Annotated in this window: 211 protein-coding genes and 1 pseudogene (2 of these 212 running past the window's edge); 89 read left to right on the plus strand and 123 right to left on the minus strand. The window is 35.3% G+C overall.

Annotated features, from left to right (window positions below; genetic code table 11):
- The 4 genes from ICJ85_RS02620 to ICJ85_RS02635 form a co-directional block, all read left to right on the plus strand.
- On the plus strand, window positions 1-182 hold the 3' end of the coding sequence (locus ICJ85_RS02620) for a carbon-nitrogen hydrolase (protein WP_188222207.1). The gene continues 706 nt to the left of window position 1, outside the view; 182 of the gene's 888 nt are visible here — the last part of the coding sequence; its start codon lies beyond the left edge, outside the window; the stop codon is at window positions 180-182.
- A complete protein-coding gene (locus ICJ85_RS02625; RefSeq protein WP_188222208.1) occupies window positions 182-1,222 on the plus strand; it encodes an agmatine deiminase family protein in 1,041 nt (346 codons plus the stop codon). Before ICJ85_RS02620 ends, ICJ85_RS02625 begins: the two co-directional genes overlap by 1 nt.
- A 181-nt stretch (window positions 1,223-1,403) precedes the next feature.
- Window positions 1,404-1,748 (plus strand): helix-turn-helix domain-containing protein, encoded by a 345-nt coding sequence (locus tag ICJ85_RS02630; protein WP_188222209.1) that lies wholly within the window; start codon window positions 1,404-1,406, stop codon window positions 1,746-1,748.
- Window positions 1,742-3,052, plus strand: coding sequence for a type II toxin-antitoxin system HipA family toxin (locus ICJ85_RS02635; RefSeq protein WP_188222210.1), 1,311 nt, complete (start codon window positions 1,742-1,744; stop codon window positions 3,050-3,052). The genes ICJ85_RS02630 and ICJ85_RS02635 overlap by 7 nt, the downstream gene beginning before the upstream one ends.
- A gap of 85 nt (window positions 3,053-3,137) precedes the next feature.
- Here the strand turns inward: ICJ85_RS02635 and ICJ85_RS02640 are convergent, their stop codons facing one another.
- On the minus strand, window positions 3,138-4,295 hold the full coding sequence (locus tag ICJ85_RS02640) for a THUMP domain-containing class I SAM-dependent RNA methyltransferase (protein ID WP_188222211.1): 1,158 nt from the start codon (window positions 4,293-4,295) through the stop codon (window positions 3,138-3,140).
- A gap of 199 nt (window positions 4,296-4,494) precedes the next feature.
- On the opposite strand from ICJ85_RS02640, the gene ICJ85_RS02645 reads away from it, so the two are divergent.
- The 3 genes from ICJ85_RS02645 to ICJ85_RS02655 are packed head-to-tail and all read left to right on the plus strand — an operon-like array spanning window position 4,495 to window position 6,375.
- Window positions 4,495-5,226 carry a class I SAM-dependent methyltransferase gene (locus tag ICJ85_RS02645; RefSeq protein ID WP_188222212.1) on the plus strand — a complete coding sequence of 244 codons (732 nt, stop codon included), beginning with the start codon at window positions 4,495-4,497 and terminating at the stop codon, window positions 5,224-5,226.
- 25 nt (window positions 5,227-5,251) lie between these two features.
- Window positions 5,252-5,926: a ZIP family metal transporter gene (locus ICJ85_RS02650; protein WP_188222213.1), complete on the plus strand. Its 675-nt coding sequence runs from the start codon at window positions 5,252-5,254 to the stop codon at window positions 5,924-5,926.
- A 20-nt stretch (window positions 5,927-5,946) separates the two neighbouring features.
- Window positions 5,947-6,375 (plus strand): DUF4268 domain-containing protein, encoded by a 429-nt coding sequence (locus tag ICJ85_RS02655; RefSeq protein ID WP_188222214.1) that lies wholly within the window; start codon window positions 5,947-5,949, stop codon window positions 6,373-6,375.
- On the opposite strand, the gene ICJ85_RS02660 is transcribed toward ICJ85_RS02655, so the two are convergent.
- The 3 genes from ICJ85_RS02660 to ICJ85_RS02670 are packed head-to-tail and all read right to left on the minus strand — an operon-like array spanning window position 6,372 to window position 8,176.
- On the minus strand, window positions 6,372-6,866 hold the full coding sequence (locus ICJ85_RS02660) for a GNAT family N-acetyltransferase (RefSeq protein ID WP_188222215.1): 495 nt from the start codon (window positions 6,864-6,866) through the stop codon (window positions 6,372-6,374). The genes ICJ85_RS02655 and ICJ85_RS02660 overlap by 4 nt on opposite strands.
- A 1-nt stretch (window position 6,867) precedes the next feature.
- A complete protein-coding gene (gene trhA, locus ICJ85_RS02665; protein ID WP_188222216.1) occupies window positions 6,868-7,494 on the minus strand; it encodes a PAQR family membrane homeostasis protein TrhA in 627 nt (208 codons plus the stop codon).
- Window position 7,495: 1 nt separating this feature from the next.
- Window positions 7,496-8,176: a DUF4294 domain-containing protein gene (locus ICJ85_RS02670; RefSeq protein WP_188222217.1), complete on the minus strand. Its 681-nt coding sequence runs from the start codon at window positions 8,174-8,176 to the stop codon at window positions 7,496-7,498.
- 192 nt (window positions 8,177-8,368) lie between these two features.
- Between ICJ85_RS02670 and ICJ85_RS02675 the strand changes: the two genes are divergently transcribed.
- From ICJ85_RS02675 to ICJ85_RS02690, 4 genes are all read left to right on the plus strand, one after another.
- Window positions 8,369-9,457: a M42 family metallopeptidase gene (locus ICJ85_RS02675; protein ID WP_188222218.1), complete on the plus strand. Its 1,089-nt coding sequence runs from the start codon at window positions 8,369-8,371 to the stop codon at window positions 9,455-9,457.
- A 146-nt stretch (window positions 9,458-9,603) separates the two neighbouring features.
- Entirely contained in the window at window positions 9,604-10,155 is a 552-nt protein-coding gene (locus tag ICJ85_RS02680; protein ID WP_188222219.1) for an NUDIX hydrolase, read from the plus strand.
- A 23-nt stretch (window positions 10,156-10,178) separates the two neighbouring features.
- A complete protein-coding gene (locus tag ICJ85_RS02685) occupies window positions 10,179-10,853 on the plus strand; it encodes a PrsW family intramembrane metalloprotease (protein WP_188222220.1) in 675 nt (224 codons plus the stop codon).
- 82 nt (window positions 10,854-10,935) lie between these two features.
- Window positions 10,936-12,171, plus strand: coding sequence for an ApeA N-terminal domain 1-containing protein (locus ICJ85_RS02690; protein WP_188222221.1), 1,236 nt, complete (start codon window positions 10,936-10,938; stop codon window positions 12,169-12,171).
- Between the two features lie 10 nt (window positions 12,172-12,181).
- Here ICJ85_RS02690 and ICJ85_RS02695 read toward each other — a convergent pair whose 3' ends face one another.
- The 4 genes from ICJ85_RS02695 to ICJ85_RS02710 form a co-directional block, all read right to left on the minus strand.
- Window positions 12,182-12,796, minus strand: a complete 615-nt coding sequence (locus ICJ85_RS02695; RefSeq protein WP_188222222.1) for a DEAD/DEAH box helicase — start codon at window positions 12,794-12,796, stop codon at window positions 12,182-12,184.
- A gap of 143 nt (window positions 12,797-12,939) precedes the next feature.
- The gene (locus ICJ85_RS02700; RefSeq protein WP_188222223.1) at window positions 12,940-13,518 is read right to left on the minus strand and encodes a YceI family protein; all 579 of its coding nucleotides are present in this window, start codon (window positions 13,516-13,518) and stop codon (window positions 12,940-12,942) included.
- Window positions 13,519-13,546: 28 nt separating this feature from the next.
- Window positions 13,547-13,906, minus strand: coding sequence for a nuclear transport factor 2 family protein (locus ICJ85_RS02705; RefSeq protein WP_188222224.1), 360 nt, complete (start codon window positions 13,904-13,906; stop codon window positions 13,547-13,549).
- 133 nt (window positions 13,907-14,039) lie between these two features.
- Window positions 14,040-14,624, minus strand: a complete 585-nt coding sequence (locus ICJ85_RS02710) for a Crp/Fnr family transcriptional regulator (RefSeq protein ID WP_188222225.1) — start codon at window positions 14,622-14,624, stop codon at window positions 14,040-14,042.
- A 100-nt stretch (window positions 14,625-14,724) separates the two neighbouring features.
- On the opposite strand from ICJ85_RS02710, the gene ICJ85_RS02715 reads away from it, so the two are divergent.
- Window positions 14,725-15,930, plus strand: a complete 1,206-nt coding sequence (locus tag ICJ85_RS02715) for a multidrug effflux MFS transporter (protein ID WP_188222226.1) — start codon at window positions 14,725-14,727, stop codon at window positions 15,928-15,930.
- On the opposite strand, the gene ICJ85_RS02720 is transcribed toward ICJ85_RS02715, so the two are convergent.
- Window positions 15,931-16,452, minus strand: a complete 522-nt coding sequence (locus tag ICJ85_RS02720; RefSeq protein WP_188222227.1) for a DinB family protein — start codon at window positions 16,450-16,452, stop codon at window positions 15,931-15,933.
- A gap of 191 nt (window positions 16,453-16,643) precedes the next feature.
- On the opposite strand from ICJ85_RS02720, the gene ICJ85_RS02725 reads away from it, so the two are divergent.
- From ICJ85_RS02725 to ICJ85_RS02735, 3 genes are read left to right on the plus strand one after another with little or no spacing between them, the layout of a single operon-like run.
- Complete coding sequence (locus tag ICJ85_RS02725; protein ID WP_188222228.1) at window positions 16,644-17,258, plus strand: fumarylacetoacetate hydrolase family protein; 615 nt, start codon at window positions 16,644-16,646, stop codon at window positions 17,256-17,258.
- A gap of 44 nt (window positions 17,259-17,302) precedes the next feature.
- Entirely contained in the window at window positions 17,303-19,222 is a 1,920-nt protein-coding gene (locus ICJ85_RS02730) for a DUF294 nucleotidyltransferase-like domain-containing protein (protein ID WP_188222229.1), read from the plus strand.
- Window positions 19,222-19,884 (plus strand): 3'-5' exonuclease, encoded by a 663-nt coding sequence (locus ICJ85_RS02735; RefSeq protein WP_188222230.1) that lies wholly within the window; start codon window positions 19,222-19,224, stop codon window positions 19,882-19,884. Before ICJ85_RS02730 ends, ICJ85_RS02735 begins: the two co-directional genes overlap by 1 nt.
- Before the next feature lie 77 nt (window positions 19,885-19,961).
- On the opposite strand, the gene acs is transcribed toward ICJ85_RS02735, so the two are convergent.
- The 3 genes from acs to ICJ85_RS02750 form a co-directional block, all read right to left on the minus strand.
- Window positions 19,962-21,869 carry an acetate--CoA ligase gene (gene acs / locus ICJ85_RS02740; protein ID WP_188222231.1) on the minus strand — a complete coding sequence of 636 codons (1,908 nt, stop codon included), beginning with the start codon at window positions 21,867-21,869 and terminating at the stop codon, window positions 19,962-19,964.
- Between the two features lie 135 nt (window positions 21,870-22,004).
- Window positions 22,005-23,699, minus strand: a complete 1,695-nt coding sequence (locus tag ICJ85_RS02745) for a sodium:solute symporter family protein (RefSeq protein ID WP_188222470.1) — start codon at window positions 23,697-23,699, stop codon at window positions 22,005-22,007.
- Between the two features lie 19 nt (window positions 23,700-23,718).
- Window positions 23,719-23,976, minus strand: coding sequence for a DUF4212 domain-containing protein (locus ICJ85_RS02750; RefSeq protein ID WP_188222232.1), 258 nt, complete (start codon window positions 23,974-23,976; stop codon window positions 23,719-23,721).
- Between the two features lie 342 nt (window positions 23,977-24,318).
- Between ICJ85_RS02750 and ICJ85_RS02755 the strand changes: the two genes are divergently transcribed.
- Together ICJ85_RS02755 and ICJ85_RS02760 are read left to right on the plus strand one after the other, a co-directional pair.
- A complete protein-coding gene (locus tag ICJ85_RS02755) occupies window positions 24,319-25,410 on the plus strand; it encodes a heparan-alpha-glucosaminide N-acetyltransferase domain-containing protein (RefSeq protein ID WP_188222233.1) in 1,092 nt (363 codons plus the stop codon).
- Window positions 25,411-25,533: 123 nt separating this feature from the next.
- Window positions 25,534-26,109, plus strand: a complete 576-nt coding sequence (locus tag ICJ85_RS02760) for a Crp/Fnr family transcriptional regulator (protein ID WP_188222234.1) — start codon at window positions 25,534-25,536, stop codon at window positions 26,107-26,109.
- 57 nt (window positions 26,110-26,166) lie between these two features.
- On the opposite strand, the gene ICJ85_RS02765 is transcribed toward ICJ85_RS02760, so the two are convergent.
- Window positions 26,167-27,123 (minus strand): phosphoribosylaminoimidazolesuccinocarboxamide synthase, encoded by a 957-nt coding sequence (locus ICJ85_RS02765; RefSeq protein ID WP_188222235.1) that lies wholly within the window; start codon window positions 27,121-27,123, stop codon window positions 26,167-26,169.
- Between the two features lie 185 nt (window positions 27,124-27,308).
- Window positions 27,309-28,262, minus strand: coding sequence for a PhoH family protein (locus ICJ85_RS02770; RefSeq protein ID WP_188222236.1), 954 nt, complete (start codon window positions 28,260-28,262; stop codon window positions 27,309-27,311).
- 154 nt (window positions 28,263-28,416) lie between these two features.
- Here ICJ85_RS02770 and ICJ85_RS02775 point away from each other — a divergent pair, with 154 nt between their 5' ends.
- From ICJ85_RS02775 to dnaN, 5 genes are all read left to right on the plus strand, one after another.
- Window positions 28,417-29,274: an SAM hydrolase/SAM-dependent halogenase family protein gene (locus ICJ85_RS02775; protein ID WP_188222237.1), complete on the plus strand. Its 858-nt coding sequence runs from the start codon at window positions 28,417-28,419 to the stop codon at window positions 29,272-29,274.
- A 107-nt stretch (window positions 29,275-29,381) separates the two neighbouring features.
- Entirely contained in the window at window positions 29,382-30,101 is a 720-nt protein-coding gene (gene gldF, locus ICJ85_RS02780; RefSeq protein WP_188222238.1) for a gliding motility-associated ABC transporter permease subunit GldF, read from the plus strand.
- Window positions 30,098-30,583, plus strand: a complete 486-nt coding sequence (locus ICJ85_RS02785; RefSeq protein ID WP_188222239.1) for a hypothetical protein — start codon at window positions 30,098-30,100, stop codon at window positions 30,581-30,583. The genes gldF and ICJ85_RS02785 overlap by 4 nt, the downstream gene beginning before the upstream one ends.
- The gene (gene gldG, locus ICJ85_RS02790) at window positions 30,576-32,243 is read left to right on the plus strand and encodes a gliding motility-associated ABC transporter substrate-binding protein GldG (protein WP_188222240.1); all 1,668 of its coding nucleotides are present in this window, start codon (window positions 30,576-30,578) and stop codon (window positions 32,241-32,243) included. Before ICJ85_RS02785 ends, gldG begins: the two co-directional genes overlap by 8 nt.
- Window positions 32,244-32,423: 180 nt before the next feature.
- Window positions 32,424-33,542: a DNA polymerase III subunit beta gene (gene dnaN, locus ICJ85_RS02795; protein WP_188222241.1), complete on the plus strand. Its 1,119-nt coding sequence runs from the start codon at window positions 32,424-32,426 to the stop codon at window positions 33,540-33,542.
- A 73-nt stretch (window positions 33,543-33,615) separates the two neighbouring features.
- Here the strand turns inward: dnaN and ICJ85_RS02800 are convergent, their stop codons facing one another.
- Entirely contained in the window at window positions 33,616-33,954 is a 339-nt protein-coding gene (locus ICJ85_RS02800; RefSeq protein ID WP_188222242.1) for a DUF4870 domain-containing protein, read from the minus strand.
- Window positions 33,955-34,108: 154 nt separating this feature from the next.
- Here ICJ85_RS02800 and ICJ85_RS02805 point away from each other — a divergent pair, with 154 nt between their 5' ends.
- Entirely contained in the window at window positions 34,109-34,858 is a 750-nt protein-coding gene (locus ICJ85_RS02805) for a hypothetical protein (RefSeq protein WP_188222243.1), read from the plus strand.
- A 59-nt stretch (window positions 34,859-34,917) separates the two neighbouring features.
- Here ICJ85_RS02805 and ICJ85_RS02810 read toward each other — a convergent pair whose 3' ends face one another.
- From ICJ85_RS02810 to ICJ85_RS02850, 9 genes are all read right to left on the minus strand, one after another.
- Window positions 34,918-38,271 (minus strand): glycoside hydrolase family 2 TIM barrel-domain containing protein, encoded by a 3,354-nt coding sequence (locus ICJ85_RS02810; protein WP_188222244.1) that lies wholly within the window; start codon window positions 38,269-38,271, stop codon window positions 34,918-34,920.
- Between the two features lie 162 nt (window positions 38,272-38,433).
- A complete protein-coding gene (locus tag ICJ85_RS02815; RefSeq protein ID WP_241739478.1) occupies window positions 38,434-40,626 on the minus strand; it encodes a tetratricopeptide repeat protein in 2,193 nt (730 codons plus the stop codon).
- Between the two features lie 169 nt (window positions 40,627-40,795).
- Window positions 40,796-42,025: a hypothetical protein gene (locus tag ICJ85_RS02820; protein WP_188222245.1), complete on the minus strand. Its 1,230-nt coding sequence runs from the start codon at window positions 42,023-42,025 to the stop codon at window positions 40,796-40,798.
- Between the two features lie 114 nt (window positions 42,026-42,139).
- Entirely contained in the window at window positions 42,140-42,982 is an 843-nt protein-coding gene (gene kduI, locus ICJ85_RS02825) for a 5-dehydro-4-deoxy-D-glucuronate isomerase (RefSeq protein WP_188222246.1), read from the minus strand.
- A gap of 90 nt (window positions 42,983-43,072) precedes the next feature.
- A complete protein-coding gene (locus ICJ85_RS02830; RefSeq protein WP_188222247.1) occupies window positions 43,073-43,654 on the minus strand; it encodes a LutC/YkgG family protein in 582 nt (193 codons plus the stop codon).
- A complete protein-coding gene (locus ICJ85_RS02835) occupies window positions 43,647-45,014 on the minus strand; it encodes a lactate utilization protein B (RefSeq protein WP_188222248.1) in 1,368 nt (455 codons plus the stop codon). Before ICJ85_RS02835 ends, ICJ85_RS02830 begins: the two co-directional genes overlap by 8 nt.
- Window positions 45,015-45,016: 2 nt before the next feature.
- Window positions 45,017-45,754, minus strand: coding sequence for a (Fe-S)-binding protein (locus tag ICJ85_RS02840; protein WP_188222249.1), 738 nt, complete (start codon window positions 45,752-45,754; stop codon window positions 45,017-45,019).
- Between the two features lie 22 nt (window positions 45,755-45,776).
- Window positions 45,777-46,937 (minus strand): mannonate dehydratase, encoded by a 1,161-nt coding sequence (uxuA, locus tag ICJ85_RS02845; protein WP_188222250.1) that lies wholly within the window; start codon window positions 46,935-46,937, stop codon window positions 45,777-45,779.
- Between the two features lie 23 nt (window positions 46,938-46,960).
- Window positions 46,961-47,773 (minus strand): SDR family oxidoreductase, encoded by an 813-nt coding sequence (locus ICJ85_RS02850; protein ID WP_188222251.1) that lies wholly within the window; start codon window positions 47,771-47,773, stop codon window positions 46,961-46,963.
- Window positions 47,774-48,094: 321 nt separating this feature from the next.
- On the opposite strand from ICJ85_RS02850, the gene ICJ85_RS02855 reads away from it, so the two are divergent.
- From ICJ85_RS02855 to ICJ85_RS02900, 10 genes are all read left to right on the plus strand, one after another.
- Complete coding sequence (locus ICJ85_RS02855; protein ID WP_188222252.1) at window positions 48,095-50,200, plus strand: bifunctional aldolase/short-chain dehydrogenase; 2,106 nt, start codon at window positions 48,095-48,097, stop codon at window positions 50,198-50,200.
- Between the two features lie 266 nt (window positions 50,201-50,466).
- Window positions 50,467-51,747, plus strand: a complete 1,281-nt coding sequence (locus ICJ85_RS02860) for a sugar isomerase (RefSeq protein ID WP_188222253.1) — start codon at window positions 50,467-50,469, stop codon at window positions 51,745-51,747.
- A 3-nt stretch (window positions 51,748-51,750) separates the two neighbouring features.
- Complete coding sequence (locus ICJ85_RS02865) at window positions 51,751-53,121, plus strand: FGGY-family carbohydrate kinase (RefSeq protein ID WP_188222254.1); 1,371 nt, start codon at window positions 51,751-51,753, stop codon at window positions 53,119-53,121.
- A gap of 56 nt (window positions 53,122-53,177) precedes the next feature.
- Window positions 53,178-54,467: a class II aldolase/adducin family protein gene (locus ICJ85_RS02870; RefSeq protein ID WP_188222255.1), complete on the plus strand. Its 1,290-nt coding sequence runs from the start codon at window positions 53,178-53,180 to the stop codon at window positions 54,465-54,467.
- Between the two features lie 24 nt (window positions 54,468-54,491).
- The gene (locus ICJ85_RS02875; RefSeq protein WP_188222256.1) at window positions 54,492-55,901 is read left to right on the plus strand and encodes a purine-cytosine permease family protein; all 1,410 of its coding nucleotides are present in this window, start codon (window positions 54,492-54,494) and stop codon (window positions 55,899-55,901) included.
- A gap of 190 nt (window positions 55,902-56,091) precedes the next feature.
- Window positions 56,092-56,988, plus strand: coding sequence for an aldose 1-epimerase (locus tag ICJ85_RS02880; RefSeq protein ID WP_188222257.1), 897 nt, complete (start codon window positions 56,092-56,094; stop codon window positions 56,986-56,988).
- Window positions 56,989-56,994: 6 nt separating this feature from the next.
- A complete protein-coding gene (gene galK / locus ICJ85_RS02885) occupies window positions 56,995-58,146 on the plus strand; it encodes a galactokinase (RefSeq protein WP_188222258.1) in 1,152 nt (383 codons plus the stop codon).
- 10 nt (window positions 58,147-58,156) lie between these two features.
- Window positions 58,157-59,176: a UDP-glucose--hexose-1-phosphate uridylyltransferase gene (locus ICJ85_RS02890; protein WP_188222259.1), complete on the plus strand. Its 1,020-nt coding sequence runs from the start codon at window positions 58,157-58,159 to the stop codon at window positions 59,174-59,176.
- 125 nt (window positions 59,177-59,301) lie between these two features.
- Window positions 59,302-60,864: a hypothetical protein gene (locus ICJ85_RS02895; protein WP_188222260.1), complete on the plus strand. Its 1,563-nt coding sequence runs from the start codon at window positions 59,302-59,304 to the stop codon at window positions 60,862-60,864.
- A gap of 55 nt (window positions 60,865-60,919) precedes the next feature.
- The gene (locus tag ICJ85_RS02900) at window positions 60,920-62,023 is read left to right on the plus strand and encodes a lipid II:glycine glycyltransferase FemX (RefSeq protein WP_188222261.1); all 1,104 of its coding nucleotides are present in this window, start codon (window positions 60,920-60,922) and stop codon (window positions 62,021-62,023) included.
- A gap of 6 nt (window positions 62,024-62,029) precedes the next feature.
- Here ICJ85_RS02900 and ICJ85_RS02905 read toward each other — a convergent pair whose 3' ends face one another.
- Both ICJ85_RS02905 and glyA read right to left on the minus strand, forming a co-directional pair.
- Window positions 62,030-63,199 carry a MalY/PatB family protein gene (locus ICJ85_RS02905; protein WP_194420793.1) on the minus strand — a complete coding sequence of 390 codons (1,170 nt, stop codon included), beginning with the start codon at window positions 63,197-63,199 and terminating at the stop codon, window positions 62,030-62,032.
- Window positions 63,200-63,522: 323 nt separating this feature from the next.
- Window positions 63,523-64,797 carry a serine hydroxymethyltransferase gene (gene glyA, locus ICJ85_RS02910; protein ID WP_188222262.1) on the minus strand — a complete coding sequence of 425 codons (1,275 nt, stop codon included), beginning with the start codon at window positions 64,795-64,797 and terminating at the stop codon, window positions 63,523-63,525.
- Between the two features lie 202 nt (window positions 64,798-64,999).
- Between glyA and fahA the strand changes: the two genes are divergently transcribed.
- From fahA to ICJ85_RS02930, 4 genes are all read left to right on the plus strand, one after another.
- Window positions 65,000-66,286, plus strand: a complete 1,287-nt coding sequence (gene fahA / locus ICJ85_RS02915; RefSeq protein WP_188222263.1) for a fumarylacetoacetase — start codon at window positions 65,000-65,002, stop codon at window positions 66,284-66,286.
- Between the two features lie 109 nt (window positions 66,287-66,395).
- The gene (locus tag ICJ85_RS02920; protein WP_188222264.1) at window positions 66,396-67,574 is read left to right on the plus strand and encodes a hypothetical protein; all 1,179 of its coding nucleotides are present in this window, start codon (window positions 66,396-66,398) and stop codon (window positions 67,572-67,574) included.
- 222 nt (window positions 67,575-67,796) lie between these two features.
- On the plus strand, window positions 67,797-69,086 hold the full coding sequence (locus tag ICJ85_RS02925) for a serine hydrolase domain-containing protein (RefSeq protein WP_188222265.1): 1,290 nt from the start codon (window positions 67,797-67,799) through the stop codon (window positions 69,084-69,086).
- Between the two features lie 120 nt (window positions 69,087-69,206).
- Window positions 69,207-70,157 carry an NmrA/HSCARG family protein gene (locus ICJ85_RS02930; protein ID WP_188222266.1) on the plus strand — a complete coding sequence of 317 codons (951 nt, stop codon included), beginning with the start codon at window positions 69,207-69,209 and terminating at the stop codon, window positions 70,155-70,157.
- A 2-nt stretch (window positions 70,158-70,159) separates the two neighbouring features.
- On the opposite strand, the gene ICJ85_RS02935 is transcribed toward ICJ85_RS02930, so the two are convergent.
- The 3 genes from ICJ85_RS02935 to ytxJ all read right to left on the minus strand — a co-directional run bounded on the left by ICJ85_RS02935 (window position 70,160) and on the right by ytxJ (window position 72,866).
- Entirely contained in the window at window positions 70,160-71,845 is a 1,686-nt protein-coding gene (locus ICJ85_RS02935) for an RluA family pseudouridine synthase (protein ID WP_188222267.1), read from the minus strand.
- An 84-nt stretch (window positions 71,846-71,929) separates the two neighbouring features.
- A complete protein-coding gene (locus tag ICJ85_RS02940; RefSeq protein ID WP_188222268.1) occupies window positions 71,930-72,337 on the minus strand; it encodes a gamma-glutamylcyclotransferase family protein in 408 nt (135 codons plus the stop codon).
- Window positions 72,338-72,476: 139 nt separating this feature from the next.
- Complete coding sequence (gene ytxJ, locus ICJ85_RS02945; protein WP_188222269.1) at window positions 72,477-72,866, minus strand: bacillithiol system redox-active protein YtxJ; 390 nt, start codon at window positions 72,864-72,866, stop codon at window positions 72,477-72,479.
- 193 nt (window positions 72,867-73,059) lie between these two features.
- Between ytxJ and clpB the strand changes: the two genes are divergently transcribed.
- From clpB to deoC (ICJ85_RS02960), 3 genes are all read left to right on the plus strand, one after another.
- Window positions 73,060-75,666 carry an ATP-dependent chaperone ClpB gene (clpB, locus tag ICJ85_RS02950; RefSeq protein WP_188222270.1) on the plus strand — a complete coding sequence of 869 codons (2,607 nt, stop codon included), beginning with the start codon at window positions 73,060-73,062 and terminating at the stop codon, window positions 75,664-75,666.
- Between the two features lie 339 nt (window positions 75,667-76,005).
- Window positions 76,006-76,665 carry a deoxyribose-phosphate aldolase gene (deoC, locus tag ICJ85_RS02955; RefSeq protein WP_188222271.1) on the plus strand — a complete coding sequence of 220 codons (660 nt, stop codon included), beginning with the start codon at window positions 76,006-76,008 and terminating at the stop codon, window positions 76,663-76,665.
- A gap of 139 nt (window positions 76,666-76,804) precedes the next feature.
- Window positions 76,805-77,452 (plus strand): deoxyribose-phosphate aldolase, encoded by a 648-nt coding sequence (gene deoC, locus ICJ85_RS02960; protein WP_188222272.1) that lies wholly within the window; start codon window positions 76,805-76,807, stop codon window positions 77,450-77,452.
- Window position 77,453: 1 nt separating this feature from the next.
- Here the strand turns inward: deoC (ICJ85_RS02960) and ICJ85_RS02965 are convergent, their stop codons facing one another.
- From ICJ85_RS02965 to pxpA, 3 genes are read right to left on the minus strand one after another with little or no spacing between them, the layout of a single operon-like run.
- Complete coding sequence (locus ICJ85_RS02965) at window positions 77,454-78,305, minus strand: 5-oxoprolinase subunit C family protein (protein ID WP_188222273.1); 852 nt, start codon at window positions 78,303-78,305, stop codon at window positions 77,454-77,456.
- Window positions 78,298-79,029 carry a 5-oxoprolinase subunit PxpB gene (pxpB, locus tag ICJ85_RS02970; RefSeq protein ID WP_188222274.1) on the minus strand — a complete coding sequence of 244 codons (732 nt, stop codon included), beginning with the start codon at window positions 79,027-79,029 and terminating at the stop codon, window positions 78,298-78,300. The genes ICJ85_RS02965 and pxpB overlap by 8 nt, the downstream gene beginning before the upstream one ends.
- 4 nt (window positions 79,030-79,033) lie before the next feature.
- On the minus strand, window positions 79,034-79,774 hold the full coding sequence (gene pxpA, locus ICJ85_RS02975) for a 5-oxoprolinase subunit PxpA (RefSeq protein ID WP_188222275.1): 741 nt from the start codon (window positions 79,772-79,774) through the stop codon (window positions 79,034-79,036).
- A gap of 258 nt (window positions 79,775-80,032) precedes the next feature.
- Here pxpA and ICJ85_RS02980 point away from each other — a divergent pair, with 258 nt between their 5' ends.
- On the plus strand, window positions 80,033-80,557 hold the full coding sequence (locus tag ICJ85_RS02980; protein WP_188222276.1) for a DUF5004 domain-containing protein: 525 nt from the start codon (window positions 80,033-80,035) through the stop codon (window positions 80,555-80,557).
- A 42-nt stretch (window positions 80,558-80,599) separates the two neighbouring features.
- Here ICJ85_RS02980 and ICJ85_RS02985 read toward each other — a convergent pair whose 3' ends face one another.
- The 7 genes from ICJ85_RS02985 to ICJ85_RS03015 all read right to left on the minus strand — a co-directional run bounded on the left by ICJ85_RS02985 (window position 80,600) and on the right by ICJ85_RS03015 (window position 88,839).
- The gene (locus tag ICJ85_RS02985) at window positions 80,600-82,135 is read right to left on the minus strand and encodes a YifB family Mg chelatase-like AAA ATPase (RefSeq protein ID WP_188222277.1); all 1,536 of its coding nucleotides are present in this window, start codon (window positions 82,133-82,135) and stop codon (window positions 80,600-80,602) included.
- Window positions 82,136-82,278: 143 nt separating this feature from the next.
- Window positions 82,279-83,547: an alginate export family protein gene (locus tag ICJ85_RS02990; protein ID WP_188222278.1), complete on the minus strand. Its 1,269-nt coding sequence runs from the start codon at window positions 83,545-83,547 to the stop codon at window positions 82,279-82,281.
- Between the two features lie 60 nt (window positions 83,548-83,607).
- On the minus strand, window positions 83,608-84,432 hold the full coding sequence (locus ICJ85_RS02995) for an ABC transporter ATP-binding protein (protein ID WP_188222279.1): 825 nt from the start codon (window positions 84,430-84,432) through the stop codon (window positions 83,608-83,610).
- Between the two features lie 11 nt (window positions 84,433-84,443).
- Complete coding sequence (locus tag ICJ85_RS03000; protein ID WP_188222280.1) at window positions 84,444-85,289, minus strand: ABC transporter ATP-binding protein; 846 nt, start codon at window positions 85,287-85,289, stop codon at window positions 84,444-84,446.
- Between the two features lie 34 nt (window positions 85,290-85,323).
- Window positions 85,324-86,430 (minus strand): ABC transporter permease, encoded by a 1,107-nt coding sequence (locus tag ICJ85_RS03005; RefSeq protein ID WP_188222281.1) that lies wholly within the window; start codon window positions 86,428-86,430, stop codon window positions 85,324-85,326.
- A 113-nt stretch (window positions 86,431-86,543) separates the two neighbouring features.
- Complete coding sequence (locus tag ICJ85_RS03010) at window positions 86,544-87,932, minus strand: CmpA/NrtA family ABC transporter substrate-binding protein (protein WP_188222282.1); 1,389 nt, start codon at window positions 87,930-87,932, stop codon at window positions 86,544-86,546.
- Window positions 87,933-88,188: 256 nt separating this feature from the next.
- Window positions 88,189-88,839, minus strand: coding sequence for a Crp/Fnr family transcriptional regulator (locus ICJ85_RS03015; protein ID WP_241739479.1), 651 nt, complete (start codon window positions 88,837-88,839; stop codon window positions 88,189-88,191).
- A 254-nt stretch (window positions 88,840-89,093) separates the two neighbouring features.
- Here ICJ85_RS03015 and ICJ85_RS03020 point away from each other — a divergent pair, with 254 nt between their 5' ends.
- From ICJ85_RS03020 to moaA, 8 genes are read left to right on the plus strand one after another with little or no spacing between them, the layout of a single operon-like run.
- Window positions 89,094-90,272: a molybdopterin molybdotransferase MoeA gene (locus tag ICJ85_RS03020; RefSeq protein ID WP_188222283.1), complete on the plus strand. Its 1,179-nt coding sequence runs from the start codon at window positions 89,094-89,096 to the stop codon at window positions 90,270-90,272.
- Window positions 90,273-90,284: 12 nt separating this feature from the next.
- On the plus strand, window positions 90,285-90,623 hold the full coding sequence (locus tag ICJ85_RS03025; RefSeq protein ID WP_188222284.1) for a winged helix-turn-helix domain-containing protein: 339 nt from the start codon (window positions 90,285-90,287) through the stop codon (window positions 90,621-90,623).
- A gap of 16 nt (window positions 90,624-90,639) precedes the next feature.
- The gene (locus ICJ85_RS03030; protein ID WP_188222285.1) at window positions 90,640-91,383 is read left to right on the plus strand and encodes a sulfite exporter TauE/SafE family protein; all 744 of its coding nucleotides are present in this window, start codon (window positions 90,640-90,642) and stop codon (window positions 91,381-91,383) included.
- Window position 91,384: 1 nt separating this feature from the next.
- Window positions 91,385-92,185, plus strand: coding sequence for an NTP transferase domain-containing protein (locus ICJ85_RS03035; RefSeq protein WP_188222286.1), 801 nt, complete (start codon window positions 91,385-91,387; stop codon window positions 92,183-92,185).
- 5 nt (window positions 92,186-92,190) lie between these two features.
- A complete protein-coding gene (moeB, locus tag ICJ85_RS03040) occupies window positions 92,191-93,273 on the plus strand; it encodes a HesA/MoeB/ThiF family protein (protein WP_188222287.1) in 1,083 nt (360 codons plus the stop codon).
- Entirely contained in the window at window positions 93,273-93,716 is a 444-nt protein-coding gene (locus ICJ85_RS03045; RefSeq protein WP_188222288.1) for a molybdenum cofactor biosynthesis protein MoaE, read from the plus strand. The genes moeB and ICJ85_RS03045 overlap by 1 nt, the downstream gene beginning before the upstream one ends.
- A 23-nt stretch (window positions 93,717-93,739) precedes the next feature.
- Window positions 93,740-94,651 carry a bifunctional molybdenum cofactor biosynthesis protein MoaC/MoaB gene (gene moaCB / locus ICJ85_RS03050; protein ID WP_188222289.1) on the plus strand — a complete coding sequence of 304 codons (912 nt, stop codon included), beginning with the start codon at window positions 93,740-93,742 and terminating at the stop codon, window positions 94,649-94,651.
- Window positions 94,652-95,659: a GTP 3',8-cyclase MoaA gene (moaA, locus tag ICJ85_RS03055; protein WP_188222290.1), complete on the plus strand. Its 1,008-nt coding sequence runs from the start codon at window positions 94,652-94,654 to the stop codon at window positions 95,657-95,659.
- 99 nt (window positions 95,660-95,758) lie between these two features.
- On the opposite strand, the gene ICJ85_RS03060 is transcribed toward moaA, so the two are convergent.
- The 20 genes from ICJ85_RS03060 to tilS form a co-directional block, all read right to left on the minus strand.
- Window positions 95,759-96,532, minus strand: a complete 774-nt coding sequence (locus ICJ85_RS03060) for a glycosyltransferase family protein (protein ID WP_188222291.1) — start codon at window positions 96,530-96,532, stop codon at window positions 95,759-95,761.
- 478 nt (window positions 96,533-97,010) lie between these two features.
- Window positions 97,011-97,724, minus strand: a complete 714-nt coding sequence (locus tag ICJ85_RS03065; protein ID WP_188222292.1) for a LytR/AlgR family response regulator transcription factor — start codon at window positions 97,722-97,724, stop codon at window positions 97,011-97,013.
- A 9-nt stretch (window positions 97,725-97,733) separates the two neighbouring features.
- Entirely contained in the window at window positions 97,734-98,051 is a 318-nt protein-coding gene (locus tag ICJ85_RS03070) for an Hpt domain-containing protein (RefSeq protein ID WP_188222293.1), read from the minus strand.
- Complete coding sequence (locus tag ICJ85_RS03075; RefSeq protein WP_188222294.1) at window positions 98,038-99,972, minus strand: PAS domain-containing sensor histidine kinase; 1,935 nt, start codon at window positions 99,970-99,972, stop codon at window positions 98,038-98,040. The genes ICJ85_RS03070 and ICJ85_RS03075 overlap by 14 nt, the downstream gene beginning before the upstream one ends.
- 146 nt (window positions 99,973-100,118) lie before the next feature.
- Complete coding sequence (locus ICJ85_RS03080; RefSeq protein WP_188222295.1) at window positions 100,119-100,532, minus strand: response regulator; 414 nt, start codon at window positions 100,530-100,532, stop codon at window positions 100,119-100,121.
- A 128-nt stretch (window positions 100,533-100,660) separates the two neighbouring features.
- Window positions 100,661-102,100, minus strand: coding sequence for a rubredoxin (locus ICJ85_RS03085; RefSeq protein WP_188222296.1), 1,440 nt, complete (start codon window positions 102,098-102,100; stop codon window positions 100,661-100,663).
- Window positions 102,101-102,105: 5 nt separating this feature from the next.
- Window positions 102,106-105,627, minus strand: coding sequence for a nitrate reductase (locus tag ICJ85_RS03090; RefSeq protein WP_188222297.1), 3,522 nt, complete (start codon window positions 105,625-105,627; stop codon window positions 102,106-102,108).
- A 359-nt stretch (window positions 105,628-105,986) separates the two neighbouring features.
- Window positions 105,987-106,652: a response regulator transcription factor gene (locus ICJ85_RS03095; RefSeq protein ID WP_188222298.1), complete on the minus strand. Its 666-nt coding sequence runs from the start codon at window positions 106,650-106,652 to the stop codon at window positions 105,987-105,989.
- Between the two features lie 116 nt (window positions 106,653-106,768).
- Entirely contained in the window at window positions 106,769-108,586 is a 1,818-nt protein-coding gene (locus tag ICJ85_RS03100; protein WP_188222299.1) for a sensor histidine kinase, read from the minus strand.
- A 13-nt stretch (window positions 108,587-108,599) separates the two neighbouring features.
- Window positions 108,600-109,184, minus strand: a complete 585-nt coding sequence (locus ICJ85_RS03105) for a DUF4202 domain-containing protein (RefSeq protein ID WP_188222300.1) — start codon at window positions 109,182-109,184, stop codon at window positions 108,600-108,602.
- Window positions 109,185-109,201: 17 nt separating this feature from the next.
- Window positions 109,202-109,579, minus strand: coding sequence for a nitrite reductase small subunit NirD (gene nirD, locus ICJ85_RS03110; protein ID WP_188222301.1), 378 nt, complete (start codon window positions 109,577-109,579; stop codon window positions 109,202-109,204).
- A 26-nt stretch (window positions 109,580-109,605) separates the two neighbouring features.
- Complete coding sequence (gene nirB, locus ICJ85_RS03115; protein ID WP_188222302.1) at window positions 109,606-112,116, minus strand: nitrite reductase large subunit NirB; 2,511 nt, start codon at window positions 112,114-112,116, stop codon at window positions 109,606-109,608.
- 169 nt (window positions 112,117-112,285) lie between these two features.
- Window positions 112,286-114,580 carry an FdhF/YdeP family oxidoreductase gene (locus tag ICJ85_RS03120; protein WP_188222303.1) on the minus strand — a complete coding sequence of 765 codons (2,295 nt, stop codon included), beginning with the start codon at window positions 114,578-114,580 and terminating at the stop codon, window positions 112,286-112,288.
- Window position 114,581: 1 nt separating this feature from the next.
- The gene (locus ICJ85_RS03125; RefSeq protein WP_188222304.1) at window positions 114,582-115,196 is read right to left on the minus strand and encodes a nucleotidyltransferase family protein; all 615 of its coding nucleotides are present in this window, start codon (window positions 115,194-115,196) and stop codon (window positions 114,582-114,584) included.
- A gap of 4 nt (window positions 115,197-115,200) precedes the next feature.
- Window positions 115,201-116,229, minus strand: a complete 1,029-nt coding sequence (locus tag ICJ85_RS03130) for an XdhC family protein (protein ID WP_188222305.1) — start codon at window positions 116,227-116,229, stop codon at window positions 115,201-115,203.
- A gap of 27 nt (window positions 116,230-116,256) precedes the next feature.
- Window positions 116,257-118,452, minus strand: coding sequence for a molybdopterin cofactor-binding domain-containing protein (locus ICJ85_RS03135; protein ID WP_188222306.1), 2,196 nt, complete (start codon window positions 118,450-118,452; stop codon window positions 116,257-116,259).
- Between the two features lie 11 nt (window positions 118,453-118,463).
- Window positions 118,464-118,919, minus strand: a complete 456-nt coding sequence (locus ICJ85_RS03140) for a (2Fe-2S)-binding protein (protein WP_188222307.1) — start codon at window positions 118,917-118,919, stop codon at window positions 118,464-118,466.
- Between the two features lie 104 nt (window positions 118,920-119,023).
- Entirely contained in the window at window positions 119,024-119,980 is a 957-nt protein-coding gene (locus ICJ85_RS03145) for a YheT family hydrolase (RefSeq protein ID WP_188222308.1), read from the minus strand.
- A 2-nt stretch (window positions 119,981-119,982) separates the two neighbouring features.
- On the minus strand, window positions 119,983-121,608 hold the full coding sequence (gene ade / locus ICJ85_RS03150) for an adenine deaminase (protein ID WP_188222309.1): 1,626 nt from the start codon (window positions 121,606-121,608) through the stop codon (window positions 119,983-119,985).
- Complete coding sequence (gene tilS / locus ICJ85_RS03155; protein WP_188222310.1) at window positions 121,608-122,933, minus strand: tRNA lysidine(34) synthetase TilS; 1,326 nt, start codon at window positions 122,931-122,933, stop codon at window positions 121,608-121,610. The genes ade and tilS overlap by 1 nt, the downstream gene beginning before the upstream one ends.
- A gap of 124 nt (window positions 122,934-123,057) precedes the next feature.
- Between tilS and ICJ85_RS03160 the strand changes: the two genes are divergently transcribed.
- Window positions 123,058-123,750: a hypothetical protein gene (locus tag ICJ85_RS03160; RefSeq protein WP_188222311.1), complete on the plus strand. Its 693-nt coding sequence runs from the start codon at window positions 123,058-123,060 to the stop codon at window positions 123,748-123,750.
- Here the strand turns inward: ICJ85_RS03160 and pabB are convergent.
- Entirely contained in the window at window positions 123,747-125,039 is a 1,293-nt protein-coding gene (gene pabB / locus ICJ85_RS03165; RefSeq protein ID WP_188222312.1) for an aminodeoxychorismate synthase component I, read from the minus strand. The two genes, ICJ85_RS03160 and pabB, sit on opposite strands and share 4 nt — an antisense overlap.
- Window positions 125,040-125,118: 79 nt before the next feature.
- Here pabB and ICJ85_RS03170 point away from each other — a divergent pair, with 79 nt between their 5' ends.
- Both ICJ85_RS03170 and ICJ85_RS03175 read left to right on the plus strand, forming a co-directional pair.
- Entirely contained in the window at window positions 125,119-126,009 is an 891-nt protein-coding gene (locus tag ICJ85_RS03170) for an aldose 1-epimerase family protein (RefSeq protein WP_188222313.1), read from the plus strand.
- A gap of 43 nt (window positions 126,010-126,052) precedes the next feature.
- Window positions 126,053-127,405 carry a DEAD/DEAH box helicase gene (locus ICJ85_RS03175; RefSeq protein ID WP_188222314.1) on the plus strand — a complete coding sequence of 451 codons (1,353 nt, stop codon included), beginning with the start codon at window positions 126,053-126,055 and terminating at the stop codon, window positions 127,403-127,405.
- A 69-nt stretch (window positions 127,406-127,474) separates the two neighbouring features.
- On the opposite strand, the gene ICJ85_RS03180 is transcribed toward ICJ85_RS03175, so the two are convergent.
- The 13 genes from ICJ85_RS03180 to ICJ85_RS03235 all read right to left on the minus strand — a co-directional run bounded on the left by ICJ85_RS03180 (window position 127,475) and on the right by ICJ85_RS03235 (window position 137,896).
- Window positions 127,475-128,230, minus strand: coding sequence for a nuclease-related domain-containing protein (locus tag ICJ85_RS03180; RefSeq protein WP_188222315.1), 756 nt, complete (start codon window positions 128,228-128,230; stop codon window positions 127,475-127,477).
- Window positions 128,231-128,260: 30 nt separating this feature from the next.
- A complete protein-coding gene (locus tag ICJ85_RS03185; RefSeq protein WP_188222316.1) occupies window positions 128,261-128,854 on the minus strand; it encodes a peptidylprolyl isomerase in 594 nt (197 codons plus the stop codon).
- 8 nt (window positions 128,855-128,862) lie between these two features.
- Window positions 128,863-129,153, minus strand: a complete 291-nt coding sequence (locus tag ICJ85_RS03190) for a hypothetical protein (protein WP_188222317.1) — start codon at window positions 129,151-129,153, stop codon at window positions 128,863-128,865.
- Window positions 129,154-129,193: 40 nt separating this feature from the next.
- Window positions 129,194-129,952, minus strand: coding sequence for a hypothetical protein (locus ICJ85_RS03195; RefSeq protein WP_188222318.1), 759 nt, complete (start codon window positions 129,950-129,952; stop codon window positions 129,194-129,196).
- Window positions 129,953-130,364: 412 nt separating this feature from the next.
- Window positions 130,365-130,883 (minus strand): GNAT family N-acetyltransferase, encoded by a 519-nt coding sequence (locus ICJ85_RS03200; protein WP_188222319.1) that lies wholly within the window; start codon window positions 130,881-130,883, stop codon window positions 130,365-130,367.
- Between the two features lie 111 nt (window positions 130,884-130,994).
- Window positions 130,995-131,768, minus strand: coding sequence for a Rossmann-fold NAD(P)-binding domain-containing protein (locus tag ICJ85_RS03205; RefSeq protein WP_188222320.1), 774 nt, complete (start codon window positions 131,766-131,768; stop codon window positions 130,995-130,997).
- Between the two features lie 58 nt (window positions 131,769-131,826).
- Window positions 131,827-132,039, minus strand: a complete 213-nt coding sequence (locus ICJ85_RS16475; RefSeq protein WP_206688026.1) for a hypothetical protein — start codon at window positions 132,037-132,039, stop codon at window positions 131,827-131,829.
- Window positions 132,040-132,161: 122 nt separating this feature from the next.
- On the minus strand, window positions 132,162-133,517 hold the full coding sequence (locus tag ICJ85_RS03210; protein WP_188222321.1) for a serine hydrolase domain-containing protein: 1,356 nt from the start codon (window positions 133,515-133,517) through the stop codon (window positions 132,162-132,164).
- Between the two features lie 152 nt (window positions 133,518-133,669).
- The gene (locus tag ICJ85_RS03215; protein ID WP_188222322.1) at window positions 133,670-134,644 is read right to left on the minus strand and encodes an alpha/beta hydrolase family protein; all 975 of its coding nucleotides are present in this window, start codon (window positions 134,642-134,644) and stop codon (window positions 133,670-133,672) included.
- Between the two features lie 55 nt (window positions 134,645-134,699).
- Window positions 134,700-135,299, minus strand: coding sequence for an MCP four helix bundle domain-containing protein (locus ICJ85_RS03220; RefSeq protein ID WP_188222323.1), 600 nt, complete (start codon window positions 135,297-135,299; stop codon window positions 134,700-134,702).
- A gap of 157 nt (window positions 135,300-135,456) precedes the next feature.
- Window positions 135,457-135,918, minus strand: a complete 462-nt coding sequence (locus ICJ85_RS03225; protein ID WP_188222324.1) for a hypothetical protein — start codon at window positions 135,916-135,918, stop codon at window positions 135,457-135,459.
- Between the two features lie 102 nt (window positions 135,919-136,020).
- Window positions 136,021-136,398 (minus strand): hypothetical protein, encoded by a 378-nt coding sequence (locus ICJ85_RS03230; protein ID WP_188222325.1) that lies wholly within the window; start codon window positions 136,396-136,398, stop codon window positions 136,021-136,023.
- 199 nt (window positions 136,399-136,597) lie between these two features.
- Entirely contained in the window at window positions 136,598-137,896 is a 1,299-nt protein-coding gene (locus tag ICJ85_RS03235; RefSeq protein WP_188222326.1) for a TlpA family protein disulfide reductase, read from the minus strand.
- Between the two features lie 787 nt (window positions 137,897-138,683).
- On the opposite strand from ICJ85_RS03235, the gene ICJ85_RS03240 reads away from it, so the two are divergent.
- Together ICJ85_RS03240 and ICJ85_RS03245 are read left to right on the plus strand one after the other, a co-directional pair.
- Complete coding sequence (locus tag ICJ85_RS03240; RefSeq protein ID WP_188222474.1) at window positions 138,684-139,997, plus strand: voltage-gated chloride channel family protein; 1,314 nt, start codon at window positions 138,684-138,686, stop codon at window positions 139,995-139,997.
- 21 nt (window positions 139,998-140,018) lie between these two features.
- Window positions 140,019-140,807 (plus strand): S1/P1 nuclease, encoded by a 789-nt coding sequence (locus tag ICJ85_RS03245; RefSeq protein ID WP_188222327.1) that lies wholly within the window; start codon window positions 140,019-140,021, stop codon window positions 140,805-140,807.
- Between the two features lie 121 nt (window positions 140,808-140,928).
- On the opposite strand, the gene ICJ85_RS03250 is transcribed toward ICJ85_RS03245, so the two are convergent.
- From ICJ85_RS03250 to ICJ85_RS03285, 8 genes are all read right to left on the minus strand, one after another.
- Complete coding sequence (locus ICJ85_RS03250; RefSeq protein WP_188222328.1) at window positions 140,929-141,066, minus strand: hypothetical protein; 138 nt, start codon at window positions 141,064-141,066, stop codon at window positions 140,929-140,931.
- 384 nt (window positions 141,067-141,450) lie between these two features.
- Window positions 141,451-142,941, minus strand: a complete 1,491-nt coding sequence (locus ICJ85_RS03255) for an MFS transporter (protein ID WP_188222329.1) — start codon at window positions 142,939-142,941, stop codon at window positions 141,451-141,453.
- A 228-nt stretch (window positions 142,942-143,169) separates the two neighbouring features.
- Window positions 143,170-144,084, minus strand: coding sequence for a DMT family transporter (locus tag ICJ85_RS03260; RefSeq protein WP_188222330.1), 915 nt, complete (start codon window positions 144,082-144,084; stop codon window positions 143,170-143,172).
- 136 nt (window positions 144,085-144,220) lie between these two features.
- Complete coding sequence (locus tag ICJ85_RS03265) at window positions 144,221-145,048, minus strand: mechanosensitive ion channel family protein (RefSeq protein WP_188222331.1); 828 nt, start codon at window positions 145,046-145,048, stop codon at window positions 144,221-144,223.
- Window positions 145,049-145,093: 45 nt separating this feature from the next.
- Window positions 145,094-145,267, minus strand: a complete 174-nt coding sequence (locus ICJ85_RS03270) for a hypothetical protein (protein WP_188222332.1) — start codon at window positions 145,265-145,267, stop codon at window positions 145,094-145,096.
- 2 nt (window positions 145,268-145,269) lie between these two features.
- Complete coding sequence (locus ICJ85_RS03275) at window positions 145,270-145,836, minus strand: RNA polymerase sigma factor (RefSeq protein ID WP_194420794.1); 567 nt, start codon at window positions 145,834-145,836, stop codon at window positions 145,270-145,272.
- A gap of 281 nt (window positions 145,837-146,117) precedes the next feature.
- Window positions 146,118-147,518 (minus strand): dihydrolipoyl dehydrogenase, encoded by a 1,401-nt coding sequence (gene lpdA / locus ICJ85_RS03280; protein WP_188222333.1) that lies wholly within the window; start codon window positions 147,516-147,518, stop codon window positions 146,118-146,120.
- Between the two features lie 4 nt (window positions 147,519-147,522).
- Window positions 147,523-148,119: a porin family protein gene (locus ICJ85_RS03285; RefSeq protein WP_188222334.1), complete on the minus strand. Its 597-nt coding sequence runs from the start codon at window positions 148,117-148,119 to the stop codon at window positions 147,523-147,525.
- Between the two features lie 257 nt (window positions 148,120-148,376).
- On the opposite strand from ICJ85_RS03285, the gene ICJ85_RS03290 reads away from it, so the two are divergent.
- The 4 genes from ICJ85_RS03290 to ICJ85_RS03305 all read left to right on the plus strand — a co-directional run bounded on the left by ICJ85_RS03290 (window position 148,377) and on the right by ICJ85_RS03305 (window position 151,655).
- Complete coding sequence (locus tag ICJ85_RS03290) at window positions 148,377-148,586, plus strand: dodecin (RefSeq protein ID WP_188222335.1); 210 nt, start codon at window positions 148,377-148,379, stop codon at window positions 148,584-148,586.
- Window positions 148,587-148,705: 119 nt separating this feature from the next.
- Window positions 148,706-149,164, plus strand: coding sequence for an SsrA-binding protein SmpB (gene smpB / locus ICJ85_RS03295; RefSeq protein WP_188222336.1), 459 nt, complete (start codon window positions 148,706-148,708; stop codon window positions 149,162-149,164).
- 97 nt (window positions 149,165-149,261) lie between these two features.
- Complete coding sequence (locus ICJ85_RS03300) at window positions 149,262-149,816, plus strand: hypothetical protein (RefSeq protein ID WP_188222337.1); 555 nt, start codon at window positions 149,262-149,264, stop codon at window positions 149,814-149,816.
- A 42-nt stretch (window positions 149,817-149,858) separates the two neighbouring features.
- Window positions 149,859-151,655, plus strand: a complete 1,797-nt coding sequence (locus ICJ85_RS03305; RefSeq protein ID WP_241739480.1) for a Xaa-Pro dipeptidyl-peptidase — start codon at window positions 149,859-149,861, stop codon at window positions 151,653-151,655.
- 170 nt (window positions 151,656-151,825) lie between these two features.
- Here the strand turns inward: ICJ85_RS03305 and ICJ85_RS03310 are convergent, their stop codons facing one another.
- Entirely contained in the window at window positions 151,826-152,467 is a 642-nt protein-coding gene (locus ICJ85_RS03310) for a protein-L-isoaspartate(D-aspartate) O-methyltransferase (RefSeq protein ID WP_188222339.1), read from the minus strand.
- A gap of 161 nt (window positions 152,468-152,628) precedes the next feature.
- Between ICJ85_RS03310 and ICJ85_RS03315 the strand changes: the two genes are divergently transcribed.
- From ICJ85_RS03315 to miaA, 6 genes are all read left to right on the plus strand, one after another.
- Window positions 152,629-153,588, plus strand: coding sequence for a Gfo/Idh/MocA family protein (locus ICJ85_RS03315; RefSeq protein WP_188222340.1), 960 nt, complete (start codon window positions 152,629-152,631; stop codon window positions 153,586-153,588).
- A gap of 86 nt (window positions 153,589-153,674) precedes the next feature.
- Window positions 153,675-154,565 carry a 3-hydroxybutyryl-CoA dehydrogenase gene (locus tag ICJ85_RS03320; protein WP_188222341.1) on the plus strand — a complete coding sequence of 297 codons (891 nt, stop codon included), beginning with the start codon at window positions 153,675-153,677 and terminating at the stop codon, window positions 154,563-154,565.
- Between the two features lie 27 nt (window positions 154,566-154,592).
- On the plus strand, window positions 154,593-155,261 hold the full coding sequence (locus tag ICJ85_RS03325; protein ID WP_188222342.1) for a YggS family pyridoxal phosphate-dependent enzyme: 669 nt from the start codon (window positions 154,593-154,595) through the stop codon (window positions 155,259-155,261).
- A gap of 32 nt (window positions 155,262-155,293) precedes the next feature.
- Window positions 155,294-156,658, plus strand: coding sequence for an exonuclease domain-containing protein (locus ICJ85_RS03330; protein ID WP_188222343.1), 1,365 nt, complete (start codon window positions 155,294-155,296; stop codon window positions 156,656-156,658).
- 28 nt (window positions 156,659-156,686) lie between these two features.
- The gene (locus tag ICJ85_RS03335) at window positions 156,687-157,547 is read left to right on the plus strand and encodes an ion transporter (protein ID WP_188222344.1); all 861 of its coding nucleotides are present in this window, start codon (window positions 156,687-156,689) and stop codon (window positions 157,545-157,547) included.
- Window positions 157,540-158,448, plus strand: a complete 909-nt coding sequence (gene miaA, locus ICJ85_RS03340) for a tRNA (adenosine(37)-N6)-dimethylallyltransferase MiaA (protein WP_188222345.1) — start codon at window positions 157,540-157,542, stop codon at window positions 158,446-158,448. Before ICJ85_RS03335 ends, miaA begins: the two co-directional genes overlap by 8 nt.
- Window positions 158,449-158,455: 7 nt before the next feature.
- On the opposite strand, the gene ICJ85_RS03345 is transcribed toward miaA, so the two are convergent.
- The 3 genes from ICJ85_RS03345 to ICJ85_RS03355 are packed head-to-tail and all read right to left on the minus strand — an operon-like array spanning window position 158,456 to window position 161,094.
- Window positions 158,456-159,967 (minus strand): hypothetical protein, encoded by a 1,512-nt coding sequence (locus ICJ85_RS03345; protein WP_188222346.1) that lies wholly within the window; start codon window positions 159,965-159,967, stop codon window positions 158,456-158,458.
- A 10-nt stretch (window positions 159,968-159,977) separates the two neighbouring features.
- Window positions 159,978-160,559, minus strand: coding sequence for a hypothetical protein (locus tag ICJ85_RS03350; RefSeq protein WP_188222347.1), 582 nt, complete (start codon window positions 160,557-160,559; stop codon window positions 159,978-159,980).
- A complete protein-coding gene (locus ICJ85_RS03355; protein WP_188222348.1) occupies window positions 160,543-161,094 on the minus strand; it encodes an RNA polymerase sigma factor in 552 nt (183 codons plus the stop codon). The genes ICJ85_RS03350 and ICJ85_RS03355 overlap by 17 nt, the downstream gene beginning before the upstream one ends.
- A gap of 179 nt (window positions 161,095-161,273) precedes the next feature.
- On the opposite strand from ICJ85_RS03355, the gene ICJ85_RS03360 reads away from it, so the two are divergent.
- Window positions 161,274-161,831 carry a DUF2911 domain-containing protein gene (locus tag ICJ85_RS03360; protein ID WP_188222349.1) on the plus strand — a complete coding sequence of 186 codons (558 nt, stop codon included), beginning with the start codon at window positions 161,274-161,276 and terminating at the stop codon, window positions 161,829-161,831.
- 51 nt (window positions 161,832-161,882) lie between these two features.
- A complete protein-coding gene (gene meaB / locus ICJ85_RS03365) occupies window positions 161,883-162,965 on the plus strand; it encodes a methylmalonyl Co-A mutase-associated GTPase MeaB (RefSeq protein WP_188222350.1) in 1,083 nt (360 codons plus the stop codon).
- Here the strand turns inward: meaB and ICJ85_RS03370 are convergent.
- The 8 genes and pseudogenes from ICJ85_RS03370 to mnmA form a co-directional block, all read right to left on the minus strand.
- On the minus strand, window positions 162,962-163,537 hold the full coding sequence (locus ICJ85_RS03370; RefSeq protein ID WP_188222351.1) for a phosphatase PAP2 family protein: 576 nt from the start codon (window positions 163,535-163,537) through the stop codon (window positions 162,962-162,964). The genes meaB and ICJ85_RS03370 overlap by 4 nt on opposite strands.
- A 173-nt stretch (window positions 163,538-163,710) precedes the next feature.
- Window positions 163,711-163,938: a hypothetical protein gene (locus tag ICJ85_RS03375; RefSeq protein WP_188222352.1), complete on the minus strand. Its 228-nt coding sequence runs from the start codon at window positions 163,936-163,938 to the stop codon at window positions 163,711-163,713.
- Window positions 163,939-163,947: 9 nt separating this feature from the next.
- Window positions 163,948-165,324, minus strand: coding sequence for an MATE family efflux transporter (locus tag ICJ85_RS03380; RefSeq protein ID WP_188222353.1), 1,377 nt, complete (start codon window positions 165,322-165,324; stop codon window positions 163,948-163,950).
- A gap of 293 nt (window positions 165,325-165,617) precedes the next feature.
- A pseudogene (locus tag ICJ85_RS03385) lies at window positions 165,618-166,094 on the minus strand (outer membrane beta-barrel protein); the annotation flags it as partial.
- A gap of 17 nt (window positions 166,095-166,111) precedes the next feature.
- Window positions 166,112-166,267, minus strand: coding sequence for a hypothetical protein (locus ICJ85_RS03390; protein ID WP_188222354.1), 156 nt, complete (start codon window positions 166,265-166,267; stop codon window positions 166,112-166,114).
- 132 nt (window positions 166,268-166,399) lie between these two features.
- On the minus strand, window positions 166,400-167,341 hold the full coding sequence (locus tag ICJ85_RS03395; RefSeq protein WP_188222355.1) for an NAD(P)H-dependent flavin oxidoreductase: 942 nt from the start codon (window positions 167,339-167,341) through the stop codon (window positions 166,400-166,402).
- A complete protein-coding gene (locus ICJ85_RS03400) occupies window positions 167,341-168,954 on the minus strand; it encodes a S8 family serine peptidase (protein WP_188222356.1) in 1,614 nt (537 codons plus the stop codon). Before ICJ85_RS03400 ends, ICJ85_RS03395 begins: the two co-directional genes overlap by 1 nt.
- Window positions 168,955-168,980: 26 nt before the next feature.
- Window positions 168,981-170,168, minus strand: coding sequence for a tRNA 2-thiouridine(34) synthase MnmA (mnmA, locus tag ICJ85_RS03405; RefSeq protein ID WP_188222357.1), 1,188 nt, complete (start codon window positions 170,166-170,168; stop codon window positions 168,981-168,983).
- Between the two features lie 234 nt (window positions 170,169-170,402).
- Here mnmA and ICJ85_RS03410 point away from each other — a divergent pair, with 234 nt between their 5' ends.
- The gene (locus ICJ85_RS03410) at window positions 170,403-171,377 is read left to right on the plus strand and encodes a fasciclin domain-containing protein (RefSeq protein WP_188222358.1); all 975 of its coding nucleotides are present in this window, start codon (window positions 170,403-170,405) and stop codon (window positions 171,375-171,377) included.
- A 78-nt stretch (window positions 171,378-171,455) separates the two neighbouring features.
- Here ICJ85_RS03410 and ICJ85_RS03415 read toward each other — a convergent pair whose 3' ends face one another.
- From ICJ85_RS03415 to ICJ85_RS03425, 3 genes are all read right to left on the minus strand, one after another.
- Window positions 171,456-172,127 carry a toxin-antitoxin system YwqK family antitoxin gene (locus ICJ85_RS03415; protein ID WP_188222359.1) on the minus strand — a complete coding sequence of 224 codons (672 nt, stop codon included), beginning with the start codon at window positions 172,125-172,127 and terminating at the stop codon, window positions 171,456-171,458.
- A 140-nt stretch (window positions 172,128-172,267) separates the two neighbouring features.
- A complete protein-coding gene (yidC, locus tag ICJ85_RS03420; RefSeq protein WP_188222360.1) occupies window positions 172,268-174,163 on the minus strand; it encodes a membrane protein insertase YidC in 1,896 nt (631 codons plus the stop codon).
- Window positions 174,164-174,244: 81 nt separating this feature from the next.
- Window positions 174,245-175,885 (minus strand): CTP synthase, encoded by a 1,641-nt coding sequence (locus ICJ85_RS03425; RefSeq protein WP_188222361.1) that lies wholly within the window; start codon window positions 175,883-175,885, stop codon window positions 174,245-174,247.
- 315 nt (window positions 175,886-176,200) lie between these two features.
- Here ICJ85_RS03425 and ICJ85_RS03430 point away from each other — a divergent pair, with 315 nt between their 5' ends.
- Entirely contained in the window at window positions 176,201-176,596 is a 396-nt protein-coding gene (locus ICJ85_RS03430) for a hypothetical protein (protein ID WP_188222362.1), read from the plus strand.
- Here ICJ85_RS03430 and ICJ85_RS03435 read toward each other — a convergent pair.
- From ICJ85_RS03435 to bshC, 5 genes are all read right to left on the minus strand, one after another.
- Window positions 176,586-176,816, minus strand: a complete 231-nt coding sequence (locus ICJ85_RS03435; RefSeq protein WP_188222363.1) for a DUF3820 family protein — start codon at window positions 176,814-176,816, stop codon at window positions 176,586-176,588. The genes ICJ85_RS03430 and ICJ85_RS03435 overlap by 11 nt on opposite strands.
- A gap of 12 nt (window positions 176,817-176,828) precedes the next feature.
- On the minus strand, window positions 176,829-178,760 hold the full coding sequence (locus tag ICJ85_RS03440) for a PBP1 and LysM peptidoglycan-binding domain-containing protein (protein ID WP_188222364.1): 1,932 nt from the start codon (window positions 178,758-178,760) through the stop codon (window positions 176,829-176,831).
- A gap of 277 nt (window positions 178,761-179,037) precedes the next feature.
- Window positions 179,038-180,573, minus strand: a complete 1,536-nt coding sequence (guaA, locus tag ICJ85_RS03445; protein ID WP_188222365.1) for a glutamine-hydrolyzing GMP synthase — start codon at window positions 180,571-180,573, stop codon at window positions 179,038-179,040.
- A 60-nt stretch (window positions 180,574-180,633) separates the two neighbouring features.
- The gene (locus ICJ85_RS03450) at window positions 180,634-182,007 is read right to left on the minus strand and encodes a pyridoxal phosphate-dependent decarboxylase family protein (RefSeq protein ID WP_188222366.1); all 1,374 of its coding nucleotides are present in this window, start codon (window positions 182,005-182,007) and stop codon (window positions 180,634-180,636) included.
- A 9-nt stretch (window positions 182,008-182,016) separates the two neighbouring features.
- A complete protein-coding gene (gene bshC / locus ICJ85_RS03455) occupies window positions 182,017-183,618 on the minus strand; it encodes a bacillithiol biosynthesis cysteine-adding enzyme BshC (RefSeq protein WP_188222367.1) in 1,602 nt (533 codons plus the stop codon).
- A gap of 112 nt (window positions 183,619-183,730) precedes the next feature.
- On the opposite strand from bshC, the gene ICJ85_RS03460 reads away from it, so the two are divergent.
- Entirely contained in the window at window positions 183,731-184,528 is a 798-nt protein-coding gene (locus ICJ85_RS03460) for a TerC family protein (protein WP_188222368.1), read from the plus strand.
- Here the strand turns inward: ICJ85_RS03460 and ICJ85_RS03465 are convergent.
- The 4 genes from ICJ85_RS03465 to ICJ85_RS03480 form a co-directional block, all read right to left on the minus strand.
- Window positions 184,520-187,120, minus strand: coding sequence for a DNA gyrase/topoisomerase IV subunit A (locus tag ICJ85_RS03465; RefSeq protein WP_188222369.1), 2,601 nt, complete (start codon window positions 187,118-187,120; stop codon window positions 184,520-184,522). The two genes, ICJ85_RS03460 and ICJ85_RS03465, sit on opposite strands and share 9 nt — an antisense overlap.
- A 9-nt stretch (window positions 187,121-187,129) precedes the next feature.
- On the minus strand, window positions 187,130-187,273 hold the full coding sequence (locus tag ICJ85_RS03470; RefSeq protein ID WP_188222370.1) for a hypothetical protein: 144 nt from the start codon (window positions 187,271-187,273) through the stop codon (window positions 187,130-187,132).
- Window positions 187,274-187,435: 162 nt separating this feature from the next.
- Window positions 187,436-189,286 (minus strand): DNA topoisomerase IV subunit B, encoded by a 1,851-nt coding sequence (locus tag ICJ85_RS03475; RefSeq protein WP_188222371.1) that lies wholly within the window; start codon window positions 189,284-189,286, stop codon window positions 187,436-187,438.
- Window positions 189,287-189,409: 123 nt separating this feature from the next.
- On the minus strand, window positions 189,410-190,315 hold the full coding sequence (locus tag ICJ85_RS03480; protein WP_188222372.1) for a DMT family transporter: 906 nt from the start codon (window positions 190,313-190,315) through the stop codon (window positions 189,410-189,412).
- Window positions 190,316-190,514: 199 nt separating this feature from the next.
- Between ICJ85_RS03480 and ICJ85_RS03485 the strand changes: the two genes are divergently transcribed.
- The gene (locus ICJ85_RS03485; RefSeq protein WP_188222373.1) at window positions 190,515-191,801 is read left to right on the plus strand and encodes a transglutaminase-like domain-containing protein; all 1,287 of its coding nucleotides are present in this window, start codon (window positions 190,515-190,517) and stop codon (window positions 191,799-191,801) included.
- 17 nt (window positions 191,802-191,818) lie between these two features.
- Window positions 191,819-193,726, plus strand: a complete 1,908-nt coding sequence (locus ICJ85_RS03490) for a peptide-N-glycosidase F-related protein (protein ID WP_188222374.1) — start codon at window positions 191,819-191,821, stop codon at window positions 193,724-193,726.
- Between the two features lie 77 nt (window positions 193,727-193,803).
- Here the strand turns inward: ICJ85_RS03490 and ychF are convergent, their stop codons facing one another.
- Both ychF and ICJ85_RS03500 read right to left on the minus strand, forming a co-directional pair.
- A complete protein-coding gene (ychF, locus tag ICJ85_RS03495; RefSeq protein WP_188222375.1) occupies window positions 193,804-194,898 on the minus strand; it encodes a redox-regulated ATPase YchF in 1,095 nt (364 codons plus the stop codon).
- 195 nt (window positions 194,899-195,093) lie between these two features.
- Window positions 195,094-195,447: a 4Fe-4S dicluster domain-containing protein gene (locus ICJ85_RS03500; RefSeq protein ID WP_188222376.1), complete on the minus strand. Its 354-nt coding sequence runs from the start codon at window positions 195,445-195,447 to the stop codon at window positions 195,094-195,096.
- Window positions 195,448-195,627: 180 nt separating this feature from the next.
- Here ICJ85_RS03500 and ICJ85_RS03505 point away from each other — a divergent pair, with 180 nt between their 5' ends.
- The 8 genes from ICJ85_RS03505 to ICJ85_RS03540 all read left to right on the plus strand — a co-directional run bounded on the left by ICJ85_RS03505 (window position 195,628) and on the right by ICJ85_RS03540 (window position 203,433).
- Window positions 195,628-196,686 carry an acyl-CoA reductase gene (locus ICJ85_RS03505; protein ID WP_188222377.1) on the plus strand — a complete coding sequence of 353 codons (1,059 nt, stop codon included), beginning with the start codon at window positions 195,628-195,630 and terminating at the stop codon, window positions 196,684-196,686.
- A gap of 84 nt (window positions 196,687-196,770) precedes the next feature.
- Window positions 196,771-197,835, plus strand: coding sequence for a 3-phosphoserine/phosphohydroxythreonine transaminase (gene serC, locus ICJ85_RS03510; RefSeq protein WP_188222378.1), 1,065 nt, complete (start codon window positions 196,771-196,773; stop codon window positions 197,833-197,835).
- A 76-nt stretch (window positions 197,836-197,911) separates the two neighbouring features.
- Window positions 197,912-198,862 carry a D-2-hydroxyacid dehydrogenase gene (locus ICJ85_RS03515; RefSeq protein ID WP_188222379.1) on the plus strand — a complete coding sequence of 317 codons (951 nt, stop codon included), beginning with the start codon at window positions 197,912-197,914 and terminating at the stop codon, window positions 198,860-198,862.
- Between the two features lie 109 nt (window positions 198,863-198,971).
- Window positions 198,972-199,610 (plus strand): DUF937 domain-containing protein, encoded by a 639-nt coding sequence (locus ICJ85_RS03520; RefSeq protein WP_188222380.1) that lies wholly within the window; start codon window positions 198,972-198,974, stop codon window positions 199,608-199,610.
- Window positions 199,611-199,769: 159 nt separating this feature from the next.
- Entirely contained in the window at window positions 199,770-200,210 is a 441-nt protein-coding gene (locus tag ICJ85_RS03525) for a DUF6146 family protein (RefSeq protein ID WP_188222381.1), read from the plus strand.
- 33 nt (window positions 200,211-200,243) lie between these two features.
- A complete protein-coding gene (locus ICJ85_RS03530; protein WP_188222382.1) occupies window positions 200,244-200,741 on the plus strand; it encodes a DUF6787 family protein in 498 nt (165 codons plus the stop codon).
- On the plus strand, window positions 200,741-201,076 hold the full coding sequence (locus ICJ85_RS03535; RefSeq protein ID WP_188222383.1) for a hypothetical protein: 336 nt from the start codon (window positions 200,741-200,743) through the stop codon (window positions 201,074-201,076). Before ICJ85_RS03530 ends, ICJ85_RS03535 begins: the two co-directional genes overlap by 1 nt.
- Before the next feature lie 86 nt (window positions 201,077-201,162).
- The gene (locus ICJ85_RS03540) at window positions 201,163-203,433 is read left to right on the plus strand and encodes a TonB-dependent receptor (protein WP_188222384.1); all 2,271 of its coding nucleotides are present in this window, start codon (window positions 201,163-201,165) and stop codon (window positions 203,431-203,433) included.
- 38 nt (window positions 203,434-203,471) lie between these two features.
- Here the strand turns inward: ICJ85_RS03540 and ICJ85_RS03545 are convergent, their stop codons facing one another.
- Genes ICJ85_RS03545 through folE form a run of 3 tightly spaced genes read right to left on the minus strand, consistent with a single transcriptional unit; the run spans window position 203,472 to window position 204,841 of the window.
- The gene (locus tag ICJ85_RS03545) at window positions 203,472-203,747 is read right to left on the minus strand and encodes a hypothetical protein (protein WP_188222385.1); all 276 of its coding nucleotides are present in this window, start codon (window positions 203,745-203,747) and stop codon (window positions 203,472-203,474) included.
- Window positions 203,748-203,782: 35 nt separating this feature from the next.
- Complete coding sequence (locus ICJ85_RS03550; RefSeq protein WP_188222386.1) at window positions 203,783-204,211, minus strand: hypothetical protein; 429 nt, start codon at window positions 204,209-204,211, stop codon at window positions 203,783-203,785.
- A 42-nt stretch (window positions 204,212-204,253) separates the two neighbouring features.
- Window positions 204,254-204,841 (minus strand): GTP cyclohydrolase I FolE, encoded by a 588-nt coding sequence (folE, locus tag ICJ85_RS03555; protein ID WP_188222387.1) that lies wholly within the window; start codon window positions 204,839-204,841, stop codon window positions 204,254-204,256.
- Window positions 204,842-204,957: 116 nt separating this feature from the next.
- On the opposite strand from folE, the gene ICJ85_RS03560 reads away from it, so the two are divergent.
- Complete coding sequence (locus ICJ85_RS03560) at window positions 204,958-205,623, plus strand: ABC transporter ATP-binding protein (RefSeq protein ID WP_188222388.1); 666 nt, start codon at window positions 204,958-204,960, stop codon at window positions 205,621-205,623.
- 74 nt (window positions 205,624-205,697) lie between these two features.
- On the opposite strand, the gene ICJ85_RS03565 is transcribed toward ICJ85_RS03560, so the two are convergent.
- Complete coding sequence (locus ICJ85_RS03565; RefSeq protein ID WP_188222389.1) at window positions 205,698-206,510, minus strand: hypothetical protein; 813 nt, start codon at window positions 206,508-206,510, stop codon at window positions 205,698-205,700.
- 219 nt (window positions 206,511-206,729) lie between these two features.
- On the opposite strand from ICJ85_RS03565, the gene ICJ85_RS03570 reads away from it, so the two are divergent.
- The 4 genes from ICJ85_RS03570 to ICJ85_RS03585 all read left to right on the plus strand — a co-directional run bounded on the left by ICJ85_RS03570 (window position 206,730) and on the right by ICJ85_RS03585 (window position 212,549).
- Window positions 206,730-207,494, plus strand: a complete 765-nt coding sequence (locus ICJ85_RS03570) for a TIGR02757 family protein (RefSeq protein ID WP_188222390.1) — start codon at window positions 206,730-206,732, stop codon at window positions 207,492-207,494.
- A gap of 31 nt (window positions 207,495-207,525) precedes the next feature.
- A complete protein-coding gene (locus tag ICJ85_RS03575) occupies window positions 207,526-209,022 on the plus strand; it encodes a S10 family peptidase (protein WP_188222391.1) in 1,497 nt (498 codons plus the stop codon).
- Between the two features lie 254 nt (window positions 209,023-209,276).
- Window positions 209,277-210,752: an alkaline phosphatase PhoX gene (locus ICJ85_RS03580; protein WP_188222392.1), complete on the plus strand. Its 1,476-nt coding sequence runs from the start codon at window positions 209,277-209,279 to the stop codon at window positions 210,750-210,752.
- A gap of 3 nt (window positions 210,753-210,755) precedes the next feature.
- Window positions 210,756-212,549, plus strand: a complete 1,794-nt coding sequence (locus ICJ85_RS03585) for a cytochrome-c peroxidase (protein ID WP_188222393.1) — start codon at window positions 210,756-210,758, stop codon at window positions 212,547-212,549.
- A gap of 70 nt (window positions 212,550-212,619) precedes the next feature.
- On the opposite strand, the gene ICJ85_RS03590 is transcribed toward ICJ85_RS03585, so the two are convergent.
- Entirely contained in the window at window positions 212,620-214,512 is a 1,893-nt protein-coding gene (locus ICJ85_RS03590) for a M61 family metallopeptidase (RefSeq protein WP_188222394.1), read from the minus strand.
- Between the two features lie 109 nt (window positions 214,513-214,621).
- Here ICJ85_RS03590 and ICJ85_RS03595 point away from each other — a divergent pair, with 109 nt between their 5' ends.
- From ICJ85_RS03595 to ICJ85_RS03615, 5 genes are all read left to right on the plus strand, one after another.
- On the plus strand, window positions 214,622-215,629 hold the full coding sequence (locus tag ICJ85_RS03595; RefSeq protein ID WP_188222395.1) for a glycosyltransferase family 2 protein: 1,008 nt from the start codon (window positions 214,622-214,624) through the stop codon (window positions 215,627-215,629).
- A 78-nt stretch (window positions 215,630-215,707) separates the two neighbouring features.
- On the plus strand, window positions 215,708-217,633 hold the full coding sequence (locus ICJ85_RS03600; protein ID WP_188222396.1) for a BatA domain-containing protein: 1,926 nt from the start codon (window positions 215,708-215,710) through the stop codon (window positions 217,631-217,633).
- Window positions 217,630-218,883 carry a dihydroorotase gene (locus ICJ85_RS03605; RefSeq protein ID WP_188222397.1) on the plus strand — a complete coding sequence of 418 codons (1,254 nt, stop codon included), beginning with the start codon at window positions 217,630-217,632 and terminating at the stop codon, window positions 218,881-218,883. Before ICJ85_RS03600 ends, ICJ85_RS03605 begins: the two co-directional genes overlap by 4 nt.
- A 7-nt stretch (window positions 218,884-218,890) precedes the next feature.
- Window positions 218,891-219,220 (plus strand): hypothetical protein, encoded by a 330-nt coding sequence (locus ICJ85_RS03610; RefSeq protein WP_188222398.1) that lies wholly within the window; start codon window positions 218,891-218,893, stop codon window positions 219,218-219,220.
- Window position 219,221: 1 nt separating this feature from the next.
- Window positions 219,222-219,878 carry an alpha/beta hydrolase gene (locus tag ICJ85_RS03615; protein ID WP_188222399.1) on the plus strand — a complete coding sequence of 219 codons (657 nt, stop codon included), beginning with the start codon at window positions 219,222-219,224 and terminating at the stop codon, window positions 219,876-219,878.
- Between the two features lie 59 nt (window positions 219,879-219,937).
- On the opposite strand, the gene ICJ85_RS03620 is transcribed toward ICJ85_RS03615, so the two are convergent.
- The 11 genes from ICJ85_RS03620 to ICJ85_RS03670 form a co-directional block, all read right to left on the minus strand.
- The gene (locus ICJ85_RS03620) at window positions 219,938-220,642 is read right to left on the minus strand and encodes a response regulator transcription factor (RefSeq protein ID WP_188222400.1); all 705 of its coding nucleotides are present in this window, start codon (window positions 220,640-220,642) and stop codon (window positions 219,938-219,940) included.
- A 2-nt stretch (window positions 220,643-220,644) separates the two neighbouring features.
- Window positions 220,645-222,216, minus strand: a complete 1,572-nt coding sequence (locus ICJ85_RS03625) for a sensor histidine kinase (protein ID WP_188222401.1) — start codon at window positions 222,214-222,216, stop codon at window positions 220,645-220,647.
- A gap of 68 nt (window positions 222,217-222,284) precedes the next feature.
- Window positions 222,285-222,869, minus strand: a complete 585-nt coding sequence (gene coaE, locus ICJ85_RS03630) for a dephospho-CoA kinase (protein WP_188222402.1) — start codon at window positions 222,867-222,869, stop codon at window positions 222,285-222,287.
- Complete coding sequence (locus ICJ85_RS03635) at window positions 222,866-223,834, minus strand: YbbR-like domain-containing protein (protein ID WP_188222403.1); 969 nt, start codon at window positions 223,832-223,834, stop codon at window positions 222,866-222,868. The genes coaE and ICJ85_RS03635 overlap by 4 nt, the downstream gene beginning before the upstream one ends.
- A gap of 2 nt (window positions 223,835-223,836) precedes the next feature.
- On the minus strand, window positions 223,837-224,838 hold the full coding sequence (locus ICJ85_RS03640) for a glycosyltransferase (protein ID WP_188222404.1): 1,002 nt from the start codon (window positions 224,836-224,838) through the stop codon (window positions 223,837-223,839).
- 180 nt (window positions 224,839-225,018) lie between these two features.
- Complete coding sequence (locus ICJ85_RS03645; RefSeq protein ID WP_188222405.1) at window positions 225,019-225,837, minus strand: enoyl-ACP reductase FabI; 819 nt, start codon at window positions 225,835-225,837, stop codon at window positions 225,019-225,021.
- A 55-nt stretch (window positions 225,838-225,892) separates the two neighbouring features.
- Window positions 225,893-227,545 (minus strand): DNA repair protein RecN, encoded by a 1,653-nt coding sequence (gene recN / locus ICJ85_RS03650; RefSeq protein WP_188222406.1) that lies wholly within the window; start codon window positions 227,543-227,545, stop codon window positions 225,893-225,895.
- Between the two features lie 64 nt (window positions 227,546-227,609).
- On the minus strand, window positions 227,610-228,497 hold the full coding sequence (gene porD / locus ICJ85_RS03655) for a type IX secretion system protein PorD (RefSeq protein WP_188222407.1): 888 nt from the start codon (window positions 228,495-228,497) through the stop codon (window positions 227,610-227,612).
- Window positions 228,490-229,701, minus strand: a complete 1,212-nt coding sequence (coaBC, locus tag ICJ85_RS03660; RefSeq protein ID WP_188222408.1) for a bifunctional phosphopantothenoylcysteine decarboxylase/phosphopantothenate--cysteine ligase CoaBC — start codon at window positions 229,699-229,701, stop codon at window positions 228,490-228,492. Before coaBC ends, porD begins: the two co-directional genes overlap by 8 nt.
- 11 nt (window positions 229,702-229,712) lie before the next feature.
- Entirely contained in the window at window positions 229,713-230,039 is a 327-nt protein-coding gene (locus ICJ85_RS03665; protein WP_188222409.1) for a DNA-directed RNA polymerase subunit omega, read from the minus strand.
- A 23-nt stretch (window positions 230,040-230,062) separates the two neighbouring features.
- Window positions 230,063-230,686 carry the 3' portion of an outer membrane protein assembly factor BamD gene (locus tag ICJ85_RS03670; protein ID WP_188222410.1) on the minus strand. 186 nt of this gene lie beyond the right edge of the window, so only the last 624 of its 810 coding nucleotides appear in the window; its start codon lies beyond the right edge, outside the window; the stop codon is at window positions 230,063-230,065.

Here is a 230,686-nt window from a genome sequence, read left to right on the forward strand (position 1 = left end):
GATCATCTTTTATTGCTGGCCCTCAAGGAGAAATTTTAGCACAGGCATCGGTAGATCAGGAAGAAATATTAATCGCTGAAGTAGATTTAAGCCTACAGGAAAACGTACGTCAGAACTGGCCGTTCTTGAGAGACCGTCGTATCGACAAATACGGAGATATCACTAAAAGAGCGATCGATTAATGAATACAGAGCAATGGATTTTCCCTGCTGAATGGGAACAACAACAAGCTGTTTTATTATGTTTTCCTCATAACGGAAACGACTGGCCAGGAAAATACGAAGCCATTCAATGGGCGTTTGTCGAATTTATTAAAAAAGTAGCTTCTGTTGAAGGGGTTATTGTTGTTGTGGCTACCGATAAGCTGAAAGATAAAGTTAGTAGTATGCTGAAGATGGCGCATGTAAATATGGAACATGTGTTGTTCATTATACATAAAACCAATCGTAGCTGGATGCGCGACTCTGGACCTATTATTGTTAAAAAAGGGGCTGAACGTCGAGCTTTAAATTTCAATTTTAACGGATGGGCAAAATATTCTAATTTTAAGTTAGACAAGCACGTTCCTAAAAAAGTAGCTGACTTTTTAAATGTACCTCTTAAACAAGTGACCTACAAAGGAAAACCTGTAATTGTTGAAGGTGGCGCAATAGACGTGAATGGAAAAGGAACCTTGCTTACTACCGAAGAATGTCTGCTCCACCCTACTATTCAGGTTAGAAACGAAGGATTTACAAAAGAAGATTACGAAGCTGTTTTTAAAGAATATCTTGGAGTTACAAACGTGATTTGGTTAGGCGATGGAGTTGAAGGTGATGACACACATGGCCATGTTGATGATTTAGCGCGTTTTGTAAATGAAGATACCATTATCACGGTAGTTGAAGATAATCCTGAAGACGCTAATTTTAAGCCACTTCAGGATAATTTAAAGCGTTTACAAGCATCTAAATTAGAAAATGGTAAAACTCCAAATATTGTAACCTTACCAATGCCGAAACGTTTAGATTTCGATGGTATTCGTTTACCGGCAAGTTATGCTAACTTTTTAATCATTAACAAAGCGGTTTTAGTACCAACTTTTAATGATTCGAAAGACCGTATAGCGTTAAATATTATAGCCGATTGTTTCCCTGACAGGGAAATTATAGGTATTTCGGCAACCGATTTTATCTGGGGATTTGGCACACTGCACTGTTTAAGTCAGCAAATTCCTGAATAGTTTCAATTTTACTTAAAATCAGAAATCCAGCATTGTTGGTTTTTACTAACATTAACTGGATTTTTTAGTTTTAAAGTTAGTTTTTACCAACACAGACATAATAATTATTTCATATTTCATTTAAAATTATTACTTTTGAGTTAGAAAATACCAACATTAATTAGCGTTTAAATTAATAATTATGGTAAATACTAACACTAATTGGACTTCCATGAGCGATCAAGCTATCGTTGAAGCTATAGGAGGTTATGTAAAACATCAGCGTTTAAACCAGGATAAAACACAAGCTCAAATTGCTGAAGCCGCTGGCGTAAACCGTTGGACGATCAGTCAGATTGAGAAAGGCGAAGCTATTTCTTTAACCTCTCTTATTCAAATATTACGGGCTTTAGATACGCTTCATGTGTTCAGCAACTTCAAAATTGAACAGCAAATCAGTCCGTTGGAATTAGCCAAACTCGAAAAACAAAAACGCCAACGCGCGAGAAATAAAAATACCAATCCCCAAACCGACAGTGAATGGTAAGCACAAAAACAGCCTTTGTAAAAATATGGAATCAGGTGGTTGGCGCCGTTTCTTGGAACGACGACACCGGTCTTGCCAGCTTTGAATACACACCCGAATTTAAAGCTTTAGGCATAGAACTATCTCCCGTTAAAATGCCGACACAATCCGGCACACAAATATTTTCGTTCCCAGAACTTCGCGTTTCCAGACATGGCGACTACGACACCTTTAAAGGTTTGCCAGGCTTACTTGCCGATGTGCTACCCGACAAATACGGAAATCAACTTATCAATAGTTGGCTTGCACAACAAGGACGACCAGAAAACAGCATGAATCCTGTGGAGCAATTGTGTTTTATTGGTACGCGAGGCATGGGGGCTCTTGAATTTGAACCTACACAACTTAAACCCAACAAAAACACCTTTGAAGTAGAAATTGATAGTCTGGTAGATATTGCACAACGCATGCTTCATAAACGTGAAGACTTTGAAACCAATATCAATAAGAATGAACGCCAGGCGATGCTCGACATTCTAAAAATAGGAACCTCTGCTGGGGGTGCCAGACCAAAAGCTATTATTGCCTACAATAAAAAAACGGGGCAGGTTCGCTCAGGACAAACCAATGCGCCTAAAGGCTTTGAACACTGGCTGATTAAACTAGACGGTGTTAGCGACGCCCAGTTTGGAGAAAGTCAGGGCTACGGACGAATTGAAATGGCATACTACAATATGGCAATAGATTGCGGTATTGATATGATGGAATCTATACTTTTAGAAGAAAATAATCGTGCCCATTTTATGACCAAGCGTTTTGATCGCGAAGGCAACGATACCAAACACCATATTCAAACCTGGTGCGCTATGCAACATTACGATTTTAACGAGATGCATAGCTTCAGTTATGAACAGCTATTCCAGACCATGCGTATTCTAAGACTCCCATACCCTCAAGCCGAACAAATGTTCAGACGTATGGTATTTAATGTTATTGGTAAAAACTGTGACGACCACACTAAAAACTTCGCATTCCGATTAAAACAAGATGGTGTTTGGGAACTAGCTCCAGCCTACGATATTTGTTTTGCTTACCGTCCGGGAAGCGTTTGGGTTAGTCAGCATGCTTTAAGCATAAATGGAAAACGCAAAGACATTAACAGACAAGATTTACTAACGGTAGCGAAAAGCATGAATATTAAAAAAGCGGATGCTATAATTAGTCAAATAAACAATGTCATAGCTAATTGGAATACCTATGCTGAAGCCGTAAATGCTAAACCTGAACTAAGAGACAACATCGCTAATAATTTAGAGTTGATGTAACTTAATTCCCTGTCATTCTGAACTCGTTTCAGATTCTGAAAAAAATTCAGAATGACAAAACAAGTTTTAAAATCCCTGCTTTCTATTACTTCATATACTTTCCTTTCTTACTTCCGGCGTATATCTCATATTTTACTAAACGAGACTCTAATTTAGCATTGAACAACTGAATTTTACGAGATGGACGTAAGCCGACAAATTTCAAGGCTTCCAAATTACTTGTTATAAACCAGGCATCTGTATTCGGGTAGTTTTGTTTTAAGGTATCTCCAATGTTTTTATAAAACTCTTGCAAATCGATATTTAAACGCTCACCATATGGCGGATTAAATACCATATGCAATTTTCTTTCGCCTCCTTTTTGAGTTTTAAAGAAATCTTCATGTTTCACGGTTATAAAATCATCAAGCTCGGCATTTTTAATATTTTCCTGAGCTTTCTTTACAGCACTCGGTGCTTTATCATAACCTGTAATGGTATAATGGAAATCACGTGTTTTGTTCAATAAAGACTCTTCAATTTTCTCAAACAAATCGACATCCCAGTCTTCCCAACGCTCGAAAGCAAATTCTTTACGCATTAAGTTTGGCGGAATATTACAGGCAATCATCGCGGCTTCGATAAGCATGGTACCACTACCACACATCGGATCCATAAAGTCTGATTGTCCATCCCAACCCGACAACATAATTAGTCCGGCAGCAAGCACCTCGTTAATTGGCGCAATATTGGTCGCTAACTTATAACCACGCTTATGTAATGAATCTCCTGAAGAATCTAGCGAAATGGTACACTGGTTTCTATCGATACGTACATTGACTTTTAAATCTGGAAATTTTAAATCTACGTTCGGACGCTGCCCTGTGGTATCTCTAAATTTATCGACAATAGCATCTTTTGCTTTTTGAGCTATAAACAAGGAATGTTTAAATAAATCAGAGTGTATTGTAGCATCAATAGCTAAAGTTCCGGTTGGTTTCAGGTATTCGCTCCAGTTCATAGCGTATATTTTATTATACAACTCCTGTTCGCTGTTTACCGTAAAACTTTTAATGGGTTTTAAAATTTTGATAGCCGTACGTAGTCCGAGATTTGCCTTATACATAAAGCCTTTATCGCCAACAAACGACACACTTCGCACGCCCTTTTTAATGTGTTGCGCACCAAGTTGTGTTAATTCTTTTTCTAACAAATCTTCAAAACCAAACAAGGTTTTGGCTACCATTTCGAAATTTTCTCCCATTTTTTTATCAGACTTACTGTGTATTCTTCTTTAATAGAATGCAAAAATAGCGTAATTTTGCGTGAATTTAATGATAATCTGAATTTAGGTTAAGGATTGAAGTGACATCCTTTTTTATAAGTAGCCGTAAGTGAACTTATTAAAAAGATATAACGAAAAGCCTGACCCGAAACTTTTTCGGGGAACCCACAAAACATATATGAGCAAAGACACAACGCAATGGTTTTCTTCATGGTTTGATACACCATTTTACCATATTTTATACAAAGACCGTGACGATAGTGAAGCGCAACATTTTATGGATACGCTTACTGAATATTTAAACCTTCCGGAAGACGGTACCATTCTAGACCTACCTTGCGGACGCGGACGTCATGCAGTGTATTTAAACTCCTTAGGTTACGATGTTACAGGTGCCGATTTAAGCGAAAACAGTATTGCTTTTGCCAAACAATTTGAAAACGACAGTTTACATTTTGCAGTTCACGATATGTGTAAACCATTTAGTAAAAAGTTTGATGCAGTTTTTAATCTATTTACCAGTTTTGGATATTTTGATAAAGATGAAGACAATCTGAACACCATAAAAGCCATTAAAGAAGATTTAAACGACTTTGGATTTGGGGTTATTGACTTTATGAATAGTGAATATATCATTGATAATCTGGTACCAGAAGAAACTAAAACGGTTGAAGGTATTACCTTTAACCTGAAACGTTACGTGGAAGATGGTTATATTGTAAAAGATATAAGTTTTACGGCTGATGGTGAAGATTATAATTTTCAAGAACGCGTAAAAGCGTTTAGCCTTAATGATTTTGAAGCCTTTTTTGAAGAAGCCGGAGTCTTTTTACTTGACGTGTTTGGTGATTATAAATTGCGTAAATTTAGCCCTAAAACGTCTGAACGTTTAGTCATGATCTTTAAATAAATCGCTTTACTGAGTTATACATTTAATGAATAAATTTTTATTTCCTTTTTTAGCTGTTGTTATCGGTTTTGTTCTTGCTCAAATAACCAGCAAACAAAAATCCGTTAATACCAAACTATTATTGTCTTTTAGCGGTGCATTTTTACTGGCGCTTACCCTATTTGAATTATTACCAGAAGTCTATCATCATTTAGACTCTAAACTGGCCGGTGTTTATATCGTTTCGGGTATTTTACTGCAATTGGTTTTAGAGTTATTCTCTAAAGGAGCCGAACACGGACACGTACACGTTCATAAAGAAGACACCACATTTCCGTGGTCGCTATTTATTAGTTTGTGCTTACACAGCTTTTTAGAAGGTTTTGCTATACACGACCACAACGATATGGTTTATGGTATTTTAATCCATAAAATCCCGGTAGCTGCAATTATAACCATGTTTTTATTGCAATCGGAGTACAAAAAAATTCAAATTGCAGGATTCTTAACCGTATTCGCATTAATGACCCCACTGGGAACTTTAATTTCAATAACTTCTGAAGCTGTTGCCCATTACTCTCAAGTGTTTAATGCTATTGTTATTGGGGTGTTTTTCCATATTTCAACAACCATTTTATTTGAAAGTTCTGATGGGCATAAATTCAACTTATCTAAATTTATCTCTATTATTTTAGGTGTTGGTATAGCGTATTTAATCTAATAAAAAAACAGTAATTAAACGTGTTTAGTAAAGAAGAATCGAGAAAATTAAAACAAGAGTTTTGGACGAGCTTCGGAAAATCGTTTCCAAGAAAATGGATTTTATACCATACAAAACTGAAAGGTTTTAGCTTTAAATTCTACTTCGATAATAAAAAAGCATTAGTCGCTCTTGATGTTGAAGACGATTTGGAATACCGTATTAAATACTGGGAAAAATTAGAGGCATTAAAATCGATTTTGCTTGATGATTATTTACCCGATGCCATTTACGATGAAACCTATTTTCTGGATAACGAAAAGGAAATCTCCAGAATCTATGTCCCCTTAGAGCAAAAAGTGTCTATTCATAACAAAAATACCTGGCGCGATGTGATGGAGTTTTTTAACGAAAAAATGACCTTATTCGAAGCGTTTTTTGAAGAATATAAAGACGTTATTGAAGGCTAATCCATCTGCTTTTTCATAAGGTAATCGTCCATAATAAATCCGTTACCTATATCAGCTACAATTGGCCCTGCATTTATAAAGCCTAATTTTTCATAGGCTTTAATCGCTATTTCGTTATTAATGTTTACCGTTAATCGAATGGTTTTTAGACTATAACTTTTTGCTTTCTCTTCAACAAACTGCATTGCCTTTTTGGCAATTCCTTTACCTCTATATGATTTCAGGACATAAATCTTACTTAAAAACAAAGTGTCTGGTTCGGTTTTAATGCCAATATACCCAGCTGGAGTTTCATTATAAAATACTGTAAAATATTGCATCCCATCCGCAACTTGCTGTTGCATTGCTTCAGCCGACTGAAACTTCTTCAACATATAATCGATTTGTGGCTTCCCCACTATAAGAATATAATGCTCTCGCCAAATAATATGGGCTAAAGATTCTATAACTTTAAACTCTTGATTGGTTGACGCTAATTGAATATTAATCATATTAAATCACATAAAAGAATATCATAAAAAAATGGCAAACGGCACCAGCCAAAACAAACAAATGCCAGATGACATGGTTATAAGGGATTTTTTCAATGGCATAAAACACAATGCCTACTGTATATGCTAATCCGCCAGCAAATAACAATAAAATACCATTGCTATCCATTACCGCATTCAGATTTGTAAAATCGAATACAATCAACCACCCCATAACTAGATACAGTAAGGTTGAAAACACACTAAATCGTCCTGTAAAAAAGATCTTGAGCACCACACCAAAAGCAGCAATTCCCCATACAATCCAGAACAAAGGCCAGCCTAAGCTTTTTGTCAATGAAATTAATAATACCGGGGTGTATGTTCCGGCTATTAAAAGATAAATTCCAATATGGTCTACAATTCTGAAATAATGTTTGTTTTTTTCATGTGTTACCGCGTGATACAAGGTTGATGCTGAAAACAGTACAATTATAGAAATTCCATAAACCACAACACTAAACAGACTGTAAGGTGTCTTATTAGTGTTAAACACAATAAGCAACACCAGAGCGATAACACCAAAAATAGCACCGATAGCATGTGAGGTTGCATTTTGTTTTTCTTCTATTGGTGTTTGAATACGCATCTTATTCCGTCGTTTTATTATTCATCCATTTTTCGGTTAAATCGTAAAAATTATATTTCACTGCCGAATCCTGTTGTTCTAACAATCCGCTTTGAAAACTTCTTAGCAAAATATCTTCAATTAAATAGTCCTCTCTTACATTCATGGGGTCGAATTCTCGTTTTAATGAAATATCGAACATACTCGCCGTGGTGTTATACCAGAAGGCGCGCCACCCACTTCGCAGTTCTTTAACCAAATCGAAAGCTGTTTCCCCGGTTTGTCTATGAATTAATTTAACCAAAATCTGACCTTCGGTTCGAGAGAATTTTTTCAACTTTTCAGAAAACTCGCCTTCAATATATTTTTGAACCTGCTTGGTATATTTTTTCTTTTGTCTATTTCGTTTAATAGAGGCTAACCGTTTGTTCATGGAGTCTAACCGTTCTGCGGCCATCTTCGCGTAAGGATACACTTTTAAAGTTTTACGTCTCAAAATTAAATACCTGATTCGATCCTCACGATTTTCAAATTTCAGCTTATTTAAAATATAAACCTCATCTAAATTAATCGACTTTTTAGGTATGGAATCACCATCAATTATTAAGTAGGTAACATTGGTAGAATCCTGTTCAAATTCATTGATCTGTCCCCATAAAAAAACAGGTAGCAAACAAATTAAGTATGTTAAAACATTCTTCATAAAAATACTGGAGCAATTATCTTTCCAAAATTACTAATTTACATTTTGAAAACATTTTTTTAAGTAGGTTTCTTTACCAAAACCATTCTTCAACTTTAAAGCCTAAAATAATCCTAAAACTGTTAATATATTCCCTTTGTATAACCTTTGAATTCTATTAATATTCTTATTTTAGTGCAAAACTTTTTAAACATGACAAAGAAGAGTATTCTAAATGAAAAGTCTATCGACTTTTTAGAAAAATATTTAAATAATGCAGCACCTACGGGTTACGAATGGACGGGTCAAAAATTATGGATGGATTACCTGAAACCCTATGTTGATGAGTTTATTACTGACACTTACGGAACTGCTGTTGGCGTTATAAATCCGGAAGCTAAATATAAAGTAGTGATTGAGGGTCACGCCGATGAAATTTCGTGGTATGTAAATTACATTTCAGATAACGGGATGATTTACGTGATTCGAAATGGTGGTAGTGATCATCAAATTGCACCAAGTAAAGTCGTAAATATCCACACCAAAAACGGTATTGTTAAAGGCGTGTTTGGATGGCCAGCCATTCATACCAGAAAATCAGGTAATGAAGAAGCTCCAAAACCAGATAATATCTTTATTGACTGTGGTTGTAAAACTAAGGAAGAAGTTGAAAAATTAGGAGTTCATGTAGGCTGTGTAATTACTTATCCTGATGAATTTCATATTTTAAACGACGATAAATTTGTTTGTCGTGCTTTAGATAACCGCATGGGAGGTTTTATGATTGCTGAAGTAGCGCGTTTACTTAAAGAAAATAACAAAACTCTGCCTTTCGGATTATATATTGTGAATGCTGTACAAGAAGAAATAGGCTTACGTGGTGCCGAAATGATTGCAGATAGTATTAAACCAAATGCTGCCATTGTTACTGATGTAACCCACGATACGACAACACCTATGATTGAAAAGAAAGTTCAGGGTGATTTAGAAATTGGAAAAGGGCCTGTAGTCGCATATGCTCCGGCGGTACAACAAAAACTACGTGATTTAATTACTGATACTGCCGAAGCTAAAGACATTCCGTTCCAGCGTAGTGCTTTATCTCGTGCTACCGGAACCGATACCGATGCTTTTGCTTACAGTAATGGCGGCGTGGCTTCTGCTTTAATTTCGTTACCATTACGTTATATGCACACCACTGTAGAAATGGTTCATAGAGACGATGTTGAAAACGTGATTAAATTAATTTACGAAAGTTTACTAAATATTAAAGACGGCGAAACCTTCAGCTACTTTAAATAAAAAATTAAGCTGTCTAAAAAGTCGTCATTCCGAATAAAATGAAGGAATCTTTAAAAATCAAATTTAAAATAATGAGATTACTTCGAAATACAAATTTCTCGTAATGACGGTTGCTATTACATTTTTTAGACAGCTTTTTCTCAATTATGGACGAATATATAGACATTGTTGATGCGAACGGCATTCCTACCGGCGTTTCTGAGCTAAAATCGGTCATTCACCAAAAAGGGCTTTTCCACAATACGGTTCATATCTGGTTTTATACAACAACCGGAGATATACTTTTATCGCAACGCTCGGCAAAAAAAAGTATCTGCCCACTCATGTGGGATGTGTCTGTTGCAGGCCATATTGATGCCGGAGAATCTATTGAGCAAGCTGCTTTACGGGAAACTAAAGAAGAAATTAGCTTAGACATAACTGAATCTGATTTACAAAAAGTTGGCATGTTTAAATGCTTTCAAAGTTATGATTCTGGCATTACTGATAACGAATTCCATCATACTTATATTTGTGAATTGAAAGTTCCATTAGCATCTTTAATTCCACAGGAAGAAGAAGTTGAAACTTTAAGACTGGTTTCGTTAGAGAAGTTCCAATATCTCATAGATCATATAGGCATCGATAACCACTTTGTACCATCTAATAAAGCCTATTATGAGGTGGTTTTGGGGAGCATAAAAAAAGTATTGATTTAATTCCTTTTAATTACATTTATTAAATGAATTTAATCCTGCTGGCTATTGCCCCGATTTGCATCATCATCCTCTATATTTATTCAAAAGATAAATACGAAAAGGAACCTCCAAAACTATTATTTCTCTCTTTTATTCTGGGTTCGGTAGTGAGTATATTTATTACTTCGGTGATGTATTATAGTTTCAATATTGTACTACCCTTGCCAAATAAAACCAGCATTCTTCAGCAATTTATAAAAGCCTTTTTTGTTGTTGGCTTTACCGAAGAATTCAGTAAATACATTATTGTAAAATACTATGCACAGACCAAAGCCGATTTTAACGAACCTTTTGACGGTATTGTATATGCCGTAATGGTATCGATGGGGTTTGCAGCCACCGAAAACATTGTTTACGTTTTAGATGGCGGCATACAAACCGCTCTTCTTCGTGCTTTTACTGCGGTTCCAGCACATGCTACTTTTGGTATCTTGATGGGCTATTATATGGGAAAAGCAAAATTCTCGAAAAACCGATTGGCATTAAATATCGCTGGTTTACTACTCGCTATCTTGTTTCACGGGGCCTACGACTTTTTCCTGTTTATAGATTTTGTGCCCGGTATTTGGGTGGGGGCTTTTATATCACTTTTTATAGGTATCATTCTATCTAGAAATGCCATAAAAACACACCAAAAGAATTCGCATTTTAAAATTTAGAGCATAGTAAACTTATTTAACTTAAAGTATATTTCATTCTGTAAGAATAATATGTATATTTAAACATAAGAAAAGTTTACTTGTGGAATATTATAATAAATATTTTGATGGAATCTTTTGGATTCCGAATAATGAAGATGATAAGATAATTTCAACTCTCCATATAGACCAAGAAGGAAAAGCTACAATTTCATCTTTAGAGTCATTCAACAATACAGAATTTATTAATGATTTACTTAATATAGATTTGGTTCTAGGTTATGTTAATTGTCAAGATGAATCAAAAACATACAGTATTAAACTATATAATTTATACAAATCTCATGAAACATTAGGCTACTTAAATAAAGTTAAATACACTTCAAATGATGTTTTAATAGCAAAAGCAATAGATAAAAATATTAATTCTGAACCATACACTTCAATTATGCTAAATTCTGTCTTGATTGATAATTGGGTTTCTATAACCGGTTTTAATTTTAAAAAATTTAATCATGAAAAGAATTTTGAAATAACTCATTTATATAATCAACCTGATACAATTCAACTATATAACGACGAAAAAATTAATATTTATATATATTTTAGAGCTCAATCAAGGTACCATAATCGCAGAAAATCAAGTATAACCGAAGAAGTCTTTATAAACATAGAGGTTTCTGAATTAAAAAACATAGAGGAATTAAATAAAATAAGAATAATCATTGATAGACTTCTCAATTTAATTTTATTCAAACCTTTTATTTCTTCTGTCATTGAACTAAGAACTATCGATAAAATCAATTACAGAATGATTAAAAAATTCAATGAATTTGATTCAAACTTAACTAAATCTATTGATTTTACACTATTTAAAAACAATTCTCAAAATATATTCTCGAAATGGTTTAAAAAACAAAATAAATTAGATTTAGCTATAGTCAATTTCTTTAGTGTTTTCGGCAGAAAAGGTGTTTTAATAGAAAATAAATTTCTAACCTATATATCGATTTTAGAAAACTTCCATAAGAATCATATCAAAAGTGAAGCTTACTTAAAAACAAGATTAAAATATCTACTTGAAAAATCAAGTATTTCTCAAAAAATTATGGATATCAATTCTTTTGCGGACAAACTTAAAATCACAAGAAATTATCACGCACATTTGGAAGAAAAACATAAAAGTAAAAGCTTAACAGGTTTAGAAATACACTATTCTAATTATCTGCTTGAGTTTTTAATTCGAGAAATATTTTTAAATGAAATTGGTATTAAAGAAAATCTGTCAGTTCCGCCCAATGTGGAAAAATGTTTATCGATAATTAATCAATTAAAATAATCCTAATCTCCTACCCCTTCAAAACCACTGTTTCGGCATTATACATGAAGGTTTCCTCCCACCGTTCAAAACGGTCATCGTAGTAATCTGTAAACACCAAATACTGGCATCTTCCTATACTTTCTGGTGTTCTATTTATTTCGGAAGTTAAGTTCCCCTTAAACACGAAATCAGCGTCTTCAACAATAAATAGTTGAAGCTTATTAAGGTTGATACTATTTAAGTAAAACAGTTTATTAATGCGTTTTGGTGTACCAATAATCACATCAACACCCACATAAATATCTTCACGCTGTGCTTCAATATCGTACTCGTCGTAAGCGCAATAAAATCGTAAATCGGTGCCTTTTGCATACGTTTGAAATGTGGCTTCTAAATCCAGTGCAGATTGTTTATCCTTAACAAAAATTAAAGCACGAGGCGCATCTTCAAAAGCGGTCTTTAGTTTATTAATTACACTAATTACCAAACTTGTAGTTTTTCCAGCTTCATTGGGTGCAACCACAATCATACTTGAGCCTCCTTTAATTCTTGAAATTATTTTAGACTGTAATTTGTTGGGTTCAACAATACCGTTCTGATTTAAATTTTCTTTGAGAGGTTCCAGTAATTTTTTAAAAGACATGTTGTGTTGTTTTGTGCAAATATAGCCTTTTCATAAAAAAGAAAAGGTGTTCATATCTGAACACCCCATTCTCTGCTATTAGTCACTCTGTATAACTGATAAAAAAAATCCTCAATGCAAAGGCACCAAGGAATTTCTTTTAATTAAAACTGTAAATCTGTTACTAAATCGAACTCGTCGTAGATAGCCTTATCTTTTAAATCGTCGAAAAAGCTAGTTGATCCGTAACGTACATCGTATTTAGTTCTGTCTACTTTTAAAGACGCTGTTGCTTTGCTTCCGTAGATAGAAATATCGAAGTTTACTGGATGTGTTTTCCCTTTAATGGTTAAATCTGCTGTTACAGCATAAGAGTTTTTACCGCTAGCTTTTACTTTAGTGAACACTAACTTTGCTGTTGGGTATTTTTCAGTACCAAAGAAATCGTCTGATTTTAAGTGACCATCTAAGTTTCCTTTCATTTCTCCTTCTAAATCTGTAGTGTTGATGGTTGACATGTCGATTACAAACTCTCCACCTACTAATTTATCGCCATCGAAAGATAATGTTCCTGATTGTAAAGCAATGGTTCCTTCGTGAGATCCCGTTACTTTATAACCTTTCCATACTACCGAGCTAGACTCTACTTTTACTTGCTTTTTCTCAACATCGTTATTTGCAAAAGCAAATGATGTAAATGCTACTAAAGCTACTACTGCTAAATTTTTAATTGTCTTTTTCATTTTTGTTTTTATTTAATGTTTGATTTGTTTATGATTCGTAATAAAATCGTTCTTTAATAATTTTTCCGTCTTTCCATTCTTGAACAGCAATTTGATTATAGTTTTTAATCCCCCAATCTTTATGAGTATAATCAAAATGCCATTCTACCATGGTAATGTTTTCTCCAACCGTTACTTTTAAAGGTTTAGCAGACCTAAATTCTGTAATGGCGTTAAAAAATTCTTCTTCTCTTTTTCTATTCAATTCTTTCCCAACACATTCGGGGTTGTTATTTTCCTGCATAACAACATCGTCGTGATAAAATTCATCAAAGGCTTCGAGAGCTTTGCCTTGTAGAATTAAATCGTTTACCGAACTTATCTTTTCAATTAATTTGCAACTAAGCATATTTCCTTTTTTTGAACATGACAAAGTTCAGGAACATCTCAAAAAATAAAAATGAAGTAGATTATTAAATGATATTAAACTAGATTAACATCATCGCTTATACCCTATAAACATTGAAGATTTACTTAAAACATTACTGCTCAAGGATAAGCTGACTTTTAATTTTACTTAAAAATTCTTTTGTAATACCAAGGTAAGACGCAATCATATACTGTGGAATACGTTGCTCGATTAAAGGGTATTGCTCTCTAAAATACAAATATTGTTCTTTTGCTGTTAGACTGAAGTTTCTAACAATGCGTTTTTGTGAAGCCACAAAGGCACGCTCGACTATCTTTCTAAAAAAGCGTTCCAGTTTTGGAATTTCACGGTATAAATCATCAACCACATCATGAGAAATCATAATGAGTTCTGAATTTTCTAAACACTGTACATTAAAATCGGCCGGCGTCTGACTAATAAAACTCCCCATATCGGAAGTCCACCAGTCTTCAATAGAAAACATAATTATATGCTCCTGCCCTTCCTGATCTACGTAAAACGTTTTTGTACATCCAGATAACACATAACACTCATACTTACACACATCGCCTTGCTGAACAACATATTGTCCTTTTAAATACTTTCTAATAAAGACTTTAGACTCTAAATATTCAATTTCCTTATCGGTTAAGCTTACGTATTTACTAATGCTATTTAGCAGAGGTGTTATATTCATTAATGTCTTAATGTAGGTTTAACTACAAATTTAACAATATAAATGAGGTTTGTTAACCTAAATTAATTTTTAACTTATTTTATAGAACTACCTTTGTTTCATGCAAAATAATGAGACTTTCAAATTTGAATTTGTTGCCCTAATGGCTTCGCTAATGTCTATCGTAGCCTTAACTATAGATGCCTTATTACCTGCCTTACCCGAAATAGGGCAATCTTTAAATGTTACAGACCCGCATAAAAACCAGTTACTAATAACCATGATTTTTTTAGGAATTGGTTTCGGGCAGCTCATTTTCGGCCCCTTATCAGACAGCTTTGGTCGCAAACCTATTATTTATGTGGGGTTTGCTTTATTCATTATTGCAAGTATAATTTGCGTAACAACCAAAAACTTTGAAATGATGATTCTTGGACGTGTATTACAAGGTGTAGGCTTGTCGGCTCCAAGAAGTATTTCATTATCCATGATTCGCGATTCTTTCAGTGGAAATTACATGGCTAAAATCATGTCTATAGTGGTGATGTTTTTTATACTGGTCCCTGTGGTTGCTCCTACTTTAGGATCGCTTCTAACCTACTTTTTTAATTGGGAATCAATCTTTTATTTTAATCTAATTTTTGGAGTTTGCATCATGGTATGGCTATATAAACGTCAACCAGAAACCTTACCTAAAGAAAAACGCATAAAGCTAAGATTAAATCTTTTCGTAAATGGAACTGTTGAGTTTTTTAAACATAAAGATGCAGTGGCTTTTACTTTAGTTTCCGGATTTATTACAGGCTCATTTATGGTGTATTTAAGCACCTCTCAACAAATTTTTGAAACCCAATATAATATGGTAGAAATGTTTCCGTACATTTTTGCTAGCCTCGCTATCTCCATTGGTTTAGCCACATTTTTTAACAGCCGGTTGGTGGTTAGGTTTGGTATGTTTCGGATAGGATTCACGTCTGCTATAGCCTATGCTGCTGTATCTCTATTGTATGTAGCACTGTTTTGGTCTGGTAAAAACCCTAGTATTTATGTTTTGGTAGCCTTTTTTGCCATGCAGTTTTTCGCCGTTGGTTTCTTATTTGGAAACTTAAGAGCCTTAGCCATGCAACCTCTAGGGCATATTGCGGGTATCGGAGCCGCCATTAATGGGTTTATATCAACAGTTTTAGCTGTACCTATTGCAAATTATATTGGTAATTATATAGACACCTCTGTATTACCTCTTTTTATAGGGTTTTCGGTATTTGGGGTTTTATCGGTTTTTGTTTTTCTATCAATTAGACGTAGAAATTCTTTATCTAGAAATTAATTATTGGAGATATCGGTTTTTAATCACATCCATATGCCAAAGGGCATGCCCTAAAACTATAAAAGCAGTCGCACGTGCCGTTATGGGAGAGTTATTCGCATTTCCTTCTTGTTGCAAATCGGCTGCACTGAGTGACTTCAATAAAACTATAAAGCTTTGTCGTACTGCAGAAAACTCTTCCAATAAAGCGTCTATGCTTTTCGCGCTTGCCTGTGCCGGTAAAGCATATGCATTTTCATCATAGCTTGGTAAAAGCGTTTTATCGTGTCGAGCTATACAAAAACAACGATACTGAAACACACGCTCAGTATCAATAATATGCTGAAATACATCTTTCACACTCCATTTATCTTCCGCGTAAGCGTAATTCAACTTATCTTCAGGAATGGCTTTAAAAAACGTCACAACCTCCTCTGCTCCTTTTTCAAAGCCTTCCAATAAGGTTCTGTCTTTAGGAATCATCCCTATATACGTTGCATAAAACGGATTGTATTCGGTGTCGTGAAGGTCGGTAATTTTCATTATTTCATAATTTATTAGGCGGTTATATAAATTTAACGAATCTTTTATGCATTTAAAAATACAATCTCAATTTCCTTTTAATTATTAAAAATTACCCTCAGATCTCCACGAATTATTAGCGGATTAATAAGGGCTTTTCAACACTTATTTTCTTAAATTTACACCATAACTTATAATACAATAAACTAAAAATGAAAATACTTGCCATTGGTAAAAACTACGTGAATTCAGCGGACGAAATTGCAGCTGTTAAAACAGGAAATCAGATTATTTTTTCTAAACCAGAATCGAGTCTTGTAAAAGATAATAAGGATGTTACTTATCCGAGTTTTACAAATCAGTTAAACTACGAAGTTGAATTAGTCATTAAAATTGGTAAAAAAGGAAAAGACATCTCATTAGAAGATGCTGCTTCATATATTTCTGAAATTGGTATCGGCATCGACTATACGGCCAAAGATATCTTTAACGCTTGTCGCGAAACCAAAGGTCCTTGGGATTTAGGCAAAGGTTTTGACGGTGCGGCACCTATTTCAGGCTTTAAACCAGTAGCAAATTTCCAAAAACTTGATGATATTAATTTTGATTTAAAAATTAATGGTGAAGAAAAACAAATTGGAAACACTGGTTTAATGATCTACAATTTTAGAGATATAATTGCTTTTACCTCTAAATTTATGACTTTAGAGCCGGGCGATTTAATCTTTACAGGAACACCTGCTTCAGGAACTGGTGAGATAAAAAAAGGAGATCATTTACAAGCCTCTATTGAAGGTGAATTGTTGTTAGATTTTAAAATGATTTAATCCTCTTAAAACATAAACCCTAACTTTACTAAATTTCTTTTCTTTTGAAAAATTCCATTGCAGAACGCGTTAACGATTTCATAAAAAACTATCCGCCATTTAATAGTATTAAACCAGATAATCTATTAAAAATATCAGGACAAGTTTCTATAATTTATTTAGATAAAGGAGACTCCCTTTTTAAAAAAGGAGACTCGTTTCACGATCATTTTTACATGACCAGAAACGGCGCTATTACCTTATTTCATACCTCCAACAATAATACCCAGGAAATTATAAATATTAGCGATGGTGGTGATGTATTTGGTTTAAGACCGCTTATTGCTAAAGAAAATTATAAACTAACAGCTACTGCAAATGAAGAATCTATTGTTTATGCGATACCGATTGATGTTTTTCAGTCGGTAACGCAGGACAATGCCCAGGTTCAAAAGTTTTTAATTACGGCCTTCGCCACCAATACTTACGACCCCTATACCGCCGAAGAAACCGGAAAAATATTTGTAGATTATTTACCCAACACGTCACAGGATATTGTAAATTTCCAAACGGCAAATTTTTCTAAAAACCCAATTACATGCAGCCTTAATTCCAGTCTTAAAGACGCTGCAATAAGCATGAGTAAACACCGTATTGGGTGCATTATTGTAGTAAATGAAGAAAACCATCCGGTAGGTATCATTACTAATAGTGATATTAAAAACAAGATTGCCACGGGGCGTTTCCCTATTGAAACACAGGTAACAAACATTATGAATTCCCCGGTAATAACAAGCAAAAAGGATATTACCGTTGCCGATGGACAGCTGCAAATGATTAAGCACAGCATCGGACATTTATGTATTACAAAAGACGGAACGGTAAACTCAAAACTAATTGGTGTTTTAACACACCACGACGTCTTGGTGACTTTAGGAAATAACCCTTCGGTAATTTTAAAGGAGATTAAACGAGCTAAACGCACCAAAACCTTACGTGCTGCACGGCTAAAGGCGGAAACTTTAATTAAGAGCTATCTGGAGCAAAACATTCCGTTATCACATATCATTAAATTAATGGCACAAATTAACGATGCAGTTAGCCACCGTGCTGTTCATATTGCTTTAAAAAAAATGCCTTCAAAACCACCGGTAAAATTTGCGTGGATGGCCTTAGGAAGTCAAGGACGTAAAGAACAGCTTTTATTCACCGATCAGGATAATGCTATAATATTTGAAGATGTTCCTGAAGACCAGTATGAAGAGACTAAAAACTACTTTTTAGATTTAGCCAAACTCGTTAATAAGTCATTGAATAAAATTGGTTTTGAATATTGTGAAGCCGATATGATGGCCCGAAATCCGGAATGGTGTAAATCGCTAACAGAATGGAAAAACCAGTTTGACAACTGGATTTTAAATCCTGATGAAAAAGCGATTTTATTATCCTCTATTTTCTTTGACTTTAGTACTGTATATGGCGACGAAACACTAACTAGTCGCTTATCCGATTCCATATATGCTACTTTAAATAAAACACAGTTATTCTTTAAATTCTTAGGACGAGATGCCTTAAAAAACCCATCGCCTTTAGGTTTCTTTAAGCAATTTTTAGTGGAGAAAAATGGAGACCAAAAAGACCTTTTCAATATAAAAAGTCGTGCACTTATGCCTTTAATTGATGCAGCAAGACTATTAACATTAAGCAACAAGATAAAAGGTGTAAATAGCACTTATGAACGATATGAAAAACTCGCTGAATTAGAACCTAACAATAAAGAGCTTTACGAATCTTGCTCCTATGCGTTTAAAGCCTTATCCAAGTTCAAAACCAAACAAGGGTTACTGCATAATAACTCCGGAAAATTTATTGAAATAGGTACTTTAACCAAAGAAGAACAATTAAAATTAAGACGTTGTTTTAAACCTATTAATGAAATTCAGGAAACCTTAACCTTAAGATTTGACTTAAAAAACTTTGTGTAATGGGCTTATTCGATATATTCAAAAAGAAAAAAAACTTTCCTGAATTTTGGGTCGATTACCTTAGCCACTTTAAGAATAAAAAAGACGCTGCAGTGCCCGAAACCAGATTTATCGCTTTCGATACGGAGACAACAGGTTTCGACATGCAAGAAGACCGGATTCTGTCCATAGGAGCGGTATCCTTTATTGGAAAAAAAATAGATGTCAATAACACCTTAGAACTCTATTTAAAACAAGACGTTTTTAAACCCGAAACCGTAGAAATACATGGCTTAATGCGCTCTGATAATGTCGATAAAATTTCAGAACAGGAAGCGATTAGAGCTTTTTTAGAGTATATAAAGGGTGATATTTTAATAGCTCACCACGCAGGTTTTGATAAAGGCATGATTAACGAAATGCTACACCGCCATGGATTGGGTAAACTTAAAAACCGATTTATTGACACAGGTGTTTTGTATAAACGCTCCTTACATGTCATTTATCAAAATAATACGAAACCTTACAGTTTAGACTATTTATGTAAAGAACTTAATGTTCCTATGGTAGACAGGCATACCGCAACAGGTGATGCTCTTATAACCGCATTGGTGTTTTTAAAGATTTTAGGGCGTCTTGACAAGAAAAAACACCTTAACTGGGGCTATTTATTAAACAGATAACTAAGCCTGATTTCATAGAATAAAAAAAGCGGATTCAAATTAATTTGAATCCGCTTTTTTTTATCATTTATTACAAACTACTTGGCATGATCTATAATATCCTGAACAACTTCCGGATTTAATAATGTACTGGTATCTCCTAAATTAGAAATATCTTTACTCGCTATTTTACGTAATATACGACGCATAATTTTTCCTGAACGCGTTTTTGGTAATCCAGCAGTAAACTGAATTTTATCCAGTTTAGCAATCGGTCCTATTTGCTCGGTTATTAATTGATTAATCTCCTTACGTAAATTATTATGATCTCTGGTTTCTCCGAATTCTTTCAAGGTTACATAACCATATAATGCATTCCCTTTAATATCATGTGGGAATCCAACAATAGCACTTTCCGATACCGCTGGGTGCTCATTAATCGCATCCTCTATTGGAGCTGTTCCTAAGTTATGCCCTGAAACTATAATTACATCATCTACACGACCCGTAATTCTGTAATATCCTACTTCATCTCGTAAAGCACCATCGCCTGTAAAGTATTTGTTATCATACGCTGAAAAATACGTGTCTTTATAACGTTGGTGATTCCCCCAAATGGTACGCGCCATACTTGGCCAAGGGAATTTTATACACAAGCGACCATCTACCTGATTTCCTTTTATTTCCTGTCCGTTTTCGTCCATTAATGCCGGCTGAATTCCAATAAAAGGCAATGTTGCATAGGTAGGTTTTGTAGGCGTTACAAACGGAATTGGCGTAATCATAATGCCTCCGGTTTCGGTTTGCCACCAGGTATCTACAATAGGTGCTTTTTTCTTTCCTACGTTATCATCATACCAGTGCCATGCTTCCTCGTTAATGGGTTCTCCAACGGTTCCTAAAACCTTAACAGACGATAAATCAAATTTATCTAAATACCCTACTCCCTCTTTAGCTAAAGCGCGAATGGCGGTTGGCGCTGTATAGAACTGAGTGACTTTATGCTTTTCTACAATCTCCCAGAAACGTCCAAAATCAGGATAACTTGGCACCCCTTCAAACATGACTGAAGTTGCCCCATTAGCTAACGGTCCGTAAACAATATAACTATGTCCTGTAATCCAACCTACATCGGCTGTACACCAATAAATATCTTCTTCACGGTATTGGAATACATTTTTAAATGTATAAGCCGTATACACCATATAACCTGCCGTAGTATGCACCATACCTTTAGGTTTTCCGGTAGACCCCGAAGTGTATAATATAAATAACGGATCTTCAGCTTTCATAATTTCCGCCTGACATTCTCCTGAAGCTTCATCTAAAAGCGGTTGCAACCAAAAATCACGACCTTCTTTCATCGCGATATCAGAATTTATGCGTTTTGCGACTAAAACCGAATTCACACCTGGGCAATCTTCTAAGGCATCATCAACAATACCTTTTAAATCTATAGACTTGGCGCCACGATACGACCCATCACTGGTAATCACCATTTTACAATCACTATCATTAATTCGTGTTGCTAGCGCTGATGATGAAAACCCAGCAAATACCACCGAATGAATCGCTCCGATTCTGGCACAGGCCAATACTGAAATGGCCAATTCAGGAATCATAGGTAAATAGATGCATACGCGATCTCCCTTCTTTATCCCTTGGGCTTTTAAAACGTTGGCAAACTTGTTAACACGCTTATATAAATCGTTATAAGTGATATGCTCAGCCGGTTCGTCAGGACTATTAGGTTCAAAAAGAATAGCAGTCTTATTACCTCTGGTAGTTAAATGTCTATCGATACAGTTTTCGGTAATATTAAGCTCAGCCCCTTCAAACCATTTTACTTCGGGTTTAGAAAAATCCCAGCTTAAAACTTTATCCCATTTTTTGCGCCACATAAAGTGTTCTTCGGCAACTTCTTCCCAGAAATTTTCTGGTTCTCTTATTGATTTTCTGTAAACTTGATAATACTCTTCTAAATGTTTTATGTGATAATTACTCATGCTTTATTTGTTGCAATATTTTGATTGATACCTAAACTATTTAGGTTGTTTTCTAAATTATAAATTTTTCTTTTTATGACTCAATTTTTTCTACAGAATACACTTATCTATAGATAGACAATAGCTGACTTTCTGTTAATGATGTGTAGCTTCTCCTGCTCCACTTGGAATTCTTATATTTTCTACAATTTCCTGAACATCTTCCGGAGGTGCTGGTGTAAATTTCATGATAGCAATAGAGACTATAAAATTTAAAACCATCGCAACAGTTCCAAAGCCTTCCGGTGAAATTCCAAACCACCAATCGTCTTTTCCTCCACCGCCAAACCAGCCAAACTTAAACTTCAGCATATAAAAAATCATTGATGATATTCCAACAACCATTCCGGCAATCGCCCCTTCTTTATTCATTCGCTTATAGAAAATTCCCAGAATAATTGCAGGGAAAAAGGATGCTGCCGCGAGACCAAAAGCCAAAGCTACCGTCGCTGCTACAAACCCTGGTGGATGAATACCAAAGTAAGCAGCCACCCCAACGGCTACTACCGCCGATAAACGAGCAGCTATTAATTCGCCTTTTTCAGATATATTTGGATTTACCATTTTCTTAATTAAATCATGCGATACAGATGCAGAAATCACTAACAATAAACCTGCTGCTGTAGACAATGCAGCTGCCAACGATCCTGCTGCTACCAAGGCAATTACCCAATTGGGTAATCTGGCAATTTCAGGATTCGCCAATACCATAATATCGTTATCAACTACCAACTCGTTTTTATCCTTATCTGCCAAATACTGAATATTTCCATCTTCATTTTTATCTGTAAACGTAATTAACCCTGTCAATTCCCATTTCTTAAACCACTCTGGCATACTATCGTATGGTTTGTTTGAAACGGTTTCAATTAAATTTGTTCTGGCAAATACCGATACTGCCGGCGCAGTGGTATATAATATGGCGATTAACAACAACGCTAATCCTGCAGATTTTCTTGCGTCTTTTACGCGTTTAACAGTAAAGAAACGAACAATAACGTGAGGCAATCCGGCTGTTCCCACCATTAATGCCAAGGTAATAGCAAAAACATCGGTCATTGATTTGGAACCTTCGGTATATTCAGAAAAACCTAATTCTGCACTTAATCCATCTAACTTATCTAATAAATAAGTTCCTGAACCATCGGACAAAGTGTCTCCAAACCCTAATTGCGGAATAGGGTTACCCGTCATTTGAATTGAAATAAAAATAGCCGGAACCATAAATGCAAAAATAAGTACGCAATACTGCGCTACCTGCGTATAGGTGATTCCTTTCATCCCTCCTAAAACAGCATAAAATAAGACGATAAACATTCCAATCATTACTCCGGTATTAATATCGACTTCTAAAAACCTAGAAAACACCAATCCTACACCTCGCATTTGCCCTGCCACATAAGTAAACGAAACTAAAAGAGCACAGATAACTCCAACAAAACGGGCTGTATTTGAATAGTAACGATCGCCAATAAAATCAGGCACGGTAAACTTTCCGAACTTACGCAAATAAGGAGCCAACAATAAAGCTAAAAGAACATAACCTCCGGTCCACCCCATTAAATACACAGCACCGTCGTAACCTGCAAAGGAAATGATTCCTGCCATAGAAATAAATGAAGCTGCGCTCATCCAATCGGCAGCTGTAGCCATGCCATTGGCTAAAGGCGACACACCACCTCCGGCTACATAAAAATCCTTTGTTGAAGCTGCCCGTGTCCAAATAGCAATTCCGATATAAATAGTAAACGTAAGTCCGACAATCACATAGGTCCAGGTTTGCACATCCATAGACGCTAACAATAAAATACTATTCGCCATCATAACCATACTTTTTATCAAGTTTGTTCATAAGACGAACGTAAACAAAAATTAAAATTACAAATATATAAATGGAACCTTGTTGTGCGAACCAAAATCCTAATTTAAAGCCTCCTAATCGTATTTCATTAAGCGCATCTTTAAAAAGAATTCCTGCGCCATAGGATACTAAAAACCAAATAGCTAAAAGGATAAAGAGATATTTTATATTCTCTCTCCAATAAGCTTTTGCGTTGCTTTTTGACATGTTATTATATTTAGTTTAATTGGAATTATGTGATTTTATTTAAATGAATCTTTAATAACTATTTGCATGATATTTTAAGACTACGGTTGGTTATTCCGCAGCTATTTGTAATTTAATTTAAATACTCCTCAAAAAAATCATACTTCCGCTAATATAATACTTACAATGAAAACTGCAATTATTATTTCATTCATAATTCTTCATTTAAAATTAAACTCAAACACGATATTCTAATTATAGCACCCTAAAACAAACAATTAATTATATTTTAGTATACATTTGCCAGCTATTTCTATTTAATTATTAAAAAGTATCTTTATCGAAACCAAATCTAAAATACCATTGCAAGCTAATCGTCTTTATTTTATAGATGCCGTAAGGGCATTTGCTATTTTAATGATGCTTCAAGGTCATTTTATCGATACGCTTTTAGATCCTATTTACAGAGACAACACCAATACAGCTTATAAAATATGGTCTTATTTTAGAGGGATAACGGCGCCTACCTTCTTTACGATTTCTGGTTTAGTTTTCACCTATTTATTATTAAGGGCTAACGAAAAAGGCAACGACAAACTCAGAATACGAAAAGGGCTTTTTCGAGGTCTATTACTTTTAGGCATTGGCTATAGCCTCAGAATTAACTTAATTAGTTGGTTAAGCGGATATTTTAATACTTATTTTTTAGTTATCGATGTACTACAATGTATTGGATTATCACTTATTATATTAGTCTGTCTGCATGTATTATTTAAACAATACAGTTATTTATTTTCTATAATTCTGGCAATTATAGGATGTCTTTGCTTTGTTTCAGAACCATTGTACAGGAATCTGGTTATTGAAAACCTACCCTTGGTTATTGCCAATTATATGACCAAAGTAAATGGCTCTGTATTTACCATTTTACCGTGGTTTGGTTACTCTGCCTTTGGCGCCTTTATGTCAACCGTATTTTTCAGACATGCGCATCGAAGTCGTTTTAAAATCTTCACCATACTTAGTTTTTTCCTCATTGGATATCTATTAATGTACCATTCATCATGGGCTTTATTAAAACTATATTCAATTACAGATATCGAACTATTTGAACGAAGTGCAGATTACAATTACCTGTTTACCAGATTAGGAAACGTATTAATTCTTTTCGGAATATTTTACAGTTTGGAACGCTTTTTAAAACAATCTATAATTGCGCGAATAGGAGAGAAAACGCTATCTATCTACGTAATTCATTTTATTATCCTTTACGGAAGTTTTACGGGTTACGGACTTAAACGTTGGTTTAGTAAATCGTTAGAGCCTACTGAAGCTATAATCGGTGCTTTATGTTTTATCGTTGTTGTTTGTGTGATTTCATTCCACTATGCTAAAACAAATCATTTTGTTTATAGTGTTGCCAGTAAAATCAGCGGACTATTTAAGCGTAGTTAAAATACTATTGTATTAGTCAAAAAACTTTTATTTTTTTTATAGACTTAATTAAAGTAACTTTACTTCAAACGCTTAACTCATTTCTTAAAACATATTAGAAATTTCGATCTCTCATTTTTTACCATGAATAACATTAAAGCTTTGATTGAGAACTACGTAGACCTTCCTTCGGAGGACTGGAATGTTATTGAATCCACCTTTGAACGCATGGTTTATCAGAAAAATGAAGCTTTAATTACAGAAGGCGAAATCTGTAAATATTTTTACTTTATTGAAGAAGGATTAGTTCGAAATTTTGTCACTCATAACAATCAAGAAATAACCAAGTTTTTCGTTCCAGCTCCGTATTGTATTACTTCGAGAATGAGCTTTATAAACCAAACCCTGACCAAAGACAATGTTCAAACTCTGGAACGGTCGGTAATCTGGCAAATAAATCTGGAACAATATAATGAACTAATGAAATTAGATTCATGGCGTCTATTTACCAGAAAAATGCTAAACGAAGTACAAAATTTTACCGAGCAACGCCTTATAGAAAACATGACTGAAACGGCTGAAGTAAGATATTATCGCATGCAAAAAGAAACACCTGATTTGGTTAATCGCATACCTCAAAAATACTTGGCTAGCTATCTAGGTATTGCCACACAGTCTTTAAGTAGAATTAGAAAAAATGCACTTAAAAACGACAATTAATACAGAAATAAAAAAGCCCTTTAGTTAAAGGGCTTTTTTATTGTTATTTGACATGTGTTATTTTAAATATTCTAAAACATTAGTTTCAATACGCTCTTGAATATTACTTACATCAGCTTTTACAAATGTTTCTCCTGTAATGTTTTCATACAATTCAATATAACGCTCACTTACTGAAGTAATGTATTCATCACTCATTTCTGGAACGGTCTGTCCTTCTAACCCTTGAAAATTATTACTAATCAACCACTGGCGCACGAACTCTTTACTTAATTGCTTTTGAGCTTCACCTTTATCCTGACGTTCCTGATAACCTTCAGCATAAAAATAACGTGAAGAATCAGGTGTATGAATTTCGTCAATTAAAACAATTTTACCGTCTTTAGTCTTTCCAAATTCATATTTAGTGTCTACTAAAATTAATCCGCGTTCGGCAGCAATTTCGGTTCCTCGCTTAAATAATTTACGGGTGTAATCTTCTAAAACCAAATAATCCTCCTCACTAACAATACCTCTTTTTAAAATATCCTCACGAGAAATATCTTCATCATGATTTCCCATTTCAGCTTTGGTTGCAGGTGTAATAATTGGTTTCGGAAATGCATCATTTTCCTTCATACCTTCCGGCATTGGCACACCACAAAGCAAACGTTTGCCGGCTTTATACTCACGAGCCGCATGACCAGACATATACCCACGAATTACCATTTCTACTTTAAACGGCTCACATAAATGACCAACAGCTACATTAGGGTCTGGCGTTGCTGTTAACCAGTTAGGCACTAAGTCTTCCGTTGCAGCCATCATTTTTGTGGCTATCTGATTTAATATTTGTCCTTTATAAGGAATTCCCTTAGGCATTACAACGTCGAATGCCGAAAGTCTGTCTGTCGCAATCATTACTAATTGCTCATCGTTTATGTTATATACCTCTCTAACTTTTCCTTTGTAAACATTTTTTTGACCCGGAAAATTAAAGTTTGTGTCGATTATGGTGTTATCTGTACTTGCCACGAATTCGTTTTTATTTTTTATCTGTTTGTTTGATCTTGCAAATTTACCAAATTGTTCGGCATTTTACTGATAATCGATATTTAAAATTCTTAATTAGTAATCAAATTAAACTCGCCTATAAATGAAGTCTTTTAATCACTAACACTTATTACACTACCGACAACAGCAGATGGTTAATACAAAGTCTATTCTCTGTTTTCTATACTCTTATAAGCTTCGATAACTTTCTTAACTAAACGGTGACGAATAACATCCTTATCGTCTAAGAAAATAATACCAACACCTTCCACATTTTTTAGGATTAACAAAGCCTCTTTTAACCCTGAAATAGTACGTCGTGGTAAATCAATCTGGCCAGGATCGCCAGTTAATAAAAACTTGGCATTCTTACCCATACGCGTCAAGAACATTTTCATTTGCGCATGCGTGGTATTTTGTCCTTCATCCAGTATTACAAAAGCATTATCTAAAGTACGCCCCCTCATAAAAGCTAAAGGTGCTATTTGTATGGTTCCGTTTTCAATATAGTGCGCCAGTTTTTCGGCAGGAATCATATCTCGTAACGCATCATATAACGGCTGCATATAAGGGTCTAATTTCTCCTTTAAATCTCCTGGTAAAAACCCAAGATTCTCACCGGCTTCAACTGCTGGACGCGTTAAAATAATTCGTTTTACCTCTTTGTTTTTTAAAGCTTGTACCGCCAGAGCGACGCCAGTATAGGTCTTTCCTGTTCCTGCAGGTCCGATTGCAAAAACCATATCGTTTTTACGAACATTCTCTACCAGTTTACGTTGGTTTGCCGTTTGTGCTCTAATAAGCTTCCCTCCCACGCCGTGCACAATAACTTCGCCACTTTGCTCTGATGTATTGTAATCATCACTACTTTGGCTGGTTAATACACGCTCGATGGTGTTTTCGTCTATTTTGTTGTATTTAGCAAAATGCTTGAGTAGCATATTGATTCTGTGGTCGAATTCTTCCAGTAATTCTTCATCGCCAAAGGCTTTTACTTTATTTCCTCGCGCTACTATTTTAAGCTTTGGAAAATACTTTTTTAGAAGTTCGATGTTGGTGTTCTGTGCTCCAAAAAATTCTTTCGGAGAAATCTCTTCAAGTTCGATAATAATTTCGTTCAAAAGCGTCGGTTTATTTTTAGGTTACTACAGAGATAAAATTAAAATAATATTTAATCAGACCAAATGATTTATTAGTTTTGTGGAACTCTGTTTCTACTCAAAAATACATAAATTTGGGTCACGTAACACTAAAAACATATCAACAATTTTGCCGATGGCGATTATTACATTAACAACCGATTTTGGGGAGAAGGATTACTTTGCTGGCGCGACAAAAGGAGCGATTTACACAGAATTACCCGATGCTAAAATTGTTGATATCTCACATGGCGTTTCGCCTTTCAACATTTTAGAAGCGGCCTATATTATACAAAACGCCTATGCTAGTTTTCCTAAAGGCTCGATTCATATTATTGGTATTGATTCTGAAATTAATAAAGAAAACAAACACATAGCATTAAAGCTTGACGATCATTATTTTATCTGTGCCAACAACGGTATTATGAGTATGATTTGTTCTGAAATTACGCCTGAAAAAATTGTCGAAATTAATATCCACGATAAAATACAATCGAGCTTTCCTGTGCTTGATGTTTTTGTTAAAGTAGCTTGCCATATTGCCCGGGGTGGAACACTGGAAGTTATTGGAAAAACCATTTCTAATATTAAACCTATTAGAAATGTAATCCCTTATGTTAACGACGATAAAACCCAGATAATTGGTAGCGTTATTTATATCGATAACTACGGAAATGTGGTTACAAATATTAAACGTAGCTTTTTTGAAACCATACAAAAAGGTCGTGCTTTCGAGATTTCAGCGCGTAACCATAAATTCAAAAAAATATACTTAAAATACAGTGACATCGTTAATTTTGAGGTGCCCGAAGAGAAACGTCATGATGAAGGTCGTGGAATGGTAGTTTTTAATTCCGGAAACTTTTTAGAAATTGCCGTTTATAAGAGTAATAGTGCTACGGTAGGTAGTGCCTCTACCCTTATGGGACTATCGCTAATGGATACTGTAAGTATTAACTTTATCTCAGAATCCATTCTTCCTAAACTCAATTAAAGTTGTTAATAAGAATTGTAAAAATGGAATTTTGGAAATCACAACCTGAATCTTTTCTTAGTAATTTTACTTCTGTAATCTCTTGTTTAATTTTTTAACCGTAATAAATGCTTGCCATTTTAAAGAAAGAAATAAACTCATTTTTTGCCTCGCCTATTGGCTATTTGGTTATTGCCATATTTTTATTATTAAACAGCTTATTTTTATGGCTCTTTAAAGGCGAATTCAATATTCTGGATTACGGCTTCGCTGATCTATCAGCCTTCTTTCTATTAGCTCCTTGGATTTTAATTTTCCTTATTCCTGCTGTAACCATGAGGAGTTTTTCAGATGAAAAAAAACAAGGTACACTGGAGCTTCTACTAACCAAACCAATTTCTCATATCAATATTGTTTTAGGTAAGTATTTTGGCGCATTTGTTCTCATTCTAATAGCTATTATACCAACTCTATTATATGTCTATACAGTTTATCAACTAGGTAACCCTGTTGGGAATTTAGACATTGGAAGCTCTCTAGGTTCCTATTTCGGTCTATTATTTTTAATCGCTGCCTATACAGCAATTGGCATATTCACATCTACACTCTCCAGTAATCAAATTGTAGCTTTTATTCTGGCTGTATTTTTATGCTTCGTATTTTACATTGGGTTTGAAGGCATAGCCGATTTTACCTCAAGTAATTTTATAGACCAACTAGGTATGAGTTCGCATTACAAAAGTATGAGTCGTGGTGTGCTAGATACTCGAGATATCATTTATTTTTTAAGCATTACAGCATTATTTTTAATGTTAACCATATTAACTATTAACAAAGAACAACAATGATTTTAACGCCCCTGTTCGTTATATTCTTAATTTTAGTATTCATATTGCTTTGGTTGTTTACCAATACCATCGATAAGCGCAAATGGCTGAGTTTACTATTAGCTATAGCTTTAACTCCGGTAATTTACTTCTATGTATTTTACCCGTTAATTAATATATTTTCAAGCTATCATCATGAAAAACATTTTAATTCAAGTGCCTGGATAAACAAACCGGCATTACGATATGAAATGAGTAATGAAATGGTTGAAAAAAATATATTTTTAGGAAAAACCAAACAGGAAGTAGAATCTCTTTTAGGGAAAAGTGAATGGTTTGGTTGGGACGATAGCATCAAAGCTAATTCTCCTGAAAAGTGGAACTATAACTTAGGCTATAAACCAGGTGCCTTTAATATGAACCAGGAGTGTTTAGAACTCATTTTTGAAAACAATAAAGTGGTAAGTACAACCCAATATCAATTAGAAACGAAGTTTGAATAAACAAGTAAAATATACCGTAGGTTTTATTATTGCCTTAGTACTTTTAAATGTAGTAAGCAGCAAAGTTTTTAAACGATTCGATTTAACCGAAGATCAGCGATACACCTTAAGCGACGCAGCAATTCATTTTATAGATAACGTTGAATCGCCTATTATTGTTGATGTCTTTTTAAAGGGAGACGATTTTCCTTCGGAATTTAGAAGGCTTCAAAATGAAACCAAGCAGTTATTAGAGGAATTTGCTGCCGAAAACAGCAATATTGTTTTCAACTTCATCAACCCGTTAGAAGACGAAGCGACTAGAGAAGGAAACATTCAGCAATTAACCGCCAGAGGCTTAACACCTATGCAATTAAGCGTTCAGGAAAGTGGTAAAACATCTCAGGCTGTTATATTCCCCTGGGCCTTAGCCAGCTATAATGAGCAAACCGTTGTTATTCCACTTATAAAAAATAAAATCGGGGCTTCACAACAAGAATTAGTCAACAATTCAGTTCAACATTTAGAATATGCTTTTGCCGATGGTTTTAAAAAACTGGTAACACCTAAGCATCAGAAAATCGCCGTTTTAAAAGGTAACAAAGAACTTGACGATAAGTATATTGCCGATTTTATTAAAAAGCTTGGTGAGTATTATTTTATTGCCCCTTTTACTTTAGATAGTGTTTCCGTAAACCCACAAAAATCGCTTAAAGAATTAAACGACTTCGATTTAATTATAGCTGCAAAACCAACCGAAGCCTTCTCTGAGCAAGAAAAACTGGTTTTAGACCAATACACCATGAATGGCGGAAAAAGCCTTTGGATGATTGATGCCGTGATTATGGAAAAAGACAGTCTGTATAACGCCAGCGGAACCAACTTTGCCGTTAACAGAGACTTAAACCTAACAGATTTTTTATTTAAATACGGCGTACGTATTAATCCTGTTATTACAAGCACATTATACTCTGCTCCTATCACATTAGCTATAGGGGAAGGTAGTAATTCGCAATTTCAAAATTTACGCTGGCCTTATTCACCGTTAGCTTCAAATAATAGTAATCATCCTATTGTCAATAATTTAAATCTGGTACGTTTCGATTTTGCTAATCAGATTGATACTTTAAAAAATAATGTTTCTAAAACCATCCTGTTAGAAAGTGCGCCATTAACCAAACTGGAAGGTACGCCAAGAGAAATCAGTTTAGATTTAGTCACCAAAGAACAAGACCCGTCACTGTTCAATAAAGGTAACCAAACGCTTGCCGTGCTGCTTGAAGGTAAATTTCCTTCGGTTTATAGCAATCGTATAAAACCGTTTAAGTTACAACAGGAAAAAGACTTAAGTGTACCGACAAAAATGATTGTTATTGCAGATGGTGACGTGATTAAAAACGATGTAGTTAGAGGTGTGCCTCAGGAATTAGGTTTCGATCGCTGGACAGGACAACAATACGGTAACAAAGAATTTTTATTAAATGCCGTTAACTATCTTTTAGACAATTCAGGACTCATAAACATTAGATCTAAACACATAGATGTTGCGTTTTTAAATCAACAAAAAATAGCTGCCGAAAAAACCAAATGGCAACTTATAAACATTGCGTTACCACTTGTATTGCTTGCAATCTTTGGTTTTACTTATAATTACGTAAGAAAGAAAAAATACGGCGCTTAAATGTTAATAAGTTTGTTTCCTATATTTCGGGGTATCGAATATATTTGTAAGTAGTATAATTCAAGACTTAAACTAAGTTCTTTTACATGTAACACATCATAAGGTTACTTCTGTGTTCTAAAACACAGTTATTAGTTTGTAATGGTAGCATGTAATCAACCAAAACCATAAAGTTAAAACATGAAATTTATAGTATCGAGTACTTATTTATTAAAACAATTGCAAGTTTTAGGAGGGGTTATCAATAGCTCTAATACCTTACCTATTTTAGATAACTTTTTATTTGAATTAAACCAGTCTCAATTAACCGTCTCTGCAAGTGATTTAGAGACCACGATGTCTTCTACACTTGAAGTTGAAAGCAATAGTGAAGGTAGCGTTGCTATTCCTGCACGTTTATTACTTGATACGCTTAAAACATTTCCAGAGCAACCGTTAACCTTTGTTATTGAAGATAATAACACGGTTGAGATTAGCTCTAATCACGGTAAATATGCTTTAGCTTATGCCAGCGGAAAAGAATTCCCTAAGGCGGTTGTTCTTGAAGACCCGAGCAAAACAGTAGTTTTAGGTGATGTTTTAGCTACCGCAATTAGTAAAACCATATTTGCTGCCGGAAACGACGATTTACGTCCGGTAATGAGCGGAGTATTTTTCCAATTCTCTACCGAAGGTCTAACTTTTGTGGCTACCGATGCTCATAAATTAGTTAAATACACGCGTGAAGATATTAAAGCCAGTCAGGTTGCTGAATTCATCATGCCTAAAAAGCCTTTAAATCTTTTAAAAGGAATTTTGGCAGGCAGCGAAGAAGACGTAACTATTGAATACAACGATTCTAATGCGAAATTCATTTTTGAAAACTCAACTTTAATTTGTCGTTTAATCGATGGGAAATACCCGAACTACGAAGCGGTAATTCCTAAAGAAAACCCGAACAAATTAGTGATTGACAGAACACAGTTTTCGAACTCTGTGCGTCGTGTTAGCATTTTCTCAAATAAAACAACTCACCAGATTCGTTTAAAAATTGCTGGTGCTGAATTAAATATATCTGCCGAAGATATCGACTACAGTAATAAAGCTGAAGAACGTTTAACTTGTGATTACCAAGGTGATGATATGCAAATTGGCTTCAACTCTCGCTTTTTAATGGAGATGTTAAACAACCTAGGTTCTGATGATGTTCAATTAGAAATGAGTATGCCAAATCGTGCTGGTATCTTAACCCCTATTGATGGTTTAGATGATGGCGAACAAATTACTATGCTTGTTATGCCTGTTATGCTAAATAGCTAAAATTTTAGATGCAAAATATATTGAAACAAAAAAACGCTCACCAAATGGTGAGCGTTTTTTTGTATTATCTCAACTAATTAATAAAATTAAGAGATAATGGATATTTTGCAACTTCGCCATTACTGGCTTTTATAGCATTAATTATTGGAAAGATGAGTGAAATGATTCCAATTATAATAAATCCAACAAGTCCTATACCGCACAGCAACATTAATGGAATACATAGTAAGCAATATACAATTAAACTCAATTGAAAGTTTACAATATTCTTACCGTGTTCATCCATCTGGCAAACTTTATCCTTTTGTGTTAACCAGATAATTAAGGGTAATAATAAGCTTCCAAAACCTAACACTAAGGTTACTAACTGACTTAAATGGGTTATAACTAATAATTGATTATCTTCTCTCATGATTGATTATGTGTTTTGATTGACACTTATTAGACTAACGAATTTAAGAAAAGTTACAACTTTATTTCCCTATTTATAAATATTTAAATTTATATACGCGGCTATTCAATTATTTTTTAATTAACTTTAAGTCATTGATTTTAAACTATTTAAAGTGTTTTTAGAAAATAACAAATTAAAAATTATTAAACCAAACGCCTTTGAACATACTTTTTTTGCTTCAACAGCTATCCTATTTCTTGCCCTTTGCCTCGTAGGGTTCTCTATGGGTATTCAACTAAAATCATCACGAGGAACAGATTTGGCTGTGGCACGATTTTTACTTCATGGGACTTTGGGTTTTATTTGGTTACTAACCTATGTTCTGCAGACCCAATTAATATTTCGTAATAAGATAAAATTACACATGAAAATTGGCAGAGCTTCAGTTATAACATTATTTCTATTTGGCCTAAGTACTATTTATTTAATTATATCTGCGAAAACAAGTTACCCTAAAATTCCCGATAAGGCCTTAGCTAATTTCATTGGGACTTTTAGTCTCAGTAGTATTTTTGAGTTTGCATTAATTATTCTGGCTCTATGGTTTAGAAAAACACCTTTTCTACACAAACGGCTTATGTTTTATGGCGTTTTGGCTTTTTCAGGAACTGGTACCGATCGAATATTCCTTTTTATGGGAATTGAAGAACCTATATTCTACATGTTTTCTGTTAATCTATTAATTAAATTACCATTACTAATCTATGATTTTAAAACTTATCCAGTAAAACAGAAGCTCATTAGTTCTTTCCTGTTTTTATACTCATATATTGTCATGGCTTTTGGCATACTGTTGATAAAGCCTTATTTTTCCTCTAAAGAATGGATAAATTTTGCTGTCTGGTTAGCTAGTTTGGTATAAAACAAAAAATCCGTAGTTAAAAACAACTACGGATTTTAAAATTCAATAATATTGTAAAATTATTTACTTGTGTAAACCGATTTGAATAATTCGGTAAACTTTTCCTTATTTCCATTTTTAAATGGAACCAAATAAAAACTATAGGTATTCACATGATCTCCACTTAAAGTATACTCCTTTTGTGGCCTAGCTCCCCAGCTATTATCACCACCAACACCACGTTGATCCATATCTATATTTAATTGAACTAAATCCCGTTCTACAATATCTATGGTGTGTTTGCTTTTATTTACTTCAGGCATACCGTCACTATAATTCGCATCCTGTGTTGCGTGTTTTTCAACTTTATTTTCTAATGCATAATTTAAACCATCAGTCGCATCGAAATCTTCATTAAGCATATGTAATGCACTTAATCCTAAATCCCTTTGGTTGCCTGCTGAAGACACTACCAGTAAACCGTTATTGTTTGTATTAGCAAAAGCAGCCCAACGTACATCGGTTTTATATCCATTTTCCTGAGGACGAATATACGGCACATACTGATCGGAAACCGATGAATTGTATACATCTACAAAAGCTGAGGCTTTTCTATCGGTATAATTTTCCCATGGACCACGTCCGTAATACGCCATATTACTAAATGCTTTTGGTAACTGCATGCGCATACCCACTCTAGGAATATCTGCTTGATAATTGGTGGTGTTTAAGGTATTATCTACTTTAATCATACCATTTGCTAAAATGGTATAAACCGAAACAAAGGTGGTCTCAACGCCCGGTAAAGTATATGTAATAGTTGCTGTTACTTTGCCTTCTTGAGAATCGTCTACCACAAAAGATGTCACTTTTTGATTAAGCGTTGCTTCCTTCCATTTAATATTTTTTTCCTGCATACGATTACCAAAATCATTATCTGTTGGTGCACGCCAGAAGTTCGGTTTAGGGCCATTTTGGTCTTTAATTAGCTCTTCACCTGAAAACACATAAGACACCATCTTACCCTCAGATTTATCGAACAGAACTTCAAAATCTTCTCCCGAAAGCTCTAAACTTTCTTTGCTATCTTTTACTTTAATAGAGGCGCTAGCAGCAATACTTTCTTCTTGCCATTTTATCTTTCTTCCTAATAAAATCTGCTCATGCGCTACTATATAACCAGCTTTCAACATCCCCCAATCTTCTTTAAGCACAGCTTCTATCTCTAAAAAATATTCGGTATTTTCTTTAAACTCTATATTTTTTAATGGTACTCTTACCAGTTTTCCTGTATGAGGCTCTACAGCTATACTTCCGGCGTCAAACGTATCTAAAATGGTTCCATCAGCTTTTATTTTTGCTTTTATATCGAACTTATCCAGATTGGTGAAATCATAAAGGTTCTCTACTAAAACTCTTACCTGATTATCTCTATTAATACCTTTGTGCTTAAAATTTATAAACTCGTGGGCTTTTTTCACTTCATATAAACCTGGATGTGGTGTGCGATCTGGGAAAATTATTCCATTGTTTAAAAAGGTGTTATCGGTAGGCATACCTTCACCATAGTCCCCTCCGTAAGCATAATACTTTTCACCTTTTTCGTTAGTTTTCCAAATAGATTGATCGACCCAATCCCAAATGAAACCACCTTGTAAGTTGTCATGCTGTTCAATAACATCCCAGTAATCCTGAAAGTTTCCTGTACTATTTCCCATAGCATGGGCATATTCAGAAGGAATAAATGGACGGTCTGTTTTCGATCTTCCTATATTTTCAAAACCAGCTGGTGATGGATACTGAGGCACGATGATATCTGTGTTCGCTTCCATATCGAATAAATTACCATCTACATCTTTATAAGCGCGCTCGTATTGTACCGGACGCTTTTGCTTATCATGCGCCTTGATAGCATCATATCCTGCAAAAAAGTTAATACCGTTTCCTGCCTCGTTACCCATAGACCAGATGATTACCGAAGGGTGGTTTTTATCGCGTTCTACCATACGAATCATACGATCAACATGGGCTTTTTCCCAATTTTCCTTTTTTGCAAGCGAATGACTTCCGTAGTACATACCATGAGATTCGATATTCGTTTCGTCTACCACGTAAATTCCATAGATATCACACAACTCATAAAATTTCTCTTGTTGTGGGTAATGACTTAACCTAACCGCATTAATGTTATTCTCTTTCCAAAGCTGAATATCTTTTAAAATCTGAGCTTCACTAACCACATGTCCCGTTTCTGGATTGTGTTCCTGTGTATTTACCCCTTTTAAAGTAATCACTTGTCCGTTTACACGTAACAAGCCATTTTTAATTTCAACCGTTCTAAACCCTACTTTTGTAGATGTCGACTCTAAAATCTTTCCTTTATCTTTAGTCGTCACCACTACCTGATAAAGGTTTGGTGTTTCAGCCGTCCAAGGCAACACATTAAAAATTTGAGTTTTCAAATTCACATTAATCGTTCCGTCTGATGGCACTTTAACCGAATCACTTCCTTTTGCAACAGCAGAACCTTTTTGGTCTAAAACCTCGTACAAAACATCAACCGTATTTGATTTTGAAGCTGAGTTATCAACAGCCACAGTAAGGTCTAAATTTCCTGTAGTATAAGCACCATCCAGAGTTGCCATAACTTCGAAATCCTTAATACGAGATTTTGGTTGAGCATATACATAAACACTACGCTCAATTCCACTAATTCTCCAGAAATCCTGACACTCTAAATACGAACCGTCAGTCCATCTGAAAATTTGAAGGGCAATGGTGTTTTCTCCTTCCTTTAAATATTTTGAAATATTGAATTCTGCCGGAAGTTTACTCCCTTGAGAATACCCAACATATTCTCCATTAATCCAAACGAAACCTCCAGATTTCATGGCTCCAATATGCAAAAACACTTCCTTTTCATCCCAGCCCTTGGTTACTGTAAAAGTACGTCTATAAGATCCTACAGGATTATAGTCAAATGGTACTTGTCCCGGATTAGACGGGTATATTTTATCTTCGAAAGTAATCTCTTTTGAAACCGGTGCTTTATAATCGGCAAACTCATACTGATGGTTTACATAAATTGGGACTCCATAGCCTTCTACTTCCCAATTAGCAGGGACTTTAATATTATCCCAATCAGTAACATCAATTTCAGGCTTCATAAAATCCTGAGGGCGATCTGCTGGCTTGCGAACCCATTTGAATTTCCACTGTCCATCTAAACTGATGTAATTTGCAGATGCTTTCCAGTTATTTTTTAAAGCTTCACTTTCTGAAGAAAATGAATAAAAAGTGGTATGTGTATCTTCCTTGTTTTCTGAAATTACCTGAGGATTTTGAATGTAATGTTTTAAATCCTGAGGTAGTTCTTGAGCAAAGATTAAATTTGTAAAACAGAGTAGTGTTAAGCTTGTTATGTTGTTTTTCATATTAATGTTAATGTGTTCGAACACAAACATATTAAATTTAACCAATAGTCGTATCCTGAATTAAGGGTTTCTTTGGTAAAACTATCGATTTTAACAAATTTTATGATAACTGTAAAACTTACATCTATTAGTAAAATATTAAAGATTGAAAAATCTATATAATTAGATATTTGACAGCTGCTGATAAAACGTATAATACTGTTGATTATTGGGGTATAAATCCACCAAACGTTTGGCTATATTTTTTGCCTTAATACTCTCTTTATTTTTAGCATAATGATATGCTAAAGCATACAATAAACTCTCATTGTTGCCATCTACTTTCAAACCACTAACCAAGGCCTCTTCGGCTTTATTTGGTTTATTCCTTTTATCATAGAGTAAACTTAAATTATAGTATGCTCGAATATTTTCGGGCATTTTGTCTATAGTCTGCTCTAAATAAGATATTGCTTCGTCTTCCCTGTTTAATTCGGCTAATAACAAGGCTAACGAATAATAGGTTGCACCATAATCCGGCTCCTGTTCAATGACAATTTTAAAGGTTTCCTCTGCATTTTTATAAGCTCCCGTATTATAGTATAAATTAGCTAAGGTTAATCTTAAATTATTCTCCAAATTATCAACTTCCAAGGCCTTTTCATAGTAAAACACAGCCTGCTGTAGATCACCTTGTTTTATGTAATAATTTCCTTTTCTTGCCAATCCACCAGCAAAATCGGTATTCAAATCTAAATAAGTTTCAAACTCCTTTTTCACTTTAGCATAGACCGCTTTATAATTTTCTGGAATTTGAAGTGCATTAACACCTGCCAACGCATAGAATGTTTTTACACGAACTGTTCTTTTAGGATCTTTTAGCAATGGTAGTAAATAATTAATATAATCGGTGTTATTAATATTACCTAGTACATCCACACTTGTTGCGCGCACCATGGGTGACTTATCATTTAATCGGGTAATATATTCATCTAAATACTGCTGGATATCATAATTTGATAAGGCTCGTAATGCCGAAGCCCTAACCAATTCGTTTTCTGAGGTATCGTGAATTAAATCGATCAATCCAACATCGGCATGAGCTTCTCCTATTACACCTGGCACTAACTTATCTGAAAAATGTAAAGAATCTACTTTACCATATAACTCTTGAAAAGATTCCCAAGCCCATTTATTATCTTTAGTATCATGGCAGTCTACGCAGGCATTTGGTGTACCATATTTCAAACTCTGATCCGGTCGTGGCACTCTAAAACTATGATCTCGCCTAAAATCGTTACCCATATAATATCTCCCTGTCATATGGCAATTAATACATGCAGCACTTTCGGTTCCCATCTCATGCTTATGATGATCTGGAGTATTATACTTTGTTGGAGTATGACATTGGGTACACAATGCATTGCCTTCCATTTTTAACTTTAAAGAATGTGGATTGTGGCAACTATTACAGGCCACATCGTTTTTATACATTTTACTCTGCATAAACGAGGTATACACATAGTCTTCATCTAAAATTTGTCCGTCGGGATAGTATTGTGGTTCTACAATTAAATGCGGAAAATAATGATCTAAAAACGTCCCTTCATAATTGTAATTTTCAGTGAATTGTTCTCGTCTAGCGTGGCATCTTGCACATTCGTCCACCAATTGTTTTGGAGCTATTCTGCTTGTCATTTTCATAGTTCCCGTCGGCATGTATTCTTCCCCTAATCGCTTAACATCTTCAACGTGTTGTTTTCCTGGTCCATGACAAGCTTCACAACTAACATTGATTAAAGCAAACTTAGTATCGTAACTATCTGTTTTAAAATCGTAGTTTTTCCTAACGTTTATAGAGTGACAATCGGAACACATGGTATTCCAGTTCAAACCTTTATTTGTCCAGTGAAGCCACTCTTCATGGACCACCCTAAAATCAGGAAACAAATTAAACCACTTGTTCTCAACCGAATCCCAAGCTGTACTTAAACACTGGTAAGCTCCATTTGGAAATTCCACAATATACTGTTGTAGTGGTGTAATTCCGTAAGTATAAACAATTTTATAATCTTGGTAGCTACCATCCGGTCCTTCGGTATTTACGTAATAATTACCATCCTTTTGGTAAAATCTAGAGGTCACCTCTTGATTAGTGAATGTTTCTCCTTTAAAATCAGCCAGAATTGATGTGCTATCAGCTATTTGCATGGCCTTATCGTGGTGAGAACCTTGCCACTCTTTAAACTCTGCTTCATGGCAACTCTTACAGGTTTCGTCTCCTAAAAAATGATTATCAGGAATTAAAGCGGTTGATGTAAAAATATCATCTTTAGTTATCGCTTCATATTTCTTTTCTTTCTTACAAGAATTCAATAAAAAAATTGAAATAAATAAACAGGTCAAGCTTGATAAAGCACGAGTAATAGTAGGGTTAGCCAAAATCTTTATCTTTAAAAAATTACAGAATAAATTGTACTATAAATGTAACTTAATTTTGACTTAGAACAGCTATAAATAAGAAGTAAAATCTGTAAATATCTGCTTAAAAATTATACATAAAACCGAAACTAATTCTCATAGCATCACGACTTTTATCTAAAGCCTGAGCTACACCATTTACTTGTCCTTTAACATCTATTGATTTTATACCGTAGTCGAGCTCGAGACCAACGGTCATACGTTCATAGGCATCATACATAAGGTTGAAAATACCGTAATAATGCTTATGCGTAAAATCGCCCTCTACAAACACCGTTGTATCATCTAATGATTCATAAACAATAAGCCTTTCGGAGTCATCTAACTTAAATTGTGTCGCTCCAAAAACTATATTGGTATGCAATTTAGTAGTTATAAAGTACCCATAAGATGCCCAACCTCCAAAAGCAGGAGTTGCACTGATATTATTATTTCTGGAAGGATATCCATCATAACCTCCTCCAGAAACCGTAGTTAAATATGCTGAAATACCTTTCCCACCAACCAATTGAAATTGAAAGTTGTTTAAATTAGGTTTATAGTTTCCACTAAAGCTTACTCCATAACCTAAAAAATTATCTATCTCATCATCCAATTTATAACGTACACTTCTCAATATGGAAGATAACCTTAAATGCCCCCAATCCTTTTTATATTTTACCGCAAAAGTGAAATCCGGCATAAACTGATCGGCCTCCTCTACTAATGGCTGAAATTCATCGTAAGTAAAATTAGTTGCTATAGGCGCTTCAATACTGGCTTCGTAGATCCAATTGGGATTTCCGAAAGTGTTCTTATATTTCACGTGGGGCGTACGAATCCATACACCAGACGGCGGACCTTCTAACTCCATAATATCCGGCCAGATGTCTTCGTCTCCAAAATTATTCCACATCTGCCCTATTTGCCAATGTTCGGTTTCTACATATGCTTTTCTAAGACGCATTCTTCCATTTCCTCCCCAAAAATCAGATTCAACTACAGCCTTAATCACTTTTCCATTTTCCTGAACCATATGTGTCGTTAATCGCAATTGAGTTTGATATAAATCTGCTTTAAGACTTTTGTCATCATTCGTTCCAAATACATTAATAAGCCCTACATTAAAGGTTTCATTATCATTCAAACCTCCAAAAACATCCATATAGCCGTTTAGTTTCATGTTTACCCCTAAACTAGACTTGATACGAGGTTGATGATTTATGGAATCGTTTGATGTAATGGTTAAAAACGGATCTTGAGCAAACGCACTTAAGCTATTGAGCACTAAAAATGCGATAGTAACATATTTCATACGAATAAATTTAAACATCTTAATTTACTCATTTTTAACCACATAAAATACTACAAATAAAAAAAGGCGCTAAAACTAAGTTTTAGCGCCTTTTTTAAAACCTGTAATAACATACTATCTCAATTCCGGAATAGCACAAACATCCATATCGCCGTAATCTAAATTCTCACCAGCCATGCCCCAGATAAACGAGTAATTACTTGTACCTGAACCTGAGTGAATAGACCATGGTGGAGAAATTACTGCCTGGTTATTTTGCATCCAGATGTGTCTTGTTTCATTAGTTTCTCCCATAAAGTGACATACCGATTGCCCTTCTGGTACTTCAAAGTAGAAATACACTTCCATTCTACGATCGTGAACGTGAGCCGGCATTGTATTCCAGCTACTTCCTACTTTAATAGATGTCATTCCCATTTGTAACTGACATACATCAACGACACTGTTTACAATATACTTTCTTAAAGTACGTGCATTGGCAGTTTCAGGAGATCCTAATTCAATAACTTCTACATCATCCGTTCCAATTTTCTTTGTTGGATACGCTTTATGAGCAGGTGTTGAATTTAAATAGAACATTGCCGGGCTATCTGCAGATGCACTTGCAAATACAACCTCTTTATTACCTTGCCCTACATATAAAGCTTCTTTGTGGTTTAACTCATATACCGTACCGTCTACAGTTACTGTTCCGGCTTGACCGATATTAATAATACCAAGCTCTCTTCTTTGTAAAAAGAATTCTGCTTTAAGCGGATCAATTGCATCTAATGACACTGACTTAGAAACCGGTAACACACCCCCCGTAATAAAACGATCGTAGTGTGAATACACTAAGTTCAATTTATCGGCTTCAAAAAGATTTTCAATTAAAAATTCGTTTCTTAGTTGCGTTGTATCGTACCCTTTTACGCCTTGAGGGCTTGATGCGTAACGCGATTCATAACTAACTGACATAATTTATAGTTTTAGTTTCTTAATTTTTTTAATGCTTAAACGTTTAAGCTATTTACACGGATAAAATAAAATTTATCCAAATACCATTTTCTAAAAAAGAACGACGGTTAAGCTAATGGCTCCGTGAGCACCAACTACCAAACATTGTTCTATATCTGCTGTTTTTGATGGTCCTGAAATGAAGGTTCCAAAGGTTCTTTCACGCTCTGAAATCGCATCAAAAATCTGGTGCATATGCAAATTAACAGCATTTTTAGGGACTACCAAAATTAAATCGTTGGTAATAAATGGTAAAGCACGTACAACCATATCGTCTTCCGAAACCCAAACAGCGCCATTTTCGGCTACTGCAAAATTTCCCTTTATAATGGTTAAATCGATGTCCTCAAGCGTATGTGGGTCGGTCTCTTTTGAAACAGGAACTGTACCTAAGGCGGATTCCTTCATGCAAGACACAATTTTTTTAGCTTCTGGATATAACGTCTTAATCTCTTCATCAAGGGTAGCCAATCCATCTAACTCAAGAAGACGTCCGCCAACAAATTCAATATTTTCTTTAAAGCGTTCTATTAAATTAATATCCTCATCAAAAACACTTAAATCGATATCTGGTAATGACAGGGTTTCAGGTTTATTAGCCTTCACCGCTTTTAATATAGATTCTCTACTCATTTTTTTGTCTTTTTTTGTACCACTCTTCGAAATTATCACCTTTTACTTCCGGCAAATCTCTCGCATGACCCCAGGTGTTAATTTTTGAATTTATTAAAGATTTTGGTGTATGTTTTAACATGAAACGGGTGGACTTACCTACAAAATCATACGTCTTTGGCTTTGCCAAAATACTTCCGGCAGCTTTCATAATGTTTTTCTTTACAGTTGGTTGTGGTACGTCTTTTACGATAATTTGACGCCATTTATACAACTGCTCATGAATATTAATCTTTACCGGACACACATCACTACAAGACCCACAAAGTGTAGATGCAAATGGTAACGAACTGTGTTTCGTTAAGTCTTTTCCTGGTGATAAAATAGAACCGATAGGTCCTGGAATAGTTGCATCGTAACTATGTCCGCCACTACGTCTGTAAATAGGACAAGTATTCATACAAGCTCCACAACGAATACAGTGTAGCGATCGTCTGAAATCCTCTCGACTTAACTGCTCCGTTCTTCCATTATCTACGATAATGATATGCATTTCTTTACCTTCTTCAGGTTTGTTGAAATATGATGAATAGGTCGTTATAGGCTGACCTGTTGCACTTCTTGCTAATAAACGTAAAAATATACCTAAATGTTTTTCTTGTGGAATTAACTTTTCCATTCCCATACAGGCAATATGTACTTTAGCTAAGTGTGCTCCCATATCGGCGTTACCTTCATTGGTACATACTACAAAACCACCAGTATCGGCAACGGCAAAATTAACACCAGTTATCGCCGCATCGGCTTGCAAAAACTTATTTCTTAAATGCTTTCTTGCCTCACGAGTTAGATATTCAGGATTTCCTCCACTTGGCTTGGTGCCTAAATGCTCCTGAAATAACTCGTCTACTTCTTCTTTAGTTTTATGAATAGCAGGTAATACAATATGACTCGGTGGCTCCTTTGCTAACTGCACAATACGCTCTCCTAAATCGGTGTCAATAACTTCAATATCATTAGCTTCCAAAAACGGATTTAAATGACACTCTTCAGTTAACATCGATTTACTTTTTACAATCTTCTTGGCATTGTGTTTTTGAAGAATGCTGTGAATAATTTTATTATGTTCTTCGGCGTTTGCTGCCCAGTGTACTGTAACACCATTCTTTTTTGCGTTTTCTTCAAATTGCACCAAATAGTTATCTAAATTCGATAACACATTGGCTTTTAGAGCTGATGCATAGTCACGAAGTTGTTCCCAACCTTGTATTTTATGCGCCTGTTTATCACGTTTCTGCCTTACAAACCATAAGGCTTTATCGTGCCAGTTTACCTTAGCCTCATTTTCATTAAATTTTGCTGCTGCTTCTGCGTGTGCCATAATTAGATACTACTGTTTAAAATTTCTGCTATGTGCATCACCTTAAGTGGCTGCTTATTTCTATTGATTAAACCTTCCAAATGCATTAAACACGAATGGTCGGCTCCGGTAATCACTTCTACATCGCTATCAATATGATCCTGAATTCGGTCTTTACCCATTTTAACTGAAATGGCTTCTTCAAATACCGAGAATGTTCCTCCAAATCCGCAACATTCATCCGCACGATTTAAGGTTTTAAGTTCTAAACCTTTGACTTCCTTTAATAAATTTTCTTCAGTTGAAAAATGAGGATCCATACGCTCTGAACATGAACCTAAACGTAATCCGCGTAAGCCGTGACAACTTTTATGAATACCTACTTTATGCGGGAAAGACGCTCCTAAATCGGTTTTACCAAGCACCTGATATATAAACTGACATAACTCATAGGTGTTATCGCGAACGCGTTTCACATCTTCGGTTTGTTCTAAGATATCAAAATGCTTCTTTACATGATACACACAACTTCCCGAAGGCCCTACGATATAATCGTAGTTTTTGAAATTTTCAACGAACAACTGACAGGTGCCTTTAGAATCCTCTTCGTATCCTGAATTTCCAAGTGGTTGTCCGCAACAGGTCTGCCCTAATGGATATTCTACATCGACTCCTAATTTTTCAAGAAGTTCTAATGATGCTATTCCGACCTGCGGATAGAGTTGATTTATATAACACGGTATAAATAAACCGACTTTCATATTAATGCTTTTAAATTACTATTTATATACTTTTTGAAATACCAAGTGCTAAACCACGTAATTCTGCTAAACCACGTAAACGACCAATAGCTGTATACCCAGCATACGCTTTATTGTTTTCTAAATCGCTTAGCATTTGGTGCCCGTGATCGGGACGCATTGGTAATTGTATGTTTCTTTGTTTTTCTACTTCTAAAACAGCTTTTACTACTTCGTACATATCTGAAGAACCATCTAAATGATTGTCTTCATAGAAACTCCCATCATCTTCTCGTTTTACATTTCTTAGGTGTAAAAAGTGAATGCGATCGGCAAACTTTCTAATCATACTTGGTAAATCGTTATCTGGATTAGCTCCTAACGACCCTGTACAAAAGGTGATACCGTTTGATGGACTATCTATAAAGTTTACCAAATCGGTTAAATCGGCTTCCGATTTAATAATACGTGGTAAGCCCATAATATCCATAGGCGGATCGTCCGGATGAATCGCCATGACAATCCCGTTTTCTTCACATACCGGAATCACTTCGTTTAAGAAGAATGATAGATTCGCTTTTAAATCGGCATGTGATAAGTTATCGTACTGCGCAATCATGTCCTTAAACACCGGAATCGTTAAATCGTCTACTGTTCCTGGTAAACCTTTTAACACATTATCTTCAAGCGCTTGCTTGTCTTCAGCAGACATCTCGGCATAACGCTTTTCAGCTAATGCTAAAATTTCTCTTGTGTAGGCTTCCTCTACCCCTTCACGCTCCATGATGAATTTTTCGAAAACGGCCATCTCCACCTTATCGAAACGTAACGCTGTGCTACCATCTTCTAATTTCCAGAACAGTTGTGTACGCGTCCAGTCTAACACTGGCATGAAATTATAACACACGTTTTTAATCCCACAAGCTGCTACATTGCGTAAACTTTGCTTGTAGTTTTCTATACGCTGTAAATAATCGCCTTGACGTAATTTTATGTTTTCGTGAATAGGAATACTTTCGATGAAGCTCCATACTAAACCAGCGTCTTCAATAAGCGTTTTTACTTTCTGGATTTCTTCAACTTCCCAAACTTCACCGTTTGATACATGGTGTAAAGCGGTTACAACTCCTGTTGCTCCTGCTTGTTTTATATCTGATAATTTTACAGAGTCTGAAACTCCAAACCATCTAAATGTTTCTTGCATTTTCTTTTAAATCTGAATAAAAATTAAACCCCACTAAACGCACTGAATCCGCCATCAACAGGAATGACAATCCCAGTTACAAACTTTGAGGCATCAGAACATAAATAATGTAAAGCGCCATGCAACTCATCGGCTTCGCCAAAGCGTTTCATTGGTGTGTTGTTTATAATGGTGTTACCTCTGTCGGTATAGCTTCCGTCTTCATTCAATAACAAAGCGCGGTTTTGATTTCCAATGAAAAATCCTGGAGCAATAGCATTAACACGTAAGCCATCTCCGTATTTCGTGGCTAATTCAACAGATAACCATTTGGTATAATTATCAATTGCCGCTTTTGAAGCTGAATACCCCGCAACGCGTGTAATAGCTCTGTCGGCAGCCATAGAAGAAATATTAATGATGACGCCTGATTTATTCTTCACCATTTCTTTACCAAAAACGACAGAAGGAATAATACTTCCAAATAAATTTAAATCGACCACCTTTTTAAAGTCATCCATATTGATATCGAAAAACGATTGTGTTGGTCCTACAGTCGCTCCAGGCATATTACCGCCTGCGGCGTTAATCAGCACATCGATTTTTCCATATTTTGCGATAATGGCATCCGACACTTCTTGTAGGCTTTCTTCCTCAACAACATTACACAAATACCCATCAACTTTATTACTGATGGTTTTCATGTGTTTTACGGTTGCATCAACCGTGTCTTGTTTATAATGTAATATGATTACCGTAGCGCCTTGTAAAAGTAAATATTCGGCCATGCTGCCTCCTAATACACCACCGCCTCCGGTAACGAGAACTACTTTATCTTCTAAATTAAATAGATTCATTTATTATTTTGAAAAGTTTAAAAATCTTGATGATTGTAGCAAATTTAATGATATACATAATAATTACTATACTGCACTGTACTGTTTATTTCTTTTTTTAAAAATAACTACCTCTTTTATTAATTCGTTAAATAATTGACAATCAAAAAACAAAGAACTGATAATTTGCTATAAAAAATTATTTAAAATAATATCAATATCGTTGTTTTAACAATAAATAAATATCAAATTATCAATATTTTATTCATTTTACAGTACAGTACAGGATAGAAACAAAAATCACTTCATTTAATTTTGAGAACAAATATTTTAAAAATTCTCATGAATACACTTGAAAAACAATTTAAATACGTAGATTATCTTTGGGATGATAAAAAAGCTGACAGCTTAGGTGACGACCAAGTAGCTTTATTTTTATACCGTTCAAATATATTAGGTGCAGACCTAAGAATCACTAACTATGGTGGTGGTAACACAAGTTGTAAAACCATAGAAAAAGACCCATTAACTAATGAAGAAGTTGAAGTAATGTGGGTTAAAGGTTCTGGAGGAGATATTGGTACCTTAACACGTTCTGGTATTGCTGGATTGTACACCGAAAGATTACGCGATTTAAAAAATGTATATGGAGGTTTAGAAGATGAAGACCGTATGGTTGGGTTATTTAACCACTGTATTTATGACTTAGACAGTAAAGCGCCATCAATCGATACCCCTCTTCACGGTTTATTACCTTTTAAACATATCGACCACCTACACCCAGATGCTCTTATCGCGGTTGCTGCTGCGAAAGACAGTGAAAAAGTAACCAAAGAAATTTGGGGAGACACTATGGGATGGGTACCTTGGCAACGTCCAGGTTTCGATTTAGGTTTACAGTTAGAAAAATGTTTAGCTGAAAACCCAGGCATTAGAGGTATCGTTTTAGGTAGCCACGGTTTATTTACCTGGGGAGACACCTCTTACGAATGTTATATGAACAGTTTAGAAGTTATTGAAATGGCTTCTGAATACATCACTAAAAAGATTGAAGAAAAAGGTTCTGTTTTTGGCGGACAAAAAGTAGAAAGTTTACCGCAAGAAGAGCGTCTTGAAAAAGCTGCGCAGTTAATGCCGTTATTAAGAGGTTTATGTTCTTCTGAAAACAGAATGATTGGCCACTTTGCGGATAGTGATGTGGTAATGGAATACATTAACAGTAACGATCTTGAGCGTTTAGCGCCAATGGGAACCTCTTGTCCAGACCACTTCTTACGCACAAAAATTCAACCTTTAGTATTAACGTTAGATCCTAAAGAAGATTTATCAGATGCTGAAGCTATACTTGCTAAATTAGAGCCTGCTTTCGAACAATACAGACAGGAATACGCAGATTATTACAATACTTGTAAAAGAGATAATAGTCCTGCAATGCGTGACCCGAACCCGGTAATTATTATTTACCCTGGAGTTGGTATGTTCAGTTTTGCTAAAAACAAGCAAACCACACGTGTAGCAAGTGAGTTCTACATCAATGCAATCAACGTAATGCGTGGTGCTGAAGCGATTACTGAATATACATCTTTACCAAGACAAGAAGCATTCGATATCGAGTACTGGTTATTAGAAGAAGCGAAATTACAACGTATGCCAAAAGAGCAACCATTATCTCGTAAAGTAGCCTTTGTTACTGGCGCAGGTGGTGGAATTGGTAAAGCAATTGCCGATAAATTAGCTGCTGAAGGTGCTAACGTAGTATTAACCGATATTAACGAAGAAAGCTTAAAAGAAGCTCATGCAACATACAAACGTGATGTGTCTACATATGCTGTTTGTGATGTAACCGATACCGATTCTATCGCTAAAGCTTACAAAAAAGCATGTTTAGAGTTTGGTGGGGTTGACATCGTCGTTCATAGCGCTGGTTTAGCAATCTCTAAATCTTTAGAAGATACAACAGACAAAGACTGGAACATTTTACAAAGTATCTTAGTAAAAGGTCAGTTTGACTTAGCAAAACAATTCGCAGCCATCGCACGCCAACAAAACTTAGGTGGTGATTATATCGCTATCGCAAGTAAAAATGGTTTAGTTGCAGGACCTAATAACGTAGCTTACGGTACTGCTAAAGCGGCGCAACAACATATGGTACGTTTATTAGCCGCTGAGTTAGCTAAAGATAAAGTACGTGTAAACACCGTAAACCCTGATGGTGTTATTGTTGGAAGTAAAATCTGGGAAGGTGCTTGGGCCGAAGGTCGTGCAAAAGCAAACGGCATTACCGTAGAAGAACTTCCTGCATTTTATGCGAAAAGAAATTTATTAAACGAAATCATTACTCCTGATGATATTGCTAACGGTGTCTTTACTTTCGTGGGCATCTTAGATAAATCAACAGGAAACATTATAAATGTAGATGGTGGTATGGCCAATGCATTTGTAAGATAAACGATAGTTAGTTTTAGTTTGTAAAAACTTCCATAGCATAGTTAAATATCTATGGGAGTTTTTTTTTAATTTCAGATACGCATTTTCTGTAACTACACAATTAAGAAAATGATTGTATCTTGTAGTAACCAATTACAATTAAAGACATGAAACAAGTATAAATTTTATTATATGTAAATTCTTCAACCAGAAATGATAAAATTTATATAAGTTCCTGAATGTATTCAAATTTTTTGAACATTCAGAAAACAAAAAATTTAAAACAGATGAAAATAGAACAAAACCACATTCAGGATACGAATAAATCTGGTTTACAATCACACAAAGAAAATTTCGATTTCTTAGCAAATAACCTTTCTAAAAAAGGGGCTAATGTAGAGGCTATTGTAAGTAAATTAAAAGACTTTCAAGTAGCAATACCAAGCTGGGCTTTAGGTGCTGGAGGAACACGTTTCGGACGTTTTTCTTTCTACGGAGAGCCTTCAAGTTTAGAACAAAAAATTCAGGATATCGGGTTAATCCACTCATTAACACAAACGGCAGGAGCGGTGTCATTACACATTCCTTGGGACATCCCACAAGATTACGCTGCAGTTAAAGATTTAGCAAACGGATTAAACATTAAGTTTGATGCGGTTAACTCGAATACCTTTCAAGATCAAAAAGATGCTAAAGAAACTTACAAATACGGTTCTTTAAGCAACACAAGCGAGGCGGTAAGACAACAGGCTATTCAACATAACTTAGATGTTATCAATATTGGTAACAAATTAGGTTCTAAAAGTTTAACCGTTTGGTTAGCCGATGGTTCTTGTTTCCCTGGGCAAACTAATTTTCAAACAGCATTACAACATACTGAAAACAGTTTAAAAGACATTTACAAAGGTCTTCCTGACGATTGGAGTATGTTAATTGAATACAAACCTTATGAGCCTAACTTCTACAGTACGGTTATTCAGGATTGGGGAACATCGTTCATGTTGGCCAATGCTTGTGGAGAAAAAGCGTACTCGTTAGTAGATTTAGGTCACCATTTACCAAACAGTAATATTGAGCAGATTGTTTCTGTGTTAATGTTAAAAGGTAAATTAGGAGGATTCCACTTTAACGATAGTAAATACGGTGACGACGATTTAACCGTTGGAAGTATCAAGCCTTATGCCTTATTCTTAATTTTTAACGAATTAGTTTACGGTATGCAAAACAATCCGCAAAACCCGGATTTAGCATGGATGATTGACGCGAGCCATAACGTAAAAGATCCTTTAGAAGATTTAATTCAATCTTTAGAAGCTATTCAAGAAGCTTACGCTAAGGCCTTATTAGTTGATCAAGCTGAATTAAAAGCAGCACAATTAAATAACGACGTTGTGAAGTGTCAGGAAATTTTACAAGACGCTTACAGAACCGACGTTCGTCCGCTTTTAGCAGAAGCTAGACGTTTAGCTGGTGGTGCTTTAAGTCCGATTAACGCATACCGCGCATTAGGCGTTAGAGACACCTTAATTGAAGAAAGAGGAAAACACACCGTAGCAACTGGATTATAAGAAATGATAGATGTAACTGCTGTATTTGATATAGGAAAAACCAATAAAAAATTCTTCCTATTCGATAAAGACTACAAAGAAGTTTATAAAGAGTATACAAGTTTCGAGGAAATTGAAGATGAAGATGGTCATCCTACCGAAAATTTAGAAGCGCTTCAAACATGGCTAAAAAGTGTGTTTCAAAACATTCTTGATGCTCAGGAGTTTAATGTTAAAGCGATTAACTTTTCGACTTATGGAGCAAGTTTTGTACATATCGATGAAAACGGCGAGGTACTAACGCCGCTTTACAACTACACAAAACCTTTAAACCAAGAGATTGTTAATTCATTTTTGGACAAATACGGCCCTAAAGAGGAGTTTTTAAAAACTACCGGGTGTTTCGATTTAAGCTTATTAAATTCAGGTTTACAATTGTACTGGTTAAAGTACAGTAAACCTGAAATTTTCAAAAAAATTAAATACTCGTTACATTTACCACAATACCTTAGCTATGTGTTTACCGGAATTCCATTAAGCGAATACACCAGTATTGGTTGTCATACCGCATTATGGGATTACACAAAAAAAGATTACCACGAGTGGGTATATAAAGAAGAATTACATCATATTCTTCCAACAATTGTTTCTACCGAAACAAGCATTAATATGAACTATAATGGCCGACGTATTAAAATTGGCGTTGGTATTCACGATAGTTCATCAGCTCTTTTACCTTACGTACGAAGCATTAAAAAGAAATTTGTTTTAGTGTCTACAGGTACTTGGAGCATTACCTTAAATCCGTTTGCAGACCATCCAATTATTGAAGATACACATGATAAAGATTCTATCAATTACATGCGTATTAACGGAAAACCTGTAAAAGCAACGCGTTTATTTTTAGGTAACGAATATAAAATTCAAGTGAGTAAACTCCATAAGCATTACAACGTTCCTGAAGACACCCATCGTCATATTAAATTCAATTACGAGATCTACACTGAAATCGCAAATGACTTTGAGCATATGTTTAAATGGGAAAGTCTGTCTTCAAAGCATATGCCTGCCGAAACAAAACTTCCATACAGCGAATTTGAAGAAGCATACCATCAACTGATGATGGAATTAGTAGAACTTCAAATAAAGAGCATAAAAGATGTTATTGGCGAAGAGCATATCAAACGTTTATATGTAGACGGTGGTTTTAGCGACAACGATTTATTCATAAAACTGTTATCGCATAACTTCAGAAATATGAAATTAAGAACCACCGATTCATCATTAGGATCGGCTTTAGGGGCTGCTATTTCAATTTCAGATAGCAAACTGAATTCTAAATTCCTGAAAAAGAACTACTCGTTAAAAAAACACGTACCGTTTATCATCAGTTAACCTAAACTTATAGCTTGTTATGTTTTAATATTTGCCTAACATTAAATTAAATCTATATGGCCTCAAAATTAAATTTGGAGCACCCCAGAGATCAGATTACTAAAATTATTAGTAGAATCTACAAAAGGGGCATGACGACCACCTCGGGTGGTAATATTTCTATCATCGATGACAACGGTGATATTTGGGTAACACCTTCAGCAATCGATAAAGGATCGTTGAAGTCATCCGATATTATTTGCGTCAGGAAGGATGGTACCGTGGTTGGTAAACACAAACCATCGTCGGAGTTTCCTTTTCATAAAGCCATATATGATATTAGGCCGGATATTAAATCAGTAATACACGCACATCCGCCAGCATTGGTGTCTTTCAGTATTGTTCGTCAGATACCAAATACCAATATTATTTCTCAGGCTAAGCATGTTTGCGGACCTATTGGTTATGCGCCTTACGAATTGCCTGGAAGTCATAAGTTAGGAGATGTTATTGCTGAAGAATTTAAAAAAGGCTTTAAAGCGGTTATCATGGAAAACCATGGAACCGTTTTAGGTGGTAGTGATTTAAATGATGCTTTCGAGCGATTTGAAGCTTTAGAGCTTTGTGCACGCACTATTCTTTATGGTTCTCAAATAGGAACACCTAATTATTTAACCGACAATCAAATAGAACAGTTTGAATCACAAACCCAATCGACACTTCCTGAAATGGCTACAACCGAGTATCCATCGGATGAAGTTGAAAAACGTTTGGAGATTTGTAACATCGTGAAGCGTTCCTGTGAACAAGGCTTAATGATAAGCTCTTACGGAACCGTTTCTATGCGCTGGAAAGGTGATGATTTCTTAATTACCCCTACTCACGTAAATCGTTGGGACATGGCTATTGAAGATATCGTTCAAATTAAAGACGGACAAAGAGAAGCTGGTAAAAACCCAAGTAGAGCCACCTGGATTCATCAGGAGATTTACAAACGTAATCCGAAGGTCAATTCAATCATCATGACGCAATCGCCATACTTAATGGCGTTCTCGGTAACAAAATCGTATTTAAACGTGCGTACCATTCCAGAAAGCTGGATCTTTTTACAAGATATTCCAATGGTAGAATATGGAACACATTTTAAAGCTAATAACAATTCGCAAATTATTGACGACTGTACAACGGCTTTAATTATTGAAAACGATTCTGTTATTGTTACTGGTGATAAATTATTACAAACCTTCGACTACCTTGAAGTAGCAGAATTTAGTGCAAAATCTATTGTTTTAGGAAATTCATTAGGTAATATGGTGCCTATTAACGACGATCAGGTAGAAGAATTAAGACAGAAATTTTTAACATAAAACTAATACTAAACTAGATTATATATGACACAATATCATCAAGAAGAAGATATGATAGAGGACATTGCTGGAGGTGAGTTTGAAAGAACGCCTGTCCCGCAATCTAAATTAAAAGGCTGGAAAAGCTTTTTAGGTATGTATGCCGGTGAGCATGCCGCAGGTACCGAATTCGTGATCGGGCCTTTATTTTTAACGGCCGGAGTTAGTGCTTTCGATCTAATTATAGGCTTACTTTTAGGAAACCTGTTAGCTGTTTTAAGCTGGCGTTTTCTTACCGCCGAAGTTGCGGTTAAAAACCGTTTGACTTTATACTTTCAATTAGAAAAAATCAGCGGTAAAAATCTGGTTACCATTTACAATTTAGCTAACGGTATTTTGTTCTGTTTTCTGGCAGGTTCCATGATAACCGTTTCTGCTACTGCTGTAGGTATCCCTTTTGATATGCCTATGCCTAAACTAACCGATACCATGCCTAATGGCGTAACATGGATTGTAATTGTATTAGCCATTGGAGCTGTGATTTCTATTATTGCAGCGCGTGGTTACGACACGGTTTCGAAAGCAGCAAACTATATGTCTCCTATTATTGTCTTGGCTTTTGTGGCTTGTGGTATTGTGGCTTTAAATCAGTTAGGTGTTGGTAGCTTTTCAGAATTCTGGGACATCTGGGGAGAAGGTTCAGACCCATTCCCAGGACAGATAAAATACACATTCTGGCATGTGGTTATCTGGTCTTGGTTTGCAAATGCAGCAATGCATATTGGTATGTCTGATTTATCAGTATTCCGTTTTGCTAAAAAGGCAAGTTCAGGATGGACAACTGCGGCTGGTATGTATGTAGGCCACTATATGGCGTGGATTGCAGCTTGTTTATTATATGCAGTGTATTTACAATCTCCAGAAGCACAAGCCTTATTAAGTACCGGACAAGCCCCATCGGTAGCTCCAGGTCCTTTAGCTTATAATGCTATTGGAGTTTTCGGTATTATTGCTGTGATTTTAGCGGGATGGACGACAGCTAACCCAACTATTTACAGAGCTGGTTTAGCGTTTCAGGCTATTATCCCTAAAGTTTCAACATTCTGGGTAACTATTATTGCAGGTACTGTAGCAACGTTGGCGGGGTTATTCCCTGCATTCGCTATGAAATTATTAGATTTCGTTGCGTTCTACGGATTCATTTTGGCACCTATTGGAGCAGTTATTGTATTCGAACATTTCTTTGCTAAAAAATACGGCATCATTAAAAACTATGCCGAGCATGCAGGAATTAAGTTTAATAAATCGGTACTGTTTGCATGGGCCATAAGTTTCGGACTATTCTACTTTATCTCCATTCAATTCGATGTCTTTTTATCGTTTGTAACCTTACCAACCTGGTTAATGTGTGGTGTATTATTCTTGGTATTTAGCAAGATGTTTCAAAAGCAATAAAACAGTAATTCTATTATAATCTAAAAGCCCGTAAAACTCATTTACGGGCTTTTTTTTGCTAGTTTTCAATAAGTACTGAATAGTTTAAAAAATCAAATTAAAATTAAACGTAATAAATACGTTTAATTCTATATAAAAATACATTTTTAGTTAGTATATTTGTAACTCTTAATCTGATAATTAATCAAAATTGTACAACATAAATCTTAAAACGGATAATTCTAAGGGTTTAGAATATATTGAAATTGAGAATGCTTCAATTCTAACCTCCGCAAAAATCTATACAAGTCTTGGTGGCAGCTTACAAGAATTAACCCTAAATGGAAAACCATTAATAACCTCATTAGACCCTCTGCCCTATTCCGATACTTACGCATCATCTATTTTATTTCCTTTTGCAAACAGAATAGATAACGGGAGCTATACTTTTGAAGACAAAAATTTCGAATTCCCAATAAACGAAATAGGCAACAATAATGCGCTGCACGGTTTAGTATTCAATAAAACTTTTAAAGTGGTTGACCAATTTACTGATGATAATCAAGCTTCAGTAACATTGGAATACGTAGAGAAAAACGAATCTAAAGGTTTCCCATACACCTTTGCCATTCAGTTAGAATATATTTTAACTGAAACTTCACTAGACTTAAATGTGACAATAAAAAATACCGATAACAAAACGTTTCCTTTTACCTTAGGATGGCATCCGTATTTTGAATCAGCGAACCTTTTCGATAGCACATTAAGTTTTAGTAGTGACAAACAATTAGTTTTAAATGACCGTTGCATTACCACAGGAACAACAGACGTTTCAGGTACCAATCATTTTGAAATTAAAGATAAATATCTTGACGATTGCTTCCTGTTAAACCATAACGATATTACATTCAATACCCCAGAATATAGCTTTGTAATGAGTAGTTCTTCGAAAGAAAGCTTTTTACAAATCTATACGCCACCAAAAAAGACACACGTGGCCATTGAACCAACCACAGGTGTTTCTAACAGTTTTAACAATAACATGGGCTTACAAACCTTAAAACCAAACGAAACCTACCAACTAAACTGGAATATTAAACTACAATAGTTAATTATGAATAAAGCATTAGTGAACAAGGTAAAAGAAACCTTTGTAGATAAATTTAACACACAACCGCTCGTGGTATTTTCTCCGGGGCGTATCAATATCATTGGAGAGCATACCGATTACAACGATGGTTTTGTATTTCCGGCTGCCGTAAACAAAGGAATCGTTGCGGCCTTTCAAAAAAATGATTCCGATACCTCGTTAGCTTACGCTATTGATGTTGATGATACTTTAGAATTTTCAGTCGATAACATTCAACCTTTAGCTAAAGAAAGCTGGGGAAATTATGTTTTAGGTGTTATTGCTGAAATTCAGAAAAAAGGACTTAGCGTTGGGAATTTCAATGTAGTGTTTAGTGGAAATATTCCGGCGGGTTCAGGCATGTCATCTTCTGCCGCACTTGAAAACTCTGTGGTTTTCGGATTGAATGAATTGTTCAATTTAGGATTAACAAGAGAAGACATGATTTTCATTTCGCAAAAGGCAGAACATAACTATGTAGGTGTTAACTGCGGCATTATGGACCAATATGCGAGTATGTTCGGCATTAAAAACCACGCCTTATTGTTAGATTGCAGATCGATTGAAGCCCAACCTTTTCATATCGATTTTGAAGGTTACGAATTAATGTTAATCAACACCAACGTAAAACACAGCCTGTCCGATAGCGCTTATAACGACCGTCGTTCGGTTTGTGAATCCATTTCTGAAATGCTAAATATAAAAGCCTTAAGAGATGCTACGGAAAATGATTTAGAAACTGTAAAAGATAAAGTTACCGAAGAAAACTATCAGAAAGCTTTATTCGTTATTCAGGAAAACAAACGTGCCGAATTAGCATCAAAAGCGATGAGCGATGGCGATTTGAAAACTTTAGGCGAACTCATTTACGGCTCACACCATGGCTTACAACACCAGTACAAAGTAAGTTGTGAAGAGCTAGATTATCTAGTCGACCAGACTAAAGAAAACGACCATATTCTGGGCGCCCGAATGATGGGCGGCGGTTTTGGTGGTTGTACCATTAACTTAATAGCGAAATCTGCTGTTAACGATTTTAAAACAAAAATATCAGAACTTTATAAAAACAAATTTGGTAAAGACTGTTCTATTTACTCTGTAGAACTGGCCGATGGCACCGGATTAGTAACTGTCTAAAGCAAAAACAATGAATACCGATTTACAAGATTACTCACATAAACGATTCAATATACTTACTGGCGAATGGGTTTTAGTTTCACCGCACCGAGCAAAACGCCCTTGGCAAGGACAAAACGAAGCGGTTTCAAACGAAGTTAGACCCTCCTACGATGAAAGCTGCTACCTTTGCGCAAGTAATACTCGAATTAACGGCGAAGTAAACCCGAAATACGAAAATGTATTTGTGTTTACTAACGATTTTGCTGCACTGCAAACCGATTCTAAAACTTTCTCAGTTGATGATGGTTTATTGAAAGCACAAAGTGAACAAGGTATATGTAAAGTGATTTGCTTTAGCCCCGACCACTCTAAAAGTTTAGCCGATATGGCGCCTAACGAAATTGAGCAAGTGGTTTTAGAATGGCAAAAACAATATCAGGAACTTGGCGATAACGATTTAATTAACTACGTTCAGATTTTTGAAAACAAAGGTGCTGTTATGGGGTGTAGTAATCCGCACCCACACGGACAAATCTGGAGCCAAACTACGTTGCCAAACGAAGTTGAAAAGAAAGACACACAACAACGCAACTATTATAACGAGCATAAAAAAAGTATTCTAGGAACGTATCTGGCTCAGGAATTAGAGAAACAAGAACGCATTATTTTTGAGAATGACGCTTTTGTGGTGTTAATTCCGTTTTGGGCAGTATGGCCGTTTGAAACTATGATTGTGCCAAAAAAACACCAGACGAATATTTCCGAAATGAAAGACGAAGAGACATTGCTTTTTGCTGAAGCTATTTCGGTAATTACCAAGGCTTACGATAAACTATTCAACACCTCATTCCCGTATTCAAGTGGTATACATCAGGCACCAACAAATGGTGAAGATAACAGTCACTGGCACTGGCATATGAGTTTCTATCCTCCGCTATTACGAAGCGCAACGGTTAAAAAATTCATGGTAGGCTATGAAATGTTTGGTTCTCCACAGCGTGATATTACCGCTGAAAGCGCTGTAAAAATGCTTCGCAATTTATTGTAATTGCTAAAAAACATAAAACACATAATAAAACCTGATGCAATGCATCAGGTTTTTAATTTTTAAAACAATACACTAAATCATAACTTCAAAAGTTATATTTTTAGCCTACGAAATAAATGCCTTTAATGAAACACTATATATACTTTTTACTTACTTTTTCATTTTTAATGCTTTGGAGTTCTTGCCGTAAAGATTTTGAATTTTCTCCAAATACCGGACATCTGGAATTCTCAAAAGATACCGTGTATTTAGATACCACATTTACCAATATTGGCTCCAGTACTTACACATTAAAAGTATACAATCGCAGTAATACCGATATCAATATTCCATCGGTGCAATTAGGCAAAGGTAACAGTTCAAACTACCGCTTGAATATAGACGGTATGGCAGGAAAAGTGTTTAGTAATGTACAAATTCAGGCCAAAGACAGTATTTATATTTTTGTAGAATCAACTATCAATATTAACGATTTTGCTAACGACGGTACCTTTTTGTACACCGATCAAATTCAATTCGATGCTGGTAGCAACCAACAAAATGTAGAGCTGGTTACTTTAGTTCAGGACGCCGTGTTTATTTATCCGAATCGCGATTATGACACTAAAGTTATTGAAACTTTAAACTTAAATATTGGTGGAGAGGAATACGAAACCGATATACAAGGGCGCACCCTTCAACCAAACGAACTCCATTTCACAAACGAAAAACCCTATGTTATTTATGGTTATGCAGCCGTACCTAATGGCTACACTCTAACCATAGATGCCGGAGCGCGTATTCATTTTCACGAAAGCTCAGGGCTGCTGATTTCTGAAGGTGCGTCACTTCATGTCAATGGCGCATTTAGTGCCAATCAAGATGTACTGGAAAACGAAGTCATTTTTGAAGGTGACCGCTTAGAACCGGACTTCGCAGACATTCCGGGGCAATGGGGAAGCATTTGGCTGTTTGAAGGTAGTACGAACAACATTATCAACTACGCGACCATTAAAAATGGCTCTATTGGAATTTTATGCGATGGTGGCGCTGAAGCTTCCGAAGATGTTTTAAAAATCACCAATTCACAAGTCTATAATAACACTGGTTTTGGTATTTTGGGACGAAACACCTCTATTTCTGGAGATAATGTTGTTATAAATAATGCTGGACAATCTGCTTTTGCAGGCACCTTTGGTGGGCGCTATAATTTCACCCATTGCACCATTGCCAATTACTGGAGTAACGCCAGACAGTTCCCTGCCCTGCTATTAAATAATTTTATTATTGACGCAGATGAAAATACCATTGTCACAGATTTAACCGAAGCTAACTTTAACAACTGCATCATTTATGGAAATGATAACCCCGAGCTATTGTTAGATGAAGTTGAAGAGGAAACCGTAAGTTTTAATTTTAAGTTTACCAATTGTTTGATTCGTTTCCAGGATAATACCAATTTCTTTTCTGGGCCTAATTATGATTTTGAAGACACCACACATTACCAAGGTAATATTTTTAACCAAACCCCGGATTTCTTTAAACCCGCAGAAAACATACTAATAATTGGCGAGGAATCGGCTGCAATCAATCAAGGCCTAGCTAGTTTTGCAACGCAAGTTCCAACCGATTTATTAAACGTAAACCGAACCGCTGCACCCGATTTAGGCGCATATCAGTATATTACCTTTCCAGAGGAAGAAATATAAAGTCTTAGATCATTTCATATTATCTATATGATTCTGTAGTTTTGCCGCCAAAAAAATGATTTGTGAGCTACGAGAAAAGGAAATTCAAGAATTTGATGCGACAAACATATTACCACAAACGCCTTTCTGGGGACGTGTAAAAGAAAATCAGGGGTTTACCCCCAAAGGCTTTGAACTTACCATTTCAAAAGATTTACTGGTTAGCGATGCCAGTTCTATTGAAAAAAAAGGTGAAGATTTATTAATTTTAATAAAGTACGTTAATCAAAATCAATGTTTTGCTTACGTACCTTACGGACCGAAATTAGAGCCTAATTTTGAAAACCAAGGCTTGTTTTTAGAACAACTTTCAGAATCTATAAAACCCCACCTCCCTCCTAACTGTATTTTTATTCGCTACGATCTGATTTGGGAAAACCAATGGTCCACCGAAAAAGAATATTTTGATGACAATGGCAACTGGATTGGTCCGCCGCCAAACCAAACACAGGAATTCAGAGTAAATTTCAGTACTGCAAACTGGAATCTACATAAAAGTGTTGGCGATAACCTGCCCAAAAATACCTTCTTTCTAGATCTAACTTTAGATGAAGAAGACTTATTGTACAATATGCGTTATAATACAAGATACAACGTTAGAAAAGCGCATAAAAAAGGAATTCAGGTTCGTGAATATGGTATAGAACATATGGCAGACTGGTATAAATTGTACCTAGAAACAGCTAATAGACACGGCATACCTGCTCAAAATGAAGAATTTTTCTCTACTATTTTTAAAAATCAGGATAACAATAAAAAAGGGGTTACTGTAAAAATGTTAATGGCTGAAAAAGAAGGTGATTTTTTATCATCCATGTTTCTGGTTTTATCAAAAAAACGAGGAACTTATCTTTATGGCGCTTCTTCAACAGACAAAAATAACTTAACCGCCAGCTATGCATTACAATGGGAATCCATGAAGATATCAAAAGCCTGGGGTTGCACGGAATACGATATGTTTGGTTCGGCACCAAATTTAAATAGAAGTCACCCACTCCACGGTGTCCATATTTACAAAAAAGGTTTTGGTGGCGATTTATACCACCGTATGGGCTGTTGGGATTACCCCTTTAACCAAAAACTTTACGATTTGTACAAATTACAAGAAATGCAGAATTAAGTTAACTTATCCATCCATCGCTGCTTTTAATTGACGAAAGGCGCGTTGAATTTTTACAAATGGAGATGCTATATTCATTCGCATAAATAACTGGTAATCGGATCCAAATGTTGAACCAAGAGCCAAACCTACTTTTGCTTTATTGAATACTAAATCTTTTAATTCTGTTTCGGAGATGTCCAATGCTGAAAAATCTAACCAGATTTGATACGTGCCTTCCGGTCGAATCATTTTTACCTGAGGCAATTCCGTATTTAAAAACTCTTCAATCCAATTTACCGTTTGCTCTAAGTAAACAACTAAATCATTTACCCAAGTATGACCTTTGGTATACGCCGCTAAAATGGCATACGCCGATAAAGCCCCTCCCTGATGCAAATACATTGATGTTGCTAAACTATTAATCTGCTTAAACTGGGTTGTATTATTGGTATAAATATAGCCATTGGCAATACTTTGCATACCAAAGGTTTTTGCTGGAGATCCTAAAACAGCAATATGTTTTTCGGTCTCCTCAAAAGATAAAATGCTGTGGAATTTAGAATTTGAAAAAACTATTTCGGAATGCACCTCGTCACTAACTATGATAACATTATATTGATTCGCTAAATGTATTAGTTTTTGTAACTCCTCACGATTCCAGACACGCCCAACAGGGTTATGGGGATTACAGAGTAAAATAACCTTTGTATTTCCAGATTTTAACTGACGCTCCATATCGTCAAAATCAAAGGCGTAATGACCATTTTCAATTTTTAACGGACTATCTATTATGGTTCGATTTGCAGTTTTAATTACCTGAAAAAATTGATGATAGACTGGCGTTTGAACCATAATACCATCGCCTTCTTCGGTCAACGCTCTTAATATAACCGCTATAGCTGTGAGCACCCCATTAACTTGTATAAAATTTGCAGGTTTCATTTGCAAATCATGGCGCTCTAAATTCCAATCGGCTATTGCTTGTTTAACCTGCGGACTAATATCTTCATAGGCATATACTCCTCGTGCTACAATATCCTGTAAAGCTTCGGTGATTGGTGGAGCTACTTTAAAATCCATATCAGCAATCCACAAGGGCATTACATCGTCAGCCCCTAAAACCATCTTTAAGTATTTTGGATTATTCTTTACAAAATAATTTTCAACGTTATGTTCTAGATCGAATATGCTCATGCTATGATTTATTTTATAGTCGTTACTCAAAACTACCAATATTGATTTAGTTTATCTAAATTTTATGTTGAATTTAAGATTCCTGAATCTTTTGCGTTAGGGATTGAAGTATTGTTGGGTCTCCTTGAAAAGAGCGACTACTAAAATATTTATATTCATGAGTTCCCTAATTTTAAATAGACCAAGCACGAATAAAGCCCAACCTTGAGCAAAGTCGAAAGGTAACACCTAAACATAAAAAATCCCGCTAGTTAAGCGGGATTCTTTATAAATATTATGGATACGAATAGATATTGAAACACGTTCAATATAACAGCATGTAATTACGCTACGAATAACGGTCTGTCCGCCATTAACGCATTTACTTTTTCTCCTACTGCTTCTAAAACAGCTTCGTCTTGGTAATTCATGATTACTTCATCAATTAACTCAACGATTTGCTCCATTTCAGCTTCTTTTAAACCTCTGGTTGTAACGGCTGCAGCTCCAATACGGATACCTGAAGTTACAAAAGGAGAACGTGTATCGAACGGCACCATGTTTTTGTTAACCGTGATATCTGCCTTTACTAAAGCCTGCTCAGCATCTTTACCAGAAATATCTTTGTTACGTAAATCGATTAACATACAATGGTTGTCTGTACCTCCTGAAATAATGTTATATCCTTTTGCTACTAACGCTTTAGCTAAAGCTGCAGCATTAGTTTTTACTTGCAATTGGTAGTGTAAAAACTCATCAGTTAACGCTTCTCCAAAAGCAATTGCTTTAGCTGCGATGATGTGTTCTAATGGTCCTCCCTGGTTTCCTGGGAATACTGCAGAATCTAATAAAGAAGACATTTTACGTAAACTACCATCTTTTAATTTGATTCCGAATGGATTCTCGAAATCTTTACCCATCATAATAAGACCTCCTCTTGGACCTCTTAACGTTTTGTGAGTTGTTGTTGTTACAATGTGACAGTGCGGCATTGGATCATTTAAAATACCTTTAGCAATCATACCTGCAGGGTGAGAGATATCAGCCATTAAAATAGCGCCAACGCTATCAGCAATCACTCTGAAACGTTCGAAATCAATATCACGAGAGTAAGCAGATGCTCCAGCAATGATTAATTTTGGTTGCTCTTTAGTCGCTATCTCTTGAATTTTATCGTAATTTAATACACCTGTCTCTTCTTCTACACCGTAAAATACAGGGTTATATAATTTACCTGAAAAGTTTACTGGCGATCCGTGAGTTAAGTGACCTCCGTGCGATAAATCGAATCCTAAAATTTTATCACCAGGTGTTAAACACGCGTGGTAAACAGCTGTATTTGCCTGACTTCCTGAATGCGGCTGTACGTTTACATACTCGGCTCCAAACAAAGCTTTCGCTCTATCAATAGCTATTTGCTCTACTTCATCAACTACTTCACATCCACCGTAATAACGTTTTCCTGGATATCCTTCAGCGTATTTATTTGTTAGTACTGATCCGGCAGCCTCCATAACTTGATTGCTTACAAAGTTTTCAGACGCAATAAGCTCTAAACCATGTAATTGGCGCTCTTTTTCAGCTTGAATTAATTCAAAAATTTGTTCGTCGCGTTGCATATAAAATTAAATTCTAGTTAAATATTGTGCAAAAATAACAAATAGATTAGTTAAAAGCATCAAAAAACATATATTTACTAATAAGTTTTTTACCTTTTTATTAACCCTGTATTTAAACCCAATTTTTATTTATTTTTTTCCCGAAAAATGAAAATTTTATGTAGGTTTGAATATTATCAACTATTAAATAAAAGTAAAAGTTATGCGATTAGCAGCTAACAATCCAGATAGAACATCGTGGTTACACGTCGATAAAAATTCAGATTTCCCAATTCAGAACATTCCATTTGGTGTTTTTTTAACGCGTGATGACATTATTACTATCGGAACCCGTATTGGTGATACCGCTATAGATTTAGGGGCTTTACATCAATTAGGATATTTTGATGGTATTCCTTTAACCGACGATATTTTTCTTCAGGATTCGTTAAATGATTTTATTGCTGATGGAAGAAAAACATGGCGTGCAGTTAGAGACCGTATTGCTGAAGTTTTCGACAGCAAAAACACCACATTAAAAAACAATAAAAGCCATAAAGAAATTGTTCTATTTCGTTTAGATGAAATTGAAATGCAACTGCCTGTTGAAGTTGGCGATTATACCGATTTTTACTCTAGCATGGAACACGCTACAAATGTTGGCACCATGTTTAGAGATCCAGATAATGCCTTATTGCCAAACTGGCTACATATTCCGGTGGGTTACCACGGAAGAAGTTCTTCGGTTATTCCATCCGGTATCCCGGTGCATAGACCTCAAGGACAAACCTTACCAGAAGGGGCTACCGAACCGGTTTTCGGACCAAGTAAACTGGTTGATTTCGAATTAGAAATGGCGTTTATTACCACCGATGCTAACGATTTAGGAGAACCTATTCCGGTTGATGAAGCAGAAGAATATATTTTTGGATTAGTCTTATTAAATGACTGGAGCGCACGTGATATTCAAAAATGGGAATATGTACCTCTGGGACCGTTCTTAGCAAAAAACTTTGCAACATCTATTTCACCGTGGATTGTAACCTTAGATGCTTTAGAGCCTTATCGTGTTGAGAGTCCAAAACCTGTAAAACCACAGTTAGACTACCTTAAATATTCTGGTAAAAAGAAAAGTTTTGATATTCACCTAGAAGTGTCTATTCAGCCTGAAGGTGCTAAAGAAAACATTGTATCGAAGTCTAACTTTAAATACATGTACTGGAATGTTGCACAACAACTGGCACACCATACTATTAATGGATGTCCTGTAAATTCCGGTGATTTAATGGGTAGCGGCACTATTTCAGGACCTACCCCAGAATCTTACGGGTCGATGCTGGAATTAACCTGGAAAGGTGAAAAACCCATAAAATTAAAAGACGGCACCGAGCGTAAATTCATTAATGATAATGACACTGTTATTATGCGTGGCCATTGCGAAAAAGACGGCACCCGCATCGGGTTTGGCGAAGTTTCTACTAAATTACTACCTGTATTTAAAAAGAAATAAATTTATTTATACTCTATAACATTAGCCCTCAAATATTACATTTGAGGGTTATTTATTATAAAATGGCATTACTATTGTTTACCCCTAATCAAAACTCAAATTTTAAAGTATGAAAAAACAACTACTCTCAATTCTATCTTTATTTATACTTTGCGCTTGCAGTAGCAGCAAGCAAATAGAAAAATCTTTAAGTACCGGTAATTATGATCAGGCGATTTATGATGCGTTAAACAAATTACGTACCAATAAAGATAAAAAAGGAAAAGCCGAATATATTGTAATGCTGCATGAAGCCTACAATAAAGCCACTGAACGCGATTTAGGGTCTGTCGATTTTTTAAAACAGGATAACAACCCTGAAAACTATATTCGTATTTACGATACTTATGTGAATTTAGATAATCGTCAGGAACGTATAAAACCTGTTTTACCACTTTATGTGAATGGTAGAGAAGTAAAATTTGATTTTAACGACTACTCGAGCCATATCATTTCATTTAAAAATGATGCTTCACAACAAATCTATCAAACAGCATTAAGCCTGTTAGATTCAAAAAATAAATTAGATTTTCGTCAGGCTTATAATGACTTCAAAGAAATTGAAACAATCAATCCTAATTTTAAAGATGTCCGTCAGCTTATGGATGTAGCCCATAGCAAAGGAACCGATTTTGTTTTAGTGGATATGGTTAATGATACTGAAAAAGTAATTCCGCAACGTTTAGAAGACGATTTACTTAATTTCAGTACCTACGGATTAAACAATTTATGGACGGTGTACCACAATACTCCGGTTAATGAAGTAAATTACGACTACAACATGCGGGTAAATTTAAGAGGCATTAATATTTCGCCTGAACAAATTAAAGAGCGTCAAATTATAAAGGAAAAACAAATTATTGACGGTAAAAAAGATTTATTAGACGACAATGGCTATCAAGTAAAAGACAGTCTGGGTAACGTTATAAAAATTGACAATTTAAAGACAGTGCGTTGCGAGTACTACGAATCGACACAATTTAAATCTGTTCAGGTTACAGGAAATGTAGAATATGTAAATCTAAACACCAAACAATTAGAAGACGCATTCCCTATTACGAGTGAATTTGTGTTTCAGCATATTTTCGCAACATCAAGAGGCGATCGTCGTGCCTTAGAAACGGATTTATTGCAATATTTAAATAATCAGCGTGTGCCCTTCCCTAGTGAATCGCAAATGATTTACGATACCGGTGAAGACCTCAAAGCACAGCTCAAACAGATTATAAATTCCTATTCTATTAGATAAATAAAAAAACGCCCGACTAAGTTGGGCGTTTTTTTATTAGGGACAGTCTAATACAATTCACGTTTTCAAGTGTAAAACTTCAAAAAACAAAGATTCAACAAACTAAAAACCAACACCTTAAATAGTTAAAAATTCAATAATTTTGTGCTTTTAGTCGGATTATCAATACATTTTATCCTATATTTGCGAAAACCAACAGTTAGTAACCCATAACTTAACCCGATGCAAAGATCAAAAGTCTTAGTCAAGTCTGTGTTTATTATTCTGGCTATTTCAGCCTTAACTATTAGTGTTTTTAAATACTCTTCAACACCTGAAGAAAAGGTAGTTGCTACACCAGAATTACCTAAAAAACCAACCATAGACCCTCAGGTTTTAAAACGTTATAAAGACCAGCAAGCTGACTTAAAAGCGGCTGTGGAAACCTATTTCGAAAACGCCATTAATAAAGGATATATTATAGGTGCAGGAGTAAGTATTGTAAAAGGTGATTCTATTGTCGTTTCTGAAGGCTTTGGTAAACGTAATGCTAAACTAAAAGATCACGTAAACAATGAAACCATATTTCGTTTAGGATCTATTTCTAAAGGCTTCGCAGGAATATTAGCAGCAAGTTTTGAAAATGAAGGTTTACTTAACTGGGAAGACAAGGTAAGTGATTTTATTCCTGGGTTTCAATTGGGAGATCAAACCAATACCGATAAAATTACATTAGCGAACCTCCTATCGCATACTTCAGGAACACCATATCATAGTTTCACTAATCTAGTTGAAGCAGGATTACCTTTAGCAGATATTGCCGAACGCTTTAAAGAGGTTGCCCCGGTTAGCACACCGGGTTCTATGTACAGTTACCAAAATGCGATGTTTGCACTATGTGGAGAAGTTATTCGCAAAGAAACCGGACAAGATTTATCTTCAGCATTAATTAATCGTTTTTTCAAGCCGTTAGATATGCATTCTACCTGTATGGACCACGAAACCTTAACGCATGCCAAAAATGTAGCTTCCCCTCATATTAAGAGAACGCACGGTTGGAAACCTATAAAACTTACTAACAAGTATTATAACGCCATTGCTGCAGGTGGCATTAATGCCAGTGCGTTAGATATGGCTAAATGGATGCGTTTCCTTTTGGGACATAATCCTGAAATCATGGATAAATCGGCTTTGTTTGATGCCTTTAAACCATTTATAGAAATCGGTGGACATAGTAAATACTACCAAAGGTGGCCTGGTCATTTAAAATCGTATTATGGATTTGGATGGCGCATTCACAAATATGCTGAAGAGGACTCACAAGAAGAAAAAACCATTCTTCATCATGGTGGTAGCGTGAATGATTTTAGAAATGAAATTGCTCTGTTCCCAGAAGACGACTTAGGAATTTGTGTACTTCTAAACAGTCATTCCAGAATTGCTTCCAACGTTATTCCTGAACTTAAAGAAATTATAAAACAGGTTTACAACGAGAACCACACCGATCATTCTAAAGATTTAGCAAGTTTATAAGCTTCCTTTCTCAAAACTAATTTTGTTACGCTCATTTTTCTTATCTTTAGAGTACTTGCCCTAAAGAACCATTTTCCATTCATCTACTTTCTTAAATTTTAATTATTAAATAAGTAAATCATGGAAACCAAAAAGATTATAACTGTATTTGGAGCCACAGGAGCTCAGGGAGGCGGGCTCGTAAGAGCTATACTCGCAGATCCTAGTTCTGAATTCACAGTACGAGCTGTAACCAGAAATGCCAATTCAGAAAAAGCAAAAGCCTTAGCAAATTTAGGCGCCGAAATTATTGAAGCCGACATTGATGATCCAGAAAGCATAAAAAAAGCTATTGATGGTGCTTATGGTGCTTATTTCGTTACGTTTTTCTGGGAACATTTTTCTGCTGAAAAAGAATATCAAGAAGTTGAAAATTTTATTAATGCCGCAAAAGCCAGTAATTTAAAGCACATTATTTGGTCTACCTTAGAAGACACAAGAAACTGGGTGCCATTAGATGATGACCGCATGCCTACGCTACAAGGAAAATACAAAGTACCTCACTTTGATGGCAAAGGTGCGGCTGATAAACTTTTTACTGAAGCAGGCTTGCCGGTAACCTTTTTAAGAACATCATTCTATTGGGATAACTTCATCTATTTCGGCATGGGACCACAAAAAGGAGAAGATGGTAATTATTACATCGCATTTCCTATGAACGATAAATCCTTAGCAGGTATGGCAGCCGAAGATATTGGAAAATGTGCATATGGCATTTTCAAAAAAGGCCAATCTTTACTTAATAAAACCGTTGGTGTGGTAGGTGAAAAGTTAAGCGGAATAGACATGGCAGACAAACTTTCTAAAGCCTTAAATATTAATGTAATTTACAACAATGTAAGTGCTGACACCTATCGAAGCTTTGGTTTTCCTGGAGCCGATGATTTAGGAAACATGTTTCAGTTTAAAAGAGATTTTAACGAAGACTTCAACAAAGTTCGCAACGAAGCCTTCTCATTAGAACTCAATCCTGAAATGCAAAACTTTGACAAATGGTTGTCCCTTAACGGTTCTCGAATTCCTATCGATTAAAATTAAAAGGGTGCTTCGCAAACAATCGTCAACACTTCCTTTGTTATTGGATGAACAAAAGTCAGTTGCTCAGCATGTAAATGCAGTCGGTTTGCTTTTACACCATATAAATCATCGCCAATTATAGGGATTTGCAATCCTTTACTATGCGCTGCATGCACACGTAGCTGATGCGTACGTCCTGTAACCGGATAAAAATGGATTCTGGTTTTACCATTTTCTATAGCCTGAACCTCGAAATTGGTTACAGCAGGTTTACCATGTTCATAACACACCAATTGTTGGGGACGGTTATCTAAATCGACCCGCAATGGTAAATCTACCTGCCCTGTTTTTGCTTTAAGTTCACCATCTAACAATGCGACATAACGCTTTTTAACCGAACGTTCTATAAACTGTTTTTGCAAATGCTTATGAATACGTTCATTTTTTGCCACCAGTAACAATCCAGAGGTAGACATATCTAAGCGATGAACCAACAAAGGGCCTTTTGCTTTAGGCAAGTAAGCTCTCATTTTTGTTAATACAGATTGACTATAGGTTTTCCCAGGTACCGATAAAAACTCATGAGGTTTATTTACTAATAACAAATACTCATCTTCGTAAACGATTTCTAAATCAGCCTCATAACTTATAGCTTGCTCAATGGGATTTGCATCTACCTGAAGTCCTTGCATCATATGTCCTAAAATAGGCTCGCACTTACTTCGGCAAGACGGATAAAACTGCTTGTGCTTGCGCACTTCAGACTTTGGCGAAGCCCCCCACCAGAATTCGGCCATAGCGATTGGCTTAAATCCATTTTCATAAGCATATTGAAATAACTTTGGCGCAGCACACTCCCCGGAGCCAGCCGGAGGAATTGGTGATTTGGTGTCTTTAAAAATGTCTAAAAGGTCTTTAACTTCTCCTTCTGCATTTAAAAATTGATATTGCTGATGAATACGTTTTTGTAATCCTGACGATTGCTTAGCACGTTTATCTTTTAAATCCGCTATAGGCTGCAAATAGTTATTTAATTCAATTTCGGCTTGCTTAATTTTTTGCTCCCACTCGTATTTCAAATACTTTAATCGTAATTGATAACCTATACTCTGCTCCTTCAGCTCATTAAAAAGTTCCTGAAATGCTTCATCGCTTAAAACCGGTTTAGCCTCATCGCGCTTTTTATTGCGTTTCTTTTTTTCAGCTTTCATCAAAGCTTTAAATGCTTTGATTTCAGTTTCCGCAAGAGCTTTTGATTTTTTTAAAGCATCTTTTGCTTTTTGAAGTTCGGTCGCAGATTCTAAATTTTCAATTTGTCGATTTAATACATTTAATTCTGCTTCACCTTTTTTATAAAAACCATCAATATTCAACGTATTATAAATAGGCGGCACAAAACCTTCGAGATAATTATTATCTGATAATTTTCCTGAAAATGCAGCAAGATATCCTATCCTCCCCTCATCATTTTTTACCACCATCACACCAAACATCTTTCCTATAACCAAACCTTCCATGGTTTGATCAAGTCCGAAATTGTGAACAAAATCTGTTTGAGATTCCAAATACGCTTGCAAATCTTTTGCTGCTTCTACACATAGCTCATGAGGCTCATAGTAAAACGGAAAGGTAAACTTTTCAGGTAACGCTACCTTTTCACTATGTTGTAAAGGATGAAATCGAGAATCGCAAAAATGAGTCATATCGGGATTTAAAAGCGCTGCAAAGAAATGAAATTTTACTCGAAAACAACTAATAGTGTGTTTCTTCTATTGTTTTCCTACACTTTAAGATTCTAAATACCTTCCTGACGGAATTAACCTTAAGTTAAGTGTTGGTAAATTATATTCATAAACCCATGTTTTTACTGTATGTCCAGCCTCCATGTAAGCTTCAACAATAATACGTTTAAATAGATCTAAATCGGTTTGTTCTGCTGCTATGCCTTCGTATTCATCCAGAACTTTAAACACCAATTCCTGATTGGTAATTTTATAAATACTACCATATACTTTTTTCGACATATCGCTGCTAGAAACAGCACCAGGAAATTCATTAACATCATACAGCCTTCCACAAAAAAAGCCTTTTCCAACAAATTCTGCATGCTGTTCTAAAAACTGAGACATTTCGTTATTACAATCCTGCAATAACGTACCATAGACAAATAAATACTTAGATTTCAATTGTTTCATCAATAATTTTCTTTTTCAAAAATAGCCTTCAAATAGTCAAGAATTCACTAAAAACAGCAAGTTCCCTTCTTTTAAATATACTTAAAAATTGAAAAACGAAAAATAAAAAAATAGTAAATTCAGGTCAACAACCCGGTGTTTAAAGGTATTTCTCTAATTCTAAATCATTTATACCTCCGTGGCTATCATGCACTGAAACTACTCCATTTTTTATAACTAACAACTGTGGAGATTCATGATAAACACCAAATTTTTGAGCGATTTCATTTGATATCTCTCTGTAGTTTAGCAAATCCAGATAATACAAATCGGCTTGATCTTCTGAAATCTGATAATCAGTCTCAAACTGATTTTTTACCATACGACTAATTCCACAACGCGTAGAGTGTTTAAAAATGATCTGAGGTTTTTCTGAAGATTTTTCCGCAATACCTTGAAGTTGCTCTATACCCTCTAAGTCAATCCACTGTAAGGTTTTCTCCTCTTTCTTATCCGTTGAATGTTTTAAAAATTTATTAAATATTCCCATAAATATATTCTATTCTTAAGCATAAGTCGTAACTCTTGTAATTCCTTACAACTGACTAATCGTCATTTAAAAACCAAACAAACAAGACATTTTGTCTCGCTTATTGTGATGGTAAGGTTATTGACTTATTGATCGTGTAAAGAAACTAAAATTAAACGAATCGCTTCGGCGAAACACTAATAAAAGAACACTTATGAACTTAAATAATTATACCATTAAATCACAAGAAGCCATACAGCAAGCGCAACAAATAGCGCAAGGCTTCGGTCATCAACAAATTGAAAACGAACACCTTTTTAAAGGTATTCTTGAAGTTGATGAAAATGTACTCCCATTCATTTTAAAAAAATTAAATGTCAATATTGGTATTTTAGAACAAGCGTTAGACAAGCAGATTGAAAGCTTTTCTAAAGTTACCGGTAGTGAGCTCATGCTTTCCCGAGAAGCAGGAAAAACACTTAATGAAGCTTCTATTATTGCTAAAAAAATGAAAGATGAATATGTTTCAATCGAACATTTAATCATCGCCATTTTTAAGTCGAATAGCAAAATAGCGCAGATGCTAAAAGACCAGGGCGTAACAGAAAAATCATTAACTGCTAGCATCCAAGAATTACGTAAAGGCGAAAATGTAACGTCTCAAAGTCAAGAAGAAACTTATAATGCTTTAAACAAATATGCTAAAAACCTAAACCAATTAGTAAAGGACGGGAAATTAGATCCTGTTATTGGTCGTGATGAAGAAATTCGAAGAATATTGCAGATTCTATCACGTCGTACTAAAAACAACCCTATACTCGTTGGTGAACCCGGTACTGGTAAAACTGCTATTGCCGAAGGTTTAGCACACAGAATAGTTGATGGCGATATTCCTGAAAACTTAAAAGACAAGCAAATTTTTGCTTTGGATATGGGCGCATTAATTGCAGGTGCCAAATACAAAGGCGAATTTGAAGAACGTTTAAAAGCAGTTGTTAAAGAAGTAACAACAAGCGAAGGGGATATCGTATTATTTATCGATGAGATTCACACCCTCGTTGGTGCTGGCGGTGGACAAGGCGCCATGGATGCCGCAAACATCTTGAAACCAGCTTTAGCACGTGGCGAACTGCGCGCTATTGGAGCAACAACTTTAGATGAATATCAAAAATACTTTGAAAAGGACAAAGCCTTAGAGCGTCGTTTCCAAAAAGTCATGGTCGATGAACCAGATACCGAAAGTGCTATATCTATTTTACGAGGTATTAAAGAAAAATACGAAACACACCATAAAGTGCGCATTAAAGACGAAGCCATTATTGGTGCTGTAGAGTTATCGCAACGCTATATTACCAACCGTTTCTTACCAGATAAGGCAATTGACTTAATGGATGAGGCTGCTTCGAAATTACGTATGGAAATCAACTCGAAACCTGAAGAACTTGATGTTTTAGATAGAAAGATCATGCAGTTGGAAATTGAGATTGAAGCCATTAAGCGTGAAAAAGATGAAACTAAGCTAAAAGCGTTAAAAGCAGATTTAGCAAACATTAAAGAACATCGTAACGAGATTAATGCCAAATGGAAAAGTGAGAAAGAAGTAGTAGATAATATTCAAAACACAAAACAAGATATTGAAAACTATAAGCTTGAAGCTGAACGCGCCGAACGTGATGGCGACTATGGAAAAGTAGCCGAGTTACGCTATGGTAAAATAAAAGAAGCTCAGGAACAACTTGAAAGCTACCAAAAACAATTACAAGAGCAATCTGAAAACTCTCTAATAAAAGAAGAAGTTACTTATGATGATATTGCTGAAGTGGTTGCAAAATGGACCGGCATCCCTGTTACAAAAATGCTTCAAAGTGAGCGCGAAAAGCTATTGAAGCTTGAAGATGAATTACACAAGCGTGTCGTTGGACAGGAAGAAGCTATTGAAGCTGTTAGTGATGCTGTGCGAAGAAGTCGGGCAGGTTTACAAAACCCACAAAAGCCAATCGGTACATTCTTGTTCCTAGGAACGACAGGAGTTGGTAAAACTGAGCTAGCAAAAGCTTTGGCTGAATACCTGTTTGATGATGAAAACGCCATGACCCGTATCGACATGAGTGAATATCAAGAACGCCATGCCGTGAGTCGTTTAGTTGGTGCTCCTCCGGGATACGTAGGTTACGATGAAGGTGGTCAGTTAACCGAAGCTGTAAGACGTAAACCGTATTCGGTGGTGTTATTAGATGAAATTGAAAAAGCACACCCAGACACCTTCAATATTTTATTACAAGTATTAGACGAAGGTCATTTAACGGACAATAAAGGACGTGTGGCAGACTTTAAAAACACCATCATTATCATGACTTCCAATATAGGTAGTCAGATTATACAGGAACGCTTTGAAGCTACCAAAGATTTGAATTCCGCTATTGAATCCGCTAAGATTGATGTACTGGCTTTATTAAAGCAAAGTGTGCGACCAGAGTTTTTAAATCGTATCGACGATACTATTATGTTCACTCCTTTATCAAAAGAAAACATTAGAGATATTGTTGGTTTACAACTTAAAAACATCACTAAAATGATTAACAAACAAGGCATCACTTTTGATGCCACTGAAGAAGCTATAACCTATTTAGCCGAAAAAGGATACAATCCTGAATACGGTGCTAGACCAGTAAAACGCGTTATTCAAAAAGAAGTATTAAACGCATTAAGTAAAGAAATACTCGCCGGAACAGTCACTACAGATAGCATCATACTTCTTGATGCCTTTGATGACAAGCTTGTATTTAGAAACCAAAATGATCTGGTCTCAAAGGAAGTTTAATATCATAGTTTAACTAAAATAAAGGTTACCTGCAGGTAACCTTTATTTATTTTAAAACCAATCAACTCCAACAACCTCTATCAAACAACAGAATATCAATAATTTAACAAACAAAAACCGGTTAAAACCCGATTAATAAGTTGTTTTTTCTTTCAAATTAAGAATGATTATTGTATCTTAACGAACAAGTAGTTACAATAAATTGTTAATAAAATGAACCTATAAAAAAAAAAAAAAGTACGTTAAAATTAGTTAAATTTGCCCCTTAAGTAGTCCCCAAAACTACCAGGCTCGTATATAAAACGAGAATATTAATAGCATTAAAACCTACTCATCCCTATGAATATATCTAAGCATATAGAATATACTCTGTTAAAACCTACAACAACAGAACGTGAAATTATCGACCTTTGTTACGAAGCTATTCAAAACGATTACTACGGCGTCTGCATAAATAGCTCTTATGTAGCTTTAGCTCGTCAGCTTCTGGAAAACTCCCCTACGAAAGTCTGTTCTGTTGTTGGATTTCCATTTGGAGCAATGTCTACCGATGCTAAAGTATTTGAAGCCAAAAAGGCTATCGAAGATGGTGCTGAAGAAATTGAAATGGTAATAAACCTAGGGTTCCTTAAAAGTAAAAATTACGTGTCTGTTTTAAAAGATATTAGCGATGTTAAAATGGCAATCGGGAACACCACTTTAAAGGTTATTTTAGAAATTTCAGAATTAAATAAAAACGAAATAATAAAAGCTTGTGAAATTTGCTTAGATGCTAATGTCGATTTCATTAAAACCTCAAGTGGCTTCTCAAAGGGAGGAGCTACGCTAACCGCTACAAAAATCATTAAAAAAACCATAAAAGACGCTGCTAAAATAACAGCTTCAGGGGATATTGAAGACCTTGAAACCAGCATGAAATACCTGGAAGTTGGCGTGCATCGTATCGGCTTCAATGCTCTTTTAAATAAGAAAACAAAAAAAGCTAGACCTATCTCCTAATTAGGCAGCGCTTTATAAAACACCTTACTCTAGTTCAGTAAACACAATACCTTCTTGCGTTATTTTTTTTACACGTAATTTGTATTATATTTACTGAACTATTTATACACACTTCTTTTTAGTATAACCGCAACATATTATGACACACCTTAGCAGTTATATCGACCACACCCTTTTAAAACCTACAGCTACAGAAGCTGAGATTATAAAACTATGTGAAGAAGCTAAGAAATTCCGATTTTTCTCGGTGTGTACCAACAGTTATTTTACAGCACTGACCAAAGAGCATACAAAAAACAGCAACGTAAAAGTTTGCACGGTGGTCGGCTTTCCCTTAGGTGCCATGAGTACCGAAGCTAAAGTTTACGAAACCATACAAGCTATGAAGGATGGCACCGATGAAATAGATATGGTTATAAATTTAGGCTTACTGAAAGCTAAAGACTATACCGGCGTTGTTAGAGATATTGCATCAGTAAAAAACAGACTACCTAACAATGTATTAAAAGTTATCATAGAAACCTGCTATTTAACGGATGACGAAATTATAAAAGCCTGCGAGCTTAGCATTCAGGCTGGTGCAGACTTCATAAAGACCTCTACAGGTTTTGGGCCACACGGTGCAACCCTTGAACATGTGAAATTAATGAAGACTACCTCTAATGGTCGTGTAAAAATTAAAGCCTCAGGAGGTATAAAGGATTTTAAAACAGCCATTGAATACATTAAAATAGGCGTAGATCGCATAGGCACATCTGCCGGCATCACAATCGTTACAGGAAAGTAAACTAATACTCCAACATTTTAAACTGCATCTTATCTCCTGTAAATTTTTGAGACAAACAATTAATTGAAGATTCCTTAAGCTGTAATACTCTTGGGTACCCTCCCGTAGTTTGGCAATCTCTCATCAAAACGATTAATTGACCTGAAGGCGTCAATTGCACTGTACCAGGAAGCACAGGAGAGGTTATAATTGGCTCTAAATTATTCTCAAAACTCTCCTCAAACTGATAAGCCATACGGCTATTGTTTTTAGAAATAGTGTATTTAGAAGACATTAAAACAGACTGCTGCTCAGGGGTCAGCAAATCAAATTCGGGGCCTTTAAACACTTCCAATACATTACCTTTAAAATTATCAATCTTAACTTTAATTAATGAATTCTTTTTTATTGAAAATAAATTATTTACATCAATTTTAATATAATCGTTTTTCAACAAAACACTTTGTTCCGTAACGCCTTTATACATGCTTCTACTCCCCAAGACCTCTTCAGAAAGAATCCCTCCTAACACAGCCAGATAACCTCTAACTCCTTTTTTTAATCTTCCAAACGAAAGCACATCTCCTTTATTTATTTCAACAGGCTTATTTTGCTGAATGTTTTCGTTATTAATTTTCGGAGAAATATCAGCGCCTGTAATACAAATAAACGTATTACATTCAAATTGTAAAGTAAGACCTAAAACCGTCATTTCAATAACTGCTAAATCTGGAGCATTACCTAAAATTACATTAGCTAATCCTGCCGAATAGCGATCCATAACACCAGAATATGGCACACCATATTGCTGACAATTGAATCGCCCAAAATCCTGAATACTGGAGTAAAACCCCGGTTTTAAAACTTTAATCACTAATCACCTCGCTTTCCATCTGATATACCCCTGCATCAATTAAGACTTTTATATCATGATACTCATTGATTGATATTGGCTTAAACTTTATCCTGTCACCAGGCGCAACAAAACATGGTGATTTTTTATTCACATCAAATAAAGAAACAGGTGTATTTCCAATAACATTCCAACCACCGGGACTAGCCATTGGGTAAATTCCTGTTTGATTACCTCCAATAGCCACAGCTCCTTTTTCAATTTGTAAACGTGGTGTTGATTTTCTAGGTGTATGAAGTTTACCATCCAGACCTCCGAGATATAAAAAGCCTGGTAAAAAACCAACGAAGTAAGTAGTATAAACAACCGCAGAATGCAAATCGATAATTTCAGATTTTGACATGTTTTTTTCTAAAGACAACTCGCTTAAATCTATCCCAAAAGCATCATCATAACAAACAGGAATTATCCATTGTCGAAAGTTCTGTTCTATCGCTTCTATTTCTGTATTATAGATTTTATTTATAGTTGATACTTCTAAATCATAATTTTTTAAAACAAAACCATAAACAACTAATAATGAACAGTATGATTGTTTTATTTCAAGTATTTGTTTAAGGCATAATTTTTCTATTTTAGATTTAAAATCAAGAACATCTCTTAAGATATTTTCATTAATTTCCTGCGGCCATTCAATTAAAATAGCTCGTTCTCCATAGGGTTTATATGCTAAATTATATGTCATAAACCTAATAAATTTTTACCCCTTTTTCCTCAAGCCTTTTCCATAAATTTTCAACCAATTTAATAGCCTCTGAATTGTCGCCATGTACACAAACCGTATCAACTCGAATAGGCACATTTGTACCGTCAATACTTTTAACTTCTCGCATTGAAATCATTCTGTACACATGTTCAAACATATCATCAACATCATGAATCAAGGCATCCTTTTTTACTCTTGAAACTAAAGACAAGTCGTCATTATAATTTCTATCAGCAAACACTTCATAAACAATAGGGATGTTATGCTGAACCGCCAAATCGGCTATTACCGACCCATAAGGCACATACAACTGAACAGGCGTAGCATATGTTTTTAAAACCTCAATAACAACTCCGGCGAGTTTTTTATCGGCCGCAGCCATATTATATAAAGCGCCATGGGGTTTTACATGATGCAAACTTACCTGCTCTTCTCTTAAAATCTTCAATAAACCATCTACCTGATGTTTTAATGATTCAAACAAAGCTGCATAAGGCATTTCCATAGCCTGACGTCCAAAATTTTCTTTATCAGGAAACGATGGGTGTGCTCCAACTTTTACCTGATGCACTTTGGCTAATTTCACAACCTTCCGCATCGTACCTTCATCGCCAGCATGTCCGCCACATGCAATATTACATGAAGACAAAAACGGCATTAATTGCTCCTCATTATCTACACCCTCACCCACATCTGCATTAATATCTACGTGAAACAATTCCATATTCTTTAAATTTCAACAGCTAATCTATTAAACAAAATTTTTAAGGTAAACGAAGGTAGCTATATCTCAATTCAAAAACAAAACAAGTAGGATTTAGACAAACGCCAAACCAACAAAACTTTACAATCAACTTAAAACATAACACTATACAACTCATAAACAATCTATTACATTTTTATTAAAAAAAATCCTTTTCAGTCAACGCAACGTTTTTTAATTCTTCTCATCTACTAATTAAATTAAAACATTTAATAAACTATGAAAAAGACCATTTTACTTGTAAAAAGCTTGATGCTAACTGGAATTTTAGCTGTAAGTTGTAACGATGACAACGACTATAAATGTCCGGAAGCTTTTACAGGCGAATTAACAGAAACCGAAACTAACTTTACAGGGCTTTGGAAACTAAAAAGTATTGTTACCGAGGAAGAAATTGACTTAACAGATGATGACATTGATAACCCTACAACCGATTTATTTAGTCAGTTTACAGAATGCCAACAGGATGTTGCTTACAACTTTAATAACGATCGCAGCTATAGTTATTTAGCCGGAACAACTGTAACAGATTGCGAAAACAAACAAACCATTTCTGGAACCTGGGAATTAAATGAAGCTTCTGTTTTATCTCTTGTAGTAAGCTGCGCTAAACAATCAAGCATTATAGAAGTAAACGAAACCAATACCGAGTTTACTATCGAAACGACATACAATTTTGTTGATGTTAATGACATAAGTGTAACTTCCGTAACAACATCGACTTACGAGAAGGAAACAAATTAAAAACAATTGATTAAAGAGTAAAGTTTAGGCTTTACTCTTTTTTTATCCCAACCACCCTTCTCTATCTAAACTCCGATACTGAATTGCTTCACTAATATGCGATCCGTTTACATCTTCCGAACCTTCCAAATCTGCAATGGTTCTGGATACTTTCAAAATTCTATCGTAAGCTCTAGCTGATAAATTTAATCGCTCCATAGCCGTTTTTAACAATGTTTTTGATGCGTCATCCAACACACAATATTTCCTTATTTGCTTGGTATTCATTTGTGCGTTATAATGAACTGAATCAGATTCCAAAAATCGTTTTGTTTGAATAACTCTAGCCTTAGTTACTCGTTTTCTAATCTCTACCGAAGATTCACTCTTTCTATCTTCAGAAAGCTTTTCAAACGGCACCGGAGTGACTTCTATATGAATATCAATACGATCTAACAGTGGCCCGGAAATCTTACTTAAATACCGTTGCATCTCTGCTGGACTCGACGTTACGGGCGCATCCGGATCGTTAAAATAACCACCAGGGCTCGGATTCATACTCGCTACCAACATAAACGACGACGGGTACGTTACCGTGAACTTCGCTCTGGAAATCGTCACTTCCCGATCTTCCAACGGCTGCCTCATCACCTCTAACACCTCTCGTTTAAACTCGGGTAATTCATCCAGAAACAATACACCGTTATGAGACAAGGATATTTCACCAGGCTGAGGATAGCTCCCTCCACCGACTAAAGCAACATTGCTAATAGTATGGTGTGGACTTCGAAAGGGACGTTGTGCCATCAATCCACTGTCTTTAACCCGACCAACAACCGAATGTATTTTTGTCGTTTCTAAAGCTTCATGAAGCGTCATAGGCGGCAAAATACTAGGTAAGCGTTTTGCCAACATGGTTTTTCCCGCTCCAGGCGGACCAATTAAAATAATATTATGTCCTCCCGCAGCCGCTATCTCCATACAGCGTTTAATACCTTCCTGCCCTTTAACATCACTAAAATCAAACTCAGGGAATTCTAAGTTTTTATAAAACTCATCTCTTGTATTAATAACGGTTTGCTCAAGCGACTCACCTTTATCAAAATAATCAATCACTTGTTTAATATTCTCTACGCCGTAAATCTCAAGATTATCAACTATAGCCGCTTCTTTTGCATTTTGAACAGGAAGAATAAATCCTTTAAACCCTTCTTCTCGCGCTTTAACCGCGATAGGAAGCGCACCTTTTATAGGTTGTAAACTTCCATCCAATGAAAGTTCACCCATAATTAAATATCTATCTAAATTTTCTGCATTAATTTGTTTGGATGCTGCCAGAATACCAATCGCCAAAGTTAAATCGTAGGCACTGCCTTCTTTTCGCAAATCGGCAGGCGCCATATTGATTGTGATTTTCTTACCCGGGATTTTATAGCCGTTATTCTGCAGCGCAGCCGCAATGCGATAATTACTCTCTTTAATCGCATTATCTGGTAAACCTACCAAATGGTAGCCAATACCTGAATCAATATTAACCTCAACAGTGATTGTGGTGGCTTCAACACCAAAAACGGCACTTCCAAATACTTTTTTTAGCATACATCTTAATTTTCTCTTATAAATGTAAGAAAAGTATTTTAAACGATTCTAAAACAAGAATCAACAAAAAAATCCCGCATAAAGCAGGATTCCGTTAGGGTCAATAAAAATTATTCTCTCAATTTATATAGACACTATTTTTATTAGTTTAAAAATTTAGGTTTAAGTACTAACATCGCCCATGCCCAGTTTTGACCATCGGCAGCAGCATCTTCAGAAACACCTTTTAGCGCATACATGCCATCGGCAGCAAACATTTGCGAATACCCCATAACCAAAGCATAACCTTTAAATTGCTTTTTAAACACTAAATCAATTTCTGTTCCCAATGCTTTATCTCCACTTGGTAAATCCTGTTCTCCACTAAAGTTTAAAGCTTTCACTAATAAACTTGAGGTTTCACTCAGCTTAAAGTTTGCACTTACATGCACATCAAATAATCCCACTGAGTTTGCATGATTGCCTACGTAGAAATAATCCATAAACCCGTTAAATTTATGATTGGTTCCATATAACGGAAAGAACGCTCCAGTTTCACCTGCATCGCCATCATTACCACTTATAATTTCAAGACCTGCACCTAAACCTACTTTAGAAGATGCTTTAAAACTTAAATCAAGACTTACTAAATACGCACCTTTTACATCAACTTCACCTTGTCTTTGTCCGGTTTGAAGAAATGCATTTGCAGCTATTCCAAAACCTCCTGCTTTGTAATCTAAATGTGTTCCAAAGGTTTGAAGGTTACTTGTTCCGTCTGGCGCATCAGTATCATCGAATTCCTGAAACCCATTATTCATAAATAATAAACTACCTGATAATTTTTCCCAAGATTGGCTTAAATGCGCCATTTGCATGGTTTTATAAGAGAAAAAACCTGTTGTATTATACCCTGTTCCTACATTTACGAATCCTGTTGGATGCGAATAATCCTGATTGAAAGCAAATGCTACATCCAATGCAAATTTTTCCTTTTTATATTTTAACAATGCAGCATCATGATTACGACCTTGTTGCGCCCAGTCTAATCCACCTAAAATTCTTTGATCATCATAAGATAATACCTGACGCCCTAGTTTAGTCGTCCAACCTGAACCTAAATTAAGTTCTGCCCAAGCTTGAAATACCGCGAAAGAGTTATTTTGATCGTAAGGTAAAATCTGTCTGTTTTCACCCCAAACCATTACATCTTGTAAGCTTAAATAAAATTTATAAGACTCAGTTGCAAAACCTGCATTTAGTCGCGCTCTAGCCGATATACCAAAACCTGCATCGGCATCATCAGCAATAAGACCCCCAAATCCATGACGGTATTCAGCTCTTGGCCGGAATTCTCCGTCTAAAGTAAATTGCGCATGCACAAATTGTAAGCACCCTAATAATAGCCCTAGAATTACATATTGTTTTTTCATGTGTTCGTTTTTAAGTTAAAAATTGGTTAGTTTGTTTTTATTTGGTTTGTTTTTCTGTTTTTAATGCTCTAAGAAATCAATAAGATGTTTTCTGTATTTATAATAATCGTCATGCTCTAGAACTGCTTTTCGGGTTCTTGGACGTTCAAAATCGATATTTAGTATATCTCCGATTTTAGCTTTAGGACCACTGGTCATCATTACCACACGATCTGCTAAAAAGATTGCTTCATCCACATCATGCGTAATCATCACCGCTGTAATTTTTTCTTTATTCCAGATTTCAATTAAAATATCCTGAAGTTCGCCACGTGTTAAAGAATCTAACATCCCGAAAGGCTCATCTAACAACAATACTTTTGGTTTTATCGCGAAAGCTCTAGCAATACCTACACGTTGCTGCATCCCCTGAGATAGATCGGATGCTTTTTTATGGAAGGCATCTTCTAAACCTACTTTTTGTAAATAGTATTTAGCGATATCTGTACGTTGTGCTTTGGTAGCATGCGGAAATACCTGATTAACTCCTAACATCACATTTTGAAGTGAAGTCATCCAAGGCATTAAACTTGGCGCCTGAAAAATGACGCCTCGATCTGGCCCTGGCCCTTTAATATGATGCCCTAATACCGAAATATTGCCTCCTGAGATTTCATTTAGACCAGCAATCATCGACAACATGGTAGTTTTACCACATCCTGAATGCCCAATAATGGTTACGAATTCTTCTTTCATAATCTGAAGATTTAAATCTTCAAGAACGACATAATCGCCTTTAGGTGTTGGGTACACTTTTTTCAGATGTTTCAAATCCAACATCACATCTTCATGAAAGGCTATACCGTTTTCGGTTACTATATCTGTATGTTCTGTATTTGTAATCATAGTTTTTCGTATTAAAAGTGTCCGACAAAGCTCTTTGGGGTTAAATCTGGTAATTCATAAACTTCCTGTTCTACCGATTTACGCTCATTTCCTATATCCATTAAGTATTCGATAATCGCATTTCTCGTTTCTTTAAAATTCGCATTATCGTTAAGCTCGGTTTTATCACGCGGACGTTCAATATCAATTTTAAACTCCGGGCCTAAAGTCGCTTTTGGCCCCGGACGTAGCGGAATAATGCGGTCGGCCATATAAATGCCTTCATCTACATCGTTAGTTATCAATAAAGCAGTTCGCTTCTCCTTTCCCCAGATATTTAAAATTTCATCCTGAAGATTCCCTCGCGTTAACGCATCTAAAGCCCCTAGTGGTTCGTCCATAATAATCATCTCTGGTTTCATCGCTAATGCTCTGGCTACAGCTACACGCTGACGCATCCCTCCTGACAACTCTTTAGGTCTTTTATTAATGGCCGGCGTTAAATTCACCATCGCTACGTATTCTGAAACGATCTCATGAAGTTCTTTTTTACTTTTTTTCGGAAAAGCTTCTTTTACAGCCATGTATATATTTTGACCAACAGTCAACCATGGTAATAGTGAGTAATTCTGAAAAATCACACCACGCTCATGACTGGTTCCTAAAACGGGTAAGCCTTTAAAAAGCACTTCACCTCGTGTGGGTTGCAATAAACCATTAATCAGGTTCACCAATGTTGTTTTACCACTTCCGGTAAACCCAACGATCGCCACAAACTCACCTTCTTCGATTGATAAATTGATATTTGAAAGCACCTCGGTTGCATGATCGCCTTGTCCGTAGGTTTTGTATACGTTATTTAATTCTAAGTATGCCATTTTCTTTAAGTTTTAAATATTAATATGCTACTTATTAAATTCCGCTGGTTTTATTGAATGATACTGTATTTTGAATGGTTAACATGATACGATCTAATAAGAAACCGATACCACCTATAACAAACATGGCAACAATAATTTTTGAATTCGAATCGATAGCACCATTCTGGAATTCTTCCCATACAAACGATCCTAATCCTGGACTTTGCGCTAATAATTCGATAGCAATAAGAACCATCCAAGCCACAGATAATGTGATTCTCAACCCTGTAAATATTAATGGTAATGAAGAAGGTAAAATCACTTTAAACACTTTCTGTACCGGCCCTAATTTTAAAACCTTAGCCACGTTGATATAATCTTTATCTACCGATGCCACCCCCATAGCAGTATTTACTAAAGTCGCCCACATAGAACACAAACCAACACTTATAAATGAGATGATGAATGCACTATCGGAATTAGAATCTTTAGTCATCGTTTTCACAATCATGAACACTAATAACAACCACACTACTGGAGATACTGGCTTAAAAATTTGAATCAACCAGTTCACTGAACTTCTTAGCGTTTTGCTCAACCCTATGATAACTCCAATTGGCACCGCAATGACTAACGCCAATAAGAATCCTGCAAATACCGTTTTTAAACTGGTTAAAATCTGATCTACGAATGATGGTCTTCCCGTATAGGTAATAGGATCTTTTCCTTCTGCAATACGCTTTGCATTTATAACAGCTGTTTTCTCTGCAAACGCAGCTTTATCTGCACTAATAATTTGATGGTCTCTTAAAAGAGATTTATAAGATTCCCAAACTTGCGCAGGAGACGGCAATGTGTTTGGTTGACAACTCACATCTCCTGAAGCAATGCAAGCTTTCATGGCATCTGCTGCCTCCTGCCCTTGTTCGGTTAAAGCTTTTTCAATCTTATATTCAGCCTCTATATTGTATAAAGATTTAGCGCCCATGTGCCATAAGCCGATAAATAAGAATATGGAAGCGATTGGCACGACTACTTTTCTCAAGAAGTTTCTAAAGCCTTCTTTATCTAAATCTCCGGTAAACAAGGATTTTAAAGTGATTAAAAATCCAAGCCCCATAAATTTGGTCACTCTATCTAATGTTATGCTCTGTTTCATCTGTTTATTTTTATTTATTTAAAGTGGTCTTATGGAATTCGCCAGAATCGTTTTGGTTAATAACTTCTCTATTCTGACCAACCTCATGATTACTAAATTCAATATTGAATATCTTATTTGTCTTTGTTTCCTATTTTGAAACTGTTTATATACCCAATCGGATCTTTTGCATCGTACGATGTTCCGTCTATAAAGTCTGTAGTTGCTGGTTTATATCCATCGGTTTGAGGAATATCTGAAGCAGGAATGTATCCTTCTTCAACTAAAAGTGAAGCTGCTTTTTTCCAGATATCAGGTCTGTAGATATCTTTAATTGTTTCAGCATACCAGTCAGCTGGTTTAGCTTCAGGAATTTGACCCCAACGACGCATTTGTGTTAAGAACCAGATACCATCTGAATAGAAAGGATATGTTGCATTATACTTATAGAATACATTAAAGTCTGGCATTTCACGTTTATCACCTTTTTCAAACTCAAACGTTCCAGTCATTGAATTTGCTAATACCACTTCATCAGCTCCTACGTATTGAGGCATAGATAAAATTTTTACTGCCTCCGCTCTGTTTCCTGGCTCATCTAACCATTTTCCTGCACGAATTAACGCTTTTGTTACCGCGATAGCTGTATTTGGATTTTCTTCAACAAACTTTTTAGTCATAACAAATACTTTCTCAGGATTGTTTTTCCAGATATCATAGTTTGTAACTACCGGTACACCAATACCTTTAAATACCGCTTGCTGATTCCATGGCTCACCTACACAATAGCCGTAAATTGTCCCTGCTTCTAAAGTCGCTGGCATCTGTGGCGGAGGCGTTACAGACAACAACACTTCTGCATCAATTTGTCCTTGTACGTTTTCTGCTGTATACATTCCCGGGTGAATTCCCGCTGCTGCTAACCAATATCTAATTTCATAGTTGTGTGTAGATACCGGAAATACCATTCCCATTTTAAAGGCTTTCCCATTATTTTTATAATCGGCAATTACAGGCTTTAAAGCATCTGCTTTAATTGGATGAACAGGTCTACCATCTTCTCCCATTGGTACATTAGCTTTCATTTTAGACCATACATCGTTAGATACTGTAATACCATTACCATTTAAGTCCATCGAAAAAGCCGTTACTAATTCTGCTTGTCTACCAAAACCAGCTCCTGCTGCAATTGGCTGCCCAGCCAACATATGCGATCCATCTAACTGACCATCTATTACTCTATCTAATACATTTTTCCAGTTTGACTGTGCTTCTACAGACACAAATAAACCTTCATCTTCAAAGAAGCCTTTTTCTTTAGCAATCGCTAAAGGTGCCATATCTGTTAATTTTATAAAACCAAAGGTTAACTGAGGTTTCTCTATATCTAAAGTTTTTGTTTTAGATACATTCGCTGCGATGTCTTCTGTAACCGCTTTCTTTTTAGAATCTTTTCCACCACAAGAAAATAGCAGTAACGAAACTGATAATACCCATGCTGATTTTTTTAATACTGATTTCATATTGAAGGAATTTTAGTTTAACTAAGTATTATTACTTATTTACTTAGCAAATATATACGTAGTTATTTAACCTTTCAATGCTTTTACTCATGTAAAACCCTCTTTTTAAACAATAAAAAAACTGTTAAAACGCAGGTTATATCTAAAACATCAATAAAATAGACACTTCACATACTACTTAAAAACAAAAAAGCCATACGTAAAATACGTATGGCAATAACTAATAAAGTTGGTAAAGCACTTAAAACAAACTCTTCTAACTATCTAAAAAGAAATTATGCTCACTTATTTCCCTTTTCAATAGACCTATATCGTTAATTCCAATTTTTTTTCCTCTGGCGCTAATCAATTTTTCCTTTTTCAAAGCAGAAAACACCCTAATCACCTGTTCCTCTGTAGTCCCAGCATAATCAGCATATTCTTTCCTACTTAAACTAACATCCAGAAACCCTTTATTTACTCCGAATTTTCTATTTATATATAACAAGGTATCTATAACACGTTCACGAACCGTCATTTGCGAAATAGACTTTACTTTAGATTCACTCTTATTCAACTCATTAGCATAAAACAGCATTAAATCGTAAGCAAACTTTGGATTACTCATTAAAACCTCCTGAAGCATATGCTTAGAAAAATAACATAATACTGTATCCTCTAAAGCTATTGCACCTATTGAATAATACTCTTCAGTACCGAATCCACGATGCCCAATAATTTCACCTTCTCTTGCAAAACGCACAATCTGTTCTCTACCATTTATCCCTGTTCTAAAAACCTTAACCTTTCCTTTTAAAACAAAAAACAACCCATTAACCGGAGCGCCTTCTATTATAAACTGTTGTCCTTTTTTACAACGTAGATTATTCTTTTTTACAGCTAAATCAACACCTTCCAATGCCGACATATTGCTCTTAATTAAGCAATTATAATTATCACAGATATGACACGACGTATTATACGACATACTCTTACGGGTTGTGGTTGAAACTTTATGTCTTAGAATGGTGGTTTCCAACTAAAAACTACTAATTAATCTTAATTTATTACTTCTCTACAAAACAAATATAAGTATTAATACTTAATTAAAGACAATAATTAAGTATTTTTTATTGCGTCTTCAAAATATTCGTTATATTTGTTTATATATAACGACTTCTTATGATAGCAATTAACGAAGCACTAGATCTGGTAAAAACCAAATGCTCACCACTACTTAAAGAAACAACCAAACCTTTGGAAAAAGCAGGAGGTTACAAATTAAGCACTAATATTTATGCTCCTATTAACATGCCCCCTTTTAGACAATCAGCGATGGATGGCTACGCCTTAAACTGGCACGATAAGCTCACTTACACGGTAATAGGAGAAATAAAGGCTGGTGACAATCATCAGCCCATCTTAAAAAAGGGAGAAGCTGTAAGAATTTTTACTGGCGCTCCGGTTCCCGATACTGCTAACACAGTTGTTATGCAGGAAAAGGTATCAAGTACAGACAATACAATTAAACTCGATGATTCTGTTGAAATCTACACAAATATTAGAACTATTGGTGAACAAGTTAAAAAAAGTCAACTAGCTTTAGCTAAAGACACAAAACTAACCCCAGCAGCTATAGGCTATTTAAGTTCTTTAGGCATCAAAGAGGTTAAAGTTTATCAAAAGCCTACAATTGCCATTCTTACCACAGGAAACGAATTAGTCGAACCCGGATTACATCTAGAATATGGACAGATTTATGAAAGCAACTCGAAAATGCTTTTGAGCACTCTGTATAGTTTAAAATTCTACGACGTAAATATTTACAAAGTAAAAGACGATTATAAAGAAACACTTAACACCCTGGACAAAGTCATTAAAGAACATGATTTGGTTATTATTTCCGGAGGAATTTCAGTTGGAGATTACGATTTTGTTGGCCAGGCCTTAAATGCTTTACAGGTAGAAGAGCACTTTTACAAAGTGAAACAAAAACCAGGGAAACCTCTTTTCTTTGGAACTAAAAACGACACCTATGTGTTTGCCTTACCGGGTAATCCGGCAGCTTCGCTAACCTGTTTCTACATCTATGTGTTTACAGCCCTTCAACGATTGATGGGTAATGAGTTCTATAAATTACCTAGAATTCAGGCGAAATCTGAATCATTATTCAAAAAACATGGCGATCGTCCTCAGTTTTTAAAAGCCACCTACAACGGGAATTCGGTTACCATATTAGAAGGTCAAAGCTCATCTATGCTACAAACCTATGCTATTTGCAATGCCTTAGTATTTATACCAGAAGAACTTTCTAAAATAAAAGTTGGAGATTTCGTTGAAGTCATCTTACTTCCTGTTTAAAAATCGATTAATATGAGTTATAAGATAAAAAGTCGCATTTGGATTGAACATGAAGATAATGTGCTGTTAGGCGAAGGTCGCGTACAGCTCCTTAAAGCTATTGATGATACCGGTTCGCTTTCAAAAGCAGCCAAATCTTTAAATATCTCATATAAAAAAGCATGGGACTTAATCGATTCGGTAAACAAATCTGCAAAAAAACCTGTCACTATAAACAGTATTGGCGGTAAAGGTGGTGGCGGTGCCGAACTAACCGAATATGGTAAATCGCTAATTCATGCATTTGACGATATTAATAAAAACTGTTGGGACTTTTTAGATCTTCAATTAGAAAAAATCAAATCCCTTTAATCTGCACTTCCTTCATATGCTATTGGACAACCAACACATATACGCTTTTTTATTTTTACTACCAGTCGTTTCATTTTTATACGCTAGTGTAGGACATGGTGGAGCTAGTGGTTATCTGGCCTTAATGGCGTTATTTTCCTTTGCGCCAGAAACCATGAAACCCACTGCCCTTCTATTAAATTTGTTTGTAGCAGGCATATCCTTCTACTACTATTATCGTGGTGGTTTTTTTAATAAAAAACTATTTATATCGTTTGCTATTACTTCCATTCCATTGGCTTTTTTAGGCGGAACCATTGAAATTGACGCGTCCATATACAAAAAGATATTAGCTGTTTTATTAGTATTCGCGATTTTAAAAATGCTAAATGTATTCGGCAAAGAAAACGAAACGATTAAAGAGGTAAAACTGTGGCAAGGTTTAGTTGTTGGTGGTATTATTGGATTCTTTTCTGGCCTAATAGGTATTGGTGGCGGTATTATTTTAACACCGATAATTTTGCTCTTACACTGGGGTAAAATGAAAGAAGCCGCAGCGGTTTCAGCGCTGTTTATCTGGGTGAATTCAGCATCCGGGCTTATCGGTCAACTTAGCAGCGGCGTTACTTTAGAAAAAGGATCTTTTGTTTTGGTTGCCATTGCGCTTATCGGAGGCATATTAGGTGGTTACTTTGGAAGTAAAAAAATTAATAACACTGCCCTTCGCTATATTTTAGCATTTGTATTGGTTATTGCGTGTTTTAAACTGTTCTTTACCTAATATGATAACAAAAGATAACATAACAGGTATTATTCTTTCCGGTGGAAAAAGTAGTCGCATGGGTACCGACAAAGGTTTTCTTTCCCTAAACGGCAAGTTTTTTACACAACATGTTATTGATGCCTTAAGACCTTTGGTTTCTGAAATCATTATCGTCTCAAATAATTCCGATTATGATATTTTTAATCAGCGTAGAATTCAAGATATCATCACTGATGCTGGCCCCGTAGCTGGCATTGCCTCTGGATTAAAATCATCAAAAACAGATTATAATTTAGTTTTAAGTTGTGATATCCCTTTAATAACACTTGAAGTTTTACAATTACTTATCGATAACGCAACAAATGAATTTGATATTATTCAAATTGAAAGCCAAGGAAAAACGATGCCTTTAGTGGCGCTTTACAAATCAACATGTAAAGAAAAATTCATTAAACTTTTAAATGAAGATGAACGCCGTTTACGATTTGCTGTAAACCAATGCAAGGTAAAAACCGTAACATTACCTTTAGAATGGGCCAAAAGCGTTATGAATGTAAACACTCCTGAAGAATTAAAACAATTAAAAATGACAATTCATATTAAATATTTCGGACAAATTGCAGAAGTGACTCAAATAGAAGAAGAAACGATTGAGCACGACAAAGCAACCGTTTCCGAATTTATAAAATCACTCACATTAAAGTACCCTTCTTTAAAACAAAAGGACTTTAAGGTCGCTCAAAACAAAGCATTGGTTTCTAACGAAACCATTTTAACCGGTGAAGAAATCGCCATACTACCCCCATTTGCTGGTGGATAAAAATTATGAATAGATACAGTAGACATATTATACTTTCTGAAATTGGCCAAAGTGGTCAAGACAAAATTTCGAATGCAAAAGTTCTCGTTATCGGTGCAGGCGGATTGGGTTGCCCTATTCTGCAATATCTTACGGCTGCAGGTATTGGCACAATTGGTATTGTAGATTTCGATGTGGTCGATATCACCAACCTGCAGCGTCAAATTCTTTTTGGTACCGCCACAGTTGGTCAAAACAAAGCGCTAGCAGCAAAACAACGTCTGGAAGATTTAAACGATAGCATTTCCATTATTGCTTACCAAGAGAAACTAACTCATAAAAACGCTTTAGAGCTCTTTAAACAATACGACATTATTGTGGACGGCACCGATAATTTTGAAACGCGTTATTTAATCAACGATGCCTGTGTGATTACCAATAAACCTTTGGTTTTCGGGGCCATTTATAAGTTTGAAGGCCAGGTTTCGGTTTTTAATTATCAAGACGGACCAACATACCGTTGCCTGTTTCCCGAAGCTCCTGAAAAAAACTCGGTTCCAAATTGCTCAGAGATTGGTGTTTTAGGAGTTCTTCCAGGAATTATTGGTACGATGCAAGCGAATGAGGTTTTAAAAATTGTTTTAGGAATTGGAAATACACTTACAGGGAAATTACTTTGCTACAATGCACTTCATAGCCAAACAACTGTTTTAAATATTTCTAAAAACAATCATGAGATTGAAAAAATTCTCAAAAACAAAGACCATTTTACATCAAAATCTACCGAAGTGTTTTGTGAAATACCATCAAAAACAGTTTCAATTGAAGATATTTTACATCTAAATAATATTCAGCTCATCGATGTTCGAGAAACACATGAAACCCCAAAAGTTGATGGCATAGCAATCACATCTATTCCTTTAAGCGAATTGAACCGGCACCTCAATCAAATTCAACCTGATAAAGACAAATATATATTTTGCCAGTCAGGTATGCGAAGCAAAAAAGCGGTTTCCATATTACAGGATTTAAACATAGAAAACTGCTTCAGCCTTAAAGAAGGGGCTCCAGATATTATTGAGTACTTAATACATCAAAATCAAGAATAATGACAGATAAAAAAATAAAAAACGTGTTCCAGGAAGGTGCAATTTCATCAGAATTTATTGGGAATTCTATTGCTAAACATCAAACGAAAACCAGTATCGGCGCTCATAATATATTTTTAGGACAAGTCCGTGCCGATGTTATTAATGACAAAACAGTTTCAGCAATTGAATACACAGCCTATGAAGATATGGCTAACAAAAAATTCCATGAAATTCGAGAAGCTGCATTTGAAAAATTCAATTTAACCTGCATGCATATTTATCACAGTTTAGGTACGGTAAAAGCCGGTGAAATATGTCTGTTTGTTTTTGTGTCTTCACCAAGACGAAAAGTCGTTTTTAAAGCTTTAGAATATATTGTTGAAGAAATAAAAGCACATGTTCCCGTTTTTGGAAAGGAAATTTTTGAAGACGACACACATCAGTGGAAGAAAAATAGTTAATTACAAAAAAGCACAAACCAATTATGGTTGATATTACACATAAAAATACCACACTACGCATTGCTACGGCTCAAGCCATTGTTAAAGTAAGTAAACCTGAAACTATTGAAGCAATAAAAAATGATACAGTCCCGAAAGGTAATGTTTTAGCCATGAGTAAAGCCGCCGGATTACTTGGCGTAAAGCGTACACCTGATATTTTACCTGACTGCCACCCCTTACCTATTGAGTATACTGGTGTAGAATACGAAATGAACGGATTAGAAATAACTATTTTATTTACCGTAAAAACAATTTACAAAACCGGTGTAGAAGTCGAAGCCATGCATGGCGCTAGTGTTGTAGCGTTGAATATGTACGACATGCTTAAACCTATCGATAAAGGCATTGAAATTCACGCCATCAAATTACTCAACAAAAAAGGCGGTAAATCTGATTTTAAAAACCGATTTAGAACTGATATTAAAGCTGCTGTTATTGTATGTTCCGACACCATTTCGGCAGGCGAAAAAGAAGATAAAGCAGGAAAAGCCATTATTGAAAAGCTAGAAACCAGTAATTTAAAAGTTGAAGATTACATTGTTATTCCTGATGAACTTGAAATCATTCAAAATAAAGCCAAAGCCTATCAGGAAAAAGGAATCGATTTAGTAATTTACACTGGCGGTACCGGACTTTCAAATCGTGATGTCACCCCCGAAGCCTTAATTCCTATTTTAGACCGTCGTATTCCTGGAATTGAAGAAGCGATTAGAAATTACGGCCAGGAAAGAACACCGTATGCCATGCTATCGAGAAGTGTAGCAGGAACAATTAAAAACACATTAATTTTAGCCTTACCGGGTTCTACAAACGGCGCTAAAGAATCTATGGATGCGGTATTCCCTTCCATTTTACACATCTTCGGAGTACTTCGAGGCGCAAGACATGATTAAATGAAAAAGACAAAAAACATATTACAAGACACCTTTGGAAGAGAACACGCCTATTTACGTATTTCGTTAATTGAGCGCTGTAATCTACGATGCTCATATTGCATGCCCGAAGAAGGTGTGCCATTGTCTCCTAAAAGACACTTAATGACCTACGAAGAAATCTATGATATTGCCAAAACCTTTGTAAAACATGGCGTATCAAAAATTAGATTAACCGGAGGGGAACCGCTCGTTAGAAAAGATTTCAATGTGGTTTTAGAAAAACTGGCGTCGTTGCCCGTAGAACTTTCGATCACCTCAAACGCAGTTATAATTGATAAATTTATTGATATCTTAAAGACTAATGGTGTAAAAAACCTAAACATCAGTTTAGATTCCTTGAATCGTGATAAATTCAAAGAAATTACCCGTAGAGATAATTTTGAAAAAGTCTACAACAACATTTTACTTTTAATAAAAGAAGGTTTTAACGTAAAAGTTAATGTGGTTTTAATGAAAGGTTTTAACGATAATGAAATCATCGACTTTATTCATTTTACAAAAGACTTACCAATTTCAGTTCGGTTTATTGAATTTATGCCATTTGATGGTAACAGGTGGGACATGAGTAAAATGGTATCTTATAAAGACATTATGAATCATGTTTTCGAATCGTTTCCTGAAACTTCTGTTGAACGTTTACAAGATGCTCCCAACGACACCTCTAAAAACTACAAAATAAAAGACTTTGCTGGTAGTTTTGCCATTATTAGTTCGGTTACTAACCCTTTTTGTGATTCTTGTAACCGACTGCGATTAACAGCCAACGGCCAATTAAAAAACTGCTTGTTCTCGGCTACAGAATCTGATATTTTAGGAACACTACGTGCCGGAAAACCAATAGAACCTATTATTGAAAAAGCCGTAAAAGCTAAATTTAAAGTACGTGGTGGTATGAATACTTTAGAGAAACTGCAAGAGCCAGAGCGCCATAATCAAAACCGTAGCATGATAACTATAGGCGGATAATTCACTAAAACAAATCAAGGAAGTCTAAATAGACTTCCTCGAAGATAGGGTTAAAATTTGGTTTTTAACCAAATATTGAGAGAGTAACCCTTAAATACACTAACTTGTTTCCAAGATGAATTTCTTCACCTTTTTTTCGTATAAATATGCCTTCTCTTTTGCTATATTTTGAAACATATCCATACAAACATCAACCACTTTATTAATCGAAATCAACTCCTTTGTTTCCCTACTTAATTCTTCTGTTGTTCTGTACTCAATAATATCCCCGAAGTTGGCAATTTGGTTTAGTTTAGTTAGTTGAGAGACTTTAAGATCTTCGGGGATATTAATATTTTGAGGTACAAAAGTTATATGTTTAGCGTTATATTTTTCTTTTAACAATTGCTCATGAGAAACTTTGCTTACAACAATACCATCAGCCAATTGCATTAATTTATTTAATCGTCTGACAAAAAATTTTGTAACAGACTTAAATTGATCTTCATCATAAACCTCATGCCAAACAACAATATTTGATATGTTCTTAAGTCTACACAAAAACGGTAATGCCATTCCTAAACCATTGCCTACTTTATTGTCTCCAAACATCGATTTTTTAAAATCGAACAGCACAGCTTCTGGTTTAGTTTCCTTTACTGCTTTATTTATTGTAAAAACATTCAATAAGCCATTCATCACCCAACAAGGCTTTACTTGTATTTTACAACCCGATTCTTTAAAAAACAAGCCCTTCTTTTCGAATGCATCATTTGTTAACAAAACAATTTCAGAAATCGACTCGTTTTGTCTAAAATGTTTAACTAAACGATAAGCATAATCACCTAGTCTGTCCTGGCTAATCGGGTAATTTGTAATTATGGCTAATCTCATTAAACATTGATTTTTATCTATAACAAATGTGTCATTTTACCAGGTAACACCGATATAATTTTAGGCAGAATTCAGATTACTGTAGACGAATGGTAATTTCCTTTAGTTGAAACATAAATTTGATAAGTGTGATACTAACAATACTTCTTCAGCTAAAAGCCTTTAAATACTGTATTAGATAAAATAGAAAAGGCAAAAACTTTCGTTTTTGCCTTTATAAATAGAAGTTTTGCTATTAATCATTCAAACATAAATGTCCCTCTATTTTTACCTGCGCATGGACTACTCACCCATACTATAACACATTATTAGGTAAATAACTCAACTTAAAAAAATATGAAAAGTTAAAACACTTAAAAATAACCCGCCACTGTTATTTACCTGTAGCAAAGATATTTATAAGAAATAGAGTTATCTTTTATTTTTCGCTGAATGAAAATTTTGTTTAGACGAATGACAGAATTCTTAAGTTAAACTCTTAAAGAAGGTTTAAACGATTCATTAATTCAGGACGGTTTGAACGACTAACAGGAACCACATATTTTTTAATAAGCACGCTATTATCTTCAATATCAACAATTTCATCAACATTAATAATATACGAACGGTGTACTTTTAAAAACAAATCGGCTGGTAATTTTTCTTCAATCTTCTTTAATGTAGAATGGACGGTGTAGTTTTTAGTTTGCGTTTTTATGTTAATATAATCGCCTTTCGCCTCAATGAGATAAATACTCGGAATATCTATTTTAATCAAGCGCCTGTCTATATTCACATACAAATCGTTATCGGAAGTAGTCTGTTCTTTGGGCTCAGAATCGATAACCACTTCTTGCTTTAATTCTGTCTTTCTAGCTTTTAAAACAGCTTTTTCAAAACGGGCAGGTAATACCGGTTTTACCAAATAATCTATAATACAATCATATTCAAACGCATCGATAGCAAATTTAGAATCGGATGTTGTTAAAATTATTTTCGGTGGATTTTTCAACGATTGAATAAAATCGAAGCCGGTAAAATCGGGCATATGAATATCAAGAAATATTAAATCGACCTCATTCTGATTTAAATATTTCATAGCCTGAATTGCATTCGGAAATTCTTCTAAAACAGTTAAGCCATCTGCTAAAGAACACATTTGTTTAATAATTGCTCTTGCAGTTTCCTCATCGTCAATAATTATACAATTCATAGAGCTCGATTATATTGTTTTCAAGTAATCTGTTAGGGTTATTAAAATAGCCTCAAAATCAGCGCTTAAATGTGTTTTTCCTTCTCTTAAATCATCCTCAAATGACACCGCTGTATGATAACTTTTTTCGAGGCCCAAAATAAGAATTTTATGTTTAAGTTTATGAACATTGTCTGCCGTCTTTAAGTAGTTTCCGGCTTTTAAATTCGCATAAAAGACTTCCTTTTCCTCTGGAAACTCACGTTTAATAACACCTATAAGCTTTTGCTCGAAGACTTTATCTCCCCCAGACATGCTTTGAATGTATGACATATTAGGCTGCTCCATTTGGTCCTTTTTTTAATGTAAAGAAAAAGGTTGTCCCCTTGTTTGGTTTACTTTCCAGCCATATCTTTCCGTTATGTAATTCCACAATTTTTTGAACAATAGAAAGTCCTATTCCAGTTGAATCATTACTCTTCTTTAAAGCATGAAACACCTTAAATATTTTATCGTGATATTTTTTATCAATTCCCATACCGTTATCTTGCACTGAGAACTGATAACAATCGGGCTGTTCCTCAAAGGAAATATAAATTAAGCCCTTCTCTTTATCTATAAACTTAATGGCATTACTTATTAGGTTTTGAAACAACTGTTGTATTTTAGTTTTATGTCCAAAAACAACGGGTAGAGGTTTTAATATATACACGGTTATATGTTCAGGAATAAACAAAATTTGTAATAAATCTTGAACCACCTCCTGCACATTAACAGGTTCCTTTTCACTCTCATAAAAACCAATACTTGAATATAACAGCACATCGGATATCAATTGTTCCATACGCTCCAGTGTGGTCTCAATAAGTCCTAAATTCTGTATAGTTTGGACATCCAATGCCCCTTTATTATCGTCTTTAATCCAATTAACCAAAGCATTTATACTACGTAAGGGCGATTTTAAATCGTGCGATACAATATGTGCATATTCCTGTAATTCATTATTACTACGCTCTAAAGCTTCTAGTAAATTTACCTTTTCACGTTCTAAACTTTTAACATCGGTAATATCTAAATGAATACCAATAGAGCCAATCATATTACCTGTACTATCATAATTAGGTGCCACACTCACTAACCAATCCCGTTCTTCTCCTGCTTTGGTAATCATTTTAATTTCATAAGAATCGGTTAAACCTTGATCTCGATTTTCACGTTTCTCTTCCATAAACTGCTTATCAAACTTAAATAAGTTTTTTGCATCGATGCCAATAAGCTCTTCAACAGAATAGCCAGACATCCTTAAAAAATTTTCATTGGCAACGGTAATACAATCTTGAAGATCTACTTCAACCAATCCCAGATTCATTTTTGTAATTACGTTTCGGTATTTTAAACGTTCCTGATCCAGGTTTTCTCGATATTGACGTCTTATGGTAAAATCTTTATAGGTCCACAAATGCCCTTTGTGTTTGCCATCTCTAAAAACAGGCACATAGTCTCGCTCAAATACCCGACCATCAATCATCTCCAATTCTTCTCCTAAAACCATTTCACAGCCGTCAATTACTTCTTCAATTCGATCAACAAAAGCGTCTGATTCTTTAAACAAATGTTTAGCCTGTTCTGCTGCTACCCTACAATCGTAACCAACCATCTCCTCTAGCTTTAAAGGAATATTAAAAAACTCACAGAACTTACTGTTGGTAACAATAATATTTCTGTTTTCATCTTCCAATAAAATACCTTTATCCAGATTTGAAATCACCGTTGTTAAACGGTTTTCAGACTCTCTAAGTTTTTCTTCAGCTTCTTTACTTTTTGTAATATCACGAATTATACCTTGTGCTGCGACAGGCTTATTGTTTTCGTAAAGTATATTTCCATTAATTTGAACAACCTTATAGTTCTGTAATGGTGTTTTAATCTTTAGTTCGAAGTTGGTTATGACACCCTCATTTAAGAGTTGCTTAAATGAAGTACTTACCATTTCTAAATCCTCCGGATTTACCATCGACATCAGGTTATACCCTATACCATCATCTTTAAAATCAAGAATATTTCGGGCACTTTCATTCATTTTGAGAATGTTTCCAGACAAGTTCATTATCAGAAAAGCATCAACAATCCCTTCGTAACCATCCTGCAAGTTGAGGTTAATATATTCTAACTTTTTATTAGCTTCAGAAAGTTCCTTTTCCAAAGAAATACGTGCAGCCTTTTCTTCAGCTAATTGCTGTTTTAATATGTCAATTACATCTTGACTCATTAATTTGGTATTAAAATTAGGGTACGAGATTTTTATTTCTCTTAGTAAAGTAACAACTATTAGACGAGAATTGAAAGTAAAAACGTAGGATTTACTTTATAAACGGTATTGTTATTGGGTTAGATACTGAAGCTGAGAATTATTAATTAAGCCTTTATAAGCTCATTCATGCTCCAATAGTTCAATAGGTTTTCAATTTTTAAAACGTATTCGTCGTATTTCAATGGTTTTAAAACATATCCTGCAATACCTATTTTATAACACTCTAACAAGTCTTTTTGATTGCTTGATGTCGTAAGAATAATGGTTGGAACATATTTTAAAACCTCATTATTTTTTAGAATACTTAAAAACTCCACACCATTTATTTTTGGCATGTTCAAGTCTAATAAAATAATATCCGGAAGGTTTTCGTTTTGTTCTAGAAGCATAAGGGCATCTTCACCATTATTTGCTTCAATTATATTATGATCTAGATTTAAAGACGAAATTGCTCTGTTCAATTTCATCACCTCAATGGCATCGTCTTCAATTAGTAATATGTTCAATACGTTGTTCATGAATAAATCCAATCAAAATGAACTTCAAAAATATTACTAATTCGTTCAAACCGCATTTGATTTCGTTTATTTTGAATTAAGTGTAGATGAATGGTAAAAAAGTATAGACGGATGGATTTAAAATTTTATTATTTAACGAGTACCTTTTTCTCAAAACTACTTTTAGGAGCTTCACAAATAGAACATTCATAAGTTTCCGGTAAACTATCAAAAGGTGTATTTGGCGAAATATCCTGCGTAAGATCGCCGTAAGATTCATTGTAAACTGTTAAACAATCTTTACACTGATACACTTCTTCCTCATTTACATCCTTAACAACATTTATTTCTGCTTCCTCTTCACGTTCCATTCCCAATTGTTCAAAATACAGTTTACTAAGTTCCATAAGCAAACCAGGAAGTTCTACCTTATCAACATCCTGAACATGCATGATATATTCGCGTGTGTTTGGATCGAAATTTTTAGCATATAACAAATTATAGGTGTCACGGATAATGAAGTCTCCAAGATTTTCCGGCTGCTTGTTTTTTTCAATAACAATAGAAGTGAAATGATAGGTTTTACTCTCGTAATTGGCCACACCAAAAGTAAGTCCGTAGGTACTAATATCATTCTGATCAAAATTAGTTACTAAATACTTCTTAAGATTTAATGCCGCAGTATCAAATACCGGCAAGTGCCAGTTTAACTCCAGCATAGAATGGCGCACATTAATACCATAGCTTCCTAAAAAGCGTTCCCATTGTAATTTAAACTTCATAGGAATCCCTTTAACTATAAAGGATTTCCATGGTGTGATGGAAATTTTTCCTATTTTATTCTCGGCACATAAATCGCACATCGCCTTTAAAAACCTGATATCGTAGCGATTATTCCTCCAGTACAATCCTAACCAATACTTATCACCAAAACGGTTCATACCTTCATAATAAGGAAACGGATAAAACGGTACTTCCAATGGTCGGTCTACAGTTCTGTTATTGGTATCTACAGCATCACTTACCAACTCGAAAAGGGTTTCTATATTTTCGGGTTCTTCAATTAAAACCTTTTCAATGGCCAGTTCTATTTTATCCATATCCCAGCTATAAATCAGAGCAGGATACATGACTGTTTTTTTCCATTCCGGAAGCCTCACATATAAATACCAGTAATCTTCATGTTCTGAAGCTACAAAGTTTACATTTCCGGTAAATAGAGGTACCAACCGCTGTTTCGGGTCTGTAATATTAACACGTAGTTTTAGTTTATGCTTAAACTGCTCTAAAACATAAAGGTATCGATCACTGGTTAACCAGGAAGTGCTTGGCAATATATCGGCTGACACATAAGAGGATACGATATTTTCCATCCCGTCTCGTTTAGGTTTGATAAACTGAATTTTATCAAATTGACTGAACATTGATTTATCAATTTCTTCAGGAAAAATAATATCCTGACGCGAACCAAATGAAATAGCATCTAAACCTAAACTCTCTGCAGCTTCACAAATATATTTCAACTCACCCGGCGAAAGTACACCGCCGTTAATTCTTAATCGGTATGATTCTTTTGTCTTATTTTTCATAATCACTATGCTAAAACCTTTGTACTGTTTAAAATTTCCCTAACCTCCGTTTTACAACTTCCGCAACCTAATCCAGCTCCGGTTTTATTACAAAGCTCAGTAAAATCTGTACAGCCGTTACTTATGGTTTCCTCTATATTCCCTGCTCCTACCTGACTACATGAACACACCAATTTACCTATAACAGGCACATCGTTTGAAGCACCTCGAAGCAAGGTATCCCGTTTATCGGCCATTTCAGTTTTACTCTCAATCATGGTTTTAAATTCGGCAAACTCATTTTTGTCCCCCATTAAAACCGCACCAATTAGTAAATCGTCTTTTACAATACATTTCTTGTAGTATCGTTTTGAAATATCCGTAAAGATAACTTCCTCATAAGAATCGTCGTTTTCCGGGACTTTTATTTCGCCGATACTACATAAATTAAGATCATTAAACTTTAAAATATTCATCAATACCGATCCATTGTAAGCCTCACTAATATCACCTGCAATGTAATTTGAAAGGATATTGGCTTGCTCTTCGGCTGCCGAGGTAATTCCAAATAACTGATTTTTATATTCTGCAATTTCTCCAATGGCAAAAATATCCGGATGCGACGATTGCAAGTGCTGATTTACTTTAACACCACGACCACAAACAATTCCGTTTTCACGAGCAATTTCAACATTTGGTATGGTACCAATGGCGTAGACAATAGCGTTAGCTGTAATAAACTTACCGCTCTTTAAAGTAATGTTTAGCTCTCCAGTATCTTCATCATCAAAGACGGTGCTCACCTCATTATCAAAATAAATCTGAATGCCGCGTTCCTGAACATCTAAAGCTAATAATTTACTTGAAATGGCATCTAACTGACGTTCCATTAATCGTGATGCACGCTGGATAATAGTAACCTTCACGTTTTTATGCTTCATAGCGGCTGCAAGCTCCAACCCTAAAAGACCTCCCCCAACAATAACGATGTGTTGCTCCTCTGGAGGTAATCCCGTAGCATCCAGATAAGCTTTAAAACTATCGGCATCACCTTTATTTCGCATAGTAAAACGACCAGGAAGATTAATTTGAACATCCTTCGGAATAAAAGCTCGACTACCTGTTGCCAATATTAACTTATCAAATATATGCTGTTCGCCATGACTATCGGTAACAACCTTATTTTCAGAATCTATATTATCGATTAACGTTTCCGGATGAATTTTAATATCCAGTTTATTTAATTCGGTTTGCTTAATTTTTAGAAGTTGTTCCCAGGTCAACTCTTCAGTAACATACTCCGGAAGCAATACCCGATTGTAAAACAAATTTGGTTCTTTAGAAAACACATGTATTTCATCGGCCTGATTATTTTCTCTATAATTCTGAACAAACCTGAACGCTGCAGCTCCAGCACCTACAATAATTATTTTTTCTACTGGCTTTTTATATTTTGAAACTGATACACGTGTAAACTTAAAGTCCGGCTCCTTAGACTGCGGATCGATATGGGTATTGGTTAAATTGTTAGCGCGGTTTAAGTCACTCTGTAATTGCTTACCCCAGTGCATAGGCAAAAACACTACACCTTTACCTATGTTTTCTGTGACTTTCGCACGAACCCGAACGGTACCATTTTCACTTTTTATTTCCGTGATGTCGCCATCCTTTATTTTAGATAAATACGCATCTACGGGGTTTATTTCTAAAACAGGTCTTGGATAGTGTGTTTTTAAACGAGACACCTTACCGGTTTTAGTCATGGTATGCCATTGATCACGAACACGACCAGTAGTTAAAATTAACGGATACGCTTCGTTGGGTTGAAGTGATGTGTTTACAATACCTGCGGGAATATTAAAAATGGCTTTCTGCGAAGGTGTATAAAACTTTTTATCCTGAAATAATCTTGGTGTTCCCGGATGCCTGTATTCAGAAACAGGCCATTGAAAGGTCCCCTCATTTTTTAATCTATCGTAGTTTAAAAAGGAAACATCAATATTAGTTCCTTTCGTCATTGCCGCGTATTCATCATAAATTTCCTCAGCACTATTATAATTAAATCCTCTAAAGCCCATACGCTGAGCAAAATCACAGAAAATTTCCACATCTGGCCTGGCTTCACCCGGAGCATTAATCTCTTTTGGTAAATAGGAAATGCGACGCTCAGAGTTTGTCATGGTTCCTTCTTTTTCTAGCCAGGCGGCAGCAGGCAATACTAAATCAGCATAAGCTACTGTATCCGATTTAAAAGAAATATCCTGAACCACAACGAACTTTGCATTCTTCATGGCTTTTTCTACACGATGTGTATTAGGCAAACTTACTAAAGGATTTGTACAAGCAATCCAGATAGCCTTTAGTTTTCCAGATTCTAAAGCATCAAACATTTGCGTAGCAGTTAATCCAGGGGTAGGGGAAATTTTATCAACTCCCCAAAATTGTGCTACTTCACGACGGTGTTCCTCATTCATTAAATCTTTATGTACCGCCAACAAATTAGCCATACCTCCTACTTCACGTCCCCCCATGGCATTTGGCTGTCCCGTTAATGAGAACGGTCCAGATCCCGGTTTTCCAACTTGTCCAGTAATTAAAGACAGGTTTAATAAGGCAAAGTTTTTATCGGTTCCAACAACACTTTGGTTAAGCCCCATGGCCCACATACTAATAAAGCCTTTAGCCAGACCAATGACGTCTGCTGCCTTTCTGATATCTTTTTCAGAAACACCACATAACTTTGAAGCCTCCTTAACCGTGGTTTCTCCTAACTGTTCTTTGTATTTATCAAAACCTTCAGTATAATTATTTATGAACTCTTCATTAATCAACCCACGCTCAAAAATACTTCTCGCAATGGCATTATATAGAATAATATCGGTACCAGGAATGAGTTGCAGATGAATATCAGCAAAGTTCGCCGTATCAGTTTTACGAGGGTCCACCACAATAATTTTCACATCCGGATTTTCCTCTTTATGTTTTTCCAGTCGACGAAATAAAATTGGGTGACACCATGCAGGATTAGCACCTGTAATTAAAAAACAGTCTGCCAGTTCAATATCAGCATACGAAATTGGTACACTATCCTCCCCAAACGTTTTCTTATATCCAACCACCGCAGAACTCATACAAAGTCGTGAGTTGGTGTCGATGTTATTGGTTCCTAAAAAGCCCTTAGTTAACTTATTGGCTATATAATATTCTTCTGTTAAACTTTGTCCGGACACATAAAATCCAACACTATCTGGGCCATGTTTTTTTATTATAGATTTAAAAACACTAGCAGCCCGGTCTAAAGCGTCGTCCCAACTAACACGCTCACGAGGATGCGAACGACTCCAGCGCATTTCAGGATATAGAATTCTATCACTTGTATCGTTTGCCACGTAATGCAAGTTCATACCTTTTGAACACAGCATCCCTTTGTTTACCGGATGATCTTTATCGCCTTCTACATAGATTTTATTGTTGCTATCTTTTTTTACAATAATACCACACCCTACGCCGCAATACGAACACGTTGTTTTTACTTCATTTTTTAACATAAACCACTGCGTTTTACACTAATTTAAAACAATTTTTAAACACAAAGCCGTTCTGCTGTCATTATTAAGAATACAATAAAAAGAACCTCTTTCCATTCACTATTCATTAATACAACGAACCATAACTTGTGTTTTTAAAGATGATTTGCCATCGAATTATTTAAATTCACACCAACAAAAGAACATCCTTATACGTACAAAATTAAGTATAAATACTTAATTTAAAAAATAAAAATACGTATTTAATAACAAATAAGGTATCGTCAAAGAATAAAATAAATTTTTAGGAATATGGTAAAAACTGAATATAATGAAGTGTCAATATACTATTATCAACAAACTTTAAAAACCAAACAAGGCTATACCAGCTGATATTCTTTGGCTTTATTACTTAGCTCCATTAGGTTTTTAACCTCTAATTTCTTCATTAGGTTAAAACGATGAACTTCTGCTGTACGCTTACTTATATCCAGCTCTTCTGCTATGTCTTTGTTGTTCTTTAATTGTAGAACAAGCTCAAGAATCTGGCGTTCACGTTTCGTTAAGTTAAATGGATCTTTAGCTTTTTTCTTTATTTTCGGAGCCGTTGCTGTAGCATTACCACTCACAAAATTATTCATAATAATAGCCGACACATCTCCAGTAAAATACTTACCGCCACCAGCTATACTATTCAAAGCCTTTAAAAATTCCTCTTTACTAGCCCCTTTAAGTAAATAACCATCAGCTCCAGCTTGAATAGCCTTTACCACATATTCTTCAGAATCATGCATAGAAAGTACGAGTGTTTTTACGTTAATATGTTCTTCTTTAATTTTTTGAACCACCTCAATACCGTTCATTTCCGGCATACGTATATCAACAATTAACAAATGAGGTTTTTGCTTTTTTATAACCTCTAAGGCTTCTAATCCATTTGAAGCTTCATCAATTACCTGAATACCGTCCTGATCTTCTAAAAGCGCCTTAATACCATCTCTAACTAAAACATGGTCATCAGCCAAAACTACATTTATAACACTCATAATATTATTTATTTCATCACTAAAGTGATATATTAAAATTTTGAAAGTTCTACTTAAACAGCTTTAATCACATAAAGAACCTACGTAGCAAAAATATAAATTTTAAGTGAAAATACTTACTCTTTAATAGGAATATTTAAAGTTACACGGGTGCCTTTATCTTTCTCTGAATGAATAAAGAAACGTCCTTCTATATACTTGATTCGCTCTCTCATAAAGGTCATTCCCATACCGCCATCACCTTCCTTCACCTTTTTCACTTTGGTCGGATCGAAACCTTTTCCATTATCATCGATAACAATACTTAAAATATTTTCACTATGAGATAAAGACACTAAAATATGCGTAGAGTCAGCATATTTAATCGCATTATTAATAGCCTCCTGGACAATACGGTAAATATTAATTTCAACCAAAGAATCTAAACGTTGATTAAAATCTGTTTTATTAAAGAGCACAATATGTTTGCTGGTTAGTTTAGACAATTCATGCGTTAACTTATTTAATGCCGGCACTATACCATGATCTGTTAATTCAGGTGGTGTTAAATTAAATGTTGCCGTCCTTACCCCTTTAATAATATTTGAAGTCAACTCTTTTAAATGCTCAATTTTGGTGGCTGTTTTCTCGATATCTGAAATATCAATACTTTCTAAATTATATTTTAAACCTGTAAGCATTTGACCAATACCATCATGAACATCTTTAGCAATGCGATTCTGTTCCTTTTCCTGGTTTTCAATAATTTTACTTGAAATGATTTTCTGTTGATCTATCTTCTCTTCAAAACTTGCTTTTGTTAAGCGCTCAATTTCTAATTGCGCAGCTTTTCGAGTAGTAATATCTGAAGCTATAATCAACAATTCTGAACGGTCATCGGTCGGACTAAAGGGAATGATAGCCATCTCTAACCATATATCTTTATGATCTTTAGTTGTTGCTTTAACCTCACCCTGCCAACCTGTTTTCTTACTTTTTGAAATGATACCCTCCAGAGCTAACTGCTCCTTTTCATGAATAGAAATCACTTCTGAGAAACTTGTCGTGATATTAAACCCAGAAAACTTAAACAATCTGGAAAATCGTTTTCCAATATGAACAACGCTACCATTTTGAGTTATTCTAGCGAACAATAAGGTTTCATCCATAGCGTGATTTAAGGCTCGTAATTCACGCATCGATTTTTCTTTGGCTGCACTCAGCTCATCGGCATCAATTGCCATTTTTTTGGCACGTTGCTCGGCGAATAATAACTCGGCTAAAGTAGCTCTCACCGACTTTGCTGTTGGCCAGAAAATGAATAAAAATTCAGCCAGTAAAATAATAAGTGTTAATATGGTAAGTAGCATCTCTAAGCTACGCAACCAGCTTACTTTTTCGTTCGCTTCTAAATCATACTGATTTACAATTTCGTCCATGACAGACAAAAATTCACCTTCATTTTGTCTTACCTTTTTTATATCTTCTGAAAAGGCAGAATTTGGTAACGGCGGCACATTTTCGATATCTTCTATAATCGCTTTTGCTGCACCACTTATAATATTAAATGTTGGATTTAATTTCTGAAATTTATTTGCAATAATGTCACTATTCTCTCCAGGAAGCCCCAAACTATCATTGCCTTCCTGTAAGGCATAATGCGAGGTTTCCCAAAGTTTTAGTGTTGCTTTAATTTTATCTTTAAGCAAAATACGCTCTTCTAATTCCTGCTCAGTAGAAAGTGTTACAATATCTTTTGTGAGTTTCTGACTAAGCATACGCTGTCTACCCGCAACATTGATAACCGTCGAGTCACTTTGTTGGGCATTTAAATGCTTACGAATAAGAATCTGGCTTATAATTACCGAAAGAGCAATGGTACTTAAAGCTATAATGTATAAACGGCTTAACTTATCAAACGTACGCTGATCTAATGAATTACCGTTATTTGTCATGTTTAAATATGGTTTAAGAAATCGCTTGTTTTACAAGAGCTAAACTTTTTTCTGAAAACTTAATTTTCAAGGCTTCTTCATGCCCTTCTTCAGACATTTTAACCCATGTTTTTTGAAGAATATCAATCACCTTTTCGTCTTCGTGCTTAGCAGCAAACTCTTCGAAATAATAATCTAAAAACACCAGACAAATAACATCTTCAATTGTCTGACTCTCTTCATTTTTCTTGATTAATTTTTTATTGATTAAAAAGGAAACGCGATCTATAAATTCATCATCATACCCTACTTCTTTTAAAATATCCGCTGTTAGTTCAGCATGCATTTTTTTCAGTGTTTCACGCCATTTTAAATACCCTACGCGATCCATTGGATACTCGTCCCTTGCAATTTTCCAACGACAAATATGTTGTGCTCTGGCCGCTAATTGCAAGGCCCTTGACGCATTCGGTTTAAACTGTAATAGTTTTTGAGACATACGTTGCGAGTACAACAACTCCTTTGGAAAATCTACCCCGTGGCTGTGATATACGTTAGGGTCTTCTGAATTTTTTTTATCAATTAAAGCTATGGCAGTTTCAAATCTTGTTGGTTCCATTTGGTTTGGTATATATATTAGTCTGAAAAGCCAATATACACATTTCCGTCTTTAATTTTAACAGGATAAGTCGCAATTTTTAAATCATCGCCATTTAAATTCGACCCGTCTTCCAGAGAGAAATTCTTTTTGTGCATCGGGCAGGCGACTTTGGCAATACCATCCTTATCTCCTATCATTCCTAACGACAGCACCATTTCCATTTTATGCGGACAAAGATTTTGCGCGGCATACCATTTGTTTTTTCTTACAAAATTATAAACCGCTATTTGCTTGGTTTTGTACTTAATACACGCGCCACTGTTTTCTGGAAAATCGGACACTGTTCCTACTTCAAACCATGTTGTAACATCGGATTCGGTTACTGAATTATATTGACTAAGTATGTCTTGCATTTTTCTATATTTTTAAAGTTGAATAATTACCAAGCTTGAGGCATTTTCTGCTCACGCATTGGAACAAACACCAAGTTATCGTCTGTATCATCAGAATTCACGAAATGTTTGAAACGCTTAGCAATATTTGGATCTTCAATAGCTTGTTTCCATTCGCATTCATATTTATTAATCAGTCCTTTCATTTCTCGTTCTAAATCATCTGCAATCCCCAACGAATCTTCGATTACTACCTTTTTCAGATATTCAATACCGCCTTCTAATTTTTCTAACCACGGCGCTGTGCGTACTAAAGGTCCTGCTGTTTTAATGTAGAACATTAAGAAACGATCTAGATATTTAATTGCTGTTTCATCATCCAATTGCTCAGCGAACAAAATAGCATGTTTTGGAGTTGCCCCACCATTTCCACAGACATAAAGATTCCAACCTCCATCAACAGCAATCAATCCGAAATCTTTACCTCGAGCTTCGGCACATTCTCTGATGCAACCAGAAACACCGCCTTTTAATTTATGTGGACTTCGCAGTCCTCTATATCGATTTTCAATCTCAATAGCAAAGGTGACACTTTCATGCATACCGTAGCGACACCAGGTCGATCCTACGCAACTTTTAACCGTACGTAGAGATTTGCCATAAGCATGACCACTTTCAAATCCTGCATCAATCAAATCCTTCCAAATGAGTGGTAACTCATGAATTTGCGCTCCGAACAAATCGATACGTTGACCTCCAGTAATTTTCGTATACAAATCATACTTCTTGGCAACTTCCCCCAGAACAATTAATTTATCTGGTGTAATTTCTCCTCCGGCAACCCTTGGTACCACCGAATAGGTTCCGTTACGCTGAATATTTGCTAAGAATCTATCATTAGTATCCTGAATAGCGAATTGCTTGTTCGGGGTTTCCATAGTAATCGTAGCAAAAATCGATGCTAAAGCCGGTTTACAAACCTCACATCCATCACCGTCACCAAACAGGTTTAAAGCTTCATCGTAATCTTTCACCTGATTTACTTTCACTAAATCGTATAATTCCTGACGGTTAAAACTAAAGTGCTCACAAATAACCTCCTTAACCTCTTTTCCTAAAGATTTCAAGGTTTCATTCACTAAATCGACCACCATTGGTTTACATCCACCGCAACCAGTAGTTGCTTTTGTTTCAGTAATCACATCGCCTAAATTATTACTGCCGTTTTCTGTAATCGAACAACAAATAGCCCCTTTACTTACACTTTCACAAGAACACACCTGCGCTGTATCTGGTAAATCCATCACACTTCCAAAAGAGGCTCCACCTTCACTGGCTGGTAAAATCAATTGGGATGGATCTTCAGGAATTTTCATCCCGTTTAGATAAATCTGATGTAGCATGTTATAATCGGCGGCATCTCCTACAAGAATACCTCCAAGAAGCGATTTACCGTCGAGACTCACATTAATTCGTTTATATAAATGCTGTGTTTTATTTTCAAAAATGATGGAATGTCCTTTACTAGCGGGCATAAAGGGCTCTCCAAAACTAGCTACATCTACTCCAATCAGTTTCAATTTTGTAGACATATCAATATCAGCAGGCATCAAACATTCTGTTTCTCCTAAAATCTGCTTTACTGCAATTCCCGCCATATCATAGCCAGGCGCCACTAATCCATAAATCATTTGATTATAAAGAGCCACTTCTCCAATAGCATAAATATTAGAATCGGAGGTTTGCATTTTATTATCGACAACAATACCGCCACGCACCCCCATTTCTAAATCACAGGTTTTTGCCAGTTCATCTCTTGGTCGAATACCTGCCGATATAATTAACATATCAACATCTAAAACATCATCTTCTCCGAATTCCATTCCTGTAATCGCATCGCCTCCCAAAATCTGATTCGTCGCTTTACTTAGGTGAATATTTAAACCTATCGATTCTAGTTTTAATTTTAAAACCTGACTACTTCTGGTATCTAATTGTCTTGGCATTAATTTAGGAGCGAACTCTACAATATGAGGCTCCAAGCCCATATCTAAAACCGCCTTACCTGCTTCTAACCCTAATAATCCACCACCTAAAACAGCAGCTTTAGCCTCCGGGTTTTTAGCTTTCAACTCTGCAGCATAAGCGAGCATACCCTCTAAATCCTCTATGGTTCTATAAACAAAAACCCCTTTTTTCTCAACACCTTTGATAGGAGGCACAAAAGGTGAAGACCCTGTCGCTAGCACTAAGTAATCATACTCAAACTCACGCTCTTTAGCCGTAGTTATGGTTTTCTTCGCTCTATGAATATCAGCAACACGTTCACCCGTTATCAATTCAATACCATGTTCTTCATACCATGCTCTTGGTGCCATCTCTAAAGCTTCGGCATCTTGGTTTTCAAAATACTCACTTAAGTGCACCCTATCGTACGCCGGTCTTGGTTCTTCACCAAAAACCGTTATTTTATAAGCTTGACTTTCGGCTTCAGCTACAAACTTTTCGCAAAACTTGTAACCCACCATTCCGTTACCTACAACAATTATTTTTTTCATAACTACGTATTTTACATTACAAACATAAGCAAAAACTACGTAATAATACTTAATTTAATTTATGAAAATCTATTATTGTGTGAATTATTGATAAATTCACAAATTGAAATGCCTTTTTCTACGTATTAATTAAAATAATTTGTATTGTGTTACTAAAGAATGAAGTTTTCTAATTTGCCTGGACAGTTACGATGACGCTCTTCGATGCCGGTGTTTTCGCTGTATGAGCAAAACTATCTAAAGCCACTAGCATATTAGCTTCCGGAAAATACGTAGCACAGCAGCCTTCAGGAATATCATAACCCACAACCTTAAACTGTTCTGCTTTACGTATGACTCCTTTAAATTCCGATAGGATATTAACCACTTGTTGTTCCTGAAGGTTTCTAACTCTCATATCTTCACGGTTCATTAAAATCACTCGTCTTTCGTTAAAAATACCGCGATATCGATCGTTTAAACCATAAATCGTGGTATTAAATTGATCGTGACTACGAATGGTCATCATTATTAACTGATCCTTTTTTAATTCCCAGGACGGTAATTTATTGATAGAGAAATTGGCTTTACCTGTTTTGGTATGAAATTGTCTTATACGCGCACCATTGGGCAAATAAAAACCTGATGGTTGTTTTAGCTTACTGTTATAATCATCAAAACCATCGACGACGTCCTCAATATCAGAACGTACCAAATTATAATCATCTTGATATTGTAGCCAGTTAATTTTTGACTTTTCCTTAAGGGTCGCATGCGCCACACCACACACAACAGCAACTTCACTAATCAAGGCATTGGAACATGGCTCTAAAATGCCTTTGGTAGACGACACCACCCCCATAGAATTTTCGACACTCTGAATTTGCACACCAGTTTTCTGATAATCCTTCTCGGCTCGCCCTAAACACGGTAATATCAAAGCTTCTTTACCCGTAACCAAATGCGAACGGTTTAGTTTGGTACTCACGTGAACTGTTAAGTTACAATTTGACAAGGCTTGTGCAGAATATAAAGTATCAGGCACAGCAGAAATAAAATTGCCGCCCAAACCAAAAAAGACTTTAGCCTTTTTCTCGTACATCGCCTTAATAGCCTCAATCACCGAATAGCCGTGCTTGATTGTTGGTGTAAAACCATACTTTGCTTCAATTTTATCTAAAAACTTTTGAGGTGCCGCCTCCCAAATCCCTACGGTTCTATCGCCCTGTACATTGGAATGTCCACGCACCGGACAAGTACCTGCACCTTCTTTACCAATACTTCCTTTTAGCAATAATAAATTAACAAGCTCCCGTATATTATCTACCGCATTTTCATGTTGCGTTAAACCCATAGCCCAACACACAATAATCTTATCGTGATTTAAAATTAAATCGAAAACAACATCAAAAATAGCTTGTGATACTCCTGATTTCTTCAAACAATCTGAAAAACTATATTGTTTTAAATCGGTAATAAAACTGTCGTAACCCTGAGTAAACTGATTAATAAATGCTTTATCGAAAACATTTCCGTTCTGCTCTTCGGCTTCTAGTAACTTTAATAAAATAGCTTTAAAAAGGGCTACATCTCCATTTATCGTTACGGGAACATGAACATCGGTTAGTTTTGTTCCACCCGTTAAAAGTTTTAAAGGGTTTTGCGGATTTGTAAACCGTGCCAAACCAGCTTCAGCTAATGGATTTATAGAAATGATTTTTCCGCCATTTTTCTTGCACTTTTCCAATGCCGACAACATCCTTGGGTGGTTTGTTCCCGGATTTTGCCCAACAACCATCACTAATTCTGCCTTATATAAATCATCTAAAGTCACCGAACCTTTACCGATACCTAAAGTTTCGGATAAGGCTTTACCACTAGCCTCGTGACACATATTAGAACAATCGGGTAAATTAGCTGTTCCAAACTCACGAACAAATAACTGATATAAAAAAGCCGCTTCGTTGGTTGTTCGTCCAGAAGTATAAAACACGGCTTCATCGGGAGAATCTAAACCGTTTAAATGAGCTCCTACTTTAGCAAACGCTTCTTCCCAGGAAATGGGCTGATAATGTGTCGCACCTTCCGGTAAATACATCGGTTCTGCCAGGCGACCGGATTTCCCGATTTCAAAATCGCTCCAACTTGCCAGTTCATCAACAGAATATTTTGAAAAGAAATCAGCACCAATGGTTTTATTCTGTACTTCTTCTGCCATCGCTTTCATACCGTTTTCACAGTATTCCCCCAACATAGAACGTTCATCATCAGGATCAGGCCAGGCGCACCCCGGACAATCAAATCCTCCCTTCTGATTCATTTTACGTGACACCTTTAAAGCATCAGAGAAATTCATGTACTTTGAAACCTGACCAATTACTGAAGTTAAACCTGGTATTCCAGCACTATTTTTTGGTGGCGTTTTTACTTTTAAGTTTGAAAACGTTTCCGGTGTTTTTGCTTTATCTTGAGGAGAAGAACTCATATTACTTTTTAAATTTCGCCTGGTAAGCGTGTACATATTCGGTTTGAGTATCCAAATCTATGTTTTTAGTACCACTAAATAAAATTTCAACCTTCTGTTTATGATTTTTTAGAATTTGCTTAGCGCCCTTATCTTCATTCAAAGCTTCTAATTCTGTAAAATAAACAGCATCAAATAAAACAGGAACACCATTTTCTCCATCTACATACGATGTCGCTATAATTTGTTCTTTTTTAGGTTTAAATGCCCCTATCATTTGCTCTAAATAATCTGAAGTGATAAAAGGTTGATCAGCTAACAAAAACAAAACGCCATCAAATTTCAAATTAGAATTCTTTAAATAAGTTACTGCTTTTGAAATGGATTTTCCTAATCCCTTTTCCCAATCGGGGTTATAAATAATCTCCACAGGACGACTTTCAATCTTACTCTTTAATGTTTTATAATTTGCTCCTAAAACCAAGTAAACATGATTAGCATTTACATCAAGAGCCGTTTCAATACTGTGCTCTAACAAAGTGGTATCTCCCCATAATAACAATTGTTTTGGCTCCCCCATTCGCTTAGAAGCCCCTGCAGCCAATATTACCATAGCTATTTGAGAAGATGGATTCATTAACTTATTTGGACTTTGAATGAATCTTTCCTGATTTTTTTCGAAGGGAATACGTTTCTCGATTTCTATTAACTGCTAAAATTTCTGAAACTATTGAGACAGCTATTTCTTCTGGAGTTTCCGAACCAATATCAATCCCAGCGGGTCCATAAATAACATCTAGAAATTCATCGGTAACCTCAGGGCAGTATTCAATAAATTGCGATAATAAGTCGTCGCGACGTCTTGTTGATCCTAATAAACCAATATAATTGGGTGTTGTTTCTTTTAAAGCAACCAGATACCTTAAGTCTATTGCAAAATTATGTGTCATTAACACAACAGCTGTTTGCTGATCTATTTGCATCGCATTAATATTTTCAGGAGCCATGATTTGCATAAAATGAGCACCAGAGAAATGCTCTGCCGATTTCAACTCATTAGACCTTGCAATAACAGTAACCTCCCAGCCCGTTAACAATGCATATTTAGATAATTTAACAGCATCGTGTTCGGCTCCAATAACAAGGAGTTTAAAACAAGGTGACAGATCTTGCTTAAAAACTGCTGACTGCCCTTTTTCCTCTCTAAGAATATCTACACCACCAATTGAAAATAACTCCATATTTAAATCTATTACTGATCCCATTCCTTTAAATTCCCCTTCTTGATTTTCATAATACGAGGAAATCGTAAAAGACTTCCTTTCGTCAATACTCTTGAAAAAAGCTTCAATAAATGCTTCTTCAGGATCAAAAGGCTCTAATAAAATGTACAACACCCCTTCACACCCCAAGCGATAACGCCCATCATAACTCATCATTTTCGGCTGTCCTGTTTCAAAAACACTTTGTGATTCGCGATATACTTCCTTTTCTACACAACCGCCACTTACAGCGCCCTTCCAGAACCCTTTGTTGTTTAACAACATTCTAACTCCAGGACGTCTATAAGATGAGCCATCTAAAGCCACAACCGTTGCTAATACAACTTGAAAACCTCCCTTTTTCCAGTCAATAGCAGTTTCAACAAGTGTTTTGAATTCGTGTGTCATAGTTTGTTTTGTTGTTAATTCTGATTATTATCCCATTACAGTTTTTAATGACATAAATGGTTGATGATAATAACGTTCGCCAGTAGCCTGATACAGTGCATTTGCTAACGCTCCAACAGCCGGTGGCAATCCCGGCTCCCCAAGACCTGTAGGGTCTATATCATTTTCAACAAAAAATACTTCTATGTCTTCTGGTGCCTGCGAATGACGTATTAATCGATAGGTATTGAAATTATTTTCTTGTGGCGTTCCTTCTTTAAACGTTAACTGACTATACATGGCATGACCAATACCATCAACAACACCACCTTGTACCATATTTTTAGCAGCATCACGATTTATTACAATACCACAATCTACAGCACACCAGACTTTTTTGATTTTTGGCTTACCGTCTTCCATGGCTATATCAATGACCTCCGCAACATAACTATTATGACAAAAATAAGCTGCCACACCACGGTGGATTCCTGGCATTGACTGTCCCCAATTGGATTTTTCTTTTACCAACTTTAAAACACCTGCATAACGCTTAGCATCATAATCGTTTCGCTTTCCTACGGGGTTTGAAATAGCCCGATCGAACAATTCTAAACGGAATTCGATAGGATCTTTTCCTGCCAGTTCAGCCACCTCATCTAAAAACGATTGTTCGGCTCCTGCCGTAAAATGGGATCTGGGCGCGCGCCATGCTCCTGTAGTTATATTGGTATGAGTACTGGCCTTTTCCGCTAAATAATTATCTACCGTACCCGCCGGAAAACGATGTTCAAACACCGGACTTTCCGGTAAACCTGTCCCCTTGACCGAAAAAGCAATTAAATTGTTGTTCTCATCTAACCCGGCTTTATAGGTTGTTAAATACGCTGGTCTGTAGGTGCCTTGCGTCATATCATCCTCACGGGTATAGATTAGTTTTATCGGTGCTCCTGTTTGTTTTGAAATAGCCGCGGCTTCAACTCCAAAATTCACATATAAGCGTCGGCCAAAACCACCACCCATACGCGTCATATTTACCGTAACATCTTCAATAGGCAACCCTAATAATTTAGATACAGAACCTTCCAAAGCCTGTGGGGTTTGTGTCGGACCAATAAGTTCAGCAGACGTTTCTGTAACGTTTGCAAAGAAATTCATGGGTTCCATAGTATTATGCGGAAGAAAAGGCGAACTATAGGTACGCTCTATAACTTTTGAAGCTTTTTTAAAAGCCGCTTCCGGATCGCCATCTTTTCGACTTTCATGCATTTCACCTGAAGCCAGAGTTCCCTCCATGCGTTTCATGTGATCTTCAGAATTTTCTAATTCGCTAACCGCTTCCCAATTCGTTTTAAGTGCTTTTTTAGCTTTCATAAGTTGCCAGGTCGAATCGCCGACAATCGCTACCAACTGCTGATATCCTTTTTCATCAAAATATCCGGGTTCAGGAACAGAGATATCGACAATAAAAGCATCTTGTATACCAGGCATAGCTTTAATTTCAGCTTCATTAAAATCTTTCACCTTCATACCGAATGCTGGTGGATGCTGAATCATAGCCAGTTTCATGCCTTCGCGTTTAAAATCCAAACCAAACAAAGGTTTACCGGTCACTATATTTTTACCATCAACGTTTTTTACACTTGTAGATATTAACTTAAAGTCCTTTATATCTTTTAGTTCAACTTCTTCAGGTACTTCCATAGCAACAGCCTGAACAGCAATGTCGCCATAGCCCATGGTACGATCACCATTAATTTCTTTAATAATTCCACCTGAAACCGTTAAGGCTATAACCTCAACTCCCCAGGCTTTTGCCGTAGCCTCTAAAAGCATTCGTCTGGCTGTAGCTCCTGCCATACGCAAAGCATGCCAACCTTTACGAATAGACTGACTTCCTCCCGCTACCTGATTATGATAAAAGCCTGTATTTAACGGAGCTTGCTCTACAATGACATTGTTCCAATCGACATCGAGCTCTTCAGCGACAATCATTGGCATAGACGTTTTCACATTCTGCCCTATTTCTGGATTTGGAGAATAAATGGTAACTAAACCCGTATCTCCAATTTTTATATAACCATTAATCTCGAACCATTCATTAGGAATCGCCAGAGCCTCTTCAGTTTTTCCTCCAGAAACACAACAGGTTAACCAACTAAAGCCAATAAGCATCCCTCCGCCTGCAGCAGCTGATATTTTCAAAAATGAACGACGATTATATTGTGTTTTTATCTTTGTCATAATGCTTGCTTTTATTGGTTAGATGCGGTTTTAATAGCTTGTTTAATTCTTACATAAGTACCACAACGGCAAATATTTCCACTCATAGCATTATCGATATCCTTATCTGTTGGTTTTGGATTTTCAGTTAACAAAGCAGTCGCATTCATAATTTGTCCGCTCTGACAATAGCCACACTGCGGAACATCATGTTCCAACCAAGCCTTTTGTACCGGATGATCGCCTTCCTCTGACAAACCTTCTATGGTTGTAATTTCTGATGTTCCTATGGTCGATACGGCAATCAGACAACTACGTACGGCAGCACCTTCAAAATGAACGGTACATGCTCCACACTGGCCAATACCACATCCGAATTTCGTTCCAAGAAGCTTTAATTCATCTCGCAATACCCAAAGTAAAGGGGTATCGTCGTCTACATTAACATTATGAGAAGTTCCGTTAATGCGTAATTTATACTCAGGCATATTAATTTGTATTAAGTTAAAAGAAGGTTTTAAAGTAATTTGGTTAAAACCAATTCCTTTAAAAATACAAAAAAGAATACTTGTTATATGATTTTAAGACTTTTTTAAGATTTCAAAACAAACTCTAAAGCCCGCTTTTCATTGTAATACACATTGCGTTTATCAATAAAACCAACATGTCCTCCATTTTTGGGCATTTCTAAAAACAGATTCGGATTTTCTTTAGCCTCTTTTACAGGGTAACACTCTGGTGATAAAAAAGAATCATTCAATGCATTAATAATAAGTGTTCGCGTTTTTATATTGGGTAGAAACTGTAAGCAACTGCTTTTCTCATAATAATCGGAAGCATCTTTAAAGCCGTGAGCCTTTGCGGTATACACTTCGTCGAAGTCTCGAAGCGTATTTATGGTACAGAATTCCTCATATGATAAATTATCAGGGTATTTAACCGCTTTATTTATGAGTTTTCTTGTTAAATGATTTAAAAACCGGTTCGCATAAGGTCTGTTTTTAGGTTTTAACAATTCCAAACAAGATCCGTTTAAATCTGCAGGTACCGATACCGCTACAGCAGCCTTAACCTGTGTTGGAACATCGTTTCGCTCTCCTAAATATTTCAAAATCAAATTGGCTCCAAGACTAACTCCGTACAAGTAAATTTCAGAATACCTGTTTAAATCTAACACATGCTGAAGAACATCTTCTAAATCTTCTGTAGCACCGGAATGATAACTTCTAAACTTTAAATTATCCTCGCCACTACAACCTCTGAAATTCACACAAATCGCATCGGTATCATTTTCATTAAATAATTTTGCCGTTGCCGTGAGATATGGACGTTGCCCATTGCCTTCCAGACCATGGAAACACAAAATAAGTTTATCGGTTTTAGCCCCTGCATAGCTCCAGTCTAAGTCAAGAAAATCACCATCTCTAAGATCAATACGCCTGCGTTCCTGTTCAAGTTTAACCGAACGGATTAACCCCGAATACACGGTTGAAACAAACCCATTCCTAAAAACAAATAAGGGACTATATGTACTGTGTAATACTGGCATAATTAATTAACGTCTAATGTAGTAAATTTAAATTGGGAACCATCAAATAAGCCTTTATCACTCAATTTTAACGAGGGAATAACCAGCAAAGCCATGAAGGACAACGTCATATAAGGCGCATACAAACTACTACCCAATTGTTTTGCCATGGCATCGAGCTTCGCATAAGCTTCACCAACCGTTTTCCCATCCTTATCACTTATAATTCCTGCTACAGGTAACGGCAGAACCTGTTCTTCAGTTTCCGAAACCGCACAAATACCACCTTTATTCTCGATGAGTAAATTAACGGCTCGACAAATAGCTTCGTCTGAAACACCAACAGCAATAATATTATGGGAATCATGACCAACCGAAGAGGCTATAGCACCTTCTTTTAATCCGAAATTTTTAATAAAAGCGATGGATGGTTTCTGATTTTGATAACGGTTAACTACCGACATTTTTAGTATGTCTTTTTCTGTATTTGAAACCAGGTTATTGTCTTCAATTTTAGAATCTTCAATTAATTCGTTGGTAACCAACTGCCCTTCTAAAGCTTCTATAACACGAATTTGCTTAGCAGAAGATTTAACTTTAAAATCTTCAATTGTTTTTTTATCACAATTGAAATTATTCAGATTATCAAAAGCAACAGATTGAATTAAAGATGTTCCATTATCGAAAACCAAGACTCCATCAACATAGGTTTGAAGGGTTTTAAAATCTTTTAAATCCTCTACGACAATACAATCGGCAGTATCACCAACCTGTAGCAATCCAACATCTAAATTATAATGTTTTACAGGATTAACACACGCCATTTGCAACACTTTAAATACATCGATACCTTTTTCTACCGCACGAGCACAAAGCCTATTTATATGGTCAATTAACAAATCGTCTGGATGTTTATCATCACTACAAAACATCATATTTTGGTAATGTTCCGAAGCCAAATCGATTAAGGCTTCAAAATTTTTAGCGGCACTCCCCTCACGAATTAAAATTTTCATTCCCTTTTGAAGCTTTTCCAAAGCCTCTTCATAAGTGAAACACTCATGATCTGTTGTTATTCCGGAATTTATATACTTAGTAATATCATCGCCTCGCAATCCGGGAGCGTGGCCATCAATAGGTTTTTTATAATGCTTTGCCCAGGCGAGTTTTTTCATGACCTCTTCATCATCAAGCAAGACACCGGGATAATTCATCATTTCTGCCAGATACTTGATATCCGGGTTTTCAAGTAAGATCTTAATAGCATCGGAATCAATTACAGCTCCTGCCGATTCAAACGTAGTTGCCGGTACACAGGAAGGCGCTCCAAAATTAAATTTAAACGGCACTTTTTTTCCGTTTTCAATCATAAATTCCACGCCTTTCACACCAAGTACATTGGCTATCTCATGCGGATCGGAAACCGTAGCTACCGTACCATGAGTAACTGCCAACCGAGCAAATTCACTGGGCACCAACAGAGAACTTTCAATATGTATGTGGGCATCGACAAAACCAGGAAGAATATAATGATTTACATCATGTTCTTTTTCTTCAATTGAAGCGATTTTTCCATCTGTAATGGTTATTTCACCTTTAAAAATACGTTGGTTTACTATGTCGACAATCTGCCCTTGTAATACTGTCATTATTGAATTAATTCTATTTTTAAAATATGCTTGGTTTTGTCAGTCACCTTAAATCGGTCATCAGCACGCTTACCAATAACCCATACAATATTATCATCACTACAAAACAACCAGGTATTCTCTTTATCGACCAACGAAAACTTTTCGTCCTTAAAAAACTTACTCAGCTTTTTCTTTTTGCCTTTCATCCCTAATGGGGAAAAGGCATCGCCTTGTTTTTTCTGTCGTATGGTAAGCGGACTATGCAAAAGTCCTTTATCGATGTAAATACAATTCTCATGATGTTCTGTATTTAAAACATCAACTTCAGAAAACTCTAAATACCCACAAGGAATTTTTAAAGTTGCATTAGTATCTAAAACTGTTATACTTTCATCAGGTAATACTTCGCTAATATTCCCCGTTAGTATTAACACATCGCGGTCTTTTATTAAGCGATGCGTTGCTGAAGCTACGTATTTTCCAGGCTGCGCCGAAAGTAAATTTAAAATATCGTCCCATTGTGTAAACCCATAACTTTTGAAAGTTTCATATAAAAACGCTTTGGGTGCACTTTGCTTCTTAAATACCTCAACCTTATACTTGGTTTCCTGACTGGTCACTTTTATGATTGCTTCTTTTAAAAACGTTTCCATAGCATCCTCAACAATACCGAATGTATCGTTTAAATGACTCAATGTACTTTGGAAACTCTGTAATAAGCTTGGGTTAATCTCTTTTAAAATCGGGATAACGTCATGGCGTAATTTGTTACGCAGGTATTTGGTCGATTTGTTACTGCTATCGTCGCGCCACTTGATATCATTATCTTTTGCAAAATTTGCAATCTGTTCATTAGAAAAAGGCAATAACGGACGAACAAACACCTCATTCACTTCCGGAATTCCGGTTAGACCTTCCAACCCCGTTCCACGCGTAAAATTGATTAAAAAGGTTTCTAAGTTATCATCGGCGTGATGTGCAGTTAAGACGTAATCAAATTGTAACTGCTCTGATAATTCCGAAAACCAATTATACCGCAATTCGCGCGCTGCCATCTGTATAGAACGTTTGTTTTCTTCGGCATACCCTTCAGTATCAAAACTTTCTACAAACACTTCTAGATCTAAATCCTCTGCCAGCTGCAGCACAAAGTCTTCATCTGCATCACTTTCTTTTCCGCGTAAATTAAAATTACAATGTGCTAAAGCTACATTCAATTGACTTTTATAACATAAATGTGTAAGTACAACACTATCAATTCCGCCAGAAATAGCAATAAGCAATTTACTGTCCTTTAAGAACGATAAACGAGATTCTAAATGATCTTGAAATTCTTTTAGCATGCTTCAAATATACAACAATGCCTTTTGAAAATGATATCCTACATTTATTTAAAATGAGATAAAATACTAGTTTAAAATCTGAGAATTTAGTATCTTATAACTGTAATTTTAATAGATGAGGACCATGAGCACCATTGATAAATTAAACGATAAAGCAACACAGGCAGCCTTCAATAAAAAGATGCTTACCGCATCGCAACAACTACATCCTTATGTTAAACACAGGCTTTATATTGCCGAATCTAAAGGCATTATTCCAAGAAAAATGTATTCTTCAAATGGTGTAGTAGACGACACAATTGTTGCTTTCTATGAAAAGGGTTATGATGTAGATATAGACAACAACACCTTAAAACTCAAACTTTTTAAAATGGTTAATTCACAATTGGATAATATTTATGAAAAAGAAGCTTTTCATAATAACACCATTAGTACACGCAAGTTTCTAGAAGAAGAACTAGCAGCTCTGGAAGAGAAATATACCATTGATGACGGTTTCGATTATATTATGAATGAGGACCTGAATGATATCTCCTACCAACAGAACGGACATGATAAACACCTGTTTCTTTACGATGACAATAACCATTCTATTTTAAATGCTTTTAACACAAAAGCTTCTAAACGCAATAACTCCAAAAAGGTTATCGGAAATATTTACACCAGACTACCAATTAACGTTTCAAACATCATTGATTTATACGTCTTTGGTAAATTACCCATTGCCGATATTGCTGCAATAAAACAAATTGAAGAACAACGTATCGAGAATATTATTAACTGGGTGAAAAAGAGTTTTGAAACCAATTTAGACTAGTCTTCGAGCACTTGTCGCATAGCTTTTGCTTTTACTAAACATTCCTCATATTCTTTATGGGGATCGCTTTTAGCAGTTATAGCGCCACCTACGGAATAGGACACGTATTTTTTGGTTTCATTATAAAGGATACTTCTAATCACCACATTAAAATCGAAATTTCCTGTTGGGGAAAAATAACCAACAGCTCCAGAATAAAGTCCGCGTTTAGTTTCTTCTAAAGTCTCTATAATTTTCATAGCCGAAAACTTTGGAGCACCCGTCATACTCCCCATAGGGAATGTGGTTTCAATAATGTCTACCGGATGTGTTTCGGGTGTTACTAGCGACTTCACTGTCGATATCATTTGATGCACCTGATCGAAGGTGTAAATCTTACATAACTCCTCCACCTCAACGCTACCTCTAATGGCAGTTTTAGATAAATCGTTACGTACCAAATCCACAATCATGATATTTTCACTACGTTCCTTTTCATTCTCCAACAACTCTTTTTTCAGCTGTTCATCTTCCTCTACATCTAAAGCGCGTTTTGCTGTCCCTTTAATGGGTTGAGAAATCACCTTATTGCCTTCTTTTTTTATGTAACGCTCCGGTGATGCGGATAATAAATATTTATCGGTACATTTCAAAAACGTAGCAAATGGCGGATTCGATATATTGTTGAGTTTATTATAAATTTCTAAAGGCGGAATCTGAGTGTCTTCAGCATAAAATTCCTGACAAAAATTAGCCTCGTAAATATCACCTCGATGAATATGCTCTAACATCGCACCAACTTTCTCCTGATAGGCGTCTTTATGAATACGAAGGTGAATTTTTATCGGGTCTCTCTGTTGTTGCTTTTCGGAAATATCTACCGACTGAATATCTTCAAAATCGGATTCCATTTCATCATCAACCATATTTAAATACTGAACATCAACCTCATTCTCTTTTATAAAGAATAAACGTTTTGGCTGAAAAAAATACAAGTCAGGAAACCCTAAGCCATCATAGTTCTTCGACTCTAAAGGTTCTACTGCATTTTTTAAATCGTAGGTTAAATACCCAAAAATCCAGTCCTTCGCTTGTGTTTGATAATCTTTTAATTGCTCGAAAGCCTGCGTATAATCGGTTTTGATACTGGTAAATGCATCAACCGCCAACACCGCATCATATTCTCCGTATTGTTGCTTGTAATTATTAGAATCCAGCCAAACAACATCTTCAAATTGCTGACTCCACAATAATAATTTCTGCTTAAACAACTGAATGTCTTCGATATGGCGATTTTGTACTGCTCTCAAGTGAAAAATTTATAGCGCAAATTTAGGTAGAATCCTTAAAAATTCACAAGTTTTGTATATTAGATTAAATATTCTATTCATGTTTACACTAGAAAACGACCTACTAAAAATTAGCGTTAAAAATACCGGCGCCGAATTATGTGAAATTAGTTCTGTAAAACACCAAACCCAATTTATGTGGGATGCCAACCCCGATGTTTGGGCTGGCTTTGCACCTAACCTGTTTCCTGTTATAGGTGCCTTAAAAAACGACACTTATATTCTGGACAATAAAGCCTATACATTACCGAAACACGGTTTTATTAGGGGCAATGAGAACATAGAATTAGTGGAGCAATCTGAGGATAGTATAACATTCAAACTGTCTTATGATAATGAAACCCTAAAAGTCTATCCTTTTAAATTTGAATTCCTCATCACTTATAAACTTACCGAAAACACCTTAGACGTTATTCATACGATTAACAATCTGGATGATAACCCCTTGTATTTTTCATTAGGTGGCCATCCGGCATTTAAATGCCCTGTTTACAACAACGAAACCTATGAAGATTACAGCTTAGTTTTTGAACATTCAGAACATTCAGAAACGCATATGGTTAGTCTTTCAGACGGCCTTATTTTAAATGAAACCGCACCGCTTTTGAATAATACAAACACCATAAAACTTAAACACAACCTATTCGATAAGGATGCTTTAATTTTTAAAGACTTAAAGTCTAAAACCATTACATTAAACAGTGTTCATTCCGGTGATATCTTAACGGTATCGTATCATGATTTTCCATATTTAGGTGTTTGGGCTAAACCTACAGGAGACTATGTCTGCATTGAACCTTGGTTAGGCATTGCCGACAGTGTGAACCATAATCAGGATTTTAAAACAAAGGAAGGCATTTTAAAATTAGAACCTAAAAATAATTTTACAGCAAGCTATAGCATAGAAATACACAACACGCATTTAGTGTAAGTAGAATAATAAGCGTAACTTTGCCCACTATAAATGATACGTTTTGACTTTTAGAGATTTAAATTTAAACACCCCGCTATATAACGCCTTAGACGATTTAGGCTTCACAACACCCACGCCTATTCAGGCCGAAGCTTTTAATATTGTAAGCTCAGGGAGAGACATTGTTGGTATTGCTCAGACTGGTACTGGTAAAACCTTTGCTTACATGCTGCCTATTTTAAAGAATTTAAAATTCTCTAAACAGGAGAATCCACGTGTCCTTATTTTAGTGCCTACACGCGAATTGGTGGTTCAGGTGGTTGAAGAAATTGAAAAACTAACCAAATATATCAATACCCGAGTGCTTGGTGTTTATGGTGGCACCAACATTAACACTCAAAAAATGGCTGTTGCCGAAGGTTTAGATATTTTAGTCGCTACACCTGGGCGTTTATATGATTTAGCTTTAAGTCGGGTATTACAGTTGAAATCGATTCAAAAGTTAGTGATTGATGAAGTTGATGTAATGCTGGATTTAGGGTTCAGACATCAGCTGATTAATATTTTTGATATCCTTCCGGAAAAGCGTCAGAATATTATGTTCTCGGCTACGATGACAGAAGATGTCGATGACTTATTGAACGACTTCTTTACCATTCCAGAACGTGTATCAATTGCTGTTTCGGGAACGCCGTTAGAAAACATCGAGCAAACGCGTTATAATGTCCCCAACTTTTTTACCAAAGTCAATCTGTTAGTTCATATTCTAAATGATGCTGAAACCTTTAACAAGGTGATTGTGTTCGTATCGAATAAAAAGATTGCTGATAAACTGTTTGAAGAATTAGACCTACATTTCAAAGAAGAATTATGTGTCATTCACTCTAACAAAACCCAAAACTATCGTTTACGTAGTATTGAGCAATTTAGAAATGGAGAGAACCGTATTTTAGTTGCCACCGATGTTATGGCTCGTGGTCTGGACATTGAAAACGTAAGTCACGTAATTAATTTAGACACCCCGGATTACCCGGAAAACTACATGCACCGTATTGGAAGAACTGGGCGTGCCGAACGTAAAGGAGAGGCTATTCTATTATCGACTGAAAAAGAACAGGAAGCCCGTGAAAATATCGAGCGTTTAATGAATATGGAAATTCCTGTTTTAGAATTACCTGAAATGGTAGAAATTTCCGATCAGCTTTTAGAAGAGGAACGCACCAAAGTAAAAGAGCGCAATAACCCGACCAAACGTAGTGAGGAAGATATGCCTGGTCCGGCATTTCATGAAAAGAAAGCCAAAAACCAAAAAGAAAACTTAGGAGGCTCCTACAAATTTAAAATCGCTAAAAAATATAAAAAGCCGAAAACACGAGGCGATAAAAACTATAACAAAAGGAATAAAAGAAAGTAATAAAAAATCCCTGTTCGAAATACTGAACAGGGATTTTTTGTTCATGTTACTTATTCGAAATTCAGATGATTAAAAATTAAGTGTATATCTGCATTTTGGAAAATTTAAACATCCGTAAAAACTACCATACTTTCCACCTTTAATAACAAGACTTCCACTGCAATTCGGACAAACCTTTCCCTTTTCCCGGGTCTTCTTTTCTCTAACTTGTTTTTTTACCCGTTTAATATGCCTCTTATTTGCCTTTCTGTCCTTAATATTACATGCTTCTATAGTTTCTGCAATCTGCTTCATGGTGTCTTGGCATAAATACTGCGATTGATTTGCTTTCTTTATAGTTCTGCGAAGTTTTTTTGTCTTAATAACAGGTAACCAGGATTTGATATTCTTTAATTTTCCACTCCCTGCAAATACAACAACTGGAAAATATTCAATAAACCCAAATTCGACTAAAGTTTCCTTTAATGCAAACACATGCACCCAATTCTGTTTGATAGGATTTCTAAGTTTCGTTTTATAATTAAAAATCGTTTGTGTCCAGTATTCGGCATTTTCACGTCCGTGAATCCAGCCTTTATAGTTTTTGGTTTCAATAACAAAAATTCCAGCCTCACAAATAACAATATGATCTATTTGTGTCGTAGAATCTCCGTATTTCAATAAAATATCATTTAAAACCAGGTACTTTCGTCTATTAAGCCTGCTTAGTTTTTTAGACACCTCCTGCTCCCCTCGAGCTCCTATAATTCTTGGACGTATAGTGTTCTTATAATGGTATGCAAACCCGTAAAAAATTAAAACAAAAAGAAAAACAACGATTATCATTTCTAAAAAACAAACTACCCTTTCGCTGGTCTATAAAGTCCTGTAACCAGTAGTAGATTTCACAGATACAATTTTAAAGAACACCGGCTCAATCAACATCTGATCTTCATCTTTTAACTGCTGAATAGCTTTAACAATATCCATTCCCTGAACGACTTTACCAAAGGCAGCAAAACCTTGTCCATCAGGATTACGTTTTCCGCCATAATCCAGTTCCGGTTGGTTGCCTAAACAAATAAAAAACTCAGTAGTTGCTGTTCCGGGTTCATAACGCGCCATAGACAAGGTACCATCTTCATGTAAAACTCCTGTTTCATTAGTGTTTTCATGTGCTACAGGCTCGAACATTACATCTTCAGAATCTATACCTCCTTGAATAACCTCAATCTTCACTTCGCTTTGCAGTTGGTTATCTAAACGCACTGTTCTGTAAAAACGGGCATCTTTGTAAGCACCTTGTTCAATATATTTTAAAAAATTAGCACAGGTTTTTGGAGCCTTATCGACATATAGTTCTGCAATAATAGTTCCTAATTCTGTTTCGATTTCAATCATGGTGTGTTTTTCCTTTTTACAGGATAGTACTAAAAGAAGACATACCACTATGATATGAGGATATTTCATTGGTAGGGTTAGAAATTAAGTTTTAATCGGTTTGAAGACATTTCAATACCAGCAATAAAACTCGCAAATGCTGTTAAAGTCATACATACACCTAAAGCTATAATAGCAATGCCTATCCATTTTAATACATTATTAAACTTTTCAGAGTTTACAGATTCTACTTCGCTTTCCGGAATAGCTTTTCTTGTAATTAAGGTTAAAAAGGTTTTAAAATGATCTTTAACTAAAAGTCCTATACAGGCAATGATTGCTGATTTCGCGACTGCTGTTAGGAAGGTGAAAAATAAAACTGATTTCATTATTTAAGATTAGGGGTTAAAACGCCCGCAAACTACATAATTATTCTAAGGATAAAAAAGGACTATCGAAAATTACCCAATCCGTCCAGGTTTTATTCTCATTCCCAGAAAAATCCAACAAACTAAATCGTACTTTATATTTACCTTCTTTTTTAAAATTAAAAGCTCCATTACACATACCATGGCCTACTTTTAATGTTCCTGATTTATCTCCCATTAAATAAAACGTCGTTTTTATTCTTGTTTCAAGTGAAACAAATTCTGTTTTATAGAGCAACAAAGATTCACCCTTAGTTTGAACTCTAAAATTAGCATGAACAGCAGGTCCACAACCAAATTGAACAAACTCAGAATCTATAAAACTCGGTTGCTTCACAAAAACAGGAGTCTCTTTACATTCAATATCTTTAACTACCCAACTAATTTTATTATCATACGGATACTTATTGAAAAACTTTCTTTCCCTTTCATCTAAATTATCGATTTGGAGTTCATAATATTTTCCTTTTTCAAGTAATTTATAAGGCTTTAATATGGCTTGTGATTTACCATAAAGACCTGTGTTCACTTCAACTACTTTTAGAGGTATTTTATTTCCTTCGGATTCCAGATAAATTGGATAATCTTTGTTTAACGCATGGATAATTTTTTGACTTTCTAAAATCCCCTCCAGCATAAATAACGAATTCTGACTTATAGAATCGGCAGATGGATAAACTATCAAGCCACAATTACCACATTTAGCATATCCTTTGATAGAGATAAGTATTCCTAAACATAAAGTGACGATGAATTTCATAAGTAGATTTTTTAATGAAGCAACCTAATTTAAAGAAAAATAAAGCTTTTTCCTATTTTAAAAGACTTAAAAAAAATTTAAATGTTACAAAAACACGCCTCCTGAGGCTTCAATACGTTGCCCATTAATCCAGCAGGCATCTTCGGTGCATAAAAAAGGCTACAATACTACCAATATCTTCTGGCTCTCCCACGCGACCTAAAACAGTTACTCCGAATATTAATTTCCTAAATACGTCATGAATATCCTTAACGTCCTAATATTAAACCCTACATAAAACGGTTCGGTAAAATAAGGTTTGGTTTAAGATTATTGGGAATATAATTCTGGGGTTAAATTAGACTTTATAATTTTGAATATGTCATGTTCAAACGAAAACAACAAACGCTGATTTGTAAAGTATACATTTTTATCAAATTGTTTTGGCATATACATCAATGCTTATTGGTTTGCCATTTTTAATTTCACAATCTTTTAATGTTTTTTCATATTGAAAATCTAGTTTAGACATAGCCTTCTTACAATTCATATTTTCACTTTCCACAAATCCTTCAATTCGGTTTAGTTTAAGTTGATGAAAACCGTAATCAGCGATTAATGGTAAGACTTCTTTCATAATCCCCTTTCCCCAGATATCAGGAAGTAACCAAAGTCCTATTTCTGCTTTCTTTTCTTTATGGTCAATATCATTTAATCCGCCTGCGCCGTAAAATGTCTGGTTGTCAGGAGAACAAATCGCCCACCACATTTGTGCTTTTTCCGAAAACCAAAGCATTTGTTCTCTTGTAGCTTCCAAACTATTAAAACTAACCACGTAATACTGAATAACTTTCGGATTGGAAAGTCCTCTGAAAATGTTTTCCTGATCAAAATCTGTTATTTCTCGTAAAAACAATCGATTTGTTTTTATTCTTGGAAAATTATGATTCATTATTTAAATTTAAATTCAGCCGATCTTCTTGGTTAATTCACAAAACACAGAATAGAACACCTATAACTCAGAGCGAATCCCATAGACTACATGTTGCTTATTTTTGTATCATCATACAAGATTCATTAAATCAGCATGTATAAATTTATAGTCCAGTAATCTTTTTAATTTTTGGCTATTTATAATCTTATACTTACTTTCTGTCGCTTCATTAAAAACGATTTGAGACTTTCCTGTTTTTCGGCTTTCTCTAAGGTAAAAATCCCGTCGTTTTGGATGACTATCGGCACAAGCATTAAGAATTTCATTCCAGATATTTTTAAAAATCACTTGCTCAATGATTTCAATGCAATCATCTCTATGAATGAGATTAACATATCCGTCCGGATACTCAACTGGCTTATTGTCTTTAACGAAATTCCCTGGTTTTCTGTCGTATCCAAATAATCCACCAAACCTAATAATAGTGGATTTAAAAGAAGGATTACCAATGAATAATTGTTCCATTTCGGCCAGTGGCGTATTGAGCGTATCGGTCTCTTCTGTAACAATGTCATTGGTAAACGGATAAACAGAAGTTGAACTAATGAATATTACGTTTTGAACTTCAGAAACCTCAATGTGCTTTATCAAATTTTTAATATCACCGATATTCTTGGATGTAATAGCAATAACCAGAACCTTGGAACTTAAAAAATCCCTTATGATATCAAGGTCTGGTTTACTAATATCTATTAGAAACGATTTAATACCTTTTTCTTCAAGGAGCTTTATTTTAGAAACTGAAGTCGTTGAGCCATAAACCTCATATCCTTTAGCCGTTAAATCACTTGCTAAGGCTAATCCTAGCCAGCCACACCCTAAAATACTTATGCTTTGTCTCATTAAATTTCTGTTTTCACTTGTAACAAACATACTTTTACTTTATCAATTTTCTTAGCTCTTAATATTCTTGATTAATGTATTTTAAACCATTATAAATAGCTACTAATGGAACTGAGCGATGATTTTCTTTTTCGAAATACTCTATCTCTATACTTAAATGCTCATCCGATTTCTCTTTGCTTAAGTCATAAAGATGATCGTGTCTTTTTTTATTCCTTTCGTAATTATTCTCTCCTTGATTTGCTGTAGCTATATAAAGATTTTTATTCAATGATATTGATGAGATAGAATGTAAACTTTCCTTAAAACCGAACTGTTTAAAAGTGTAAAAATAATATTAACTTTAAGGTAACTTTAGAAAATTAAACAGTTCTATTCTGGGGAAGCTTACAATTATCGTTTATAAGTTTTTCTATATTGTTTAATTCCTTCAATAATATTATCATTCATATTAATTATCATTTTATCTCCTTTAAACTCAATTTTCAATTCATCGGTGTATGTTAATGTTAAATATTTACCATTATCCCTCAACAACTCATCATCTAAGAATAAACGACCATTAACTTCTTGTAATATAATTTTTGCTCGTTTTATCCCAAGGTGTTTGGTGAGTTCTTCTTTGTTAAAAATATAAGTTCCTATTTGACTCTTATAAAAAGCAGGGGTAGCTAATTCATCTTCAGATGGTAATGCTACATCTTTATTTTTAATAGTAAGATATAAATCACTTAATAGTTGAAGTATAGGCGTGTTACCCCAATTTGAAGTTATCCCTATGAAGTTTCCAGATTCTGGCATTCTAATAATTACACTCTTGGTTCCATAACCACTACCTGCTGCAAAATATAATTTTTCATCTCCAAAATATTTAATGCTCCATGCATAACCTTCAAAATCGCTATCTCCACTTTTCACATGTGATTGAAACATCATGTCAACATACTTTTTACTCAGAATACTGTAGTTTTCCAATCCTTCTACAAAACGAAAAAGATCAGAGGGAGTAGAATAAAGCCCTCCTCCGGCATTATCTCCATAATGCTTACTTCTTTGAGTGAACTCTAATCCATTAGACGTTATTCGGTATGGTACTGCTAAATTTGAAATAACATTTCTGCCATTATAATAGCCAGTATTGCTAAGGTTCAAAGGCTGAATGATGTTTTCGACAATAAATTCCCGATAACTCATACCGCTCATATTCTCAATAATCGCCCCTAATAAAATAATACCCGCATTAGAATACTCGTATCGCTCTCCTGGTGTAAAAAGTAGAGATTGCTTTTCGACAAGTTCGACTTGTTCCTGGAAGGTCAATTCATGATGAGGCTGAACTCCAGATTCTCTGGGTAACCCCGAAGTGTGTGTTAATAAATGATGTACGGTAATGCTATCTGCCCAACTTGCTTTTAAACCAGGAATATATCGTTTAACCGGTGCTTTTATATCAATTCTGCCATGCTCTACTAAAACTAAAACTGCTGTAGCTGTGAATGTTTTGGAAATCGAATTTATCGAAAACCTTGTTTTTGGCGTATTCTTGATTTCGAAACTTCTATTGGCGAAGCCATAGCTTTTTTCAAAGGTGTCATTATGGTCTATTACCACTTTTACAGTCCCTGAAAAGCCATATACTTTTTCGTAAGCTTCTGATACTGAATTTAGTTTTTGCACCAAACTAAAATCCTGACAAAATACAATATTTAAATTGTACAAAAGAAATGTTATAATAAAGACATGCTTCATGATATTTTAAATACTCTTAAAGGGTTTGTTTAAGGATAACTCGGAAAACCTCAGCTAACTTTGAGATTATAAAGCTAAGATAGTAAATATGTGAAGACTTTTCGAGAGTCAAACCGGAAGTAATGAACTATACATTCTGTTGCTTCCCGTATTTATCTTCCGTGATATGCCATATCCGGCAATGGTTCATCGTTCTTTAAATACTTATCAAACCATTTCAAAACCTGCTCGTTAACTTCATCTTTGTGTTCAGAAATTCCGTGGTCGCCACCTTCAAACATTATAAGTCTGTAAGGAATTCTATATTTTTCAAATTCCAAAGCGAGGTTTAGACTTTGTTCTGGTTTTACTCTCCAATCGGAAGTTCCATGCAGCATTAATATGGGAACATCTTTAGGGAATTTATCAGCCCATTTTATTGCCGACCTTTTCTCCAATTCAGCATCCTTATTGTCTGTATAATTTGGGATTAGCTCTGATAAAACATTTGTTTCCATCTCAGGTCTGTCTTCGACAGTACTAAAACTATTTGAAACTGCCCCACCAACTACTGCAGCCTTTATTTTATCCATTTTAGTTAATGCAATATATGTCATCATTCCGCCACGACTCCAGCCATACATTCCAATTCTATTGGTATCAGCTACTTCAATTTCTTTTAATACCTCTGGTAGAATCGTTATATCGTTAACATCTTTACCACCAAATTCCTCTTGTCCCTCGCTTCCTCCATTTCCTCTATATTGACTTGCAATTACAACATAACCTTCTTTTGCAATTTGTCCAAGTGTTATTGCACCGTGAGCCATTTTAAGTGAACCAAATTCTCTATTTCCGCCTCGGTTGTATATTACGCAAGGATATTTTCCATTTTTCTTTGGCTTAACCATAAGCCCGTTTATTTTTAAACCGTCACTTAAATATGTAATTCTATATATTTCGATGCTATCTAAATATTTGTAATTTCCTTTCCATTCAATTTGTCCATTTACGTTTTCTGTTAACCTGGCATAAATAGGTGTTTCTGATAAATCAGATATTAATTCTTGACGAAGAAGACGTTTCGTGTCCTGAGCTTCACAATTCGCTAATATGAATAAAAAAGTTAATATTGATATGTATTTCATAAGTCTGTCGAATGTTCGTTAAGGGACATTTCCCAAAAACCAAGCGGATATTATATTAAGCCTTTTCTTTTGGTTTATACATCACTATAATCTGAATTAAAACTGCTAAGAAAACCAGTATAAAAATCTCAATTTGAGTAAATAACTCAACGGTATCAACAGCGCGTTTGCTTATCGACATTTGTCTATTGCCTTCAGTAAGCTGAATTTTGGACAAGTCATTAAGGTTAGACTTTAAACTTTCAATGTGATTAACCATTTGAGAATTATCGCTATAATCGGAATTTAAAAACTCGTTTTCTGAGGTTATTAACGACTGAACATTACGTTTTAAATCTTTAAAAACTTTCGCCTCTTCCGATGTCAATTTAGTTTGCTCAAATCTTGAAATTAAAGATTGTAACTTATCATTAACCAGAGCATTTTCATTTTGAAAGAACGTAGAATCTGATAATGATACAGCTAATTCCTTTTGCTGAACCGACTTTAGCATTTCAAAAATTAAATCGTTAGCGATTAATCTGTCCTCATAAATTGTAACGACTGAATCACGTACTCTAACAAAATTGTTTTTATCTATTAAATTTGTGGCAATGATTAAAACAAAAATCATTAAAATTCCGAGTATCCACTTTAACTTGTTGTAGAATGCCATATTGGTCAATATTTAAAAGATTAAGTCTAATTGTAAAGATACACCTTGCACAGCACTATATCCTATTGAAATTACATAACTAATATAGCAAATTTGAGAGGACTTTCCGATAGGAAAGTCAGAAGCAATGGTTTTTAAACATTATTGGCAAACATTCTTAATTATCAGATTCGTTTTGTCCGTCAATTGTTTTCTGATTTAATAGTTTCTCTTGGAGAGATATGGAGCGGTATAACATGCTATTTAATTTATCAGTATGTTCTTTTAATAACCTATTCTGTTCTTTTTGTTCAAAAAACATTTTTTGGTTATAATTTTCACTAAACATTGATATCAAATTAGGAACTCCTAAGAATACAGTAATCAAAATAGTTAACCAAGTTAATCTAGAATTAGAAGAACTTAATTTTCTGTTTTCTGAATGTTGTTCAGTTAAAGTGGTTACTAATTTGTCGTTATTTTCTCGAAGCTGTTTGTTTTGTTCTTTCAATTGGTCAAAAACATCCTCTAGATTTACATCTGATAAATTATTATGTAACGCTTCCCAATCAGGTTCTGGAATTGTCATTTTCGGAATATTAAATATATTAGGATTTATATTTTTAGAAGGATTTTCCATTTCTCAAATGTTTGCCAACGGTCTCTTATAACCGTCCGTTACGAGTTAATATGCGTTTGTTTTCGGTTTAGCACTAGCGTTAGCATTGTTGTAGTGCATTTTTTATTGTTTCGTCAGAGTGTATTTATCTCCATTTGTCTTTGTCAAAATCAACGAATTTCCATCCAGACTATAATTCCATTCACCAGTTAAAATCAGACTCCAATCAAATTCAGCAGTCCAAGGACAAGCATTTTTAAAGGTAATTACATTTATTGAGCTTGAATACGTGCCATTACATAAAGCCGGAAATTTTACAACTTCACTTTCACCACTCCAATTTCCATTATTAAAGGTTAATTCAACATTAGAATTATTATCGCCTCGTTCAAAAATCCCAACGTATTCACCATCAATTTCAGCCTGCTGACTTTCATCATCGTTGTTACATGATAGAATGACAAACATGAGTCCGATTAAAATTAATTTTTTTGATTTCATACTTTATCTTTATTAAATAGATGCTTCTTTATATAAAACGTTGCGTCAAATACTACATAACGGTTAAACTTAAACTTCTCTTAAAAAAATAAAACAATCCCCATAGTAGGCTAACCGACCAACTACCGGTTCAGTCAACACGGCGTTCATGTTTGGCCGTACCGACCACACGAACGCTTAGTTATTGTGCCCAGTAATTTTATTCAAATTTTGATTTCAAAAAAGTCTTTAACCCTAAATAATTATCTCCGCCACCACAAGTCCGATATAGAATATTCAAGTTGGAGTCCATAATGATAAAAGTGGGATAACATTCAATTCTTAAACCGCCAATAATTGGAGATGACATATTTCCAGATTTTGGTTTTCCTTTTATTATTCCATTGTACCAATTCATTTGATTGGTTTTGGTGTATTCTAATACGGGTTTTGGGTCCAATTCAAATGCTAAACTCGCAAATTGAATATCATCGCTGTACTTTTGATGTAAATTGACTAATTCAGGTGTAAGTTCTTTGCAGGGTAAGCACCAAGTGCCCCAAAAATCTAATAATAGAAAACCTTTCTCCTTTGCTAAATCTTTAATGGTTGTAGAGCCTCCACTTAAGTCATTAATTACATAATTCTGTGAAATCTCATTTGTTCTGAACCCGTAAAGGACATTTACATTGTTAATCTCATTTATTACCAATTTCGGGGGATAAATGGACAAACTGTCTATTCTAAAATACTTGTCATCGAACTTTACAGTATCCTTCGGTTTATACTTTGCAAATAATTGATGGTTTGGAGGATGAAAGTTAGTATTGGATTTTTTGAAAATGATTTCATCTCCGAAAAGTCCATTATTTACACCTACACCGTATTCATCGTTATTTGCCTTAAATGTCCCATACAAAAAATCATGCTTAAGGGCTGCTAATTGTAAACTATTTTTGAATTTTTCTTCGTCAGTTTCTTTCTCGTAAGTAAAGTAATTGGGAGCGGGTAAAAATTGTAAATAAGTTTCCTGATTATGAAAATTACCTCCTGAAAGTTTTGTTATTATTATGCTTTTGATGCTGAATGAGTCCCTATAATTTTCGTTTTGAGTAATACTTTTGCTAAATTCCACTAATTCATCATCACTAAAATCTTTGTTTCCATTGCGGTCTATAATATAATATTGCTTGCCTTTGTTGAAACCGCTTAGAGCATAAATTTTAGTTATTGTTGACTCGGCGGTTTGCTTTTTTAGTTCTCCCTTTTTAATAGCGTTTTTTAAATCTCTAGAACGAACAGTATTTAAATACGTTACAAAAGAACTGTCCTTGTTTATAATCCCTTTGAATTCACCTTTTATTGAATCCAAAAATACTAGCGGTGACATTGATTTAGAAAAAGGATTGTCAATTTTACTGACATTTAGGTCTACGATTATGTCAGAAGATTTTTTTTCTTTTTTATCACAAGAAATTAAAATCAATAAAACTCCAAGAAAAAATATGTTAGTTTTCATTTAATCGGTTTTTGTTTTATTGGGCACAACATGCATATAAACACACTAGTGTGTTTAGTTCAATTATACATACTCTCAAATATACATAAATACCTACAAAAAAGCACTTTTCTTTAAGAAAATACACACTCAATTGAAAACCTATTTTAGGGGTTTCCTTCGAGTCATGTTCGATATTCCTTCGGGAATCCTTCGGTAAAACCCTTATTTTACGGAGAAAACCCGAACAATTCCCGAAGGAAACTCGAATCAAACCCCTGTAAACGACCAATATTATACATAAATTCTTACAAACAAATACAAAAACTAAGGTTTTACGCTCTTAAAAGCCATGTATCTTAACCATAATTGCCTGGTTAACGATTAACAATCCTTCTTTTTTAATTTGCTTAAAAGAGAGTGTTTCAAAATATAAAGCACTCATAACAAAGCATTTCAATTAATAGTCACCCATAACCAATTCTTAATCATACCCACTCACAGTTCACACCTCACGATTACTCGATTTATGCTATTAAAGGCATAGCAAAGCCGTAGTTAAAGCGTAGCAAAGCCCACCTTAAAGTATGGCCGTGTTAAAAACACAGCATTTGACAAAACTGGATAAAAAACGCAAAATCAACTAAAATGCACGAAAACAACAATTATGCACAAATTCAACAAAAATGAACAAAACCAACAAAAATTACATTTTTACAGTGCTTTAACCGAAATAAATAAAAACCCTAACCTGCTTTGGTTTATAATAATGTATTATTTCATTTATATTTGTGTCTTATTGCAACGTATGAACCTAACCAATATTAAGAAACAGCTTTTTGCCTTCGAACAGATTCCTTCGCTACTCTATCTTATCAAATGGTTATTCATTTGTTTGGTCCTGGGAGCTCTGGCCGGTAGTGTTTCAGCCTTTTTCCTAACCGCATTAGAGTGGGCTACCAATTACCGAGAATCGAATCTATGGATTATCTGGTTATTACCTTTGGGTGGATTCATTATCGGACTGTCCTACCACCTCTTTGGCAGCAGCGTGGTAAAAGGCAATAACCTCTTATTGGAAGAATTCCATACCCCTAAAAAAATTATCCCGTTTAAAATGGCGCCTTTGGTGCTCTTCGGGACCATTGTTACCCATTTATTTGGTGGATCGGCCGGTCGTGAGGGAACCGCTGTACAGATTGGTGGCGCTATTGCAGACCAGTTCACTAAAATTTTAAAACTCTCTAAACGCGATAGAAAAATAATTTTAATTGCCGGTATTAGTGCTGGTTTTGCTTCGGTATTTGGAACACCTTTAGCAGGTGGTATTTTTGCTTTGGAAGTCCTTATTTTAGGGCGTTTACGCCTAGATGCCATCATACCCAGTTTTATGGCCGCCGTTTTTGCCGATTATTTTTGTCGTGTCTGGGGTGTACCCCACACGCATTATCATATAGATAGCGTTGCCGAAATGACGCCATTAAACATTTTATGGGCGTTGTTAGCAGGAATTATATTTGGGCTGGTAGCCATGCTATTTTCGAAATCCACACATTTCTGGGGAGACCTGTTTAAAAAATATATTAGCTATCCGCCGTTACGTCCGGTTATTGGTGGTATTGTATTAGCGATTGCCATTTACCTTATGGGAACTACAAAATATATTGGTTTAGGTATTCCAACCATTGTTGATGCCTTTAGTGTCGACTTAAACTCATACGATTTCCTGTTAAAAGTCCTGTTTACCTCGTTCACACTTGGCGCTGGCTTTAAAGGCGGAGAGGTAACCCCATTATTTTATATAGGCGCTACGCTTGGTAATGCCTTAATATGGTTTATTCCATTGCCTATGGGCTTACTGGCCGGTATGGGATTTGTAGCCGTATTTGCCGGAGCGACCAACACCCCTATTGCGTGTACCATAATGGGTATAGAACTTTTCGGTATCGAATCTGGGGTATTTATTGCCTTAGCCTGTAGCACAGCATATCTGTTCTCCGGACATTCGGGAGTATATGCGTCACAAATTATAGGAAGCCCTAAAAACAACTATTACATACGCGAAAAAGGTTTGCATCTATCAGATGTTGAAGACCGTCGCGACCAGAATAAACCCAAATAACAATACAAAATCCAGATATCTATGAAATCCCTTGCTCTTTATTTTATTACCGCAATACTATGCGTGCATACAGTTAACCTTAATGCTTCTACTGTTGATGACTGGGGAGCTACCGGCCACCGTGTGGTTGGAGAAATTGCTCAGAAATACTTAAAAGGAAAAGCGAAACGAGAAGTAAAACGTCTGCTAAAACAACATTCTCTGGCTTTTGCTTCTACCTATGGCGATGAAATTAAATCTGATAAAGCCTACAACAAATATTACACCTGGCATTATGTAAATATGCCTTTCGACCAAAGCTATGAAACTTCAGAAAAAAATCCGGAAGGCGACTTAGTTACCGGAATAGAAACCTGTAAAGCGGTGTTATTAGATAAGACTGCTACTGATGAAGATAAAGCTTTCCACCTAAAAATGCTCATTCACTTAATGGGAGATTTACACCAGCCTATGCATGTTGGCTTAGCTGAAGATAAAGGCGGAAATGATGTTAAATTACAATGGTTTTACAAAGATACCAACCTACACCGCGTTTGGGATTCTGATATGATTGAAGAATACAATATGGGCTATGATGAACTTGCCGATAATGCAGATGCATTAACTAAAAAACAAATAAAAGCTCTTCAGGAAGGCACTATTGTAGATTGGGTAAACGAAACGCATGACATCACCAAAGAGGTTTACGCTTCTGTAGAACCTAACGAAAACTTAAGATACCGCTACTCTTACAATCACTTTAAAACTGTTAGAAGTCAGTTACAAATTGCTGGCATTCGGTTAGCCAAAGTCTTAAATGATATTTTTTAAAACAAACTATACTTAACAAAACTTAATAGCCGTTTCTTGAATAAGAAACGGCTATTTATTTTATAGGCTATCAGGTACGCAATGCCCTTCTTAAACCTCCTAAAAACACAAAAAGCCATCTCTAAAAAATAACTAAAATTAAAAAGATTACTTCGTCGTATCCTTCTCGTAATGACGATTGTAACGTCATGGCGAGCAGAGCGAAGCCATCTCTAAAAAACACTACCACCTTGTCATCCTGAACTTGTTTCAGGATCACATGATATTATTATTACCAGCACCCTAAGCATTTGATATTAGATGGGCAAACAGCGTTTACAATTTAATGAATAACCCTCTTTCCTCTTTGTCTCCCTGAGCGCAGTCGAGGAACAAAAAGCACAAAACACAAAAAGCCATCTCTAAAAAACACAACCACCTTGTCATCCTGAACTTGTTTCAGGATCACATGATATCATTATTACCAGCACCACCCTAAGCATTTGATATTAGATGGGCAAACAGCGTTTACAATTTAATGAATAACCCTCTCTCCTCTTTGTCACCTTGAGCGCAGTCGAGGAACAAAAAGCACAAAACACAAAAAGCCATCTTGGACTAACCCAACAAGATGACTTTTTATTCTGCAACACCTGAAACAACTTTAATCTACATTATTCTCAAATTTATTAACCAATGATGGTGTTGCTTTATTTGTCATTTTTCGTATTACATTATGCATCCATATTAAACATACCGAAGACAAGACTAACATTAATATCCAACAACTCGACCAAAGCCCTGTGCCCTCTAACAGATACCCAAACAGTATTGGACAAAAGAAGCCGCCTAAACCACCAAGCACGCCAACCATACCGCCTACAACGCCAACTTCCTCAGGAAAATAATCTGGAATGTGTTTATAAACAGCAGCTTTGCCTATCCCCCAAACCGATCCTATTATAATAGCTATAATTGCGAAAATCCAAACGTTAGCCTGAAAGTAAATATGTGTTTTTCCTTCAGCCAATAACTCTTTTTTATTAACCTGATCACCTACTTGCACGCGTACCTGTTGCCACGATTCCTTTACAGGGAACACGTGAAACGCTTCATTCTCCTCTGCTAACGCATTGCTACGTTGACGCACAGGATAAGTCTTATCATTTACCTTTATATACGTATCTGTAACTTCAGTAACTTCACCCGATGCCTTTGCCATAATACCTTTTCCTGCAGCATATATATCCATCCTGGGAATAATTAATGCCGAACTTAACACCACCGATGTGCCCAACACCCAATACATCACCTTTCTTGCTCCAAACTTATCCGAAAGCCACCCACCAAAGGCTCTAATCACACCTGAGGGCAAACTAAAGCATGAGGCCAGCAATCCGGCTGTAGCCAAATCTAAAGCATAAACGTTTGTATAATATGGCACGAGCCATCCAGCAAAAGCTACGAAACAACCAAAGACTAAAAAGTAATACAATCCGAATCGCCATACACGAACACTTTTTAATGGCTGTAACATGCCTGATAAACTCTTAGTACTGGATGCCGGCTTCTTATTGGTTGTTGATAAATAGAATATAATCGCCATCAGCACCAAACATCCTGCATACAGTTTTGGCATCATGCGCCATCCATCCAGATTGGTTTTGTCGTCGGTTAAATAATTCAATAGTTTAGGTCCTATAAGTGTTGTTATGGCAGCTCCTGCGTTACCTGCTCCAAAAATCCCCAAAGCAATGCCTTGTTTTTCTTTTGGGTACCAGATAGAGGAAAACGCTATTCCTACAGCAAAACTAGCTCCTGTAATTCCAAATCCAAGACTACATAAGGCAAAGGACCAAAACCCATTGGCATAAGACAGAAGATACATTGGTATGGCGCAAATAATAAGTAAGCCGGCAAACACAGGCTTGCCACCTAACTTATCTGTTAAAATTCCTGCCGGTAAACGAAAAATAGCCCCTGTTAACACCGGAATACCTATTAACCATCCTATTTCTACAGCGCTCCAATCAAACACCTGATTATCTGCGAGAAACGTTACTAGAATACCATTCAATAGCCACGCTGCAAAACAAAATGTAAATGCCAGAGTATTAATAAACAACGTTTTATTTGCGCCTTGTGTCACTTTCATACCAATGTATTTTAAAACCTAAAACAGAAATACGTAATTATTACGTTACGGAAGCAAATATATAAGTATATTTACTTAGAAACAAAGATAATTTAAATATTTTTTAAGTAGAAAATCAGACAAACCTGCTAAAACGCAGTAAAATCAATAGATTTAGCGCATAAAAAACTAAATAAATACGTAATTAATACGTAGAAAAATAAATAACAACATCTAAAACAAAATACCTCAGCTTGAAATGTTAGCTAATGATTCAGATTTAATACGCTTACGATGAGCTCTGGCAAACACCGTTTGCAAAACAATAGATGAAAGTATCAGGCTTAAACCAAACCAGAAAGAGAGCGTAAAATCGGCTGCTTCATTAAACAAAATCGCGGAAAGAATTATGGTGTAAATAGGCTCTAAATTAAAACTCAGGTTAACCGTAAACGAGCTGATGTGACGTAAGGCATTATTAAGCAATAAACACAAGAGTACCGTACAGAACAGCGACAAAATTAGCAAATAACCTAAATCTGACGTGTTTGGTAATTGAAATACAAAATCTGTAAACTGCGAAAACAAAAGAATAATGATCCCCAGCCCTATTACCCCTCCAACCATTTGAAAAGTAGTGACTTTTATGGTATCGTGCCTGTGAATGAAACGCTCATTGAAAATTGTAAACAACGAAATAAACACCGAAGAAATAACCCCGAGTGCAATGCCCAAGCGGTAGGAACTATCGAAACCAAATATTAACGCAATACCTACTAAACTCAAAGCACTCAAAGCCAGATTCCGAATTGAAAAACGTTTTTTGTTTAACAAAGGCTCTAACAACGCTGTGAAAAAACTAGTCAGACAGAAACACAAAATCCCCAAGGACACTGTAGAGGCTTTTATGCTTCCAAAAAAGAATACCCAGTGTAAGGCTAGCAACACACCATTAGCCAACATCAGGCCATTTGTTTTACTCCAGAATGACACCGTGGATTTATGGCGTTGGATATACTTTAAAAGCACCAATAACACTACAGAAGAAAATAAAACCCGATAAAACACCAGTAACATTTCATTTAGTGTTACTAACTTACCAAACAACCCGGTAAATCCAGCTAATACAATAGCTATATGCAATTCTAAATACGACCTGTTCATATATACATAAATAGTGAGGCTAATTTACTAATTAATACTAATTAAAAAATCCCTTTCCAAATAAATGGAAAGGGATGAGCAAAGAACGTTCGGATTACAGAAAAGTAACCAACCAAATTTTAACCCTAACTTAAAGTTATTCCCGTATTCTTACTTGACTCTCTACTATATCTTTTATTGGTATAACCAATTTTCCTGTTAATGTTTTTAGCGTGATTGAGGTATTATCTATACGCTCTACCTCACCTTTTATATCGTTGAATTCTATAACCTGTCCTACTTCATAGGTTTTTCTGGCATAAAAAGCCCTTAGTAAATCGTTTACCACACGTTGCGCCCCTAAACCAAAAGCAATAGCAAATGCCAGTAAAAACGCTCCTAATATTAAAGTAATATTACTTGTAACAATCTCGGTATCTACACCGGCCTGATTTAAAGCGGTAATGGATATAAAAACCAATAACACTAAAAAGACAACCTGACTGATGAACTTAGCTCCAGACAGATCCATAGAATCAAAAAAGGATTGAATTCCCTTTTTTATGAAATTAGCCAGTAAAAGCCCAATGGTAAAAATGATTAATGCAGAAAATAACTGCGGAATGTATCGTAAAAAGTTTCTAATCTCTTCGGAAACAATGGTAAGATTTAAAATATCGGTTATGACGATAACGATAATTAAATACATCACCCATTTGACGAATTTGGTAATGATATTGATTACATCGAAATTGAGGCTACTGTTTCCAAGAAATTGTATCTCGTTTAGTTTATCGTCTAATTTATCTACTTTAGCAAACTTTAGTCCCCGTCTAACTACAAATACGATTAATTTAATACTTAACCATCCTATAATTAAAACCGCAAGAGCACCAAGTAAATTAGGCACCACCTTGGCTATTTCGTTTGTCATAGTCGATAATGAATGCATCACATTATCATTCCATTCCATTAGTTTATCCATGTTTATTTTTTAGCGTTAGGTTTTTTAGGTGTTATGTTTGTTACATTATTTTTTACGTTGTTTTACGGTATGCTCTATAACCTTCGCGATATCGAAAGAGAACAAACTCGCCATTTCCATAAGTAGTTTAGCTACGGCGATATCGTTCATCACCTTAGACTTAAGTTCTGGGGGGACTTCCTTTAGGGGCTTGTTAATATATTGAAACGGATTATCCATTATCAAAGGTTATTATATACTGTTAAAAGCTTTTCCTTGGCACGTTTAATTCTCATTTTAACCGCACTTTCACCGATTCCTAATACACTCTCAATTTCTTTAATAGTTAAAAAATCTTGATATTTTAGGAGTAAAATCATTTTCTCATCAGGAGAAATTAAGTTCAATGCATCTTTTAGTTTATCTACTTTTAACTGACTAAAGTCTTCATCGTAATGATCATCGGTAATATTTTCGATATCGTAATGATCTACTGCCTGCTTCTCTATTTTTTTAGCCGTATTTCTCGTTACATAATTTACACAATGGTTATAGGTAAAAGCATATAACCAGGTTGAAAATTTTGCGGTTCCTTTAAAACTAGACAACTTTACAAAAAGCTTTAAGAATACATCTTGGGTTAAATCCTTTGCTTCATCTTCATCTTTTGAAAAACTTAAACATTTATTATAAACCAGCATCGCATATCTATCATAGAGCACTTCAAATAATAGGGTGTCATTGGTTTTAACAATGGCGCTAACAAGATCCTCATCAGATAAACCGGTACTAATATTGGTGATTTTCAAGGTATGCTTGCTGCTATTTTATTATTTTCTTTTTTATTGAGACACAACCCAAACAGATAAGTCACATTTTTTTTAAAAAAATTACAAAAAAAAAGCAACCTCAATAAAAGTCGCTTTCTTTTTCACCTATCTGTTGACATATATCAATTTACCACACCTTGTTCTTACACAAACTGTGAGAAACTATTTATTTAATTTTAATAGACTGTAAACTGTCTTTAAAACAAAAAACCCTTTCACTAAAACGTAAAAGGGTTTAATCTATATTGATAACTATACAATTACATATGTAAGGCTCTATCTTCAGTCGCCGCTAAAGCCGCTTCTTTAATAGCCTCTGTAAAAGTAGGGTGTGCATGAGACATACGAGATACATCTTCAGCCGATGCTCTGAACTCCATAGCAACTACGGCCTCCGCAATCATATCGGCTGCACGAGCGCCTACCATGTGTACCCCTAGAATTTCATCGGTTTCTTTATCGGCTAATACTTTTACAAATCCGTCGATATCCATACTTGCTCTGGCACGACCTAAAGCACGCATTGGGAACGAACCTGCTTTGTACGCCACACCTGCCTCTTTTAATTGCTCTTCTGTTTTACCAACAGCAGCAACTTCCGGCCACGTGTAAACTACACCAGGAATTAGGTTGTAATCGATATGTGGTTTTTGTCCTGCAATTGTTTCAGCCACAAATACACCTTCTTCCTCAGCTTTGTGCGCTAACATCGCCCCTTTAACAACATCTCCAATCGCGTATATGTTTGAAGCGCTGGTTTGCAAGTGATCGTTAACTTCTATCTGTCCGCGGTCTGTTAATTTTACGCCTGCAGCTTCAGCGTTTAATCCATCTGTATATGGACGACGTCCAACAGATACTAAACAGTAATCCCCTTTAAATTCAACTTCTTCTCCTTTTTTATTATCTGCTTTAACGATAACCTCATCACCAACACGTTCTACAGATTTTACTTTATGAGAAGTATTAATTTTGAATTTTTGTTTCTTTAAAACTTTATTAAGTTCTTTCGATAAACCACCATCCATAGTTGGGATGATACGATCCATAAACTCAACCACAGACACCTCAGCACCTAAACGCTTGTATACCTGACCTAATTCTAAACCAATAACACCACCACCAATAACGATTAAGTGTTTTGGAATTTCTTTAAGTTTTAAAGCCTCGGTAGAAGTAATGATACGCTCTTTATCGATATTGATAAATGGTAAGCTTGACGGCTTACTTCCTGTAGCGATGATACTGTTTTTCGCCTCGATTTCTGTAGTTTCTTCGCCAGCAATAGTAATATGCGTAGCATCTTTAAAACTTCCTAAACCATGGTACACATCGATATTATTTTTCTTCATTAAGAAATCAATACCTCCTGTAGTTTGATCAACAACTGCTTGCTTACGCGCAATCATTTTCTCTAAATTCACCTTGACATCTCCAGGGATTTCAATACCGTGCTCTTCAAAATGCTTAATCGCATCTTCGTAATGATGAGACGAATCTAATAATGCTTTACTTGGAATACAACCTACATTTAAACAAGTTCCGCCTAATGTACTATACTTTTCTATAAGGGCAGTTTTCATGCCTAATTGTGCGCAACGGATAGCTGCAACATATCCTCCAGGACCCGAGCCGATAACGGCTACATCGTATGAATTCATAATTCTATTTTCTATTTTTAAAATAATAACCTAATGCAACTTGAAAAACTCTATTTTTTAATTCACCTCTAAATGAATCTAGATTAGAATTAACAATATTTTTCAAACCTAAATTATATCTAACAGAGAGATTTAAGCCACTTAAAAACTTATAACTTAAACCAGCAGATAAACTTAAATCTGTGTCATTAAAAAAAGACTTAATATCTTGATCTAATTGACCTTCTGATTCACCTTTCGCCGACAACAAAACACCTAATTGAGGTCCAGTAACAAAACATATTCTTTCTGAAACTTGAAATCCAATTAAAATGGGAATATTAATATAACTTAACCTATATTCCTCATCAATAGAATCATGCTTATATTTTGCCCCTTGTGAGGACAAAACAAATTCAGGATGCAAAAAAAGTCTTTCAGAAATTTTTGATTCAATCATAGCTCCTACCAAAAAAGAAGCTCTACTTGAAAATTCTGAATCACTATCCCCTTTAAAAGAGGAAATACTAGTTCCAGCTTTAACTCCTATTATGCCTCCATGTTCTTGCGCCTGTAATTTTGCTAAAACACATAGAAGTGTAAAAAATAAAAAATTTCTCATTAAAAATTTTAAGCAAATCAGAGTTCAAAAGTACAAATGTTTTATGGGAAGACAATAAAAAACAATCCTTTATAAGGTGATTTTATCATTTTTATAACACTAATTATTAATATTTCAATAAAACAATAACTGTACTACTTTTATTCAAACAAAACTTAACAAAAACTAAGTATTAATTAAGTAGTGATACTTAATTAAGTAACTGATTCGTTAATTTTTTGTATCTTATATAGATAATCTTAAAACAATAAATAATCATGGATGCACATATCTACAAGAAGATAGAAATCGTTGGCACATCAGATAAATCGAGTGACGATGCCATACAAAATGCTTTAGAAAAAGCTTCAAGATCAATACATAATTTAAGATGGTTTGAAGTGATTGAGACACGAGGAAACATAGAAGACGGACAGGTAGCCATGTGGCAAGTAACCTTAAAAGTCGGTTTTACTATGAATTCTTAATAAAACACTTCTTCATAAATCGATACCATTAAAAAAGATAATATAGTTTATACTTTTGGTAATCTTTGATGCCTTTTCTTATCACATTTTTCAAGTAAAATTATGTAGTTTTGTGCGTGATGCAGAAAAAGATTAACATACAAAATAAGAAAGCCCGTTTCCTATACGAAATACTGGACAAGTACACTGCCGGAATTGTACTTACGGGCACCGAAATAAAATCTATTAGAAACAGCAAAGCTTCTATTGCTGAAAGTTTTTGCGAATTTAACGATCGTGGTGAGCTTTTTGTTATTAATATGACCATTGAAGAATATGCCTTTGGGAACTACTATAATCACAGACCAAAAGCAGAACGTAAGTTACTTTTAAATAAACGCGAACTAAAGAAACTACAAAAAGAAGTTCAAAGCACCGGACTTACAATTGTACCGCTGCGTTTGTTTATCAACGACAAAGGTTTTGCTAAAATGGATATCGCCCTTGCCAGAGGTAAAAAATTATTCGATAAACGCGAGACCATTAAAGACCGTGATAACAAACGTAATCTAGACAGAATTAAGAAAGCTTATAAGTAAAAAACCACTTAGATCATACTTAAAATTTTTAAGAAGCGTTTAACAACATATTAAAAACCAAAGGTCTATATTTAGGCTTGATTTTATACCCAATAGAATGAAAAAACTCATATTGTTCGCTCTTTTTAGCGCCCTATCCATTTCATTATTTGCTCAGGACGAAGCTCCAGAAGAAGAAAACACAGCCCCTGATTATACTCAAAATGTACAAACCATAGATAATATTGTACGTACTTTATACGATGTCATTTCAGGAGACCAAGGTGAAGAGCGCAACTGGGATCTTTTTAAATTCTTATTCTACCCTAATGCTAAATTAATCGCTTCGGGAAAAAACCAAATGCGTGAGGCTATGGTGAATTATATGAACCCTGGAGACTACATAAAAAACTCAGGAAAATGGATGGTGGAACATGGTTTTCATGAAAGGGAAATTCATCGCACTTCAAATACCTTCGGCAATATGTCTCAGGTGTTCAGTACCTATGAAGCTTTTAAAAGCAAGGAAGATGAAGAGCCTTTTATGAGAGGCATTAACAGCATTCAGCTATATAATGATGGTAAACGCTGGTGGATATTAAATGTATACTGGGCACAAGAAACCCGAAGAACACCAATACCAAGAACATACTTACCAAAACAAAAATCTTAATACATGTTGAAATTAAACAACGCCTTAAAATGCTCTATCCTAATGAGCATTTTTTTTTCGGCATCTCTGACGTATGGTCAAAAAGCTGAACCTGTTTTTAAAGATGGTGAAGCTCAAATTAATGAAGCATTTAGCAACCCCAGTAAATGGATTCGTCACGATTTATGGGTAGAAACAACTTTTGACTCCGATGGGGATGGTAAACTCGACCGGATGCATGTAGATGTTACCAGACCATCTCAAACAGAAACCGAAGGATTAAAACTTCCCGTTATTTATGAGTCCAGCCCATATTATGCCGGTGTAGCACCTGATATTGACGGTATTTTTTGGGATGTAAACCATGAGTTAGGTGAAACCCCAAAAGATCACGTACATCCGGTAGTTACCAGAATTGGTGAACGTCCTATCATATCGAACTCTCAGATTAGAACCTGGGTACCTCGTGGATACATTGTAGTACACTCTTCATCCCCTGGAACCGGCTTATCACAAGGCTCACCAACAGTTGGTGGCGACAATGAGTCCTTAGCCCCTAAAGCAGTAATCGATTGGTTAAACGGACGTGCAAAAGGCTATACCGAACCTTACGGAAACGAAACCGTTGAAGCGTACTGGTCAACAGGGAAAGTTGGTATGACCGGGACTTCATATAACGGCACCCTTCCTTTAGCGGCAGCGACAACCGGTGTTGAAGGTTTAGAAGTTATTATTCCTGTAGCACCGAATACATCATATTATCATTATTACCGTTCTAACGGGCTTGTACGCTCGCCAGGAGGTTATTTAGGTGAAGATATTGATGTGCTTTATGAATTTATTCACAGTGGTGATGAAGCCAAAAGAGCGCATAACAATCAATTTGTTAGAGATTCTATTCTTAGAAAATATCAGGATAGAATAACCGGTGATTACAACGATTTTTGGGCCGGTCGTGATTATTTAAACGATATGGAACCAATGAAAGCGGCTTTACTAATGTCCCACGGATTTAACGATTGGAACGTGATGCCTGAGCATAGTTACCGAATTTATAAAAAGGCTAAAGACATGGGCTTGGAAACCCAAATCTATTATCATCAAAACGGGCATGGTGGGCCACCTCCTGTTGAGATGATGAACCGTTGGTTTACGCATTATTTATTCGGTATTGATAACGGAGTAGAAAATGAAAGCAACAAAGCATGGATTGTTAGAGAAAACGACAAACAATCTGCACCTACGCCGTACGCCGATTTTCCAAATCCGGAAGCTAAGCCAGTAACTTTGCATTTAGCAAAAGGGAATCCTTCTAAAGGAGGTTTAAGTGCCGACGCTTCAAAAAAACAAGGTAAAGAAACTTTAATTGACGATGTTAATAATGATGGCGCCTCTTTAGCGAAAGCTGAAACTTCTAAAAATCGTCTTCTTTACATTACCCCTAAACTTTCAAAAGATCTTCATATTTCAGGTGTTCCTCAAGTCACTGTAAAATTAGCAAGTAATAAACCTGCTGCAAACTTATCGGTTTGGTTAGTGTCCTTACCTTGGGATGAAGGCAAAGTAAAAATTACAGATAACATTATTACCCGTGGTTGGGCAGACCCTCAAAACCATAAATCTATTAGAGAAAGTGAGCCATTAAAACCGGGGAAGTTTTACGAAGTAACTTTCGATTTAATGCCCGATGACCAAATTATCAGAGCTGGGCAGCAAATCGGATTAATGATATTCTCAAGTGATAAAGAATTTACACTTCACCCAAAACCAGGTACTGAATTAACAGTTGACTTAGATGGAACAACCTTAACATTACCGGTTGTTGATGGTATTGATGGGTTTGAAACTGTAACTAAGTAACAAAGTTATCGTATAAAATTAAAGTAGTTGTTTTAAAAGTGAAAGTCGTCATTCCGAATGAAATGAAGGAATCTTTTGAAATTAAATTTCTGATTAATAAGATTGCTTCGAAATAAAAATTTCTCGCAATGACGTTCTATAATCACTTTTAAAACATCCGCTTTTTATATCTAATTTTTATCCTCTAATAATGGCACAAAACGGAATTCACCAAATTCGTGCTGTTCAAACTCTTTGGGACCTTTTCTAATAAACAAATTCATAATTTGAACATCTTCACCAACAGGAATCACTAACCTGCCTCCTACTTTCAACTGACTCAATAATGGTTTTGGTACAAAAGGTGCTCCAGCTGTGACAATAATACCATCATATGGCGCTTCCTGAGGTAAACCTTTATAACCATCTCCAAAAATAAAACTCTTGGGGCGGTAGCCCAATTCAGGTAGAAACTTACTGGTTTTTTTAAACAACTCCTTTTGGCGCTCAATAGTGTAAACACGTGCTCCTAATTCCAGTAATACGGCAGTTTGATACCCACTACCCGTACCTATTTCAAGAATTTTATCTTCTCGCTTTACATTCAATAATTCGGTTTGAAAAGCTACCGTATAAGGTTGTGAAATAGTTTGATCGGCAGCAATAGGAAAGGCCTTATCTACATAAGCATGATCTAAAAAACCAGAATCCATAAAACGATGTCTCGGTATCTTACCAATAGCCTTTAAAACGGCTTCGTTTTTTATTCCTTTGTCTATTAACACATTAACCAATTGCTGGCGTAATCCCTTATGTCTAAAAGTATCGTTCAATATTTGCTGGTGTTTGTCAAGGCTAAAATTAGTCAAACATTTTAAAGCTGAAAATTATTTTTATAGAATTTCCGCTTAAATAATTCAGAAGAAAATTTTAGCCACGAATAATGATATTCATACTTTAATTATCTTATTTTTGTTGAAAACCTATTACTATTATGCTAAAAGCCGGTGTACTTGGTGCTGGTCACCTAGGAAAAATACATTTAAAACTTCTAAATCAATCAGATAAATATGAACTTGTTGGTTTTTATGATGCCAACGAAGAAAACGGCAAAAAAGTAGAAGCCGAATTCGGTTATAAATTTTTCAATTCTGTCGATGCGCTAATCGATGCAGTTGATATGGTCGATATTGTAACACCTACCCTATCTCACTACGACTGCGCCAAACAAGCCATTGCTAAAGGTAAGCACATTTTTATAGAAAAGCCCATTACCAATACAGTTGAAGAAGCCGAGCATATCCGTGAGCTTTTAGCTGAAAATAAACTAAGAGGTCAGGTAGGACATGTAGAGCGTTTTAACCCAGCCTTTTTAGCCGTTAAAGATGAAATTAACGCTCCGATGTTCATTGAATCGCATCGTTTAGCGGAGTTTAATCCAAGAGGAACAGATGTACCTGTGGTTTTAGATTTAATGATTCACGATATCGACATCATCTTAAGTGTGGTAAAATCAAAGGTAAAACATATTAGTGCCAGCGGCGTAGCAGTGATCAGTAATTCGCCTGATATTGCCAATGCCCGTATAGAATTCGAAAACGGCTGTGTTGCTAACCTAACCGCAAGTAGAATTTCATTAAAAAAAATGCGCAAAGCGCGATTCTTCCAGAAAGATGCTTATATATCAGTTGACTTTCTTGAGAAAAAATGTGAAGTCGTAAAAATGAAAGACGCCCCGGAACATCCTGGTGATTTCGATATGGTGCTTCAAAATGCCGAAGGCGAGAAAAAGCAAATCTATTTCGATAATCCTCATGTTGATAATAACAATTCTATTTTAGACGAACTAAATACCTTCGCCGATGCTATAAATAACGACAGAGCACCGATTGTTACATTACATGACGGCACCGAAGCATTGCGCGTGGCAACTCAAATTATAAACTGCTTTTAATTAAGCATCATTTTATAATCATAAATAGTTTGGTATTATTAATATCAAACTATTTATGTATTTAACAGATAACAAACCCTTTAAAAATGAAACATATTGCAGTTATTGGTGCCGGTACTATGGGCAATGGTATTGCACACACCTTCGCTCAAAACGGTTATAAAGTTAATCTTGTAGATATTAATGAAGCTTCCTTAGAAAGAGGTTTAACGACCATTTCAAAGAACTTAGACAGAATGATTGCTAAAGACGTTATTTCTGAAGGTGAAAAAAGTGAAACGTTATCAAACATCACCACCTTTTTAAGTATTGAAGAAGGCGTAAAACAAACCGATTTAGTGGTTGAAGCAGCGACTGAAAATATCGACTTAAAACTTAACATTTTTAAACAATTAGATAAAACTTGCGCCGAAGAAACAATTCTGGCAACCAATACCTCATCGATTTCTATTACTCAAATTGCTGCAGTAACATCAAGACCAGATAAAGTTATTGGCATGCACTTTATGAATCCAGTGCCTATTATGAAATTGGTTGAAGTGATTCGCGGTTACAGTACCAGTGATGCAGTTACGGAAACCATTATGGAACTTTCAGCGAATTTAGGAAAGACTCCTGTTGAAGTTAACGATTATCCTGGATTTGTAGCTAACCGCATTTTAATGCCTATGATTAACGAATCTATTGAAACACTATATAACGGTGTTGCTGGTGTCTCTGAAATTGATACCGTTATGAAGTTAGGCATGGCACACCCCATGGGACCATTACAATTGGCCGATTTTATCGGGTTAGATGTTTGTTTATCCATTTTAAATGTGATGTTCGACGGATTTAAAAACCCTAAATATGCGCCTTGTCCATTATTAGTGAATATGGTTCGTGCCGGAAAATTAGGTGTAAAATCTGGTGAAGGATTTTACGATTATTCAGAGAGTAGAAAGGCTGAAACCATTTCGGCTCAGTTCTTAAAATAAATTTTCAGCTATTTATAGTTCAATACCATGTCAATACCACAAAACCTTAATCATATAAAATCGAGTTTACCTGAACACGTTACCCTTGTAGCAGTATCGAAAACCAAACCTGTTCCTGACTTAATGGAGGCTTATAATGCAGGACAACGCATATTTGGTGAAAATAAAATTCAGGAGATGGTCGAAAAACACGACATTATGCCTAAAGATATTCAATGGCATATGATTGGTCATGTACAGCGTAATAAAGTAAAGTACATGGCACCTTTTGTGAGTTTAATTCACGGTGTAGACAATTTTAAACTGCTTAATGAAATAAATCGACAAGCGGCCAGGTACCGACGAACCATAAACTGCCTACTTCAAATAAAAATTGCTGAAGAAGATAGTAAGTTTGGAATGACAGCAACGGAAGCGTCGGAAATATTACAATCGGAAGCTTTTTCAGAATTACAAAATATAAAAGTTGTTGGTGTTATGGGTATGGCCACATTTACCGATGACACGGCCCAAATACAAAAAGAATTCACTAGTTTAAAAAATACTTTCGATGTTTTAAAAGCCATTGAAACCCCTAACTGTAAACTAGAAATTATAAGTATGGGCATGAGCGGCGATTATAAATTAGCAATTGACTGCGGAAGTACCATGATTCGGGTTGGAAGTAGTATATTTGGGGAACGAAACTACAACTAAGACATTTCAAGCTTAAAACTTAAGGAGAGTATTTGTACGCGATATTAGACATAGAAACTACTGGCGGTAAGTATAATGAGGAAGGCATTACCGAAATTGCAATCTATAAATACGATGGTCATCAAGTTGTCGATCAATTTATCAGTCTTGTAAATCCGGAGCGAGAAATTCAACCTTTCGTCGTTAACCTTACAGGTATTAATAGCAACATGCTGCGTAACGCGCCTAAATTTTATGAAATAGCGAAACGTATTGTGGAAATTACCGAAGATTGCATTCTGGTGGCTCATAACGCACAATTCGATTATCGTATTTTAGGAACAGAGTTCAGACGTTTAGGGTTCGACTACATTCGTCCGTCTCTGTGTTCTGTAGAACTTTCTAAACAGCTTATTCCGGGGCAACCTTCCTACAGCTTAGGTAAATTAGTAAGGTCTTTGGGAATTCCGGTAAGCGATCGTCACAGAGCTTCCGGTGATGCACTGGCTACACTTAAACTTTTCAAATTATTGCTGGATAAAGACAGCTCTAAAAGTATTATTCAGCAATCTATTAAACTAAATCCTAAGCATCAGCTCGAACCTCGTCATTTAGATATTTTAGCCGATTTACCTTCTGAAACTGGCGTCTATTATATTCATAATGCTGAAGGCAACATTATTTATATCGGGAAGAGTAAAAACATAAAAAAGCGGATTAATCAGCACTTTACAAACACCAATCGTAAATCTAAACAAATACAGAATTTAGTCGATTCGGTAAGTTACGAAACTACCGGTAGTGAACTCGTTGCGCTTTTAAAGGAAAGTGAAGCGATAAAAACCATCAAGCCTAAATTTAACCGGGCACTTCGTCGAACCCGTTTTACGCATGCGCTTTATAGTTTTACAGATGATAACGGCTACATCAACCTAAAAATTGATATTGCCGATGGTCGCAAAAAACCTATTACTACATTTAGCAACAGAGATAGCGGAAAAAGCTTTATAAATCATGCGGTTGAAGACTATAATCTATGCCAGAAACTAACCGGAATTTACCAAACCAAAACCAGTTGTTTTAATTACGATATTAAAGAATGTAACGGTGCTTGTATAGGTAAAGAATCACCTGAAAGTTACAACGAACGTGTTTATAAATTAATAGCAAAAAGCAGCTATGCTAACCAAAACATGGTCATCATTGACAGAGGCCGTGATATTGATGAACGCAGTGCTATTTTAATTGAAAACGGCGTATTTAAAGGTATTGGATTTTTTAATCTAAATTACCAGATAAATAATCTAGAAATTCTTCAATCTATTATTACTCCCATGCAAAATAATAGAGACACCCAACATATTATTCAAAGTTATTTAAGAAAAAATAAAAGATTGAAGGTTATTAACTTTGATTAGATAGCTTCAATCCCTTATCTTTAATTCTATGGATAAACCACAAGATAAAAAATGGCGAACCAAACTTCATGAAATTATCTATGAAGCCGATACGCCTGCCGGAAAACTATTCGATGTGGTTTTGCTCATTGTTATTCTGGCGAGTATTTTATTGGTGATGCTGGAAAGTGTTAAAAGTATTGATAGTAAATACCATAGTATCCTAAATATCTCAGAATGGATTATCACTATATTATTCAGTATTGAATATATAGCCAGAATTATAACCGTTAGAAAACCATTTAAATATATTTTTAGCTTTTATGGTATCATTGATTTATTATCGACCATCCCAAAATATATTTCTCTGTTTTTTGGAGGCATTCACGCCTTGGCGGCCTTAAGAGCATTGCGTCTATTACGTATTTTTAGAATCTTAAAATTGGCGCGCTATTTAGGAGCCTCCTTACGATTACTTTCTGCATTACGTTCAAGCCGTGCTAAAATTTCTGTATTTCTATTTACAGTTGTTATTATTGCAATTATTCTTGGCACAATAATGTATTTGGTTGAAGGTGAGGAAAACGGCTTTACAAACATCCCTAAAAGTGTGTATTGGTGTATTGTAACGCTTACCACAGTTGGTTTTGGAGACATTGCACCACAAACCCCTCTTGGGCAATTTATTGCATCTCTGGTCATGATTTTGGGTTATGGCATTATTGCTGTACCTACCGGAATTGTTTCTGCCGAATACACTAGTCAAAGTAAAAAAGATAAAAAAGAGGAAGATAAAGTAAAACCCCCTTTACACTTAAACACACAAGTTTGTGAAAACTGCTCTACAGAAAACCATAGAGATGACGCCGAATTTTGTTATCATTGCGGTCATAAATTAAACGATGAGTAAATTTTTAATTTCTATAATCGGGCCGACAGCCATTGGGAAAACCGCACTAAGTATTAAACTGTCTAATCATTTTAATACGGAAATTATCTCAGCAGATTCCAGGCAGTTTTTTAAAGAAATGCAGATTGGTACCGCGGCTCCAACCTCAGAAGAATTGGCCGCTGCAAAGCATCATTTTATCCATCATAAATCCATTCAAGACAATTACAGTGTTGGTTCTTTTGAAAAAGATGCACTATCCTGTTTAGAATCCCTTTTCAAAACTCATAATGTAGTTATTATGGTTGGTGGTTCTGGGCTTTATGTAGATGCCGTAATAAAAGGCTTAGACGATTTCCCGGATGTAGACCCTTCCATTAGAGCATCACTAAACAATGATTTAGAAACTAAAGGTCTGCAAACTTTACAGGAACAATTGAAATTATTAGATCCTGTTGCTTATAATACTATTGCTATTGATAACCCACACCGTGTGATTCGAGCACTGGAAATTTGCATTGGTACCGGACAACCCTACTCTTCATTTTTAAATAAAGAAAAAAACAAAAGACCTTTTAAAACCATCACCGTTGGACTAACAGCCGACAGAGAAATTATTTACGATCGTATAAACCAACGCGTAGATATTATGATGAAAGAAGGCTTACTAAACGAAGTTAAAAATCTATTAAAGTACAAAGATTTAAACGCCTTAAATACCGTTGGCTATAAAGAAATTTTCAACTATTTAAAAGGTGAATGGGATTTAGACCTTGCTGTTTCTGAGATAAAAAAGAATAGCAGACGCTTTGCAAAGCGACAACTTACCTGGTTTAAAAAAACCGAAAATGCATTATGGTTTGATTATAAAACCGATGTAAAACAAATTATAAACTCTTGTGAAAAGGAAATGGAAGATTAAGTAGGTCTTACTTCATATCTACAGTACTGTACTTCGCATTGACAACAATATTTTTTCCGCTACTCAGGTTTCCTGTCGAGAAGCTGGATACATTGTTTGGGGTTGTTTTTTTTGGGTGACTAAATCGTGAATGATTACCAACATATTGCAAACTATACTCTACGTTGGGCAACACAATTGTAGCATCACTATTTTGAAGCATTACATTTAAATTAGAAAAGGAATCATCAATTTTAACAATCTTTAAATCTCCAATCGATCCGTTAATAATAGCACTACCTTCCAAATTATCGATAACCACATTAGATGAGTTTGAATTTATCACCAATTGCTTCGCATTATTTATACTAGCCTTCTTTACATAATTTAAATTTAAGTTACCAACATTCCAATGCGTAACCACAACAGGTGAATAAGAAGCATTAATGGAAGTCTGACTCCCATTAATGCTATTAGCTTTAAATTTGGTATATTCTAAATTCGCTTTTAAATTATCTACTGCCGAAGCAAACTCAATTTCACCATGTCTAACATTAACCTTTAATTTTGCTTTTTTAGGCAATTTAATTTTGATGATCTTTTTAACTCCTGACATGGTTTTATCGCTTACCATTTTTTCAATAACCACACGTCTCTCATCAGCCAATCGTTCACGCTCCTGCAGATGTTTTTCACGCTTGGCCATATGCTTTTCTCTTTCCTTCATACGGATTTCCATAGCTCGTTCCCGTTCCTCTTGCTGTTTAGCATAACGTTTTTCCATCTCTACAGAAATTCGTTCGGCATCAGCTTCTCGTTTACTAGCATCACGCTCCATTTGCTCTGCAAAACGCTCACCCCATTCTTCCATTTGTTTCGCATATTTTTTTCCCCATTCTTTTTCAAATTTTTCTCCCCATGCTTCCATTTTCTTTTCATAATCCTTTCCGAATGTTTTTTCAAACTGCTTGGTATATTCCTTTAAATATTTCTCACCATCCTTTTTATAAGCTTCATAATCGAAATGTACTTTACCCACACCTTCTGGCAATACTGGTAGTTCAGGCATTTCAGGTATCTCCGGTAATGGCGGAATTTCCGGAATCTCTGGTATAACCACAAATTTTGGAACTTCCGGCATATCTGCCAGCTCGAATTTTAATTCTTTAATTACGGTATGAATAGCTTCGTTGTCATCTCCTGTACTGTATTTGTATGCCCACACCTGATGCGCATTTCCTTTGGTGGAAATGGTAACCTCACTTTTTGTTGCATCTACATCTATATTCCAGGCTTTTAAAGCTTTTGCTAACTCTTCCTTACTTAATTTTTCTCCTTCAATGTAAGCTTCAATTTCTACAACATCTTTGTTCCAGGTATCAATAACAATATTACTGTAACTGGTATTTAAATTTACTGTAACGTCTTTATCGACATTAATGGATTGCGATAACTTGGTCTGCTTTTCCTGAGCAATCACATGACCTGCTATAAAAAAGCTTAATAGGAAAAGCGCCTTGTTTATAATTGATTTGTTCATTTTTTGATTTTTAGATGGATTGATTTTGATTGTCAAATTCATTTGATAAATTTAATTCCTGTAACTGTGCTCTAAGTCGATATAACAGGTTTAAACGAAATTTTAAATTATCAATTAGCGCATTAACGGTTAATTCACTCGGACCCGAATTGGTTAATTCTTCTGATAAACGCTGATATTCTTTATCAAGCTCCTCCAATTGTTTTACGTAACCATCGAAAAGTTCTTTAGTATCTGGCGTATATTTAATTTTTGCTAATTCTAAATTGATACTTGCCAAATAATAGTCCTCTACTTTTTTAAGACCTGGTGAGACATCTCCCAAAGTTTTAACTTCTGTAGTTGTTGAATTAACCATAGTTCCGGGAGTATTTTCAACTTGTATTTCATTAGAATTATAAAACTTAAGCGTCAAGAAACTGAAACCTAACAGAACAATAACACTGGCTGCTATACCAAACCAATTGTATTTAGGTTTTGATACCGGCATAGCTTGATCTAACTTTTCTAAAAAGCGAGCTTCATGATTTTCAGGCATAGACGCTTTTACAACCTCTTCTTCTCTAAATAAATCTCTAATGTCTCGTGCCATTTTGTTTAAGTGTTAATAGTTCTTGTAATTTTACTTTTCCTCTGGATAGTTGTGTTCGTGATGCTACTTCGGATATATCTAAAATTTCTGAAATTTCCTGATGATCGTATCCTTCTATAAGATAAAGCATCACCACATACTGGTATTTATCCGGTAAATTGCTAATGGCGCGTTTTACATCGCATAATGTAATAGCGTCGTCTACTAACCATTTGTCATCTTGCGGAGCATCAACTACTTTTAAATGGACGTCTTCTAATTCAACCAATTGTTGTTTCTTAGATTTTAAAAAGTCGATACTCTTATTTACGACAATACGTTTTAACCAAGCTCCAAAAGTCACTTCTGCTTTATACTGATGTAATTTTGAAAAAGCCTTTATAAAAGCTTCCTGAACCACATCTTCAGCATCACTGGCATCTTTTAAAAATCGTTTGGCAACAATATACATACCATCGCAGTACTGGTTGTACAACTGCAGTTGTGCCTTACGATTGTTTTGTTTGCATTGTTCAATGATATCGGCTTGAAACATGCTGGTTTTGACTTTTGGTTTAAGTTAGTTCATTTATAAAGACGACTAAAAAGTTAAAGTGTTGCAAAAAACATTAAATATTTTTCTTAAAATAAAACTAAAAGACAGAAATGTGCGTTTGAATTTTTATTAATTATTACTTTTTAAAGTATATTTGATTTTCAAATACAATTTATTTCATGAACATCTTTTTAAAACGCGTTTTAATTCTTTTTTCGATTATTGCCCTAGGTTTACTTCTGTACACTGTATTTGTAGAAAATATTTTCGCTAAACGTCTGAGTCCTAAAGACACAGTAGAATTTAAACTTAACGATTTAGAATTAGAAGTGTTTTATAACAGACCGTATAAAAAGGGACGTGATATATTTGGTGCCTTAGTGCCTTACAATCAGGTTTGGCGTACAGGTGCGAATGAGGCTACCACCTTTGAAACTAACGCAGAATTACATGTAGACGGATTTTCGTTACCCGCAGGAAAATATACCTTATGGACTGTTCCAAAAGACAGTGTTTGGACGGTTATTTTCAATTCGAAACAATATTCATGGGGTGTAAATTCTGAAATGAAACCTATGTGGGACCCTAATTACGATGTGATTAATATTGATGTTCCGGTAAAAAATATTGATTCTGTCGTAGAGCAATTTACAATCGCCTTCGATAATTCTACCGATAACCTGTTTTTAACTATGGCCTGGGATGATGTAAAAATTCAGGTCCCTTTAAAAGAATAATTTCTCAAAAATTAATTCCCTTTTTGTAACTTATACCTTAATTGTTCAATTTTGGTAAAACACAAAACATCGGCGTTACAAGAAAATCAAGGAGTTTCAAATTCTGAAACTACTAACGCTTCTTCTATTGCTAAAATTAAAAGCAACCGAAAAAACACTACTGATGTAGACACTTTATTATCAGGTATTTTAAACCGGGATATTACGATTTTAAGTAAAAGTATTACCCTTATTGAAAGCTCCCTCCCTGAGCACGCTCAAAAATCCAATGAACTTTTAAAAAAATGTTTACCACATGCCAACAAGTCTGTTAGAATTGGTATAACCGGTGTTCCTGGTGTTGGCAAAAGTACCTTTATTGAAGTGTTTGGTTCATTTTTAACTTCAATTGGGAAACGTGTGGCTGTATTGGCTGTAGACCCGAGTAGCAGTATTACTAAAGGTAGTATTTTAGGTGATAAAACCCGAATGGAAACGTTGGTAAAGAATAAAAATGCTTTTATACGTCCGTCGGCTGCAAGCGACACACTGGGAGGCGTTGCACGAAAAACCAGAGAAAGCATTATTCTTTGTGAAGCTGCAGGTTTCGATGTTATTTTAATTGAAACGGTAGGTGTCGGACAAAGTGAAACTACCGTTCACAGCATGGTTGATTTCTTTCTGCTTTTACAACTTACCGGAGCAGGTGACGAATTACAAGGAATGAAACGTGGTATTCTTGAAATGTCTGATGCCGTTGTCATCAATAAAGCCGACGGGGCAAACCTAAACTTGGCTAAATCTACAGCTTCAGATTTTAAAAAAACACTTCATTTATACAACGAAAAGCCATCAGGATGGATACCTAAAGTAAGCACATGCAGTGCTATTGAAAACAAAGGCATAGAAGACGTTTGGTCAATTATTCAGGAATATCTTCAAGTAACTTCCAAGAATGATTTCTTCTCTATAAAAAGAAACGAGCAGAATACATTTTGGCTTACGGAAACTATAAAAAACTCATTAACTAGTTCGTTCTTTAATAATAAAACCGTAAAAAACGAATTAGAACAACAGTTAAAACTGATTGAGAAAAATAAAACCACGCCGTTTGCCGCTGCTGAATATATCTTGAATATTAAGACTAAAAATTAGTTTTCAGTCTTACCAAAACGCTTCAGTAAATAAAGAGACAACTTATAGAACATAAATCCTGAAATAGCACCAAAGGCCAATCCGCAAATAATATCTAACGGATAATGTACCCCTACATAAATTCTACTGTAGGCTACAATGGCGCTCCAAAACAACAGAATAAAAATTAAGTTTTTGTAATAGGGTCTAAGCATTAAGCCTGCAAAAACAGCTGCTGCCATAGAATTTGATGAATGCCCGGAGAAGAAACCATACTTACCACAACGTACAGCAATAAAGCGCATTTGATCCATAACACCATCGGCACGACAAGGTCTAGGCCGTTCAAATGTACGTTTAAATAAATTGGTCACCTGATCGGTAAAGGTGATCATCAAGGCAATTACCACGACGAAGATTAATAAGGAACGTAAGCCAAACTTTTTATATAATAAATACAATAGAATAGCATACAACGGTACAAAGGTTAATTTAGCTGTAATGGCTAACCAAAGTGCATCCCAAGCAGGTGTCCCTAAATTATTTAAAAATAAAAATAACTCGGTGTCTAACTGTATAAGTTTATCGATCATTAATGTGTATTTGGGTTGTTACTAATACTTCGCATTCGTTTGGGATTCGTAATCTTTACTCAACAATCAAGATCTTAAAACTCCGAAACTTAGTTTTAAACCAATCCTTTATTCCTAGCATTAAGCATCGTTACTTGAAAAAGTAAAGGATACGACTGCTACCCTTAACGCGATTATTCTTCGTATTTAGCAATTTCGTTGTCGTAAAAATCGGTAGCTAATTTAATAGCGTTTTCTGTTTCAGTTTCTAATTCTTTTTGATCTTCGGCATCAAACTCTTCGAACCACTCAACTTCATCATTCTCCAGATTTATAATAAATCTAGGAAATTCGGTATGAATTACAAAAATAGCATTCGGGTATTCTGTATTATCGCCAAGTATAAATTTAGGTAGAGACATGGTATATTTTTAGTTATTAGACAAAATTAAGGTTTTCGTTAAATAATTGAACCGAATATATAATAAAATAGCGGCTGTAGTTAATCCAGCCAATAAACCTAGCCAGATTCCAAAACTACCATAAACATCTTCCTTACCCAAAAACCAGCTTATTGGAAATCCAATCAGCCAATACGATATAAATGTTATAATCGTCGGTATTTTAACATCTTGTAAGCCTCGTAGTGCTCCCAAGAAAATCACCTGTACACTATCGCTAATTTGAAAAATCGCAGCTGCTATTAATAGTTTTGACGCGATAGAGACTACTTCGGTATTATCGACCAGATTTTTTACATCATCAAAATCAACATACAATTTAGGTAAATGGTTATGTAATGCGAAAAACATAAGTCCGAAACAAAACGCCAGAATACTCCCTAATAAAAAGATAGAAAACGCAATACGACGTAAATCGATGTAATGTTTTAATCCCTTTTGGTTTCCTACTCTAATCATCGCTGCGACACTAAGACCGGTAGCTACCATAAAGGTCATAGACGATAAATTTAAAGCTACCTGATTTGCTGCCTGCGGATTCTTTCCTAAAAGACCACTTAGCCAGATTGCTGCTGTAAATATGGCGACTTCAAAAAACATTTGCATAGCACTTGGTGCACCAAGATTCAATATTTTCTTCAATTCCAGTTTATCTAAAACAAATAACTTGATTTGAGTCACATATCCGTTAGATTTATTATTCCGTTTTAATAAAAGGTAAATGTAAGCGACCATAACAAATCTGGAAATTAAGGTTCCATAAGCTGCACCAACAATGCCTAATTCTGGAAAACCGAATTTACCAAAGATTAAGAGATAGTTTAAAACGACATTAACCACATTTGCTATTATCGTGGCATACATGGGATAGCGGGTCATAGATAAGCCATCACTAAATTGCTTAAACCCTTGGAATACAATTAAAGGAATTAACGAAAAGGCTACTAAATCTAAATACGGAATAGCCAGTTCTACCACTTCAACCGGTTGTTTCATGAGATACATAAGCGGTTTTGCTAAAAGTAACAGCAAAAACAATATAATCCCTATAACCGTACATAAAAACAAACCATGTTTAAATGATGACTTTCCATCAACAAAATTTTTGGCAGCATCGGCTTCTGCAATTAATGGTGTGATAGCTGTAGAAAAACCAATACCTAAGGACATGGCGATAAACATAAAACTATTTCCAAGGGATACAGCTGCCAGTTCTGCTGTTCCTAACTGACCAACCATAATGTTATCTATAAAACTTACAAACGTATGCCCAAGCATACCTAACATTACGGGAGCCGCCAGTTTCCAGTTGTATTTAAACTCCTTGGTATAGTCTACTAATTTCATACGGCAAAAATAATCTTTACAATCAGCATAGACTAACTTTTAAAAATGATTTTTAGGAAGGATATTTATTAACATTTGTTAATAACTTACATGTCTTTTATTTCATGTAAACCTCTGTTATTTCGTAAATTAGCATCTCCTTAACAGGAACCTCTCACTTAAGAATTTACAGCATATTGAAACATTTAGCTTTTATTTTTATTGGGATTTAAAAAATTTAATACTTCACGTTTCAATATATTAAAGGGAAACTCGCGTTTCCCTTTTTTATTTTATTCAAATTGAATCCAGCTTTAGAAAAAATAAGAAAGCCCGAATTGGATATTTGATGAACTTAATGAAAAACTAAATGATTCACTTTTGTATTCATCTAAATTAGCTGAAGTATAATTGTATGTGTCCTTTGATTTTAAATAACCAAAAGCCCCTATGTTTGCTTTTAATGCAAACTTTGGACCTAAAAAATGGGTAAAACCTGGATGTAATCCAACAAATAAACTATTTCCTTTATCCTTATCCACCTCATCATTTTCAATTCTTTGACGACTATGATTATTGGCATAACTTACACCAAACTGTAAATCGAACAATAAATTTTTATTTAAAGAAAAATACCTCCTAACAAATGGAGAAACAGAATATCTATTTGATGAGTAATCAGATGAACTATTTTGACCTTTAGAATGAGTATAACCGTAGCCTAGACCAAACCCTACTTCCCAATTATCACTTACAAAATATCCAAATTTCGGATTTAGGGTGAATCCATTCCCTTTTCTTTCCGAATTTAAAAAATTTGAGGGATTCTCTGATTTGTGTTGGCATAGGACACACTACCGCCAACATTCCACAAGCCTTTTTTAATGACAAATGGTTCCTCTTTCTCTTGTGAAAAGGTTAATCCATAAACCAGCAGACTTGCAATAAACAGTAATTTTTTCATTGTTATGTTTTTAATGTTAAGCCTATTTGGAATCAAATATGAGTCCAACAGCTTATTTTTAACAACAACAAATTGTTACGTGTTTATTTACAAATTGTAAATTAAAGAAGTAAATTTAATACAAGCTTCAAATTAATAAATAGAAATCAATTTTTTAGCGTCTTCAAATTCTGAAACGATATCGTTTACAATAGTAGCCACAGGTTTTATATCATGAATGAGTCCGGAAATCTGTCCGATTTCTAGTTCGCCTTCTACTAAATCGCCTTCAAACATACCGCGTTTAGCTCTGGCACGGCCTAACAACGTTTTTAAATCTTCAACTGTTGGTGATTGCTTATATAACTCCTGTACGTCGTTATAAAATTTGTTTTTTATCAAACGTACTGGTGCTAGTTCTTTTAGGGTTAGTTGCGTATCCCCTTCTTTAGCATTGACCACCAGTTGCTTGAATGCCTGATGCGCAGAACTTTCTTCACTGGCTACAAAACGACTTCCTATTTGCACACCATCGGCACCTAAAATCATGGTCGCTAACATGGCTTTTCCTGTTGCAATACCTCCTGCTGCAATTAGCGGAATGGTTATTTGTTCTTTAACCATAGGTATTAATGTTAAGGTTGTCGTTTCATCTCTTCCGTTATGGCCTCCAGCCTCAAAACCTTCGGCAACAATAGCATCTACTCCGGTTTCCTGAGCTTTTAAAGCAAATTTCACACTACTAACTACATGAACAACAGTAATGCCACGCTCCTGTAACCAAGATGTCCATGTTTTCGGATTTCCAGCCGAAGTAAAAACGATTTTTACACCTTCGTCCACAATTATGTTCATAATGTCTTCTATGTTGGGATATAACATTGGAACATTTACACCAAATGGCTTATCGGTAGCTTGCCTGCATTTTTGAATGTGCTCACGCAATACCTCAGGGTACATCGACCCTGCTCCTATTAAACCCAAAATTCCTGCATTACTAGCTGCGGATGCCAACCGCCAGCCACTGTTCCACACCATTCCTGCCTGAACTATTGGATATTTAATCTGGAATAATTCGGTAATTTTATTCGACATTATTGTTTGATGATTTTAAGCGTAATATTTCGTTCTGTTTCCGTTATCTTCATAATATAAACCCCTTTTGATATTGAAGACATGTCAATTTGATTTCTATCTGAAGACACTGAGGTTTCCAACACTAATTTCCCTAACACATTATAAACAGAAACCGCACACACCTGATTGTTTAAGGGTAATTGTACAAACAACTTATTATATACCGGGTTCGGAAAAACCTTTATTTGGTTAACATCGTCCTCATGTGTGGATAACACTTTATTTAAGGTTTCATACAAATCTGGAATACCGTAACCATATTGATAATCAGGAGTGTTGTATTGAAATGCCGACTCACGAACCAATTGCATAATCTCAGCATTCGTTTTATCAGGTAAGGCCTGCCATAAACAGGTTAAACCTCCGGCCAATATTGGTGAACTAAAAGATGTACCACTAGCACTCGCCAAAGCATTATTTTCCGTAATGACGGCGCTTCCTTGCCCCTGTGCTACAACATCGGGTTTTTGGGTAGGTTGCACAGGGCTTCCAACGGAACTAAAATCAGCTATCGTTCCAGAACCATCAACAGCTCCTACTGTAAAAACACCTGGTGCATCAGCTGGTGCATTTACTCCTGAAGAACCTTCATTCCCTGCCGAATTTACCAACAACATTCCTTTTTCATAAGCTATAGTTGCGCCTTTTGTGATGTAAATGGTTTGTCCATCGTATTCAGCTGCCGAATAATTATAATTTAGATTATCGTAAAAGGCGCCGTAACCTAAGGACGTATTAATAACATCAACTCCTAAACTATCCGCGCGTTCGGCGGCTTCAACCCAGTAGCTTTCTTCTACAGGGTTTTCGTTCGGCCCGTCTTCAGTAATGAATAAATAATAGGAAGCATCAGGAGCTGTACCTACAAACTGGTTTTCTACATAACCTGCCATTGTACTTAGTACTAAAGTACCATGATTACTTGATGTATTAGTATAAACATCTACATCTCTTTCAACAAAATCGTAAGTATCTAAAATGCCATTAGCATCTCTTAACCGCTGGAATCCACCAATAGTGCTCACTCCAGGAAACCCGGCATCCATAACCGCCACGGTCATACCTGATCCTGTATAATCTGCCAAATGTAAATTATTGGCTTTAATCATTTCTACTTGATTGGATGAATTTCCGTAAACAAAAGCTGTAGACACAGACTCTAACTTATTTGTTGTTTTTTGTTTAGCTAATTTTGAAGTATTCAAACTTTTATCGGCAAAATCTATGGATTCTACAAAAGGATATGCTATTGGGTCAATTAAATTTTGGATATCGGTTTGACTACCACGAACGTGAACCGCATTAAACCACTTCGATTTTGCCAAAACGGTAATTCCGGTAGCACTTTTAAGCTGACTGATGTAAGCTTCGTTAACAGGAACATCGCGCTCATCTATAGCTACACCATGCCTGTTCTTTCTATCAATTGCTTTTTGGGTAAGTATAGAAATTGGATTATCTAGACTAGCTTGTACATTGACTTTATCGGTAAGATACACCCACGCATCCTGCTGAGCAAATAATGTAGACGAATAGCCCAAAAACAGGAGAAATAGTAGGTAGTTTTTCATTGTAGCAGTAATTTAGTTACTGCAATTTACGAAATTACCCCAGAACCTACCAACTCATCCTTTAAATACCAAGCCACGAATTGCCCCTCAGTAATTGCCGATTGAAATTCTTCAAACTCAACATACAGTCCACTATCAACTTTATGTAATGTAGCTGTCTGTAACGGCTGTCTGTAACGAATACGAGCCATCACCTCCATGGTTTCATCGGTTTTTAAAGCTAAATCTTTACGAATCCAGTGTAATTCCTCATTGGAAACAAATAAGGCTTTTTTTAATAACCCTGGATGCGTTTTACCTTGACCTGTATATATCACATTTTCATCTACATCAGTATCAATTACAAACAATGGTTCAACTGTACCACCAACACCTAAGCCCTTACGCTGCCCTTTGGTAAAGTAATGTGCGCCTGGGTGCTTACCAACCACTTTTCCGTAGTCTACTTTATAATCTAATTTACGAGATAAAAACTCGAGTTTCTCTTCTTCAGACTGAAACTCTGGTATCTCCTCATTGAATATTGGTTGCTCTTTTGGCACTTCTACAATAACACCTTCTTTAGGTTTTAATTGCTGCTGAAGAAAATCTGGTAGCTTCACCTTACCAATGAAACATAATCCTTGTGAATCTTTCTTTTCTGCAGTCACCAAATCTAATTTGGTAGCGATTTCACGTACCTGAGGTTTTGTTAACTCCCCAATTGGAAACAGCGATTTTGCCAACTGCTCTTGCGACAGCTGACATAAGAAATAGGACTGATCTTTATTACTATCTACTCCGGCAAGAAGTTGGTAAACTTCTTCTCCATCCTTTTCAATGGTGCCTTTTCTACAGTAATGTCCGGTTGCCACATAGTCTGCACCTAAACCAAGGGCGATATCCATAAAAACATCGAACTTAATTTCACGGTTACATAATACATCTGGGTTTGGCGTACGACCTTTTTCATATTCCTGAAACATATAATCGACAATGCGCTCTTTATACTGTTCGCTTAAATCGACCGTTTGAAAAGGAATGCCTAATTTCTCTGCTACAAGCATGGCATCATTACTATCGTCCAGCCAAGGACATTCGTTAGATATGGTTACAGAATCGTCATGCCAATTCTTCATAAACAAGCCAATAACTTCATAACCTTGCTCCTGTAATAAATACGCAGCAACGCTTGAATCTACACCACCAGAAAGCCCTATAATAACTCGTTTCATTCGTTTTTTAAATTAACTTATAATATACAAGGTTGAAAACCCATTAAAATCATTTACAAAAAATGAAGGCACAAAGATACGCATAATAATCAATTTCTTTACCCAATTATTATACTCATGAAGTCTGCGAAAAACCATTTTGTTTAATCTTTAAAACAAAATATTAAACTAGATTAACATTTTTTGTTTAATTATTTCTTAAATTTGTTAAACAAACAAAAAATCCTAACGAAAATGAGAAATTTAAAAACATTAAAAGTACTTATGTTATTATTGGCTGTTGTGGTGTTTTCATCGTGTAGTGACGACGATGATGATAACATTCAAGAACCATTAAACATCGTTGAAATTGCTCAGAACACACCAGAATTAAGTCTTTTGGTTCAAGCAGTTATTCAAGCCGATTTAGTAGATGCTTTATCTGCAGATGGTCCAATGACCGTGATGGCACCAACAAACACTGCCTTTTCAGCATTTTTAACTGCCAAAGGGTTTGCTAGCTTATCGGAAGTTCCGAACGATGTTCTAACGCAAATTCTATTAAACCATGTTATAGGTGGAGCAAATATTACGTCTTCTGCCCTAATAGGAAACATGGGATACACGAACACTCTTGCCGATGGACCAAATAGCACAAAATTAAGTTTGTATTATGACGGCACATCAGGAGTGATGTTTAACGGTAGCTCTTCGGTTATAGTTCCAGATATTGTTGCTTCTAACGGTATTATTCATGTTGTTGATGCTGTAATAGATTTACCAACAATCGCTACCTTCGCGACATCGAATGCAGCATTATCGACACTAGTTGATGTTTTAGCTTACGCAGATACCGGAACTCCGACTGTACCATATATTGAAACCGTATCCAACTCAGAAGCTGGACCTTTCACAGTTTTTGCACCTACTAACGATGCTTTTACTTCCTTGTTAGACTTTTTAGAAGTTTCTGCTCTAACCGATATTCCAACAGAAACTGTTGATGCCGTGTTATTACATCATATTGTAAATGCGAACGTACAATCTTCACAGTTGGTGAGTGGCACAGTCTCTACAATTGGAGGTGATATTACAGCTGACGCTTCTGCCTTTACCTTAACAGATGCAAACGGTCGTGTGAGTAATATTGTAACATCGTTAGTCGATATACAGGCCACCAACGGTGTTGTTCACGTGATTGACAATGTGATACTTCCTGATTTAAACTAGTACAATTTGATTAATAGATGAGATAATACAACATATTATCAAGAAAAAGCTCCTTCGTAACGAAGGAGCTTTTGTATTTTAATCGAAATTCTTTTGTTCTTTTAAAGCACCGTTTTCGTAATACTTCCAAACTCCAGATTTTTGCCCGTTCTTGAACTGCCCTTCTACTTCCGGTGTACCATCTAAAAAATAAACCACATACTTACCATGCATTTCTCCATTTAGGTAATTAGCTCTACTAATTAACTTATTATTCTCTGCATAAGAAAACGACTCTCCATCAAGTTTACCTGCCTTATAGGTTTCCTTTTCAGCCATATTACCATTATTATAATAAACAATACGCTCGCCATCCAATGCTCCTTTAGAGTTATAATGCTCCAGAATTAAAAGATTATCGTTATTTTTTTGATAATATTTCCACTCTCCAATATAGAGTTTACCATCCATTTTACCCTCGCTAATCACTTTTCCGGTAGAGGCATAAAACTTTACTTCTGCAATATTTTTTTCAGGATTGAATTGTTTAGTCGCAGTTAGAACCGCTCTGCTTCTAATGTTTTTGTAAAATTTAAAAAGACCTGTTTCCTTACCATGGTTAAATTCACCTTCGTAGCGCAACACATTAGTATCTTCAAAATTTTTCTTCCAGATACCATCGCGTTTACCATTGGCATCGAACTGATTTATGCTTTGCGCAGAAACAATTGAGGTTAAAAGCAAACCTAAGATAGAGTGTAATAATTTCATAATTCTAAATTTAATTATAGTAGATTTTGGGGTTATTGAAATAACTACAAAAAAACGAAAGTATTGTTTTTGCTCTTATTATCAAACAAAAAAAGCTGCCATAAAATTATGACAGCTTTTCAAAATATCTATACAAATGATTATTTACGTTTTTGTTGCATTTGCTTTTGTTTTTCAGCTTCCTCCATCATTTGCTTCATCTTTTGCTGAAAACGGTTCTCCTTCTTAGGCTTCTTCTTATTTTCTTGAATCTGAGCATGAATTTTATCTTCATCAAGAATATAATTTTTAATCACTAAGATAATTCCAATACTAATTAAGTTAGACACAAAGTAATATAAACTTAATCCTGACGCATAGTTATTAAAGAAGAATAACATCATGATTGGTGAGAAATACATCATATATTTCATCATTTTACCCATGTCCGGCATACCTTCCTGCTGTGGTTGTGTTGCCACTTGCTGCCCTGTAGTTAAACGCATATAGAAGAAAATTGCTATAGACGCTAACAACGGGAATAAACTTACGTGATCTCCATAAAATGGAATCTTAAATGGTAATTCTAAAATCGTATCGTAAGACGATAAATCCTCTGCCCAAAGGAAACTTTTTTGACGTAAATCGAAAGCCGAAGGGAAGAACTGGAATAACGCATAGAATACCGGTAACTGAATTAACGCTGGTAAACATCCTGCCATTGGGCTTGCGCCTGCCTTAGTTTGTAAGGCTAAGGTTTCTTGTTGCGCTTTCATTTTATTGTCCTTGTACTTCTCGCGAATAGCATCTAATTCTGGTTTTAACACCTTCATTTTTGCCTGAGACAAGAATTGCTTGTATTGTACAAACGACATGATTAATTTAATCGAAATCGTCATCACGATAATAGCAATACCATATGGTAAGAAGCTACTTAAGAATGCGAAGAATGGTATGAATAAGTAACGGTTAATCCATCCGAAAATCCCCCAACCAAGCGGTACGATTTCATCTAAATTTCTATCGTATTGGTTTAAGATTTTATAATCTGTTGGTCCGTAGTACCAATCCATCGACTGGCTTAACTCACCACCTTTAAGTTGTAAAGGCATTTTAGCAGTAAATGCTTTGGTGTAAACCGTATCGATATCTTCGTTTTGTACTAAATTGCGAGACTCTAAACTTGCCATTTTTATTGGCTCGTCTGATAATAAAATAGACGTAAAGAAATGTTGTTTAAACGCCACGTAGGTTAAATCTTCAGCTGTATCTTCACTTAAATCACGTTGTCCTAGATAATCATCTTTACCATCTTCGTATTCGAAAACCACTTCGGTATAACGATTATCGTAAGAAATACTCTTAGCCTGACGATACGTTTTTAAATTCCAATCTAAATTAATATCCTGAGAACCATTAATAACTTCACTTAATCCTTGAGAACGGATGGTGAAATTCATCATGTAATCACCTTCTTTTAACTCATAACGGTACTCTAAATACTTAGATTCTGATACTTTCAGTTTCATAGAAACCACGGTAACATCACCATTTTTAGTAATAGTTGGAGCAAAAAGTAAATCTTTAGTGTTTAATATTCTGCTGTCGGTTGTTCCGAAGTTGATATTAAAAGAGGCATTGTTATCTTTAATTAAGTAGATAGGATTTCCTTTAAAATCTACAAACTCCTTTAATCTAACTTCTGAAAGATATCCGCCTTTGTTACTGAATTTTAAAGCTAATAAATCGCTTTCAACTAAAGTTTCTTCATTAGAAGTATTAGCTGCAGAATAAGCGAAAGCACCTAATTTATTTTTTAATGCGATTAACTTTAAAGAATCTGAAGCTGATGTTGCTGAAAAATCTTCTGCAGCTTCAACAAACGAAGCTTCCTTTTCTTCTGCTTTTTTCTCAGCGGCTACCTGTTCTTGCTTTGCTTTTTCTTCTGCTTCAAGTTCTTCTGGCGTTGGCTGGTTTTTCCAAAGCATGAACATTAAAATTCCGAAAATAAGTATAAAACCTATTATAGAATTAAGATCTAATTTTTTTTCTTCCATGAATTCTGTTTGTATCTAGATAATATTAAGATTGTTGGTTATTACAACTTCACAACCTTATAGCAATAAGCTATCCAAATATTATTTTTGTGCCATTCTGGCACTTGATGTCTTCTTTTTATGGTTTAAAGCAGCTTTTACAAACCCTACAAATAATGGGTGAGGATTTGCAACGGTACTCTTATATTCCGGGTGGTATTGAACACCAACAAACCAAGGGTGAGTCGGGATTTCAACGATTTCTACCAATCCTGTTTCTGGGTTTAAACCTGTAGCTTTCATGCCTGCTGCTTCAATAGCTTCTTTGTAATCGCCATTAAATTCATAACGGTGACGGTGACGTTCTGAAATGTGTTCAGATTTATAAATATCACGAACAATACTTCCTAATTTCAAGTCACAATCCCAAGCTCCTAAACGCATGGTTCCCCCTTTATCGGTAATGGTTTTTTGATCTTCCATTAAGTCAATTACAGGGTTTGTAGTATTAGGATTCATTTCTGTAGAATCGGCATCGTTTAATCCAAGTACGTTTCTTGAAAATTCGATAACTGCCATTTGCATTCCTAAACAAATACCAAAGTAAGGCACATTGTTTTCACGTACATATTGAACAGCATCAATTTTACCTTCAATACCACGCTCACCAAATCCCGGCGCCACAAGAATACCATCTAAATGTCCTAATTTAACATCTACATTATCCTTATTAATGTATTCTGAATGTACCGACTCTACATTTACTTTTACTTCGTTTGCAGCACCTGCATGAATAAAGGCTTCTAAAATCGATTTATAAGAATCTTGTAATTCTACGTATTTACCAATTAAACCAATGGTAATTTCGGTTTTTGGATTTTTAAGACGCGTTAAAAATTCGTTCCATTTAGAAATATCCGGGGTATCGCTTTGTAATCCTAATTTTTTAAGCACTACACGATCTAAACCTTCTTTCAACATTAAGTTTGGAACATCATAAATGGTAGACGCATCAATAGATTGAATTACCGCTTCTTCTCTAACATTACAGAACAATGCCAGTTTACGACGAATATCTGATGGTAAATCGTGTTCTGTTCTACAAACTAAAATATCAGCCTGTACTCCACTTTCCATTAATGTTTTTACACTGTGCTGTGTTGGCTTTGTTTTTAACTCGCCAGCTGCTGCTAAATATGGTACTAAGGTTAAGTGAATAACAATACCGTTCTCTTCACCTAAATCCCAACGTAACTGTCGCACGGCCTCTACGTATGGTAAAGACTCAATATCACCTACGGTACCACCTATTTCTGTAATAATAATATCGTAATCTCCAGAGTTCCCTAAAATCTGGATACGTTCTTTAATTTCATCTGTAATATGTGGAACAACCTGAACTGTTTTTCCTAAAAACTCGCCGCGACGCTCCTTTTGAATCACGCTTTGGTAAATTCTTCCAGTAGTAACGTTATTTGCCTGGCTAGTAGGTACGTTTAAAAAACGCTCGTAGTGACCTAAATCTAAGTCGGTTTCAGCACCATCTTCCGTTACGTAACACTCACCGTGTTCGTAAGGGTTTAATGTTCCTGGATCGACGTTAATGTATGGATCTAATTTTTGAATGGTTACCCTGTATCCCTGGGCCTGTAATAGCTTTGCTAGAGATGCTGCTATAATTCCTTTTCCTAATGATGATGTAACTCCTCCGGTTACGAAAATGTATTTTGCTGTACTTGTCATGATGCGCTTATAAACGCAGGCAAATTTACAAAATTTAAATAGTTATTACCGAATAGTTTTTTAGTTATTTAACAGCTTATTATTAACAGTAAAAAGAAACCGAATTTCTATTAAACTAAAATCTGATTAAAAATTGTAACAATATTTAAAGGATGCTTAAAATTTAAAGTTGAAAAGCATCAAATTCACATAAATTTAAACATTACAATAACTTAACACACTTATTAGCAACGCTTTAATTGAAAAGAATTATTTTTACAAAACGACTTGTAACCTACTTATTATCAATTGGAAACAACAAAAAATTCAAAACTCATGACAATTGAAAGCACTGAAATCTTTTTAAAAAAGTTTGGTTATAACTTCACTCGTAATACAAATGAATTAATGGTGGCCATGCCTTTTTCGCAATCTATATCATTAGATTTTTCGCATGATGAAACCCTTAACATAACGAATAGATTAAATACCTGGAATTACCTGACAGGATTTATAAAGATGGAGTTGAAACACGCCTTTATTCTAAACCTTATTTTAGGAGTAGTGTTTAGTATAGGATTATCGTTTTACGATTTAAAAATAGGCTTGGCAGTATTTATCGTGTCTGCATTATGGTCTATTTTATGGGCATTAAATTATAAAGCAAGAAGTGAACGCTTCAAACAATTTTTGTTAAAATGGAGTCAGCAGTACTCTAATGTTACGGTTTAGGGTACTGCTTTCTTATGTTTCGGATTAATTCTTCTAATCCGTTAAGTTTTAATTCATACACCTGCGTAAGCATATCGCCTAGTTTTCCTTTCGGAAATCCTTTTTGGTGATACCATACAATATAGTGTTCTGGCAAATCAATTAAATAACGGTCCTTATACTTACCGTAAGGCATCTTGGTATGCGCTAAGTCAATTAAAAACTTGTTATCAGTAAGCATAAAACCTGAGGATTACTCTACAACAATAATATTTAAATTATCGTACTTCACAACATAAACCGCATTGTTATAGTACCCACCAACAAGTTCCTTATTATAAGCAAACTTATTTTCTACATATTCTGTAAGCGGTGACTGGTTAACCGATGTATATAAATTTTCTGAAGTTACCAATCGTAATACCACATCCATTGTTAAGTCGAACCCTTTTACGGCACGTTTATTAGGAGTAATACCGTATTGTTTTTCGTAAGCCTTCACGAAGGAGTTATTATCAATTTCATTGTAACTTTTCGCTGCTGTTGCAAAATGAAAATGAAGGTTAGATAATTGATCGTTAGACACCTCGTCTCCTTCAAAAGCATTGTTAAAGTTTGTTGTTACCAAAGTAATTTCAATTGGTTCAACACCATTCTTTGGTGCTTCCTTTTGGTTTAAAGAGTTTAATAATACGGTAACATTCGATGCAAAACCTTCATTTTGCGTTTCTAAAAACACGTAGTTTTTACCCGGTTTCAATACACTTTGAATATCATCTACCATTACGTAATTAGCATCTCTTCCTTCTTTATCTTTTCTTGAGTAAACCAATCTGGCGTATGTAAACTCGCTCTTTAACTCGTTTGCGATTGCGGTATTTTTGACATCTGAAATAACCACTATATTTTTTGCTGTTGAATCTGCTTTAACGTAGTTTACTATTTTAGATTTCAGTAATTTATCAGAAGGTCTCGACTGAAACACATTATCGTATAACCTTAAATCTGTTCCTATTGGAGAAACAATAGGTGTTTTATAAGGTCGTAATTCAATCGCTGCCTTTTCAAAGGTATTCGATGTTAATGGACCGATAACAGCATCAACCGTTTCAAAATCGTTGTTATTTATAATTCTGGCCACCTCACTAACTTCATGTTTGGTATCGAAAATATCTACCTTTAACGAAACACCTAGTTTTTTTAAAGAATCAACCGCCATTAAAACTCCCGAATGAAAATCTAATGAGGCATTTAAATACGGATCGTTTTTAATGCTGCGTTTGGTATCTGCTACCGAGTCGTAATCCACACGATTTAATCGAAACGGCAACATGACTGCGATGTGTTTGGTGCTAAAATCGGAAATCCTATTCGTTAAATCTACTCGGGTTAACCCATCTGCCGATTCCCCACTCAACGACTTAGAATAAGGTACTTTTAAAATCATACCTTCTTTAAGTCCGGTTTCTTTCAGTCCTGGATTTAAGGTTTCTAATGCTTCCTGATCTAATCCTAATTTTATGTTTAAGCGATAAAACCCTTCTTTAGGTAATACTTTATAATAACTGTATTGCTCGTCGATTGTTTTTTGTTCCTTATTTTCAATGTTTGGAACATATACCTGTTGCCCAACCTGAAGCGAATCACCTAAATTAGGATTCAGTTCTTCAAATTCTTTTAAAGTGATACCAAACTTATACGCCACTCGCCATTTACCTTCCTTAGGCTGTACGATATAAGTGGTCACGGCATCGTTTTCTTTTTCTTTTCTTGTTATTTTATATACCGGAATTTGCAGCTTATCCCCTTTTCGTAAAGGTTCGGCATATAAAAATTTATTATGTTTTTTTATTTCATCTTCGGTAACATCATACTCTTTAGCTAAACTATATAACGTTTCCCTTTTGCTTACACGGTGCGGTTTAAACCCAACCAACTCTTTAGTCTCTAAAACCTCTGGTTTATTAGCCTTAGAAATTGGTATTATTAATATCGTATTAGGTTTTAATTCCTTCTTCGCGTCTGGGTTAAGCGCATATATTTGAGATGGCGTTACATAATATTGCTTCGCAAGTTCCTCTACAGTTTCACCTTTTTTAACCTGATGTGTACTAAAATTTTGTGCGTTTGCTGTATTTATGCCAAATAACACTGCAAAACCTAAAACGGAAAGATGTTTAAACATTTACTCTATTTTTATTTTGTTAAGGATAAGTACCTTTATTTAGATACACTATTTTTCTTTTTAGTCACATATAATATGCCAAAATTGAAAACCAGTGATTAACAATATTATATAAAACTCTTATTATATACGTTTAGTATTTAAAAATAAGATACCGCTAAACTAAAAATATTGTTTGTAAAAATGACAAACTACTGAAAAAATTAATGGTTTGTATCGAATTAACAAACGTAACCCAATACAAACCATTTTATCTAGTTTTTATTCGATATGAGAATTACTCCCACTCTATAGTTGCTGGTGGTTTTGAGCTAATATCATATACAACTCTATTTACACCTTTCACTTTATTTATAATCTCGTTTGATGTTTTTTGTAAAAACTCGTAAGGTAGATTCACCCAATCGGCAGTCATACCATCCGTACTTTCCACAGCTCTAAGCGCTACACATTTTTCGTATGTACGCTCATCTCCCATAACACCTACACTGTTTACAGGTAATAACATCGCTCCTGCTTGCCATACCTGATCGTAAAGTCCCCATTCTTTTAATCCGTTAATGAAAATCGCATCAACTTCTTGAAGAATACGTACTTTTTCAGCAGTGATATCACCTAAAATACGAATACCTAAACCTGGTCCCGGGAATGGGTGACGTCCTAATAACTCAGGGTCGATACCTAAAGTAGCCCCAACACGTCTCACCTCATCTTTAAAGATAGCACGCAAAGGCTCAACGATTTTAAGTTTCATAAAATCTGGTAAACCACCTACGTTATGGTGACTCTTAATTGTAGCTGAAGGTCCGCCAGTAGCAGAAACACTCTCGATAACGTCTGGGTAAATGGTGCCTTGCGCTAACCATTTTACATCGGTTAATTTATGAGCTTCATCATCGAAAACTTCGATAAATGTTTTTCCAATGGCTTTACGTTTTAACTCAGGATCTTCAAGACCCGCTAATGCAGCAAGAAAACGCTCTGAAGCATCTACTCCCTTAACATTAAGCCCCATACCTTCGTACTGATTTAATACGCTTTGGAATTCGTTTTTACGTAATAACCCGTTATTTACAAAAATACAATACAGGTTCTTGCCAATGGCTTTATTTAAAAGTACTGCAGCTACTGTAGAATCTACTCCACCAGACAACCCAAGTACCACTTTGTCATTTCCAACTTTTTCCTGAATCGCTTCAACTGTTTCTTCAACAAAAGAATCCGGTGTCCAGTCTTGGTTTACTCCAGCAATATTTACCAAAAAGTTTTGTAATAATTGCTTACCATCGGTTGAATGATACACCTCAGGGTGAAACTGAATAGCATAAGTTGTTTCGCCTTCAATTTTGTAAGCCGCATTAGTTACATCATTTGTACTGGCTATTAAAACACCATTTGTTGGTAATTCTTTAATAGTATCACTGTGGCTCATCCAAACCTGACTTCCTTCATTAATTCCCGCAAAGAATTCTTCGTCAGATTTTATAAAAGAGAGATTAGCGCGACCGTATTCTCTGGTGTTTGAAGGCGCTACATTTCCACCTGAAAAATGTGCTAAATATTGTGCCCCGTAACAAACAGCTAACATAGGCTTTACACCTCTAATACCGTCTAAGTTTGGGTGTAACGCGTCTTCCCCTCTTACAGAATTAGGACTCCCCGAAAGGATAACTGATTTGTAAGACGCTAAATCTTCTGGGATTTTGTTGAATGGATGTATTTCGGAATAGATGTTGAGTTCTCTTACTCGACGTGCAATAAGCTGTGTGTATTGCGATCCGAAGTCTAAAATTAATACCTTATCGTGTTGCATGCGCAAAAATAATAATAGATTTTATAATGACAATTAGGTGTCTGCTTTTTTTTAAATTAATTAAGCCATTGTTTCCAATATCATCTCAATATCACGCTCGGTGGTATCAGGATTGATGAAACAGAAACGAGAAACCGTTTCGAAACCATCACCAGTTTTCCATTTAGTAGGTGTTACCAAAGCGAACCCTTTTTTATGATTATCGTAGGTCCAGTTGGTGTAATCCTGAGGTTTCCAGCCTTTTCTACGGTATAATACACAAGATAAACTTGGCTCTCTTACTAATTCTAAATACGGGCTTTCTTCTATCATTTTACCAGCAATTTGTGCCAGTTCTACACCACGTTCTACCGCTTCTTTATACTTATCTGTTCCGTGCATAGCTAAGGAGAACCATAAAGGCAACCCTCTAACACGTCTGGTTAACTGTATTTGGTAATCGGTTGGATTAAATCCGTGAGCGCCTTCATCTTTAAAGATATCTAAATACGAGCCTTGTTGCGAGTGGGCTTGTTTTGCTAATTCTGGCTCCTTATAAATTACTGCTCCACAGTCGTAAGGAGAGAATAACCATTTATGTGGATCTATAGTTACACTATCCGCCTTATTAATTCCAACAAATAAATGCTTAACAGAATCGGCTAATAAAGCCCCCCCACCATAAGCGGCATCAACGTGAAACCATAAATTTTCTTCTGCACAAATATCTGCTATTCCATCTAAATCGTCTACAATACCCGCATTGGTTGTTCCTCCGGTACCAACAACTGCAAAAAGTCGCTCGCGTTCCATTGGAGATAAACCATCGATAGTCGCCCGTAATGCTGAGGCCTCTAAACGGTCTTCTGTATCTACTAAATGCACATCGATGTCTGCCACTTTTGCCATCGCTTTAACCGATGAGTGCGCCCCGATAGATGTGATGATTAATCCTTTTTGTCCTTTATGCGTTGTATCGTTAGTACGCCAATTTTCACGTGCCGTAACAATTGCAGAAAGGTTAGCCGATGTACCTCCACTAGTAAAGACTCCAAAAGCGCCTTCCGGCATGCCCGTTAAAGACACAATCCATTTCATGGCTTCATTTTCACAAAATATCCCTCCTGCACCTTCCATCCAGTAAGCCCCATGAATACTTGATGCTGCCGTAATTAAATCGAACATAATAGCCGCTCTGGTTGGCGACGCTGGTACAAACGCCAGGTTTCTCGGGTGATCTACCGGTACATTTGCCTTAGATAAGTGCTCTTTCCATAAGTTAAAGGCATATTCTCCACCAACACCTTTTTCGGTAATGGTTTCTCCTACTAATGCTTTTAACTCTTCATACTTTTTAGGTTTCCCAATAGGGTGCTCAACTTCTGATACTCGTCCAATGACATATTTCATGACGTCTAACGTCATTTCAATAAGTCCCATGTCAATTTTATGCATGCTTACTATTTATAATTTTAAAAGAGAAAATTCCTTATTTAAAGGATTAAGATGTTTAATAAGTTCAGGAATTAACAATTTACCATACTCTAAATAAAACTGAGAGAAATTAGTGTTGCGCTCCTGTAAACTTTGGTTCGGAAATAATTCGTTTTGCAGGTCCGTCATTCTTGACACCTGATCTGCCAATGCTTTTTTCTGTGCTTTTAGCAAACGTTTTTCTAAATGTTCTAAACCTTTAATTTGTTTTACTTCCTGAGCTTTTACTGCTCCTAAAAACGATTTATCAGTTTGTTCTGCTAAAGCATATAAGTCTTCAAATTGCTTTTGAAGTGTTTCTTTTTGTGCTGAAAAATCGATATCTATATTCGATATTTCGCGTACTTTTTTATTGATAAACGTCGATTGCTTTAAAAAGATATCGTTCGTTGAAATATTTAAATTCTGAAGTTTTTTATGCTGACTTTCGGTTTCTACCAATACTGAGTTACGAAGCAACAACACCGGAAACGGTACATTTACTTTATTAAAGAATTGTTTCAACTGAAACCAATATGCCAATTCTCCGCCTCCACCAATGTAACACAGGTTAGGCAAAATGACTTCCTGATATAACGGACGTGTAATGACATTTGGACTAAAACGCTCCGGAAACTCATTAAGTTCCTGCTCTATTTCAGCTTTCGTCCAGGCAAGATTAGTATTTAAAACACTAAACCTTTCGTTTTCAAAAACAATACGTTCACGTAATCCTTCTTTAATGTAAAACACATTAATTTCCCGGGGATTAACTTGAATCGTATAATCGTTATTTACTGCATTTAATTGCTCGCTCGTTTCTGTAACGTTTGTAAACGACGTGTTGTTAAACAATTCTTCCTTTATAAAAGGTATTAACTCTTGCTTTAAAACTTTATCATTAGCATCGATGATAACTAAGCCATAATCTTTAAATAATTCGTTTGCCAAATATCTTGTGGCATCAGCTAAATTATCATGCTCTAAATAAGCCGATTTAAAAAGCTCTTTTAAATACTCTGCATTTTTACTATTACCTAGCTCTAAAGCGAACAGATTAAAAACATCGTCTAAACCGTCGGTAGATAATTCACCGACAGGTCCCTCTGCTGTTCTATTCCATTGTACCTTTTTACCATTAAAATTGAAATAATTGATTTCTTCAAAATCATGGTCTTCGGTTGCCATCCAATACACCGGAACGAAATTATAATCAGGATAGGCTTCCTTTAAATCCTTGGAAAGGTTAATTGCCGACACAATTTTATACAAAAAATACAACGGCCCGGTAAATAAATTTAATTGGTGACCTGTTGTAATGGTAAAGGTGTTTTCTGTTTGTAACGCATCAATATGACTTAAGGTCAACTCTGATGTTTCAACTTTTCTATACTGGTTTTTCAGAGCTTTAACCAAAGTTAATCTTGACTCTAAACTAAAACTTGATGCTTTTTCTTCTATTTGTTCCTTGAAATTATCAAGGTTTGGAAAACGGTTGTAGAACGGTTTCAATCGCGGGTTTTCATCCAGATAATCGCAGATAAGGCTCGAAAAATATCCTGTGTTTTTAAATGAAATACCGTCTAATAACATAGTTTATATTAAAAATTGAAACGCAGTTGCAAAGATATAGTTAATATAGTGGTAAAATCTAAAAATTTCGTTAAGAGTTTTTGTTTAAATTTATAATCTAATACTTTATACCGTGCTTGATTTTCTTTTAACCAGCGACGCCATCATGGCGCTACTAACATTAACCTTTTTAGAAATAATTTTAGGAATAGATAACATTGTTTTTATTTCGATAGCTGCTAATAAGCTTCCTGAAAGGCAACAATCTAAAGCCACAACTATAGGCTTATTACTAGCCATGATTCAACGTATCATCTTATTGTTTTTCGTCACCTTTTTAATTGGTTTAAAAGAACCATTTTACAACCTAAACCTATCATGGTTGCAAATTTCAGTAAGCTGGCAGGCTATTATCCTATTTAGCGGCGGATTGTTTTTAATTTTTAAAAGCACTTCGGAAATTCATGAAAAAGTTGAACTGCCTCATCATGATGAAGACAGTATAAACAAAAAGAAATTGAAAAGTTTATCGCAAGCTCTGGTTCAAATATTACTTATCGATTTTATATTCTCAATAGATTCCATTTTAACAGCTGTAGGTATGACAAATGGTTTACACGAAAACCACAACTACAATCTCATGTTAATGATTATAGCCGTGGTTATTTCTATTTTTATTATGATTGGATTTGCGAACCCTATTCGGAAGTTCATTAACACACATCCCAGTATGCAAATATTAGGCTTAGCCTTTTTAATCCTTATCGGTTTTATGCTAATTACTGAAGCTGCTCACCTGTCTCACACCGAATTATTTGGAAACACAGTTGGTGCCATACCTAAAGGGTATCTATATTTTGCAATCGCTTTTTCGTTGTTCGTTGAGTTTTTAAACTTTAGAATTCAGAAAAAACAAAGAAAATTAGAATAAAGTTGTTTGAGACTCATCAGATTCTTCATCGCCCTCAATGATATCTTCATCAACAACTTCTAAATCATCGGCATGAACCTCTTCTGGTTCCTCAAATGGTAAGGGATCTAACAAATTGATTTGTTTAACCTTGTCTTTTGTTAATTGATTTCCAATTGCTGAAATTCCTTTAATAGCAATAAATTCTTCTAAGTTAACTTCTAAATTCTCTTTTCTGTCTTTACCCCGTTCTTTAACAAACTCCACTTCGGCCATTGGCAACCAATCAGTAGAAACTATTTCTAAGCGTGAATTTTCATGCTCTGGAATAAATGATTCTTCTCTGCCTTCATTTTCAATTAAAAAACGTTTTACGTAATATAATTCACGTTCACCGTTGTAATAAATAGCTGAAACAGGCTTTTTAGGTATCCATTTTTCCAACACAATCATATCGTTATCGAAATGTAGTGTCACCTCAGGGGTAACAGTTTTAACGACACCTTTCTGATTTATAATCAACAATTTGTCTTCACCTCTAAATTCACCTAAAAGTTCACCTCTACCATCAACATTCAAACGCTGAACCGTTTCATCGAACCAGATTTTACGTGGTTTTAATGTTGAAACCCCTTTTTCTTTTAGTTCTACTTTTTTAATGGTATACTTAGTAACCAGGTTCCCTTTAGACTGTCGACCTTTAATTAAAATATCAGCAAAATCGATATCCCATTTCAACTTCTTAATACTTCCAGCTTGTCGCAATAAAATGGTAACCACTTCGGCTTCTCCATTTGGATTTGCAGAGAAATATAATAAAGTTGATCCTTTATTTCCATTAGTTAAATCGTATTCTCGATCTCTGGTAACACTCGTTACATTAAAACGCTTTATGTACGAAGGCCCACCTTTGCCATCTCTGTAAATAAGATTATAAATGGTTCGCTTATCTTTTTTCTTAAATACCGCAACATGAATAATATCCTTACCAACAAAGGTTTTAGAGTCTACCTTAGTCACCATCATGCTACCATTTTTGGTAAACACAATAACGTCGTCTATATCGCTACAATCACACACGTACTCGTCGCGTTTCAAAGACGTCCCTACGAAACCTTCTTCACGATTAACATAAAGTTTGGTATTACGAATAACTACTTTAGTGGCATCTACATCATCAAATGTCCGAATCTCGGTTTTACGCTCACGCCCTTCACCATATTCCTTTTTTAATCTGGTAAAATACGCTATAGCATAATCGATTAGGTGCTCTAAATGGTGTTTTATTTGAGCAATTTGCTCTTCTAAAGCGTCAATTTTTTGTTGTGCTTTATCAATATCGAATTTCGAAATACGCTTAATACGAATTTCTGTAAGTCGCACAATATCATCTTCGGTTACCGCGCGCTTTAAATGTTTTATATGCGGTTGAAGTCCTTTGTCGATAGCTTGAATAACACCTTCCCAGGTTTCTTCTTCCTCGATATCACGGTATACCCTATTCTCTATAAAAATACGCTCCAATGAAGCAAAGTGCCACTGTTCCTCAAATTCCCCAAGTTTTATTTCTAAATCCTGCTTTAATAACTGAACCGTATTATCGGTACTACGGCGAAGCATTTCGCTAACACCTATAAATAATGGTTTGTTATCTTCAATAACGCATCCCAATGGGGAAATAGAACTCTCACAACTTGTAAACGCATATAAAGCATCAATGGTTTTATCTGGCGATAGCCCTGCAGGGAGATGTACCAAAATTTCAACCTGAGCAGCTGTATTGTCTTCAATACGTTTTACCTTAATTTTGCCTTTGTCATTCGCCTTTAATATAGAGTCTATCAGCGATGATGTATTGGTACCATAAGGCAACTCGGTAATCACCAAAGTATTTTTATCTAACTGAGATATTTTAGCTCGAACACGAACTTTACCACCTCTTAAACCATCATTATAGTTTGAGAAATCGGCAATTCCCGCTGTTGGAAAATCCGGAACCAAGGTAAATCGCTTACCTTGTAAATGTTTTACCGAAGCATCGATTAATTCGATAAAGTTATGCGGCAATATTTTTGTTGAAAGTCCTACAGCAATACCTTCGCCTCCTTGCGCTAAAAGCAATGGAAACATAACTGGCAAATTTATAGGCTCTTTACGACGGCCATCGTATGAGGCCTGCCATTCGGTAATTTTGGGGTTGTAAACAACATCGAGCGCAAATTTTGATAAACGCGCTTCGATATAACGAGAAGCAGCAGCACCATCGCCTGTTAATATATTACCCCAGTTTCCCTGGGTATCAATTAACAAATCTTTTTGACCTATTTGCACCATCGCATCGGCGATACTCGCATCTCCGTGGGGATGGTACTGCATAGTGTGCCCTACAATATTAGCTACTTTATTATAACGTCCATCATCCAAATCTTTCATTGAATGCATGATACGACGTTGTACGGGTTTAAATCCGTCTTCTATTGCAGGCACGGCACGTTCTAATATAACGTACGAGGCATAATCTAAAAACCAGTCTTTGTACATTCCCGTAACCCGGGTAATTGTTTCTTGTGGTTCGTCTTGTTCGTTAATTAAATCGTCGCCTTCTTCAATCATTTAATTGTGTTAGTTTTCTTTAGGCTTTCCGCTAAGCGTTACTCGCCCTTTGATTTTAATTTTACGTTTTCTGTTTACTGTACTAGTTGCTTCAACATGTAAATGAGAATAATCTCTTTTTGTTTCGTTTAATTTTTCTGCGATATATAACATTGTATTTTGTTTTTAGGCCTGCTTAACACAGGGAATTATTATTTTTTACAGTGCAAAAATAATTCTAAACATACAATGTCCGTATCTACTTTAACGAAACTTTATCATCATATTCTTAATTTAACCATGAAATAATGATTTATTAATAATTTAAAAGTATGATTATTCAATAATATCTAATTCAACTTTCAGATTATCAATAATAAATTCTTGTCTTGAAGGTGTATTTTTCCCCATATAAAAGGATAATAATTCTTCAATAGACATATTATTATCCAGCATCACCGGATCTAAACGGATATCTTCACCAATAAAGTGCTTAAACTCATCGGGGGAAATCTCACCCAAACCTTTAAATCGTGTAATTTCCGGTTTAGGTTTTAATTTTTCAATCGCGTTAATTCGTTCCTCTTCTGTATAACAATAAATAGTTTCTTTCTTGTTTCTTACCCTAAATAATGGGGTTTGTAATATATAAAGATGTCCTTCTTTAATGACTTCAGGGAAAAACTGAAGAAAAAAGGTGATTAATAATAATCGTATGTGCATTCCATCGACATCAGCATCGGTTGCAATAACCACGTTGTTATAGCGTAAATCTTCTAAGGATTCTTCTATATTTAAGGCCGCCTGCAACAGATTAAACTCTTCGTTTTCATAAACGATTTTTTTTGTAAGCCCATAACAGTTAAGTGGTTTACCCTTTAAGCTGAATACCGCCTGGGTATTCACATCACGTGATTTTGTAATACTACCGGAAGCCGAATCCCCCTCGGTAATAAACAAAGTCGTTTCAAGATTCCGTTCATTTTTAGTATCTCCAAAATGAACACGACAATCTCTTAATTTTTTATTGTGAAGACTGGCTTTTTTAGCGCGGTCTTTAGCTAACTTTCTAATTCCAGACAACTCTTTACGCTCACGCTCTGCCTGTAATATTTTACGCTGAAGCTTATCAGCTACCTCAGGATTTTTATGAAGAAAGTTATCGAGATGTGTTTTTATAAAATCGTTAACATAGGTTCTTACTGTTGGTAAATCCCCCCCCATATCGGTAGACCCTAACTTGGTTTTCGTCTGACTCTCGAACACGGGTTCCATTACCTTAATAGCAATAGCACTTACAACCGATTTTCTAACATCGGAAGCATCGTAATTTTTACCGTAAAATTCACGAATGGTTTTTACAACCGCTTCTCGGAAGGCATTTAAATGTGTTCCTCCCTGCGTTGTGTTTTGTCCGTTAACAAACGAATGATACTCCTCACTATATTGCGTTTTACTGTGTGTTATAGCGACTTCTATATCGTCACCACGCAAATGGATAATAGGATACAACCTGTCATCTACATGTATGTTTTCAGATAATAAATCTTTTAGTCCGTGCTCGCTGTAAAACTTCTCACCATTAAAAACAATGGTTAATCCAGGATTAAGATACACATAGTTTTTAAGCATCTTAACGATGTACTCATTTCTAAATTTATAATTTTTAAAAATGGTTTCATCGGGAACGAAAGACACTTTTGTTCCTTTGCGACGTGAGGTTTCTTCTAAAAATTCTTCATTAGTTAATTCACCTTTTTCGAATTCTGCCGAAGCCGATTTATTGTCACGAGTAGATTCAACTCTAAAATACGTTGATAACGCATTTACTGCTTTGGTACCTACCCCGTTTAATCCTACCGATTTTTTAAAGGCTTTAGAGTCGTATTTACCTCCGGTATTCATTTTAGAAACCACGTCTACCACCTTACCAAGCGGAATACCACGACCAAAATCTCGAACTATTACCTTGTTACCCTGAATAGAAATTTCGATGGTTTTACCCGCCCCCATAACAAACTCGTCAATAGAGTTATCTAGAACTTCCTTTAATAAAATGTAAATACCGTCGTCGGGAGAAGATCCATCACCGAGCTTACCGATATACATCCCTGGACGCATACGAATATGCTCTTTCCAGTCTAACGAACGTATATTATCTTCGGTGTAATTGGTTTCTTCTGCCATAAAATTTCCAGTAAGTTAAATTGAGATTTGATGCTAATATAATACACTCGGTGAAAAAAAGAAACTTCATTTCGACAAAATAATTAACAATATTTAACCTGTGTTTTGTTAAGAACCTCGAAATTAATTTTTTGATTCTTTTTTTAAGGAGACAAATAATATTCCAATGATAACTATTAAAGCTCCAAAGAATTGCAACAAGGTTAATTTTTCGTTTAAGAAAATAGCTGCTAATATAATGGTCGATATGGGGCCAATCCCAGCGACAATAGCGAAATTTGACGAACTTATCATCTTTATAGACATCGACACCAAAAACGACGGAATAACCGTTGCAAAAACAGCTATTAAAAATCCGTAACCATATACCTGCCAAGGAAAACTAAACAGGCTGATTTCATTTATAAATCCGTAATGAATAAAGACACATACACAAGACACTAGCATGGCGTAAGATGTAAATTTCACCACACCAAACTTAGGAATTAACCAACCTGTCCCTACCAGATATGACGCATAAGTTACTGCACTTAGAAAAATAAAGAATCCACCTAAATAAGTGTCATTTCCTGAAATAGCAACTTCATCCCAAAACGCAATAACCACACCTATATAAGTTAACAAAATGGCTCCCGCCTGTACTTTAGTTATCGGCTTCTTCAAAAATATCTTATTAAAAAACAATACGATGGTTGGGTAGATAAACAGAATTATACGCTCTAAACTCGCCTTTATATAAGTCAACCCAACAAAATCAAAATAACTTGCTAAATAGTACCCTACAAATCCAAAAAACACGACCCAAACATAATCCTTTTTAGTTACTGGTAAGGTATTTCCTTTTTTTCTAGACAAAAGAGCAATCACCACATAAAAAGGAAACGAAAACAACATTCGCAACAACAACACACTTATTGCATCAACATCATATTGATAAGCCAGCTTAACCATAACAGCTTTTGAGGAAAATAATACGACTGCCAATATTCCTATTAAAACACCGTAGATAAAGGATTGTGTTGATTTCATCTGCTAATTTCTATTTAATTTCAACCTTTATACAAGATTCATTTCACAAAACGAAGGTAAAACCCAATTTTAAAACAACACGTGGTTATAACAAAATATTACGATGTTCAGATTAGCAAACATGTTGTTAGTCGAAATTTCAAAGCCTGAATTTGACTTTTTTCATAATTTGACACATTCACACATATTAACCCAAAACATGAAAAAATTAGTTTTATCTCTTATTACAGCAACTGTTTTAATGAGTTGCCAATCGAAATATCGGGATGTACCCGAAAGCTATTACCCATTACTGGACAGCGCTTTAACCAAAGCCGACACTAACGCACCGGAAATCTTAAAAGCATTAACCGAGGCGCCAAAACACCAAAAAGAAGGCATGGCGTTTTTAATCAGCTATATGCCAGAACGCGATTTAACCACCTTAAAAGCTGACTTTCTTTTAGAAAATGCCAAATACGCTTATAAAGCCCGTGAACGTTTTCCTTGGTGCAAAGCCCTACCCGATTCCATTTTCTTTAATGAAGTTTTACCCTACACCAATGTTGCCGAAACGCGCGATCCATGGCGTAAAGATTTTTATGAACGTTTTTCAAAATATGTGGAATACGAAACCAACTTAAAAGACGCCATTTTTGCCATTGCCAAACCCATTAACAAGGAAGTTAAAGTAGAATACAATATTAAACGCTCGATTGTTGATTCTAGCCCTAAAGAAGCCATGGCTGAAAACATGGCTACCTGTACAGGATTGTCTATTATTCTAACCGATGCCTTTCGTGCTGTTGGAATTCCATCACGATTAGCAGGAACCGCTATGTGGACCAATATGAAAGGTAATCACACATGGTGCGAAGTATATATTGATAACGAATGGAAATTTATAGAATACTACCCAGACGATTTAAACAAATCATGGTTTTTAGCCGATGCCGGAAAAGCAGACCCAAATAATCCACTACACTGGATTTATGCTGTATCCTACAAACCTACAGGACAATATTACTACGCAGGAAGAGCCAGTAAATTTCTACTGCAAACCTTAGATACCACACTACTGGATTCTAAAACCTTGAAAAGTTTAAAAGAATGGAAAAGAAAAGCCAACGAAAACAATGAAAAACCTTATATACACGGCGTAAATGTTACGCAACGCTATATTGATTTATACAAGGAATCACTTAAAAACATAGCATTAGAGGATGATGAACTTATGGCTGACTTTGTCGTTTTTAAAAGCGAAAACACTTCACAAAGCGATTCACGCTTAGACTGCAGAGTTGATGTTTATTTAGACGATAAAATTGTTGATTTCGGTTACTCTCCTCGCCCAACAGACGACATGAATAAATTCTTAAAAATCAAATTGAAAAAAGACAAAAGTTACAACATTGTGGTGAGTAATATTAAAAATAATATTGAACAGAATTTTGCAATAAAAACTGGTGAAGCACCAACAGAGGAATTCCAATTGATATTAGAATAACAAACCATAATTTTATTATGAAATATACACCACTTGTCATTCTATTTTTGCTCGTAGCATGCGGTAAACCTCAAATTAAAGAAAGTATTCATGTAATTGCTCACGACAAAACAACCATTATTACTAATCCTAAGAAAGGGGTTAATACCTTTACTGAATGGGCAACTTTTCCGTCAAAAGCAGAAGACATTAGAAAAATAACCATGTATCTCACATTAGCTTATCCGGAGCATATGAAAATAGCACATTGGGACTATATGGATCGTGTTAAAATTATTTGTAGAGATGAAAATAACAACGAAAAAGAATTCGAAATAGGACGCATGCTTACCCCTTACGGCAGTAGTTTTAAAGAAGGCTGGAATTACACATGGAAAACCGATGTGACCGACTTCGCGCCCTTTTTACGCGATAGCGTTCAGGTAGCTTATGTACATTCAGGGTATGAATCGCCGGAAACCGGCTGGGATTTAACCATTGGTTTTAAAGTTGATTTCGGTCCAGCGGTTGCTGATTTTGTTTCGGTTACCGATATGTGGGAAGGAAATTTTCAATATGGTAATCCAGAAGATGACATTGAAAATTATTTAAAACCTATAACTATTACTAAGCAAAATGAAGCTGATTTCGGGCGTTTCAGAATACAACACACAGGTCATGGTATGGACCGACCAAGTGGATGTAGTGAATTTTGTAGCCGTTGGCGCGAATTAACTTTTGATGGAAACACCATAGACAAACTCGACTTATGGAAAGAATGTAGCGACAATCCGTTATACCCGCAAGGCGGCACCTGGATTTACGACCGTGCCGATTGGTGTCCTGGTGATTTACAACTTCCAGACATTATTAATACGCCATTAACAAAAAGCAGTCATGTATTAGATTTAAACATGATGCCGTTTACTGCTAACAATATCGATCAGCCAAAGGAACAGATTACCTCTTATTTCTTCCAATACAAAACACCTAACCACACAAACGATGTTGAAATTGAAGAAATTATAGCTCCGAATAGCGACAAAGCTTTCAACAGAGAAAATCCGAAAAGCTTTCACCCGAAAATTAAAATCAGAAATCTAGGAAAAGCACCTTTAACATCCGTTACTATTACATATAACACCGAAGGATTTGATGAAAAAAGTTTTGAATGGGTTGGTAATTTACCGTTTTACGAATCTACGGTGATAACGATTCCTGATAATATCGAATACAAATCAGGTGTTAATCATTTTACTGTTACACTAACACATCCAAACAGCAAAAAAGATGAATGGATCGGAGACAATACTTTAACTTCTGAATTTGACGACATTCCAACCCTACCAACCAATTTGGTTGTTGATTTTTTAACCAATAACAATCCAGGAGAAAATCATTTGACTATAGTAGACAGCAACAATAAAATTGTCTTTGAAAAAACACCAAATCATCTTGAAGTCGCAACGCAGTATTTCGACACCTTAAATTTAGCAGAAGGTAAATACAGCTTAAAACTAACCGATACGGTTGGCGACGGCTTAGAATTTTGGTATAATAGAAAAGCTGGCTTTGGAAGACTTCAGTTAAAAGACATCAATCACAATATATTGCATGCTTTTGAAAACGATTTTGGTAATGAGCAGAACTACACCTTCAGAGTTAGCAAATCTGCCAAAACCGATTTAAACACACCAAAATATTCTGTAACCATTCACCCGCGAATGACAAGGGATAGTTTAAGTGTATATACAACTGCTAACAACGCTTTCAAATTAAAGGTTAGATTAACTAAAGACGGTGTTTTTATTGAAGAGCACACCTTTGAAAATGTTAAAAACTCCCAAACACCTTTAGACGTTAGCCACTTAGAAGAAGGACGTTACGTTATGGAGATCCATATGGATGGCAAACACATTATGAACAGAAGATTTAATAAAATTTAATCCCTCAACTTATTTAATAAAAAAATCCTGTATTGAAGATCAATACAGGATTTTTTATATCATTTAATATTTCTCTACTAAACGTTGAATAAGAAATGCATCACATCACCATCTTTAACAATGTAATTCTTTCCTTCAACTCGCATTTTACCGGCTTCTTTCACTTTACTTTCGCTTCCATAAGCCACGTAATCATCATACCCAATAACTTCTGCTCTAATAAAGCCCTTTTCAAAATCGGTATGAATAACTCCAGCAGCCTGAGGTGCAGTCGCCCCAATATTTACCGTCCAGGCACGTACTTCTTTCACTCCCGCCGTAAAATAGGTTTGTTGATTTAATAATTTGTAAGCTGCTCGAATTAATTTTGAAGATCCCGGCTCTTCTAAACCAATATCAGCTAAGAACATCTGACGCTCTTCGTAATCTTCCAATTCGTTAATATCTGCCTCTGTCCCTACTGCAAGCACTAAAACCTCAGCTTTTTCATCTTTTACTGCTTCACGAACCTTTTCAACATATTCATTACCAGAAACCGCTGAACCTTCATCTACATTACATACATACATCACCGGTTTTTCCGTTATAAACTGAGACGGCTTTACGAAATCTTCGTAATCATCTTCACTAAACTCCAAAGCTCTAACCGATTTCCCTTCCTCTAAAGCAGCCTTAATTTGTAACAATACAGCTTCTTCTTTTTGAGCATCTTTATTACCCGTTTTAGCAGCACGTTTCACTTTATCAAGTTTCTTTTCAACCGTTTCAAGATCTTTTAATTGCAACTCCATATCGATAGTTTCCTTATCGCGAATAGGATTTACATTACCATCAACGTGAACAATATTATCGTTATCGAAACAACGTAATACGTGTAAAATAGCATCGGTTTCTCTAATATTAGCTAGGAACTGGTTACCTAACCCCTCTCCTTTACTGGCTCCTTTTACTAAACCAGCGATATCAACAATCTCTACAGTAGCAGGTAATACACGCTCCGGATTTACTAAAGATTCTAACTTTTCTAAACGTGGATCTGGCACATTTACCACCCCAATATTAGGTTCGATAGTACAGAACGGGAAGTTCGCACTTTGCGCTTTTGCATTAGATAAACAATTGAATAAAGTTGATTTCCCTACGTTTGGTAATCCTACAATACCTGCTTTCATGTATTTAAATATTAGATATAGATATTAAGACTTAGGTCTTCGTTTTTGCGAGTGCAAATGTAACTAATTCCTTCTTCATTTAAAGTATAACCATTTAATATATTTAAAAATTGCTTACACCAAATAAAGAATTTTTATAAAACAAAAAACCCAAGCGAATAGCCTGGGTTTTCATTCATATATACAATCTTTCGATTAATCTTCTGGATGCATAAAGCGTTGCTTAGCTAAAAGTTCTTCTTCGGTTTCCACATGATCGTCATCTGGAACACAACAATCTACCGGACATACCGCGGCACATTGTGGCTCATCATGAAACCCTTTACACTCGGTACATTTATCCGGTACAATGTAGTAAATCTCATCGCTAATTGGTTCCTGCGCATCTTCTGCGTCAACCTCTGTACCATTGGTTAATACAACATTCCCTGATAAACTTGTTCCATCTTTATAACGCCAGTCATCTGCTCCTTCGTAAATCGCAGTATTTGGACATTCCGGCTCACAAGCTCCACAGTTAATACATTCATCTGTTATTATAATAGCCATAACTTTCTCTAGTTCAATTTATTTTAATGTTTTAAAAATGTAAAAAAAGCTTGTTAACTAAGCTTTCAAAAGTCAGTTTTAATCCCTTAAATAAAAAGCGATTAAAAAACGTGATTCATTACATTTTCCTAACTTTGCAAAGCAAAAATAAAGCCAAAACTATTCATAACCAAATTCAGAATGAATTTACAGCAAAGAATTAATGCTTTTGTAAAATTAGGAGATTTTATACGTCAATTTTCTAATGATACAATCGAAAAACAAGATACTGTTGAATTGAACGATGTATTTTTCGACGGATTTAAACATCAATTAAAATTAGCCGAAGAGCACAACGGTTGGTTTACCCCTGAAAACATTAGGTTTGCCTTAAAAGGATGGAGCGATTCCTTAACCTTAGAAAAATTAAACACCTGGCTAAAACCTTATAAGTTAGAAAGTAATTCTCAAAAACAAGTCGCCATTATCATGGCTGGAAACATTCCATTGGTTGGGTTTCATGATTTCATAACTGTTTTAATTACGGGGCATAAAGTATTAGTAAAGCAATCATCGAACGACAAGCATCTGCTTCCCTATTTAGCTAAATATTTAGAATTTGCTGAACCCGGTTTTAAAGGTTTAATAACTTTTACAGAAGATAAAGTTGAAAATTTCGATGCCGTTATCGCTACAGGAAGCAATAACACGGCGCGCTATTTTGAATACTATTTTAAAAACAAACCATCTATTATTCGTAACAACCGAAATTCGGTTGCCGTATTAACGGGTAAAGAAACCGATGAGGAGCTTTCAAATTTAAGTGAGGATATTTTTAGATATTACGGTTTAGGTTGTCGCAATGTATCGAAACTATTTATTCCTAAAGGTTACGATTTTGATGCCTTTTTTAACGCGATGTATAACTGGCATCCTATTATAGAAAAAGCAAAATACGCCAACAATTACGACTACAACAAAGCCGTGTATTTAATGAGTGAATTCGATATGCTTGAAAATGGCTTTTTAATGATAAAAGAAGACCAAAGCTATGCCTCGCCTATTGCTACTGTTTTTTATGAATATTACGACAGTATTGAGCAATTGAAAGAAAAATTAGTAGCTGATGAAAAACAAATTCAATGTGTAGTTGCTAAAGGATTTAGTAAAAACGAAATTGCTTTTGGAGCGACTCAAAAACCCGAACTTTGGGATTATGCGGATAGTGTCGATTCTGTTGAATTTTTATTATCAATTTGACGAAAAAATTATTGAATTTTCAGTACTAAATATTCAATTAATTAGCAACTTTGTATCTTTAAAATCAACAACTCTACAACAGAAATGAAAAAACATAATTTTAGTGCTGGACCAAGCATTTTACCACAAGAAGTGTTGCAACAGGCAGCCAATGCCGTAATTGATTATAATAACGAGGGCTTATCTTTAATTGAAATTTCACACAGAAGCAAAGCTTTTGTTGATATCATGGAAAATGCTAGAGCCTTAGTTTTAGAGTTATTAGGCTTAGAAGGTAAAGGGTACAAAGCATTATTTTTACAAGGTGGTGCTAGCCTTCAGTTTTTAATGACCGCAATGAACCTTTTAGAGAAAAAAGCGGGTTATGTTAATACTGGAGCTTGGAGTGGAAAAGCGATTAAAGAAGCCCAAAAAATTGGTGATATTATTGAAGTAGCGTCTTCTGGCGATGCTAACTTTAACTATATACCTAAAGGATTTGAGGTTCCTTCAGATTTAGATTATTTACACTTAACTTCTAATAATACCATTTTCGGTACACAAATTAAATCGTTTCCTACTACATCAGTGCCATTAGTATGTGATATGAGTAGTGACATTTTCTCTCGTGTATTAGATTTTACACAATTCGACTTGATCTATGCAGGAGCTCAGAAAAATATGGGACCAGCAGGAACAACGTTAGTTGTTGTTAAAGAAGAACTATTAGGAAAAGTAACACGTACACTTCCTACGATTTTAGATTACCAAAAACATATTGGAGCAGGTAGTATGCTAAATACACCACCTGTATTTGCTGTGTACACATCTATGCTAACCTTAGAGTGGCTTAAAAAAGAAGGCGGTATCGCAGCAATTGAAAAAGAAAATGAGAAGAAAGCAACCTTAATGTATTCTGAAATCGATCTTAACCCATTATTTAAAGGATTCGCTGCTACAGAAGACCGTTCACCAATGAACGCTACCTTCAACCTGGTAAACGAAAACTTAAAAGAAACATTCGATACTATGCTTAAAGAAGCTGGTATTAGTGGTGTTAATGGTCATCGTAGTGTTGGTGGTTACAGAGCTTCTATGTATAATGCATTACCTATAGCTAGTGTTCAGGCTCTTGTAGAAGTTATGAGTGAACTTGAAAACAAAGCTTAAGTTAAAAGTACAGGCTAACAATAAATAAACTGAACAATTAAAGTTTCCGATTGTAGGGAAACAAAAAACAAATAAAATGAAAGTATTAGCAAACGACGGTATTTCAAAAAGTGGTATTGAAGCGCTTGAAAAAGCAGGTTTTGAAGTTATTACTACTACCGTAGCTCAAGAACAGTTAATAAATTATATTAACGAAAACGAAATTAGTGTTTTATTAGTACGTAGTGCTACCACAGTACGTCAAGACCTTATCGATGCGTGTTCAAGCATTAAAATTATTGGTCGTGGTGGAGTTGGTATGGATAATATCGATGTGGAGTATGCTAAAGGAAAAGGGATTTCTGTAATTAATACACCTGCAGCGTCATCGCACTCCGTTGCTGAGTTAGTATTTGCTCATTTCTATGGCTTAGCACGTTTCTTACATAACTCTAACAGAGAAATGCCTCTTGATGGAGATACTAAGTTTAAAGCCTTAAAAAAGGCCTACGGTAAAGGTGTTGAGTTAAAAGGTAAAACTTTAGGTGTTTTAGGATTTGGGCGTATTGGTCAGGCGACTGCAAAAGTAGCTTTAGGAGCAGGAATGAAAGTAATCGCTTTCGATCCGTTTATGGAAAAAGCTAACTTAGAATTAGAATTTTTTGACGGACAAAAAGTAAATTTCGAAATCAATACAATTTCTAAGGAAGACGTTTTAAAACAAGCCGATTTCATTACATTACACGTACCAGCTCAAAAAGACTACGTTATTGGAGCTCCAGAATTCGAATTAATGAAAGATGGTGTATTTATCGCTAACGCTGCTCGTGGCGGTGTAGTAGATGAAGTTGCTTTAGTAAACGCTATTGAATCTGGAAAAGTTGCTGGTGCTGCTTTAGACGTTTTTGAAAAAGAACCAACACCAGAAATTCAATTGTTAATGAATGCGTCATTATCGCTAACACCTCATACAGGTGCTGCAACTAACGAAGCTCAAGATAGAATTGGTGTGGAATTAGCTGAACAAATTTCCAGCATTCTGAAATAAAAAATTAATGTGACCTTTAGGTTATATTTGAGTCCTATACATATGTATGGGACTTTTTTTTGTACCTTCAAAAACCAATTTTATTTTTAATCTAAAAATCTTAAACAATATGTCGGGTATATTAGACTTGCTAAACAGCGATATAGGAAAAACAATTATTAATGGTGTCTCTAATCAAACCAATCAGTCAGAAAGCAAAACTCAAGACGTCTTAACCATGGCGTTACCGGTTTTAACCCAAGCTATGAGACGTAATGCTTCTACCCCAGAAGGTGCAGAAGGATTATTAAGCGCTTTAAACAGTGGTAAGCACGACGGTAATATTTTAGATAATTTAGGGGATTTGTTTAATGGAGGCGTCGATGATCATGTTATGCAGGACGGAGGTAAAATTTTAAACCACGTGCTTGGAAGCAAACAACAAACTGTGGAAAGTGCTTTAGGAGCCAAAGCAGGCATTGACGCAGGTTCGGTTGCACAAATTTTAAAAGTTGCCGCACCAATTTTAATGGGGCTCTTAGGAAATCAGGCCAAACAACAAAACGTTAGTAATTCGGGAGGTTTAGAAAGTCTCTTAGGTGGATTAATAGGTGGAAATTCAGCAGAAAGTGAACAAAGTTTCTTAACCTCAATTCTTGATGCCGATGGTGACGGAAGTGTTATAGATGATGTTGCCGGCATTTTATTAGACAGCGATAAAAAGAAAGGCGGTCTAGGTGGTATGCTAGGCGGGCTTTTCGGAAAATAAAACATGTGTTTATATTTCTTTAAAAATAAAATGCCTGCCCCTGTCGTCAGGCATTTTTTTATTGTTAAACCTTGATTAAGAATTCATTTAAACATTCAGTTTTTGTAATTTTAAGTCAATAATTCAGACTGATATACAAACGGTTTTAAATTACATCTTATGAGAACACTACTTTATATAGTACTTTTTTTCGGATTTCTGGTAGGATGTAATACTACAAAACCAGCTGTTACGTCTAACAGTAACGAGCAACAGGATGCGACTAAACTTAGCGATACAGTTACCATTGCTAACGATGATTTAGAATATGAAATTATAATCATTGAACCCGGATTCAACGCTTGGTTAGTGAGCCGAGCAAAACCAGAAGGTTTCTATTCGCAACAATATTTAGAAAATAAAAACCGGCTTTATGTTACCGAATGGAATAGCAGAGTGCTGCAGCCCCAGCGCTACAATTCCAATTTGTACGAAATACAAATCGATTATCAGCCTCAAATCGATTACGGCTACGAGGTGAATTACAAACTTTACAACTATTTCATCTACTTTCAATTAACCTACAAGCAACAATTAGCTGGTTTTGTTCCCAGAATTTAATTGCTTTAATTACATTTGTTGTACAAGATTGTTATGGTACAAAAATTTAAAGAACGTTGGCAAATACAACATAACTGGCAGCTACTCTTTCCTATTTTAGGAGTGCTTATTCTGGCGTATTCTGCATTTAAATTATCATACATCTTCATTAAAGAATCTCATATTGCTTTCAATCTAATTTTAAGCGCTGTTATATATGCTCTTCTTTTAAAATTTGTACTCTTTACCTTTAAGAAGCTAGAGAATAAATGGAAGGTAAATTACCGGTGGGAATTTATTCGTATTTATATTGTTTTTGCCGTAACAGGATCGTCATCTTTATATGTAAGCAAACCATTAATGAAGCTTATCGGGATTACTAAAGAAAATCTTGGTACTACACTATACTGGATACTTTATATCGTCATCGGACTTATTTTTTATCAAATTTTATTAGTTTCTATTGGATGGTTCTTTGGTCAATTCGAGTTTTTTTGGACCTTTGTAAAAAAATTATTGAGACGTATCGGGTTTAAGCGTTTTTTTAGCTAGTGAAACAATCAGTTAGGATAAATATTATTTTCAGAACAATAGCATTGCTTTTAGTCATTTCGCTATTAAAGCCTGCTGTATTTGAGTTTGCTCACCTCTTTGCGCATCACGAGCACGATATTTGTAAAGGTGAAAAAACAACACATCTTCACAAGCTGGATACCGATTGTGATTTTTACAAGTATAAAGTTCATCTTCAATACACATTCAATCTTTTTGAATACCGTATTTTTACGCCTAAAGAACAAACTCCTGAAGTTGTTTCTCAGTATCAATTTTTAAGTGATTATCAACGTCTTCAAACCGCATTACGAGGTCCTCCTGCCCTAATTTAATAATGAACAAACACTGAACAAAAACATCAGTGACAAGATACTATTAAATTATAAAGCCCTTAAAGGGCATTAGAAATACACTTAACATGCGATTATTATTAAACACATTGCTGCTTTTAGCAATGACTAATGTATTTGCTCAAAATTCATTAACCGGACTTGTTTTAGACAATTCTACTAATGAAAAGTTAGCATTTACCAACATATATTTATCAGACCTTGAAAAAGGAACGGTTACGGACGAAAATGGAAATTTCAATTTAGAAAACCTGCCATCAGGAAACTATAAATTAGTGATTTCAATTTTAGGTTACGAAACCAAATCCATAAACATTAACATACCCAATCTACAATATATTGAAATACGCTTAGAGGCTTCGGCTATTGAAATGGAAGACATTATTATTTCTACGCCTTTTCATAAATTACAAAGTGAAAATGTTATGAAAGTAGAGCGTGCCGCTGTAGAAGATTTAAACGCCAGTGGTGCTGTAAATTTAACCGAAGGAATAAGCAATATCGCCGGAGTTGAAAGCGTAACCACCGGATTAAGCATTGGAAAACCCGTAATTCGTGGTTTAAGCTCCAACCGTGTTTTGGTATATACTCAGGGGGTGCGTTTAGAAAATCAGCAATTTGGTAGCGAACACGGACTGGGTGTTAGCAGTAGCGGTATTGAAAGTGTTGAAGTTATAAAAGGCCCGGCATCACTACTTTATGGTAGTGACGCACTTGGAGGTGTACTATACCTAAACCCAGAAAAATTCGCGCCTCAAGGCTCATCCAGTGGCGATATTAGCGGCAATTATTACAGCAATACCCAAGGGTTTAATACCGGTGCAGGATATAAAGCTTCTGAAAATAATTTTAAATTTTTGTTCAGAGGAAGCCTTACCGAGCACTCCGATTACGACACAAAAGATTATCGTGTGACAAATACACGATTCACAGAGCAGGATTTTAAAGCTGGAATTGGATATCAAGCCAATACCTTTAAAACAGAATTTAGATATAACATGAATAACTCTAAATTAGGTATTCCCGAAGAAATCGGAGTTCAATCTACTTTAAAAACACCATTACTTCCGTATCAAAACATCACAAATCATGTATTTAGTTCGAAATCTACAGTGTTTTTTAACAACTCAAAGTTAGACATCAACTTAGGTTATATTTACAACGACCGTAAAGAGTTTGAAGACGAGCACCACCATCATGATGAAGATGAGGAAGCACATGAGGAACACGAAGAAGAGGAACATGAAGATGAAGATCACCACGATGAAGATCATGATGAAGATCACGAAACGTTAGTGCCGTCACTTCAAATGAAATTGAAAACTGCCAATTACGATGTGAAATACACATTACCTGAATTCGGAAAATTTGAAACCATTGTAGGTATTCAAGGTATGAATCAGGAGAACACCAATTACGGTGAAGAACAGTTAATACCTGATGCAACCACCAACGATTTTGGGGTAATGGCAACATCTCACATTCACTTTGAAGCTATTGATATTCAACTTGGTGCCCGTTACGACAACAGAAACATCAGTGTTGTTTCCGGCTTAAACAGAGATTTTAACAGTTTTAACGGTGCCTTAGGTTTTAAAACTGATATCTTTAAAAACCTTACCGCACGTGTTAATTTCGCCTCAGGCTTTAGAGCACCCAATTTAGCCGAATTAACCTCAGATGGTATTCATCATGGTTCAAACCGTTACGAGGTTGGTAATGCCGATTTAAATAACGAACAAAACTTCCAAACCGATATTGCTTTAGAGTTTAAAAATGAGCATGTCGAATTTTTTGTCAACGGATTCTACAACAAGGTCAACGACTATATTTATTTATCACCGAACGGAAATACAATAGACGACACTCCGGTTTTCGATTATATTCAGAATGATGCTAAGTTATACGGTGGTGAAGTTGGAGTACACATACACCCACATCCTATCCACTGGCTACATATTGAATCGAGTTTTGAGACCGTTACCGGAAAGCAAGCTAATGATGATTATTTACCGTTAATTCCGGCTAATTCTTTAAGTAATGTACTTAGAGTTGAATTTGAAAGACCTTGGCTTAAAAAAGCATATACGTTTGTAAAACTGGCAAGTACCTTTAACCAAAATAATGTAAGCACTTTTGAAACCTCAGCCGATGGTTACAATCTGCTAAGTGCCGGACTGGGCGGTAGCTTTAATTTATTTAAAAATGAAGCCACTCTTAGCATTTCAGGTACGAATTTAACGAACAAAACTTATATAAATCACTTGTCGCGTTTAAAACCCGATGGTATATTTAATATGGGAAGAAATATTAATATTGGCCTGAAGTACCAATTATAGTTCACAAAAAATCCCTTTCTGTTTAGAAAGGGATTTTTTTATTTTGAATCTTTAGGTTTCTTTTTTAATACATAGGTGTACAACCACATTAATGTAAAGGTAGGAATAACATCTAACCCCGGTAAAGCTTCTTCAACAAAGTTTACTACTCCAGCCACTTTTCCCGCCTTACCTTTATATAATTTGGTCATTAACCAACCCGAAAGTGGTGCCCAGACAATATCTGAAAACTCCCCTATGCCGGGAATTATAAATGATACGTAACCAACGGCATCAAATAGAATACCTAACAATAATTTTTTGTATTTACTCATTAATTTTACAGCGACTTTAAATGTTAGAAATCAAATTACATTTTAAACATTTCAATACTTTCTATCCAAAACATCTTAGATGCAAAAAACTGAAGTCTTGTTTGTATCACTCGATCTGTTTTATCTCTTGGTGATTTAAAAACAAACCCTGCTTTTGTATCATTAAAATCTAAGGTATATTTTTCATCAAAGTGTTTTGCTTTATCTGTAAAAAATGAAACAACTTTATCTTCATACGTCCAATTTCCTTTCCCATATTTCTTTACCGCTGGTTGATTCCCCGAGTTAATTTTATTGTATGAATGAAAAATAAATGTTCCGTCATGATTGAGCATTAACGTATAAACAATTAAATGGCTTTCTTCTTTCCCTAGTGTGAACTCATATTTTCCTACCAACACATCATCTTGCCCCAATACGTTTAAATGAAAAGCGAAAATTAAAATACATATAATTTCTTTCATAATTATGGTTTTTCTTTAATGCATCAAGAAATATACCACAAATTACTTCCCTATTAACTTTAAAAACTCGTTTCTGGTTTCTATCTTTTCAAACTGTCCGCGAAACCCAGAAGTTGTTGTCAATGAGTTTTGCTTTTGTACACCACGCATCATCATACACATATGCGACGCTTCAATAACCACCGCCACACCTTGCGGTTTTAAGGTATCATTTATGCAGTCTAAAATTTGTTCCGTTAGGCGTTCCTGCACCTGTAATCGCCTTGCAAAAACATCAACGACACGTGGTAATTTACTTAACCCTACAATATGTCCGTTAGGAATATAAGCGATATGAGCTTTTCCAAAAAAAGGTAATATATGATGCTCACAAAGTGAGTATAACTCAATGTCTTTAACAATAACCATTTCGTTGTAACTCTCTTCAAACATGGCTCCTTTAAGAATTTCAACCGGATCCTGATGATAACCCTGTGTTAAAAACTGCATCGCTTTTGCGGCGCGCTCAGGGGTTTTAAGCAATCCGTCACGACTGGTATCTTCTCCTAAATCGCTAATAATTTTATTGTAATTATCTTTGATTCCCTCTGTAGTTTCGTCGCTATATTCTTCAAATGATTTGTAATGCATTTCATTTTTTTTAGTAGAATAAAGATATAGCTTAAATCGCATTTAGCAATAAAAAACAATTCTTAATTGTACAGAACGCCTTAAAGTAGTAAATTCACGGCTCCTATTTCACACACATGATTCAAGCGAAAAACATACATAAATTTTATAACGATTTAGAAGTCTTAAAAGGTGTTGACCTACATATTAAAAAAGGAGAAGTGGTGTCTATTGTTGGAGCCTCTGGCGCGGGTAAAACGACACTTTTACAAATACTAAGTACTTTAGATAAAGCTTCTTCCAAGGAGAACTATCAATTAACCATTAACGGTATTGATATTAGCAATCTTAAAGATAAAGCCTTAGCTAAATTTAGAAACGAACACATTGGTTTTATCTTTCAGTTTCATCAACTCCTTCCTGAATTTACCGCTTTAGAAAACGTATGCCTGCCTGCTTTTATTAAAGGCACAAAAAAAGCAGATGCCGAAAAGCGTGCGAAAGAACTACTTGACTTTTTGGGTTTATCGCATCGTTACAATCACAAACCAAGTGAACTTTCTGGTGGAGAGCAACAGCGTGTTGCCGTAGCTCGTGCTTTAATCAATAATCCGGATTTAATTTTTGCCGATGAACCTTCTGGAAATTTAGATAGCGAAACAGCTGAAAACCTACACAGCTTGTTTTTTAAACTACGTGATGAATTCGGTCAAACCTTTGTTATTGTAACGCATAATGAAGAATTAGCTAATTTAGCCGACCGAAAGCTAGTCATGGTTGATGGAAACATTACCAACCAATAACATAAAAAAAAGAACATATAAAAAAGGCTTATTGTATTCCAATAAGCCTTTTTTATAAATTTTAATCATAAATCTTAATACCCGAACGGATAGTTCTTTCCTAGAATAGTAACCATTTTAGTATTGTAATTTAATTTGATGTCTTCAATACCAACTACATCAATATCTAAAATACCTGCCTCAATACTTCTTGGTAATAATACAAAATGTAACGACTCTTCGACTGTTAACGTATAATCTACACCTTTTGAACTCGTTCCGCTTTGCATACCATCTAGGGTATATTCATCATCCCAGATATTTAAAGGCGTATCACTTCCTGCAACCCAGGTCCTGGTAGAATCTTCGGTGTAATCAATTGTAGCTCCAGTTGAAGTGGTTATTTTACCATTAGCAATAGTAACGCTATACTCTAGATTTCCATCTGTGTTTTCTCCTAAATTTTCAACAACATGCGTACCTTCTACCTTAAAATCTTCATGATAATAATTAGCAAATGTCGAGGTGTGTACACTACCTTCAACACCATACCAATTAGTTGATACAATGGTTACAACACCTTTGCGTGTAATACCGTCTTTACACAATACACCTGTACCATAATCTACGGTAATTGTTTTTGGAAAGGTTGTAAAATCCATTGGCTCAACAGTAATAACAGGACCGTCAATTTTTGTTTCAGATAATTTTGATGTACTTGATGCTGTACTTTCTGAATTTAAAACGGCATCAACGCTATTGTTTCCAACATCTTGAAACACCTTGTTAACGGTTGAATATTCAGTTAAGGCATCAATTGCTGAAGCTGTATCGATGGTGTTTTTAACACTTTCTTCATCACAACTTACAAACAAAAAAGCTAAAATTGGGACAATAAGTTTTTTCATAATTCAATGTTTTGATGGACTAATTAACATTATAAAATTTAATTCTCACAAAAAACACATCAAAATATTGCATTTCAAAGTTATTTTTTTGCGTTTCATCGATAAATAAAGTTATAAAATACAATTTTCACACCCTGGTTTTAACATATTTATAATAACCTTATCAGGCATTAATTGGTATTTTTGACTTCGATAAAAACTAAAATTTCATTTTATATATTGAATTCATCTGAACTTAAAGAATTTCTTAACGCCAAGGTTGAACAATACAACAATCCTAAGTTTATTGAGAGCGACCCCATACAAATTCCACACTTGTTTTCTAAAAAAGAAGATATTGAAATTGCTGGTTTTTTAACCTCAACCATTGCCTGGGGAAACCGAAAAAGCATTATTACTAATGCTAATAAATTGATGGATCTGTTAGGGCATTCGCCTTATGATTTTGTAATGAATCATTCCCAAGACAATCTGGAAAAACTAGCTCCTTTTGTTCACCGCACCTTTAATGGAGATGATGCTATTCAATTTATCAAATGCTTAAAACATATTTATACCAAACACAATGGACTGGAAGCTCTGTTTGCCAAACATGCTGAGCATAATTCTATGCAATCATCTATATCTGAATTTAAAAAATCCTTTTTTGAAATAGACCATTTACAACGTACACAAAAGCACGTAAGTGATCCATTGAAGAACTCGGCCGCAAAGCGCATAAACATGTATTTAAGATGGATGGTTAGACCAAACACTACAGGAGTAGATTTAGGTATTTGGAAAAGCATTACACCCGCTCAATTATCTTGTCCGTTAGACGTGCATTCTGGTAATGTGGCTCGAAAATTAGGAATATTAAATAGAAAACAAAATGATGCCAAAGCGCTACTGGAATTAGACACGGCATTACGAAAATTAGATCCTAACGACCCTGTAAAATACGATTTTGCCTTATTTGGCTTAGGTGTATTTGAAGGCTTTTAAAACTATAAATCATAATAAAACTCACAATTCTATGACAAAACTCTTTACCCTGCTCCTTTCTGTTTCTGTGGTTACTGCGTTCGCACAAAACAGAAAAATCCCAACAGACACTACAGTCGTTACAACCGATACAGCAACCATTAACGGAAAAAGCTTTCAGTATACGGCTACAACAGGAACACAACCGGTTTGGAATGCCGACGACGAACCAATCGCAACTTTATTCTACACCTATTACGAGCGAAAAGATGTAAAAGACAAAGCGAACAGACCATTAGTCATTTCTTTTAATGGCGGACCAGGATCTGCTTCGGTTTGGATGCATATTGCTTATACCGGTCCTAAAGTTTTAAATCTTGACGAAGAGGGATATCCGGTGCAACCTTATGGTATAAAAAACAACCCGCATTCTATTTTAGATGTGGCCGATATTGTTTATGTAAACCCAGTAAATACAGGGTATTCAAGGATGATTAAAAACAAAGATGGAAAACTCCCCAACAGAGATACCTTCTTTGGAATTAATGCCGATATTAAATACTTGGCTGAATGGATTAACACCTTTGTGACTCGAAAAAACCGCTGGGAATCCCCTAAATACCTTATTGGAGAAAGCTATGGTGGCACGCGCGTGATGGGCTTAGCGAATGCTTTACAAAACAGCCAATGGATGTACTTAAATGGTGTTATTATGGTCTCTCCTGCCGATTACAAGCAATACAACACCGGGCAACCGGAATACTCGGCTTTGAATTTACCGTATTACGCAGCAACAGCCTGGTATCACGACAAATTACCTTCAGATTTACAACAAAAAGATTTATTAGAAGTTTTACCTGAGGTTGAAAATTTTGCTATTAACAAATTAATGCCGGCCATTGCAAAAGGCGGATTTATCTCTGAGGCTGAAAAAAACAGTATTGCTGAACAATATGCAAAATACTCAGGGTTAAGTAAAACAGCGATTCTTCAAAATAACTTAGATGTACCTACAAATTTCTTCTGGAAAGATCTATTACGTGATGAAAATGGACATATTATTGGTCGTTTAGATTCCAGATATCTAGGGTTAGATAAAAAAGATATTGGAGTAAAACCTGATTATAGCCCGGAATTAACGACTTGGAATCATGCCTTCACCCCGGCTATTAACTATTATATCAGAGAGCATCTTAAATTTAAAACCGACATTAAATACAATATGTTTGGTAATGTACACCCTTGGGACGATAGCAACGATAACACAAGAGATGGCTTAAGACAAGCTATGGCACAAAACCCGTATTTAAAAGTTTTAGTACAATCAGGATATTACGATGGTGCGACCACATATTTTGGAGCGAAATATACCATGTGGCAGATTGACCCTAGCGGTAAAATGAAAGATCGTTTTGCGTTTAAAGGGTATCGTAGCGGACATATGATGTATATTAGAAATGAAGATTTAAAAACAGCTAACGATGATTTGCGTGAGTTTATTAGCAACTCATTATCCAACGGAAAAGCTGCTAAATATGAAGTAGATTAGTAAAAGCTAACTTTAAAAGAAATATAAAAAGCGATTGATGATTTATAACTTATCAATCGTTTTTTTTATCTAAAAACTCTATAAAACGAACAATTACAAATTATTAAATAGAATGATTTTAAATATTGAACTTTAATTTACATTGGTAACATTAGAGTAACTAATTCTTCATTTAAAGCCAATATTCTAATAACACTATTGCATGAAAATCAGGATAATTTTGGAGAAAATTAATCCACTAAATCATTTTCAAAATGAAAAAAACCATTGCATTAACGCTTTCCTCTTTAGCGCTTTTAACATCATGTAATAACGATGTTACCGAAGACTTTGCCGTAAATAGTTCTTTTAAAGTAAAAGACAAAGAAGACATTAAATTTGTAGACCGTTCGGTTACACCTAACTTTTTAGCTTTAAAACCGGAGTTTAGTAATATCTCGGTGACAACTTTATTGTCATCTGAAGACGTTTTACAACAGTCTCCTGAATTCGTTTACGGAAGTATGGCTGATGGAGCTGGTCTTATTAAAGAAAACAACGGTAAGTACACCTTAATTAACAATATAGAAGCCGATTACTCCATTGCTAGAATTACTCTGGACAAAACATTTAAACCTGTTCGTGGGGAATATATCTTAAATGCTGAAGCTACAGCTAATACAGCTCAATGTTCTGGTTCGCTTATTACTCCTGAAGAACATGGTTTTGGTCCTTTATACTTATCTGGTGGTGAGTGGGGAGGCTCTTCTAAAGGAGTGTTTTTAACCGATCCTTATAAAAAAGAAAAAGATGCCAGCTCTTTTGAAATGTTACAAGCTTTCGGACAGTGGTCTACCGAAAATGCGGTTGTAATTGGTAAAGATGCTTACCCAGGAAAAACCGTTGCTTTTATTGGAGATGATCATTCAGATAACAGTATTCCTTCTGGTCAGTTAGGTATGTATGTTGGTAATCATGGTGATTTATTTGGTGGCCAGTTATACGGCTTAAAAGTAACTGATGAGAACATCAATTTTGAAGCTGAAATGGTTGAAGGACAAGCTTACCCTATGGAGTTTGTTCAGTTAGACGAAACCAACATCGATTTATTAGATGCTGAGTGTAAAGCTAAAGGTGTTATGGGATTCTCTAGGTTAGAAGATATTGACTGGAGACGTGGTTCTTCAGCAAACAACAGAGAAATCTACTTCTGTGTTACTGGTAGAATTAAAGATGGCTTAAGAGGAAAAGGTTCTCTATATGGTCGTGTGTACAAAGTGGTATTAAACGAAATCGATCCTACAAAAGCAGGAACGATTACTTGTATTCTAGACGGAGACTTAGACGAAGGAAAAGCGAAAATGTTCCACAGTCCAGATAATATTGTAGCAACAGAAAACTTCATCTATATTCAAGAAGATCCTAACGGGTATTTTGATGGTCCAAACAGACAACACTATGCACAATTATATCAGTACAATTTAAATACAGGTGAATTAAAAACTGTTTTAGAATGTGATCAAGATGCTGCGGCAGCTCAAGGCTATGGAGCTACAAACAGAACCTGGGAGCTTACAGGTATGATAGATGTATCTGATGTAGTAGATAAAGAAGGGACCTTCTTATTAATCACTCAAAATCATGGTTGGGTACCAGCTGATGGGTCTTCATTTACCGATCCTAATGCCAACCCTACACCAGCCTCTAACGAAGGTAGTATGCTTTATTTAATTCAAGGTTTAGACAGATAACCAATGCAAAATATCAAGTTATTTATAACAAAGGCACACGTATTTAGCGTGTGTCTTTTTATCGTTTTTATATTTTCCTGTAAAAAGGAAAACACAACTAATTCTAATCATATAGCACCACTTGAAGCTTTAAACCAGTATTACTCAAAAAATTTAAGACGGTGTATCTCATATGTAGATACTTTAGCCAAGTCACAGAATAAAGAAAGTGCTGAAAAAAACTATTTACAAGCTCGTAAATACTTTAAAATATGCGAACCTATTCTTGCTTTTGCCGATGCTGAAAATTACAAAGCATTAAATCAGCCAAATATTTTAAAAGTAGAAGAAGAAGATGCTACCGACATAAAAATCATGAATCCATTTGGGTTTCAAGTACTCGAAGAAACCCTTTACGATGACAACTTTGATATTCATACACTACAAAACATAGCTTCAAAAACTAAAAGTCGTTTGGAATTGGTTTCTAACAACTCTCAATTAAGATTTAAAGATTATCATGTTCTTTGGTTAGTTCGCGATGAAATTGCTCGTATTGCACTAACAGGAATTACCGGTTTCGACTCCCCTGTTTTAGAACAATCCCTAAAAGAATCTGAATTTGCTTATCAAACTATTGCTGAAATATTAAAAATATACGAAAGTCATTTCACTTCTGAAGAATTAATGACCTCCTGGCAATCTGAACTACAAGCTACACAACAAAATCTTGATGCTTCATTTTCAAGTTTCAACAGATATAATTTCATAAAATACCACACTCACAAACAACTGGAATTAATAGTAAAAACAAAAAAAGACTGGAACTTAGAATTTCCTTACGAGCTGGCTTTTAATAACGATATGACCTCGTTATTTTCAAAGAACACGTTCAATTTAAGTTATTTTTCTTCAGAACAATTCGATTCTCTTCCTAAAGCTAAAATTGAATTGGGACAGAAGCTTTTTAACGAAAAAGCACTTTCTAAAAACAATGCGATTAGTTGTGCTACCTGCCATCAAAAAGATAAATACTTTACCGATGGATTAACTATTTCTAAGGGGGTTACAAGAAACAGCCCTACGCTTCTATATTCTGCATTACAAAAAAGCTTTTTTTACGATAACAGAGCAGGAAGTTTAGAAGGACAAATTGTTGCGGTAGTAAATAATAAAAATGAATTCCATAGCGATTTACAACACTTAGAACAAACTGTAAGCAATAATCAGAAATACGTTGAAGCCTTTAAAGAGGTTTATAACGATAGTGTTTCGCAAGATTATGTTCGTAACGCCATTGCCACTTATATACGCAGTTTAACACCGTTTAATTCAAAGTTTGACAACAATATTAACGGTAAAGAAAACACCTTAACAGCCTCCGAACAGCGCGGATTTAATTTGTTTACCGGCAAAGCTAAATGTGCCACTTGCCATTTTCCTCCAACATTTAATGGAACCGTACCTGTTTTATACAAAGAAAGTGAAATGGAATTGATTGGTGTCCCACAAACTAACGATACTATTAATGCTGAAATTGATGATGATTTAGGCCGCTTTACGGTATTTAATACAGAAGAAAAAAAGCACTTCTTTAAAACTTCAACCGTACGTAATGTCGCTAAAACAGCACCTTATATGCATAATGGCGTTTATACAACATTAAACGACGTAGTTGATTTTTATAACCGTGGAGGCGGCATAGGTTTAGGAATGAATATCGAGCACCAAACACTTCCTCCTGATCCCTTAAACCTGAATCAGCAAGAGATTACAGATTTGATTGCTTTTATGGAAAGTTTAACTGACGAGCTATAAACTGACTCGTTAAATCATAAAAAAATCCCGTTAGACATCTAACGGGATTTTTTATTCACTTATTTTGTTTCTAACCCTTTAACCAGGCTTCACGAAGTTTTACCTGTTGGGCTGTAGCGTCTTCTTTCTCCATAATACCTTCCCCCGTAGTATAAGATTGTATTGTTGTAGTTTTTAAAACCACATCTTCTCCATTTCTATCCAGAATGACTTCAATCTCTTGCCCTGGATTCCAGCTAAACATTAATTGTAATATCTGATTAGCGTTTTGCATGGTTAATTCTGTTCCGTTTACAGTTTTTAAAACATCACCAGGTTGTACACCATTATCATTCCAGAAACTATTGTCTTTCACCGCTTCACTAAAGAATATTTTTCCTGCTTGTGGGTCTGCAGAAAAAATTAAAGCTCCACCATTAAACACATAGTTAGTTGGGATTTCGCCTTCACCTAATTCTAATCCTACTTTATTTAAAAACATATTATAATCAATTGGTATATCTCCAATAACATGACTATTAAAAAATTCACCTAACGACGGATAAGTCATAGCTACAATTTCGTCAATTAACTTATCATCCTCAAAAGGTTTGTCTTTTCCGTACTTGTTTGATAACTCTTTCATTAACCATAAAATGCCACGCTCGCCATTACTCTCTTCGCGTAACATAATATCTATACACATGCCTATTAAGGCACCTTTTTGGTAGACGTTTAAATATTGGTCTTTGTATGGATCCTTTAACACATTCTCACTCATAATGGTAAAACTCATGGCGTCATCCATAGTTTTAGACATTTGAATTTTTTGAATGATTTTATTGTAAAAATCGGCTTCACTAACTAAATCCTGATTCACCTGAAATAAGGTTGCAAAATATTCGGTTACCCCTTCATACATCCATAAATGTTTAGAAAAGGTTGGGTTATTATAATCGAAATAATGTACATCTTCAGAGTGTACGCTTAATGGTGTTACAATATGAAAAAATTCATGAGAAACCACATCAATCATACTCTCGGCTAATTCTTCATCACTTGAAGCTTCTGGCAGCACCACAACAGTTGATGTATGATGCTCTAAAGCGCCATAACCTTTTGGTGATTCTGGCAAGCCTTCAGATAAATACAAGAAAATATCGTAACGTGGTGTGGAGTTAATATCTCCTAAAAACGTTTTTTGAGCTTTCATCATTTTAAATATGGTCTCCTTTAACGATTGGGCTGAATGCACTTTGTTTGGCGAATACACACTTAAAACAATTTTAATATCACCGACCTGAAATTCTTCAACACTCAGGTTTCCATAAAACATTGGGTTATCAGTAATATCAAAATAACGAGAAGCAAAATAACTCGTTGTTACAAAACGACCATCTTCACTGGTTTTAGTGGCTACTTGCTCTAAGGCTGAGCTTCTGGTAAAATTAGAAGGCGCCGTAACATCTAATTTGTATTGGTTACTTTTTAACGAATCAAAATACCCTATAAAACCATGTAAATTCAATACATCATTGGTTTGCTCTATGTTGGTACCTGCAGGTGAAAAAGGCTGTTCGTTTCCAATGCCTCCTACTTCTTCAATATCAAAGGTATCGTTAACCAAATACGTAATTTTATCCAACTTCTTGGCGTTATCGATGGTCCAGGTATTTTCATCTGTTTTTACTACAGGCATTTCATTACCATCATAATCGAAAGCTTTAAAATCATCTACATACTTCCCAAAGTCGCTTACTGAATAAGTGCCTTGTATAACTCTTGGCAATCTATACGTTACAGTTTGTGTGGTAAAACGTCCTGGATTTATGGTTACCGGAGCCTTATCGTTAACAACATGCGATAAATTAATAAAGGTTTCAATCGGGGCATTTACAGCTAAATCGCTACTTGATTTTTTTGATGTCCCACAACTAGCCATCAAAATAGCCGCTAATAGGGCGGTTATAGGTTTGGTATTCATTAAAGTTGATTTTTATTTAATTTTTATAAGTGACGACCAAATTACAATTTCTGTTACACAATAGGCTCATAAGGTTTTGTTAAAATGATGATTTACGTATATTCGCCGCATGCATAATCCACTGATAAGTATATTAACGCCTTTCAAAAATACAGAACAATACCTTACAAACTGCATTGAATCTATAATAAATCAGAGTTACACCAACTGGGAACTACTTATTGTAGACGACAATTCTACTGATGGCAGTTATTCTCTGGTAAGGTCATTTGCCGAAAAGGATTCCCGAATAAAACTCTTTAAAAACACAGGAAGTGGTATTATTGATGCCTTAAGATTGGGATTTAATGAAAGTTCGGGAGATTACATCACCCGTATGGACAGTGATGATTTAATGCCCCAAAACAAGCTTGAAGTGTTATTAAACAATCTTTTAGAACATGGAAAACAACATGTGGCCACGGGCTTGGTTAATTACTTTTCAAAAGATGGCATTAGTGATGGCTATAGTAAATATGAAACCTGGCTTAACGGTTTAACTAAAACTGGAGATAATTATAGTGAAATTTATAAGGAATGTGTGATTCCTTCGCCTTGTTGGATGATTCATCGTGAAGATTTTATTAATTGCGATGGGTTTAACCCAAATCGCTACCCTGAAGATTACGATTTAACCTTTCGGTTTTATAAACACAGCTATAAAATTATTCCCTGCAATAAACTCCTGCATTACTGGCGCGATTATCAAACACGTACTTCCAGAACACACGACAACTATGCTGAGAATACCTTTTTAGATATTAAAATGCATTATTTTCTAGAATTAGATTACGATAAAAACAGAACTTTAGTGGTTTGGGGCGCCGGATGGAAAGGTAAAACCATTGCCAAAACATTGCTTAAAAAAAATATCCCTTTTGAGTGGATTTGTAATAATCCTCAAAAAATAGGAAAGCACATCTACGATCAGGAAATGAAACCATTCCGGCATTTAGAACATATTAAACAACCGCAAAGTATTATTACGGTGGCGAACCCCAAAGCGCAAATCAAGATAAAAACGTATTTTGAAAATCAACAGATGTATCCCATGAGCGACTATTTTTTCTTTTGTTAATTCAGTTTTATCATCTTGAATTTTCAATTACAAAAAATTCCTGTACTTTTATGTACTTTTGAATCTATATAGAAAAGTATGCAGTTTAAACACCCCGAACTTCTTTACGCTTTATTTTTACTGCTCATCCCTATTATTATTCATTTATTTCAACTTCGAAAGTTTCAAAAAGTTGAATTTACTAATGTGGCCTTTTTAAAACGTGTTACCATTGAAACCCGTAAAAGTTCACAAATAAAAAAATGGCTGGTATTACTTACCCGGCTTTTGCTTTTAGCCTGTATTGTGTTGGCTTTTGCCCAACCATTTACTTCAAACTACGATAATTTTAAAACGAAAAAAGAAACTGTTATTTATTTAGATAACTCATTTAGCATGCAAGCTAAAGGTAGTAATGGTGAACTTTTAAAGCGCGCCGTTCAGGATGTGATTAGCAATGTTCCTGAAGATGAAACCATATCCATTTTAACCAACGATAATACGTTTAGAAATACAACGATTAAAACCGTTAAAAACGATTTACTAAAGCTAAGTTACAGCGCAAATAGTTTAACCCCGGATGCGGCTTTACTAAAAAGTAAAACCTTATTTAGCAAACAAAACGATGTGTTAAAAAATCTGGTTTTTATTTCTGATTTTCAGCAAAACGAATCTACTTTCAGTCCTGAATCGGATAGTTTAACCAATATCCATCTGGTGAAATTAAACCCGGTGAATACTAATAATATAGCAATTGACAGTGCTTACATCTCGGAAAGCAGCGCTACTGCAATTTCATTAAAGGTGACTTTATCAAATAGTGGTGACACTATTGACAACTTACCGATTTCTTTATTTAATGATGACAAATTGATAGCGAAAACTTCGGTTGCGATTAATGACAAAGCTGAAACTACATTTTCACTTCCCGTAAATGAAATTGTAAATGGTAAACTAACCATTGATGATGCCAGTTTGCAATTCGACAATACGCTATACTTCAACATTAATGAAACCGATAAAATTAAAGTTCTGGCAATTAATTCAGGAGACGACAATTTTTTAAAACGCATCTATACCGAAGATGAATTTACTTACACTTCAGTTTTAGAAAATCAACTGAATTATAACGACATTGAGCAACAACAACTCATTGTTTTAAATGAAATAAAAGACATTCCCAATGCTTTGGTAGCGGCTTTAAAATCATTCACTAACCAGGGTGGGGCTTTATTAATTATCCCATCAGAAGAAGCCAACCTAAATTCTTACAACGCTTTATTGGTTAATTACGGATCTCAGTTTAATTCAGAAATTAAATCTGAAAAAAGCATAACCTCCATAAACTATGCGCATCCTCTATATAATAATGGCGTTTTCGAGAAACAGGTGAATAATTTTCAATATCCTAAAACAGAACGTTTTTTTGATATCTCATTAAATAATGGATCGGCGGCTCTTCAATTTGAAGATGGCAAACCGTTTCTTCTTCAAAACAAAACAGCTTATATATTTACTTCGGCTCTAAATAGTGATATCTCGAATTTTAAAAATTCACCACTCATTGTTCCAACCTTGTATAATATTGGAAAATTCAGTTTACAACTTCCAAAAATCTATTACACCATTGGGCAAGAAAATACGTTTGATGTAGCAACCACTCTTCAACAAGATGCGATTTTATCTTTAGTAAAGAACGATATTAACATCATTCCAAGACAGCAATATTTTAACTCGAAGGTCACAATCAGCACCTCCGAAACACCAGAGACAGCAAATATTTATGGGGTTATGAATAAAAAAGAGTTATTGAAAAATGTAAGCTACAACTACGATCGAAATGAAAGTAACCTGACTTACATGCCCTTAACCCCATCAACTAACATAACGGTAAGCGATTCGATTACAGAAATATTCGATAGCATAAAAAGTGACACAAAAGTTAATGCCTTATGGAAATGGTTTGTTATTTTTGCACTAGCATTTTTGATTATCGAAATGGGCATCTTAAAATACTTTAAATGAACATACTTATAAAATCTGCCACCATTATAGATCCTCGAAGTGAGTTTCACAATACAACTCAGGATATATTAGTTGAAAATGGTGTCATTACCAAGATTGAAAGTAACCTTACAAATCCCGGAAATTACCAAGAAATAGCGCTAGAGAACCTTCATATTTCACAAGGTTGGTTTGATAGTAGCGTGTGTTTTGGCGAGCCTGGTTTTGAAGAGCGCGATACCATTGAAAACGGACTAAAAACAGCTGCGGCTTCAGGGTTTACCTCGGTAGCCATGAACGCCAACACCCATCCCGTAATAGACTGTAATGCCGACATTACTTTTGCAAAAGCAAAAGGTGCAAACCACGCTACAGCCTTATTACCAGTTGGTGCGTTAACGGTAGAAAGTAAAGGTGTGGATCTTGCTGAATTATACGATATGAACACGGCCGGAGCCGTAGCATTTTACGATTATAAAAAATCGATTGCTAATCCGAACTTAATGAAAATTGCTTTGCAGTATGCATCGAATTTCAACGGATTAGTTCTTTCGTTCCCTCAGGAAGACAAAGTTGTTGGTCAGGGAGTGATGAACGAGCATGTAACAAGTACACGATTAGGTTTAAAAGGAATTCCAGCTTTAGCTGAAGAACTACACATAGCTCGCGATCTATTTTTATTGGAATACACAGGCGGAAAATTACATATTCCTACTATTTCCACTAAAAAATCGGTGGAATTGATTCGTGATGCAAAAGCCAAAGGTTTAGATGTTACTTGTAGTGTGGCTATACATAACCTATATTTTACCGATGATTCATTAATCGACTTCAATACAAACTTTAAAGTATTGCCGCCTCTTCGTACACAAACCGATATTGATGCCCTTAAAACAGGACTAAAAGACGGAACGATTGATATGGTAACCAGCGATCACAACCCTCTAGATGTAGAACATAAAAAAGTAGAGTTTGATCACGCTGCTTACGGAACCATTGGTTTAGAATCAGCTTTTGGTGCATTACAAACCTTATTTGGTACAGAGCAAACAATTAAACTGTTAACACAAGGGAAAGACCGATTTGGTGTGTCTGAAAGTTCAATTTCAGTTGGAAACACGTTAGATGTAACCTTATTCAACCCAAATACCGAATATGTGTTTTCTAAATCAAATATAGTTTCAAAATCAGCAAATGCCATTTTTGAAAACGAAAATTTAAAAGGACAGGTTTATGGTATTATCGCCAATAACATTATCGCTTTAAAATAATAAGACTATGGATAGCACAACTATACAAAACGGAAAAACAATGGCAATTATCAGTCATATAACATTCGTTGGATTAATTATCGCCATTATTATGAATGCTGATAAAAAAAATGCGTTTACGGCATTCTACAACCGACAAATGTTAGGACTTATCATTATGCTGTTTATTGCACAAATCACAGATAAATACCTTAACGGTACACTTGGATATGTTTTCTGGCTGATCTCTGCTGTATCTTGGTTATATTCATTTATTCATATCTTACAAGGTAAGGTAAAATTATTACCTTATGTTGGAGAGAAGTTCCAGGAATGGTTTGCTAACATAGGTAATTAATATGACGAATACAGACCTTTCTTTATACCATATTACCAGACCTTCGACTCTAAAAGCCAATGCGCCATTACTAATTATGATGCATGGTTATGGTAGTGATGAAAACGATTTATTTTCTTTTGCTTCTGAATTGCCAGAGGAATTATTTATCATATCAGTAAAAGCGCCTTACGAATTACAACCTTACGGCAATGCCTGGTATGCTATTAATTTTGATGCAGAAAAAGGAAAATGGAACGATAACGTGCAAGCCGCACAATCGAGAGATTTAATCGCAAAATTTATAGATGAAGCTATTGAAGCTTATCCAGTTGATAAAAACAATGTAACGCTTTTAGGTTTCAGTCAAGGGAGTATTTTAAGTTATGCCGTAGCGCTAACCTATCCTGAAAAAATAAAAAATATTATTGCCTTAAGTGGATATATAAACCAAGATATCTTACCGAAATCAATAAATGAAACCGATTATTCAAATCTGAACTTCTACTGCTCTCATGGTAGTGTCGATCAGGTAATTCCTGTGGAATGGGCTCGACAAACACCTTCATTCTTAAATGCTTTAAACATTAAGCATAAATATTCAGAGTTTCCAGTTGGACATGGTGTCGCACCACAAAACTTTTTTGAATTTAAAGACTGGTTAAAAGACCGTATATAATACAAATAAAAAATCCAGCATAATGCTGGATTTTTTTATATCATAAAGTTCCTAAATACTTATTCGTTTATTACTAAACGGAACCCTTCACCATGAATATTTAGAATTTCTACTTTTTCGTCTTGCTTTAAATACTTACGCAACTTCGCAATATACACATCCATACTTCGAGAAGTAAAATAATTATCGTCTCTCCAAATTTTTGTTAACGCCAACTCACGAGGCATTAAATCGTTTTCATGTAAGGCTAACAAACGTAATAATTCGTTTTCTTTTGGAGATAATTTAACCGGATCTCCTCCATTATAGCGTAAGAAACGTAATTTAGAATTTAAATCGAATTTTCCGATTTTAAACTCAAATTGTTTACTATCAGAAATGGTTTCTGTAGCTTTACGTTGCATAATAGCTTTAATCTTCATTAAAAGCACTTCGCTATCAAAAGGTTTATTTAAATAGTCGTCTGCTCCTACTTTATACCCTTTTAAAACGTCTTCCTTCATGGTTTTAGCTGTTAAGAATACAATAGGAACATCGTCATTCTTTTCTCGTATTTCTTTAGCTAATGTAAACCCATCTTTGTAAGGCATCATTACATCTAAAATACATAAATCGAAATCGTCTTTTTTGAACTTTTCGAAGCCTTCCATACCATTTTTAGCATGAGTGACATCGTAGTCATTCATCATTAAATAATCTTTCAGAACAGTTCCGAAATTGGGATCGTCTTCTACTAGTAATATTTTTTTCTTTTGCTCTTCCATATTTATGATATTAGCGGAAGCTTAATGGTAAATGTGCTTCCCTTGTCTTTTTCACTTTCTACAGAAACATAACCTTGATGGTCTTCTACAATACGTTTCACATAAGCTAAACCTAACCCGTGACCTTTAACATTATGTATGTTTCCGGTGTGTTCTCTATAAAACTTTTCGAACACGCGCTTCACTGCAGCTTTACTCATTCCGCTACCGTGATCTTTTATTTTCAATAAAATGTTGGTGCCCACATTTTCAGTGTACACCTCAATTTCTGGTGCTTCTGGAGAATACTTAACGGCATTATCCAGCATATTAACAATAACATTAGTAAAGTGTGACTCATTGGCTAACACCGACGTTTGTTCGGCGTTTAAAAAGGTTTTAATATAGCCTTTTCTATCCTCTACAATTAACTCTACATGGGTAATAGCATCTTCTATTAAATCATGTAAATTTAATCTTTCTTTACTAATATTCAGTTCATTTTTTTCTAGTTTAGATATTCTTAGCACATTTTCTACCTGTGCATGCATACGTTTGTTCTCTTCTTTAATCATGCCCAGATAACGTACTACTTTCTCTTTATCTTCAATAATCTTTGGGTTTCTAATGGCATCTAAAGCCAAGTTTATCGTCGCAATTGGTGTTTTAAACTCATGCGTCATATTATTGATGAAATCGGATTTTATTTCTGATATTTTACGTTGTTTGATTAACTGATACAAAGCACCTCCGTAAGTAATCATAATAATTAACGTAAAGAGAAAAGATAATAAAATCATCCACAAAATAGAAGATAAGATAAATTCCTTATCATTCGTAAAATTTACAAGAAGTTTATAAGGGGTCTGCTTATTCTCATCTGTAAAAACGGGAATTGAATAATTTGAATCTTTATCATACTCAAACCCATCACTTTCAACCTTTGTTCTTAAATCGTTAGCAAAAATGGCAAACTCAAAATCAAGATTAATACCGTCTTTAGCAAAAGTACTTTTTAATAAATCTCTTATTTCATTTTCAGAAACTCTTTGATGAATGGGTGCCGTTTTCCTTAATGCTTTAAACGCATTCTCAAACGCACTACGCTGTGCTTGTGATATTGTACCACTACTAATTATTCTAGTTATTGGACTTTCGCCCAAATCTCTATCGGTTAGATCTTCATTTTTATAGACCTCTGTAGATGAAGTTCCAATGATACTTTTAATACCAATACTATCTAAACCAATGTCAAAGAGCGTCGATGTTAACTTATAATTTTCTTCTAAAACACTGCTTGTAAAAATAAGTGTCTCTTTGGTATTATTATTTTGCTGATAAATTAACAACTGAGATACCGTAGCAGAATCCGCCTTTTTTTCAGTATCTAAGTTTTGATATTCATTGTAATATTTGTCTACCTCTCTCTTCCCTAGCTCATTAGATACGTAATTTAAATCTGCATTAACAGTCGCTCTAAAGCGTGCCTTTTCTGTTTTTAAGGATCCGTTAATATAGTAGACCTGAACGAAAATAATACCTACTAAAGACAGGGTCATTAAAAGGATTAACAGGACAAATGTTCTCTTGCTCATTATTCAAATTTAACATTTTAACATTTAGCAGAATTGGTTTTAACCTTACATTAACAAAAATGTTAAAATTATAAGGTTTTCACAATTTGCTCATGTATTCTCTCAACTTGCTCTTTAGTTTCTTCTAAATTTACATTATTCACTACAAAATCTGATAACGCAATTTTATCTTCATCACTCCATTGATTCTTTATAATGGCCTGAATTTTTTCTTCTGTTGTATCATCTCGTTTCAGTAAACGTTGAATACGCAAGTCCATTGGTGCGGTTACGGTAATCACCAAATCGCACTGCTTATTTCCGTCGTTTTCAAACAAAATAGCTACCTCTTTTATAACATAAGGTGCGTTTTGTTTTAACTTCCAGGCCTCAAAATGTTTACCAACTTCGGGGTGTACAATGGCATTCATTTTTTGAAGGTAGGTTTTATCATTAAAAATGATATTGGCTATAAATGGTTTATTTAATTCGCCATCTACATACACTTCCTTTCCAAACAATTCAATTAGTTCAGTTTTAATAACACTGGAAGTCAACATCAGTTCTTTAGCTTCAATATCCGCAATATATACTGGAATACCCAAAGCTTCAAATTGTTTGGCTACAGTTGTTTTACCACTACCAATACCGCCTGTAAGTCCGACTACCATCATTTTGTTATTATAAACTCTATCCGTTTCTGATTAATCTTTACATTTTTCACCTTTTCAGGGTACTCTGCTACTTCTGGCACTAAAAAATACTGATTATTTACTGTTTTACTAAAGTCGCAAACCACTTTAAAATCTTTCGCTGTAATCGCATTAAAATCACTTAAACTTACGTAGTACGTCACATTAACTTCCTTTGGAAAATACTTTAACATTACATTTTCTGGTACATTAATAAGCTGTACAGGTATTTTTAAAATGCCCTCTGTGAATTTATCAACTTTAGCATTTAAAACCGTTTGCACAGCGGAAAACTTTAAATCCTTATGCTTTTGATTTTGCTGCGGTAACTTTAATCTTACGGTTTTCAACACATCGGTTCGCACTTCCTTTAAAGCTAAAGATTCTGTTTCGATATGGTGAATTTTAGACACTTTAACTTCGGGTCCAATAACTGTAATGGAATCTGGTTTTAAATTAAATGCCGAAGCTCGGTCATAACCTGGGCTGAATTTAATATCGGACTGCAATACAATAGGCACTTTTTTTACCATATTTTCATCAAACTGAAAAAATAGCGTATCCGGAGAGATGTTCAACACCTTTACCTGACTACTAAACTGCGTGTTTTGTAAATAAGCAGACGTTTTATGCCAAATAAAAAGTGAATCCTTTTTATAGACGTCCTTATTAAAATCAACCCTAATTTCAGGTTTCGAAAAATAATACTTCAACCACTTAAACCCATGGGTTTTTAATGTAACATCTAAACTAAGTGAATCGTTTAAAATTACATCTTCATCTGGCACATTAATCTTTTTGATATTAAACGTCAAAGTATTGGTATACTCCTTGGATAATTTATTAAATAGTAAAATAAGAAAAGCCGATAACAAGAACAAAACAAACACATTTAGCCTTTTACTTTTAACTGAAGCTAATATTTTTGATTTTAGTGCTTTTAGCATACTTATTTAAAAAATAATTTAGGAAACTGAGATTCCGGATTTCTCTTTAATACACTTACTACCCAAGTCGATTTTAAAAAGCCATAACCATAGCCAAAAAACTGCACAGAAATAGCAATTAAACTCAATACGGATACGACTATACTTTTTGTTGATATTAAAGCCGTAATAAATGCTATACTAAAATACAACACATAAAGTTTAAAAAAAGCATCTACTTGAAATAAAAGTAATATTATACTTAATAAAAACCCTAGACTGAACACGGTAGGAAACCAATACATTAGTTTTTTGGTTTGAGGGTGCCATACATTTAGAATGGGACGAACCATTCCGAATTTATTCACCTGAATATAAAACTTTCTCCATGAAATCCTGCGTTTGTGATAAACATAGGCTTCAGGAATCAATTTGGTTTTATAACCTAAATTCCACAGACGGATGGATAAATCCGGGTCTTCGCCAGGGTGAATATATCCAAAGCCTTTTGAAGCTTCAAAAGCTTGTTTAGAAATCCCCATATTGAAACTTCGCGGCTCAAACGTATCGACACTTTTTTTATTACCTCTAATGCCTCCTGTGGTGATAAATGAGGTCATAGAAAAATTTATCGCTTTTTGTAGATTAGTAAACGACTCATGTGCCGCATCGGGGCCACCAAAACAATCGACATAGTTTTCTGTTAAGCTTTTTTCTACTTCATTTAAATATTGCGGTGGTAAAATACAATCGGAATCTAAAATGATAAAATAGTTCCCTTTGGCTTTGTGCATCCCGTAATTACGGGAATCTCCTGGACCAGAATTCTTTTTAAAAAAATAAGAGATATTCAGCTTACCTTTAAAGCTATCCACAACGGCTTTAGAAGTGATAGACGAACCGTCTTCTACAATTACAATTTCGAATGGAGTTTTTGTGTTTAAATTTTCGAAACTTTGTAAAAGTTCCTGCGTCTCATCGGGACGATTATAGACAGGTATGATAAATGAAAACTGTAATTGCATCAATAGTTGTGTTTTGCGTTAGGGATTAAGGTATTGTTGGAGCTCCTCTTGGAGAGCGACTACCGAAAGCCCGACCACGCCTTAGCGTGGTAACGCCCATATTATTTTTAACAAATGTAACTAATCCTAACAAAAAAGCCACCCTAAATAAGGTGGCTCTTGATATATAAGAAATCTATTTTATTCTTCTCCTACAAAGGTGCTCATAACCGCATCACTTACACCCATGTTACTGAAACCTCCATCGTTGTAAAGGTTTTGTAAGGTTACACGTTTTGTAAGGTCACTAAATAAGGTTACTGCATAGTTTGCACAGTCTAATGCTGTTGCGTTACCAAGTGGCGACATTTTATCGGCGTAAGCAATAAATCCGTCGAATCCTTTAACCCCACTACCAGCAGTAGTTGGCGTTGGCGACTGAGAAATGGTGTTTACACGTACTTTTTTATCGCGACCAAAGAAATATCCAAAGCTACGAGCAATACTTTCTAAGTACGCTTTATTATCGGCCATATCGTTATAATCTGGGAATACACGTTGTGCAGCCATATAACTTAACGCCACAATACTACCCCACTCGTTCATAGCGTCTGCTTTGTAAAGTGTTTGCATTACTTTGTGAAAAGACATGGCAGAAACATCGGTTCCTTTTTGTGTCCAGTCGTAGTTTTGATTTGTATAGTGGTTACCTTTACGTACGTTAATTGACATTCCTATAGAGTGAAGAACGAAATCGATTTTTCCGCCTAAAATCTCCATAGATTGCTCTACCAACTTTTGTAAGTCTTCAACCGAAGTTGCATCGGCAGGAATTACTTGAGAACCAGTTTTTTCAGCTAACTCGTTAATTTGTCCCATACGCATAGCTACAGGGGCATTAGTTAAAACGAATTGTCCACCTTCTTCATGAACACGTTCTGCAGTTTTCCATGCAATCGAATTTGAGTCTAATGCTCCAAAAATGATTCCTTTTTTTCCTTTTAATAAATTATAAGACATTTTCTTGGTTATTATATTGTTTTCTTTTTTTCTATTTGGTGGACAAAGATACTAATTAATTCAATAATTCTTTGGCATGTGCAATAGCAGATGAAGACATTTCTACACCGCCTAACATTTGTGCGATTTCTACAATACGTTCGTCGTGATTTAACTTTACTAAATTAGAGTGTGTTACTTCGTCTTTATCTTCTTTATACACTTTAAAATGTGAGTGTCCTTTGGCAGCCACCTGTGGTAAATGCGTAATGGCAAATACCTGCATAGACTTACTCATTTCCAGCATAATATCTCCCATTTTATTTGAAATCTCTCCTGAAACTCCAGTATCAATTTCATCGAACATGATGGTTGGTAACTGAATGTATTTTGCCAACACCGATTTAATAGCCAGCATAATTCTGGATAACTCTCCGCCTGATGCTGCCTTTTTCAATTCGTTATAATTTCCACCTTTATTTGCAGAAAATAAAAATGATAAATTGTCTTTTCCGTTGGCTAAATACTCCTTTTGAAGGCTCACTTCGATATTAAACTGCGCATTAGGCATCCCTAAACCAACCAAAATGGATTCTAACTGCGCTTTTAATTCTGGTATAACTTTAGAGCGGTTATCGTGTATGGTTTTAGCAATACCATTTAAGGTTTTAGCTTGCTCTTCAATTTCCTTCTGCTTATTTTGAATAGTTTCGTCTAAGTTCTCGGTAACCGAAACTTTTTCTTCTAATTGATTTTTAATTTCAATAAGCTCAGCAACGGTTTCCACAACATGCTTTTGCATTAAATTATGAAGCAAACGCAATTTGGCATCGACTACTTCCAGTCGGTTTGGATCTGCTTCTAAGGAATCCTGAAGTTCATCAACCTCTCTGTAAACATCATCTAATTCAATTAAGCTACTATTTACTCTATTAAATAAATCGTCATATTTTGAAGCATAGGAACTTAATTTTTGAAGTGTATTTTTTAAAGCCGTTAAGGTTGAAATCGCTCCTATTTGTTCATCGGTAAGTAACTGATATGCCTCTCCTAGTTTGTCTTTTATGCTTTCTACATTATTCAGGCTTTCATACTCTTCTTCCAATGCTTCCAACTCTCCATCTATTAAATTAGCTTCAACCAGCTCATTCAACAAAAAGCTATTGTAATCGTGTTCTTTTATAGCATCGGCCTGAAATTCTAAAAGCGATTTTAGTTCCTTTTTTAAGGTTTTGTAGACTTTTAATTCTGAAGTATACTGTTGAAGGATTTCTTCATTATTCGCTAAAGCATCAATCACCTGAAACTGAAATTCATCAGTTGTTAACGCCATAGTTTGGTGTTGCGAATGGATATCGATTAAGCGTTCGCCTAACAACTGCAAACTACTTAGATTTACTGGAGAATCATTTACAAAGGCTCTGGATTTCCCTGATGGTAAAATCTCACGACGAATAATAGTCTGCTCATCGTAATCAAAATCTTCAGACTCAAAAAGCGCTTTTAAATTATAATTTGAAATATTGAAAACCGCTTCAATAACGCATTTTGTTGACGTGTCTTTCAAACTGCTTAAATCGGCACGCTTCCCAAGAATTAATGATAAACCTCCTAAAAGTATGGATTTACCGGCACCGGTTTCACCTGTGATAATTGAAAAACCATCGTTAAAATTAACGTTTAATTGATCGATTAATGCGTAATTTTTTATTGAAAGTGATGTTAGCAAAACTTTTAAATAAGATTAAAATTATGAAATTAAAGATAATGAAATGCCAATAACTAGCGCAGCATTAAAACTTAATATTTTGCCACTTACTATTGTAGGTTGGGGCCACTTTTTGAAGGGTCTCTTTAACACTGGCAATATTTACATTGGGGCCGTCGCTAAAAATTTGTTCAATCTCATCGGCCTTTGCATCGAAAAATGTACGTAGTAAAAACGAATTTGGTCGGCGTGAATTCATAGCTCTGAACTTAGTTAAACTCGTAGCTATTTCCCCTTTACCTGACTTCGCATCATCACTCATAACATCTAAACCTTGTCTATGGTAATCATACATGACCTGACGGTATTCTTTGAAAGTAGGTGATAAAACATTATCGATTAATGCAAATCGACTTTGTAAACCATCTTCAACCTTCCAACCTTTGTAGTTCTCCTGTTGAGAATAGTTGGTAATAATTTGAGCTTGTTTGAAATAAGGATCACCTCCGTTTTCAGCAAAAGAATCGGCATCTAAACCTAAAACCATATACACGTGAAACGCAATTACAGACACTAAGTTAGATTGATACTGTGTAGGATTAAAAATAAGATTTTGATATTCTAAATATCGAAAGTTAAAATCCTTGTCGTTAAAATTATAAATAGGTGTACTAAACGAAGACCCGTAAACCGGTCTGGACGATTGCACCTGTAATGATGCTTGAAATGACTCACCACTATAGTTCGTTACATTAACAATAAAACTACAATCAATACGCTCCTGTAAAGCAAAAGTTTTATCGGTCCACTTAGTATTGTTGATAAACTCATTAAGCTGCTTTTCTAAGGTCTTAAAAATAGGAAAGTTCTCGTTTCCGGTTTGCTGGGCGTTAACTACCACATTACAATTTAATTCCTGGGCAAAACCAAAAATACTTAAACTGAATAATAAAACGACTAGAATGTTACGCATTAATTTGTTCTAAAATTTTATTTATCAAATCCTTAGCAACGTCTGCTTTAGATTTTAACTGATGTACATCAATATTATTTTCATCATCAATAAAGGTTACTTTATTTGTATCGCCTTTAAAACCGGCGCCTTTATCGTTTAACGAATTTAAAACAATTAAATTTAAATTCTTTCTTTTTAGCTTGTCTTTTGCATTATCCAATTCGTTATTGGTTTCTAAAGCAAAGCCTACTAAAAACTGATGAGATTTAGCTGTTCCTAAAGACGCTAAGATATCCTGAGTTTTTTCTAACTCTAAAGTTAACGTTGCATCGCTCTTTTTTATTTTCTGCGAAGCAACTTCTTTTGGTTTATAATCGGCCACAGCTGCGGAACATATGGCCACATCAACACTTGCATAATATTCGTGAACTGCATTGTACATATCCTGTGCACTTACAACCGGAATAACGTGAATTAAACTATGTGTCACAGATTGACTGGTTGGTCCTGAAACTAAAATCACCTCTGCCCCCAGGTTTGCTGCAGCTTTAGCAATTTCGAAGCCCATTTTTCCACTGGAATGATTCCCTATAAAACGCACGGGATCGATAGCTTCATAGGTAGGGCCAGCAGTAATTAAAACTTTCTTTCCTCGAAGTGGCAACTTATCAAGGATATCATTTTCAATAAAAGTTACAATATCTTCCGGTTCTGCCATACGGCCTTCGCCTACCAACCCGCTGGCTAATTCGCCGCTCGTAGCAGGAATCATGATATTGCCATACGATTTCAGGACTTTAAAAGAACGTAAGGTACTTTCATGTTTGTACATATCTAAGTCCATAGCAGGCGCAAAATACACCGGACATTTAGCTGATAAATAAACGGCTAATAATAGATTATCACAAACACCATTGGCCATTTTAGACATGGTATTAGCTGTTGCGGGCGCCACAATAAAAAGATCGGCCCAAAGCCCTAAATCGACATGATTGGTCCAAACCGCATTGTCATCATCTTCATGAGTGAACGATGAATGTACCGGATGTTTTGAAAGTGTAGATAAGGTTAACGGGGTAATAAACTCTTTTGAAGCGGGTGTCATAACAACCTTTACGTTCGCACCAGACTTAATAAATAACCTTACTAATGAAGCTGTTTTGTAAGCGGCAATACCACCACTAATTCCTAATAGTATGTTCTTGCCGCTTAATATTGACATTTTAAAAACGTTTACTGATTATCTTCCTCAGTGTTTCTAAAATAAACTTTATCTGTTAACCATTCTTGAACAGCTAAAGCATGAGGTTTAGGTAATTTTTCGTAAAATTTAGACACCTCAATTTGCTCTTTGTTTTCAAAGATTTCTTCTAAGCTATCGTTGTAAGTAGCGAACTCTTCTAACTTATCGATAAGCTCTTTTTTAATCTCTGTGTTAATCTGCTCAGCACGTCTTGCAATGATAGAAATTGACTCATAAATATTGCCTGTTGGCTCGTCAATTTGGTTTCTGTCGTACGTAATGGTATTAACAGGAGCTGTGGTTTTCTTTAAATCCATCGTCTTTATATTTAACTTTTATGCTATAACTTTTTTATCTCTTCGTCTATTACACCTCCAATTTCGTTAACTTCTTCAATATGTTCTGAAGAGGCATACGATTGCTTAAAGGATTCACAATATTCTTTTGCCTGCTCTAATCGAGGCTTTTTTAACGGAATTAAAGTTCCTCTTTTATAATCGAAACTATTTACCGCCAATTTGTATGCTGAATCCAATCTGTAAAACAGCGCTTCCTCTCTTAAAGATGATCCAGGAAAATCAATTACAAAGTTATCGAATGACTTTATAGATGCTTCGAAATCTGAAATTGTATTGTATTGCTTTGCAATTTCAAACGCTTTCTTTTCTAACTTAAAGTCTAATTCATTAACCAATTCGTTAGCTGCCGATAAATACTCCGACTTTGGAAACTGGTTAATAAACCCTTGTAACTTATCTATCGCCTCTTTAGTTTCCGTTTGGTCTTTAGAATAAATTGGCGATCTCATGTAATAACTTTTTGCTGCTAAAAAAGAGGTTTCCTCTAACTTCTCACTCTTAGGATAACTTGTTGCAAAACGCTCTAACTGATAACCAGCTGTATAATAATCTCCTATTTCGTATAACGACTTAGAATACAAATACATTAGCTTTTCGGCCTGAGG

Origin of the sequence: Aestuariibaculum marinum, assembly GCF_014596975.1 — a bacterium.
Taxonomy (GTDB): domain Bacteria; phylum Bacteroidota; class Bacteroidia; order Flavobacteriales; family Flavobacteriaceae; genus Aestuariibaculum; species Aestuariibaculum marinum.

Bases quoted from the DNA above. Each gene is read 5' to 3' on its own strand.
- ICJ85_RS02625 (WP_188222208.1), top strand. From the start codon at position 182: ATGAATACAGAGCAATGGATTTTCCCTGCTGAATGGGAACAACAACAA.
- ICJ85_RS02630 (WP_188222209.1), top strand. From the start codon at position 1,404: ATGGTAAATACTAACACTAATTGGACTTCCATGAGCGATCAAGCTATC.
- ICJ85_RS02635 (WP_188222210.1), top strand. From the start codon at position 1,742: ATGGTAAGCACAAAAACAGCCTTTGTAAAAATATGGAATCAGGTGGTT.
- ICJ85_RS02640 (WP_188222211.1), bottom strand. From the start codon at position 4,295: ATGGGAGAAAATTTCGAAATGGTAGCCAAAACCTTGTTTGGTTTTGAA.
- ICJ85_RS02645 (WP_188222212.1), top strand. From the start codon at position 4,495: ATGAGCAAAGACACAACGCAATGGTTTTCTTCATGGTTTGATACACCA.
- ICJ85_RS02650 (WP_188222213.1), top strand. From the start codon at position 5,252: ATGAATAAATTTTTATTTCCTTTTTTAGCTGTTGTTATCGGTTTTGTT.
- ICJ85_RS02660 (WP_188222215.1), bottom strand. From the start codon at position 6,866: ATGATTAATATTCAATTAGCGTCAACCAATCAAGAGTTTAAAGTTATA.
- trhA (WP_188222216.1), bottom strand. From the start codon at position 7,494: ATGCGTATTCAAACACCAATAGAAGAAAAACAAAATGCAACCTCACAT.
- ICJ85_RS02670 (WP_188222217.1), bottom strand. From the start codon at position 8,176: ATGAAGAATGTTTTAACATACTTAATTTGTTTGCTACCTGTTTTTTTA.
- ICJ85_RS02675 (WP_188222218.1), top strand. From the start codon at position 8,369: ATGACAAAGAAGAGTATTCTAAATGAAAAGTCTATCGACTTTTTAGAA.
- ICJ85_RS02680 (WP_188222219.1), top strand. From the start codon at position 9,604: ATGGACGAATATATAGACATTGTTGATGCGAACGGCATTCCTACCGGC.
- ICJ85_RS02685 (WP_188222220.1), top strand. From the start codon at position 10,179: ATGAATTTAATCCTGCTGGCTATTGCCCCGATTTGCATCATCATCCTC.
- ICJ85_RS02695 (WP_188222222.1), bottom strand. From the start codon at position 12,796: ATGTCTTTTAAAAAATTACTGGAACCTCTCAAAGAAAATTTAAATCAG.
- ICJ85_RS02700 (WP_188222223.1), bottom strand. From the start codon at position 13,518: ATGAAAAAGACAATTAAAAATTTAGCAGTAGTAGCTTTAGTAGCATTT.
- ICJ85_RS02705 (WP_188222224.1), bottom strand. From the start codon at position 13,906: ATGCTTAGTTGCAAATTAATTGAAAAGATAAGTTCGGTAAACGATTTA.
- ICJ85_RS02710 (WP_188222225.1), bottom strand. From the start codon at position 14,624: ATGAATATAACACCTCTGCTAAATAGCATTAGTAAATACGTAAGCTTA.
- ICJ85_RS02715 (WP_188222226.1), top strand. From the start codon at position 14,725: ATGCAAAATAATGAGACTTTCAAATTTGAATTTGTTGCCCTAATGGCT.
- ICJ85_RS02720 (WP_188222227.1), bottom strand. From the start codon at position 16,452: ATGAAAATTACCGACCTTCACGACACCGAATACAATCCGTTTTATGCA.
- ICJ85_RS02725 (WP_188222228.1), top strand. From the start codon at position 16,644: ATGAAAATACTTGCCATTGGTAAAAACTACGTGAATTCAGCGGACGAA.
- ICJ85_RS02735 (WP_188222230.1), top strand. From the start codon at position 19,222: ATGGGCTTATTCGATATATTCAAAAAGAAAAAAAACTTTCCTGAATTT.
- acs (WP_188222231.1), bottom strand. From the start codon at position 21,869: ATGAGTAATTATCACATAAAACATTTAGAAGAGTATTATCAAGTTTAC.
- ICJ85_RS02745 (WP_188222470.1), bottom strand. From the start codon at position 23,699: ATGGATGTGCAAACCTGGACCTATGTGATTGTCGGACTTACGTTTACT.
- ICJ85_RS02750 (WP_188222232.1), bottom strand. From the start codon at position 23,976: ATGTCAAAAAGCAACGCAAAAGCTTATTGGAGAGAGAATATAAAATAT.
- ICJ85_RS02760 (WP_188222234.1), top strand. From the start codon at position 25,534: ATGAATAACATTAAAGCTTTGATTGAGAACTACGTAGACCTTCCTTCG.
- ICJ85_RS02775 (WP_188222237.1), top strand. From the start codon at position 28,417: ATGGCGATTATTACATTAACAACCGATTTTGGGGAGAAGGATTACTTT.
- gldF (WP_188222238.1), top strand. From the start codon at position 29,382: ATGCTTGCCATTTTAAAGAAAGAAATAAACTCATTTTTTGCCTCGCCT.
- ICJ85_RS02785 (WP_188222239.1), top strand. From the start codon at position 30,098: ATGATTTTAACGCCCCTGTTCGTTATATTCTTAATTTTAGTATTCATA.
- dnaN (WP_188222241.1), top strand. From the start codon at position 32,424: ATGAAATTTATAGTATCGAGTACTTATTTATTAAAACAATTGCAAGTT.
- ICJ85_RS02800 (WP_188222242.1), bottom strand. From the start codon at position 33,954: ATGAGAGAAGATAATCAATTATTAGTTATAACCCATTTAAGTCAGTTA.
- ICJ85_RS02810 (WP_188222244.1), bottom strand. From the start codon at position 38,271: ATGAAAAACAACATAACAAGCTTAACACTACTCTGTTTTACAAATTTA.
- ICJ85_RS02820 (WP_188222245.1), bottom strand. From the start codon at position 42,025: ATGAAATATGTTACTATCGCATTTTTAGTGCTCAATAGCTTAAGTGCG.
- kduI (WP_188222246.1), bottom strand. From the start codon at position 42,982: ATGTCAGTTAGTTATGAATCGCGTTACGCATCAAGCCCTCAAGGCGTA.
- ICJ85_RS02830 (WP_188222247.1), bottom strand. From the start codon at position 43,654: ATGAGTAGAGAATCTATATTAAAAGCGGTGAAGGCTAATAAACCTGAA.
- ICJ85_RS02835 (WP_188222248.1), bottom strand. From the start codon at position 45,014: ATGGCACACGCAGAAGCAGCAGCAAAATTTAATGAAAATGAGGCTAAG.
- ICJ85_RS02840 (WP_188222249.1), bottom strand. From the start codon at position 45,754: ATGAAAGTCGGTTTATTTATACCGTGTTATATAAATCAACTCTATCCG.
- uxuA (WP_188222250.1), bottom strand. From the start codon at position 46,937: ATGCAAGAAACATTTAGATGGTTTGGAGTTTCAGACTCTGTAAAATTA.
- ICJ85_RS02850 (WP_188222251.1), bottom strand. From the start codon at position 47,773: ATGAATCTATTTAATTTAGAAGATAAAGTAGTTCTCGTTACCGGAGGC.
- ICJ85_RS02855 (WP_188222252.1), top strand. From the start codon at position 48,095: ATGAATACACTTGAAAAACAATTTAAATACGTAGATTATCTTTGGGAT.
- ICJ85_RS02860 (WP_188222253.1), top strand. From the start codon at position 50,467: ATGAAAATAGAACAAAACCACATTCAGGATACGAATAAATCTGGTTTA.
- ICJ85_RS02865 (WP_188222254.1), top strand. From the start codon at position 51,751: ATGATAGATGTAACTGCTGTATTTGATATAGGAAAAACCAATAAAAAA.
- ICJ85_RS02870 (WP_188222255.1), top strand. From the start codon at position 53,178: ATGGCCTCAAAATTAAATTTGGAGCACCCCAGAGATCAGATTACTAAA.
- ICJ85_RS02875 (WP_188222256.1), top strand. From the start codon at position 54,492: ATGACACAATATCATCAAGAAGAAGATATGATAGAGGACATTGCTGGA.
- galK (WP_188222258.1), top strand. From the start codon at position 56,995: ATGAATAAAGCATTAGTGAACAAGGTAAAAGAAACCTTTGTAGATAAA.
- ICJ85_RS02890 (WP_188222259.1), top strand. From the start codon at position 58,157: ATGAATACCGATTTACAAGATTACTCACATAAACGATTCAATATACTT.
- ICJ85_RS02895 (WP_188222260.1), top strand. From the start codon at position 59,302: ATGAAACACTATATATACTTTTTACTTACTTTTTCATTTTTAATGCTT.
- ICJ85_RS02900 (WP_188222261.1), top strand. From the start codon at position 60,920: ATGATTTGTGAGCTACGAGAAAAGGAAATTCAAGAATTTGATGCGACA.
- ICJ85_RS02905 (WP_194420793.1), bottom strand. From the start codon at position 63,199: ATGAGCATATTCGATCTAGAACATAACGTTGAAAATTATTTTGTAAAG.
- glyA (WP_188222262.1), bottom strand. From the start codon at position 64,797: ATGCAACGCGACGAACAAATTTTTGAATTAATTCAAGCTGAAAAAGAG.
- fahA (WP_188222263.1), top strand. From the start codon at position 65,000: ATGCGATTAGCAGCTAACAATCCAGATAGAACATCGTGGTTACACGTC.
- ICJ85_RS02920 (WP_188222264.1), top strand. From the start codon at position 66,396: ATGAAAAAACAACTACTCTCAATTCTATCTTTATTTATACTTTGCGCT.
- ICJ85_RS02925 (WP_188222265.1), top strand. From the start codon at position 67,797: ATGCAAAGATCAAAAGTCTTAGTCAAGTCTGTGTTTATTATTCTGGCT.
- ICJ85_RS02930 (WP_188222266.1), top strand. From the start codon at position 69,207: ATGGAAACCAAAAAGATTATAACTGTATTTGGAGCCACAGGAGCTCAG.
- ICJ85_RS02935 (WP_188222267.1), bottom strand. From the start codon at position 71,845: ATGACTCATTTTTGCGATTCTCGATTTCATCCTTTACAACATAGTGAA.
- ICJ85_RS02940 (WP_188222268.1), bottom strand. From the start codon at position 72,337: ATGAAACAATTGAAATCTAAGTATTTATTTGTCTATGGTACGTTATTG.
- ytxJ (WP_188222269.1), bottom strand. From the start codon at position 72,866: ATGGGAATATTTAATAAATTTTTAAAACATTCAACGGATAAGAAAGAG.
- clpB (WP_188222270.1), top strand. From the start codon at position 73,060: ATGAACTTAAATAATTATACCATTAAATCACAAGAAGCCATACAGCAA.
- deoC (WP_188222271.1), top strand. From the start codon at position 76,006: ATGAATATATCTAAGCATATAGAATATACTCTGTTAAAACCTACAACA.
- deoC (WP_188222272.1), top strand. From the start codon at position 76,805: ATGACACACCTTAGCAGTTATATCGACCACACCCTTTTAAAACCTACA.
- pxpB (WP_188222274.1), bottom strand. From the start codon at position 79,029: ATGACATATAATTTAGCATATAAACCCTATGGAGAACGAGCTATTTTA.
- pxpA (WP_188222275.1), bottom strand. From the start codon at position 79,774: ATGGAATTGTTTCACGTAGATATTAATGCAGATGTGGGTGAGGGTGTA.
- ICJ85_RS02980 (WP_188222276.1), top strand. From the start codon at position 80,033: ATGAAAAAGACCATTTTACTTGTAAAAAGCTTGATGCTAACTGGAATT.
- ICJ85_RS02985 (WP_188222277.1), bottom strand. From the start codon at position 82,135: ATGCTAAAAAAAGTATTTGGAAGTGCCGTTTTTGGTGTTGAAGCCACC.
- ICJ85_RS02990 (WP_188222278.1), bottom strand. From the start codon at position 83,547: ATGAAAAAACAATATGTAATTCTAGGGCTATTATTAGGGTGCTTACAA.
- ICJ85_RS02995 (WP_188222279.1), bottom strand. From the start codon at position 84,432: ATGATTACAAATACAGAACATACAGATATAGTAACCGAAAACGGTATA.
- ICJ85_RS03000 (WP_188222280.1), bottom strand. From the start codon at position 85,289: ATGGCATACTTAGAATTAAATAACGTATACAAAACCTACGGACAAGGC.
- ICJ85_RS03005 (WP_188222281.1), bottom strand. From the start codon at position 86,430: ATGAAACAGAGCATAACATTAGATAGAGTGACCAAATTTATGGGGCTT.
- ICJ85_RS03010 (WP_188222282.1), bottom strand. From the start codon at position 87,932: ATGAAATCAGTATTAAAAAAATCAGCATGGGTATTATCAGTTTCGTTA.
- ICJ85_RS03015 (WP_241739479.1), bottom strand. From the start codon at position 88,839: ATGTCGGCATTGGAAGGTGTTGATTTAGCTGTAAAAAAGAATAATCTA.
- ICJ85_RS03020 (WP_188222283.1), top strand. From the start codon at position 89,094: ATGATAGCAATTAACGAAGCACTAGATCTGGTAAAAACCAAATGCTCA.
- ICJ85_RS03025 (WP_188222284.1), top strand. From the start codon at position 90,285: ATGAGTTATAAGATAAAAAGTCGCATTTGGATTGAACATGAAGATAAT.
- ICJ85_RS03030 (WP_188222285.1), top strand. From the start codon at position 90,640: ATGCTATTGGACAACCAACACATATACGCTTTTTTATTTTTACTACCA.
- ICJ85_RS03035 (WP_188222286.1), top strand. From the start codon at position 91,385: ATGATAACAAAAGATAACATAACAGGTATTATTCTTTCCGGTGGAAAA.
- moeB (WP_188222287.1), top strand. From the start codon at position 92,191: ATGAATAGATACAGTAGACATATTATACTTTCTGAAATTGGCCAAAGT.
- ICJ85_RS03045 (WP_188222288.1), top strand. From the start codon at position 93,273: ATGACAGATAAAAAAATAAAAAACGTGTTCCAGGAAGGTGCAATTTCA.
- moaCB (WP_188222289.1), top strand. From the start codon at position 93,740: ATGGTTGATATTACACATAAAAATACCACACTACGCATTGCTACGGCT.
- moaA (WP_188222290.1), top strand. From the start codon at position 94,652: ATGAAAAAGACAAAAAACATATTACAAGACACCTTTGGAAGAGAACAC.
- ICJ85_RS03060 (WP_188222291.1), bottom strand. From the start codon at position 96,532: ATGAGATTAGCCATAATTACAAATTACCCGATTAGCCAGGACAGACTA.
- ICJ85_RS03065 (WP_188222292.1), bottom strand. From the start codon at position 97,724: ATGAATTGTATAATTATTGACGATGAGGAAACTGCAAGAGCAATTATT.
- ICJ85_RS03070 (WP_188222293.1), bottom strand. From the start codon at position 98,051: ATGGAGCAGCCTAATATGTCATACATTCAAAGCATGTCTGGGGGAGAT.
- ICJ85_RS03075 (WP_188222294.1), bottom strand. From the start codon at position 99,972: ATGAGTCAAGATGTAATTGACATATTAAAACAGCAATTAGCTGAAGAA.
- ICJ85_RS03080 (WP_188222295.1), bottom strand. From the start codon at position 100,532: ATGAACAACGTATTGAACATATTACTAATTGAAGACGATGCCATTGAG.
- ICJ85_RS03085 (WP_188222296.1), bottom strand. From the start codon at position 102,100: ATGAAAAATAAGACAAAAGAATCATACCGATTAAGAATTAACGGCGGT.
- ICJ85_RS03090 (WP_188222297.1), bottom strand. From the start codon at position 105,627: ATGTTAAAAAATGAAGTAAAAACAACGTGTTCGTATTGCGGCGTAGGG.
- ICJ85_RS03095 (WP_188222298.1), bottom strand. From the start codon at position 106,652: ATGAGTGTTATAAATGTAGTTTTGGCTGATGACCATGTTTTAGTTAGA.
- ICJ85_RS03100 (WP_188222299.1), bottom strand. From the start codon at position 108,586: ATGACAAATAACGGTAATTCATTAGATCAGCGTACGTTTGATAAGTTA.
- ICJ85_RS03105 (WP_188222300.1), bottom strand. From the start codon at position 109,184: ATGGAACCAACAAGATTTGAAACTGCCATAGCTTTAATTGATAAAAAA.
- nirD (WP_188222301.1), bottom strand. From the start codon at position 109,579: ATGCAAGACATACTTAGTCAATATAATTCAGTAACCGAATCCGATGTT.
- nirB (WP_188222302.1), bottom strand. From the start codon at position 112,116: ATGAAAAAAATAATTGTTGTAGGTAACGGAATGGTGGGTTACAAGTTT.
- ICJ85_RS03120 (WP_188222303.1), bottom strand. From the start codon at position 114,580: ATGAGTTCTTCTCCTCAAGATAAAGCAAAAACACCGGAAACGTTTTCA.
- ICJ85_RS03125 (WP_188222304.1), bottom strand. From the start codon at position 115,196: ATGAATCCATCTTCTCAAATAGCTATGGTAATATTGGCTGCAGGGGCT.
- ICJ85_RS03130 (WP_188222305.1), bottom strand. From the start codon at position 116,229: ATGACACACGAATTCAAAACACTTGTTGAAACTGCTATTGACTGGAAA.
- ICJ85_RS03135 (WP_188222306.1), bottom strand. From the start codon at position 118,452: ATGACAAAGATAAAAACACAATATAATCGTCGTTCATTTTTGAAAATA.
- ICJ85_RS03140 (WP_188222307.1), bottom strand. From the start codon at position 118,919: ATGCCTGAGTATAAATTACGCATTAACGGAACTTCTCATAATGTTAAT.
- ICJ85_RS03145 (WP_188222308.1), bottom strand. From the start codon at position 119,980: ATGCCAGTATTACACAGTACATATAGTCCCTTATTTGTTTTTAGGAAT.
- ade (WP_188222309.1), bottom strand. From the start codon at position 121,608: ATGACAGTATTACAAGGGCAGATTGTCGACATAGTAAACCAACGTATT.
- tilS (WP_188222310.1), bottom strand. From the start codon at position 122,933: ATGCTAAAAGAATTTCAAGATCATTTAGAATCTCGTTTATCGTTCTTA.
- ICJ85_RS03160 (WP_188222311.1), top strand. From the start codon at position 123,058: ATGAGCACCATTGATAAATTAAACGATAAAGCAACACAGGCAGCCTTC.
- ICJ85_RS03170 (WP_188222313.1), top strand. From the start codon at position 125,119: ATGTTTACACTAGAAAACGACCTACTAAAAATTAGCGTTAAAAATACC.
- ICJ85_RS03180 (WP_188222315.1), bottom strand. From the start codon at position 128,230: ATGATAATCGTTGTTTTTCTTTTTGTTTTAATTTTTTACGGGTTTGCA.
- ICJ85_RS03185 (WP_188222316.1), bottom strand. From the start codon at position 128,854: ATGAAATATCCTCATATCATAGTGGTATGTCTTCTTTTAGTACTATCC.
- ICJ85_RS03190 (WP_188222317.1), bottom strand. From the start codon at position 129,153: ATGAAATCAGTTTTATTTTTCACCTTCCTAACAGCAGTCGCGAAATCA.
- ICJ85_RS03195 (WP_188222318.1), bottom strand. From the start codon at position 129,952: ATGAAATTCATCGTCACTTTATGTTTAGGAATACTTATCTCTATCAAA.
- ICJ85_RS03200 (WP_188222319.1), bottom strand. From the start codon at position 130,883: ATGAATCATAATTTTCCAAGAATAAAAACAAATCGATTGTTTTTACGA.
- ICJ85_RS03205 (WP_188222320.1), bottom strand. From the start codon at position 131,768: ATGAGACAAAGCATAAGTATTTTAGGGTGTGGCTGGCTAGGATTAGCC.
- ICJ85_RS03210 (WP_188222321.1), bottom strand. From the start codon at position 133,517: ATGAAGCATGTCTTTATTATAACATTTCTTTTGTACAATTTAAATATT.
- ICJ85_RS03215 (WP_188222322.1), bottom strand. From the start codon at position 134,644: ATGAAATACATATCAATATTAACTTTTTTATTCATATTAGCGAATTGT.
- ICJ85_RS03220 (WP_188222323.1), bottom strand. From the start codon at position 135,299: ATGGCATTCTACAACAAGTTAAAGTGGATACTCGGAATTTTAATGATT.
- ICJ85_RS03225 (WP_188222324.1), bottom strand. From the start codon at position 135,918: ATGGAAAATCCTTCTAAAAATATAAATCCTAATATATTTAATATTCCG.
- ICJ85_RS03230 (WP_188222325.1), bottom strand. From the start codon at position 136,398: ATGAAATCAAAAAAATTAATTTTAATCGGACTCATGTTTGTCATTCTA.
- ICJ85_RS03235 (WP_188222326.1), bottom strand. From the start codon at position 137,896: ATGAAAACTAACATATTTTTTCTTGGAGTTTTATTGATTTTAATTTCT.
- ICJ85_RS03240 (WP_188222474.1), top strand. From the start codon at position 138,684: ATGAACCTAACCAATATTAAGAAACAGCTTTTTGCCTTCGAACAGATT.
- ICJ85_RS03245 (WP_188222327.1), top strand. From the start codon at position 140,019: ATGAAATCCCTTGCTCTTTATTTTATTACCGCAATACTATGCGTGCAT.
- ICJ85_RS03255 (WP_188222329.1), bottom strand. From the start codon at position 142,941: ATGAAAGTGACACAAGGCGCAAATAAAACGTTGTTTATTAATACTCTG.
- ICJ85_RS03260 (WP_188222330.1), bottom strand. From the start codon at position 144,084: ATGAACAGGTCGTATTTAGAATTGCATATAGCTATTGTATTAGCTGGA.
- ICJ85_RS03265 (WP_188222331.1), bottom strand. From the start codon at position 145,048: ATGGATAAACTAATGGAATGGAATGATAATGTGATGCATTCATTATCG.
- ICJ85_RS03270 (WP_188222332.1), bottom strand. From the start codon at position 145,267: ATGGATAATCCGTTTCAATATATTAACAAGCCCCTAAAGGAAGTCCCC.
- lpdA (WP_188222333.1), bottom strand. From the start codon at position 147,518: ATGAATTCATACGATGTAGCCGTTATCGGCTCGGGTCCTGGAGGATAT.
- ICJ85_RS03285 (WP_188222334.1), bottom strand. From the start codon at position 148,119: ATGAGAAATTTTTTATTTTTTACACTTCTATGTGTTTTAGCAAAATTA.
- ICJ85_RS03290 (WP_188222335.1), top strand. From the start codon at position 148,377: ATGGATGCACATATCTACAAGAAGATAGAAATCGTTGGCACATCAGAT.
- smpB (WP_188222336.1), top strand. From the start codon at position 148,706: ATGCAGAAAAAGATTAACATACAAAATAAGAAAGCCCGTTTCCTATAC.
- ICJ85_RS03300 (WP_188222337.1), top strand. From the start codon at position 149,262: ATGAAAAAACTCATATTGTTCGCTCTTTTTAGCGCCCTATCCATTTCA.
- ICJ85_RS03305 (WP_241739480.1), top strand. From the start codon at position 149,859: ATGAGCATTTTTTTTTCGGCATCTCTGACGTATGGTCAAAAAGCTGAA.
- ICJ85_RS03315 (WP_188222340.1), top strand. From the start codon at position 152,629: ATGCTAAAAGCCGGTGTACTTGGTGCTGGTCACCTAGGAAAAATACAT.
- ICJ85_RS03320 (WP_188222341.1), top strand. From the start codon at position 153,675: ATGAAACATATTGCAGTTATTGGTGCCGGTACTATGGGCAATGGTATT.
- ICJ85_RS03325 (WP_188222342.1), top strand. From the start codon at position 154,593: ATGTCAATACCACAAAACCTTAATCATATAAAATCGAGTTTACCTGAA.
- ICJ85_RS03335 (WP_188222344.1), top strand. From the start codon at position 156,687: ATGGATAAACCACAAGATAAAAAATGGCGAACCAAACTTCATGAAATT.
- miaA (WP_188222345.1), top strand. From the start codon at position 157,540: ATGAGTAAATTTTTAATTTCTATAATCGGGCCGACAGCCATTGGGAAA.
- ICJ85_RS03345 (WP_188222346.1), bottom strand. From the start codon at position 159,967: ATGAACAAATCAATTATAAACAAGGCGCTTTTCCTATTAAGCTTTTTT.
- ICJ85_RS03350 (WP_188222347.1), bottom strand. From the start codon at position 160,559: ATGGCACGAGACATTAGAGATTTATTTAGAGAAGAAGAGGTTGTAAAA.
- ICJ85_RS03355 (WP_188222348.1), bottom strand. From the start codon at position 161,094: ATGTTTCAAGCCGATATCATTGAACAATGCAAACAAAACAATCGTAAG.
- ICJ85_RS03360 (WP_188222349.1), top strand. From the start codon at position 161,274: ATGAACATCTTTTTAAAACGCGTTTTAATTCTTTTTTCGATTATTGCC.
- ICJ85_RS03370 (WP_188222351.1), bottom strand. From the start codon at position 163,537: ATGATCGATAAACTTATACAGTTAGACACCGAGTTATTTTTATTTTTA.
- ICJ85_RS03375 (WP_188222352.1), bottom strand. From the start codon at position 163,938: ATGTCTCTACCTAAATTTATACTTGGCGATAATACAGAATACCCGAAT.
- ICJ85_RS03380 (WP_188222353.1), bottom strand. From the start codon at position 165,324: ATGAAATTAGTAGACTATACCAAGGAGTTTAAATACAACTGGAAACTG.
- ICJ85_RS03390 (WP_188222354.1), bottom strand. From the start codon at position 166,267: ATGAAAAAATTACTGTTTATTGCAAGTCTGCTGGTTTATGGATTAACC.
- ICJ85_RS03395 (WP_188222355.1), bottom strand. From the start codon at position 167,341: ATGTCGAATAAAATTACCGAATTATTCCAGATTAAATATCCAATAGTT.
- ICJ85_RS03400 (WP_188222356.1), bottom strand. From the start codon at position 168,954: ATGAAAAACTACCTACTATTTCTCCTGTTTTTGGGCTATTCGTCTACA.
- mnmA (WP_188222357.1), bottom strand. From the start codon at position 170,168: ATGAAACGAGTTATTATAGGGCTTTCTGGTGGTGTAGATTCAAGCGTT.
- ICJ85_RS03410 (WP_188222358.1), top strand. From the start codon at position 170,403: ATGAGAAATTTAAAAACATTAAAAGTACTTATGTTATTATTGGCTGTT.
- ICJ85_RS03415 (WP_188222359.1), bottom strand. From the start codon at position 172,127: ATGAAATTATTACACTCTATCTTAGGTTTGCTTTTAACCTCAATTGTT.
- yidC (WP_188222360.1), bottom strand. From the start codon at position 174,163: ATGGAAGAAAAAAAATTAGATCTTAATTCTATAATAGGTTTTATACTT.
- ICJ85_RS03425 (WP_188222361.1), bottom strand. From the start codon at position 175,885: ATGACAAGTACAGCAAAATACATTTTCGTAACCGGAGGAGTTACATCA.
- ICJ85_RS03430 (WP_188222362.1), top strand. From the start codon at position 176,201: ATGACAATTGAAAGCACTGAAATCTTTTTAAAAAAGTTTGGTTATAAC.
- ICJ85_RS03435 (WP_188222363.1), bottom strand. From the start codon at position 176,816: ATGCTTACTGATAACAAGTTTTTAATTGACTTAGCGCATACCAAGATG.
- ICJ85_RS03440 (WP_188222364.1), bottom strand. From the start codon at position 178,760: ATGTTTAAACATCTTTCCGTTTTAGGTTTTGCAGTGTTATTTGGCATA.
- guaA (WP_188222365.1), bottom strand. From the start codon at position 180,573: ATGCAACACGATAAGGTATTAATTTTAGACTTCGGATCGCAATACACA.
- ICJ85_RS03450 (WP_188222366.1), bottom strand. From the start codon at position 182,007: ATGCATAAAATTGACATGGGACTTATTGAAATGACGTTAGACGTCATG.
- bshC (WP_188222367.1), bottom strand. From the start codon at position 183,618: ATGTTATTAGACGGTATTTCATTTAAAAACACAGGATATTTTTCGAGC.
- ICJ85_RS03465 (WP_188222369.1), bottom strand. From the start codon at position 187,120: ATGATTGAAGAAGGCGACGATTTAATTAACGAACAAGACGAACCACAA.
- ICJ85_RS03470 (WP_188222370.1), bottom strand. From the start codon at position 187,273: ATGTTATATATCGCAGAAAAATTAAACGAAACAAAAAGAGATTATTCT.
- ICJ85_RS03475 (WP_188222371.1), bottom strand. From the start codon at position 189,286: ATGGCAGAAGAAACCAATTACACCGAAGATAATATACGTTCGTTAGAC.
- ICJ85_RS03480 (WP_188222372.1), bottom strand. From the start codon at position 190,315: ATGAAATCAACACAATCCTTTATCTACGGTGTTTTAATAGGAATATTG.
- ICJ85_RS03485 (WP_188222373.1), top strand. From the start codon at position 190,515: ATGAAAAAATTAGTTTTATCTCTTATTACAGCAACTGTTTTAATGAGT.
- ICJ85_RS03490 (WP_188222374.1), top strand. From the start codon at position 191,819: ATGAAATATACACCACTTGTCATTCTATTTTTGCTCGTAGCATGCGGT.
- ychF (WP_188222375.1), bottom strand. From the start codon at position 194,898: ATGAAAGCAGGTATTGTAGGATTACCAAACGTAGGGAAATCAACTTTA.
- ICJ85_RS03500 (WP_188222376.1), bottom strand. From the start codon at position 195,447: ATGGCTATTATAATAACAGATGAATGTATTAACTGTGGAGCTTGTGAG.
- ICJ85_RS03505 (WP_188222377.1), top strand. From the start codon at position 195,628: ATGAATTTACAGCAAAGAATTAATGCTTTTGTAAAATTAGGAGATTTT.
- serC (WP_188222378.1), top strand. From the start codon at position 196,771: ATGAAAAAACATAATTTTAGTGCTGGACCAAGCATTTTACCACAAGAA.
- ICJ85_RS03515 (WP_188222379.1), top strand. From the start codon at position 197,912: ATGAAAGTATTAGCAAACGACGGTATTTCAAAAAGTGGTATTGAAGCG.
- ICJ85_RS03520 (WP_188222380.1), top strand. From the start codon at position 198,972: ATGTCGGGTATATTAGACTTGCTAAACAGCGATATAGGAAAAACAATT.
- ICJ85_RS03525 (WP_188222381.1), top strand. From the start codon at position 199,770: ATGAGAACACTACTTTATATAGTACTTTTTTTCGGATTTCTGGTAGGA.
- ICJ85_RS03530 (WP_188222382.1), top strand. From the start codon at position 200,244: ATGGTACAAAAATTTAAAGAACGTTGGCAAATACAACATAACTGGCAG.
- ICJ85_RS03540 (WP_188222384.1), top strand. From the start codon at position 201,163: ATGCGATTATTATTAAACACATTGCTGCTTTTAGCAATGACTAATGTA.
- ICJ85_RS03545 (WP_188222385.1), bottom strand. From the start codon at position 203,747: ATGAGTAAATACAAAAAATTATTGTTAGGTATTCTATTTGATGCCGTT.
- ICJ85_RS03550 (WP_188222386.1), bottom strand. From the start codon at position 204,211: ATGAAAGAAATTATATGTATTTTAATTTTCGCTTTTCATTTAAACGTA.
- folE (WP_188222387.1), bottom strand. From the start codon at position 204,841: ATGCATTACAAATCATTTGAAGAATATAGCGACGAAACTACAGAGGGA.
- ICJ85_RS03560 (WP_188222388.1), top strand. From the start codon at position 204,958: ATGATTCAAGCGAAAAACATACATAAATTTTATAACGATTTAGAAGTC.
- ICJ85_RS03565 (WP_188222389.1), bottom strand. From the start codon at position 206,510: ATGAAAAAACTTATTGTCCCAATTTTAGCTTTTTTGTTTGTAAGTTGT.
- ICJ85_RS03575 (WP_188222391.1), top strand. From the start codon at position 207,526: ATGACAAAACTCTTTACCCTGCTCCTTTCTGTTTCTGTGGTTACTGCG.
- ICJ85_RS03580 (WP_188222392.1), top strand. From the start codon at position 209,277: ATGAAAAAAACCATTGCATTAACGCTTTCCTCTTTAGCGCTTTTAACA.
- ICJ85_RS03585 (WP_188222393.1), top strand. From the start codon at position 210,756: ATGCAAAATATCAAGTTATTTATAACAAAGGCACACGTATTTAGCGTG.
- ICJ85_RS03590 (WP_188222394.1), bottom strand. From the start codon at position 214,512: ATGAATACCAAACCTATAACCGCCCTATTAGCGGCTATTTTGATGGCT.
- ICJ85_RS03595 (WP_188222395.1), top strand. From the start codon at position 214,622: ATGCATAATCCACTGATAAGTATATTAACGCCTTTCAAAAATACAGAA.
- ICJ85_RS03600 (WP_188222396.1), top strand. From the start codon at position 215,708: ATGCAGTTTAAACACCCCGAACTTCTTTACGCTTTATTTTTACTGCTC.
- ICJ85_RS03605 (WP_188222397.1), top strand. From the start codon at position 217,630: ATGAACATACTTATAAAATCTGCCACCATTATAGATCCTCGAAGTGAG.
- ICJ85_RS03610 (WP_188222398.1), top strand. From the start codon at position 218,891: ATGGATAGCACAACTATACAAAACGGAAAAACAATGGCAATTATCAGT.
- ICJ85_RS03615 (WP_188222399.1), top strand. From the start codon at position 219,222: ATGACGAATACAGACCTTTCTTTATACCATATTACCAGACCTTCGACT.
- ICJ85_RS03620 (WP_188222400.1), bottom strand. From the start codon at position 220,642: ATGGAAGAGCAAAAGAAAAAAATATTACTAGTAGAAGACGATCCCAAT.
- ICJ85_RS03625 (WP_188222401.1), bottom strand. From the start codon at position 222,216: ATGAGCAAGAGAACATTTGTCCTGTTAATCCTTTTAATGACCCTGTCT.
- coaE (WP_188222402.1), bottom strand. From the start codon at position 222,869: ATGATGGTAGTCGGACTTACAGGCGGTATTGGTAGTGGTAAAACAACT.
- ICJ85_RS03635 (WP_188222403.1), bottom strand. From the start codon at position 223,834: ATGCTAAAAGCACTAAAATCAAAAATATTAGCTTCAGTTAAAAGTAAA.
- ICJ85_RS03640 (WP_188222404.1), bottom strand. From the start codon at position 224,838: ATGCAATTACAGTTTTCATTTATCATACCTGTCTATAATCGTCCCGAT.
- ICJ85_RS03645 (WP_188222405.1), bottom strand. From the start codon at position 225,837: ATGTCTTATAATTTATTAAAAGGAAAAAAAGGAATCATTTTTGGAGCA.
- porD (WP_188222407.1), bottom strand. From the start codon at position 228,497: ATGCGTAACATTCTAGTCGTTTTATTATTCAGTTTAAGTATTTTTGGT.
- coaBC (WP_188222408.1), bottom strand. From the start codon at position 229,701: ATGTCAATATTAAGCGGCAAGAACATACTATTAGGAATTAGTGGTGGT.
- ICJ85_RS03665 (WP_188222409.1), bottom strand. From the start codon at position 230,039: ATGGATTTAAAGAAAACCACAGCTCCTGTTAATACCATTACGTACGAC.